This is a genomic window from Streptomyces sp. DSM 116793 (genome assembly GCF_057320905.1).
Genome location: NZ_CM170494.1, coordinates 8,164,653 through 8,395,338, shown reverse-complemented (window position 1 = coordinate 8,395,338; position 230,686 = coordinate 8,164,653). Strand labels below are relative to the sequence as shown.

The window sequence follows — 230,686 nt, the reverse complement described above, 5'->3', positions numbered from 1 at the left end:
GCACGAGAAAATTACTAGTCAAGCCAGGGTCAAGAAAGGGTTTCTTTCAGTCAATGGCGCTTGGCTCTCTCTTGACGTGGGCGAGGTGTGCCCGGGCGTTCGTCCCGGTGTCGCCCCTTGGGCCCGCGGGCTGTCCGGGGCGGTCCAAGCCGTGCGGGTCACGACGCCGAGCGTGTCAGCTCCCGGCCGGTGCGGGCGGATCCTCGTCGGGCTCCGGGGACGCATAGCCCGACGCCAGGGACCGGGCGGCGCGGGCCGCACGGGCCGCGACGGACTCGCAGACCTCCAGCGGAGGGCCGAACGAGCCGTCCAGCAGGAGGGCCGCATAGCCCCGGGACAGACAGCGCAGGGCCTCCAGCAGGGCGACGGCCGACTCCGGTTCCGCGAGCGCCAGGGCGCTGGGAAGCTGGAGGTCCACCAGCGAGCGGGTGCTCTCCTTCAGTTCCGGACGGCAGGCCCGCAGGTCGACGTCCATCAGCAGCTCGAAACAGCTCTGGTAGCGGGCCGCCGACCGGACGTAGGCGCTGGCCACCGCGGCGAGCCGGTCCTCGGGCCGGTCGGCGGCGGCCATCGCCTCCTCGCAGGCGGCCCGCAGGTCGCGGGCGACCGTGTCGGCGGCGGCCGCGAGCAGCGCCTTCCGGTCCGGGAAGTGCCGGTAGGGCGCGGCCGGGCTGACCCGGGTGCGGCGTGCGGCCTCTGCCACCGAGAAGCCGTGCACGCCGCACTCGGCGACGATCTCCAGCGTGGCGCGGACCAGCGCCGCGGGGAGGTCGCCGTGGTGGTAGGAGCCGCCCGCCTGCCCGGTGGCTGACATCCGCCCTGCCCTACCGGGCGGGGGCGGGGGTCTGTTCGCCCGGTGCGTGCCGCAGCGCGCGACGTGCGTCCTCTATGCGCAGCGGCAGATCGCGGACGCGGACGCCGGTGGCGTGGTGGAAGGCGTTGGTGACGGCCGCCGCCGCTCCCACGATGCCCAGCTCGCCGATGCCCTTGCCGCCCACCGGGTTGAGCCGGTCGTCGCGCTCCTGAAGCATGTGCGCCTCGATCGCGGGGACGTCGGCGTTGGCGGCGTAGTGGTACCCGGCGAGGTCGTGGCCCACGAAGTCGCCGAAGAGCGGGTCCAGTTCGCCGATCTCCAGCAGCGCCATCGACAGACCCATCGTCATCGCGCCGACGAGCTGCGAGCGCGCCGTCTTCGGGTTGAGGATGCGGCCGGCGGTGAAGACGCCGAGCATCCGGTCCACCCGGATCTCGCCGGTGTCCGTGTCCACGCGCAGCTGCACGAACTGTGCGCCGAACGCGTGCCTGGACAGCTCCTGCTGCCCCTCGATGTCCTCGGAGGTGTCCGCGTGCACCTCGAGGCCGCCCTCGGGCACCACGCCCGCGAACGCGTCGAGCTTGTCGACGAGCGCACGGCAGGCCTTGTCCACGGCCCAGCTCCACGACGCGGTGCCCATCGAGCCCCCGGAGAGCGCGGCCATGCCCAGCGAGGCACGGCCGATCTCCAGGCGCAGCCGGTCCAGCGGGATGCCCAGCGCGTCCGCGGCGACCTGCGCCATGGCCGTCCGGGCGCCCGTGCCGACGTCCGTCGCGCCGACCCGCACGACGAAGGTGCCGTCCGCCTCCGCGCGTGCCACGGCCGTGGACGGGCGGACGTAGACGGGGTGGGTGGAGGAGGCCATGCCGGTGCCGACCAGCCAGCGGCCCTCGCGGCGGCTCGCCGGCTTCGGGTCGCGGTACTGCCAGCCGAAGCGGGAGGCGCCCTCGCGCAGGCAGTCGACCAGAGCCCGGCTGCTGAACTCCAGGCCGCTGAAGGGGTCGGCCGCGGGCTCGTTGCGCAGACGCAGCTCGACGGGGTCGATCTCCAGCGCCTCGGCCAGCTCGTCCATGGCCGACTCCAGCGCGAACATGCCCGGGGTATGGCCCGGTGCGCGGAAGAAGCCGGGGGTGGGGATGTCCAGCCGGGAGAGCCGGGAGACCGTGCGGATGTTGGGCGAGGCGTACATCAGCCGCGCGTCCGCGGTGGCGTTCTCCCCGAACTCCTTCAGCCGCGACGTGTGGTTCAGCGAGTCGTGCACGACCGCGGTGAGCCGGCCGTCCCGGCCGGCGCCGAGGCGGACCCGCTGAATGGTCGCCGCCCGGTGGGTGACCAGCGAGAACATCTGCTGGCGGGTCAGTGCCACCTTCACCGGGCGCTCGACGACCCGGGCCGCCATGACGGCCAGCACGGACGACGGGCGGGGGAAGCCCTTGGAACCGAAGCCGCCGCCGACGTACTCGGCGACGACCTCCACCGCGGAGGCGTCGATGCCGAACAGCGCGGCGATCGTCTCGGCGTAGCCGAACGGGCCCTGGTTGGAGTCGTACAGCGTCAGCCGCTCCTCGTCCCAGACCGCGATGGTGGCGTGCGGCTCCATCGGCATGGCGTGCTCGGCGGGCGTGGTGTACCGGGCGTCCACGACCACGTCCGCGGCGGCGAGCGCCGCGTCCGGGTCGCCCAGTTGCATGGTGGCCGGGAACATGCCGTTGAGCGTCTCGGGCGTGTAGGCGGTGTCGTCGTCGCGGAGCAGCACCTCGTGGGGCTCCTGCTCGTAGGAGACCGGCAGGGCCTCGGCGGCCCGGCGGGCCGCCTCCAGGGAGGTGGCGACGACACCGGCGACGATCTGGCCGCGGTAGGCGATCTCGGGCGACTGCAGCACCATCATGTCCGGGTCGCCGTCCGGCTGAAGCCTGGGGGCGTTGGTGTGGTCGAGCACGGCGAGCACACCGGGGCGGCTCAGCACGGCCGCGGCGTCGACGTGCGTGACACGGCCGCGGGCGATGGTCGAGACGGCCGGGAAGACGTACACGACGCCTTCCACCGGGTACTCGTACGCGTACTGCGCGGCGCCCGTGACCTTGTCGTACCCGTCGAGGCGGGTGACCGGGGTGCCGAGGGACTGGGTGAGGGTGCTCGTGCTCATCAGCGGTCCTTCCTTGTGGCCTGGTCGGCCAGGTCGCGCACGACGGCGGAGATCAGGTCGGCCGCCAGTTCCACCTTGAACGCGTTGCCGGGCAGCGGGCGCGCCATGGCGAACTCGGCCCCGGCCGCGGCCCGCAGCGCCTCCTCGGTGGGGCGCCCGCCGCGCAGCGCCGCCTCCGCGGCCCGGGCGCGCCACGGCCGGGTGCCGACCCCGCCGAGCGCGATCCGGACGTCCGCGAGCGTGCCGTCCGCTGCCACGTCCACCACGGCGGCGACGCTGACCAGCGCGAACGCGTACGACCAGCGGTCGCGCACCTTGCGGTAGCGCATCGCGGCCCCGGCGGGCGGCGCCGGCACCTCCACGGCGGTGATCAGCTCGCCGCGCTCCAGCACGGTCTCCTTGTGCGGGGTGTCGCCCGGCAGCACGTACAGGTCCTCGACGGGCACGGTGCGGGTGGCACCGTCGGGCGCCCTGAGGTGGGCGACGGCGTCCAGCGCGACCAGCGCGACGGCCATGTCCGAGGGGTGGCCGGCCACGCAGTGGTCCGAGGTGCCGAGCACGGCCGCTTCGCGGTGCGCGCCCTCACGGGCGGGGCATCCGGAGCCCGGTTCGCGTTTGTTGCAGGGCTTGGTGACGTCCTGGAAGTAGCCGCAGCGGGTGCGCTGCAGCAGGTTGCCGCCGATGGTGGCCTGGGAGCGGAGCTGCCCGGAGGCGCCGGCGAGCAGTGCCTGGGAGAGGACGGGGAAGCGGGTGCGGACGCCCTCGTCGCCGGCGAGTGCGCCATTGCGCACGGTGGCACCGATGAGGACCGAGCCGTCCGGGCGGTGCTCCACCGAGTCAAGCGGGAGGCGGGAGACGTCCACCAGCAGGCCGGGCTCCGTCACACCGAGCTTCATCAGGTCGACGAGGTTGGTGCCGCCGCCGAGGAAGACGGCGTCGGGGCGCTCGGCGACCAGGGCCTGGGCCTCGGCGGCACCCGCGGCACGTACGTAGGCGAACTCCTTCATCGGGCCTCTCCGTTCGCGGTCGCGGGGGCGGCGGCCGCTTCGAGGACGGCTTCCACGATGCCGCCGTACGCGCCGCACCGGCACAGGTTCCCGCTCATCCGCTCGCGCACCTCCTCGGCGTCGAGCGCGAAGGCCCCGGGGACGCCCGCGGTGGTGTCCTCCGTCACCACGCTCGGCCAGCCGCGCTCGGCCTCGCCGAGGGCGCCCACGGCGGAGCAGATCTGGCCCGGTGTGCAGTAACCGCACTGCAGGCCGTCGTACTTGAGGAACGCCTCCTGGACCGGATGCAGATCGCCGCCGGTCGCCGCGGCGGCCGGCAGGTCGGCCACGCCCTCGATGGAGACGATGTCACGGTCGTCGACGGCGACGGCCAGCAGCAGGCAGCTGTTGGCCCGCTCCCCGTCGACCAGTACCGTGCAGGCGCCGCACTGGCCGTGGTCACATCCCTTCTTGGTGCCGGTCAGCCCAAGGCGCTCGCGCAGCGTGTCCAGCAGGGTCGAGCGGTTGTCCACGGTCAACTCGTGCCGTTTGCCGTTGACGCGCAGCACCACGTCGCTGCTCGACGATGAATGTGAGAGGGTCATACATCTGAATGTATCAAGCTCTTACATTGGAGCCAGAGCCCGGTCCGGCCCTGTGGATCCGGGAAGTTGGGCGGAAGGGAGCATCTGTCGCCCATGCGTGGCGTTGTGTTGAAGGAGATGGAGCGCTGGTGGCGCGCCGGTGAGCCGTTCGCATGTGCGACCGTGGTGGAGACCTGGCGGTCGTCGCCGCAGCCGCCGGGCGCCCAGATGCTGGTCGGCCCGGACGGCACGGTCGTCGGCAGCGTCTCGGGCGGCTGCGTCGAGGGCGCGGTCTACGACCTGTGCCAGGAGGTGATCGCCGACGGCCGGCCGGTCCTCGAACGGTACGGGGTCAGCGATGAGGACGCGTTCGCGGTCGGCCTGACCTGCGGAGGCATCATCGACGTCTATGTGGAGCGGATCGACCCGGCGTCCTTCCCCGGCCTGGACGAGCTGGCCGCCGCCGTCCGCGGTGGGGAACCCGTCGCCGTGGTCACCTGTGTGGCCGCGACGGCGCCACGGGATCCCGGGGAGCCCGCCGGCGCCGCGGAGCCTGCCGGGGGCGGCGATCCGGCCGCGCGTCTCGGCCGCCGTCTCGTGCTGCGCGCGGACCGCGTGGACGGCTCGCTCGGCACCGAGCTGCTGGACCGAACGGCCGCGGAGGCGGCCCGGGGCATGCTCGCCGAGGGCCGGACGGGCACGGTGCGCCGCGGCTACGACGGCAGCACCCGCGGGGACGACCTCACGCTCTTCGTCTCCGTGCACGCCGCGCCGCCCAGGATGCTCGTCTTCGGTGCGATCGACTTTGCGGCTGCGACCGCGCGGATGGGCAGTTTCCTCGGGTACCGTGTCACGGTCTGCGACGCCCGGCCGGTGTTCGCCACCTCGCGCCGCTTCCCGGACGCCGCGGAGGTCGTCACCGACTGGCCACACCGCTATCTGCGGGCCGAGGCCGAGGCGGGCCGGATCGACGCGCGGACGGTCGTGTGCGTGCTCACCCACGATCCGAAGTTCGACGTGCCGCTGCTGGAGGTCGCCCTGCGCCTGCCGCTCGGGTACGTCGGCGCCATGGGCTCCCGCCGCACCCACGAGGACCGTCTCGCCCGGCTCCGCGAGGCCGGTGTGAGCGAGGCGGAGCTGGCCCGGCTGTCCTCGCCGATCGGTCTCGACCTCGGTGCCCGTACCCCGGAGGAGACGGCGGTGTCGATCGCCGCGGAGATCGTCGCGACGCGGTGGGGCGGCAGCGGGGAGCGTCTGACGGCCCGCTCGGGCAGCATCCACAGCACCACCTGACCGGCGGGCGACCCGGCCCCGCGCTGACCGGCCCCGCGCCGCCGCCCGGCGCGCCGCCCCGTCGCAAGCCGGCGCTGGCGGGCCCCGGCGTGCCGGGGGCGGGGCGCGGCCGGGGCGGGTTACGTTGTCGGGGCCGCTGCCCTCCCCCACGCCCGTCAGCGCCCGGTGATTCCGCCATGCCCCAGTCCGCACGCCGCGCGAGAAGGTCGTACACCGCGCTCCTGGTCTGCATCGTGCTGCTCGTCGCAGGCGCGATGGGGGACCTCTTCGGGCCGCGGCCGTACACGGGCCTGCCGCTGCTGGCCGCCGCCCCGCTGGTCGGGGGCGCCCTGCTGGCCTTCCGCCAGGCCGTGGCCGTCGCGATCGCCGCCTGTGGGGCGTCGGTCGCGCTCGACCTCCACTTGGAGCGCTACCTGGTGGCCCTCGTCGTGGACGTCGCCGACATCGCCGTGGTGGGCCTCGTGGCGCTGGTGGTCAACACCGTCCTGCACCGGCAGCGCCGCAGGATGGTGCGGGCCATCGACGTCTCGGAGGCCGCGCAGCGCGCGATCCTGCCCGACCTGCCGAGCGCCGCGGGACCGCTGCGAGTGGCGGGACGGTACGAGGCGGCGCTGGCGGAGGCCAGGATCGGCGGCGACCTGTACGCCGTGCAGCCCACGCCGTTCGGGGTGCGCGCGCTGATCGGGGACGTCCGTGGCAAGGGGCTGCAGGCGGTCGGCACGGTCTCGGTGGCCATCGGGGCGTTCCGCCAGGAGGCGGAGCACGCGCCGACGCTCGGCGAGCTGGCGCTGCGGCTGGACGCCGCCCTGCGCCTGGAGGGCGAGCGCAGGGCGGCGGCGACCGACTCCGAGGAGTTCACCACGGCGGTGCTCGCCGAGTTCTCGCCCGAGGGGGACACCGTCCGGCTGGTCAACCACGGGCATCCCGCGCCGTACCTGGTGCACGACGGCACCGTGACCCGGCTCGACCCCGGCTCCCGCCGGCTGCCGCTGGGGCTCAGCCTGCCCGAGTCCACCGGCGGCGGGTCACCGCCGGTGGACACCGTCGCACTGCCGCCCGGGGCCGTCCTGCTGCTCATCACGGACGGTGTGATCGAGGCGCGCGATCCCGAGGGCGAGTTCTACGACCCGGCCGCCGGTGTGCTCGCCCACCGCACGTTCGGGAACCCCGGCGAGCTGGTGGACGCTCTGGTCCACGACATCGCGGAGTGGACCGGGGCGGGGGCCCAGGACGACATGGCGATCCTGGCGCTCACGCCTGCGTCCGGGTTTTCGTGGCCGTCGGCGCACGTGTACCGGAGTGACCGGGTGGAGGGTGGGTGAAGGGGCTGTTGTACGGGGGTGGATGAGGGCGCTCCTGCCTGGGCAGCCGGTTCTCGCCTGCGGCGGGCTTCCAGGGCAGCCCTTGCGGTCCCCCTCGTCCACCGGCCGGTGGCAGCTGGGCGCGCAGGTTCCCCGCGCCCCCTCTTGGGTGGGCCCTCACCACTGGTGTGGGCTCACCCCACCGTTACCCGTACCGGGCCGCCCGCCGGGTTCACCTGGGGGGTCCAGGTCCCGGAGAGGGGTAGCGGGCGGCCCGGGGCCGCGGTGTGGAGGTGGCGTTCGGTGTGCAGGGTGCGGGTGCCCTGGGTGACGTGGAGGACGGGGCGGGTGAGGAAGCGGTCGGTGCGCAGGAGGAAGGTCGTGGGGGTGGGCGCGTCGGGGGTGAGGAGGTTGGGGGCGATCCAGCGCAGCGGCGGTGCGACGCGCACCGGCACGGTGTCCGCGTCCGGCCAGCCGGCCGGGCTGGTGAGCCGGCGCAGCACGGAGCGCGCGGCGAGTGCGCCCTCGTGGGCCGCGATCCGGGCGCTCTCGGCGGCGTGCAGCACGCTGCCCACCGCGAAGACACCCGGGCGCGAGGTGCGGAACGCCGTGTCGACGGCCGGTCCCCGGGTGCCCGGGTCGAGCGTGATGCCGCCCTGCCTGGCCAGCACCTGATCGGGTGTGAAGTCGCCGGTGAAGACGACGGTGTCACAGGCCAGCACGGCGGTGCGTCCGTCGTGCCCGCGCAGCCGCAGCCCGGTCAGCCGGGGGCGGCCCAGCACCTCGGCCACCTCCGCGCCGGTCAGCAGCGGCACCCGGCCGGCCAGCCGGGCCCACTGGGCGCGGGCGGCGCCCGCCTGGGACCGGGGCAGGGAGGTGACCATGGCGACGGTCTCGGTGCCCGCGCGGCGCAGGGTGTCCAGCGCGACGTAGGAGACCGGTTCCGCACCGACGACGACCGCCCGCCGCCCGACCGGCTGGCCGTAGAGGTGCACCGCCTGCTGGAGTTCGCCGGTGGTGAGCACCCCCGCGGGCCGGGTGCCGGGGACGAGGCGGGCGCTGCGGGGGCGTTCGCGGGCGCCGGTGGCGAGCAGGACCGCCCGGGCCGTGATGCGCTCGGGTCCCCGGGGGCCCGTGGTGTCCAGGGTGGTGGGGGCGGCCCAGCCGAGCGCGGTGGTGCCGGTGCTCAGCTCGGCCCCCGCACCGGCCGCGGCCTCGGCGGCCCGCGCGGCGTACTCGGGCCCGGTCCACCAGCGCCCCGGCGGCCCGAAACCGCGCTGCTCGCAGTGGCGTGGCACGCCGCCGGCCTGCTGCTCACGGTCCACGACCAGCACCCGTCCCGCGCCGCGGGCGGCGAGCCGGGCCGCAGCGGCGAGCCCGGCCGGGCCCGCGCCCACGACCAGCACGTCCACGCTCAGGGCGGCGGGCCCGCTCATACGCCCTCCCGCACGGCCGAACGCTCGACGAGGTCGCGGACCGCGGGGCCGCACCAGGTGCCCTGGCAGCGGCCCGCCCCGGCCCGGGTGCGGCGGCGCAGCCCCGCCGGCGAGCGCGGCGGCACGGGCGCGGCCAGCGCATCGCGGATCTCCCCCCGGGAGACCAGCTCGCAGTGGCAGATGACGGTGCCGTACTCCGGGTCGGCGGCGACCAGGGGCGCCTGCCGGCAGGGGCGCGGGGCGGCGCGGCCCATCGGCGGCATGCGCAGCGGCGGCAGGTCGCGTTCGGCGCCGAGGTCCAGTCCCGCGTCGGCGAGCAGACCGGTGACATGGGCGGCGATGCCCATGGAGGCGGTGAGGCCGGTGGAGCGGATGCCGCCGACGGTCACCGCCCGCTGCCCGGGGTGGGCCCGGATCCGGTAGTCCTCCTGACCGGTCGCGGCACGCAGTCCCGCGTAGACGGCGGTGACCTCCTCGTCGAGCAGGGCGGGCAGGATCCGCCGGCCCTTCGCGCGGAGCAGGGCGATGCCCTCGGCGGTGGACTCGGTGGCGTGCCTGTCGTGCAGGTCCTCGGCGGTGGGGCCGAGCAGCACATTGCCGTACACGGTGGGCGCGACGAGCACCCCCTTGCCGAGGGCGGTGGGGACGGGCAGCAGGATGTGCCGGACCAGGTCCCCGGCGAAGGTGTCGAAGACGAGGAGCTGGCCGCGGCGCGGGGTGACCGTGAAGTCGTGGTGGCCCAGCATCGCGTCGACGGCGTCGGCGCTCAGGCCCGCGGCGTTCACCAGGTACCGGGCGCGCAGCGGGCCGCGGGAGCAGCTCAGCTCGTGGTGGCCGCCGCTCTGCCGGATGCCGCGCACCCGGCAGTTGAGGTGCAGGTCGGTGCCGGCGAGTACGGCGTGGGTCGCGTACGCGAGGGTGGTCGTCCAGGGGCAGATGATGCTCTCGCCGGGCACCTCCAGGGCGCCCAGGGCGCCGGGGCCGAGGTGGGGCTCGCGCGCGTACAGCTCGCCCGGGGTGAGCAGGCGGGTGTCGTGGCAGCCGTTGCGCGCGGCCTTGCCGGCCAGTTCCGGGAGCCGGGCGAGCTGTTCCCCGTCCCAGGCGACGAGCAGCGCGCCGACGCGCTCGACCGGGATCCCGGCCTCGGCCGCGTAACGGGCGAGGCGCCGCGCCCCGTCGGCCGTGAGGCGGGCCTCCAGCGAGCCGGGCACCGCGTCGAAACCCGTGTGCAGGATGGCGGTGTTCGCCTTGGAGGTGCCTTCGCCGACGTCGTCGGCGGCCTCCAGCAGCGCGATGCGCAGGCCCCGGTGGCGGGCCAGCTCGCGGGCGATCGCGGCGCCGACCACGCCCGCCCCGAGCACGGCGACGTCGTACGGGTCCCGGGGCAACGGCCCCGCGGTGGTGACGGTCACGGCGCCACCGCCTCGCGGCTCAGCAGGGCGGCTACGGCGGCCCGGAAGCGGGCGCGGCGCTCCCCGGCCTCCGCGGGACCGGTCCGGGGCTCGTACACGGTGGCGGGGCGCCAGGCGGGCACCGCCTCATCGGGGGTGAGCGAGGGGTCGAGGCCGAGGCGGGCGGCCGCGGCCACGCCGAGCGCCGTCGCGTCGTGCACCGCGGACACCTCCACGGGTCGCTGGAGCAGGTCGGCCTGAGTCTGCATCAGCAGGGCGGAGCGGGTCAGGCCGCCGTCCACGCGGAGCGTGCCGAGTGGGGCGCCGAGGTCGCGGGCGGCGGCGTCGGCGGCCTCGGCGACCTGGGCGGCGATGCCCTCGCACAGGGCCCGCACCAGGTGCCCGGGGGCGGTGTCCAGGCCGAGGCCGGTGAGTGAGCCGCGTACCTCGCCGCGCCACCACGGGGCGGCGAGCCCGGCCAGTGCCGGCACGAAGGTGACGCCGCCGGTGCCGGCCACCGAGGAGCCGACGCGGTCCAGGTCACCGGCGCCGGAGATCACCCCGAGGCCGGTGAGCCAGGCGACGGCGGACGCGGCGGCGTAGACCTGGCCGTCCAGGCAGTAGGCGGGCCGGCCGCCGAGCCGCCAGGCGACACAGCTCACCAGGCCCTGTCCGCTCCTGAGCGGCCGGCCGCCGGTGGCGGCGAGCAGGAACGCGCCGGTGCCGTAGGTGCACTTGGCGGTGCCCGGCTCGGTGACGCGCAGCGCGAGCAGGGCCGCCTGCTGGTCGACTAGCAGGCCGGTGAGCGGCAGCGGTGCGCCGAAGGCGGTGGTGGTGCCCGCCCGGCAGCCCGCGTCCACGATCCCGGGCAGCCGCTCGCCGCCGAGCCCGAAGGCGTCCAGGGCGGCCGGTGACCAGTCGACCTCGTCCAGGTCGAGGAGCTGGGTGCGGCCGGCGGTGGCGGCATCGGTGACGAACGCTCCGGTGAGGCGGTGCACCAGCCAGGAGTCGGTGGTGGTGACGACCCCCTCGGTGGTGAGGTTGCGGCGGATCCAGGCCATCTTCGGAGCGGCGAAGTAGGGGTCGAGCGGCAGGCCGGTGAGCTGCCGGAGCTCGTCGGCGCGCGGGGCGAGGCCGGCACAGACCGTCTCGGCCCGTTTGTCGTGCCAGACGATCGCGTCGGTCAGCGGCCGGCCGGTGGCCGGGTCCCAGGCGAGCACGGTCTCACCCTGGTTGGCGAGGCCCACCGCGGCGACCGGCTCGCCGGCCGCGGCGAGCGCCTGGCGGCCGGCGTCCAGCACGGACGCGTACAGGTCCGCGGGGTCGGCCTCGGCGCGGGCGCCGGGCAGCTGACGGACGGTCACCGGGGCGGTGCCGGTGCCGAGGACGCCCCGCTCCGGGCAGACCACGAGGGCCTTGGTCCCGGAGGTGCCCTGGTCGATGGCGAGCACCGAGCCCGTCATGGCCCACCCCCCACGAGGTCGTCCGTCGAAGCCGTGTTCCGTGCTCACGCGCCGGTCGACACCGCTCACGACCGTTCGTGATCACGTGCTGATCAGCCTTGTCCAGAGCCCCGGGCACCGTCAAGCGCACCCGCGGGAACCCCGTGCTCACTCTCCATCGCCGATGGGCCACTATGCGTGGAGAAAGATCCTCGATTTCCGCCACCCGTCGGAAGCGCCGCCTCTACACTGGCGGCCGACTGTCGCACACCCCATGCATTCCGCGGAGCACTGCTTGCGAGTTCACCTGGCCCCGTCCTGCCGCGCCGGGGCGACCCACTGATGTCCCCGACGGGTTTTCGTCCTGCATACCACCCGGCCGGCCATGACTCCGACCTGCGCGTCGCGCTGCAGGACCTGCGCGTCGGGCGCTGGATGTCCATGCGGGACCTGCTGGAGGCCACCGCCGGCCGGCCGCTGTGGACGCAGCGCACCCAGATCCTGGCGGCCGCCGCCGCGGGCACGGACCTGGTGCAGGCGTGGCGTGCCGAGGAGCCGCACAGCGTGGCGGCCGCGGTGATGCACGGCCGGGTCGCGGTGGAGCGTGCGCTGCGGGCGCACCGCGAGGGCCACCGGCACACCCAGGACCTGTGGCACCAGGCCTGGGAGGCGTGCCGGATAGCCGCCCGCACCGCCGAGGACGACCCGGTGCCGTGGGTGTGCCTGCTGGCGCTGGCCCGTCTCGACGAGCGGCAGCAGTGGGACGAGCACCGGGTGGCGCCGCCCGAGCCGATGCTGCCGCCGGGGCCCTGGGGCCTGCTCGCGCAGGCCGACAAGCGGGATCCCTACAACCGCGAGGCGTACCACAGGATGCTGCAGTTCCTGTACGCCAGGCCCACGGGCGGGCGGCTGACGGAGGCGGTCAACTTCGTCCAGTGGGCGGCCTCTTCGGCGCCGGCCGGCTCCCCGCTGCATGTGCTGCCGCTGTACCTGCACGTCGAGCGGTACCGCAGGGACGGCGGCCGGGACGCGGCGCTGGACCTGCACTGGGTCGCGGAGGACGCCACCAGGGAGGCCCGGCGGGCGCTGTACGAGTGGTTCGACCACGTCTCCCCCGCGGAGAGTTCCCTGCTGGACATGAGCCATCTGGCGCACGGCCTGTGGGGCGCCCTCCAGTTCCGGGAGGCGGGCTGGGTGTTCAAGGCGCTCGGCCCGTACTACACGCCGGTGCCCTGGGTGTACCGGGTGGCGGACGCCCGGGACACCGCCGCCGCGGCGGAGCTCTTCGCGCAGGCGCGGGCGCGCTGCCTGGCCGCGTTGGACGGCACCCGCGGCAGCTGAGCGGCCGCCCGCCCCGCCGGCCCCGCGTCCCCGCCGCACCACCGACCGCCCGCCGCCCGATATCGAGGACCCATCTCCCTTCTGCTGCTGTACGTCTCAGGTGTACGTCGTTCTACGGAGGTAAGCGCGTGTCCCGCCCCACATGGTCGAGTACGAACACCGACGGCCGCCCACCGCACGACGAGGAACAGCGGCTCCGCGAGCTCGGCTACCGGCCGGTGCTGGCCCGCCGCATGGGCGGTTTCGGCAACTTCGCCATCAGCTTCTCCGTGATCTCCATCCTGTCCGGCTGCATGACGCTCTACGGCTTCGGGCTCGGCACCGGCGGGCCGGCGGTGATGCTGTGGGGCTGGGCCGGGGTGGGGCTCTTCGTGCTCTTCGTGGGCATGGCGCTTGCCGAGGTCACCAGCGCGTACCCGACGTCGGGGGCGCTGTACTACATGGCGGACCGGCTCGGTGGCCGCCGCTGGGGCTGGTACACGGGCTGGCTCAACCTGCTGGGGCTGCTCGGCGCGATCGCCGGGATCGACTACGGGGCGGCGTTGTTCACCGGCGCCCTGCTGAACCTGCAGTTCGGCTTCCATCCCACGCCGGGCTCCACCATGCTGGTCTTCTGCGGCATCCTGCTGCTGCACGCGGTGCTCAACCTCTTCGGGGTGCGGCTGGTGAGCCTGCTGAACTCCATCAGCGTGTGGTGGCACCTGGCGGGCGTGGCGCTGATCGTGGCCGTGCTGGCGATCGTGCCGGACCACCACCAGTCACCGTCGTTCGTGTTCACCACGTTCGTCAACGACACCGGCTGGTCGAACCCGGTGTACGCGGCGGCGATCGGGCTGCTCCTCGCGCAGTACACGTTCTGCGGGTACGATGCCTCCGCACACCTGTCCGAGGAGACCTCGAACGCGTCGGTGTCCGCGGCACGCGGCATAGTGCGGTCGATCTGGGTCTCCTGGATAGCCGGCTTCGTCCTGCTGGCGGGCCTGACCTTCGCGATCCAGGACTACTCGGGCACGCAGAACAGCGCGACGGGTGTGCCGCCGGCGCAGATCCTGCTGGACTCCCTCGGGACCGACGGCGCCACGGCGCTGCTGCTGGTGGTGATCGTGGCCCAGCTCTTCTGCGGCAACGCCGAGGTCGCCGCGGCCAGCCGCATGGTGTTCGCGTTCAGCCGGGACAACGCCCTGCCGGGGTCGAGCCTCTGGCGCAGGGTCAGCAGTCGCACCCAGACGCCCGTTCCCGCGGTCTGGCTCTCCGTGATCGTGGCCGGTGTGCTGGCGCTGCCGTCGCTGTACTCGGCGACCGCGTACGGCGCGGTGACGGCCATCAACGTCATCGGGATCACCCCCGCGTACGCGCTGCCGATCCTGCTGCGGCTGCGCAAGGGGGACGCCTTCCGCCGCGGGCCCTGGCACCTGGGCCGGTGGAGCCGGCCGGTCGGCTGTGTGGCGGTGACCTGGGTGGCCCTGGTGACGGTGCTGTTCTGCCTGCCGCAGTCCTCGCCCATCACCGTCGACTCGATGAACTACGCGGTGATCGCGCTCGCGGTGGTGCTGGTGCTGGCCAGTGTCTGGTGGTACGTCGCACGCGGTGCCTACGGCACACCGGACACCTCCGCGTACGGCTCGGACCGGGAGCAGGCGGAGATCGCGGAGGGCATCGTCTGAGCGCGACGGTGGCCCTGTTCCGCCGACGGTTCGCTGCCCGGATGCCAGGCCCGAGGCCATCGTCACTGCACGGGTGGTGTGCCGCGAGCGGGCCGTGGGGCCCGTGGGGGGCCAGCAATGGCTCATTCCGCTCCCCCGCCCGGTGGTGACGTGGGCCTAGGTTCGTGCCGCCCTCATCGGACCCGAGAAGGAGGCACCATGATCCGCAGACCCACCGCCGCGGCGCTCGCCGCCGCGGCCACCCTGACCCTCGCGCTCACCGCGGCGGGCGCGGCCCCGGCCGCCGCGCAGCCGTCGGCGGCACCCGCCAGTGCCCTGGCCCTCACCCTCGTCGCCTCCGACCTCTCGCAGCGCCCCGTCGACGAGGCGACCCTGGAGTGCGACCCCGACGGTGGCACCCACCCCGACCCCGCGGCGGCATGCGCCGCGCTCACCGCCGTGAAGGGCGACTTCACCCTGCTCCCCTCCGTCCCCGGCCGGACCTGTCCCACCGTCGTCGACCCGGTGACGGCCACCGCCACCGGCACGTGGCAGGGCACGCGCGTGTCCTACCGGGAGACCTTCGTCAACCGGTGTGCCGCCGAGGTCGGCACCGACGACGTCTTCAGGTTCTGACCCGCCCGGCTCCCGCACCCGGCGCTGCGGCGTGCCGGCCCCGCGCCACCCGGGGGCCGGCACGCTCGGCGCCACCCGCCACCCGGCCGGCCGGGGTGTACACGGTGCGCACCCCGGCCTTCACCGAATCCTCCGACTTCATACGGGTGTTACAACCCCGTAGGTGTGGTGTCACCGCAGGGGGTGAGGCTAAGGTGACACACTGCCGTCCGGCTCCAAGGGTTGAACGGTTGCGCACACAAAAGCTCGGTCCTCCCCCCACAATCCGAACAGGATGGGACCACTCATATGCCTCACGCGCTGACGCACCGCCCCCCGCCCACCGCGCCTGCCCAAGGGCCCGCGTCCAGTTGCGAGCCCGCGGGTCCGGGCGCGCACCGGCCTGACGTGCCGGGCGCGTCCGTGGCCCCCGGCCTCCCGCACCGGATGCCGTCGGCCGTTTCTTGAACATCCGGCCCTGTTCCCTGCCGGGACGGGCCGGAGGCGTCCTGCCCTCGCGCCTCGCGATGAGCGCCGCAACCCCCCATGTCACGGCGCCCGACGGGTGCCGGGCGCGGTCCTTCGGGGCCCCGTCCGGTCTCCACGCGAGACGGGCCGCCGGGCCCCGTCCGGCGCTGCCGGCCCCCACGCCGGCCGCGCCCGCCTTCCGGCACGACCCCGGCCGCCGCAGACACCCGGGCCCCGCCCGGGGTGCCGCCGGCGCACCGGGACCAGCCGGGCACTGAGGGGCTGACGCCTCCGGCCCGCGCGGAACCCGGGCGCCCACCGGCCACCCGGACACGGTGCACCCGTGCACGGGTGCACGGGCACATCGCCGCCCGTCCTCGGTGTTCCGAGCGGTGACGCCGCCGCCGTGCCCCGGCCGGTTCCGCCGCGCCGGCGGCATGTCCCGTCCGCGCCCCGGTCCGGCGCGCCCGCGCCGGGTCCACCGGGGCATCCCCCCACACACACGCGACGGCCTCCGCCCGACCCGGTCCGCCGGCAGGGCGGCCGTCGGCGACCCCCGAGCCGGACCGCGGCCGGCGGCCCCGCTCACCGCACCACCCGTTTGCCATGGGACCTCCCGCGCTGACCACGTGCCCATGGACCCCCCACCGGTAAAGGAGACGCACGGTGCTCATCACGCAGCACACCACCTCATCACCCTCGTCCGCCCCACCACCCGCAGGCCGGCCGGGCCGCGGCGAGCCGGTGCCCGCCCGGGTGCTGGCCGTCGGCAGCCCGGGGCCCCGGCTCGACCGGTTGCTGTGGGCGCTGAAGTCCACCGGGCACCCGGTGGCGCACGCGCTGCCGTCCGAAGCGGGCGCCCGGTTGCAGCAGGCGCCGCCGGACGCCGTCGTCGTCCTCCAGGAGTCCCGCACCGCGCTCCGGCAGGACCGAGCAGGGCTCCAGGAGGACCGGACCACGTTCCTGGAGGACCGCACCGGGCGGCCGTGGGAGCGGACCGGACTACCGGAGGACCGGCTGCCAGGCGACCACCGCGGACTCCGGGCGGACCTGACGGGCCGTCCCGAGGACCGCATCGGCCAGGGCCCCGGCAGCGCGGAGGTGATCGCGGCGGTCCGTGCCGTGCCGCCGGGCAGCGCACTCCCGCTGCTGGTGGTGACGGCGCCGGACACCGGCTCGGGGGCGGTCGCCGAGTTGCTCGGGCACGGCGCCGACGACTGCCTGCGGTACGACTCGGAGCCCGTCGAGCTGTCCGCCCGCATCGAGGCGCGGCTGCGCCGGGTGCCCGTTCCCGTGGAGAGCCTGCCGCTCGACCCGCGCACCGGCCTGTACTCGTACCACCACTTCCTGGGCGAACTGGGCCGGGAGTTGCAGCGCGCGCGGACCGGGCGGCGCGGCGGCGCCCTGGCCGTGGTGGCCGTCGCCGAGATGGCGGGCCTGGAGACCAGGCTCGGCCCCCGGGTGCACCGCGAGGTCGCCGAGCGGCTCGCCGGTGTCGCGGAGAAGCTGGGCAACGTCTGCGACCGGCTCGGCTGGGACGAGGACGGGCACCTGCTGATGCTGATCCCGGACGTCGACGAGGAGACCACCCGCCGCAGGCTGGAGCAGTTCGCACACGCGGTGGCAGGCACCCGCTTCGTGGTCGCCGACGAGAACGTCCGGCTGACCCCCGCGATCGGCTGGCTGCCCATCGAGCGCACCGCCGAGCGCGAGAAGCTGGTCCGCGCGGCCGCGCAGGCGGCCGCCGAGGCGATGAACCACCGCGATCTGCGGCCGGTCCGCCATGCGCCGTGGATGGACGGCCTAACGCACCGGGGGCCGCGCCGCTCCCTCGTGCGGCCGCTGCTGTCCAGCATGACGCCGGCGCTGGTGCTGCTGCTCGGGCTCGGGGTGCCCTTCGTGCTCTACCGGCAGCTCTGCCTGGCCGGCTTCGACCTGGGCTCGGCGATGTACTGGGTGGTGGTGGGCGGCCTGCTGGTCTCCGCCGCACTGGTGGCGCTGGAGTGCCTGTTCGCGCTGGACGCGCCCGCCCGGCCGAAGAGCCCCGGGCAGCCCTACCCGCCGGCCAGTGCGGTGATCGCGGCGTACCTGCCGAACGAGGCGGCCACCATCGTCGACACGGTGGAGTCCTTCCTGCGCCTGGACTACCCGGCCGAGCTGGAGATCGTCCTCGCGTACAACACACCGCGCCCGCTGCCGGTGGAGGATACCCTGCGCGAGATCGCCCGGCGCGACCCGCGGCTGGTGCTGCTGAAGGTCCGCGGCTCCACCTCCAAGGCGCAGAACATCAACGCGGCGGTCAGCCGGATCCACGGGGAGTTCGTGGGCATCTTCGACGCCGACCACCACCCGGAACCGGCCGCCTTCCGGCACGCCTGGCACTGGCTGTCGAACGGCTACGACGTGGTGCAGGGCCACTGTGTGATACGCAACGGCGACAGCTCACCGGTCGCGAGCCTGGTGGCGGTGGAGTTCGAGTCCATCTACGCGGTGAGCCACCCGGGGCGCACCCGGATGTACGACTTCGGGGTGTTCGGCGGCTCCAACGGCTTCTGGCGGTCCGATCTGCTCGCCAGGATCCGGATGCACGGCACCATGCTCACGGAGGACATCGACTCCAGTCTGCGGGCCCTCGAATCGGGGGCCAGGATCGCCATGGACCGGACGCTGATCTCGCGTGAGCTGGCGCCCACCACGCTGAGGGCGCTGTGGAACCAGCGCGCCCGCTGGGCGCAGGGCTGGCTCCAGGTGTCGCTGAAGCACCAGTGGCGGGTGCTGCGCGGCGGGCCCTTCACACGCAGGCAGCGGTTCGGGCTGACGGTGCTGCTGTGCTGGCGGGAGATCCAGCCGTGGCTGGGGTTGCAGATCGTGCCCATCCTCGCCTACTCGGCCTGGCGCGAGGGCGGAGTGGACAAGCTGCACTGGCTGGTGCCGAGCTGCCTGCTGGCCGTGCTGTTCACGATGGCGTCGGGTCCGTTGCAGGCGGCGTTCGCCTGGCGGCTCGCGGCGCCCGAGATACGCCGCCGCAAGGGGTGGTTCTGGCGGTACATCGTGTTCTCCACGTTCTTCTACAGTCACCTGAAGAACATGGTGGCCCGTCAGGCCCACCTGAAGGAGGCCCTGGGCGACCGCCAGTGGCGGGTCACCCCGCGCGCCTCGGCCCCGGCGGTGCGGTCATGAGCGCCGGCACCGCGAGCACCGGAGCCGCAGGAACCACCCCCGCAGGAACCACCCCCGCAGGAAGCACTGCCGGGGCGGGGGGAGCCGCGGGCCGGGCGCGGGCCGCCGCCCAGCACCCGCCGGAAGGGGCACCGCCGCGCAGCCGTGCGCAGGAGATCGAGGGCTTCCGCGGCATCGCCGCGCTGAGCACCGTCGTCTTCCACGTCTGGCAGATGTACATGCAGTACGGACCCGACGGGCCCGAACCGCCCGTCGGCAACATGGCCCTGGGGTCGCTGATCTCCCTGGAGGTGGTCGACCTCTTCCTGGTGATGTCCGCGTACCTGCTGACGCTGTCGTACGCACGGGCCGCGATCGACGGCGGCGCCACCCGCCCGGCGCGGTCCTTCATGTACCGGCGCATCATCCGCATCCTGCCGCTGTACTACCTGATGGTGCTCGTGGTGTGGGTGAGCAGGAACCCGGTGCTGCCCGGCAACTGGCTGGACCTGGTCGAGCACCTCACCTTCACGCACCTCTTCGACCGGCAGCGGATCTTCTACACCATCGGGCCCACCTGGTCGCTCTCCCTGGAGATCATCTTCTACTTCGTCCTGGTGGCGCTCGGGCCGCTCGCGATCCGCCTCTGCCGGCGCTTCGCGAACCGCTCGACGCGGGTGGCGATCTGTGCCGGAGGGTGTGTGCTGCTGTTCGTGCTGCCGCTGGTGTGGATCGCGGTGGCCCGGTACGTATACCACGTGGGGCACCTGGACTACCCGGTGTACTTCGGTCCGCAGGCCCGCTTCGGCGGGTTCGCGGCCGGCATGCTGCTGGCCGTGCTGTCGGTGGCCCTGAAGGACCGCGGCATGCTGCCCACCGCACTCGCCGTGCCGCTGCGCGTCGGGTGCCTGGTGGCGCTCTACGTGCTGTCGTGGGTGTCGGTGCCGGAGAACGCCGCGTTCACCTTCTTCCACCCGATGTCCTCGGTGGTGTGGATGGTGCTGCTCTACGCCACCCTGCGCAGCAGGCGGAAGGGTGCCTGGCACCGGGCGCTGCGGGCCCGGTGGCTCACCTTCGTGGGGCTGATCAGCTACAGCCTCTACATCCTGCACGAGCCGGTGATGCTGGAGTTGGACGAGCACGGGCTGCTGCCCGGCGGCCCGTACGGCTACGCCCTGGGCACCGTGCTGGTGCTCGGCCTCGCGATCCCCGCCTCGGTGGTGACGTACTGGTTGGTCGAGTACCCGGCGGGGCTGCTCGGCCGGCTACAGGACAAGTCCGGGGCGAAGCGTGAGTTCTATCCGGAGCCGGTGAGCTGACCTGACCGGCCGGCGCCGTCGTGGCGCCCCGGCGCACGGGGCGCCACGACGGCGCCGGGGTCCCCGCCCGCCGGCGGGGACCCTTTGCCGTGCGGCCGGGGTCCGCCGTGCCTCTGGTGTGCGGCTGCGGGTGCGCCGTGCTTCTCGGGGCCTCGCCGGCCGCCCCGACCACCGCATGTGCCCGGTCGGGGTGCGCCGTGTGGCTCCGCCGCGTCTCTCCCCGGCGGCTACCTGCAGGTGATGCGCGATGTGCGCGGCCAAGGCCGGAGGCGGTGGGAGTGTGATGCTCGTTTCACGCACATTGCGCGAATCGCGCAACGGGTCTAGCGTCACCCCAGGCGGAATGCACGGATCCCCTTGCTGTCGGGGACGGTGTGCAGGCCGGTTCCGGTACAGCGAAGGCAGGAGCCGCACATGTCCATACCGATCAAGAGGAGCCTGGAGCGGGTGCCGGGCGGGATGATGCTGATCCCGCTGCTCATCGGAGCGGTGATCAACACCGCGCACCAGGGGACCGGCGAGTTCTTCGGCTCGTTCACCGGCGCGCTGTTCTCCGGCTCCCTCACCATCCTCGCGGTGTTCTACGTCTGCATGGGCGCCACCATCGAGCTGCGCACCACTCCGTACGTGCTCCGTAAGGGCGGGGCGCTGCTGCTGGTGAAGGTGCTGATGGCGGTGGTCGTCGGCGTGGTGCTGGGGCACTTCCTGGGCGAGGGCCCGGTCAGCGGCGGGGCGTTCGCCGGGCTCTCCACGCTGGCGGTGGTGGCCGCGCTGAACGACACCAACGGCGGCCTCTACATGGCGCTGATGGGCCAGTTCGGAAAAGCCAAGGACGCCGCCGCCTACTCGCTGATGAGCCTGGAGTCCGGCCCGTTCCTCACCATGGTGACACTGGGCGTCGCGGGGTTGTCGTCGTTCCCCTGGCAGACCATGCTCGGCGCCATCCTGCCGCTGATCGTGGGCATGGTGCTGGGCAACCTCGACCCGCAGATGCGCACGTTCCTGGGTGCCGCGGTCCCCGTCTGCATCCCCTTCTTCGGCTTCGCTCTCGGCGCCGGCATCAACCTCTCGGCGGTGTGGACGGCGGGGCTGCTCGGCCTCGGGCTCGGTCTCTTCGTGCTGGTCTTCAGCGGCGCCACCCTCTTCGTCACCGACCGGCTGATCGGCGGCAACGGCATGGCGGGCCTCGCCGCGGCCAGCACCGCGGGGAACGCCGCCGCGGTGCCCGCCCTGGTCGCCGCGGCCAATCCGGCGTACAAGCAGGCCGCGGACAAGGCCACGGTGCTGGTGGCGGCCTCGGTGGTGGTGACCTCCCTGCTGGTGCCGGTGGTCACCGCCGCGTACCACCGCAGGCTCCAGCGGCTGGCGCCGCCCTCCGCCGAGGGCCGTGACCCGCGGCCGGTGTCCGCCGGGGCAGCCGCCGTCGCCGCGGGCGCCGAGGCCGCCGGCCAGCAGCCGGTGGGCGCTCCCACCGGCTCCGTACCCGCGGCCCGCCCCGGCACCGCACCGCGCCCGGCAGCCGGGGGAGCCGGCGGGGGCACCACCCCACCGCGACCGGCCGCCGAGAGCACCGGCGAGGGCACAGTGACCGGCGAGGGGACCGCGCGCCCGTGAGTCCGCACGCACCCGCCCTGCTGATCGTCGCGGACGACCTGTCCGGCGCCGCGGACACCGCGGCGGCCTTCGCGCACCGCGCCCGGACGGCCGTGGTCCTCGATCCCGGGGCGCGCCCGGCGGACGCCACCGTGGTCGCCGTCGACACCGACAGCCGGTACCTGTCGCCCGACGAGGCGGCCGCCCGGGTCACCCGCGCGCTGGCCGGGTACGGTCCCGGCACCCCGGTCTACAAGAAGATCGACTCCACCCTGCGCGGCGCCGTCGGCCCCGAGGTGCGCGCCTGCCTGGCCGCGCTCCGGGACCGCGACGGCGCCCGCCACCTCGCCGTGGTCGCCCCGGCGTTCCCCGCCACCGGCCGCACCGTCGCCGGCGGCCGGGTGTTCGTGGACGGCACACCGCTGGACCTGAGCCACCCGGACCGCGTTCCTCTCGCCGAGCAGCTGACCGCGGCCGGTCTGACCGTGCAGCTGCTGGGCCTCGACGCGCTGCGGCGGGGGGACGGCGCCCGGCTGCTGGCCGAGGCGTCCGGCCGGGCCGACGCGGTCGTGGTGGACGCCGCCGACGACAGCGACCTCGCCGGGACGCTGCGGGCCACCGCGGGTCTGCCGGTGCTGCTGGTCGGCTCCGGCGGCCTGGCGCACCACCTCGCGCTGCCACCGACTGCCGGGCCGGGCCCCGCCGAGGCATCCCGGACCGCCGAAGGCTCCCAGCCCGTCGAAGCCCCCCGGCCCACCGAGCCGTCCGCGGCCCCGGGCCCCCTGCTGATCTGCGTCGGCAGCCGTACCGAGCAGGCCAGCGCCCAGCGCCGGGCGCTCATCGAACGGCTGCCGGCGGTCGCCGTCACCGTCGGCACCGGCCCGGACGGGCCCCGGGTCGCCGGGCGTGCGCTGCGTGCCGCGCTGCTGGCCGGCCGGCACGCGGTGCTCTTCCCGGACCCCGGTGCCAAGGTGCGCCCGGCCAGGGCCGGGGAGTTCGCCCACGCCCTGGCCGAGGCTGCGGCCGGCGGGCTGCCGTCGGCCGGGGCCCTCGTCGCCACCGGCGGGGAGACCGCGCGCGCCGTCCTGCGTGCCGCGGGCGTCGGCACCCTGGCCGTGCTGGGCGAGCCGGCGCCCGGTGTGGTCCGCATGCGCACGCCCGCCGGGCTGACCGTCGTCACCAAGGCGGGCGCCTTCGGCACCGAGGACACCCTGCTGGACGCCGCCCGAGCCCTCCTCGGCCGGACCCCCACCACGGCCGAGGGCACCGGCCCCGCCGCCGCCGGCGCCGGGAGCGTCCCGTCATGACCGGAACCGATTGCGCCGCCGAGTCGCGGCTACGGAAGGATGTCACCATGTCCGAACCTGTTGTTGCCATCACCATGGGCGACGCCGCCGGCGTCGGCCCCGAGGTGATCGTCAAGGCGCTGGCCGGCGCCGCCGGGCGGCTGCCCTTCCGGCCGCTGGTGGTCGGTGATGCGGCCCGGCTGGAGAAGGCCGTCGAGGTGTGCGGGGTGCGGCTGGAGGTCAACCGGGTGGACTCCGTGGGCCGGGCGGCCTTCCAGCCGGGCCGGGTGGACTGCCTGGACATCGGCGGCATCCCCGCGGACCTGCCCTTCGGCAGGCTCTCTCCCGTGGCCGGGGAGGGCGCGTACCGCTATGTGGCGGCGGCCACCCGGCTGGCGTCCGACGGCGAGGTCGACGCGATCTGCACCGCGCCGCTCAACAAGGAGGCCCTGCACGCCGCGGGCCACCGCTACCCCGGGCACACCGAACTGCTCGCCGAGCTGACCGGCACCGCCGAGGTCTCCATGCTGCTGTCGGCCCCCAGGCTCCGGGTCATCCATGTCACCACGCACATCGGCCTCGTCGACGCGGTGGCGAGGATCGAGCCGGGCCTGGTGGAGCGCACCATCCGCCGCGGGCACGCGACGATCACCGCGTCCGGTGTCGCGGCACCGCGCATCGCGGTCTGCGGCATCAACCCGCACGCCGGAGAGAACGGCCTCTTCGGGCACGGTGAGGAGGAGGCCAAGGTGGTGCCGGCGATAGCGGCGGTGCGCGCCGACGGGATCGACGCCCAGGGGCCGCTGCCCGCGGACACCGTCTTCTTCCGGGCCGTGCGCGGCGACTTCGACCTGGTGGTCGCCATGTACCACGACCAGGGCCACGGCCCGGTGAAGGTGCTGGGCCTGGACGCCGGGGTGAACATCACGGTCGGCCTGCCGGTGATCCGCACCAGTGTCGACCACGGCACCGCGTTCGACATCGCGGGCACCGGCCGGGCCGACGAGGCGAGCATGGTGGAGGCCCTGCGGCAGGCGGTGGAGCTGGCTCCGCGGCGCGGGGCGGCCCCCGTGGGAGGCACCGGGGCATGAACAGCAGGGACCGTCGCGCCACCATCCGCGACCTGCTGCAGAGCCGGCCGCTGAGCGTGACGGAGCTGGCGAGGCGGTACGGAGTCTCGGAGTCCACGATCCGGCGCGACCTCTCCCGGCTCTCCGCGTCGGGGGAGGTCGTGCGCACCTACGGCGGCGCGGTGTCGTCGGCGCCCGGCGAGGAACAGCCGCTCCAGCAACGGGAGTTGCTGGCCCGCAGGGAGAAGGCGGCCATCGCGCGGGCGGCCGAGGCGCATGTCACCGGCAGCGGTCCGCTGCTGCTGGACGCCGGTACGACGGTCGGGGCGCTCGCCTCCCGGCTGGCCGCGCGCGGCGGGGTGACGGTGGCCACTGTCGGCCTGACGTCCATCAACGAGCTGGCCGGGGTGCCGGGCGTCGAGTTGATCGTGCTCGGCGGCACGGTGCGGCACCTCAGCCTCGGCATGGTGGGGCCGCTCACGGAGGCGGCGGTGGCCCGGCTCACCGCGGGCGCCGTCTTCCTCGGCGCGGACGGCGTGGTGGCCGGGCGGGGGATCTGCGAGGCCCGCCCGGAGCAGGCCGCACTGAAGGAACTCATGATCAACCGCTCACGGGCGGTGTACGTGCTCGCCGACGCCGGCAAGCTGGGCCGTGAGGAGTCCTACTGGTGGGCGGGGTTCGAGGCGCCCTGGACACTGATCACCGACGACGGCGCGAGTGACGAGCAGTTGGCGCCCTTCCACGCGGACCCCCTGTGCACGGTGGAGGTCGCCAAGGTGGCGGGGTGATCGCCGGAGCGACGGGATGACGGCACGGCAGGTCACCGGACGGGTGCCGGGGTCCGTCCACGGCAGGCAGGGCGGTACCGGGCCGCCGGCACCCCGCCGGTGTCCGTGGCCCGTCCGGAGCCCTGGCCCCGTCCGCGCACCCGGGCCCCGGCACACCCGGACCCCGGCACGCCCGTGGCCCGTCCGGCGCCCGGGGTCGCCCCCGGGCCGCCTTCGAGGCCGCCTCCCGGGGGCGGTGCGCCGTCAGTGGGCGCCCGGGACGACCGCCGTCCTGGCCAGGGCCTGTGCCCGGGCCACGTCCAGCAGGGCCAGCAGGACACTCTTGCTGGACTCGCGGTCGCGGGCGTCGCAGAGCATCACCGGGATGTCCGGGCCGAGGTCGAGCGCCTTGCGTACCTGCTCGGTGGTCCACTCCCGCCGGCCGTGGAAGCAGTTGATGCCCACGGCGAACGGCGTGCCACGCTTCTCGAAGTAGTCCACCGAGGCGAAGCACTGCTCCAGGCGGCGGGTGTCCGCGAGTACGACCGCGCCCAGCGCACCGAGCGCGAGGTCGTCCCACATGAACCAGAAGCGGTGCTGGCCCGGCGTGCCGAACAGGTACAGGACCAGCTCCGGAGCGATGGTGATCCGGCCGAAGTCCATGGCGACCGTGGTCGCCGTCTTGTTCTCGACACCGGCGAGGCTGTCGAAACCCACGCTCGCCACGGTCATGCGCTCTTCGGTTTCGAGCGGCGGGACCTCACTGACGGAGCCGACCATCGTGGTCTTGCCCACGCCGAAGCCGCCCGCTATGAGAATTTTCAACGCCGTCGGCATGACTGGGTTAGAGGCGGCGTATGCCATCCATGACCCTTTCGATCAGTTCCACACTCGGGGCGTCGCTCTCCTTGGGCGGAGCCTGGACGAGGATCAGCTCCGAATTAAGTAAATCGCCGCAGAGGACCTTCACCACACTCACCGGAAGGTCCAGTTGAGCGGCGATCTCGGCGATGGCCACGGCCCGGTCCCGGCAGATGTCCAGGATCGCCGCCGACTCCGGTTCGACCGGCTCACCGCCGAATCCGTCCGGAGACCGGGTGACCACCAGGGTGATCAGCGCGAAGGAGTGCTGGCTGTGCCGCGTGCGTCCCCCGGTGATGGCGTATGGCCGGACGTGGTGTCCGACCCCTTCGGCGTCGGACCACTGCCCGTCAGGCACCCTTACCGTACCGCACGAAGGAGGTCTCCACGCGGGGCGCGGCGCTCAGGTACTGCCCCACCTGCTTGACCAGCGTGTTCATCTCGAAGGCCATCATGCCGACGTCGACACTGTCGGAGGCGAAGGCCGCGAGCCGCGCTCCCTGTCCCGCACTGGTGACGAAGAGGTAGGCGGTGTCCATCTCGACCACCGTCTGCCGTACGTGTCCACCCTGGAAGCGGTTGGCGGCACCGCGCGACAGGCTCTGCAGACCCGACGCGATCGCGGAGAGCTGCTCGGCGTCGTCCCTGCCCAGTTCCTTCGACTTGGCGAGGGTGAGGCCGTCCTCGGACAGGACGATCGCGTGGCGGATCTCCGGGATCCTGTCGACGAGGCTGTCCAGGAGCCAGTCCAGCCTGGGGAGCGTTTCCACCTGTTCAGACATTACCGATTCATCCCTCACAGTTCGTCGGTGCCGTTGTGACGCGACTCTGCCGGGCCATCCAGCTCGGCGGCCTGGGAGTCACCCTCCCGGGCCAGCCTGGTTGCGCGCTGAATGGCCATCATGTTGGCAGCGGACCTGCCAGGTGTGAAACTGCCCATGTCTTCCTCAACGTCCTCTCGGCCCGAGCGCGGGGGTGCCGCCTCCTCCCGCAACTGCTTGGCGAGACTTGCGCCCCGGGTCCTGGTGGGAAGGACCTGGGGGTCTTCCAATGGCTGTGGCGACAGACCCTGCCCCATGGGTTCGGCCGGCGGAGCGCCTTGCTCGGTGTAGTGGTCCGAAGGCTCCCCGTACCGGTCTCCACGGGCATGGAGGTCAGAGTGCGCAAGCGTGTCCGCGTGCGTATGGAGATCATGCTGCGGCTGGGGCTCGTGGTAGGTCGGTACCTCCTGGTGCATCTGGAGGTCCGTGTGGTCCGAGAGGGGCGACCACGCCGACGACGGCGCGGTGCCCGCCCGCTCCTCCTCCACGGACGGCAGCAGGCCCGCGCCGCCGTAGTCCGGGAACCCGTGGGTCTCGAACTGCGGTGTCCGCGCCCCTGCCGTCACCAGGCCCGCGTTGCTGCCGACCGCCGCCACGCTGGGGACGTCCAGGAGGCCGCCGCCACCGGTGGCGAGCGGCTCGGGTCCCCGGGGACTCGGGATGTGCACCGGAGTCGGTGTGGTCGACGGGGCCGGCGCGGAGGCCGGGGCCGGCGCCGACCCGGGGCTGGGAGCGGACGCCGGGGCCGGTGCCTGCGCCTGTACCGCGGCGGAGTGCCCCGCGGCCGCCTTGAGCTTCTCCGGGAGCGACGACTCGTGCTCCTCCAGGAGCGAGGTGGGCACCAGCACCACGGCGAGCGTGCCGCCGTAGTCGGACTCGCGCAGCGACACCTTGAGACCGTGCCGCTCGGCCAGCTTGGCCACCACGAAGAGTCCCAGACGCGGGTCCTTGCCGAGCGCGTCCATGTCGGGCTGCGGCGGGTCCGCCAGCATCCTGTTCAGGTGCTCGTACTGCTCGGGCGGCATGCCGAGGCCGCGGTCCTCCACGTGCAGGGCCAGACCCCTGGCCACCTTACGGGCGCTGATCTGCACCTGGGTGTCCGGCGGCGAGAAGGTGGTGCCGTTCTCGATGAGCTCGGCGAGCAGGTGGGTGATGTCGGTGACCGCGCGCGCCGCCACCGACACCTGGCGCCCCGGTGGGAACGATTGCACCGTCACCCTGCGGTACTGCTCGGTCTCGGAGACGGCGCCGCGCACCACGTCGGTGATGGACAGCGGGCGGATGCCGCGGCGGCCCGGCGCGGAGCCACCGAGGATCACCAGGTTCTCCGAGTGCCTGCGGACACGGGTGGCCAGGTGGTCCACCTTGAAGATGTCCTGCAGGAGGTCGGAGTCCTCGTGCTTGCGCTCCAGGTCGTCCAGCAGGGAGATCAGCCGGTGCACCAGGATCTGGGTGCGGCGGGTGAGGTTCGCGAAGACCTTCTCGGTGCCCTCGCGGCCGCGGGCCTGCCGCACCAGGGCGGCCTCGAACTCGTGCCCGAGGCGGCTCACGGCCACCCCGAGCCGCTCCAGGTGGTCGGCGTCCGGGGCGGCGGGCGGCACCTCGCCGGGGGCGACGTGCTCGCCGCGCTCCAGCTCCTGGAGGATCTGCGGCAGCCGGCGCTCGCCGAGGTCCTCGATCTGCTTCTGGAGGTCGGACAGCCTGCCGGAGGTCGACTTCGCGGCGCGGCGCACCAGGACACCGGTGACGACCAGCGCGGCGATGGCGGCGAGCGTGCCCAGCACGGCCTGGAGCAGCAGGATGTCGGCCCGGTCGGAGCCCTCGTCCGCGAGGGCGGTGAAGGAGTCCGCGTCGATCCTGGTCAGGTCGGCGCCGATGGTGTCGACGGCCGCCCGCCAGTCCCCCGCCTGCTTCGGCGGTGTGGTGGAGGCGCTCCGTGACACCGCGTCCTCGATGGACGTCAGCGACTTCCACTGCGGATCGGCCAGCAGTCGCTCGTAGCCGGCCCCCTCGCCGCCGGGCAGGTCGCCGGAGTCCAGCAGGGCGGTGCGGATGTGCCGCTGGATGGCGGCGTACTGGGCGAACTGCACATGGGCGGTGGCGGACAGATCGCCGGAGGCGAGCGCGCTGGACAGCAGCGCGTCCTCACGGGAGATCATCTCGGAGACCTGCACCAGGGAGGTGGTGGCCCTGGCGGCCTTCGCGAGCCGTCCGTCGCCGATCTGCGTGGCGGCGTCGATCACCTTGGCGCTGATGGCGATGGTGTCCGTGTAGTACTGGAAGACCTTCGCCTCGCTGAGGGTGCGCCGGTCGATGGCGCTGCGGTTCTTGGAGAGCTTGTTCAGCGCGGAGTTCAGGCTCTTGGTCCGGTCCTGAAGAGCCTTGCCGTCCGTGCTGGACTCCGTCGACCGGCGGAACTTCTCGATGGCGGCGTCGGTGTTGGTGCGCGCCTGCTCCAGGGCGGAGCGGGCCGGCTCGGCCTGGTTGGCCTGCCAGGTGGCGGTCAGACGGCGCTCGATCTGGAGCTTGGAGAGCACGTCGTGGGCCGGTCCACCGACCGTCAGGGCCAGGGACGTGTCGTCACGCACCTGGAACTGGTCGGCGAGCAGCCCCGTCGCCGTGCATCCCCAGAGCCCGACGAGGAGCACCGCCGGAATCGCCACCGGCAGAACAGACGCGGATCGAGGGGACTTGCGTTGAGCTGCCCTGCTAGCTGTGTGCCGGTCGCGTATAGCTGGCATCTGGTTCCTTGAACTGCAGCGAAACTGGTAGCGGTAGCAAATGGTGCGACATGCCTTGTTGTTCCCGCGCGCGCCACTCTGACGTGCCGTCATCTACCGATCACGACCCGGTGAACCGTACCAGGATCAGGGCGAACTAATCATACGAGTCCGGTGCTTGAGTGGAACCACCTCTGCCGGTCGCCCTGCGGCACGGAACTGCACGGCGACCAGGACGCGGGGCCGGAGCGGACTTTACCCGGTTCCCGGCCTTTCGCGGCCTGTCCAGCGGAAGGTGACGCCTGGCCAGGGGCCTTGCGGCCGCCCGACGGTGGGGAACGTCACATGCCAGCGGCGCATGCCGTACCTTCAGAGCAAGGAAAGAAGTTTCGGGACGTAAAGGGCGGTGATGGGTTCGATCCCGGCGACGATGTCGAAATAGATGGACCTGAGATCGGGGTCGGTCTGCACCGCCCGCAGCAATTCCAGGCGCTGCTCGTGCTGGGTGAGTTGTGCCGCGGCGAGGGTGGCCTGGTAGCCCGCGGTGAGGGCGGCGTCCCGGTCCTCTGCGTAGGCGGCGATGGCCCGGTCGAGTTCGCCCGGGTGACCGCCGAGCCGGCCTCCCACGTGCCGCGCCAGGCTCTCCGCCTGGTAGAAGGCGTCGCTGATGCCCCGTGCGGTGATGGAGTCCTTGTGGTGGCCGGCGTCGCCGACCAGCACCCAGCCGGGGCCGCCCGCCTGCCGGAAGAAGTTCTGCTGGTCGCCGGTGCCCCGCAGGCGCTCCACCATCGGCTTGCCCTGGAGGCGTTCGTACAGGGCCGGCGCGGTGGTGCGGATCTGCTCCAGGTAGGCGTGCCGGATGTCGGTGCGCACCTGGTCGAAGCGTGACTGCGGGAAGTAGGCGAGCACCAGGGTGGCGGCGTTGTTGGTGGGTACCGCGGCCACCCAGCTGCCCGGTGCCTCGTAGAGCTCGAGAGCGGCCGGAACGTCTCCCCAGTAGGCGTAGTAGGCGCAGGTCATGCGGGGTTTCTGGGAGGTGTAGGGTGCGCCGCAGAGCTCCGCGACCTTGGAGCGCATACCGTCCGCGCCGATCACCAGGTGTGCGCGCTCGGTGAAGGGCAGGCCCGCGTATCTCCCCTCCACACCGACGACCCGGCCGGTCTCGTCGTGCAGCAGACCGCTCACGGTGCACTTGCCGCGGAACTCCACCCCGGCCGCCACGGCACCCTCCACCAGGATGGCGTCCAGGACCACGCGCCGCGGCGCATACCCCGCACGCTGTCCTTCGACACCGCGTGCACACCCTTCGAGCCGGATGTCGGCCACCTCGTAGACGGCGTGGTCGAGGGCCGGGCACCCCGAGGCGCGGACCCGGTCCAGCAAACCCCACCGGGCCAGCGCCGCGACGCCCGGCTGGTGGATGAGGTGGGTGGAGAGGGTGTCGGAGGGGAAGTCCGCCCGGTCCAGCATGAGCACCCGGTACCCCGCACGGGCGAGCAGCATGGCGGTGGGCGCTCCGGCACAGCGCGCTCCCACCACGATGGCGTCAAACATGGGCGAGCCTCACAGACAAGTCGAACGGGACGGTGGGTGGGTGACACACGCGCAGGTGGGCGGACCTGGTGGCGCCCGCCCCGGGAAGCGGTGGGAGGCGGCGGCCGACCCGCGCAGCGGCCGCCGGCTGGGTGCGCTCAGGAACGGTCGTCGCCGAGTGCCTCCAGCAGCGCACGCCGGTCGATCTTGCCATTGGCGTTCAGCGGCAGTTGCTCGAACGGAACGATCCGCCGGGGCAGCATGTACAGGGGCAGGTGGTCGCCGAGGGCGGCGAACAGCCGCTCGCCGTCGCAGTCGGCGCCGCTCACCGCGGCCTCCAGCTCGGGCTCGCCGTCCCGTCCCGGCACGGCCACCACCACGGCGTCGTGCACCCCTGCCTGCTCCCTGAGCAGGGCCTCGACCTCGCCCAACTCGATCCGGTGGCCGCGGATCTTGACCTGCTGGTCCACCCGTCCCAGGTGCACCAGCTGCCCGTCCTGGAGGGTGACCCGGTCGCCGGTGCGGTACCAGTGCTCCGCGGTGACGGCGGTGCCCGGGGTGATGGGGTGCGCCAGGCCTTCCGCGGCGATGCTCAGGAAGCGCCCTGCGTCGTTCGCCGGGTCGAGGTAGCCGGCGAAGCGCTGGGGGCCGCGCACACACAGCTCACCGGTGGTGGCGGTGCGGCCGGTCTCGTCGAGCAGCAGGTACTCCGTGCCGGGGTGGCAGGTGCCGATGGGGACGATGCCGTTGGCCGGGCTCGGCCAGTCCTCCGGGTGGGGCGGCAGGCGGTAGGCGGTGCAGGAGATGGTGAGTTCGGTGGGGCCGTAGAGGACCTCCAGTGCGCTGCCGGGTGCGGCGGCGCGCCAGGCGCGGGCCGCGCTCAGCGGCAGCGGCTCGCCGCCGAAGACGCTCCAGCGCAGTGTCGGCATGCTGCCCGGGGTGAGCGTGCCGAGGCGGGCGGCGAAGGAGACCACCGACGGCACCGAGAACCAGTGGGTGAGCCGCTGGGCGTTGATGAACTTCACCGGCGCCAGCAGGTGGTGGCGCATCGGCACGACCAGGGTGGCGCCGCAGCCCCAGGCGACGAACAGGTCGTGGACGGAGCCGTCGAAGGTCAGGTCGAAGCTGCCCGACATCCGGCTGCCGGGCCCGGCGTCGTACCGGGTGGTCAGGTGGGCGAGGTAGGCGCAGATGTTGCGGTGCAGGATCGGCACGCCCTTGGGCACACCGGTGGAGCCCGAGGTGAAGATGATGTACGCGATGTCGTCGGGGGTGGTCCGCGGCGGGGGCGCGGGAGCGAGCCGGTGGGCGGTGGGGTCCCACGGCCGGGCGGCGAGCAGGGGCACGCCGAGGTCGGCGCCGGACTCCGCGGTCTCGGTGAGCACCAGGTCGAGCTCCGCCGCCTTGGCGATGGACGCGTTGCGTGCCGCGGGGAACTCGGGGTTGAGGGGGACGACGGCCGCGCCCGCGCGCAGGATCGCGAGGTATCCGGCGTATGCGGTCAGGGAGCGGCTCGCCAGCAGGCCGACTCTTCGGGGGGCGGTGCCGCCGCACGCGGCGACCAGCCGGGCGGCGAGCTGCTCCGCCAGGTCCCGCAGCTGACCGTAGGTCAGTGCGTCGTCGCCCACTTCGACGGCCGTCCGGGCGTCGCCGAGCCGGTCGGCGCTGCGGGCGAACCATGCGTAGGCGGTCTGCGGGTGGCTCATGCCTTCTGTGCCTCCAGCTCCGTCAGCCACTGCCGCAGCGCGGCCACGTCGTGCAGCCGGGCCAGTTCCTCGGGCTCGACCTGGCGGTCGAACTTCTCGGACAGCTCGACGATGATCCGCAGCATCGCCAGGGAGTCGATGCCTATCTCGGAGAGCATCGACGCCTCGGTGTACGAGGTGCGGGCGTGCTCGCGCAGCACCTCGTCGGCGAGGTCGCCGCCCGGCTGCGACGCGCGTTGCTCCCCCGGCCAGTAGCGTTTGAGCTGCCAGGGATAGGTGGGCAGCGGCACGTACCGGAAGCCGGGTCCGTACACCTCCTGCCACTCGATGTTCTCGCCGGCCACGTAGCGCTCGGCGGCGGCGAGGGCGCTGCGGCTCTTGCGGCGCGGGGTGCCGGTGCCGCGCAGTGCCTCGACCATCTCCTCGTGCGAGGTGCCGACCACCGCGGTGCGGTAGGCGTGGTGCTGGCGGCGGGTGGAGGCGCTGTAGCAGATGTCGCGGAGCGGGTAGGCGGCGCCCCGACCGTAGGGGCCGAGGTAGTCGGCGTAGGCGCGGACGAGGTCGGCCAGGGCCTCGGGGCTGCGGGCGGAGAGCGGCAGCAGGTAGGCCTCCCGGCGCAGGCTGCGCGGGGTGGGGATGCGGCCGGCGGCGACGGTGTCGCCCTGCCGGACCACCAGGTGGGCGTTGAGCGCGGAGACGCCCTGTCCGCTGACGCCGGCGAGTGCCGGTCTGCCGGTGTACGGCAGGGGCTGCAGCCGGTCGGGGACGCGCAGCGGCAGCCGGTCCCAGGCCACCTGGGGGTTGGGCGTCTTCAGGTGCAGGCTGGCCGGCACCTGACCGTGCTCCAGGCAGAGCACGGTCTTGATCAGCCCGGCGAGCCCGCCCGCCGCCTCCGCGTGGCCGATGTTGGTCTTCACGGAGCCGACCAGGCAGGGGCGTTCGGCAGGGCGGCCGCGGCCCATCACCTCGCCGATCGCGGTGAACTCCAGCGGGTCCAGGGTCGGCGAGCCGACGCCGTGCGCCTCGACGAAGTCCACGTCGGCGGGGTTGGCCCCGGCGTCCTGGTAGGCCCAGCGGAGCACGTCCACCTGCCCGGCCAGCGAGGGCGTCAGCAGGGCGCCCCCGGTGCGGCCGTCGTTGCTGACCGCGCTGCCCTGGATCACGGCGCGGATGCGGTCGCCGTCGGCGAGTGCCGCGGCCAGCGGCTTGAGGACGACGACGCCGACGCCGTCGCTGGGCGCGTAGCCGTCGGCGCCCGCGTCGCCGAACTTGCTGCGGCCGTCCCGCGCCAGCGTGCCGGCCTGCGTCATCATCACGGCCTCGTCCGGGCGGAGCTTGATGTTCACGCCCGCGGCGATCGCCAGCGGGACCTCGCCGGCGCGCAGGCTCTGGACGGCGGTGTGCACCGCGACGAGCGCGGACGAGCAGGCGGTGTCCAGCACGACGCTGGGGCCGCGCAGGTCGAAGAAGTAGGAGAGGCGTGCGGACAGCAGCGAGCGGTAGTTGTGGAACTGCGAGGCGCCGGCCGCCTGCAGGCCCTTGCGGTACTGCATCTCGAGGAAGTCGGTGTGGGCGTTGCCGACGAAGACGCCGGTCCTGGTGCCGCCCAGCAGGTCGGGGCGCTGGCCCGCGTCCTCCAGCGCCTCCCAGGCGGTCATCAGCAGCAGGCGGTGCTGGGGGTCGAGTTCGGTGGCATCGGTGGGCGACATCTCGAAGAACTCCGCGTCGAACGCGGCCATGTCCTGCACATAACCGGCGCGGCGGCTGCGGATGGTGCCGGGTTTGGGGACGGTGGAGTACAGCGCGTCGGCGTCGTAGCGCTCGGCGGGGGTCTGGCTCGTGGCGTCCGCGCCCTCGCAGAGCAACTCCCACAGTTGGTCGGTCCCGGGGGCGCCGGGAAAACGGCAGGCCATGCCGATCACCGCCACCGACCGTGCTTCGACGTCCGCTGTCGACCTGTTCACCAGAACACTCCTTCGATGCTTCCCCGGGTACCGCTGCGATGGTGCCTGCACGCCTGCGCCATGAGTACCCAAGGGGGGCGGCCGTGACGTTCCTGAGCCGCCGTAGCGGTGCGGAATCTCGGATTCTGACAGGTGGGAACTCGACACGTGATGGTTGCGTCCTGATTCGTGCTGTCAGCGGCGCCCAGGGGCGGAGCTCGCCGGGCCGGAGGTCGCGCGGCGCACCGGCTGGGGTGCGTCGCCGCGGTCGCAGTGGTCTCGCTCACAGCCGCCCCGGTGGAGGGCCGTCGGCGGGGAGACGGACGTGGTGGTCGTCCGCGGTAGCGGCCGCCGGCGTCCGTTCCCTGAGCCGATGGCACGGGAAGGTCTGGACTGCGTTGAGAACCGGCCAACTTGTTGAATCGTTCCGGCGCCGCATTCAGGGCGTCGGGGTAATTCCCAGCCCCGCCGTAAGGCGTGGCACCCGGCCGACCGCATGTCCCTCCCTTCACCCTCGACTCAGCAGTGGTCCAAACCGGCTCGGCGAGAGAGCGATCGTGCCGCGAGGCCCCGCCGAACCGGCGCTGAGGCTACCGCTGCGCACACTGCTCCCCACAACCAACCACGGCACGATTGTCGTATGTAATGACCGACGCGGTCGTTGCCCCATCAAGGATTGGCAGGAACTGATCGTTGCCCGAATGAGACGGCTTGCACATGGACAGGATTCAAGGTTGCACCCCTGCCCGCACTCTGCGCTGACAGGGCATCGACGGGTGGTCACTCGGAGGTACCGGCGCCGCCCCTGGATGGTGCTGGTGTGACGGGGAACGGCCAAAGATGCCTCTGGGGGCAGTACGCGGAGGGGACGGATCTGGTTTCATCTCCAGTCATGGATTCCCTGACGCCTGATCACCCCGAGCACTCGGCCGAGGAACGCACCCACCGGCTGCAGGTCCTCGGACTCAACAGCGTTGAGGCCGAGGCGACGTTCGACCGGGTCGCACGCATCGCGGCAACCCTCACCCAGGCACCCCTCGCCATGGTCAACTTCATCAACAACGAGCGGCAGATGTTCCGCGGCATGTACGTCCCGCCGCCCGGAGAGAACGAGGGCAGCAGCGACGGCATAGTCTTCGACCTGAGCGACATAGCCCGCGAGGCCCCCACCGACTACGGCTTCTGCCCGCATGTCGTCGCCCAGGGGGCCCAGCTCGCGCTCGACGACGTCTTCGACTACCCGAGGTTCAAGGGCAACGCGCTCGTCAACGACATGGGCGTGCGCTCCTACCTGGGCACGCCCCTGCGCGACCACAACGGCATGATCCTCGGTACGGTCTGCGTCGCCGACATGAAGCCCCGCCAGTGGGGCCGGGAGCCCAGGGAGGGCATGCAGCAGCTCAGCGAGACGCTGCTGTCGGAGTTCAAGCTGCGCGACAGCCTGCTGACCCAGCAGCAGCAGCTGTTCGCCATCTTCGACCGGGCACCCTTCCCGATCATGCTGACCGAGGGACCCGAGCACCTGCTGCGCTATGCCAACGCTACCCAGGGTGACGCGTTCGGTCTGGTGCCCCGCCTCAGCCGCGGCCGCCAGGCTCTCAGCGGTCTGGATTCCGTAGGCGTGTTCAAGACAATGGATCAGGCTTTCCACACCGGCCAGACGATCACGCTTCCGCAGGCCCAGCTCATTCCGTACAACTCCTCCACGCCGAAGACCTACTCCTTCACCTGCACTCCGGTGAAGCTCTCCCCCGGCGCCTCGGTCATCAGCGGGGTGCTCACGGTCGCCATGGACATCACCGGGCAGCCCGGCCGCACCGAGGAGTCCCGGCAGATCGCCGCGCAGTTCCAGGACCGGTTCGAGCGGATGGGCTCGGGTGTCGGCGGCCAGCTGCACGGCGACTTCGGGCGCTGAGAGGCCGTCTGGTCCGCCCGGTTCCCGCCCCGGCCCAGGGATGCGGCGGGCCGGTGTGAGAATGATCACCGGCGCGCCCGGGCCGGGGCGCGGCCAACGGGCCGTCTCCCGGCGGGCACAGCGATTTCCGGCCGCCCCGGTGGCCGGCATGAAACCGGCCACCGGGGCAGATCCGGCCAGGGGCCGTCGGCCACCGCGCCGACGCCCCGGAGCCACCCTGGCCCCCTGAGCCACCCTCCCCCTTGAGTCACCCTGGCCTCTTGGAGCCGCTCTGAGCCCTGAGGGCCACCTGGACCATGAGGGCCGCCCCGCACCCCGAGGGCCGGTCCGCACCCCGAGGATCGCCTAGACCCCGAGGGCCACCCCGCACCCTGAGGGTCGGCCTGCACCCCGAGAGGTGTCGGGTCCCCTGAGAGCCGGCGTGCGGCGTCCATGGCTTGTGGTTGTACCTACTGGTATGTATGGTCGTCTCCATGGACACCCGGGAGCGACTGATCCAGAGCACGCGCGAGCTGCTCTGGGAGCGCGGCTACGTGGGCACCAGCCCGAAGGCGATCCAGCAGCGGTCCGGTGCGGGCCAGGGCAGCATGTACCACCACTTCCAGGGCAAGCCCGACCTGGCACTCGCCGCGATCGACCGCAGCGCCGAGGACCTGCGGAGCAGGGCGGAGGCGGAGTTGGGCCGGCCCGGCCCGGTGGCCGAGCGCGTCACCGCGTTCCTACGGCGGGAACGGGACGCGCTGAAGGGCTGCCCGGTGGGCCGTCTCACCCAGGATCCCGATGTGATGGCCGACCCGGACCTGCGCCGCCCCGTCCAGGAGACCTTCGCCTGGCTCACCGGCAGGCTGGCCGGGGTGCTGGCGGAGGGGCGGGACAGCGGCGAGATCGACGCGGGGCTCGACCCCGCGGCCACGGCGGCCGCGCTGATCGCGATGCTCCAGGGCGGCTATGTGCTGGCCCGGGCCGCCGGCTCGGCCGACGCGTACGCGCGGGCGGTCGACGGCGCCCTCGGCCTGCTGGCCGCACACGCGCACTGACCGGACCGTGCGCACGGGCCCCAAGCGCCCTGGTCCCACGGCGCACACGGGGCGGGGCCCATGCGCCGTGGTCCGGGGGGACATCGCGCACCGGGCCCGGGCCCACCGTACGGAGACCCCGACGACACGGCGGCGTCCTGACGGACACGCCGTCCCACCAACCCCGAGGAGCATCACCGACATGCCCTTTGTCCGCATCGACGCACTGCGGGCCGACGCCGGCCGGCTCGACGCGCTCGGTCGTGCCGTGCACGAGGCCCTGACGGAGACGATCGGCTTCCCTCCCGACGACCGGTTCCAGGTCCTGACCGGCCACGACGGGGTCAACAGCACCCTGCGGTACGACGACTACATGGGTGTGCACCGCGACGACGGCATCGTGTTCGTCAGCATCACCATGCGCTCCGGGCACGCCGCCGCGCAGAAGCGGGCGCTGTACCGGCGGATCGCCGAGCTGGCCCACGCGTACGCGGGCACGGAGCCGCGCAACGTGTTCGTCACCGTCACCGAGAACGAGTCGATCGACTGGTCCCTCGGCCACGGTCTGGCCCAGTACGCGCCTGGGCCCGAAGCGGTGGGCGCGCGGGCACCGGAGCACGCCGCCGGCTGAACGGCTCCGCCCCGGCCGGCAGATGAACGGCGTACCACGGGCACGAGGCGAACCCGCGGCGCGCGCCCGGCCCGGCCCGGTGCCCGGCGCGGACCACGAGGGCGAACCGGCACACGGACCACGAGCCGAACAGCCCGGCCCGGCAGGACCACCCGCCCCGCACGAGCGTCACTTCAAGGGCAGGCCGCTGGTACGGTCCGCCGCGCCTGCTGAGAGCATGGCGGACCGCAGTGGAAGTGAGGGGAACAGCGTGGCCGTGGTCGTCCTGTCCGGCATCCTCGTGCTCGTCGTCGGAGGGTGTGTCTGCGTCGTGTGGGCGGCGCGGGGCGGCCCGCGCCGGGTGCGCTGGGTTGCCGTCGCGACCCTGGTGGCGGGCGAGTCGGTGCGCCGGGCGGGGCGCCGGGACCGCAGGCCGAGCCCGAAGGAGTGACCGTCCGGCGGGTGCGGGTGGGCCGCGGCCGCCGTCACGTCGCGGGCCGGATGCGGAGCACGGCGGCATGCCCCGCGATTCCGGCGACCTCCAGGCTCATCGCGTTGACCACGGCCTTCTCGCCCGTGTGACACGTCAGATCCACCCGGGCCGGCCCGGCCGCCCCGGGCCCGGTGACGCTCGACGAACACCCGCCGTCGCTGGAGAAGTCCGACCGGGTCAGCGGCGCCGACAGCATCGCCGTACGGCCGTCGACCACGGTCACCTGCATCGGGCCGAGGCCGAACCGGGCCGGCAGCGGCACCGTCACGGGACCGCTCACACGGATCTCGCAGGTGCCGTCCGCGCACGCCCGGGGGTGCGCACCGTCCGCCGCCTCGGGCAGCGACGGTTTCGGCGCTGCCGTGGAGGGCGACGCGGCACCCGGGGTCGTGGCGGCGGTCGGGCCCGGGTGACGGTGCGACGGCGACGCGGCGGCGCGATCCCCGGACGGCTCTCCGGGCGAGCACGCAACCAGCACGCAGGGCACGGCCGTGCACAGCAGAACACCGGTCAGCAAGCGGTAAGGGCGCCCCGGCGCCGAGGACTTCGAGCGAGTCATACCGGCATTCGACCAGGACCGGCCGGGACCGGTCCCCGGGTCCGGCACCCCACCGGACCCGCACGCCCTGAACCCCGCCGGCGGCCGCCGGCCCCGGCGCACCCGCACCGGACCGCTCAGGTCGACCCCCGCACCACCAACTGCGTCCGGATCGCCGTCTCACCCCTGCCTCCGGTACCCGACATCTGCTCGGCCACCTGCTCGACCGCGGCCTGGCCGAGGCGGCGCTTGTCGATGGCGAGCGTGGTGAGCGGCGGGTCGACCAACTCGCCCAGGGCCAGGCCGTCGAAGCCGACGAAGGCGCAGTCGCCCGGCACGGCGCGGCCGCGGGCCAGGGCGTGCCGCATGGCGCCGATGGCGATCATGTCGTTGTAGGAGACGACGGCCGTGACCTCGGGCGCCGTCTCCAGAAGGCGCTCCATGGCCGCGGCGCCGCCCTGCATGGAGTTGCCCGCGAGCTGCCGCCAGCGCGGGTCGACCCGGAGGCCGCACTCCAGGGCCACCGTGGTGAACAGGCCGCTGCGCACGTCGGGCGTCCCGGACTCCGCGCGGTCCCGATCGTCGATCATGGCGATCCTGCGGTGTCCGCGGGCGATCAGGTGGTCGAACGCCTGCCGGATCCCGGAGGCGAAATCGATCCGGACGGTGGACACCTCCACCGGCCGGTCCTCGTTGCCGAGCAGCACGAAGGGGATGCCCGACCCGGCGACCCGCGCGATGGCGGTGGTGTCGAGGAGGAAGGCGACGCACGCGTCCACATGGTCGACGATCGTCTCCGCGATCTCCTGCTCCCTGCTGAGCCGCGACGAGGTGGTGTAGATGACGACCTGCCACCCCCGCGCCTCGGCGGCCTCCAGCACTCCGGCGACCACCTCGGGGAAGAACGGGTTCAGCACGTCCGCGATGACCAGGCCGAGCGTCGTCGTGGACTGCCTGACCATGCCGCGGGCGAAGCGGCTCGGCCGGTAGCCCATCTCCTGGGCCGCGGTCAGGATGCGCTGCCGGGTCGCGGGGTCGATCTCGGGCTTGTCGTTGATCGCCCGGGAGACGGTCTGCCGTGACACCCCTGTGGAGCGCGCCACGTCGTCGATGGTGATGCGGCGCGGCCTGTTCGTTGTGGACACGAGGGAACTCTAACCTCCGCCGGACCTGCCGGGGCCTGTTCGTGAGGGCATCTGACACTCTCTGCCACTTTCCGTGAGCGCTCACGGGAGCGCTCACGGAAAGTGGCATGATGTGGAAACTTTACCTGGTCAATTGGGTTGACAGCGGAATGAGGCTCAACCACTCTCTTCCGGGAACGCTCACGTGAGCGCTCACGGCTCGATGCGGTAAACCCCGCCTGCCGTCCTCGGAGGAGCCCTGCAATGCCACGAACCCGCCTCGCCACGGCCGCGCTGCTCGCACTCGCGACGCTCGCGCCGCTCAGCGCGTGCTCAGTCAGCGAACCGTCGGCGTCGGCCGGCGGCGCGAACGCGCAGGAGATCACCTTCCTGACGTTCGAGACGCCCAACCTGCCGCCCGCGTACTGGGACGACGCGATCAAGCGGATCACCGCGAAGTACCCCGACATCAAGGTCAAGAAGCTGGTGTCGCCGAGCGCGGACCGCACCGCGTACGCCAAGCAGCTGCGCGCCTCCGGCCAGTTCCCCGACGTGATGATCGCGGTGAGCCCGAGCGGCTTCGCCGAGGCCGGCGACCTCTACGCATGGCAGCCGTCGGAACTGAAGGACTTCGTGGTGCCGGACGGCGGTGCCATCGACGGCAAGGTGTACCAGCTGCCCACCAACACCCAGACCATCCCGAACGTCTACTACCGCAAGTCGATGTTCACCGCCGCCGGCATCAAGACCCCGCCGAGGACGTACCACGAGCTGCTGGCCGACTGCGCCAAGCTCAAGGCCAAGGGCACCACGCCGTTCGTGGTGGGCGGCGGCAAGGACGCCTTCCCCTCGGTCCTGCCGCTGACCGGCACCGTGGCGACCGACGTCTACCGCAAGGACCCCGACTGGATGGTCGAGCGCCGCGCCGGCAAGGTCGGCTTCGACCAGCCCGACTTCGTCGGCGCCCTGGCCAAGGTCGGCCGGCTGGCCCGCAAGGGCTATATCGACCCGAAGATGCTCTCCCTGGACTACGCCGCCACCGAGCAGGCGTTCCTCAAGGGCAAGGGCGCGATGTACCCGATGGGCTCCTGGTTCGCCTCGGCCGGCGACAAGAGCGCCGTCAGAGGCGACATCGGCGTCTTCCGGTGGCCCACCGACGACGGCAGCGAGCTGCTCTCCGAGTACACCGGCGGCGGCCTCGACGTGAACGCGCACTCCAAGCACCTTCAGGCCGCGAAGAAGTTCGCCCTCGCCTTCCAGCTCGACAAGAAGAACCTGGACGCCTCGGTGCGCTCCGACGCCCTCTTCCCGGCGATCAAGGGGTACACGCCGCCGAAGGACATGGGTCCGGTCTTCAACGAGACCTACGACCTGTGGACCCGGGCGCTGAAGGACAGGAAGACCGTGAAGGCGTTCGCCTGGGAGACCGGCGGCGACGGGCTGCTGCCCGGCATGGACGCCAAGGTCTTCGCGGCCACACAGGACGTCATCCTCGGCCGGAAGTCGCCCAAGGAGGCGGCGTCCTACCTGGACGAAGAGTGGAAGAAGGCGTCCTGACCCATGGTCACCGATGTCCGCATCGACCACCGTGCCGGGCGGCGGCCGAAGACCCGGACGGCGGCTCATGCCGGCCGCTCCCGCAGGATCCGCGCCGCTCTCGCCCACTTCGGGGTGTTCGGCGCGCCGGGCCTCCTCGTCTACGGCTGCTTCGTGCTCGCCCCGGTGGTGCTCAGCTTCTGGTACAGCCTCACGGACTACAACACGTTCCATCCGGACACCCGGTTCGTGGGCCTGGACAACTACCGCACGCTCTTCGGTGACGAGGAGTTCCTGACCTCCCTGCGCGTCACCTCGGTGCTCACCCTGATCCTGGTGATCGTGCCGAACGCCGCGGGGCTCGGCATCGCGCTGCTGCTCAACAAGAAGGGCTGGTTCTACAACGCCTGGCGCGGGGTGTTCTTCGTGCCGATGGTGCTCAGCTCCGTGGTGGTCTCCATCGTGTGGACCCGCCTGCTGGCCGACGACGGCGCCGTGAACCAGGCCCTGGGCTGGCTCGGGGCGCACCCGGTGGGCTGGCTGTCGGACCCGTCCCTCGCGCTGTACTCGGTGGCCGGCATCATGTCCTGGCAGATGCTGGGCTTCTGCGTGGTGGTCTACCTCGCCGGGCTGCAGTCCGTGCCGGACGAGCTGTACGAGGCGGCGGCGATCGACGGCGCGGGGCCGGGGACCCGCTTCCGCCATGTCACCTGGCCGCTGCTGGCGCCCGCCCTCACCATCAACACCGTCGTCCTGCTGATCACCGCGTTCAAGGCGTACGACCACATCCAGGTCATCACCAACGGAGGCCCCGGCAGCGGCACCACCGCCACGGTGGCGTTCCTCACCCTGCAGACCGGGTTCGTCGCCAACCACCAGAGTTATGCGTCCGCGATGGCCGTGGTGATGCTGCTGATCGTCGCCACCGCCTCGGCCGTGGTGCTGCGGCTGCTGCAACGAAGGGAGGTGTCCCTGTGAGCGGTCCCGTGAGCAGTCGCGTGGGAAACGCCGTGGGCACCGCCGCCACCGGGGCGACGTCCGGCGGCGGAAGGCCGGCACCGGGGCGATCCGGCGGTGGCCGGCCGGCCTGGGAGCGGTCCGGCGGCGGCCGGTTCGACGCGTCCTGGTGGCGGCCGCTCGTCGTCACCGTGCTGGGTGCCCTGTTCGCGGTGCCGCTCTATGTGGTCCTGGCCAACGCCTTCAAGCCGGGCGCCGACATCGCGCCGAGCCCCGCCTCGCTGCCCAGCCCGCCCACGCTGGCCAACCTCCAGGCGGTGGTGAGCCGCCCCGACCACCTCTTCTGGGCGAGCCTGACCAACAGTCTGCTGGTCACCGGGCTCTCGGTGGTGGTGCTCACGGTGCTGTCCGCGATGCTCGGCCACTACCTGGCCCGCACCCGGTCCCGCTGGGCGCGGGTCGCCACCCTGGTGCTGCTCTCCGGGCTGATGATCCCGCCGCAGGTGATCCTGCTGCCGATCACCAAGGTGCTGGGCGTCTTCCACCTGATGACGACCGTGCAGGGCCTGGTGCTGTTCAACGTCGGCTACTACGTGCCGTTCGGGGTCTTCGTCTTCGCCGGTTTCGTCCGCACCATCCCGGTGGAGATGGAGGAGGCCGCTGCGATCGACGGGGCCGGGCGGCTGACCGTCTTCTGGCGGATCGTCTTCCCCCTGCTGCGGCCGGCCACCGCGAGCTCCGTCATCTTCTTCGGGGTGTGGATCTGGAACGACTTCATCGATCCGCTCGTCATCCTCGGCCCCGGCACCGGCACCACCGTCACCACCGGCATCTACCGGGCCGTCGGGCAGTACCAGGCGGACTACGGCACGGTCTTCGGCCTGATGTTCCTGGCCACCCTGCCCGTGCTGGTCCTCTACCTCGTGCTGCAGAAGCAGTTCGTCCGTGGTCTCACCAACGGCGCCACCAAGGGCTGACGGAGATCTCCCGGGGCCATCTCCCGGGGCCGGCCACATCCGTGAGCGCCACCACACGAGAGGAATCACTCCATGGCGTGCGTCGTCGTCGACCGCGAGCGACGGGTCTGGGTCCTGTCCACCGAGCACACCACCTATGCCCTGCACGCGGCCTCGGACGACAAGCTGGTGCAGCTCCACTGGGGCGCCCGGCTCACCGGTGCGGAGGCGGCGCGCCTCGCGGGACCTCCGTTCACCACCGCGCCGTACGGCCTGCCGCTGGACGTCGAGGAGCCGCTGCCGGTGGACGGCGGCCTGCGCTGGGGGGTGCCCTCGCTCCAGGTGACGTTCCCGGGCGGGGTGCGCTCGCTGGAGCTGACCCTGGTCGGGGACGAGGTGGTGCGGGAGGACGGCGGCGCCCGGCTCGACCTGGTCCTCGCCGACCGGCACTTCCCGCTGCGGGTCGTGCTGCACCACCGGGTGCACGACGGCTCCGACGCGATCGAGCGCTGGGTGACCCTGAAGCACACCGGGGCCCCCGACGGGCCGGCCGGCGAGCCCTTCCTGGTGCACCGGGCCGACTCGGGCAACTGGCTGCTGCCCGAGCTGCCCGACTACCGCTGTAGCTCCGTCTCCGGCGCCTGGGCCGCCGAGAGCCAGCTGAGCCGGGTGCCGCTGCCCGCCGGGGAGCTCACCCTGACCAGCCGGCACGGCCTCACCGGACACCACACCAACCCCTGGATCATGGTGGACGACGGCACCGCGACCGAGGAGCACGGCGAGGTCTGGAGCGTGGCGCTGGCCTGGAGCGGCACCTGGCGGCTGACCGCCCAGCGGCGCTTCGAGGGCAGGGCCGCGGTGACCGCCGGGTTCGGGCACGACGGCGTCACCTGGCGCCTGGCGCCCGGTGAGGAGCTGACCACCCCGCCGGTGCTCGGCGTCCACACGGACGGCGGGTTCGGTGCGGCCAGCCGTGCCTGGCACCGGCACGCCCGTGCCCGGGTACTGCCGCATCCCGCGGAGACCCGGCCGGTGCTCTACAACTCGTGGGAGGCGGTCGAGTTCGACATCGACGAGGCCGGCCAGATCGAGCTGGCGCAGAAGGCGGCCGGCCTGGGCGTCGAGCTATTCGTGATGGACGACGGCTGGTTCGGCCGGCGCACCGACAGCACCGCGGGACTCGGCGACTGGTGGCCGAACCCCGAGCGCTTCCCGAACGGCCTCAGGCCGCTCGCCGACAAGGTGCGCACCCTCGGCATGGAGTTCGGCGTCTGGGTCGAGCCCGAGATGGTCAACCCGGACAGCGACCTGTACCGCTCCCATCCCGACTGGGTGCTGCGCCATCCGCACCGCCGCCGGGACGAACTGCGCACCCAGCTGGTCCTCAACTTCGCCCGCGACGACGTCCGCGAGTGGGCGTTCGGGTGGCTGGACCGGCTGGTCGGCGACCACGGTGTGACGTTCCTCAAGTGGGACATGAACCGCTCGCTGTCCCAGGCAGGCTGGCCGGAGCGGGCCGGCACCGGCGACGGCGACCAGGACCGGCTGTGGATCGACCACACCCGCAACGTCTACGCGGTGATGGACCGGCTGCGCGCCCGGCACCCGGCGCTGCGCATCGAGTCCTGCGCGGGCGGCGGCGGGCGGGTCGACTTCGGTGTGCTGGCCCGCACCGACGAGGTGTGGACGTCCGACAACACCGACGCCTTCCACCGGCAGTCCATCCAGCACGGCTTCAGCCAGGTCTACCCGGCCGGGGTGATGGCGGCCTGGGTCACCGACGCGGCACGCGCCCCGCTGGAGTACCGCTTCCATGTGGCGATGGCGGGCGTCCTCGGCATCGGCGGCGACCTGAACGCATGGACACCCGGGCAGCTCGGCACCGCGCGCCGGCTGGTCGCCGAGTACAAGGAGATCCGTGCCGTGGTGCAGCACGGCGAGCAGTACCGGCTGGGCGCTGAGCCGGGCCGGGGTCTGTCCGCGGTGCAGTACGTGCACGGTGACGAGGTGGCCCTGCTGCTGTACCGGCCGCACGCGGGCGTCCGGCCCTCCCCCGGTGTGCTGCGGCTGGCCGGGCTCGACCCCGAGGCCCGCTACCAGGAGTCGGACGGCTCTCCCGCGGTGAGCGGGCACACCCTGATGCGCACCGGTCTGCCGATCCGCGACCGCCTGCCCGCCGGCGACTGGGCGAGCGCGCTGCTCAGGCTGCGCCGCCTGCCCTGACCCCGGCCCCGCCCACCCCCTCGAAGCACCGTGCCGTCCGGCCCCCGCCGGGCCCACGGGACCCGCAGTTGTCCGCCTGTACCCGAATCCGTTTCCCCCGACAGGACCCCCCGACAAGATGGGTGGCGAACCAATGACCTCCAGACGAGATGTCCTCAAGGCGACCGGCGCACTGGCCGGCGCCGCGGCCCTCACCGGCGCACTCTCCGGCACCTCGGCCGCCTCCGGCGCGCCCCAGACGGCCGAGCACACCCGCAAGAGCCTCCCGGACGACCTCCCCGAGGGCCTCTACAACCCCCGCCAGCGCTGGCTGCGCGCCGCGTCGGCCGGGCTGTTCCTGCACTGGGGGATGCGCACCTTCCCCGGTTTCAGGGACGCCGCCTCCTGGGAGGCGGCGATCACCGACGGTGGCTGGACCGCGGACTACTGGGTGGACGAGGCCCGCAAGCTGGACGCGTCCTACGTGGTGCTGACCAGCTTCCACAGCCGACTCGGCTATGCCCGCGCCTGGCCGTCGAAGATCCCCGGCAGCGCCAGCACCAAGCGGGACTTCCTCGGTGAGCTGATCGACGCCGCCCAGGCCAAGGGCCTGCACGTCATCCTCTACATGACCGACGACCCGCAGTGGCACGCCGAGGGCGGCTTCGAGCAACTCGACTCCGCCGCCTACTCGGCCTACAAGGGCAAGCAGGTGGACCTCACCACACGGCCGGGCTTCGGGGAGTTCAGTTACGACAACTTCCTGGAGGTGATGGAGAACTACCCGGGGCTGTCCGGCTTCTGGATCGACAACGACAACGAGTACTGGGAGCAGAACGGCCTCTACGAGCTGATCCGCGAGCGGCGTCCGTCCTGGCTGCTGTCCAACAACAACGAGGACACGCCGATCATGGACACGGTCAGCAACGAGCAGAAGGTGGGGATGGTCCCGGACTACGACTATCCGGCCGCCATCTGGACCCCGATGCCCCGCCTGACGGAGGCCTGCTACAAGCTGCCGAGCAAGGGCCAGTGGTGGTTCGACGGCTCGGACTCGACCGTCGACACCCACCTGAGCGTCGGCCGGTACATCACCAACGCCGGCTCCTCCGTGAAATCCCTGATGGCCGAGACTGCCCAGGTCAATGGGAAGTTCCCGGCCCAGCAGGAGGCGTTCAACAACTTCATGGCCGGCTACCTGCCCGCCATCCGGGAGACCTACCGGGACACCGTCGGCGGCGGCTACATGTACGGGGGCCTCCAGCCGGGCGCGTGGAACGACGGCGCCTACGGTGTCGTCACGATCAGCAAGCGTGACCCGAAGGTGCAGTACCTGCACGTCACCACCGCACCGTCGGGCAGTGTGCTCACGGTCCGCGACAACGGCTACAAGGTCGACGGTGTCTCGGACTACCGCACGGGCAGGCGGCTGGCGTTCACCCAGCGGGACGGCCGGGTGACGATCAGCGGGATCTCCGCGTGGGACGAGCACGACACGATCCTGCGGGTGCACACCGCCGGCCGGGAGGGCCTGTACCCGCAGCGCCTGGTCAAGGCCACCGCCAGCACCTCCAAGGACGGCTATCCGGCGTCCGCCCTCACCGACGGCTCGTTCCTGACGTGGTGGGACAGCGGGGAGACGCTACCCGTCTCGATCACCCTCGACCTCGGTGAGCGGCGCCCGGTGCGCTTCCTCGCCGTCAACCAGCGGGAGTGGTCGCCGACGTACAACCGGGAGACCTTCGGCCGCAAGGAGGACTCGGCCCGTATCAAGGACTACCAGGTGCACATCGGCGACGACGGCTCCGACTGGGGCTCGCCCGTGCTGACCGGGGTGATGGAGACCGCCCGCGGGGTGCGCTTCATCGACCTCGACGTGCCGCGGACGCGGTATGTGCGGCTCACCGTCACCACGACCTGGGCGGCGGAGACGGTCCCGGCGTTCTACAGGAAGCTGGGCATCGACGAGATCCGCGTCGGCTACCGCTCGCCGGTGGGCCACGGCTCCTGACGGCCGCGGTCCGGGCGCGGGGGTCTTCGCGGTCTCCGGCACGCGAAGACCCCCGCGCCGTGCGCGCACCGTCCGGCCCGCATCGCGCCGCGGGCGGCGGCAAGCACGGTACACGGCAGATGCATGCAAACGCCGCCTATTGCAACCGCCCCTAGTTGCGGCCCGGTGGTAACGTGCACGCATGAAGGCGATCACATTGGACCAGTACGGCGGCCCCGAGCGTCTGACGCTGACGGAGTTCCCGGATCCCAAGGTGGCTCCCGGAGAGGTACTCATCCGGGTGAGGGCGGCCGGGGTCAACCCCGTCGACTGGAAGCTCGCCGAGGGCCGCCTCGACGGGTTGATGGAGACCCGTTTCCCCCTCGTCCCCGGCTGGGACGTGAGCGGCGTGGTGGAGCAGGTGGGCCCGGACGCCGGGGAGTTCTCCGTCGGCGACGAGGTCTACGGCTACCTCCGCAAGGACGAGGTGCACCTCGGGGCGTACGCGGAGCTGGTCTCCGCCAACGTGCGCCTGCTCGCCCGCAAGCCCGCCGCGCTGAGCTGGGCCCAGGCTGCGGGGGTTCCGCTGGCCGGGCTCACCGCGTACCAGTCCCTCAAGCGGGTGGGAGTCGGCTCGGGCGACACGGTCCTCATCCATGCCGCGGCGGGCGGGGTCGGCTCCCTCGGCACGCAGATCGCCGTGGCGCTCGGCGCCCGGGTCATCGGCACCGCGAGCGCCCGCAACCACGACTTCCTGCGTGAGCTCGGCGCCGAGCCCGTCGAGTACGGCGACGGCCTCGCCGAACGGGTCGGCCGGCTCGCCCCCGGCGGAGTGGACGCGGCACTCGACTTCGGCGGCGACGACGCGGTCGCGCTCTCGCAGCGCCTCCTCAAGGACCCCGCCCGCGTGGCCTCCATCGTCGACGCGGCGGCCGCCGAGCGAGGCGGCCAGTACGTCTGGGTGCGCCCGGACAGCGCGGGCCTCACCGAGCTCGCCCGACTCGCCGACGAGGGCAGGCTCACCGTCCACGTCGACCGGACGCTGCCGCTGTCCGAGGCGGCGGAGGCCTGGAGGCTGAGCCAGACCGCACGGGTGCGCGGGAAGCTCGTCCTGACGGTCGACCAGTAGCGGCCCGACGCTCGGCCGGCGGCGGCACGGCCTCAGAACGGGCCTCAGAACGGGCCGCGGAACGGGCCGCGGAACGGGCCGCGGAACGGGCCGCGGAACGGGCCGCGGAACGGGCCGCGCCGCTCCGGCCGCCGGGGGGGTCGGAGCGGCGCAGTCGCCGTCGCGGTGAGCGGGCTCAGCGCGGGACGCCGGACTCGGTCCGCGGGGCGCCGGACTCGGTCCGCGGCGCCGGACTCGATCCGCGGGCGCCGGACTCAGTCCAGGGTGTCGGGGTCCGGCCCGATGCGCCGGCCGCGGTCGAGCGCCGTGATCGCCTCGACGTCCTCATCGGTGAGGGTGAAGTCGAAGACGTCGATGTTCTGCCGGATACGGGCCGGGGTCACGGACTTGGGGATCACGATGTTCCCCAGCTGCAGATGCCAGCGCAGGACCACCTGGGCGGGCGTCCTGCCGTGGCGCTGCGCTATCGCCGCGAGGGCCGGGTCCTGTAGAAGGGCACCCTGGGCCAGCGGGCTCCACGCCTCGGTGGCGATGCCGTGCTCGGCGTGGCACGCCCGCAGCGTGCCCTGCTGGAGATAGGGGTGCAGCTCGACCTGGTTGAGCACCGGGACCACCCCAGTGTGGTCGATGAGCCGCTCCAGGTGCGCGGGCTGGAAGTTGGACACGCCGATGGCGCGGGTCCGGCCGTCGGCCAGCAGCTTCTCCAGCGCACGCCACGTCGCCAGGTAGCGGTCGCGGGCCGGGGCGGGCCAGTGGATGAGGTAGAGGTCCACGTACTCGGTACCGAGCTTGGCCAGACTGGTGTCGAAGGCCCGCAGGGCGGAGTCGTAGCCCTGGTCGGCGTTCCACAGCTTGGTGGTGAGGAACAGCTCCTCGCGGGGGATGCCGGAGGTGGCCACGGCACGGCCGACGCCGGCCTCGTTGCCGTAGACGGCCGCGGTGTCGATGCTGCGGTAGCCGGCCTCCAGGGCGGAGAGGACCGCGGCGGTGGTCTTGTCGTCCTCCACCTGGAAGACGCCGAAGCCCAGCTGCGGGATCTCGATGCCGTTGTGGAGGGTGACGTGGGGTACGGAGCTCATGATGTCCTTCGTCGGTCTCTTGTGCCTGCGGGTGTGCTCTCTGGTGCGGGGTCAGCCGGGGGCGGACACCGCGGGGGTGGCTCTCTCGGGGGTTCTCATGTCGGATCGGTCTCCTTGGACGTGAGGGTGCTCTTCGGTTGCTGCCCGCCTCAGTGCCGGTCGGCGCCGGCACGGGTCGGCTCCGCGGGGGCGCCGGTGGCGACGTCCGCGCCGGTGGCGACGCCTCCGGTGGCGACGACGCCGGCGCCGCGCGGGGTGGCCCGGACGCGGTGGACGTCACGGCGCTCCAGTGCGGCGGAGAGGACCGCGAGGCCCAGAGCGGAGCCGGCGAGGATGGCGCCTACCCAGTTGGGGGCGGTGTAGCCGAGCCCGGCCGAGATCACCAGGCCGCCGAGCCACGCCGAAAGCGCGTTGCCCAGGTTGAAGGCGCCGATGTTGACGGCCGACGCCAGGGTCGGGGCGCCCGCCGACTGGTCGAGCACCCGCTTCTGGAGCGGGGGCACGGTGGCGAAGCCCAGCGCGCCGACGAGGGCGATGAAGACCGCGGACGCGACCTTGTCGTGGGCGGCGAACGTGAACAGGGCCAGGACCACGGCGAGGGCGCCCAGCGACACGTACAGCATCGGCATCAGGGCGCGGTCGGCGAACCTGCCGCCGACCAGGTTGCCGCCGACCATGCCGAGCCCGAAGAGGACCAGCAGCCAGGTCACGGAGGAGTCCGCGAATCCGGCGACCTCGGTCATCATCGGCGCGATGTAGGTGATCGCGGCGAAGACACCGCCGAAGCCGAGCACGGTCATCGCCATGGCAAGCAGCACCTGCGCGTTGCGGAAGACGGCCAGCTCATGGCCCAGGCGCACGCCCTCCGGCTTGGGGATCTCGGGCACGAGCCGGGCGATCCCCGCCAGGCCCGCCACACCGAGGGCCGCGACGAGGAAGAAGGTGGTCCGCCACCCCAGCGACTGGCCGATCGAGGTGCCGAGCGGTACCCCGACGACATTGGCCACGGTCAGGCCGGTGAACATCATCGAGATGGCGCCGGCCTTCTTCTCCGGGGCCACCAGGTCGGCCGCGACGACGGATCCGATGCCGAAGAACGCGCCGTGCGCGAAGGAGGCGACGATCCGCCCCACGACCATCACGCCGAAGGCCGGTGCGAGCGCCGACACCAGGTTGCCCACCACGAACAACCCCATCAGCAGCATCAGCATGCGCTTGCGGGAGATCTTCGTGCCGAGCGCGGTCATCAGCGGTGCGCCGACCATGACGCCCAGGGCGTAGCCGGTCACCAGGAAGCCGGCGGTGGGGATGGACACGTCGAAGTCACCGGCGACCTCGGGCAGCAGCCCCATGATCACGAACTCGGTGGTTCCGATTCCGAAGGCCCCGATGGCGAGGGCCAGTAGCGCGATGGGCATGAAGGCTCACTCCAAGTGATTGCGAACGCCCTTTACGTGCGTCCACAATACTTGCAGGAGAATTAATTGCAAGCGCGCACTACCGTTGAAGATGTATATTGCTAGTGCTGTGTATCACGCCTCGCGGACCCTGACGGACCCGCGCACCCGCCGCAGGAGGCACCCATGACCGCCCCGGACCTCCCCGCCACCGGCCTCACCCGGGGCTGGTGCGCCCTGTCGCTGCTGCACAGCAGGATCGAGGGGCGCCTCGAGACAGCCCTGCACGCCCACCACGGCCTGAGCGCGCGCGAGTACGCGCTCCTGGACGTCCTCAGCCGGCAGCACGACGGCCCCAACGGCCATCTGCAGATGAAGCAGGTCGCCGACGCCGTCGTGCTGAGCCAGAGCGCCACCACCCGGCTCGTCACCCGCCTCGAGGACCGCGGCCTGCTCTCCCGTTACCTGTGCCCCACCGATCGGCGCGGCATCTACACCAACGTCACCGACGACGGCACGCGCCTGCTCCGCGAGGCCCGGCCGACGTACGAGGCCGCCCTGCGCGAGGCGCTCGACCTGGCCCGCCGTGATCCGAGGCTCGCCCCCCTGGTCGTGGCCGTCTCGTCGCTGGAGGGGGCGGCGCTGGAGGGGGCGGCGCTGGAGGCGTCGGCCGTGGAGGCACCGTCGCCGGAGCCGTCGGCCGTGGAGGCGTAGGCCGCCACGGCCGGTCGTGGCACTCGCCTGCGCCGGCACGGGTCCCCGCGTCCGCCACACGGGCGGGCCGGGCCGGGCCGCTCAGCTCGTGACCGCCACGCCCGCACGGCTCCTCGTCACGGCAGGCCACGGCTCGTCGTCACGGCTGGTCACAGCCCCGTACCGTCATGGCAGGTACAGGTCGGCTCGCGCGGGGCCCTCGTCGAGGAAGCCGCCGGACTGGTGCTGCCACAGCTTCGCATAGGCGCCCTGAGCCGCGAGCAACTCCTGGTGCGTGCCCTGTTCGACGATCCGGCCACGGTCGAGGACCACGAGCCGGTCCATGGTGGCGACCGTGCTCAGCCGGTGCGCCACCACCAGCGCGGTCCGCCCCTTCATGAGCCGCCACAGCGCCTCCTGAACGAGGATCTCGCTCTCGGAGTCCAGGGCGCTGGTCGCCTCGTCGAGCAGCAGGACCGGCGCGTCCCGCAGAATCGCCCTGGCGAGAGCGATCCGCTGGCGCTGGCCGCCGGACAGTTTGATGCCGCGCTCGCCCACCATGGTGTCGAAGCCGTCCGGCAGCGCGTCGGCGAACTCCGTGACGTGCGCCGCCTCGGCCGCGCGGCGTATCTCGGCGTCGGTGGCGTCCGGCCGGGCGAACGCGATGTTCTCCCGCAGGGAGCGGTGGAACATCGCCGGGTCCTGCGGCACGTAGGCGATCAGGCTGCGCAGGTCGGCCTGGCGCAGCGTGCTGATGTCCTGCCCGCCGATCAGGATCCGGCCGGCGTCGATGTCCGTCATCCGCAGCAGCAGCCTGGTGAGCGTGGTCTTGCCCCCACCGGAGCGGCCGACGAGTCCGATCTTCGCCCCGCTGGGCACAGCCAGCTCCAGGCCCTCGAAGAGCGGCTCCGCTCCCCCGTGCGCGAAGGTCACCCGCTCGAAGCGGACGGCCGCGGACGCCGGGCCGCCCGCGGCGTCGGCACGCCGGGGCGGCAGCGGCTTTGGCGAGGCCGGGTCGAGCACGGTCGGCGGTGTCAGCAGCAGCTCGGTGAACTGTGCGGCCTCCGTCATCGAGCTCTCCAGGCGGCGGTAGATCTGGTTGAACTCGAACATGATCCGTGTCGCGTTGGTGAAGTACGTGAAGGCGACCACGACCGCCTCCACGCTCTGCCCGCCCCCGCCGAGCGCGACCGCGAGCAGCAGGCCCAGCGCGTTGGTCAGCACGGACATCGGTGCGACCAGCGTGTCGATGCGCAGGTTGCCGTAATCCCATGACTTCAGCGACAGCCGCCTCGACTCGGCGACGCGTGACCGGTGCTCCGCGGCCTCGCGCTCCTCGGCGGCGAACGCCCGGACGGTGTCCATGTTCATCAGGCTGTCGGCGACGTGGCCGGACACCCGGGCGATCGCTTCCTCCCGCTGGTTGACGAGGGCCTGGCGACGGCGGATGAGGGGCGCCACGCACAGCGCCGTCAAGGCGATCATCGTCAGGAGCCCGACGACGAGCAGCGGCTCGTAGCGCCACAGCACCACGGACCCGAACGCCAGCGGCACCAGGCTGCCCACGACCGAGAAGGTCAGCGTGTCGACGAACTCCTCGAAGCGGGAGGCGAAGCTCAGGACCCGCTTGGTCAGCGACCCGGCGAAGTTGTCGTGGAAGAACACGGCGTCCTTGGCGTACAGCTCGTCCATGCCGATGACGTAGAGGTGCTCGATGCCGAGGGCGTCCACCCGGTTCAGGCAGTGCAGCCCGATGCGCCACAGCACCTCGGCGAGCAGCAGGACGCCGGCGAAGCCGAGCACGTAGGGCAGTGCCGAGCCGATGGCCGTGCCGGCATCGCCGGCGATCCGGCCGACGAGCTTCGCGACGACCAGCGGCGCGATGTAGTTGATGCCGATGTTGCCCAGCGCCGGCAGCAGCATGGCGGGTGCCGTGAGCAGCCGGAGCCGGGTCAACTCCCGTGCGTAGTAACGAAGCGCGAGCGACACCGGGCCCCTGCCCGGCCGGTCCTCGCGCGATGCGGGCGATCCCATCCCCATCCCGTGGTTTTCGCACGGCAGTCCGCCACGTCGTTGCGCGGGAGACGCCGTTGCCTCGATGTCCGTACGGAGCTTCGGTTCGGGTGAGTGCTCTCGCGCTGTCCTCCTCCGGCAGCCGGGCGCGACGACAGAGCCCCCGCGCTCGCGGCGCTGCCGGCATGCGAGTACGGGGAGCTCGGGCACCGCAGTCTCCCGCGACAGCGCCCGGGGAGTCCACGCGTTTTCCATGCCTGGCGAAGGTGTACGGCCCCATGGCCGCAGGTCAGCTCGGCAGGCGTCGCCGCATCACGGCGAAGGCGCACCGGTGGACGGCCGCCGGAAGGTCTGACGGCGACCGTCACTCCTTCACGGAGAGCTGGTACACGCCTCGGCCGAAGGTGGCTGCGTACACGGTGCGGCCGTCGGCGCTGAGCTTGACGTCCATGACCGGGCAGTTGGGCAGCCGCGAACCGAGCCGGGCCCAGTTCTTGTCGCCGTTCTTGAGGAGGAAGACACCGTAGTCGGTGGCGGCGTAGAGCTGGTTGTGGGCCTGGTCGTAGGTGACCATCCAGACCGGTGCGTTGGGCAGGTTGCCGCTGACGTTGGTCCAGGTGCTGCCGCCGTCGGTCGACTCCCAGGCGTTCGCGGCCAGGTCGCCCTCCCGGTAGGAGGAGAAGGAGGCGTAGACGTGGTCGGCGTCGGTGGGATCGACGACGATCGCGGTGACCCACCGCTGCGGCAGTACGCCTTTGCCGAGCCGGGTCCAGGTGGGGCTGGCAGCGGTGGCGTCGGTGGTCTTCCAGACCTTGCCGGTGTCCGTGCCGGCGTAGATGGTGCCGGCCGGTGACGTCGGCGTGCCGGTGGTCTTGGCCGGGGCGATCTGGGTGACGGCGCCGTACTCGTTCGCGTAGTAGAGGTCGGGGTTGATCTCGTCCGGCGGGACCTTGCCGGGCAGGCTGTCCGGGCTGTCGGGGGTGGCCGGGCTGATGACCGTCCACGCGTTGGCACCGGACACCGCGCCGTCCCCGGAGCGAGCGATCGACGTGCCTGCGACGTACACGTAGTCCGGATCAGCCGGGTCCGGCACGATCGGCATGTCGGTCGTGATCCGGGTGTCGGACGGCCACGGCGGGCTGGAGAAGCTCGTGTTGGTGCTCGACGTCGAGCCGCTCGCGGCGTCGTCCACCCGGCGTCCGCAGTTGATCCTTGGCGGTACCGGCTGCGAGCACTGGTAGTAGACGAGCTGGTTGTCCGGGTTGATCTGGACCCAGTGTCCGTCACCGCCACCGTAGGAGTTCCACTGCGTCAGGTCGGTCGGCTCGGCGCCCGGCGTCCACGTCCGGATGCTGCCCTGGTCCTGCAGCCCGGTGACCATGCGCAGCGGGTCCTGCTGCGACACCGCCAGGTGGTACGACTGGGTCCACGGTTCGACCTGGGCGTGCGTCCACGTGCCACTGGCTCCGTTCCGGGTCGAGTGATAGACGCCGCCGTCGCCGCCGTCGTAGACCAGGCCACGGGCGTTCGGGTCCCACGCCATGGCGTGGTGGTCGGCGTGCGGGCCGCTGGAGTTGCTCCACGTCGTGCCGCCGTCCGTCGACTCGCGCAAGTTCACGTCCGCGGCGAACAGGTGGTTCTCGTCGAGCGGGTCGACCCACAGCCGCCCGAAGACCCACTCGTAGCCGCCGGTGACCGATCCGGGTTCCCCGCCCCCACAGGTCCAGGTCCTGCCGGCGTCGTCGGAGACGTAGAAGCCCTTGTCCGGGCCGTTCGCGCCGGCGAACTGGATGTAGACGCGGTTCGGGTCGCCGGGGGCGAACGCGATGCCGATGCGGCCGAGGTCCGCGTCCACGTTCAGCCCGCTCTTGGTCTGGTCCCACGAGCACACCGAACCTTTGATGTTCGCGTTGTCCTGCCGGGTCCAGGTGGCGCCGCCGTCGGTGGAGCGGTACAGCCCTGAGCCGGTACCGCCGTACTGGAAAGCGCCGTTGTTCCGGGAGCGGTCCCACAGCGACGCCAGGATGATCTTCGGGTCGGCCGGGTCGATGGCCACGTCGATCGCGCCCGTCTTGTCGTTGGTGGGCGCGAGGGCGAGCTTCCAGTCCTTGCCGCCATTGGTCAGGTGGTAGAGCCCGCGCTGGGCGGACACCCAGGACAGTGACCCCGTCGCGGCCGCCCACACCTGGCCCGGGTTCTCCGGGTCGACCGCGATGCGGCCGAAGGCACCGCTGTCCGGAAGGCCCGACTTCTGCCAGCTGGCCCCGCCGTCGGCCGACTTGTAGATGCCGTCGCCGAAGAACGTGGTGCCGCCGCCGGACGGGTTCGCCTCACCGGTACCGGCCCACAGCGTGCCGTCCGAGGCCCGGGCGAGCGCTCCCATCGCCTGCTGGGTCGTGGTCGGCCAGGCGGCTTTCCAGGTGACGCCGCCGTCGGTGCTCTTCATGATCCCGCCGCTGGACACCGCGGCGTACACGGTGCTCGGCGAGGCCGTGGGGTCGACGGCCAGGTCGACGACGCGACCCCCGACGTTGGTGGGACCCACGGACCGCCATGGTCGGCCCGCGTCGCCGGTCGGGATGCGTGCCGCCTGTCTCCGTGCCAACGTCACCTGCCCTGCTGACACCGGCCGACCGGAACTGGCCTTCACGGAAAGGAAGTCGACGGGCGCCTCGTCCTCCTCTTCTTCTCCTTCTTCGCCGGACTCGCCCGCCGCCCTGTCCCGGTCCTGCACCACGGTCCGATCGTGGCCGGCGCTGCCGCTCGATACGGCCACGGGGGCCACGCCCGCCACCGTGCCTGCGGCAACGAGAAGGATGCCGATGCGTAGCTTGGCCGACGTCTTCATGTGCACATCACCTTCTTGGCGATCCAGAGGGCATCCGCACGGCTGCCGACGGTACGCGGCTGTCCGAACTGGAGGGAGCCGGGATTCGGCAGGCGTCTTCGAACATGTGCCGAACCTCGACGGTACTCAGCCGTACGTTCGACGGCGCTCCAATCGGGCCAGCTCTCCGATCATCGGTGCCGTGGTGAACCGCCGATCCCGGTGATCTCGCCGGCGGCGCGGCTGTGCTACGCGTACGCCCACGGACAGGCCGCGCGTGCCCGCCGTGCCGTCTGGGGGGAGTCGTCCCCCGGCTGCGACCACGACGGCGAACGCGACATGGTCTCGCCCGGCACCATGCGGCCACGGGCCACCGAAAAGGGCCTGAAAGTGCCGGTGATCACGGACGCCGGCCCGTAGTACCAGACGTTCGGCGGAGGCCAAGGCGCCGAACCGGGTCATGGCCGGGCCAGTGGTCGGCCTCGAACGCGGTGGCGCTGCGGAATGCCCGCGGAGCGGGCGGCGCCCAGAAGGCTTCCGCACAGCTCCCGCTCACGCGTCAGGGGCCCTCCGAGGAGAGCCCCTGACCTGTGGAGACATCCACCATTGCCGTCGGGACGACAGGATTTGAACCTGCGACCCCTTGACCCCCAGTCAAGTGCGCTACCAAGCTGCGCCACGTCCCGGCACTGCATGTCAGACGATACAGGATTCCGGACCGCCGCCGGTCACCCGCCCCGGGCCGGTCAGCCGGAGCCGCCGGTCAGCCGGGGTGCCCGGCCTCCCCGGGGCGCCCGCTGCTCACGGCGTAGTACTGGAGGTCCTGGACGTCGACGGCGGTGCGCACCGGGTAGCGCGTGGTGACGCGCGCCGTGGTGCGGCCGTCCCGGCCGACGGCCGCCGAGCTGGTACCGGCCCGGAGCGGCAGCAGGGTGGGGCGGACGCCCGCGGGGACCGACTCGCGCCCCCGGACGCCGCCCACCGTGGTGTCCAGGGTGGCAGGGGCGGTCAGGAACGTCAGGACCTCGACGGTGTCGCGGGGCGTGGCCGTGCCGGGGCGCGGCTCCATCAGCCTGGGCTGCCGGGCCGCCTTCCGGTTGCCCGCGAACTGGACGCGCGAGGTGAGGTAGACGGTGTCGCGGACGATCCGGGGCCAGTGGCCGGTCTTGAAGCGGGTCAGGTAGTAGGAGCACAGGTCGAGGTAGGCGTGGCCGTTGTGCAGCGAGGGGGCGACCTGGCTGGATTCGGAGTAGTCGTTCCAGGTGGTGAGCTGGACCCAGTCGGCGCCCTCCCCGATGGCGTCGGACCAGGTGGTGCGGAGCAGGGCGGTGTTGCCCGCCTCGTCGTAGACGCCCTGGCTGGGGCGGGCGTCCTGGACGGCGACGGAGTGCATCCAGCGCTTGCCGAGCCGGTGCGCGAGGCCGATGTTCTCCGCGCTGCCCGACTGGCCCGTGTGGCTGCGGTTGCCCCACGCGGAGAAGCCGTAGCTGATCGGGGCGAACTGCTCGGCGTGCCCACGGAAGTCCAGGAACAACGGGACGAGGGCGGTGCGCACCCGGTGCCGCAGCGCCAGCCGGTCGACCACCCGGGTCCACCAGTCGGGGCTGTGCGCCTCGGCCTTGAACGGGGAGACGACGAGCCGCCCGTCGGGCAGGTGGAACGCGGCGGGGGCACCGGCCAGCTTCGCGAGCGCGTCCGCCACGGCCTCCGGGCCCTCGTCCAGGGCCGCCATGTCCGGCATGAGCATGATCCTGAACCCGGGGTCGACGGCCCGGGCGGCCCGCAGCAGGGTGCGCACCCGCTCCCAGTTGGGACCGGACAGGGCGAGGATGTCGACGCTGAAGCCGTCGATGCCCGCGTCGCGCGCGGTGCGCACCTCCCGCTCCATGTTGGTGAGCCGCCAGTCGCCGCCGGACGGCTCGACGGGCGGCGGCCGGTCCCGCAGCAGGCCGCCGTACGCGGCGTGCTTGCCGCCCTCGCCGTCGACGGTGAGGTAGTTGCGGCTGTAGTAGTCCCGGTCCGCGGGCTCGTTGTCGAGCGAGAGCGGGTACGGCGGGAAGTAGTGCGCGAAGACGAGGTGCGGGCCGGCGCGCAGCTCGCGGGTGGCCGGCAGGTCGAACGGCAGCGTTCCCCCGCCCCGGGCGGTGCTCGCGGTGCCGGAGCCGGTGTCCGGGCCGGGGGGTGCGTGATCCCGGGAGTCCCGGGCGAGTCCGGTGCCCGCGACGGCGCCGATCAGCAGGGCCCCCAGCAGCAGGGCGAGCACCAGGCGGCGGCCGGAGCGGCCCGGGCCGCCACGGCGGTGCCCGGCCTGATGGTGACCGGCCGGGTCGTCCGGTGCTGCCGCGCGGTCGGTCGCGTCGGTCATGGTCTTCCCTCCGGGTGGCGGCCGGGCGGCGGGCACGGCCCCGTGACGGGACCGCGGGGGCATGGGCGGGCGGTCTCGGTGGATCGCCGGGCCTGGGTGGAAAGGCCCGGTATGAGGCAGTAGAGCCGATCCGCCGGTGCCCGGACAACGCGACATCCGGTCGCATGCCCGCACGGGAGCGCGAACCCTACCGGTGGCGCCCCGCCGCACGCCGCAACGCCACCCCGCGCCGGGCGACTTCCGGACACCCGGCCCGGCCGGCGGCTCCGGGCATCCGGCCACCGGGACGGCGCGGCAGCCGGCTGGTACGGCAGTACTGGTAGCCGTCGGCGCGGGACAGCGCGGTCCACGGCCCTCCGCGTGCACGGCGCCGGGACCGCCGGGGGCCCTCGCCGGCCGGGCCGTCGCCACCCGCCGCCGCACCACCGGGCCTCACCGGGCCTCGCCCGGTCGGTGGCGCGGCAGGCACCCGCCCGCCGGGCGGTCCGCTGGGACCCGTGGTGCGGAATCACACACCGCCGTCTCCCACACCGAATGGCCTGAACTCTGCGCAACTCTCTGACGATATTCACGTTATGCGCACTCAACACACAGATGATTGCCATACTGTTCGCCGCCACGCGGCCAGGTCGCCGGCTGGGGTACCCGCGACCGTGACGGACCACATGGGCGCGGGGCATGACGTCCAGGGGGGTACATGCGGCATGTTCAGGCATCCGGGATACATACGTCACCGACGCGGACCCGCACCCGGGCACCGGCCGCCGCGCCGGGCGCCAAACCCCGCTGGTACCTCCCCGTCACGCTGCTGGTCGACAGTCTCGGACCGGGCCTCTCTGCGGCCCTGGTCCTGCGCCCCGCGGCCGCCCCGCTGTACCCCTGGGTGCTGGCCGTGCTGCTCGCGGCCATCGCCTGGCCGGCGGTGCGGCTCTTCCGGGGCCGGTACGCGGCCCGGGCACTGGGCGAGTCCCGTGGCACGCTCCCGGTGCTGCACGACTGGCTGATCCTGCTCGGTGTGCTGGCGGTCGCCCGGGTCGCCGCCGATCTGCGCCAGCCGCCATCGCTCTGCCTGGCCGCCCTGGTGCCACCGCTGGCGGCCACTCTGCTCTGCCACAAGCTGGTCTACCGGCAGCTGACGGCCAGCCGCCGGGAGGCCCAGGCGGTGGTCCGGGTGCTGGTGGTGGGCGAGCCCGCCGCGGCCGACGCGGTGGCCGGGCAGCTGGCGAGCCGCACCGACCACCCGTATGTGGTGGTGGGGGTGGCGGTGGTCGGCGGCGGCGCGCTGGGCAGCGGGCTTCCGGTGGCCACCCGCCTCGGCCGCGGGGCGCCCGCCGGGCCCGACGAGGACACCACGGCGGACGAGGACACCGCCCCGGACGGGCACCCCGCCGCGGACCGGGACACCGCCGCGGTGCTGACGGCGGCCCGGGCCCGCGGCGCCGATGTGGCGCTGGTCGCCTCCGGCGCACTGCTCTGCGGGGAGCGGCTGCGGAGGCTGTCGTGGGGACTGCACGACGCCGGCCTCGAACTGGCCCTGGCGCCGGGCCTCGTGGAGGTCTCCGTCAAACGGCTCGAAACCACGTCCGCGGCCGGCATGGCACTGCTGCGCATCGCTCCCCCGCTCCGGCACGGCATCCAGCCCGCGCTCAAGCACGCCCTGGACCGGGTGGCCGCGGGGCTCGGGCTGCTGGTGCTCGCACCGCTGCTGCTCGCCGTCGCGCTGGCCGTCCGGCTGAGCTCGCCGGGTCCCGTGCTCTACCGGCAGCAGCGGATCGGGCAGGGCGGGGCGCCGTTCACCATGTGGAAGTTCCGCACCATGGTCGCCGGCGCGGACGCCCGCAAGGCCGAGCTGGCCGGTGAGAACGAGCAGGACGGGCCGGTGTTCAAGATCCGCTCCGACCCCCGGGTGACCCGGGTCGGCCGGCTGCTGCGGCGCGCCTCGCTGGACGAGCTGCCGCAGCTCACGAACGTGCTGCGCGGCGAGATGTCGCTGGTCGGGCCCCGGCCGCCGCTGGCCGAGGAGGTCGCGCACTACACGCCGGTGGAGCAGCGCAGGCTCGCGGTGCGCCCCGGGATGACGGGGCTGTGGCAGATCGGCGGACGCTCCGACCTGTCCTGGGACGAGGCGGTCCAGCTCGACCTGAGTTACGTCGACAACTGGTCCTTCACCAGCGACCTCGACGTGATGGCCCGCACCCTCCGCGCCGTCGTCGACGGCCGCGGGGCGTACTGAGGGCGGCGGGAGAGCGGTGGCGATACGACGCACCCCGCGGGCGCGGGCGGTACACGGCGCACCGCGGGCGCGGGCGGCAGGGCGTCCCCCGCGGAGGGCGCCCGGGACCCCGCGGGGTGTCCGGGGCCGGTCAGGTCCCGGAGCCGGCGCGCCAGTGGGCGTAGGTGGCCGCGATGCCCGCGCGGAGGGGGACGGCGGGGCGCCAGCCGAGCGCGGTCAGCCGGGAGACGTCGAGGAGCTTGCGCGGGGTGCCGTCGGGCTTGCCGGTGTCCCAGGCGATCCGGCCGGTGAAGCCGGTCACCTCCGCGACGGTCCCGGCCAGCTCGCGGATCGTCAGGTCGGCGCCGCAGCCGACGTTCACCGGGTCGTCACCGTCGTAGACCCGCAGCAGCAGCGCGCACGCCGAGGCCAGGTCGTCGACGTGCAGGAACTCACGGCGCGGGGTGCCCGAGCCCCACAGCACCACCTCGTCGCGGCCGGCCTGTCGCGCCTCGTGGAACCGTCGGATCAGCGCGGGCAGGACGTGCGAGGTCGCCAGGTCGAAGTTGTCGCCGGGACCGTAGAGATTGGTCGGCATGGCGGAGATGTACGACGCACCGTACTGCTGCCGGTACGACTGGACCTGGACGATGCCGGCGATCTTCGCCAGCGCATAGGCGCGGTTGGTGGGCTCCAGGGGGCCGCCGAGGAGGGCGTCCTCGCTGATCGGCTGGGCGGCCAGCTTGGGGTAGATGCAGGACGAGCCGAGGAACAGCAGCCGCCGCACCCCGGCGGCGTGCGCCCCGGCGATCACGCTCAGCTGGATCTGAAGGTTCTCCTCGATGAACTGCACCGGGTGGGTGCTGTTGGCGAGGATGCCGCCGACCTTGGCCGCGGCCAGCACCACCGCGTCGGGGCGCAGCTCGCGCAGCACGTCGGCGGTGCGGGCCGCATCACGCAGATCCAGCTCGGCGCGGGTGCGGGTGAGGACCCGGTGGCCGTCCGCGGTCAGCCGGCGGGCCACCGCGGAGCCGACGAGGCCGCGGTGTCCCGCGACGAATATGCGGGCCCGGTCGGGCAGCAGCGATTCGGTCATGCCCCGGATGATGCCAGCAGCCGGCACCCCAAGGCATGGCGAACGATGATTTCTGGCTCTACATCACGACATGCCGGAGAACCCACCGGCGCACGGCACCGCCGCCGCCACAGCAGACCGTGGTCCCCGCGCGGGCACACCCGGTCGGAAGGGGAGCACACCGTATGAGCAAATGCGCGCTGATCACCGGAGTCACCGGGCAGGACGGTTCCTATCTGGCGGAGCTGCTGCTCTCCAAGGGGTACACGGTGCACGGCCTGCTGCGGCGCTCGTCCAGCTTCAACACCGAGCGCATCGACCACATCTACCAGGGGCCGCAGGAGGCCAACCGGTCCTTCGTGCTGCACCACGCCGACCTCGCCGACGGGGTGGCGCTGGTGAACCTGCTGCGGGACATCAGACCGGACGAGGTGTACAACCTCGGCGCGCAGTCGCATGTCCGCGTCTCGTTCGACGCCCCCCTCTACACCGGCGACGTCACCGGCCTGGGCGCCCTGCGGCTGCTGGAGGCGATCCGCGCGAGCGGCGTGCGCACCCGGATCTACCAGGCCTCGTCCTCGGAGATGTTCGGCGCCACTCCCCCGCCGCAGAACGAGACGACCCCCTTCCACCCGCGCAGCCCGTACGGCGCCGCGAAGGTGTACGCGTACTGGGCCACGGTCAACTACCGCGAGGCGTACGGGATGTTCGCGGTGAACGGGATCCTGTTCAACCACGAGTCGCCGCGCCGCGGGGAGACCTTCGTGACCCGCAAGGTGACCCGGGCGGTGGCCCGGATCAAGGCCGGCCTGCAGGACCGGCTCTACCTGGGCAACCTGGACGCGGTGCGGGACTGGGGCTACGCGCCGGAGTACGTGGAGGCGATGTGGCGGATGCTCCAGCACGACGAGCCGTCCGACTACGTGGTGGCGACCGGGGTGCCGGCCACCGTGCGGCAGTTCGTGGACACCGCCTTCGCGCATGCGGGCCTCGACGCCGGCGACCACGTGCGGTACGACCCCAAGTACGAGCGGCCCAGCGAGGTCGACGCCCTGATAGGCGACGCCTCCAAGGCCCGCGACCTGCTCGGCTGGAAGCCGCGGGTGCTGGTCGACGAGCTGGCGCGGATCATGGTCGACGCGGATGTCCGGCAGGTGGAGCAGCAGCTCGCCGGGGCGACCGTCCGGATCGACCGCTGACGTCCCGAGTGTGTGGGCGGCAGGGGCACGACGTCGCGTCCTGCGCGGTGTGCGCGCGTGGTTGCCGCTTGGTACGGGATTTCGTCAAGTGTGGCCCAGGGCGATTCGCCAGCCCGTATGGTTCGCGAGCACAGGGGTTTTTGAGGTCACTTCCGGCCACATGACCGGGCCTATCAGCCTGGGGGGTATATGTACAGATCCAGGGGGCTCACGGCTGCCCTCGTCCTCTCCTTCGCCGCCACCGGACTGGGGGTGGTCACGACGCCCGGTGCGGCGGCCCTCACCCCGCCGGTGGCGTTCACCGCCGACGATCTGCCCACCTGGCAGACCAACGGGATCGTGTGGGCGCTGGCGCACGCCGGTGACACGGTCTTCGTCGGCGGCACCTTCTCCCAGGTCCGCCCGCCGCAGGGCGCCACCGGCGAGGCCCGCGACGCGGTCAACTTCGTCGCGATGAACGCCGCCACCGGCGCCCCCACCCCGTGCAGCCTCTCCTTCACGGTGGGCAGCGGTACGGCCACCGTGCGGGCCCTGGCCGTCTCGCCGGACCAGAGGACGCTGTACGCGGGCGGGTACTTCGGCTCCGTGAACGGCACCCCGGTCAGCAGCCTCGCCGCGATCGACATCGCCACCTGCACCCCCAGGCCCGGCTTCCACGCCGCCTTCCCGGCCACCGTGCGGGCGCTGTCGGTCACCGACGACACGGTCTACGCGGGCGGCGACTTCACCACGGTGGACGGGCAGCCGCGCCAGCGGTTCGCCGCCGTGGACGCCACGAACGGGGACGTACGACCGTTCCGCGCGGACGCCGACGAGCCGGGGCGGGCCGTGAAGGTGACCGCGGACGGCAAGAACGTGGTGCTCGGCGGCGACTTCTTCACGGTGAACCGCGCCGACTCGCACGCCCTCGCCGTGGTCGACGCCACCACCGGCGCCAACGTCAGGACGTATCCGCTGGGCTTCATCTCCACCACCTCGGTGGTGAAGGCCGTCGACACCGACGCCACCGGCTTCTACACCGGCAACGAGGGCACCGGCGGCGGTGTCTTCGACGGCCGTATCGCCATCGACGCCGGCACCTTCGACCAGCGCTGGCGGGACACCTGTCTGGGCGCCACCCAGTCCGTGCTCTCCTACCAGGGTGTGCTGTACAGCGCGTCGCACGCCCACGACTGCTCCACCATGGGCGAGTTCCCCGACGGGCGGCGGCACCACCTGATGGCCGAGCCCACCGACGACCCGAGCCTGCTCGGCTGGTTCCCCGACACCAACGACGGCCTCGGCGAGGGCATCGGCCCGCGCGCCCTGACCGTCGCCGGCGCCGGCGACACCCGCTACATGTGGGTGGGCGGCGAGTTCACCACCGTCAACGGCGCCGCCGCCCAGGGCCTGACCCGCTTCGCCTCGGGCCCCGACACCGGCGCACCGGGCGTCCCCCAGGCCGCCGCGGAGAGCACAGGACCCGGCGGCGTCCAGGTCCGCTGGCGCACCAGCACCGACCTGGACGACAGCAAGCTCACCTACAAGGTGTACCGGAACGGCTCCTCGACTCCCGTCGGCACCGTCGACGGCAGCTCCGCCGAGTGGTCGCGCCCGCAGCTCTCCTTCACCGACACCCAGGTGACCCCGGGCCAGACGTACACCTACCGGGTCACGGCCACGGACGGCGCCGGCAACGCCAGTGCGATGTCCGCGGCGGCCGCGGTGACGGTGCCGACGTCCCCGCAGCCGTACCCGCAGGCGGTGCTCGCCGACGGCGCCACGCAGTACTGGCGCTACGACGAGTCCACCACCCCCTTCGCGGGTGACTCCTCGCCCGCGAACACGGCCGGTGTGTACGTGGGCGGCCCGGCACTGCGCCAGACCCCCGCCGCGGTGAACGGGCCCAGCACGGCCGTCGGTCTGGACGGCACCGACCAGCAGGTCTACAGCGATCCCCCGACCACCGTCCCCGGCGCCTTCTCCGTCGAGACCTGGTTCAAGACCACCACGCGGCGCGGCGGCAAGCTCATCGGGTTCGGCAGCGGCACCACCAGCACCAGCACGTACTACGACAAGCACATCTACATGGACGACGCCGGTGAGCTGGTCTTCGGCGTCCACTCCGGCTCCTCCCGCACCCTGGCCACCTCGACCCGCTACAACGACGGCAAGTGGCACCACGTGGTCGGCACCCAGGGCTCCTCGGGCATGGCGTTCTACGTGGACGGCAAGCTCGTCGGGAGCAACTCCGTCACCGGCAACCAGAGCTACACCGGCCACTGGCACGTCGGCGGTGACACCCTCCGCAACTGGCCCCGCGAGCCGTCGAGCTGGTTCTTCGACGGCCAGCTCGACGAGACCGCCGTCTACGCCAAGGTGCTCACCGCGGCCCAGGTCAAGCGCCACTACGACCTGGCGTCCGCCCCCGCGGACACCGTGCGCACGGTGCCGGCGGCCGAGGACAGCTACGTCAACGCCGGGGCACCCGGCACCACCTACGGCTCGTCCAGCTCCCTCGCGGTGCGCGGCAGCTCGGCGTACCTGTCGTACCTCCGCTTCACCCTGCCGTCCGCGCCCTCCGGCACGGTACTCAAGAGCGCGCGGCTGATGGTGAAGACCAGCACCCAGTCGGGGGCGGAGTCGGCGGACACCGCCTCGGTGGTGCCGGTGACCGGGGCGTGGAGCGAGTCCTCGGTCACGTACACCGGCCGTCCCGCGCTCGGCGACCAGCCGGTCGGGACGCTGACGGGCACCTCCGAGGGGTCGGCCGTGTACTCGTCCGCCCTGGACACCGCGGCGCTGTCCGCGGCACTGGGCGGCTCGTACAGCGTGGCGCTGACGGGCAGCGGCTCGGACGCACTCTGGCTCTGGTCTAGCGAGGCCACCGCCGCGGAGGGCACACCGCAACTCGTGCTCACCTTCGGGGCACCCTGAGCCAGGGGGACGCCCTCTTCCGGGGCGTCCCCCGACCCCCGAAGGGGCGCTGCCGTTCGCCGGGCACCCGGCAACACCGTTCCGACGCACCTCAAGGGCCACAGGAGCTTTCGCCATGCATCCACACCACCGGCGGCGCGCGGCGCTGTCGTGCGCCGCGCTGGCCGCCGCCCTCGCCGTGCTGACCGGGTGCGGCACTCAGGACGACGGCGGGCGGAACACGGCCGCCGCGGGCGGCGCGCCGGGCGGCACGCCGGGCGCCGTGCCCTCCGCGTCCCGGGTCCCCATGCTGCCGGACTCGCGGATCACGCCGCCCACGGGCTCGTTCACCAGGAAGCAGAAGGAGTACCTCAGCGGGCGGGTGCCCGCGAACATGGACCCTGCGGCGGTGCTGCAACTCGGCCAGGAGGCCTGTGACCGGGTGGCGCGCACCGCCCGGCACGACCGGGACGCGGCCGTGGCCGCGGTGGTCGCCGGGGACATCCCCGGTGCCGAGGACGCCATCGGGCCGCTCTGCCCCCGTCAGCTACCCGTGCTGCGGGCGGCCAGGGCGGGCTTCCCGGACGGCACACGGAAGCGGCCGGCCGCGGGGACGTACCGGGCGCTGATGCCGAGCGCGTCCTGCGCGTGGCGGGTGGTGGGCGCGGGCGGGAAGGTGCTGGCCTCGGGTCCCGACCTGAGCCCGGCCTCCGGCTCCGGCTCCGGCTCCGGCTCCGGCTCCGGCTCCGGCTCCGGCTCCGGCAAGAGGATCACGGCGCGGGTGCCGGCCGGGGCGCGGGAGTTCGTCTCCAGTGGCTGCTATGCATGGGTGCGGGCGTAGATTCAGGCCCCTGGCCTGTCCACGACAGCAACTGCCCCTCCGGGCCGGTGACGACGCTCGCGTCTCGTCGTGGTTGCCCGCGCAGTTCCCCGCGCTCCTTCGAGGCGGGGCTGCGGCCCCAGGGGCGCGGGGCTGTGTCGGTGTGCGGCTCCGCCGCGCGGGCGCGCGCAACCGCACACCGCCCGGTAGTCCGGAGACGGCGGAACCGGCCCCTCCTGGCAGTGGCGACGCTCGCGTCGCGTCATGGCTGGTCGCGCCCAGGCGGCTGAGGCCCCCGGTCGGCGAGGAGCCCGGCGTACTCCCCCAAAAGGGTGTTCAGGACGCTGTCCATGGCGAACGCCTCGGCGGTGAGCGCACGTCCCGCCGCGGCGGCGGCTCGACGCGTGTCCGCGTCGAGGAGGGCGAGGACCGCCGGGGCGATACCGCCCGCGTCGGACACCACGCGGCCCGCCCCTGCCTTCTCCACGTCCCGGGCCAGCCCGTTGGAGCGGGTGATGACGACGGGCGTGCCGACCGCCATCGCCTCCAGCACCGACATGGGGAACGGCTCGTCCACGGACGGCAGCACATAGACGTGCGCCCGGCGCAGCTCCGTGAGCATCTGCTCGCCGGACAGCGGGCCGGGGACGAGCACCTTGTGGGCCAGGCCGAGCTCGGCGACGAGGGCACGCACCGCGGGCAGTTCCCCCTCGTCGGGGCCCGCCACCACGAACTCCGCGTCCGGATGGCGGCGCAGCACCGCGGGGGCCGCCGCCACGAAGTCCCGGGGCCGCTTGCGCTCCTGGAGCCGGGCCGCGTACAGGATCCGGGGCGGCCCGGCGGGCGCGGCACCGGCCTCCTGCGCGGGCACCCCGTTCACCAGCCGTACCGCCCGGCCCGGCCGGTAGGGGCCCGCCACCCGTTCCAGGGCCTCGCGCTCGTGGTCCGTCAGGTACAGCAGCCGGTCCGCCGAACGCAGCACCCGCCGGACGGCGAGCGCGTCGAGCACCCTGGCGAGCGCCCTGCCGCTCGGGTCGACCATGCCGTGCGTCTGGAGCACCAGCGGCCTGCGGGCGCGCAGCGCGGCCAGGGCGACGGGCAGCGTCACCAGATCGCGGGCGAGGTGGACATGGACCACGTCGGCCCCTCGGACCAGCCGCCCCGCGCCGGCGAGCAGCCCGGGCGACGTCAGGCCGCTGAAGCCGAGCGGCAGGATCCGGCGGGCCCGGTACAGGCGGGCGGGCACGCCCTCCACGTCCGTGGGCAGGGGCGCCGGGAAGCCGTCGGCGAGCGCCGTGAGCAGCGGCTCGTGGCCGCGCGCCGCAAGGCCCTCGGTGAGGTTGAGGGCGACACGCACGGGGCCGCCGAAGGCGCCGGCCGGGCTGTGCAGGGTGACCGCGTGCAGCACTCTCATACCGGCTCCTGGACGGGCCGCCGGCCGGTCGCGGTGTGCAGGGTCAGCTCGGGCAGGTCACGGTCGACGACGGTGCCGGCGGCGACCACCGCGTGCCTGCCGACGCTGACCCCGGCGAGGACGGTGGCCCGCGCCGCTATCCAGGCGCCGTCGCCGACGCTGACGGGGGCGTTGCGGTAGCGGAAGTCGGCGGCCCGGTAGTCATGGCTGCCGGTGCACAGCAGCGCCTCCTGGGAGACGCAGACGTGCGAGCCGAGGGTGACCGGCTCAAGATTGAGGATCCAGGCGCCCTCGCCGATCCAGGTGTGGTCGCCCACCGTCAGCTTCCAGGGCCACAGGACGCGCACCCGGTGCCGGATGAGCACGCCGGTGCCGATCCGGGCGCCGAACGCCCGGAGCAGGGCGACCCGCAGCCGGGCGGGGCAGAACCACGCCATGAACAGCGTGTTCATCACCGTGAACCACAGGGCCTGGACGAGTCTGCCGCGCCCCTTGTCGTAGCCGGCCAAGGTGAAGGCCGGAAGATCGCGCACCCCTGAACCCCCCAACGGCGCCCCCTCGGACGCCCGTTGGTGCAGCCTAACGGTTACCGGGAGGTGACAGTGCGGCGTCGGTAGACTGCGCGCGGGGACGCTCCCGGGCGGGGCGGATTGGGGGGCGTCATGCCGCAGGTGCCGCAGGGCGGAGCCGGGACCACCGGGTCCGCGGGCGCGGGTGCGCGGGCTGGTACGGCCGGGGTGCCGGGCGCGGGCGCGGATGCCCTGGCGGGTACGGGTGCCGGGGCGCGGGCCGGGGCGGACGCAGGGGCTCGGGCCGGTGCGGGAGCCGGGGCGCGGGCCGGTGCGGGAGCCGGGGCGCGGGCCGGTGCGGGAGCCGGTGGGGGTGACGCGCCGCCCGGCGGCGCACCGGGGCTTCCGCGGGGTGCCGGGGCGCCCTCCGCCGTGTCGCCGCGGGCGCTGCTCTCCCGAGCGCTGTCCGTGCCGCTGGTCCTGGCGCTCTCCGTGCTGCTGCCGCTCACCGTGGCCGCCCAGCCCGGCGCGGGCTCCCGGGACGCCGCGTACTGGCTCCAGCTCACGCTGACGGTGTACGCGGGCGCGCGGCTGTCCGCGATGATCCTCACCAGCCGCCGCAAGCTGCTCCAGGGTTCGTTCTGGCTCTTCGTGTACATGGCCATGGGCGTGGCGCCGCTGGCGCAGGCCGTGCTGGGGCAGGTGCCGACGCCGGTGGTGGGGCCGCGTGCGGATCTGACCGAGGCCGTGGCACTGGTCCTGGTCGGCTGTGTCGCCTTCGACGTGGGCGCGCTGCTGGCCCCGCACCGCCTCGGCGGCGGCCGCGGCGGAGAGCCCCGTCCCGCGCTGGTGCACCGCCGGCGGCTGACCCTGCTGGTGCTGCTGGCGTTCGCGGGCAGCGCGGTGCTGGTGGTGAAGCTGGGCGGGCCCGCGGTGTTCTTCACCAGCCGTCAGGAGATCACCGCGGACATCCAGGACGCCGGGCTCTCGCAGGCCGGCTCGCAGGCGGGCCAGGCACTGCTGCGCGGCTTCGGCACCGTGCCGGCGCTCATCGCGCTGCTGGTGTACACCCGCCGGCTCGTCACCTCCCGGCACTCCCGCAGGTCGCCCGCCGTGCTGGCGGTGTGGGCGGCGCTGCTGGTGGTGAACGGGATCGTCAACAACCCCGTGTCCAACCCCCGTTACTGGTTCCTGACGGTCCTCTTCTCGCTGCTGTTCACCGTCTTCCCGGTCAGCGCGGCGATGTACCGCTCGGCACTGAGCCTCGGGGTGGTGGTGGCGCTGGTCGTGTTCCCGTTCGCGGACCGCTTCCGTTACGACGCCCAGAACTACCGGCCCGTCCAGACGACGTCGGTGCTGGAGCCGCTGGCCATCAAGGACTACGACCAGGTGGGCATGTTCGCCAACACCATCAGCTACGTCAGGTCGGGCGAGGGGCACACCTGGGGCAGGCAGCTCGCGGGCTCCGTGCTGTTCGCGGTGCCGCGCTCGGTGTGGCCGGGCAAGCCGCTGGACACGGGCGTGCTGGTGGGACAGTGGATGGGCACGGTCAACACCAACCTGTCGTCGCCGGTGTGGGCGGAGCTGTGGATCGACGCGGGTCCGGTGGGCATGACGGCGGGCCTGCTCGGGATGGGGTACGCGGCGGCGCGCGTGGACCGGCGCCACGCCCGCCGTGCGCACCGGCGCGCCCCGCCGGGCAGCCTGATCGCCCTGGTGGTGCCGCTGGTCGCGGGCTACTCGTTCATCCTGCTGCGCGGGCCGCTGCTGCAGGCGTCGGGGCGGGTGGCGATCGCGCTCTGCTGCATCCTGCTGATCATGACGCGCCGTCAGGACCGGGGCGCGGCGCTGCGCTGACGCCGGCCTGTGCGGTGTGCTCGGCGCTGTCGCGTGCGGTGCGCCCCGCGGCGCCCGGCCGCAGCACCCGCAGCCAGGCGGCCGCCGCCTTGAGCGCCGAGCCCGCCGCGAGGCCCCAGGCCGCGCCCGCGGCGCCGCCCAGCCGGTAGCCGGCGAGCATCAGCACCACGGCGAGCAGGGAGAAGACCACCTGTACGGAGAGCGTGGCGCGGGGGCGGAGCACCCGCAGGGTGACGAGGGCGCAGGTGCCCAGGCCCATGACGGCGTACTGGCTGCCCGCGGCGGGCAGCAGGGCGGCCGCGGACTGCCAGGTGGCCCCGAGGACGTGCCGTCCGGCGCCGGCCGGCAGCGCGTACAGCACGGCGGCCCAGCCGAGGCCGGCCGCGGCGAGGGCGCCGCCGAGCCCCGCCGCCGCGCGTACCGTGGCGCGCCGGCCGCCGAGCCGGCCCAGGACGGGCGGGCCGAAGGCGCTCACGGAGGTGAAGAGGACGTTCAGCGGCCCGAAGAGCGTGGTGGAGCCGCGCAGCGCGCCCACCGCGAGCGGGTCGGCGAACAGCCCGAGGCCGAGGACCGCCAGCTGGCTGGAGGCGTTGCCCACGGCGAACTCGACGACGAACCGCCTGCCCAGGTGGCCGCGGCGGAGGTAGCCGCCCAGCCGGATCGCGGCACCGGTGGCGAAGGGCCGCAGCAGGCCGAGCCCGAGCAGCAGCGCGGGCAGCGCCGACAGGCCCCAGACCGCGACCAGGCGGGCCGGTGCGGTGTGCTGCGGTTGCAGGACGAGGGCGGGCACGACGCACAGCAGACGCAGGGTGTCCGCGGCGAGGGCGCGTCCAGGCCGGCGCAGCGTGGAGAACGCGTACCGCAGCCCGTCCTGGACCAGCACCAGCGGCAGCACGAGGCCGAGCGCGGCGAAGGCGCCGCCCAGCCGGCCCCCGGCGAGCAGCCCGCCCGCGGCGAGCGGCACCGCGGCGGCGCAGGACGCGCAGGCGGTGAAGGCGACCGCGGAGCGGCAGGCGGCGCCGAGCGTGCGCTCGTCGCCGCGCTCCAGCACGACGGCCTGGCCGACGTAGGCCATGTTGAGGCCGAGCAGCACGGTGAAGGTCAGATAGACCATCGAGAAGGCCGCGAAGCCGGCGGCGGTGGAGACCCGGGCGGCGATCACTAGGACGAGGATGTTGGTCAGGCTGGAGGCGGCCTGGTCCAGCACGGACGCGACCACCGTCCAGGTGTGCCGCCGCCGGTGGCCCGCGGCGGCGTGCCGCCCGGCCGCCGCCGCGGCGGCCCCTGCGGCTCCGTCGCCGCCCCCGTGCCCGGTCCGGGGCGGGGACTCATGTCCCGTCGCGGGCGCGGGTTGCCGCCCGTGCGGGCGGGCGGGAACCGCGGGGGGCCCGGCCGGGGGCCGGGGCGGGTGTCCGGATGCCGCGCCGTCGGGGCCGGGCGGCCCGGGACGGGCCTCGCTCACCGGTCGCCCGCGCGGACGGCGCCCGGGGTGGCGGGGCCGCCGTCCTCCTCCGGTGCGGTGACCCGGAAGGTGGGTGCCTGGCGGGTGCGGGGCCCCGGCTCGGGGGCGGGGTGGTGTCCTGCGCGGTGGCCGCCGTTCGGTGCCCCGCGGCGGGTGCGGCCGGCGCCGCGCTCGGAGTGGATGACGGCGCCCAGGACGGTGCCGCCCGCGCCGCCGATCAGTTCCCGGATGCGCACCAGGTCCGCGCGGTGCACGGCGCGCGGGTCGCAGACGACGAGGACGCCGTCCACCCGGTCGACGAGGGCGAGCGCGTCGGCGTAGGCGAGGACCGGCGGCGCGAGGACGACGACGGTGGAGCCCGGGTCGTCCGCCTCGGCGATCAGCCGGGTCATGCGGGCCGAGGTGAGGGCCCGGGGCACATTGCGCACCCGCTCACCGGGCACCAGGTCGAACACGCCCGACTCGCCCGCGTCCACGGCGAGATGGCCGCCGCCCGGCCAGTCGGGTCCGTCCTGGCCGAGGCCCCGGGAGACCGCCTCCGGCAGGGTCCACTGCGGGCGCGGGGTGGTGGTCGCGCGGAGCCGCTCGACGAGCGAGGGGGTGCGCAGGTCGGCCTCGATGAGCAGCACGTCCTTGCCGGTCTCGGCGAACGACGCGGTGAGGTTGCAGGCCACCGCCGCGGTCGCCGCGGCCGCCCCCGCGCCTGCCCTGGGTGCCACGACCAGCAGCCGGCGCCGGCCGGCGAACCGGTCGTCGTAGGCGAGCCGGAAGGCGATCGAGCGGTACTCCTCGGCGGCCCGCGAGTCGCTCTGGCTGCCCACGAGCAGCGTCCCGGTGCCGCCGCGGGGCACGATGCCGAGGACGGGCGCGCGCACCGCCCTGGCGACCTCGCCGGCCGAGCGCGGCGTCGGGTCGAAGACGAGCCGCACCCAGGCGGCCAGCAGCCCGAGCGCGATGCCGACCGCGCCACCGAGGCCCAGGGCCACGGCGGGCCCGGGGCCGTCGGGGGCGGTGGGCGGCACGGCCTCGCGGATCACGGTGCCGGGGGTCATGTCGAGCGCCTTGAGGCTGCTGATCTGGCCGTTCAGCTCGGTGATGCGGTTGAGGAGGTTGGCCCTGACGGCGTAGGCGGAGTCGGCCGCCGAGCTGCCGTCGGGGAGCTGGCCGATCTGCTTGGTGATGTCGTCGTGCTGCTTGACGAGCGGGGCGAGCTGGTCGCTGTACTTCTTGATCATGCTGGCCCTGACCTGCTCCCACTCGCTCTTGCGCAGCTCCAGGTAGGCCTTGGTGAGGGCGTTGGCCCGGCGGGCGGCCTCGTCGGGAGCGCCTGCGGTGTACGAGAAGTGCAGGACGAGGGTCTGCGGGGGGTTGGTGACCTGCAGGCCCTGCTGGAGATCGGACGCGCGGCCGGTCATGCCGAGGTCGTGGGCGGCCACCTGGGCGACGCTGCTGCTCAGCGCGGTCTGCCGCTCGGAGCCCATGTTGAGGGTCTTGTCCACCGAGACGGCCGGGTCGAACGGGTCGTTGGTGGGCGCGCGCAGCACGACGTCGGTGGTCGCGGCGTAGGTGTCGGCCCCGGTCACGCCGAGCCAGGCGCCGCCGATCAGGCCCACGCCGATGCCGCCGCCGATCAGCCAGCGGTAGCGCAGCAGTTGGCGGAACTGCTCGCGCAGCTGGTCGGGTTCGTCGTCGCCCCCGGCCTGAGCATGTGTGTCGGTCACGCGGCTGGTCCCCCCAAGGCCTCGTCGATGAGAGCGTCGATCCGCGCCAGGCCCGCCTGACGGGAGAGGTGCGCGGCCACATGGCGGGGTCCCTCGGCGCCCAGCGCGTCCGCCAGGGCCGGCTCGGCGGTGAGTCTACGCACCGCGGCGAGCAGCTCGGCCGGGTTCTCCGGGGCGACCAGCAGCCCGGCGCCCGAGCGGAGCACTTCCTGCGCGGTGCCGCCGCCCTCGGCCACGGCGGCCACCACGGGCCGCCCCGCGGCGAAGTACGAGGTCAGCTTGGACGGCACGCTCATGTCCAGCACCGAGGCGCGCTGGGTGACGGCGAGCACGTCGGCCGCGGCCAGCACCTCGGGGAAGTCGTCGTCGGCGGCGGGCGGCAGGAACTCCAGGTTGGGCACGTCCGCCGCGAGCCGGGCGAGGGTCTCGCGCTGATTGCCGTCGCCCATGAGGACGAAGCGGGTCGCGGGGTCCCGGCGGGCCGCCTCGACCAGCACGTCGAGGCCCTGCTTGAGGCCCATGTTCCCGGAGTGCAGCACCACGGTCTGCCCGGCCGGCCAGCCGAGCCGGGCCCTGGTCAGCTCACGCGGCCGCGCGGGGCCGCGCACATGGGACCAGTTGGGCACCAGGCGGATCCGGCCGCGGTCCACGCCCAGGGCGGTGACGCGGTCGACGAACGTCTCGTGGATCACCCCGACGAGGGCCGCGCGGCGCAGCGCGTAGGCCTCGGCCCGCTCGGCGAGCGCCGCGGCCCGCGCGCCGCCCTGGATGCCGCTCTGCGCCGCGGCCGCGCCCATCAGGTCCTGGACGACGGGTATGTACGGCACCCGGTGCCGGGCGGCGAGCCGGGCGCCGAGCAGCCCGCCGGCCAGGCTGGGCAGCTGGGCGAGCACGGCGTCGGGCCGGCCCGTGCGGGGCGGCGCGAGCAGGCCGTGTGCCAGCACCGACCCCTCGAAGAGCGCCCGGCGTAACGCGGTCTGACGCGGCGGCACCGTGTGGCGCCTGCGGTGCACCAGGACGCCGGCGCGCTGCTCCGTGCGCCGCCAGACGTGGGCGTACGCCGGGTCGAGCCGCCAGGACGGGTAGTGCGGCAGCCCGGTCAGCACATGGGTCTCGTGGCCGCGGGCAGCCCAGTGCTCGGCGATCTGCGTGGCATAGGGGCCGATTCCGGCGTGCTCGGGGGCGTAGTTCGTGGACACCAGCAGCAGCCTGCGGCGCGGCACGCCGGCGCCCTCGTCGCGCTCGTCCTGACTCACCCCGTGGTCCCCTCCCGGATCCGCGGTCCGGCGTCCGGCCGGCTGCCGGCGGATGCCGCGGTCTCCCTCATCGTTCACCATACGGGCACGCGATGTGCACGCTATCGTCGAAGACCGCGCACGGGTTGATCGGGCGGGGGCGCGCGTACGGCACGGACGAGCCCTGGGGGTACGGGTGACAGCGGGCGGATCGGGCAGACGGTGGCGAGTGGGGTACGCGCCGGGGGCGTACGACCTCTTCCACATCGGGCACCTCAACATCCTCCGCCACGCACGCGCACAGTGCGACTACCTGGTGGCCGGGGTGGTCTCGGACGAGATGGCGGAGCAGGCCAAGGGCCGCCGTCCGATGATCCCGCTGGTGGAGCGCCTGGAGATCGTGCGCAGCGTCAAATACGTGGACGCCGCGTTCGTGGAGACCGTCCCGGACAAGCTCCAGACCTGGCAGCAGGTCCGCTTCGACGTGCTGTTCAAGGGCGACGACTGGCGCGGCACCCCCAAGGGCGACAAGCTGGAGCGGGACTTCGCGTCGGTGGGCGTGAGCGTCGTCTACTTCCCGTACACCGTGCACACCTCCAGTACCCAGCTCCGCCGCGCGCTGGACGTGCTCGGCGGCCGCGGGGGCCCGGAGGTGCCGTTCAGCGGGGAACTGCACTCAGTTCCCGGAACCACTTCGTGAGGAACGCCAGCAGGAAGAGCACGGCCGCCGCACCCAGCGCCGTATAGGCCCAGCGGAACGCCGCACCGCCGCCCAGCAGCAGGAACACCAGGCAGAAGATCCCGTGGTCGACGGGCAGCAGCGCCACCGCGCGCAGCGTGGCGGGCGCGGTGCCCTGGGCGCCGGGGGCGGGCCCGGGCTTGAGCTTCTCGGTGAGCAGCCCGCCGAAGAAGGTCACGACCGCGGCGAACTGAAAGCCGAGCGGCACCAGCAGCCAGGCGTCGCCGGAGAGCCCGAAGTGGTCCGGGTGGCGGTAGAAGGTGATCAGAACGGCGGCGTGCAACGCGGTGATCTTGGCGCAGTCCACGACGTGGTCCAGCCACTCCCCCGCCGGGCTGCCGGCGCCGCGCAGCCGGGCCAGCTGGCCGTCGGCCGAGTCGAAGGCGAAGCCGATCGCGAGGCCGAGCCAGACCGCGAGGCCCAGCCCCCAGGAGGGGGTCCCGACGGCCGTGCCCACCACCGCGGCGAAGCTGAACGCCGCGCTGACCGCGGTGACCTGATGGGGCGACAGCCCCAGCCCGTACGAGCCGGCCGCCAGGCAGCGCCCGGCCGGCCGGTTCACATAGCGCGAGTACAGCGACACGCCCTTGGCCGACTTCTGTGCCGCTTTGAGCCGGGCGTACGCCCCCGCCACGCTCTCCATCCGCAATTCCCCCCATGGTCGCTCCCCGCCAACACCACCACACGCCCACCGCCGCAGCAAGGACGCCTCCGGTTGCCGTCCCGGCCCGCGGTCGTTCCCCCGCTGGCCCGCCGTTCCCCTCCGTTCCACCGCGGGACGCCCGGTCCACCGCCGGCCCGCCACCCTCCGGCCCACCACGGCCGCCCACCCGGCCGTCCGGACGGTGGCAGCCACCCGGCCGTCCGGCCCGCCGGTCAGGGCCGCCCGGAGGTGGGCCCGACCCGCCGCGGCCGCGCGGGACACACGCAGGACAATGGGGTGATGGACGACGACCGAGCCGGTCCCCAGGTCCGCACCGGCGGGCCGGACCGCGACCGCGACCAGGATGGCAGGGCCAGGAACTCCCGCCCCCGGGACGGCCTGGGCCGCCCCCTTCCGTACGGCTCCGAGGGCACCCCCAGACAGCCCGAGGGCATCACGCGGAGCCCCGCGGAAACCCTCGACGAGGCCCAGCGCCTGCTGGACGAGGGCAAGCCGTTCCACGCCCACGAGGTCTTCGAGGACGCCTGGAAGACCGGTCCCGCCGCGGAACGGGCGCTCTGGCGCGGGCTGGCCCAGCTCGCGGTCGGCCTCACCCACGCGGCCCGCGGCAACGCGACGGGGGGCGCACGGCTGCTGCGCCGCGGCGCCGACGCCGTGAGCGACTGGTGCAGCACGGCGGCGCGAGTCCAGCCGTACGGCCTGGACGTGCCGGGCCTGACGGTGTGGGCGCGGGAGCTGGCGGACGCCGTCGACGACGGCGGCGCGCCCGTGGACGCGGCGGACTGGGCTCCGCGGCTGCGGGGGACGGAGAGGTGAGCCGGTCGGGCCGAGGGTTCGGCATGCTCAGCGCAGCAGCAGTTCCAGGCCGCCCAGCACGGTCGCTGCGATCACCAGGTGCTCGAAGAGCCGCTGGTTGATCCGTGCGACGCAGGCCTTGCCGATCAGCGCGCCGGGGAGGACGAAGAGGGCCAGTTCCGCGTCGAGCAGCAGGGAGTGCCCGTCGATCAGTCCGAGCCCGGCGCTGAAGGGCACCTTCGAGGTGTTCACGATCAGGAAGAACCAGGCGGACGTGCCCAGGAAGCTCAGCTTCCGGAAGCCGACGGAGAGCAGGTAGAGCGACATCACGGGCCCGCCGGCGTTGGCGACCATGGTGGTGAAGCCGCCCAGCACACCGTAGGAGCGGGTCTTGAGCCGCTCGCCGCGGGTGGCGGTGCCGGCCGCGCCGGCCGGCTCCTCCTGCCGTGCGGAGCGCCTGCGCCACACGGTGATCCCCGCCATGAGCAGCAGGATGGCCCCGATCGAGGTACGGACCACCGTGTCGTCCGCCCAGACCAGGAAGAGCGTGCCGACGACGACTCCGGCGGCGACGGCCGGGAACAGCCGCCACAGGGTGGGCCAGTGGGCGTGCCGCCGGTAGCTCAGCACCGCCAGCACATCGCCGGTGATCAGGATGGGCAGCAGGACGCCGGTCGACTCCCGGGCCGGGAGCACGGCGGCGAACACCGCGAGGCTCACCGTGTTGGCCCCGCTCACGGCGGTCTTGGCGAAACCGACGAGCGCGGCCGCCGCGGCGAGCGCCATGAAGTCCCACAGGGTGATGTCCATACCGGACAGCGATGCTATGCCCCGAGCGTCACGCTTGGTAAGGGCTTGCGGTAAGGGCTTTCTTCGCATCCGCGACGCCGGGCGGCCCGCCCCGCGGCCGCCCGGCATTCTCCGGGGCCGCCGCGGAGGGCCCGCTCAGGGGGCCGCAGGGCCGGTGGTGCGTGACGCCGGGGCGCACGGGGACGGGCGGGCGCGGCGGGCGCAAACGCACGTCGCCGCCGTCTCCCGTCGCGTCCTGGATGGTCAGGGAGGCCTCTTTGAGGCCGCAGCGAGGCTTCAAGGGGACCGCTTCGGCGACGTGGCATCAGGAACGGTCCGCCGGGCCATCACCACACCGTTCCCACTCCCCGCCGCCCGTTCGCTCCGGCGCCGGGTCCGGTCCTCCCGGGCCGCCACCCGTGAGGACCACCCGTGCCCGTTGGTTCGCCTGGGACTGCTGTCGGGCCGCTGGAGCCTCGCGGGCCTCTTGGGCCTCTTGGGCCTTCCGGCCACATGGGCAGCTTGGCCGGCTCGGCCGGCTCTGACGCCCGGACCTGCTGGGCGATGAGCCGCGGCTCAGGCCCGCTCGACGAGGACCGCGCTGCCCTGGCCGACGCCCACGCACATGGTGGCCAGGCCGCGCGCCGCGCCCGACCGCTTCATCCGGTGCAGCAGGGTGGTCAGGATGCGGGCGCCGGAGCAGCCCAGCGGATGCCCGAGGGCGATGGCGCCGCCGTCCGGGTTGACCAGCTCGGGGTCGAGGCCGAGTTCGTCCACGCAGGCCAGCGCCTGGGCGGCGAAGGCCTCGTTGAGCTCCGCCTCCTCGATGTCGCCGACGGACCAGCCGACCCGTGCCAGCACCTTGCGGGTGGCGGGCACGGGGCCGATGCCCATGACGTCCGGGTGCACTCCGGCGGAGGCGCCGCCGACGTACCGGCCCAGGGACGTGAGGCCGAGTTCGTTCAGCGCCTCCTCGCTGACCAGCAGCAGGCCGGCCGCGCCGTCGTTCATCGGCGAGGAGTTGCCCGCGGTGACCGTGCCGCCGGCGCGGAACACCGGCTTCAGCGCCGCCAGCTTCTCGTACGAGGTGTCCACCCGGATGCCCTCGTCCGCGTCGACGACCACGTCGTCCTGGCGCGTCACGGGCAGCAGCTCGGCGTCGAAGCGGCCGTCCTTGCGCGCCTCGGCGGCCCGCCGGTGGCTGCGCAGCGCGAAGTCGTCCTGGCGCTCGCGGGAGATCGCGTACCGCTCGGCGACCTCCTCCGCGGTCTCGCCCATCGCGAGCAGGCCGTGCAGCTCCTTCATCCTGGGGTTGACCAGCCGCCAGCCGAGCCGGGTGTCGGCGGTCTCCATGCGCTGCGGGAAAGCCTGGTCGGGGCGCGGCAGGACGAACGGGGCGCGGCTCATGGACTCGGAACCGCCGGCCAGCACCACGTCGGCCTCGCCCGCGGCGATGGTGCGGGCGGCGGTGGTCACGGCCTCCAGGCCGGAGGCGCACAGCCGGTTCACGGTGGCGCCGGGCACCGACTCGGGGAGCCCGGCGAGCAGCACCGCCATGCGGGCCACATTGCGGTTGTCCTCGCCCGCCTGGTTGGCGGCGCCCCAGTACACGTCGTCGACGCGGGCCGGGTCGAGGCCGGGCGCGTCCGCGAGCAGCCCGCGGATCACCGTCGCGGCGAGGTCGTCGGGACGCACCGAGGAGAGGGCCCCGCGCAGCTTGCCGACGGGGGTGCGGCGCGCGGCGGCGAAGTGGACTGGACGCACGATGGCACTCCTGGAGTGAGGAACCGGTGGGCGGCACCGGCGCCTGCGATGGGCGCCGCCACCCTTTAATTAGCACCGCTAGTTTCGGACTATAGCCCGCCGCCCGGCACCTGTGAAGCACCCGCCTCACCACCGGCCCTGTCGTGAGGATCCACTCAGAGACGGGGGGGGACGGCGGGAAGGGGACCGGCCGGGCGGCGCGCCGGGCGGGGTTTCCGCCGGGGCCGGCCGGGCACTCGGCGCGCGGGACGCCGGGCCGGGGCGCCCGGGTCCGCGGGGGACGTGAACCACGTGAGCCGAGGAGGTGCGCGGCATGCCTGCCCAGAAGAAAGTGGTCCGGGAACTCCTCGCCACGGGGGGCCGCACGTTCGCCGAGGAGGCCGGCATCCGCCTGGAGAACAAGCCGCAGCCCCTGTACCGCACCCTTGTGCTGGCCACCCTGCTCAGCGCCCGGATCCGGGGCTCGGTGGCGGTGGCGACCGCACGGGCGCTGTACGACGCGGGGCTGCGCGACGCACACAAAATGGCCGACGCCACCTGGCAGCAGCGGGTGGACGCGCTGGGCAAGGGCGGTTACCGGCGTTACGACGAGCGAACGGCGACGCAGTTGGGCGAGGGCGCCCGGCTGGTGCTGGACGCCTGGGGCGGCGACCTGCGCCGGCTGCGCGCCGACGCGCACGGCGACGTGGGCGAGCTGCGCCAACTGATCCAACGGGTGCCGGGCGTGGGCCCGACCGGTGCGGACATCTTCCTGCGCGAGGTGCAGGACGTCTGGCCGGAGGCGGCGCCCTACCTGGACAGCAAGGCGCTCCAGGGTGCGCGCCGCCTGGGCCTGCCCGACAAGCCCGAGGCGCTGTCCCGGCTCGACGAGGACGGGCACCATGCCGCCTTCGCCTCCGCGCTGGTGCGGGCCGCCCTGGACAAGAAGATCGCCGACGAGGCCCTGCGGCAGGCGGCGTAGCGGTGCGGGGGCGGCCGGCGGTGCCCCGGAGCGGTACGGCGGTGCCCGGGAGCGGTGGCCGGGACGGATGCGCGCCCGGCCCGGCGCGGCTCGGGACTCGCGTCGGCCGGGACGGACGGCGCGCCCTCCCCGGGATCGGTCCCCGCGCTCGCTCTCGGACGCCCCCTGTGTCCGGGGCCGTCCGAGGGCGTCGCCGCCCGCCCGAGGCGCGTCCGCGCCGGACCGCCGGGCCGTCCCCGGACCGCCGGGGCACCCCCGCAGCCGCCGTCACCACGCCCGCAGCCAGGCCGGCGCGGCCACCGCCCTGCCACACCCCGCCTCGGGCCCCGGCCGCCGGTGCCGGGCGGGACAACACGGTTCCACGACACGAGGGAGCCCTTCATGACCGCGGAACTCTCGGATTCCTCGGCCCTGTTCACCGGTGCCGCCGCGGGTATCGGTCGCGCCGTCGCCCGGAAGCCGGCCGCGCTGGGCGCACAGGTCGTCGTGCACGGCCGGAGCCCCGAGCGCGGCGCCGAAGTGGTGGGCGAGCTCACGGACGACGGCGCGCGGGCCCGGTTCGCCGCGGCGGACCTCGCCGACCCCGACGACGTGCGGCGGCTGGCGTCCGAGGGGGGCGACGTCGACATCCTGGTCGACAACGCCGGCATCTACCGGTTCGCAACCGCCCAGGACTCCACCGCCGAGATGTTCGACACGCACATGGCCGTCAACGCCCGTGCGCCCATGCTGCTGGTGGGGGCCCTGGCGCCGGGCATGGCCGCACGGGGCGGGGGCTCCATCGTCAGTCTGAGCACGATGGGGGCGTCCACTCCGGTCAGGATGGCCGGCGTCTACGGCGCCTCCAAAGCGGCGCTGGAACTCCTCACCCGGGCATGGGCGGCCGAGTCCGGTGGGCGGGGGGTGCGCGCCAACGCGGTGTCCCCCGGCCCCGTGCCCACCCCGGGCACCGGCCTGATGGGCGAGGAGGGCCTGCTGGCGCTCGCGGCCGGCACCGCCTTGGGCCGGCCCGCGGAGCCGGACGGGATCGCCGAGGCCGTGGTCTTCCTCGCCTCGCCCCGCTCCGGGTACATCACCGGCGCCGTCCTCGAGGCCCGGGCCGGGCGCGCCGCCGTGGGCTGAGGACGCCGGTGAGCGCACGGCGGCTGCTGCGCCGCATCACTCCTGCGGACGGGCGGACGGCCGCCCGCCCCACCGCCGGGCCGCCGCAGGACGGAATCCCCTGGCGCAAGCTGATGACCGAGCGTTACGGGCCGCTGGCCGTGGCGCTCACGATGATCGCGGTGATCCTGGTCGTCGGGTTCCTGCTGCCGACGTCGCAGCACCTGGGCTCCCTGATGGTGGCCGTCCCGGCGACGGCCGCCGCGCTGGCCGGCCCCCGGCTCACCGCCGGCATCGCCGCGCTGTCCTGCGGTGCCGCCCTCGCCCTGGACGCCTACGACGGCCTGCTCGACACCTCCATCTTCGCGGTGCACCTGGTGGCGATCATCCTCGTGTCGGCGTTCGTCATCGGCTTCCGGAACGTGCGCGAGCGCAATGTGCGCGAGCTGACGGAGGTGCGCGCCGTCTCCGAGACGATGCAGCGCATCCTGCTCCGCCCGCTGCCGCCGCGGATCGGCTCCCTGCTGATCAGATCGGCGTACCACGCCTCCCATCCGCACGCCATGATCGGCGGCGACCTGTACGCTGCGGCGCGGACGGGGAACGGCGCGCGCGTGCTGCTCGGGGACGTGAAGGGCAAGGGGCTGCCGGCCGTCGAGGACGCGGCGGCCCTGCTGGGCGCGTTCCGGGGGGCCACCCACAGCATCATGTCCCTGCCGGAACTCGTGGGCTACATGGAGAACTGCGTACGGAGCCACTTCGAGGAGAGCGCTCTGGCCGATCCGGACGCCATCGAGCGCTTCATCACGGCGGTGGTGCTCGAGGTCCCGGACGGCGCGGGCGAGGTCCGGATGGTCAACTGCGGGCATCCGGCGCCGTACCTCATCAACCGGGACGGGGCGGGCCTGCTGGCGCCGCGGCGACCGGCTCCCCCGCTCGGCCTGGGCAGCATCCGCGCGGAGGACCACATCGTGGACTCCTTCCCCTTCACCACCGGGACCACCCTGCTGCTGTACACGGACGGCACGTACGAGGCCCGCGATCCGGAAGGCCGCTTCTACGACCTGGACGCGTGTGTCGCCGACTGGTCGGGCTCGACGCCGGACGAACTGCTCGCCCACGTCCTGGCGGGTCTCACCGCCCATGTGGGAGGCGAGATGCGGCTCGACGACGACGTGGCGATGGTCGCCCTCCAGGCGGGCCCCGCCACCCTGTCCGGCACTTCCGACGGCCGGACCGGGTAACTGACGGAACGGCGCACGGGCCATCCGGTCCGCAGCGGACCCGACCACCCCCACCAGGGTGGGGCGAACTCCGCGCGCAACCCACCGCCGGCCGGCAGCCGGCCCACGCCAGAGGCACCCCGGCGCGCGGCGTCACGCCCGGCGCACACGGCGAGAGGACCCCGCAGGCTCCGGGCCTGCGGGATCCTTCCCCGCCGTCGGACAACAGGATGCGAACCCGCGCCCCTCGTCCCCCGCGTCACCCTGGGTGGCCCGAGGGGTTCAGGCGTCCGTCACGGGGTGTTGTTGGCGAGGGCCAGCAGACGGGAGCTGTCGCCGTTGAACCGGTCGCGGTCCACCGCACCCGAGACGCCGCTCACCGATCCGGCGTCGGTGTACTGCCAGATCGTCGCGAACGGGAAGCCCGTCGGTATGGTGGGGTCGGCCGCCGAGGTCCAGCTCGCCGCGTTGAGCGGGCTCCTGGCGGACATGCCGCTCCAGCCGCCGGTGCACGAGTTCCACCAGCTCGCACTGGTGTAGATGACGACGTCGCGGCCGGTCCTCGCCTTGTACGTGGTGTAGAAGTCGAGGATCCATGACTGCATCGCCGAGGTCGACAGGCCGTAGCAGCCGCCTTCGAGGTCCAGCATCCCGGGCAGCGTCAGGTTGTCCGCCGACCAGGCACCGCCGTTGCCGGCGAAGTAGTTCGCCTGGGTCGCGCCGCTGGAGGAGCCGGGCTGCGCGTAGTGGTACGCGCCCCTGATCACCTTGGCGTTGTAGGCGTTCAGATAGTTGGCGCTGAAGGTGGGGTCCTTGTACGTGGTGCCCTCGGTGGCCTTGATGTAGGCGAACTGGATGCCGGCCGCCTTGACCGACGCCCAGTTGATGGTCCCCTGGTAGTGCGAGACGTCGATACCCGGCGGTGGGTTCGGGGCGAAATCGGGGCTCACCACACCGGGGGCGCTCAGTCCGGGCTGTCTGGTGTCCGACGTGAAGTCCTTGTTGTCCTGGAGGTACCCGACACCCATGTACCCGGCGCCGAGCGGAAGGGTGCTGCCGGGCGGGTTGGACTGGGCGGTGGCCGTGCCCGCCGTCATGGTCACGCTCAGCGTGACGCTCGCGACGAGAGTGCCGACCGCCAGCAGGTCCCGCTTCGCGGTCCTGGCATTGCGGCTTCGGGAGAACAAGGCATTCCTCCTGGCGTGGGGGGTGAGCGGGGCAGTGGTGCGGGCTGCTCGGCAGCCCCTGTTCTACTCGTGTAGCGAGCAGGGCCGGCGATCCCACCGACGTTCCGAGGCGGCAGGATGCTCGTCGGTCCGGGCACTCCCCCGCACGCCTCAGGTGCTGTCAGGGGAGTGTCGTCGGCAGGCGTCCGCAACTGCCCGCAGCAACCGCCGGCGTGAGCGCACCGCTTCCTCCTGAACACGTCAACGGGGTGGGTACATGGGCGTGCTGGGCGGTGATGCACGGTGCGGCGGCGCGACGGTTGTCGTGGACGCGTCATCAGTGACGCATGAATCGACTTCCGACGTAAAGGGCTGTACGGAAATCTCAATGGTCGAGACCAGTGAGAGGCCGTGTGGCTGCGGTGATGGCCCCGTCGGCGGAAAGTTTCACCGGCGTGAAACCTCCTCCAGTCCCCGGGGCGAGGCCAGAAGGGCGACCTGAGGTACGTCCATGCGGCCGGTCGGGCCACGAGGCGCGGGAGAAAGCCCCCTCGCGTTCATCCGCCGCCACGCCGAGGGGGGTACCGCAGACGGAGCGCTGGGCGGGGAGGCGAGGAACCGGAGGAGGTGGTCGCCGCTGCCTCCGGCAGGACACCGCGCGACCGCCATGGGGGTGCGCGGTGTCCTGCAGAGAGGGCCCGAAGGGCGGTTGGACTCAGCCGCCGCTCTTGCGTCGGAACGAATGCCGGCTCGCAGCCGGGCCGTGCGTGCCGCGGATCTTCGCCGCGTCGGTGTTCGCGGCGAGGGCCGCGGCCTCCGCCTGCATGCTGCGCTTTCGCGCCAGGGCCTGACGGAACTTGGCCTTCAGATCGTATTGACCGTCCTCGTCGGGTGCCAGGGCAGGACGCTCGGCGTCAGCCGACTCCGAACCTTCCTGCGATGGAGACGCTGCGGTCATGGTGACCTCCTGGGTTCGGGCAGTGGGAAGCACAGCTTGTCATGCGGGGGCACCGCGGTGTGCGGCCGCTCGGGCCTGACGCGACGCTTGGCTGCCGCCTGAGGGACGCGGACCGGGACGGTGACGGCGTTGGAAGCCTTCCTGCCCTCCCGCACCCGGCCGCCCTCCCGCACCCGACTGCGCGGACGTCACCCGGACAAACGTCGGAGGCTGGCTCCCCGGGCACGGCGCCGACGGTGGACGAATGGCCGGATTGCCAACGGGTCAGGTGTCCACGTCTTGTATTCGCGGTTCCGGTCGGCCGATTCGTTGACGCCCGCAACGGGTGCCGCCCAACCCGAGCCCTCTGCGCGCTTCCCCGGAGCGAAAGGACGAACCCGTGAGAGCTCACGCTATCAAGGCGGCAGCGATCGTCGCCGCGGGGCTGTTGATCGGTGCGATTCCCGTCTCCCACCCCATCAGCCCCGCCTCGCCACTCAGCCGGGCCGCTTCCGCCGCCGCGGACGACATACCGACACCGGAGGACTTCTTCGGCTTCCCGATGGGGACCGAGGGCAGACTGGCGGAGTTCCCCGACATCAAGAAGTACCTCCGGCTGATCGCGGACGAGTCCGCCGAGGTCGACTACGAGGTGGTGGGCAAGACCACCGAGGGCAACGACTTCCCGATCGTACGCATCAGCTCCGCAAGGAATCTGAACCGGCTGGACGAGATCCTGGACGTCAACGCCCGGCTCGCCGACCCGGCCCGGATGACCAGGGAAGCCAGGAGAGCCGGAGAGGACCGCGACCGGTACGCGCGCGAACTCGCCACGACCAGCGTGCCGGTCTACTACATCGAGGCCGGCATCCACTCAACCGAGGTCGGGAACACGCAGGCGCTGATGGACGTCGTGCACCGGCTCGCCACCGAGGACTCGGACTTCGTGAACCGGGTGCTGGACAACGCGGTGATCGTGATGGTGCCGTCCCAGAACCCCGACGGGCACGACCGGGTCGTGAACTACTACAACGCCACCGCCGGGACCGACTTCGATCGGGTCTTCCCCGACCTGTACCAGAAGTACGTGGGCCACGACGACAACCGCGACTGGTTCATGTTCACCCAGAAGGAGTCGCAGATCCGGGTCAGGCTGGAGCAGGAGTACCGCCCGGCCGTCCAGCACTACATGCACGGTGCGGGTACGACCAGCCCACGGATCTGGTCGCCGCCGTGGGACGAGCCGATGTCACCGACGCTCGATCCGCTGACGGTCGCGTCGGCGAACAGCATCGGCCAGGAGGCGAACCGTGACCTGGTCGGCGCCGGGGACAAGGGCGCGAAGACGGACGACGCCTACGGCATCATGTGGAACGCCGACGTGATGGGCTACAGCACGTTCCAGGGCACGACCACCTGGCTGACCGAGATCGCCGCGGCCAAGGACCTCTGGTCGACGTTCACCTCGGACAAGATCCTGGAGGCGTCGGCGCCGACACTGCGCTCGCCGCTGCCGTACGACAAGAAGACGTGGAGCCCCGAGCAGATCGTCGACTACGCGGAGACGGCGGCGTACTCCGGCCTCGACACGGTCGCGGGCCACCCGCAGGAATGGCTGTACAACACCATGTACCTGGTCAACGCGCACAGTGAGACCTGGGACGGCGGCCCGTACGCGTACGTCGTGCCGGCCGGGCAACGCGATCCCTACGCCGTCCACGACATGCTGCACATCTTCGACTTCGGGAAGGTGCGCATCGAGCAGGCCACGGCGGCGTTCCGCGCCGGCGGCAAGGAGTACCCGAAGGGGTCCTGGATCCTGCGGACCGATCAGCCGCTGGGCCGCTGGGTCGACCAGCTGCTGCGCGTCGACGAGTACCCCGACTCCGCCCGCAAGTGCCCCGACTGCCCGCTGATCATGCCGTACAGCGAGACCACCGACAATCTCGGTCTGCTGATGGGCGTCACCGTCGACTCGGTCGAGGACCCGTTCGGCGCGGACACCGAGGTGGTCAGCGGCATCGAGCCGACGGCGCCGCCGATGCCGGAGGCCCCCGGAGCGAGGGGCGCATATGTGCTGAGCCCGGAGTCGTACGGACTCGGCAAGGTGATCACCGCGCTGGAGAAGGCGGATGTGCCGATGTTCCGCGCGACCGAAGAGCTGAAGGTCGGCGGCGCGACGCTGCCGCCGGGCGCGCTGATCGCTCCGGCGAGCGACAAGGCGCGCACCGTACTGAAGAACATCTCCGCCGCCACCGGACTGCGCGTGTACGCCTCGCCCCGGGTGCCGGCCACGCCGGCGATCCGGCTGCGGGACACCACCCACATCGGGCTGGTCCGCGGTGTCGACAACATGGAAGGCGGCTGGATGTGGTGGATGTTCGACCAGTTCGGCATCGACTACGACATCGTCGAGGCCGACGACTACCAGCACCTCGACCAGTACGACACCGTCGTGCTGCCGCCGGGGATCACCCGCGACTCGATCACCAAGGGGCTCGATCCCGCGCGGTACCCCGAGGAGTTCCGCTGGGCACGCGGCGTACCGAACGGCCCGGCGAAGCTGAACGAGTACGTCCGGCAGGGCGGCAACCTGCTGGCGATGGGCAACTCGGCGTTGACCGCGGCCGACGCGTTGTCGCTGCCGGTGCGGAACGTCGCACCGAGGAGCGGTGACGAGTTCGAGGTGCCCGGCGCGCTGTTGAAGCAGACGTTCCGGACGTCGTCGCCGGCGGCCTGGGGAATGCCCCCGGCATGGCCGGTCTGGTACAACGACGATCCGGCGTTCCGGCTCACCGGCGACGGCGACGTGGCGGCCTCGTACCCGCGTGACACCGACCTGCTCGTCAGTGGGTACGCACGAGGGGACAAGGCGCTCAGCGGTGCCGCCAACGTCGCGACGTTCGACGTCGGCGACGGCCGGACCACCGTCATCGGTGGCGAGGTCACCTTCCGCACCTGGCCCCGCGCGGCGTGGGCCCTGGTGACGAACGCGCTGTACAACGGCGCCGGCACCCCGGTGTCGGCACGGCAGCTGGCCCGCGCTCTGCGCTGAGCCCGGACCGGCCCCGGGGCGCGCCGATCGCCGGGTCCGCACCTCGGGGCATCCTCAGGGCGACGGCCCCTCCCACCGCGGCCCGGAGCCGCCCTGCGGCGCGGAATCCGGTGATGGGCCTCCGTTCCGCGAGTGCCGGCCCTGGGCCACGGTACCCGCAGACGGAGCGGGACGGCTCCCGGCCACTGCGGGAGCAGTACGGCGCCGCCGATAGGCTGGGGCCCGCGACGCGGTCACTGACGGCCGCGGTGGGCCCCGTACCGAATCCCGCGCGGTGGGCCGCATGACCTGGCCATCAGGTCGTGTGACCCACCGCATCCTTGTGCGCGCGCAGGCGACCGCGCGTGGGCGGTGTCGGCGTTCGTCACGGGCCGCTCGTGCGGGGTTCGGCGTGCGCATACTGAGCGGTGGCGCGGCCGTACGACAGGGGGACGTTCGACGAACGGACGGAAAACACAGGAACAGACGGAACAGGAGTGGGGCGGAGCAGGTGATCGAGTCGGGTGACAGTGACGACCGCAAGCTGAAGTCGGACGAAGCGAGGAGCGCGTTCGCCCAGCCGGCCGGCGTGGTCCCGGGTTCCGCCGTACCCGAGGACGAGTCGCACACGACGTCGGAGTTCGCGGTGCCGCAGGGGCTCGCGGCCCTGGGCACACCCCAGGAGCAGGAGGGCTCCGCGTTCAGCCCGCCGCGCACGTACCGCGCGCGGCACGCGCCGCCGGCGTTCACCCCGCCGACGGGTGTCCCGGTCATCAGCGGGCTGGCCAAGGAGGCGCCCTGGCAGGACCGGATGCGTACGATGCTGCGCCTTCCGGTGGCCGAACGGCCCGCGCCGGAACCGGTGACCAAGCACGAGGACGAGTCGGGGCCCGCGGTGCCGCGCGTGCTCGACCTCACCCTGCGCATCGGGGAGCTGCTGCTGGCGGGCGGGGAGGGCGCCGAGGACGTGGAGGCGGCGATGTTCGCCGTCTGCCGCAGTTACGGGCTCGACCGGTGTGAGCCGACGGCCACGTTCACGCTGCTGTCCATCTCCTACCAGCCGTCCCTGGTGCATGACCCGGTGACGGCCTCGCGGACGGTACGCCGCCGGGGCACCGACTACACGCGGCTGGCGGCCGTCTTCCGGCTGGTCGACGACCTCAGCGAGGACGAGCACGACATCTCCCTGGAGGAGGCCTACCGACGGCTCGCCGAGATCCGCCGCAACCGCCACCCCTTTCCCGGGTGGGCGCTGACCGCGGCGAACGGGCTGCTGGCGGGCTCGGCCTCGGTGCTCGTCGGGGGAGACCTCCTGGTCTTCATCGCCGCGGCGGTGGGCGCGATGCTGGGTGACCGGCTGGCCTGGCTCTGCTCGGGACGCGGGCTGCCGGAGTTCTACCAGTTCACGGTGGCCGCGATGCCGCCTGCCGCGATCGGAGTCACGCTCACCGTCCTCCACGCGCATGTGCCCGCTTCCGCGGTGATCACCGGTGGGCTGTTCGCGCTGTTGCCGGGGCGGGCGCTGGTGGCGGGGGTGCAGGACGGGCTCACCGGCTACTACCTCACCGCCGCGGCCCGTCTGCTGGAGGTGGTGTACTTCGTCGTCGGCATCGTCACGGGCGTGCTGATCGTCCTCTACTTCGGGGTGCGGCTGAACGCCAAGCTCAATCCGGACGCGGCGCTGCCGAACGTGGAACGGCCGTACTGGCAGATACTCGCCGCGATGCTGCTGTCCCTGGCCTTCGCCGTGCTGCTTCAGCAGGAACGTTCGACCGTGCTGATGGTGACGCTCAACGGGGGTGTGGCCTGGGTCGTCTACGGGGCGATGCACTTCACCGGTCACATCTCGCCCGTGGCGTCCACGGCCGCCGCGGCCGGGCTCGTGGGACTGTTCGGCCAGCTCTTCTCCCGGTACCGGTTCGCGTCCGCGCTGCCGTACGTCACGGCGGCGATCGGCCCCCTGCTGCCGGGCTCCTCCACATACTTCGGGTTGCTGGGGTTCGCCCAGAACGATGTGGACGCGGGGCTCGTGTCGCTGACGAAGGCCGTGGCGCTGGCCATGGCCATCGCGATCGGGGTGAATCTGGGGGCGGAGGCCTCCCGGATGCTGATCCGCGGCCCCGGCGCCCAGGCACGTCGCGCGGCGAAGCGCACACGCGGCTTCTGAAGCGACGCCGCGACGCCCGCCGAGAGGGGGCCGCGACGCCCGCCGATGCGACGCCGCGACACTCACCGATACGAACACACCTGCACAAGGAATCGAACAAATGCGCAAGGGGTCGAGAGGGAGCGAACGCTCAAGGGAAGAGGTAGGAGCACGCTCCCACTCCGCGCTCTCGCCGGGGCGTGGGAAAACAGCGAGGGGCCGTTGCGAAACGGCCCCTGATCTGCGACTTTCGAATGTCTCGAAAAGTCGGGACGACAGGATTTGAACCTGCGACCCCTTGACCCCCAGTCAAGTGCGCTACCAAGCTGCGCCACGTCCCGTTGCTCGTCTGACCTGGGCTTCCCCTGGCCGAACGCGCATGGAAACCATACCTCACTCCGGACCGTGGTCGCGCATCCGTTTCCGTGCGCGGCACCCTCGGCCGGCGCTCCCCGCGACCACCGTCCCGCCCGGTCACCGCCCCCCGCGGCCGCCGCACCGCACCGCCCGCCACGCTCCGCGGTCATCGCTTGACTTGAAGTGCTGTTGAGGTTGCACGCTCCCGGTATGACGACGACAACGCACCGGCAGGGCGCGTACGCGTACGAGGACCTGCCGGCCCTGATGGGGTTGATGACGGGCGACGAGAAGCACGGCCCCGCGGCCACCTCCACACTGGACGCGCTGTGGGTGCTCTACGACCGGGTGCTGCGGGTCTCCCCCGGCACCGTCGACGACCCGGGCCGCGACCGGTTCCTGCTCTCCAAGGGCCACGGACCGATGGCCTACTACGCGGTGCTCGCCGCCAAGGGCTTCCTGCCCGCCGGCTGGCTGCCCGGCTTCGGCTCGTACGACTCCCCGCTGGGCCACCATCCTGACCGGGTGCTGGTGCCGGGTGTGGAGATCGCCAGCGGCTCGCTGGGGCACGGGCTGCCGATCGCGGTGGGCACGACGCTGGGCCTGCGGGCGCAGGGCCGTGCCGAGCCGCGGGTGTGGGTCCTCGTGGGCGACGCGGAGCTGGACGAGGGCAGCAACCACGAGGCGATCGCCTTCGCGGGGCCCGCCGGCCTGGAGCAGCTGCACACCGTCCTGATCGACAACTCCTCGGCCTCCTACGGCAGCAGCGGCGGCAGCGCGGCGCGCTTCGCGGCGGCCGGGTGGTCGACGCGGGTGGTGGACGGGCGCGACCACGAGGCGTTGTACGCGGCCTTCACGGCCCCGCACCCGGGGCGGCCCCACGCGGTCGTCGCCCGGGTCGAGCCGAAGACCGGCTGAGGCCAGGCCGACGCGTGCTGGTGCACTCCTTCCTCCGGCCCGTGCCACCGCTCCCGGCCGCTCCCCCTCCGCCACTCCCGCCGGGCGCCGCGCCGGCTCCACCGGCCCCAGCCCCACAGTTACCGTCCCGAAAGGACACCCCCGACATGGACACCATGCGTGACCGGTTCGCCCCCACCATGGCCCGGATCCTCGACGAGGATCCCCGGGTCGCCGTCGTGCTCGCCGAGATCGGCAGGGACGCCTTCGCCGACCCGGCGCGCAAGCACCCCGACCGTGTGATCAACGTCGGGATCCGTGAACAGCTCCTGATCGGCGCGGGCGCGGGCCTGGCGCTCGCGGGCCTGCGTCCGGTCATGCACAGCTTCGCCAGCTTCCTGGTGGAGCGGCCCTTCGAGCAGGTGAAGCTGGACTTCGGCCACCAGGGGCTGGGCGGGGTGCTGGTCAGCGCTGCCGCCTCGTTCGACTGGCCCGCGGGCGGCTTCACCCATATGTCACCGGGCGACGTGGCGCTGATGGACACGTTGGACGGCTGGACGGTGCATGTGCCCGGCCACCCCGACGAGGCGGAGACGCTGCTGCGGCACGCGGTGGCGGCGGGCGACGACAAGGTCTACGTCCGTCTGTCGGTGCAGCGGAACGGCTCGGCGCGCGCCGTCGACGGCAGCCGCTTCCTGCCGGTCCGCACCGGCCGCGCGGGGGTGGTGATCGCCGTCGGCCCGATGCTCGACCAGGTCCTCGCGGCCACGGAGGGCCTCGACGTGAGCGTGTTCTACGCCACGACCGTACGGCCCTTCGACGCCGCGGCGGTGCGCCGGGCCACGGAGGCCACGGGCACCGATGTGGTGGTCGTGGAGCCGTATCTGGCGGGCACCTCCACGGCCGCGGTGAACGACGCGCTCGCCGATGTGCCCCACCGGGTGCTGGGCCTTGGCGTGGGGCGCCGGGAGCTGCGCCGGTACGGCGAGTTCGACGAGCACCTCGCCACCCACGGCCTGACCGCCGGGCCGCTGCGGGAGCGGATCACCGGCTTCCTGGGCCGCTCTCGGGTGTGACCGGTATGACCGGTATGACCGGTGCCGCGGCACCGGTGCCGGCCGGCTCCGCGCCCCGTGCGGCGCCCGCGCCGCCGGGCACCGCGGCGGCGGCCGGCTCGCCCGCCGCGTGGGAGCCGCCGCCCGCACCGTGTTCCGCCGCTGCCGCCGGGCCGGGTCCGTAGCGGGAGACGGACTGGTCGACGCGGAGCAGGTTGCGTATCGCCGGGACGGCGAGGAGGGCCGTGGCGACCAGGAGGGTCACCACGCTCCCCGCGAGGAGGACGTGTTCGGTGCCGAAGGCGCCGGCGGCGGGGCCGGCGAGCGCCTGGCCCACCGGCATCATCGCGAGGGAGCCTGCGACGTCGTAGGCGTGGATGCGGTTGAGCACGCCGGGCGAGACCTGCGTCTGGACGCTGGTCGCCCACATCACGGCCCAGAACGACTGGCCCGCGCCCGCGACGGCGGCACCGGCGGCCATCGCGGCGACACCGAACTGCGCGCCCACGACGGCCGGGAAGAACGCGAAGAGGTACAGGGCCAGCGCCCCGGCCCGCAGCATCCGGCGCGGCCGGGCGCGCAGCGCGGCCAGCCCGCCGACCACGGTGCCCGCGCCGAGGGCGGAGTTGACCAGGCCGTAGGCGCGCGGGCCGTGCTCCTGGACCACCTCGGTGGCGACCAGCGGGACCGTCGGCCCCGAGGCCCCGATCATCAGGACGCACCAGATCGCGATGACCCCCCACAGCCAGGTGCGGGACCTGAACTCGCGCCAGCCCTCCACGAGATCGGCCCGGAAGCCGGTGGTGCGCCCCGCGGTGCCGTGGGGGGCGGGCGGCAGCCGGAGCAGCAGCAGGCACAGGGCGCTGAGGCCGTAGGTGGCGGCGTGGGCCGCGAAGACGCCGCCCGGCGACGCGAACGCGACCAGCAGGCCCGCGAGCGCCGGGCCCGCGAGCTGCGCGGACGACTCCGCGATGCGGATGGCGCCGTTGGCCGCCTGGACGTCGGCGGCGAGACGGGGCACCGTGCTGGCCACCCCGGGCTGGAAGACGGCGGACGCCGCGCCGTTGACGGCGCCGATGGCGCAGATCTGCCAGAGGACCACGTGCCCGGTGAAGAAGAAGACGGCCGCGAGGGACTGGCTGACCAGCCGGACCAGGTCGGCGCCGATCATCAGGCCGCGGGTGCCGAACCGGTCGGCGAAGACGCCACCGAAGATGACGAGTCCGGCGAAGCAGGCCACGGAGGAGGCCATGGCGAGGCCGACCGCGCCCGCACCGTACCCGTGCTCCAGCAGGCCCGCCGCGAGGGCGACCGGCAGCATCGTCTCACCGAGCTTGGCGAGGGCACGGGCGGTGAAGAAGAGCGCGAAGTCGCGCGACCAGAGCCGCCTGGCGCCGGTGCCGGCACCGTCCGCGCGCAGCCCCCCACCGCCCGCCACCGGCCCGCCACCTGTCGCGAGCAGACCCTCACCGTCCGCGGGCAGCCCCCTACCGCCCGCCACCGGCCCGCCACCTGTCGCCGGCAGCCCGGCACCACTCGCCACCGGCCCGCAACCGCTCGTCATGGCTCCGTCGCCGCTGGTGGGCAGCACGGCGCCGGCGGCCGGCTGCCCGCCGGTGGTGGCGCCGGGGGTGCCGGAGCGTCCGGCGGCCCGGCGGCCCTCCGCCCGGGCCGGGGCCTCGGCCGGGTGGGCGCGGTCGCCTCCCGGGGCCGGGGTGTCCGGGCCGGGTGCGGGCGGATGCCCCGTACCGTGTCCTGTCATCTTCTGCGGTGTCCTCCCCCTGTGAGCCGACGGCCGCCGCGCGCCCGGCTCGCACCTGCATGTGTGATCATGCCATGCGGCACCGACAGCGCCCGGGGACGAACCCGGTCAGCCGCCGCCCGGCACCCCGAGCCGGGGGTGTGCCTCCAGCAGGCGGGGAGTGGCCGCCTGGCGCCAGGAGTCGGCGAGGATGTCATGCAGCTCGGCGGTGTCCTCCAACGCCGCGAGGCGCACCCGGACCCATGCGAAGCCCGCCTCGTGACAGGCGATCCAGAACTTCTCCGGCTCGGCCAGGACGAGTTCGTCCCGCTCCTCCTTGGGGCAGCGCACCGCTATGGACGTCTCGTCCTCGGGCAGGGTGGCGAACATCTTCCCGGCGACCCGGAAGGTGGGCATGCTCCACGCGGTCTTCTCCGCCGTGTCCGGCAGGGAGAGGGCGATACGGCGTACGTCGTCGGCGTCTGGCATGGCACGAACCGTAGCCAACGGCACTGACAATCGGCCCGCGACGGCGGCACGGCGAGGAGCGGACGAGGCGGGGCGGGTCGGGGGCGCTCCCCCGGTCCAACGGGCCTGCGCGGGCAGGGCGGGCGACTCCGGAGGTCTCTCCGGAGGCCTCCGCCGCGCGGTGGCGCGGGCGGCCTCAGAGCGTGCGGCGCAGACCGGCGAGCACGGCCTCCAGAAGGGCGCGGTCCGTGTCGCCGTGCCGGGCCGGGGCGCGCACGGCGAGGGCCCCGCAGTCGACGAGGTCGCCGATCAGCACCTTGGCCACGGCCACGGGCAGCCGGAGCAGGCCCGCGACCTCCGCCGCCGAGTGGGGCACGGCGCACAGGTGGACCACCTCCCGGTGCTCCGGGCCGAGCCGGGCGGGCGGCGCGCTGCCGGTGGCGGCCACCGAGGCGACCGGGCCGAGGTCGGTGGACGGCCTGGTGCGGCCGTTGCTGACGGTGTAGGGGCGGACGATCCGCCCGGCGGCGGCGTCGAGCCAGACGCCGTCGCCGCGCCGCACGCCGTCGTCACACCGGACCCCATCGCCGCTCCGGATCCCGTCACCGCACAGGAAACCGTCACCACACCGGGCCCTGTCCTCCCGCCTCTCCCCATGCCTTCCGGCAGCTTCGGCGCACACGGGGTGGTGTGTGCGATGGAGTGCGACGCCCGGCGCGTCCTGCGCGTCGTGCGGCGCGTCCTGCGTGTCGTGCGGCGCGTCCTGCGTGTCGTGCGGCGCGTCCTGCGTGTCGTGCGGCGCGTCCTGCGTGTCGTGCGGCGCGTCCTGCGTGTCGTGCGGCGCCGGTGAGGTCACGGCCGTACCGCCGCCGGCCAGGCCGCTGGGCGCCGCAACGGCGGCGCCAGGTACGGCCTTGCGGTCCCGACGAGCGTCGCCATCTCGAATCCCAGCACCGCGGCGTCGGCGGCCGGTCCGGTCAGGACGGCAAGGCAGGTGTCGGCGTCCACCGTGGAGACGCAGAGGAGCGCGGAGTCGAGCTCCACGACGACCTGGCGGACCGCGCCGCCGTCACAGAGCCGGCTGCCCGCGCTGCGGCTGAGCCAGCAGAGCCCGGAGGCCAGCGCGGCGAGGTGGTCGGCACGGTCGGTGTCGAGTCCGTGCACGGCCTTGACCAGCCCGTCGGACGAAAGCAGCACCGCGCTGCGGGTGTGCGGCACACGCCGGATCAGACCGGTGAGCAGCCGCTCAAGGACCCGGGTGCGGTCGGTCGGCGGATCGCTCGCCATCGGTGGGACTCCTTGCGTACGGGGAACTGCGGAGCGGGTGGGACGGGGTGGGCGGGTCGGGGCACGGGGCTGCGGCCGGGAGGAGGGACGGGAGGAGGGACGGCGGCGCTCCGGTGCGCGGCGCACGAGTGGGCGGCCCGGGTGAGGGGCGGGCGGCGTGTCAGCTCCCACCCGGCGTGCCGGCCCCTCCGGGCCGCGGGCCGGTTCGCGGCCCGGGCCCCGTGCCGGTCGCCCGCTGCGCCGCGCCGAGGCCGGTGCCGCGCCGGAAGGCGGCCATCAGCCCCGGAGTGGGTCGGGTGCTCCGCTCGCCACCCGGCCGGGTCTGCGGCGCGCCGTGCGGCTGCCGCGTCACGGGCTCCTGTGCGGGACGCCGGGGCAGGCGGGGGCGCTGCTCCGCGCGGGGGACATCCATGGGTACGCCGGGTACCGCCGTGGTCTCCTCCGTGGCGTGCTCGCGCGCCACATCGTCGGCCGGCCCGCCGGGGCGTGCGTGCGCGGGCGCGTCGGTGCCGTCCCGGACCCCGGCGGGGTGCGCCCGGGGACCCGCGGCGCCCCGAACCTCCACATCACCGGCACCGTCCACGTCCGGACGCACACCACCGTCCACATCACGTCGCACAGCACCGTCCACGTCCGGACGCACACCGCTGTGCGCGGCGCGGAGCTCACCCGGCCCCGCGCCACCGACCACCGCGGGACGCACACCGTCCCGCGCGTCCTGCCCCGTGCCGGCGTACGCGACCGGGTCGGACGGAGCCCGCGTGGGACCGGCCGTGAGGCCGGCCGGCACGGGCGTCTCGGCGAGCCGCCGGGCGCTCCCCCGCTCGATCGTCCGGGGTGCCCCGGGGCCGAGGAGGGCACGCGGGAGGACGAGGACGGCCTGGACGCCGCCGTAGACGTTGCTCTGCAGCCGGACGGAGATGCCGTGTCTGCGGGCCAGCCGGGAGACGACGTACAGGCCGGTCCTGCCGTGATGCAGCACACGGGTCGCGGCCGCGCCGGCCGGGTCGGTGAGCAGTGTGTTCATCCTGGCCTGCTCGCGCGGGGGCATGCCGAGGCCGCGGTCCTCCACCTCGATGGCGAGACCGGCGGTGACGGGGGAGACGCGGAGCATCACAGGGGTCCCCGGGGCGGAGAACACCGTGGCGTTCTCGATGAGTTCGGCGAGCAGGTGCGCAACGTCGGCGACGGCGTGGCCGCGCACCGAGCCGTCCATCGGCGGCACCAGCATGACCCGCGGGTACTGCTCGACCTCCGCCATCGCCGAGCGCAGTACCTCGGTGACGGGCACCGGGTGGGTCCAGCGGCGGCGGGACGCGGCGCCGCCGAGCACGGCGACGTTCTCGGCGTGCCGCCGCAGGCGCGTGGCCAGGTGGTCCACCTGGAAGAGGCTCTTGAGGAGGTCGGGGTCCTCGGTCTCCCTCTCCAGCTCGTCGAGGACGGCGATGCCGCGGTGCACGAGCGCCTGCATCCGCCGGGCCAGGTGGGCGGAGACGGCGACGGTGTGCGCCAGGTGCGCCGCGTCGGCGCTCCGCCGCACCGTGCCGCGCACGGCGTCCGCACCGCGGGCGCCACCCGCGGCCTCGCCCTCGCCCTCGCCCGCGTCACCGGACGGCCCCGTGGAGTGCCGAGCGGCCCGCAGCACGGCGGCGACGGCGGTGTCGTGCGCGCGGTCCAGTTCCGCCGCCAGCCGGCCCAGCTCGTCGGCCGCGCCGCTGTGCGGGGCCGCCTCGGGCGCCACCGGGCCGGACCCCGTGGGGGCGTCTGGCGCCGCGCCACGCCGCAGCGCCTCGACGAGGTCGTGCAGCTCGGCCTGTCCGCGCGCGGTGGTGCGCCGGAGCGCCACGATCCGGCCGGACAGGCCCGCCGCAACCCGGTGGGCGGCCAGCCCGGCGCCGGCCAGGACCAGCAGGGTCAGCACGGCGGCCCCGCCGAGCACCGCCCAGGGGGTGCCGGTCCGGGCGGTGGTGCCGGTGGTCGACGTGAGGACGAGGGCCGCGCCGAGCGCCACGGCCGCGGCGGGCAGCACGGCCAGCCCGAACAGTCTGGAGCCTATGGTCAGGGACGGCCGCCCGGCGCGCCGGCCGGGTCTGCCGTGCCTGCCGCCGCCCTCACGGTGGTCGGCGGAGGGGGCAGGGACGGGAACGTGCGCCATCGGAGTCCTTCGGTGGGTGATCCCCGCCGGGCGGCGGTGGAGGGGCATCAGGCTCGTGCGGCGCAGTGCGGGCGTGCGGCGCCGCCGCACCGGTCGGCAGGCACGTACTACGACCCTGCGCGATCCGGCGGACACACACGGTAGTTGTAGGCGCCGCTCCCGTGGCGGACAGTTCACGAACTCCGGTGGATAACGCCCTCCTCCGGTATGACCCCTCGCACACCAGCCCGACGACCACCACGTCAGCCCACAGAGACATCACGGCCCACGGAAGCCCCCTCCGACTCGGCCCACGGCCCGGGGCTCCCCGAAGGGGAGCGAGGAACTACGTGACAAGCCCACGACGACACCGCGAGCCCACGACGCACCCCGGTGGGCACCCCGGGGTCCGCCCGGGTCCGGGCCGTCCGGGCCCCGCGGCTCCGGCGCCCGGAAACCGCGCACACCACCACGAGCCCGGTCGGGACGGAGCCCGACCGGACCCCCGGATCAGCTCACCGCGGGTGCCGTCTCCGGCTCACCGGTGCCCTCCGTAGGCGTCGGCCCCTTCGCCCCGGCACCGTCGACCGCGGCCCAGCCCCCCTCCGGCGCCCTGGCCACCGCCCGCCACCACGGCTCCGCCGGCAGCTCCGCGGCGGTCGGCTCGAACGGCTCGCCCGGCCGCGGCAGCGCCGCCCGCGCCCCCGCGTCGCGCGCCGCCGCGAGGGTGCCCTCACCGGGCTCGGCCCACGGGTGGGGGGCGAGGTTGAAGGTGCCCCAGTGGATCGGCAGCATGACGCCGGTGGGCCGGCCGCCCTGGAGGTCGAGGTGCGCCCGCATCCCCTCCTCGGGGGTCATGTGGATGTCGGGCCAGAAGTCGCTGTACGCCCCGATCTGGATCATCGTGGCGTCGAAGGGTCCGTGTGCCGCGCCGATGTCCTGGAAGCCGGGGAAGTAGCCGGTGTCGCCGCTGTGGAAGATGCGGTGCCGGTCGCTCACGACCGTCCAGGAGGCCCAGAGGGCGTTCTGCTGGTTCCGCAGGCCGCGGCCGCAGAAGTGGCGGGCGGGTGTGGCCGTGAGCGTCACGCCCGCCACCTTGGTGGACTCCTGCCAGTCCAGCTCCCGCAGCCGCTCCCGGGGCACCCCCCACCGCTCCAGGTGGGCGCCGACCCCGAGCGGCACGGCGAAGAGGGTGTCCGTGCCGGCCAGCGTCTTTATGGTGGGCAGGTCCAGGTGGTCGTAGTGGTCGTGGGAGATCACCACGACGTCGACCGGGCCCAGCGCGGCCAGCGGAAGCGGGACCGGGTGCAGCCGCTTGGGCCCGATGAAGGAGAAGGGCGAGCAGCGCTCTCCCCAGACCGGGTCGAAGAGGACCCGGGTGCCGTCGATCTCGGCGAGGACGCTGGAGTGGCCCATCCACGTCAGCCGCAGGCCCGTGGCCGGCGGGGACGCGAGGGCGGCGGCGGTGCCTTCGTGCACGGGCACCGGGCGGCGGGGCGCGCGGCGGGCCCGTCCGTCTCTGCCGACGTAGGTGCGGGCCAGCTCCAGGGCGGAAGCGGAGGGGCGTGTGCGGGCCCCGACGGGGTTCCGGAACGAGCCGTCCGCGAAGTTCGGCGAGCTGCGGATGCGCTCGAGCCGGGAACCTGCCGGATCCGCGCCGAAGGCGGCGGGCCGCAGCGCGCGGAGCCCGGAGCTGAGGGAACGGGAACCGGTCACAGCGCCTCCTGATCGGTCGGAACAGCGCCCTCGCGAGCCCTGTCCGTGCCTTCGTCCATATGAACGTCCTGTGCGCCGTCGCCGTCCGCCCGCGGCGGCCACACGGCGGCGTCACCTTCCATTATGTGTTGCTCGGGTGACAGCGCTCCGGTTCAGAGGTTCCTGGGCCGAAGGAGCGGAGACCCGGCGGTGTGGGACCCCGTGCGCGGCGGGCGGAGCGGGCGGCCGGCGGCGTATGCGCTCCGGCCTGGTCGCGCGTGGGCCGCGCCCGTGATGTCACATCCGCGGCGGCCCGGTCCGTCGTACCGGTGACAGCAGATGGCACGTCCAGGAGGTGGACCTCATGGCCCGCGTTTCGCTCAGTCCGCGCCGCACCCTCTTCTTCCGCGTCATGGAGTGGTACTCGCGGCGCACGTACGGCAAGGTGCTCGATCCCGGCAAGGCCATGGCGCACAACCCGCGGCTGCTGTGGAGCTACCTCCGGTTCGAGCAGTCCCTGGGGAAGTGGAACCGGCTCGACGAGGATCTCAAGGTACTCGCGGAGATGGCGTCGGCGGCGGCGATCGGCTGCTCCTGGTGCATGGACTTCGGGTACTGGGTCGGCCACGGCCGCGGCATGGACCCGGGGAAGCTGCGTGCGGTCCCGCAGTGGCGGGACAGTGACCTCTTCGCACCGCTGGAGCGGGATGTCATGGCGTATGCGGAGGCGGTGTCCGCGACGCCGCCCGAGGTGACGGACGAACTGGCGGGGCGCCTCAGGGAGAGTCTGGGCGAGCCGGGGTTCGTCGAGCTCACGGCCATGGTTGCCGTGGAGAACCTGCGGTCCCGGATGAACTCGGCGCTCGGGCTGACCAGTCAGGGGTTCAAGGAGTTCTGCGATGTGCGGGACCGGGCGGCGGCCGGTGCGGCGGCCACGGCATCCGACGCCCGTTCCGGTGCCGGGCGGTCCGTCGGCTCCGGTGGAGGCACCGCCGGGTGAGCCCGGTCCCGGGCCGGGCCGGGTGTGCGGCCTTTCCGGTGCCGCGAGCCCGGGCGGGGGTGCCGCTTGAGGTCGTCAGGGAGTGCGGGTCTCGTCGTGGCTCGGCGCGACCGCACGGCGGAGCCGCACGTTGTCACGGGGCGGCGTCTCCACCGGGGTGCCGCGGAGTGTGCTGCTGGGCCTCTGTTCGTCGGCGGTCGCAGAGGGGGTGCGGACGGGCTCAGGCCTGCTGGTCCAGGTGTAGTTCCCGGGTGAGGGCCTCGTCCGCCCACCGGCGGACTCTGGACTGCGGGACGGCTCCGTCGTAGGCCGTCACCTGGACCGCGAGGCCGTCCAGGAGCGCCGTCAGCCGTTGCGCGGCCGCCGTGGGGTCGGGGCAGTGGAACTCGCCCGCGGCCACGCCTTCCGCGATCACTCCGGTCAGCGCCGCCTTCCACTGCCGGTCGAGCTCCCGGGCCACTGTCCGCAGCGCGGGCTCGCGCAGCGCGGCCGCCCAGGCCTCGATCCACAGCCGCCACCCCTTGGCGGGCCCGATCGGCGCATACCAGCGCACCGCGGCCCGCAGCCGCCGCACCGCCGTGGTGCGCCGCCGCACCAGCTTGCCCAGGCGCTCCAGGTCGCGCTCGGCGGCGTGCGAGAAGGCCGCGGCTACCAGCTTCTCCTTGGTCGAGAAGTGGTACAGCACGAGTGCGTTGCTGACGCCGAGGGACGCGGCGATGTCACCGATGCGCACGGAGTCCACTCCGCGCGCCGCGATCAGCTCCACGGTGGCGCCCAGCAGCTCCTGGCGCCGCTCCGCCACACTCAACCGCTCTCTCACCACCCGGTCACCCTAGTAGCTCGCCCAGCCCCCTGCCCTCAGCTTCCAAGACCCACACACCAATCCCGGCACAGCAGGCAAACACGACCAAACACCCCTGAGTGCACCGGAAAGGGGCGCAGGGAACGGTGCGACAGGCCATGACGAGATCCGTGGCCTGCGAGCCCCCGGCCCCGGGCACCCCTGAGCAGCCGGCCCGCCCGAAAGGGGGCCGACGAACGGCCCGTGGCATGCCCGAGAAGGGGCGGGGCTGTGACATCGCGCGACTCCGCCGCGTGGGCGCGACCAGCCACGACGAGGCCCGCGGCCTTCGACGCGCCCCGGGTACCCGGGCCGGGCTCCGGGGGGGAGCCGCCCTCCGCCAGGCGAACGCGGGCCCCGCTGACCGGAACCCCGGCCGCCCCCTACGCAAGCGGCAGCAGATCCGGCCGCTTCGCCACCGCGTGGTCCCCGGACGACTCACCGCGCAGCCGGCGCCCTATCCACGGCACGAGATACTCACGGGCCCAGTGGATGTCGTCCCGGCGGAGTTCCAGGACGGTCCGCGGCGGCAGCGGCGGCCAGGGACTGTCGGGGTCGCCGGGGACGTCCAGGCCGAGGATCTGACCCGCCCGCAGCGCCACCCGGCTGTGGCCCTCGGTCGACAGGTGCAGCCGGTCCGCCACCCAGGCCCGCCGGTCCTGGACGGACTTGAACGACCAGAGGTCGAGCACCGGGCATCCGAACCGGTCGGCTATGGCCCGTACGTGGCCGTTATAGGTGGCGATCTTGCCGCGCAGCCGGCGCAGCACGGGCACGCCCCGGGTGTCGAAGCCGGTGGTCACCATGACGGTGCCGACCGCGGAGGTGAGCTCGGCGACCGCCTTCTCGAAGCGCTCGGCGACGTCGTCCGGGTCGGTGCCGGGGCGGATGATGTCGTTGCCGCCCGCACAGAAGGTCACCAGGTCGGGGGCGAGTTCCCTGGCCCGGGGAACCTGGTCCGCGACGATCTGGTCCAGGAGCTTGCCCCGCACGGCGAGATTGGCGTACCGGAAGCGGTGGCCGGACGCGTGCTCGTCGAGCAGGACCGCCAGCCGGTCGGCCCAGCCGACGAAGCGACCGTCGGGTCCCGGGTCCCCGACGCCCTCGGTGAAGCTGTCGCCGAGGGCCGCGTACGAACGGATCACCGCCGCGCCGGAAGGTCTGGAGCGTGTCGACTTCTCTCCCACGTCGCATCATCCTCCCCCTCACCCCTCGACCTACGCGACCGTAGCCATGGGTTGACGACGGGTGAGATGCGCCACCGTCGGGCCGCACCGGGACCGTGCGGGAGGGCCACGGGAAGCCATGCCGGAAGGCCGGCACGAACGCGCGCCGGACGGGACCCAGGCCGTGCGGCGGGCGGGGCCGGAGGCCGTTGCCCCCGGCCCGGCTCAGGGCGTGCGGGAGACCCGCGGAGCGCCCGAGCGGGGGCCCACCGTCCCCTGGTGGGCCCCCGCTCCTGAGGAGTCCGCAGTCATGGCGTCCGCGGCACCGGGAGCCGCGCGGGCACCCGGAGTTGTGCACGGTCCCCGGGGTCATACCCCGGGGACGGGCCGGTCAGACGTTGACGCCGTGCGAGCGCAGGTACGCCAACGGGTCGATGTCGGAGCCGTAGTCGGGCGTGGTGCGGATCTCGAAGTGCACGTGCGGGCCGGTGACGTTGCCCGTCGCGCCGGAGAGGCCGATCTCCTGGCCCTCCTTCACGGTCTGCCCGGCCGAGACCTTCAGGGCCGACATGTGCGCGTACTGGGAGTACTTGCCGTCGCTGTGCTTGATCACGACCTGGTTGCCGTAGGCGCCGCCCCAGCCGGCGGTGACGACGGTGCCGTCGGCGATGGCGTGCACCGGCGTGCCGGAGGGCACGATGAAGTCCTGTCCGGTGTGGTAGCCGCTGGCCCACATGCTGCCCGCCTGGTGCCACGGCGTGCCGAGGGTGGCGCCGTCCACCGGCAGCGTGTAACCGGAACCGGAGGTCTGGTCGGCGGTGTCGGTCGCCTTCGCGGCGGAGGACCGGCCGGTGGAGGTGCCGGCGGCCGACGGCGCGGAGGTGCCGGCCTTGGACGCGTGAGCACCGGGCCGGTGGCCCAGCACCAGCTTCTGGCCCGGGTGGATCATGTCGGGGTCGCTGCCGACGACCTTGTGGTTGAGGCGGTACAGGTGCTTCCAGCCGCCGCGTACGTGCTTCTTGTGGGCGATCCTGGCCAGGGTGTCGTGCGGCTTGACGGTGTACGTGGCCACCGCGGCCTTCTTGCCGTCCGCCTGGTGGACGTGGCCCGCGGCCGGGGCCGCGTGCGCGCCCGTGGCGGCCATCAGGGGCAGGGCGAGCGCGGCGCTGCCGGTGCCGGCAACGGCGAGCTTGCGGGTGAGACGCTGGGACTTGGGACGACGGTGCTTACCCTTCGCGGGCATGACGCATTTCCTCTCCGGCGCCTGCGAGGTGAGCTGTCGGGTTCGGGCTGGAGATGCCCGGCCGCGGTGTGTCCGCGGCTTCACCCCTAGCCGTTCCGGAGTGCGGACCGGCGTACTGCGTGCGGTTCCCCCGCTCCTGCCAGGCGTGGGTGGGTGTCCGGTTCCCGGGCGGTGGCAGGACTCGGCGTCCGCCCGGAGTGAGCGTGACGCTAAGCGAACCGGAATGACGATCACAACCCGCAGGCCACCGCCGTGTGCCCGCTATACGGACATTCCCAAGATCCATCGCCGGGTCGGCGGTCACCCTGCGTCGCACGACGGGCTTCCGCGCGCCCCAACGGGATTGCGATCGCGAGGAATTGCCGCGCACCCGGCCGCCACCCACCGTCACGACTATGATCCTGCTCACGGCCACCCGCGCCAGGCATCCGCATTCCAGGGCCACTTGGGCATACGTTGCCATTTCGGGCAGATGCCGCATCACGGGATGGCCGCGGCACTCGCTCCGACGGGGCCGGAGTCCAGGTCGGCCTGTGGCCCCTGCCTCGATCACCGCACGGAAGATCACCGCGGACCGGGTGCCGTATCGTCGGCAGCGCGCCCCGTCGGTGAGCGGCGGCGGCACGACCGGGAGGAGCACCCGTGACGCAGCAGGTCCCGTCCACCGAGCCGGAGCTCACCGGCGTGCGCAACTTCCGCGACCTGGGCGGCCTGCCCACCGTCGACGGCCGGCGAGTGCGGTACGGACGGCTGTTCCGCAGCGGCCACCTGGCCCATGCCACGGAGGACGACGCGCGCTACCTGGCCTCCCTGGGGCTGCACACGATCTTCGACTTCCGCAACGCGGCCGACCTCCAGCTCGATGGCAGGGACGTCGCACTGGACGGCGTCCGTCATGTGAACATGCCGCTGACGGACCCGGCGCACGGCGCCGAGTTCTGGACGATGGTCCGCGAGGGCAGCCTGGACGAGCTGCGCGGCCTGCTGGACGACGGCAAGGCGGCGCACCGGATGGTCACGTCGTACCGGCTGATGGTGCGCACCCGCACCAAGGAGCACGGCAGGGTGCTGCGCGCGCTGGCCGACGGCAGCGTGCCCGTGCTGATGCACTGCGCGGCGGGCAAGGACCGCGCCGGCCTGTCCATCGCGGTGACACTGCTGGCGCTGGGGGTCGAGCGGGACGCCATCGAGGCGGACTACCTGAAGTCGAACGCCACGCACCGCCGTTACAAGGTGCACCGCAGCAGTTCCTCGCCGGACGCGATGTCCGCCGAGGTCATGGAGCTGCTGTCGCCTCTCTTCGACGCCCGCGCGGAGTACCTCGCCGCCGCGTTCGACGAGATGGAGAAGAACTGGGGCGGTGTGGAGGGCTACCTGGCCGACGGCCTGGGCGTCACACCCGAACTGCGCGAGAAGCTGTACGAGCGGCTGCGCGACTGAGCCCACCGGGCTCGCCCGCCCGCCCCACGGCAGGGCGGGCCACCACCGCTCCCGAGCCGGCACGCCACCGGTGCACACACCGCCGACGCGGTGGAGCGCCGCTCTCGTGCACGTGCTCCCACGGCTCGGCGAGGCCGGGACCGAGACCCTTCGGACGTCGGGCGCCGGTCCCGCTTTCCGGCGCAGCCCCGGACTACGGCTGGGCGGGTTTGCCCGCGGTGTAGAGCCAGGTGTGGAAGAGGTCGCCGAGGTTCTTGCCGGACACCTGCTCGCTGAGCGCGATGAACTGGGCGGTGGTTCCGTGGCCGTAGCGGTGGCTGCGGGCCCAGGTCTTCAGGATGGTGAAGAAGTGCGCGTCGCCGACGGCCGTGCGCAGCTTGTGCAAGGTCATCGCGCCTCGGGTGTAGACGGGCGAGGCGAAGATGTTCGCGCCCTCGCCGGGATTCCCGGTCGGGAAGGCCCACAGACTGTTGGTGGCCGGGCGGGCGTAGTAGCCGTCGAAGCGGGCCTGGGCGCTCTGCCCGCCGTGCTGTTCCTCCCAGAGCCACTCCGCGTAGGTGGCGAAGCCCTCGTTGAGCCAGATGTCCTGCCAACTGGTCAGGCTCACGGAGTCGCCGAACCACTGGTGCGCGGTTTCGTGGACGATCGTGCCGACATCCGGCGCCCTGTCGTAGAGCGGCCGCGTCTGCGTCTCCAGGGCGTAGCCCACATCCGGGGCGTGGTCGACGATGGCGCCCGCGGCCGAGAAGGGGTACGGACCGAAGAGGTTGCTCTCCCAGTCGAGGATCGCCGGGATCTGTGCGAGTGCCGGGGCGGCGTCGGCCGCCTCGCGGGGGTCCACCGCGTTGTAGACGGGAATGCCCGAGGCGGTGGTGTACCGCTGGACGTCGAACTTCCCGATCGTGGCGGTGGCGAGATAGGAGGCCATGGGCTCGGCCTGGCGCCAGCGGAAGGTGGTCTTTCCTCCCCTGGTCCGCTGTGAGGTCGGCACGCCGCCCGCGACCGCGGTGTATCCGGCCGGCACGGTGATCTCGAAGGTGTACGAGGCCTTGTCCAGAGGGTGGTTGTCGGCGGGGAACCAGGACATGGCGCCCTGCGGCTCACCCGCGACGAACGCGCCGTCGTCGGTGGGGATCCAGCCGTCCGGGGACCCGTCGGGGTCGGTGACGTTCTCCGGCACGCCGCCGTAGGAGACGGCGACGCGGAAGCCCTCCCCCTTCCTGAGCGACTTCGCGGGCGTGATGACGAGTTCCTGCCCCTCACGCGTCCATCGTGCCGTCCGTCCGTTCACCCGTACGCCGCGCACCGTCAGCCCGGACAGGTCGAGGTCGAACGTCTTGAGGTGCTGGGTGGCGCGTGCGGTGATGTCTGCGGTGCCGTCCAGCCGCCGCGTGACCGGGTCGTAGGCGAGGTCCAGATCGTAGTGCCGGGTGGTGTAGCCCCCGTTCCCCGCGAGCGGGAAGTAGGGGTCGCCCTGGCCCGGTGCGCCGCGGCCGTCCACGGCCGCGGCCGCGGCGGTGCTCTCGGCCGTCAGGGGGGAGGAGACCACCGCGAGGACCGCCACGGCGGTGCCGAGGAATCGCATCCGGGCGGACCTCCGGCGCGGACGGGCGGGGCAGACCTCTGTGTGGGCAGCGAGCACGTGCACTCCTGGAACGAGGCGGCGGGGTCCGGGACATGATCACGTCAACGTGGCCACACCTTATGGCGCGGCTCTTCCGGCGACAAGACATCCAGGGTGATCGGACCGACCGGAGACGATGCGTCCGGGCTCGCTGTCGCACGCTGTCCCCTGACTGGCTGGGCCCGGTTGACGGGAGGTGGGGGCGCCGGGAGGTGCACACGGTGTCAGGCGCGAGTCAAGCGACTTGGCACGACGGAATGGGAGTGCGCGGGCCCGGCGTCCGAGTGCCGCACCGAATCCGAGTGCCGCACCGAAAGCGCGCCGGATCGGGCCGGGGACTCGCGCCCGGACCGCCGGGGGCAGTGCCGGGCGCGGGTCGTTCAGGCGCCGCCACCCTGCGTGAGAGGGGCGTCCGGGTTCCTCTGCGTGCCCTCTTCCTGGATGACGGGGAAGCGGCGCGGCGCGACGAACAGCAGCACCAGCACGGTGAGTACGGCGGCCACGGCGGCGCCCAGGAAGACGCCGTCGACGGCGGAGTCCACGGCGCGGCGCAGGTAGTCGGCGACGGCCGCGCTCAGCGAGCCGGGGTCGCCGAGGGGGCGCGACACGGAGTCGAGGTCGCCGGGCAGTTCGAGCCCGTGCGCGTGGGCGAGCCGCCCGGCCAGGATGCCGTTGGCGATGGCACCGAAGAGCGCCGCGCCGGCGCTCTGGCCGATCTGCCGGTTGAAAAGGATCGACGCGGTCGCGGTACCGCGCTCCGACCAGCCGACCGTGGACTGGACGCCGATGATCAACGGGAGCTGGAAGAGGCCGAGTCCGCCGCCGAGCACCAGCATCATCAGCGCGGGCTGCCAGGCCTGTCCGGGGAAGGGCAGGAAGGGGAACGCGAACAGGGTCAGCGTGGCGACGGACATGCCGGTGACGGCGGTGAGGCGGAAGCCGATGCGGTTGTAGACACGGCTGGAGAGGGCCGCGGCGATGGGCCAGCTCAACGTCATCGCGGACAGCACGAAGCCGGCCGGGATCGGGCCGAGACCGAGCACGGACTGCGCGTAGGTGGGGACGAACACGGTCGGCGCGACCGACAGGAGGCCCATGGCGCCGAGCGCGAGGTTCACGGCGGCGATGGTGCGGCGGCGCCACACCCAGCCGGGGATGATCGGTTCCGCGGCCCGCCGTTCGATGACCACGGTGGCGAGGACGAGTGCGGCGGCGCCACCGAAGAAGGCGAGGCTCGGGGCGGAGAGCCAGGGCCAGGCCACACCGCCCTGGACGAGCGCGGTCAGCAGCAGGGCGCCGGCGGCGAAGACGGCGAGCGCACCGGCCCAGTCGATCCGGGGCCGCTGGACGGGTGCGGCTTCCTTCGCTGTCCTGGTGCCCGCGCCGGGGGCCGTGGCGCGGGAGGGTTCGTGCAGGTGCTTGACGATCAGCCACAGCGCGAGCGCGCCGATCGGCAGGTTGATGAGGAAGATCCAGCGCCAGTCGAGGTAACCGGCGAAGAGGCCGCCGACGGCGGGGCCCGCCACGGATGAGGTCGCCCAGACCGTGGACAGCCTGGCCTGGATCTTGGGGCGTTCCTTCAGGGGGTAGAGGTCCGCGGCGACGGTCTGCACGGTGCCTTGGAGCGCGCCGCCGCCGAGTCCCTGCACCACACGGAAGGCGATGAGCGCGGCCATGTTCCACGCGGTGGCGCACAGCAGGGAGCCGATGACGAACAGGACGATGCCGACGACGAGGACGGGCTTGCGGCCCAACGTGTCGGAGATCTTCCCGTACAGGGGGAGCGTCACGGTGACGGCGAGCAGGTAGCCGGAGAACAGCCACGAGAAGACGGAGAAGCCGCCGAGGTCGGCGACGATCTGCGGGACGGCGGTGGAGACGATCGTGCCGTCGAGGGCGGAGAGCGCCATCGACAGCATCAGCGCGGCGACGACGGGGCCGCGGCCGCGTGGGGCCGGCGCGGCGGCCGCAGCCTGCCGCGGCCCGGTATCCGACGAGGGCTGGTCCGGTATCGCCTCTGTTCGCTCCCCACTGCTCACGGATTTCCTTTCCCAGTGCACGTATTCTCCGACGGTACGGAGTGTGGTCAACGTATTCGTGTGCTGTCCAGGCCCGTCCGGGAGCCGCCTGCTGAGCAGTCGGGTCAGCCCGCCGCCACCCGGAAGCCTCCTGTCCGAGCGGCGCGCCGACCGCGGCCGACCACCGCCCGCGTCTCCTGAAGTCCTTCCGCATACCGGGCCGGTGCCGTGGCGCCGCCACGGCCGGTCACACGGTCTCGCGACGCGGGCAGCTCACCTGCTTTTGCCTCACAGGCAAAAAATTTGCCCCGCAGACAGCCCCTCTGGCTTCATCGACGGTATGAGCCCCGCCGACGAGACCATGCCCGCCGTCGCCGTCCGCCTCAGGGAGCTGCGTCGTCGGGCGGCGCTCACCCTGGAGGCCGCGGCGCGCTCGGCCGGGCTCTCCCCCGCCCATCTGTCCCGGCTGGAGACCGGCCGGCGCCAGTCCTCGCTGCCCCTGCTGCTCACCCTCGCCCGCGCCTACGGCACCACCGTCTCCGAGCTGCTCGGCGAGACCGCGCCGGGGCCCGGCGCCGTCGTCCGCGCCGCCGAGGCCGCCGCGCGCCGCGCCGGCGGGTGGACGTACTGGCAGGCCGGAGCGCCGGGGCGCGGCATGCAGGCGCTGCGGGTGCTCATCCCGCACGGCTCGCAGAGCGACATCGTCCGGGTGCACCCGGGCGAGGAGTGGCTGTACGCGCTCCAGGGGCGGCTGCGGTTGCGCCTCGGCGACTCCGAGCACGTCCTCGCACCCGGCGACAGCGCCCACTTCGACTCGCTCACCCCGCACCGGCTGGCAGCCGTCGACGCGGGCGGGGCCGAGCTGCTCTTCGTCCACACGCTGCTGCAGAGCCCGGCCGAGGCACTCTGCCTCGGTGCCGCGGGCGGCGGCCGAACCGCAGGAGGCGGACATGTCTGAAGGCGGACGGGAAGACGCCACGAGGCGCAGGCGGGACGCCACGGGCTCCCTGATCGATCCCGACCACCCGATCGAGGACCGCATCCCCCGGGGGATCTGGGTGCGCGTGCTGATCTATGTGTTCGCCGGCCACCTCCTCGCCGGCTTCCTCTTCCTCCTCTTCCAGATCGGCGGCAAGGGCTGAGGGCCGGACGGTCCCGGGCCCGCCCCCGGCCCGGGACGGAAGCCCCCGCCGCGCTGACGGCCCGCCCCAGGGGCGGGCCGTCCCGCCACCGGTCGGCGACCGCCCGGCGAGCGACCGCCGTCCACCGACCCGGCCACCGCCCACCGGCCGACCGCCACCCACCGCTCCGGCCCTCCCCTACCGGTTGGCCATCGCCTGCTTGACCAGCGTCTTGCCGAAGTCCCACATCAGCCCGCCGCCGTTGTGCGCGTCGTCCATCACGGCGGTGAAGGCGGCCACGAAGCGCTCCACCTCCTCCTCCCCGATGACCAGCGGCGGGATCAGCTTGATGACCTCCAGGTGGTCGCCGGAGACCTGGGTGAGGATCCGGTGCTTCTGCAGCAGCGGCACCACGACCATCTGCGCGAAGAGGCCCTTGCGGGCAGCCTGGAGCATCGTCCAGCGGCTGCGCAGCTTCAGCGAGCTGGGCCTGCCGAACTCGATGCCGACCATCAGGCCCCGCCCGCGCACGTCACTGAGCAGTTCGTAGCGGTCGATGAGCGCGGCGAGGCGGGACTTCAGCAGCTCGCCGGTGGCCCGGGCGTTGGCGACGATCTGCTCGTTCTCCATCACCGACAGCACCGCGAGCCCGGCTGCCATGGCCTGGGCATTGGACCCGAAGCTCGCCGAGTGGACCAGCACGCGGTCCATCGACGAGTACACCTTCTTGAAGATCCAGTCCTTGCCGAGCGTGGCACTGACCGGCACATAGCCGCCGGAGAGCGCCTTCGCCACGCACACCAGGTCCGGCTCCACGCCGTCCTCGTGCTGGTAGGCGTAGAAGTCCCCGGTGCGGCCGAGGCCGGTCTGCACCTCGTCCGCGATGAGCAGCGCCTTGTGCCGGTGCAGCAGCTCCTGGGCGGCCCGCAGGAAGCCCGGCGGCGTCTCGTGCACACCCTTGCCCTGGATCGGCTCGACGATGAGGGCGGCGACGTCTGACTTCTTCAGCTCCTTCGCGAGTGCGTCCAGATCGCCCAGCGCTATCGGCGTGTCGGGGAGCAGGGGTGCGAAGCCGTCCCGGAAGCCGCTCTCGCCGTTGACGGACAGGGAGCCGGTGGTGAGCCCGTGGAAGGCGTGCGTGCAGTACAGCACCCTGGGCCTGCCGGTGGCGTACCGGGCGAACTTCAGCGCCGTCTCCACGGCCTCCGCGCCGCTGTTGCCGAAGAACACGCGGTCCAGGTGGGGGCTGTGGGTGAGCAGCTTCTCGGCCAGCAGGCCCGGCAGCGGCTGGCAGTCGAAACGGGTCAGGTCGGCGAGCGAGGCGTCCAGGACGTCGTGCAGGGCCTTGCGGACGACGGGGTGGTGACGGCCCAGGCCCATCACGCCGAAGCCGGCGAGCATGTCCAGGTAGTCGTTGCCCTCGGCGTCCCAGAAGTACGCGCCCTCGGCCCGTTCGTAGACCTTGTCGAAGCCGATGGTGCGCAGCATCCGGGGCAGCTGCGGGTTCACGTATCTGCCGTGCAGCTCGTAGCGCTCGGCGCCGCGCTCCGCGAGGAGCCTGCCGAGGTCGAACTCCTTGCCGCCGGCGGTCCGTCCCCGGGAGGCGTCGCCGGTGTCGTGGGCGGGGGGTGGGGTGGTCATGCGTGTTTCTCCTTGGCTGCCGGCCTGGCTGCTGCCTGCCCGTCCGGGGCGGCGGGCGGTCCGCCGATCCGGCCGGCGATCTCGACGGGCGTGAGCCCGATGTCGGCAAGCACCTCGCCGCGCTTGGCGTGCGGGAGGAACTGCTCGGGGATGCCGAACCGCCGTACGGGGACGTCCACCTCGGCGTCGGCGAGGGCCAGCGCCACCGCGGCGCCGACGCCCGCGGCCCGGCTGTTGTCCTCGACGACGGCCACGATGCGGTGCTCGGCGGCGAGCGGGACGAGCGCCGGGTCGACGGGCTTGACCCAGCGCGGGTCGACGACGGTGCAGCCCAGTCCGCGGGCCTGGAGCAGCTCGGCGACCTGGAGGCAGACCGGGGCCATCACCCCGACGGCGACCAGCAGCACCTCCGGCCGCTCCGCGCGGTGCAGCACGTCCACGCCCCCTATCCGCTCGACGGCGGGGATCGCGGGGCCCACCGACTCCTTGGGGAACCGCAGCAGGGTCGGCGCGTCGGACACGTCCACCGCCTCCCTCAGCTGGGCGCGCAGCTGGTCGGCGTCGCGCGGGGCGGCGATCCGCAGGCCCGGCACCACCTGGAGGATGGACATGTCCCACATGCCGTTGTGCGAGGGCCCGTCGGCTCCGGTGACCCCGGCCCTGTCCAGCACGAAAGTGACGCCGCACTTGTGCAGGGCGACGTCCATCAGCAGTTGGTCGAAGGCGCGGTTGAGGAAGGTGGCGTAGAGGGCGACCACCGGGTGCAGCCCGCCGGTGGCGAGGCCGGCCGCGGAGACGGTGGCGTGCTGTTCGGCGATCCCGACGTCCCACACCCGGTCGGGGAACCGCTCGGCGAACTTGGTCAGGCCCACCGGGTCCAGCATGGCGGCGGTGATCGCCACGATGTCCTCGCGCTCCTCGCCGAGCCGGACGATCTCGTCGCCGAACACCGACGTCCAGGACGGGCCGCCGGAGGGTGTCAGGGGCTCGCAGGTGAGCGGGTCCATGACGCCCACGGTGTGGAACCGGTCGGCCTCGTCGGCGAGCGCGGGCTCGTAGCCGCGGCCCTTCTCGGTGAGGCAGTGCACCAGGACCGGGCCGTGGAAGCGTTTGGCGCGCCGGAGCGCCGACTCGACGGCGGCGGTGTCGTGGCCGTCGATCGGGCCGAGGTACTTCAGCCCGAGGTCCTCGAACATGCCCTGCGGTGCGAAGGCGTCCTTGAACCCCTTCTTGGCGCCGTGCAGCGACTCGTAGAGCGGCTGACCCACGACCGGGGTGCGCTGCAGGACGTCCTTGCCCCAGGCGAGCACCTTCTCGTAGCCGTCGGTGGTGCGCAGGGTGGCGAGGTGGTTGGCGAGACCGCCGATGGTGGGTGCGTACGAGCGCTCGTTGTCGTTGACGACGATGATGAGGGGGCGGTCCTTGGCGGCGGCGATGTTGTTGAGCGCCTCCCAGGCCATGCCTCCGGTCAGCGCGCCGTCGCCGATGACGGCCACCACGTGGCCGCTCTCGCCGCGCACCTCACGCGCCTTGGCGAGGCCGTCGGCCCAGCCGAGTGCGGTGGAGGCGTGGCTGTTCTCGATGACGTCGTGCTCGGACTCCTCCCGCGACGGGTAGCCGGACAGGCCGCCCTTGCCGCGCAGCTTGGAGAAGTCCTGACGACCGGTGAGGAGCTTGTGGACGTAGCTCTGGTGACCCGTGTCCCACAGGATGCGGTCGACGGGTGAGTCGAAGACTCTGTGCAGGGCGATGGTGAGTTCCACCACGCCCAGGTTGGGCCCGAGATGACCTCCGGTCCTGGCGACCGCCTGCACCAGGAACTCCCGGATCTCCTCGGACAGTACGCCGAGTTCCGCCTCGGACAGCGCCTTCAGATCGCGCGGCCCCCGGATGCTCTCCAGAATCGTCACGCTCGGGCCCCCTCTCTGTGCCTGCTTGGGCTTCACTGCCTGCTGTCAGCTCACGGTGACGGCGGGTTCCCCCGAGGCGACGCCGTCCTTCTCCATCTGTTCGGCGATCTTCATCGCCTCGTCGATCAGCGTTTCCACGATCTTCGACTCCGGCACCGTCTTGATGACCTCACCCTTCACGAAGATCTGCCCCTTGCCATTGCCCGAGGCCACCCCGAGATCCGCCTCACGCGCCTCACCCGGACCGTTCACCACACACCCCATGACCGCCACCCGCAACGGCACCTCCATCCCCGTCAACCCCGCGGTCACCTCCTCCGCAAGCTTGTACACATCCACCTGCGCACGACCACACGACGGACACGACACGATCTCCAGACCCCGCTGCCGCAGATTCAACGACTCCAGAATCTGAATACCGACCTTCACCTCCTCCACAGGAGGCGCCGACAACGACACCCGAATCGTGTCCCCGATCCCCTCCGACAACAGCGCACCGAACGCCACCGCCGACTTGATCGTCCCCTGGAACGCAGGCCCCGCCTCCGTCACACCCAGATGCAACGGATAATCACACCGCTCAGCCAACAACCGGTACGCATTCACCATCACCACCGGATCATTGTGCTTCACAGAGATCTTGATATCCCGGAAACCATGCTCCTCGAACAACGACGCCTCCCACAACGCCGACTCCACCAGCGCCTCGGGCGTCGCCTTCCCGTACTTCTCGAGAAGCCGCTTGTCCAACGAACCCGCATTCACACCGATACGAATCGGCGTCCCCGCGGCAGAAGCCGCCTTCGCAATCTCACGAACCTTGTCGTCAAACTGCTTGATATTCCCAGGATTCACCCGAACCGCAGCACACCCCGCATCAATCGCGGCAAACACGTACTTCGGCTGGAAATGAATATCCGCAATCACCGGAATCTGCGACTTCCGCGCGATCGCGGCCAACGCGTCCGCATCATCCTGCGTCGGACACGCCACCCGCACGATCTGGCACCCCGCCGCGGTCAACTCCGCGATCTGCTGCAACGTCGCACCCACATCCGACGTCCGCGTCGTCGTCATCGACTGCACCGACACCGGCGCATCCCCACCCACCGCAACAGACCCCACCTGGAGCCGCCGGCTGGCCCGGCGCCGGGCCAGCGGGCGGGGCGGCAGCTCGGGAAGGCCGAGGGAGACCGGGACCGCTGAGCTCATGGTGTCACCGGCTTCCGGAGACGGTCTCGCGGGCGGCGCGCAGCGACTCCTTGAGGGAGCCCATGGTGGCGAGCACGGCGGTCGGCTCGTAACCGCAGTGGGCCATGCAGTTGGCGCAGCGGGGGTCCTTGCCGCGGCCGTAGGCGTCCCAGTCGGTCTTCTCGATCAGCTCCCGGTACGTGGGCACGTACCCGTCGCTCATCAGGTAGCAGGGCTTCTGCCAGCCGAAGAGGGAGTAGTTCGGAATCGCCCAGGCGGTGCAGGGGAAGTCGACCTTGCCCTCGAGGAAGTCGAGGAACAGCGGCGAGTGGTTGAGCCGCCAGCGCAGCCTGTTGCCGCCCGCGAAGGCCTTCTTGAAGAGCTCGCGGGTCTGCTCGACGCCGAGGAAGTGCTCCTGGTCGGGCGCCTTCTCATAGGCATAGGCGGGCGAGATCATCATCTCGTCGACCTTCAGCTCGTCATTGAGGAAGTTCATGACCTCGATGATCGTCTGCGGTGTGTCGGTGTTGAAGAAGGTCGAGTTGGTGGTCACCCGGAAGCCGCGCCGCTTGGCTTCCTTGATGGCCTCCACGGCCTCGTCGAACACACCCTCCTTCGCCACCGACTCGTCGTGGCGCTCACGCAGCCCGTCGATGTGCACGGCGAACGCGAAATAGGGGGACGGTGTGAACTTGTCCATCTTCTTGCGGAGCAGCATGGCGTTGGTGCAGAGGAAGACGTACTTCCGCTTCGCCACGAGCTGCCGCACGATCTCGTCGATCTGGGGATGCATCAGCGGCTCGCCGCCGGCGATGGACACCATGGGCGCCCCCGACTCGAGGACCGCGCCCACCGCCTGGGCCACCGGCATGCGCTGCTTGAGCACACCGGCCGGGTGCTGGATCTTTCCGCAGCCCTCGCACTTCAGATTGCAGGCGAACAGCGGCTCGAGTTCCACGATGAGCGGGAACTTGTCGCGCTTGCGGAGCTTCTGTTCAAAGAGATACGTCGCGACCTTGATGGTCTGACGGAGCGGCATGGCCATATAGCTCACCTCCGAGGGAGCAGCACATTACGGTGCCATTCAAAGAAAGTGGGAAGTACGGCACGGAGAACACGGAAGGCTGATATTCCCCCGCGTACCGTGCTGATACGGACAAGTTCGTGCTCTGGAGCGTCCACGACCACCCGGACGGCGGCAACCGGACGGGGCCCCTCCCGGGTGGCGCTGTACAGCGTGGCCGCGGACTCCATGTCCACCGCGATCGCCCCGGTGGCCCGCAGGTCGGCGCGCTCCGGGCCGCGCACCACATGGTCGGACCCGGTCAGCGGGCCGGTGTGCACGGTGTGCCCGGGCGCCGCCCGGCCCACCAGGTCGACCAGCAGCTCCGTGCCGGTGCACGCGGTGGTCCCGCGCGGCTCGCGGGCCTCCTCCGCGACGACCACGTCGCCCGGGTGCATGCCGGGGGCGAGCCCGGCGCAGAACCCGGCCGCCACCACGGGTGCCTCCCGCAGCCGAGGCGTCCTCAGGGCCCGGGTCACGGCACGGTCGGCGGCCTTCGGGCCCATTCCCGTGCGCAGCACGGTCACGGGGCCGAGCGCACCACCGCGGGCGGAGGAGCGCAGGGCGAGCTGTTCGATGCCGAGCGCACAGGCGATCAGCAGCGGCGCGGGCCCAGGCGGGCCCTGGGACGCCGGAGTCGGGGCCATCAGCTCCCCTTGCCGGAGAAGGGCTCTCCGTGGACGTAACGGCCCAGCGCGGTGAGGGGGAACACCTGCCGGTAGAGGTGGTAGTTGATGGAGAAGTCCCAGGGGAAGCCGGTGCCGGTGAAGTACGGCTCGTCCCAGGAGCCGTCCTCGCGCTGGGTCGCGGCCAGCCACGCCACGCCGCGCTCCACCGCCTTGGACTCCCGCTCGCCGGCCGCGAGCAGCGCCATCAGGGCCCAGGCCGTCTGCGAGGCGGTCGACTCGCCCCGGCCCGACCACCCGGCCACGTCCCGGTAGGAGCGCAGGTCCTCGCCCCAGCCGCCGTCCTCGTTCTGCACCGACTCCAGCCAGCCGACCGCGCGCCGGATCGCGGGGTGCGAGCCGGGCAGCCCGGCCTGCACCAGCGCCGGCACCACGGAACCGGTGCCGTACACGTAGTTGACACCCCACCGGCCGAACCACGAGCCGTCCTTCTCCTGCTCGGCGAGGAGCCAGTCGATGCCGCGCCGGGTGCGCGGGTCGTGTGCCTTGCCTTCGACGGCCAGCATCTCCACGACGTGCGCGGTGACGTCCGCGGACGGCGGGTCGATGACCTCGCCGAAGTCGCAGAAGGGCAGCCGGTTCGGGAAGGGGCTGGTGTTGTCGACGTCGAACGCGCCCCACGCCCCGTTCCTTGACTGCATGCCCAGGTTCCAGCGCACCGCGCGCTCGACGGCGCGCTCCACACGGTCGGGGTGCGGGTGCTTCACCCGCCGCAGGGCGAGCACCACCTCGGCGGTGTCGTCGATGTCCGGGTAGTTGTCGTTGTCGAACTCGAAGGCCCAGCCGCCGGGAGCCAGGTCGGGCCTGCGGACCGACCAGTCGCCGGGCCTGACCACCTGCTCGGCGAGCATCCAGTCGGCGGCCTTGACCAGCTGTGGGTGGTCGGCCGGCAGGCCGGCGTCGGCCAGGGCGATGGTCGCGAGACAGGTGTCCCACACCGGCGACTGACACGCCTCGATCATCCGGGCGCCGTCCTCGCGCCACACCGCGTACCGGTCCAGTGACGCGATGCCCTCCCGCAGCACCGGGTGCTTCAGATCGTAGCCGAGCAGGTGCAGCGCGATGATCGAGTAGACGGCCGGCGGCTGGATGCCGCCCCAGCAGCCGTCGTTCTCCTGACGCTCGATGATCCACCGGGCCGCACTGCGCATGGCGGCCTTCCGCAGCCGCCGCGGGGCGACGCGGTGGTAGGCGTGCAGTGCCTTGTCGAGGCGCTGGAACACACCGTCCCAGCTGGCCAGCGGCGCGGGCGACTGCGCGGGGTTGGGGTTGCGGGGGTCGGTGTGCAGCTCGTCCAGCGGGAACGGCGCGGGGCGTACCGGCTGCTTGGCGGAGACGATGGTGAGCGGCACGATGGTCTGGCGCGCCCAGCAGCCGAAGTCGTAGATGTTGAGCGGGAACCACTTGGGGAAGTAGATCAGCTCCGGCGGCAGCTCCGGCAGGTCGTCCCACTTCCACCAGCCGAAGAGGGCCAGCCAGATCCGGGTGAAGACCCGGCTCGCCGCGATGCCGCCCTGCTCCCGGACCCAGGCGGAGGCACGGGCCATGTGCGGCTCGTCGGGGTCGTCACCGGCCAGCCGCAGCGCCACATACGCCTCGACGGTGGTGGAGAGCTCGCCGGGGCCGCCGTAGAACGTCGCCCAGGTGCCGTCCTCGCGCTGCTCCCCGCGGATGAAGAGCGCCGCGGCCTTGGCGGTGGCCGTGTCGAGGATCCCCAGGAACTGGCGGAGCAGCAGGTCCTCCGCGTCCATCGTGACGTTGGTCGCGAGGTCGCCCTTCCACCAGCCCGCGTCGTCCTGCCGGGCGAGCAGGAAGTCGGTGGCGCGCTGCACGGCGCGGCGGGCGGTGTCCTCGGGGGTGGTGGGGGCCTTCTGAGGAGTGGCGGCGGGGGCTTCGGAAGCCGTGTGGTGTTCCTCCTTGGCAACTGTGGTGGTCTCGCTGGCCGAGGCAGCGCGGGGCGGTACCGCTCCGGTGCTTCCGTCGGTCGTCGCTGTCATGGCTTCCCCTTCGTGCAGTGGGTCTGCTGGGTCCGCCGTCGGCCGGTCCCTGGGGGACACCCGGCCGGCGACTCGCTACGGGTGCTGGAGTGCTCCTCCAGACGACACATGCATCCGGCCGATGCCGATCATCTCTTCCGTACGACGACGAAGTCGGCGAGCGCGACCAGCTCCGCGCGCACCCTGTCCGGCATGTCCACGGCGTTCAGCGCCTCGACGGCGACGGTGTGCTGGCGCCGCGCCTCCTCGGTGGTCCACCGGCGGCCACCCGCCTCCTCGATCAGCGCGGCGCGGGTGGCGAACTCCTCCTCGGAGAAGTTCTCGAAGTCGCTGCTCTTGGCGTCGGCGGCGAGCAGCTCGCCCAGCCGCTCCGAGGCGGGACCGCCCGCGGCGAGGGCCGCCACCACCGGCAGGGACTTCTTGCGCTGGCGCAGGTCGCTCCAGGTCTGCTTGCCGGTGGCCTGCGGGTCGCCCCAGATGCCGAGCAGATCGTCCACCGCCTGGAAGGCCAGGCCGAGGTGGTAGCCGAAGTCGGCGAGGGTGTCCGCGGTGCGGTCGTCGGCGCCGCCCAGCACGGCGCCGATGGAGACGGCACAGGCGAGCAGCGCGCCGGTCTTGTTGCCCTCCATCTCCAGGCACTCCTCGACGGTGACCCGCTCGCGGTGCTCGAAGGAGATGTCCTGCGCCTGGCCGTCGATGAGGGCGCGGGTGGCCGCGATCAGCCGGCGCGCGGCACGGCCCGCCTCCACGGTGCCGAGCTCCAGCAGGACCTCGTTGCCGAGCGCGAAGAGCGCGTCGCCGACCAGGATCGCCTGGGAGGGCCCGTGCACCTTCCACACCGTGTCGCGGTGGCGGCGCTGCTCGTCGCCGTCCATGAGGTCGTCGTGGAGCAGGGAGAAGTTGTGCACCAGCTCGACGGCGACCGCGGCCGGCACACCGACCTCGGGGGCGGCACCGGCGGCCTGTGCGGAGAGCACGGCGAGCGCGGGGCGCACCGCCTTGCCGCCGTCGCCGTCCGCCGGGTTGCCCTCGGCGTCGATCCACCCGAAGTGGTAGGCGGCGACGGTGTCCATCGGCGGGGCGAGGCGGTCCACGGCGGCCCGCAGGACCGGGGTGGCCAGCGTGCGGCCGCGCTCCAGCAGCGTGGACACATCGACCGTCTCGGCGGTGGACTCGCCCGGGGGCACAGTGGGCACGGTCTCTCCTTCTGTTGCAGTGCCGGTGCCGGCCGGCGCGACGGCACGGCCGGCGCCGCCGGCGGTGCTTTCGGTGGGCGCGGCGGTGGCGGTGTCGGAGGTTCGGGGGGCCGCCCCGTGCGGCGCGGGCGTCATGCCGCCTCCTCGTAGAGGTGCGCGCTCGGGCGGCCGAGGGCGGTGAGGGCGGCGCGCGCGGCGCTGATCCCGCTGCGCACCGCGCCCTCCATCGTCGCGGGCCAGCCCGTGGCGGTCCATGCACCGGCCAGGTAGAGGCCGGGCGCGTCGGTGCGGGCGCCGGGCCGGAGCCTGCCGACGCCGGGGACGGGGGCGAACGTCGCGGTGCGCTCCCTGGTGACGAAGAAGTCCTGCACCCGGGCGGTGCGGGCGGGCGGCAGCAGCCGCTCCAGCTCCGGCAGGAAGCGCGCCCGCAGGGCGGCGACGGGTTCGTCGATGATGTCCTGCGCCGCCGACTGCGACAGCGCCAGGTACTGGCCCCGCGTCAGGCCGGACGCCTCGGTGCGGTCGAAGACCCACTGGACGGGCGAGCCGAGCGCGGCGAAGAAGGGGCGTCTGAGGACCGGGCGGTCGTAGACGACGTGGACGTTGAGGATGGGGGCGGTGCCGATGGAGAGCAGCCGGTCGGGGGCGTCGAGGGCACCGGCCGGCAGCAGGGTGTGCGCCTCGCGCTGAGCGGTCGCCAGGACGACGGTGTCGGCCTGGATCCGCTCGCCGGGAACCTCCACGGTCCAATGCCCGTTGTCACTATCGGGATTGTCCGACGTCGAGGAAGACCGCGATACGGAGGTGACGCGTGTTCGCAGTTCGGTACGGACGCCCGCGGAGTCGAGCGCCTTGCGTGCCAGCGTGTCATGGATGTCACCGAGGGGCACCCGCGCCCAGCCGATGTCGGCCGCGCCCGGCTCGGACAGCAGCCCGGTCTTGAAGACCTTGGCGGCGAGTGCGAGCGAGGCGTCGCCCGCGCAGGCGTTCAGGGTGGCCACACCGACCAGGTCCCACAGCGCCTCGATCGCGCGCGGCGACTGCCCGTGCCGGGCCAGCCAGCTGCCGAAGTCCTGACCGTCCAGGGCGGGATCAGCGGGGTCGAGCCGGCCGAGGGCCAGGGCGGCACGGCCGACCTGGGCGCGTTCGGCGAGCGAGAGGTGTGGATAGGTGGCCAGGCTCTGCGCCAGATGCAGCGGCACCGGTAGGGCGGTGCGCCGTAGCCGGCCCAGACGTGGTCCCCTCGAAGGCACGGCAGCCGCGGCGTCGAGCACGGGGACGTCAAGGCGTCGTTGCAGTGGCGCGAGTGAGGTGGCCTCGACACGGTCGAGAAACCACTGATAGGCCGTGCAGCAGCGCAGGTAGACATGCTGGCCGTTGTCGACACTGAGTCCGTCGCGCTGGAAGGAGAAGGCGAGCCCGCCCAGGCGTGGCCGTCCTTCGAGCAGGGTGACCTGCATACCGGCGTCGGCGAGTGCCAGTGCCGAGGTGATGCCGGCGAGTCCGCCGCCGACCACTACGGCGGCCGCCCTCCCGGGGCGGCCTTCGGCATGGGTGTCGGCACGGGCGGGCTGTGTGGTGTCCTCGCTCATGCACGCTCCTTGCCGGCCGGGTCCGGGGCCCGGTCGGATCCCGTGGGCTCGGCCATCGCAGTCTGGGACGCCGTGTACCCGCGTGAGGTTGACCGACGCCATGAGCAAGGTGGGCGGTGCGTGCTGCGCGCATGCATCATGCACGCCTCCTGACGCTCTGCCGGGAGACGGTACGGGAGACATGCCGGGCATCCACGCCCGACAGGCCGCGTACTGCCACGTATGCCTTCTCATGGCCCGGCAGGGAGACCCGGCCACGCAGAACCGCATGCGGGTCGCGCTCGATGCGGTCCAGCAGTCTGCGGTAGATGCCGGCCATCGCGGCGACACAGGCACCGCTGCGGCGGTCGAGCATCGGCAGCAGCCGGTAGCCCTCGGCGAACAGCGCCCTCGCCCGGCGCACCTCGAAGTGCACCAGGCCCGGGAAGTCGGAGCCGGCTGGCGGTGTGGGGCCCGCGAAGCCCGCGGAGCAACCGAACTTCCCGAGGTCGTCGGCGGGCAGGTAGGTGCGGCCGCCTTCGGCGTCCTCGCGGATGTCCCGGAGGATGTTGGTGAGTTGCAGGGCGAGGCCGAGGGTGTCGGCGTACTCGGAGGCACGCTCGGCGCCCCGCGCCCCCGGCTCGGTGCCGAACACACCGAGCGAGAGCCGCCCGATGGCCCCGGCGACACACCGGCAGTAGAGCTTGAGGTCGTCCCAGGTCTCGTAGGTCTCGCCGCGGACGTCCATCAGGACCCCGTCGATGAGTTCATCGAGGCCGCCGAGCGGGATCGGGAAGTGCTGGGCCGCATGGCTGAGGCCGACGGCCACCGGATCGGTGTCGTCCTCCGCCACCTCACCGGCCTGGACACGGGCCAGCACGGCACGGGTCGCGTTCAGCCGCTGCTCCTTGGCCTCCGGGTCGAGGTCACCGTCGCCGATGTCGTCCACCCTGCGGGAGAACGCATACAGCGCGGACATGGCCCGGCGCTTGGGCGTCGGGAGCAGTCTGATCCCGTACGCGAAATTCCGGGCCTGCTGCCCGGTGACGGCCTCGCAGTAGCTGTATGCGGCGAGTACCGGCGCGGACACGGGCTGATCGAGCTCCACGGTCCGACTCACCCCTTTCCTCGCAGAGTCGCTCCCACCTCGCGCAGCAACTGAACCTTGCCCGCCTTCGGTGGTCCGGGAAGTACGTCATAGGAGGCGGCCTCGATGGCACGGACGGCGGCCCGTCCTCCGGCCACGAACCCCGCCAGCAGCAGCTTGAGCCTGCCGTGCACGCTACCCACCAGGGGGGCGCCTTCATTCAGCAGGCTCCGGGCGCGGTCCGCCTCGAAGGCGATCAGCGCACGCACCGGCTCGCCGGCCGTCGGCGCGGCGAGGTCCTCCTCCTGGACCTGATGCCGCTTCATGTCCTCGGCCGGGAGGTAGATGCGGTCCTGCCGCAGGTCCTCGGCGACATCCTGCAGGTGCTCGACGATCTGCAGGGCGGTACAGACGGCGTCGGACAGCCGGATCCGCTGCGGTGTCGCGGTGCCGGTGACGGCCAGCACCAGCCGGCCGACGGGGTTGGCGGACAGCCGGCAGTAGGCCAGCAGGTCGTCATAGCTCTCGTACCGCTTCACGAGCTGGTCCTGACGGTTGGCCGCGATCAGCCCGAGGAAGGGCTCGGGGCTGATGGAGTGCCGGTGCACGGTCGGCGCGAGCCGGCGCAGCACCGGGTGGCGGGGGCCGTCCCCCGCGCGGTCGAAGATGCGCCGCAGGTCGGCCTCGAAGGCGTCGAGCATCGCCAGCCGGTCCTCCGCCTGGGCGGCGCCGAGCCCCAGGTGGCGGGCGTCACCGCCGCCGGGGGCGAGGTCGCCGTCGCCGATGTCGTCCACCAGGCGGGCGAAGCCGTAGAGGGCCATGAGGTCGGCCCGCCAGGCGCGGGGCACGAAGAAGGGGGCCACCGGGAAGTTCTCGTGCGCGGCCTTGTCGAGGGTGCCGCGCACGACCGCCTCGGTGCCTGCTCCCGCGCTCTCGGTGGCTGTCCCGGCGGCTGTCCCAGCGCCCGCGGCCTCCGCTCCCGTCACCGCGTGCTGCCCGGCGCGGGGACGGCACGAGCGCCGCGGAGCTGGGGACTTCCCGTAGCCATTGCCGTCACATCTCCCGTTCTACACTGCCGACCCAATACATCCTCTTTCGGACACGCCGCCCGGGCCTGCACTCGGCGCCCCGACCCCCCGCGCCGAGGCGTCGGGCATTATCGCCCCAGTTGGCGCCATTCAGCACCGCTACAGCTTACGTTGTACAACGCATCAGAGATCGTCGGGGTGTCCTGCACATCACAAGAACACACCGATCGGCGTCAAGATTCCAACATCGGCCGGGAAGATCGGGAAACGCTTTTCCGGACACCCTTCGGACGCCACCGCGGCAGGTCGGTGTCAATACCACGTATCCTGCGGCAAGTTGGCGCCGGACATGCGGCAAGGCCCGCCCGGACGGCTCCGGCGGGCCCTGCTCGTGATGGTGACGGACTCTTCACAGGTGGAACGGATCACACCGGCGGCGGGAGCCGGCGGCGCCGCCGCGCGCGGCGGACCGGGGTGGCCGGATCCGAACCCTCACACCGCGCGGGGGCTACTTCCCCGTGAACTTCTCGTACTCCTTGAGCACCTCGTCGGTGGGGCCGTCCATGCGCAGTTCGCCGCGCTCGAGCCAGAGCACACGGTCGCAGGTGTCCCGGATGGACTTGTTGTTGTGGCTCACCAGGAAGACGGTGCCGGCCTCCTTGCGCAGCTCGCGGATGCGTTCCTCAGAGCGCTTCTGGAACTTGCGGTCACCGGTCGCCAGTGCCTCGTCGATCATCAGTACGTCGTGGTCCTTGGCGGCGGCGATGGAGAACCGCAGCCGGGCCGCCATGCCCGACGAGTAGGTGCGCATCGGCAGCGTGATGAAGTCGCCCTTCTCGTTGATGCCGGAGAAGTCGACGATGTCCTGGTAGCGCGCCCTTATCTGGTCGCGGGACATGCCCATCGCCAGGCCGCCCAGGATGACGTTCCGCTCGCCGGTGAGGTCGTTCATCAGGGCGGCGTTGACACCCAGCAGCGACGGCTGGCCGTTGGTGTAGACGCGGCCGCGCTCGGCGGGCAGCAGGCCGGCGATGGCGCGCAGCAGTGTCGACTTGCCGGAGCCGTTGGAGCCGATCAGGCCGATCGCCTCGCCGCGGTAGGCGGTGAAGGTGACGCCCTTCACGGCGTGCACCGTGCGCACTCCGCGCTCCGGGCGGCGGCCCACGATCCGGCTGAGCGCCGCGGTGGCCGAGCCACGCCCCTTCTTGGCGCCGTTGACGCGGTAGACGATGTGCAGCTCGTCCGCGATGACGGTGGGGACGCGTGGTCCCGTGCCCTGCTCAGCCACGACCGTACCGCTCCTCCGCCTTCCAGAAGTACACGAATCCGCCTCCGATCAGGAGCACCGCCCAGCCCAGTGCCGCCCCCCACACGTGCGGCGGCAGGTTCGAGGAACCGTAGCCGTCGATGAGCGAGAAGCGCATCAGGTCCATGTAGACGGCAGCCGGGTTCCACTGCAGGACGTCGGCGATCCAGCTCGGCCGGCCCTTGAGCATCACGGGGATGGAGAACATGACGCCCGACGCGTACATCCAGGTACGCATCACGAACGGCATCAGCTGGGCGAGGTCGGGCGTCTTGCTGCCCAGCCTGGCCACGATCAGCGCAAGGCCCGTGTTGAACAGGAACTGCAGGACCAGCACGGGGACGATGAGCAGCCAGGACATCCCGGGGTAGCTGCCGAACGCGATCGCGATCACGAACAGCACGATCATCGAGTACAGCAGCTGCTGGAGCTGCTGGAGCGCGAACGAGATGGGCAGCGAGGCCCGGGGGAAGTGCAGCGCCCGCACCAGGCCGAGGTTGCCGGAGATCGCCCGGACGCCCGCCATCACCGAGCTCTGTGTGAAGGTGAACACAAAGACGCCGGTCACCAGGAACGGGATGTAGACGTCGTGCGACATGCCGCGGCTGGCCTTGAGGATCAGACCGAAGATCAAATAATAGACCAGCGCGTTCAGCAGCGGAGTCGCCACCTGCCAGAGCTGACCGAGTTTGGCCTGGCTGTACTGGGCGGTGAGCTTGGCGTGCGAGAAGGCGAGGATGAAGTGACGCCTGCCCCACAGCTGGCGGACGTACTCGGCCAGGCCGGGCCGGGCGCCGCTCACGGAGAGTCCGTACTTGGCGGCCAGCTCCGCGGGGGTCAGCCCGTCGTCGGGAGACGACGGGGCGGTGCCCACCGCGACACCGGCGTCGTGCGTTGTCTCACTCACAAGCGGAAACTTTCGTCTTCTTCAGGCCCGGACTTCGCGGGCGTGGGCGAAGGCCCGGGCCGTGGCGTGGGCGGAAGCCGCCGGCCGCGGACGCGGACACGGCAGGCCGCTTACAGACCCGAGCTTCTCAGATGATGGGGGGCCGGCCCAGTCGGGTCAGCCGCCACACCGTACGCCACTTCATGGGCCTGCGGGGCCCGGGCGCCGTCGACCAGCCCTCCCGGAATCCGCCGAACCAGGCCTTGAGGCCGGCGCGCGAGGGCCGCCTGAGCAGCGTCAGCAGCAGCCAGACGCCCAGGTAGACCGGGATCAGCGCGGCGGGGAGGTTGCGGCGGGCCAGCCAGACGCGGTTGCGGGCCACCATCCGGTGGTAGACCGCATGCCGGGACGGGGCGGTGGTGGGGTGCAGGAGGACCAGGTCGGAGCGGTAGTCGATCATCCAGCCGGCGTCCAGGGCCCGCCAGGCGAGGTCGGTCTCCTCATGGGCGTAGAAGAAGTCCCCGGGCAGCCCGCCGACCTCGGCGATGACCTGGGTACGCACCGCGTTGGCACCACCGAGGAACGTGGTCACCCGCGAGGAGCGCATCGGGTCGGAGGCACGCAGCCGGGGCACGTGGCGGCGCTGGGTGACCCCGGTCTCCGGGTCGGCGATGCGGAAGCTGATGATGCCGAGCTCGGGGTCGGCGGCGAACGCCTCCCGGCAGAGCTGGGCGGTGTCGTGGTGGGCGAGCAGGCCGTCGTCGTCGAGGAAGAGCAGGATGTCCACATCGAAGGCGCCGGTCCCGGCGGTGTCCCCGGTCAGCGGAGCCGGGGCGTGCTGTGCGGCCGGGTCCGCGGCACCGCCCGCGCTGCGCGCGCCGCCGGGCGAACCGGCGAGCTCCCCGGCCGGGACGGCCGTGCCGAAGCCGCTCCGGAAGGCCGCGATGCCCACGTTGCGGCCGCCCGGAATGCCCAGGTTCTCGGGCACCTCCACGGTCCGTACCGGGCAGGAGAGCCCGGTGACGTCCGGCACCGGGGAGCCGTTGCCGACCACGACCACCTCGACCGGGTCGCCGTCCTGCTTGGCGATCGAGTCGATGAGGGCGCGCAGCTCGGCCGGACGGGTGCCCATGGTGATGATCACCGCACCCACCTTCAGTGGCTTGCTCTCGGTGGCAGGGCTCACGGACGACCTCACTTCAGCCTGCTGGACGCCAGGATGGAGACCAGGTGGAGCAGGGTCTGCACCAGCGCGATGGCGGCGAGCACGGCGGTACCGAGCCGGGTGAAGAACAGGTCCCCGCGGACCGCGTCCAGGATCGCGAGAACGAGGATCAGCAGCGAGGCCTCGATGCCGAGGACCAGCCGGTGGAACTTGAGCGCTGCGGCGGCCCTGCGGGCCAGGGCTATGCCGGAGGACCGCGGCTCGCTCGCCGCCTCCTTCACGGGCGGCAGCCCGCCCTGGTGCCGGGCGACGCCGACGAGGTCGGTCTCCGCCTTGATCAGCACGGCGCCGAGCGCGGCGAGCGTGCCGAGGAAGGCCCACAGCCAGTCGATGCGCCCGCTGCCCCACAGGTCCGCGGCGCGCAGCCCGAGGCCGACCAGGACCGCGGCGTCGCACAGGTAGGCGCCGACCCGGTCCAGGTACACCCCGCCGAGCGAGAACTGCTTCTTCCAGCGGGCCACCTCGCCGTCGACGCAGTCCAGCAGCAGATAGAGCTGGACCGCGACCACGCCGAGCACCGCGCCTGGGATGCCCGGCACCAGCAGTGCCGGGGCGGCCAGGACGCCGAAGAAGGTCATCAGGTAGGTGAGCTGATTGGGCGTGACCCTGGTGTTCACCAGATACCTGTCCACCCGCAGGGAGATCTCCCGCATGTACAGGCGTCCCCCCCAATGCTCGCCGCTGCGCCGGTCCTTCACCCCTTCGGGGTGAACGACGGGGCGGAGTTCAGCTACTGATGGCCTTGGCATAGTCGGCGTATCGGTCCTTGATCTGGTGGGTGGACAGGTCGAGGTGTTCGAGGATGGTGAAGCGGCCGGGGCGGGTCTGCGGGGCGAACGCGACGGCCTGGACGAACTCGTCGACGCTGAAGCCCATCTCCTCGGGCAGCACGGGCAGGCCGTGGTGGCGCAGCACGCGGGCCATGTGCACGGCTTCCTCCTCGGCCCCGCGCAGGTACATCGCGAAGGCCGCCCCGAGGCCGACCTGCTCGCCATGGCTCGCCGCCCGCTTGGGGAAGAGGAGCGAGAAGGCGTGGTTTATCTCGTGGCAGGCCCCGGAGGCCGGCCGCGAGTCCCCCGCGATCGACATGGAGATGCCGGTGAGCACCAGGCCCTCGGCCAGCACCTGGAGGAAGGCGTCGTCGCCGACGCCGCCGGGGTGGCGCAGCACCGCCTCCCCCGCCTGCCGGGCCATGGCCGCGGCGAGACCGTCGATCTTCTCGCCGGTCTCCCGGTTGGCGAGCTCCCAGTCGGCGACCGCGGAGATGTTCGAGACGGCGTCGCCGATCCCGGAGCGCACGAAGCGCACCGGCGCCTCACGGATCACATCGAGGTCGATGATGACGCCGATCGGGTTGGGCACGCCGTACGAGCCGCGGCCCGCGTCGTTGTCGAGGGTCGCGACGGGCGAGCAGAGGCCGTCGTGCGAGAGGTTGGTGGCGACGGAGACCAGCGGCAGCCCGACCCGGGCCGCCGCGAACTTGGCACAGTCGATGATCTTGCCGCCGCCGAGCCCCACGACGGCGTCGTAGTGTCCCTTCTTCATGGCGTCGGCGAGCTTGACCGCGTCGTCCAGGGTGCTGCCGGCCACCTCGTACCAGGTGGCGCCGGGCAGTGCGGCGGCCAGCCGGTCGCGCAGCACGGCCCCGGAGCCGCTGCTGATGGCGACGGCCAGCTTCCCGGAGTGCGAGATGCGCTGGTCGGCGAGGACGCAGGCCAGGTCGTCCAGGGCCCCGGCACGGATGTCGACGACGACGGGTGAGGGAATCAGCCTGGTCAGTACCGGCATACGATCTCCCGTCCCCGGGCCAGGTCGTCGTGGTTGTCGATCTCCACCCACGGCACGTCGCCGATGGGTGCCACGTCGATCCGGAAGCCGCGGTCGACCAGTTCCTGGTAGCCGTCCTCGTAGTAGAGCTGGGGGTCGCGCTCGTAGGTGACCTTCAGCGCGTCGGCCAGCTCCGCTGCGGCACCGGCCTCGATGAGGGTGACGCCGATGTACTCGCCGGTGGCCTCCGCGGGATCCATCAGCTTGGTGATCCGGCGTACGCCCTTGGCCGGGTCCGCGACGACCTTCATCTCCTCGTCGGCCAGGTGCTTCACGGTGTCCAGCGCGAGCACGATCTGCTTCGCGCCGTCCCGGGCGGCGAGCAGGTCCCGCTCCACGGAGACGGGGTGCACGGTGTCGCCGTTGGCGAGAATCACGCCGTCCCCGAGGACCTCACGGGCGCACCACAGGGAGTAGGCGTTGTTCCACTCCTCCGCCTTGTCGTTGTCGATCAGCGTGAGCGTGATCCCGTAGGCCGCCTCCAGCGCGGCCTTGCGCTCGTACACGGCCTCCTTGCGGTAGCCGACGACGATCGCGGCCTCGGAGAGGCCGACCTCGGCGAAGTTCCGCAAGGTGAGGTCGAGCACGGTGGGCTCGTCCTCTATCCCCGCGCGGCCGACCGGCACCAGAGCCTTGGGGAGGCTGTCGGTGTAGGGACGCAGACGCCGTCCGGCGCCGGCCGCCAGCACGAGGCCGATCATGCGGGTTCTCCTTCGTCGTGTACGGCGGGTGCTCCCGACGACATCTGCGTGATCCAGAAGCGGATGCTCTCGGTCAGCACCACGAGGGCCACGAGCACGGCCAGGACCGTGAGCGCGGCGGTGAAACCGGTGGCGGTGAGCCCGGCGGCGAGAACGGTGACCAGGAGTGTCCGGCCCTCGTGCCCGCCGATCGAGCGCACCAGCCAGGACGGCGGTGCACCGGCGTTCCCGCGGATGCGGTACACCGTGTCGTAGTGATGGTAGGCGACCGCGGCCACCAGCCCGAAAGCCGCGGGCAAGGCGCCGTTCACCCGTGCGTGGGCCGCGAGCGCCAGGACGGTGCCGTATTCGGCGGCCCGGAAGACGGGCGGCACCAGCCAGTCCAGGGCACCCTTGAGGGGGCGCGCGGTGGCCAGGCCCGCTGCGGCGCAGTACACGCAGGCCGCGACGATCGGCCAGGCGTCCCCGAACGGGGTGAGGGCGCCGACCGCGACGACGGCCGCGCCGCCGGCCAGGGCCACCGCGGGGGCCGTGAACTGCGGCAGCCGGGGCGCGATGCGCTGTGCCGCGGCGGAGAAGGCGTCCGCGAGCGGACCGCGGTCGGCGAGGTCGGCGAGCGCACGCGCCGCCCGGTCGGTACGGCTCGCCCGCCTGGTCAGCGAGCGCAGCACCCGGCCCGCGGTGGTGTAACACGCCGCGAACGCGCAGCCGATGAGCAGCACCACCAGGGTGATCCGGGGGGTCGTGGCCGCGGTCAGCACCGCTATCAGGGCCCAGCGCTCGCCGATCGGCAGCACGATCATCCGGCGCAGCCACACGGTCCAGCCGACGCCGTCCAGCCGGTCCGAGAGGGCGGCGGTGGGGCTGGTGTTTGCGGTCGCGTCGTGGTTGGCCTCGTTGAAGGCGAAGTCCACGACGTGGCGGCAGGTCTGGAGCACCATCGCGCCCAGCGCGAGCGCCCACACGTCGTCGCCACCGCTCGCCGCGCCGAGCGCGAGGCCCGCGTAGTACGCGTACTCCTTGGCCCGGTCGAACGTGGCGTCGAGCCAGGCACCGAGTGTCGAGTACTTGAGGGCGTAGCGGGCGAGCTGGCCGTCGGTGCAGTCCAGCACGAAGGAGAAGAGCAGCAGGACGCCCGCGGCGATGTATCCGCCCCGGGTGCCGGTCGCCGCGCAGCCGGCCGCGACCAGCGCGGTGAGCAGCGACGCGGTCGTCACCTGGTTGGGGGTCAGGCCACGGCGGGCGCACCAGCGGGCCAGGTAGCGGGAGTACGGGCTGATGCAGAAGGTGGTGAAGAAGCCGTCGCGGGCCTTCACGGCGCTACGCAGCCGGACGGCCTCCTCGTCGACGGCGGCGACGGCCTGACGTGCCTCGTTGCGGGCCTGGGGGTCGCCGGGGACGGTGGCGACGAGTGAGCCGAGCTCGGGGTGGTGCACCGGGGTGCCGGAGGCTTCCAGGGTGGCGGCGAGGCGGTCGGCGGGGGCGTCCGGCAGGGTGCCGGCGGCCGCGGTGGGGCGGGAGGCGGCGGGCTGGGCGGTGCGGGCCTGGCCGGTGGCCGGCTGTCCGGTAGTGGGCTGGCCGGTGCCGGGCTCTCCGGTGGCGGGCTGGCCGACGGTGGCCTGGCCGGTGGCGGGCCGGCTGGTGTCCGGTCGGCCGGTGTCCGGTCGGCCGGTGGTGGGGGCTGTGGGGTGGGGGGTCGTCTCGTCGCGCAGGGCGCGGTCCAGGGCGGGGCGGGCCTCGGGCTGGACCGTGAGTGCGCCGGGTACCGCGCCGGCCGGGAAGCGGGGGTCGGTCAGGCCGAGCCGCAGGGCGTGCCGGTGTCCCATGAAGCGGCTGTCGACGACGGCGACACGCTGTCCGGCCGGGACGCCGGAGAGCAGGGCCCGGGCGTCCGCGATGGCCTGGGCGTGGCGCACGTCGAAGCCGAGCGACCGCAGATCGTCTTCGAGTGACGATCCGGGGACCGGCTGGCCGATGAGGATGGCGGTCGACAGACGAACTCACTCCTTGCGGGCCGGCGCGGTGGGGCGCCGGGGTGGGCGGGCGGGGTTGGGGTGCGGCTGGCCGGGGTGGCCGGGCGGCATGTCGGCAGAGGTTATCGGATGCCGGAAGGCGGGTGTTCACCGGCCGTTCACGTGGTGATCAGTGCGGCGCGGCGCCGGCCTGACGGCCGGTGCGGCCGGTGCGGCCGGTGCGGCCGGTGCGGCCGGTGGTGGCTTGGGGGGTGGGGCGTGCGGGCTCATTGTGGCTGGTGCGTCTCGGTTTCGTTGCGGGGCGGGGCGGGGCGGGGCGGGGCCCTCCCGTCTCGTCGGCGGCTGCGGCCCGGTGGGACCGCACCTTCCCACCTCGTGCCCACCGCTGTGGTCAGTCGTTCCGCAGGGCTGGGTACCTCCCAGGCCCTTACAAGGCTCTCGGGGGTGGGCACAGCCCACGGCGCACGGCGCGCGAACGTACCGGCCCCCATCGCCAGGGGCGCACGGGGAAGGGGGGAGAGCCCCCGCCCAGCAGCCCACGGCGCACGGACTGGTGTGCGGGCGCTGCCCGGGGCGTCCGGCTGGGGGGACGGCATAATCTGGCCGTCATGACGTGGCTTATCACCGGCGGAGCCGGATACATCGGGGCCCATGTGGTGCGGGCCATGGCCGGCGCGGGCGAGCGGGTGGTCGTGCTGGACGACTTCTCCTCGGGGACGCGCGAGCGCCTGTCCCCCGGCGTGCCGGTGGTACGGGGCTCCGTGGCGGACGAGAGCCTGCTGAAGAAGCTGTGTGTGGAGCACGAGGTGTCCGGCGTCGTGCACCTCGCCGCCCACAAGCAGGTCGGCGAGTCGGTCGAGCAGCCCCTGCGGTACTACCGGGACAACATCGGCGGTCTGACGGCGCTCCTCGAGGCGGTGGCCGCGGCCGGAATCACCCGGTTCGTCTTCTCCTCGTCGGCCGCCGTCTACGGCAACCCGGATGTGAGTCTGATCACCGAGGACACCCCGTGCGTGCCGCTGAACCCGTACGGCGAGACCAAGCTGGCCGGCGAGTGGCTGGTCAGGGCCGCGGGCCGGGCACACGGCATCCGGACGACGTGCCTGCGCTACTTCAACGTCGCGGGGGCCGCCGAGCCGGAGCTCGCCGACACCGGCGTCTTCAACGTGATTCCGATGGTCTTCGACCGGCTCACCCGGGGCGAGGCCCCGCGGATCTTCGGCGCCGACTATCCGACCCCGGACGGCACCTGCGTCCGTGACTACATCCACGTCGCCGACCTCGCCGACGCGCACCTCGCGGCGGCCCGGCTGCTCGGCGACGGCGGCGCCGGCGACATCACGTTGAACGTCGGCCGCGGGGAGGGCGTGTCCGTGCGGGAGCTGATCACCCTGATCGGCGACGTCACCGGCGACACCCGGCCGGCCGTGGTGGAGGCGCGCCGCCCGGGTGACGCGCCCCGGGCCGTCGCCGCCGCGGACCGGGCGGCCGAGGTCCTGGGGTGGCGTGCCCGGCGCGGGGTGCGCGAGATGGTCGAGTCGGCCTGGCGGGGCTGGCTGCTGCACCATCCGGGGGCCGCCGCCGGATGAGCCCGCCCCGGCCGGGGAAGGCTCGTCTCGTAGCCCCTGACCTGGGCTTCGTTTCCGCAGGTCAGGACAGTGACAACGGTGTTCAGTGCCAGGTTGCCCGGCATCGCGCGCCCGTAGTTCACTGAAGGCGTCGGGCAGATCATGGACGGCCGGTCGACGAGGCGGAGGCAGCGGCACATGGGGGCTGGGCACGATCACGGGCATGCGCACGGCGCCCACACGGGCACCGCGGCGCGCGCCTACCGCGGACGGCTGCGGATCGCGCTGTCGATCACGCTCGTCATCACGTTCGCGGAGATCGCGGGCGGCCTGCTGGCCGACTCCCTGGCACTGATCGCGGACGCGGCGCACATGGCCACGGACGCGCTGGGTCTCGGCATGGCGCTGCTCGCCATCCACTTCGCGTCCCGGCCCCCGACCGGCAGGCGCACCTTCGGTTACGCCCGTGCGGAGATCCTGGCCGCGCTCGGCAACTGCCTGCTGCTCCTCGGGGTCGGCAGCTACGTCGTCTACGAGGCGGTCACCCGCTTCATCACGCCGACCGAGACCACCGGCGGCGTCGTGGTGGTCTTCGCAGCGTTCGGTCTTGTCGCGAACATGGTCTCCCTCAGCCTGCTGATGCACGGCCGGCGGGAGAGCATCAACGTCCGCGGCGCGTTCCTGGAGGTGGCCGCCGACGCGCTGGGCTCGGTGGCGGTGCTGCTCTCGGCGGCGGTGATCCTGACGACCGGCTGGCAGGCGGCCGACCCGGTCGCCTCGCTGGTGATCGCCGTGATGATCGTCCCGCGCACCGTGAAGCTGCTCCGCGAGACACTGAACGTCCTGCTGGAGTCCGCGCCCGAGGACGTCGACATGGTTCAGGTGCGGGAGCACATCCTGGCGCTGCCGGGCGTGGAGGACGTGCACGACCTGCACGCCTGGACGATCACGTCGGGCATGCCGGTGCTCTCCGCGCACGTGGTGGTCTGCTCGGACGCCCTCACGGACCCCGGGCACGAGCAGATGCTGCACGAGTTGCAGAACTGTCTCGGGGACCACTTCGACGTGGCGCACTGCACGTTCCAGCTGGAGCCGGGCGGCCATGCGGAGCACGAGGCGGGGCTCTGCCTCTGAGGGACGCCGCTCCCCCGCCGGGCGCCGACGGCGTGCGGTCGGTCATCCTGGGTACAGTCGCGCAGCGCGTCCGTGGCAAGGGCGCGTGGAGGCATGGGACCGCGCCCTGCTCGCAGGGGCCCGCGCGGTTCCCGAGGGTGCGCGTCCACGGCTGCGCCCCGGACGGTTCCCCGCCGGGACACGGGGCAGGATCAGGTCTCCGGCCACGCCCGGGGCCCGCCACGGCGCCCCCCTGCGTCCCGGCCCGCCGGAGCTGGGCGGGACATGCGGGGGCCCGGCCGGTACCGGGAGTGTCGGCACCGTACGGCAGACTTGAGGTTCGATGACGAGGCGAAGGATGGGTATGCCGATCACACCTGCCACCGCGGACCACCGTGCACCGAACGGCTCCGCTGACGCGATCCTGCTCGAGCTGGTCGACGAGGACGGCACCACGATCGGCACAGCGGAGAAGCTTGCCGCCCACCAGCCGCCGGGCCGGCTGCACCGGGCGTTCTCCGTGTTCCTGTTCGACTCCGAGGGCCGCATGCTGCTCCAGCAGCGGGCCCTCGGCAAGTACCACTCCCCCGGCGTCTGGTCGAACTCCTGCTGCGGGCATCCGTACCCCGGCGAGTCGCCGTTCGCGGCGGCCGCCCGCCGTACCCACGAGGAGCTGGGTGCGTCGCCCTCGCTGCTCGCCGAGGCCGGCACGGTGCGCTACAACCACCCGGATCCGGACTCCGGTCTGGTCGAGCAGGAGTTCAACCACCTCTTCGTGGGCCTGATCCGCGGGCCCCTGCGGCCCGACCCGGCCGAGATCGGCTCGACGGCCTTCGTGACCGCGCCCGAGCTGGCCGAGCGGCACGCTCAGGACCGGTTCTCCGCCTGGTTCATGACCGTACTGGAGGCCGCGCGACCCGCGATCAAGGAGCTGACGGGGCCCACCACCGGCTGGTGAGCCGGGACCTCGGCGGCCCGCGGGCGGACCTGGCCGCGGCCGGCCGGCGGCGGGATCAGCGGCAGCGCGGCCCAGATGATCTTCCCGCCGTTGGCGGTCTGTGCCACGTCGCAGACGCCGCCCGCCTCCCGGGCGATCTCGCGGACCAGCAGGAGCCCGCGGCCGCCGGTCTGCCCGTGGTCGGCGACCAGTGCGGTGGGCCGGTAGGGGTGGTTGTCCTCGACGGAGACCCGCACCCATTCGGAGCCCACGCCGACCTCGACGGCGAGTATCGGGGAGAGCAGTGCCGCGTGCCGTACGGCGTTGGTGACCAGCTCGGAGACGATCAGCAGCAGCCCGTGCAGCACCTCGTCGGAGGCCGGGACGTTCTGCCGGGCCAGCAGGTCGCGCACCGCGTGCCTGGCCTGCGGCACCGAGGCGTCGACACAGGGGGCGGTGAACCGCCAGACGCCTTCGTACGGCTGGGCGGCGGCCCTGCCGCCCACCCCGGGTGGTGCTCCCCTGCTGCCCTGGGGGAGTGGACGGTCTCTCCACCCGTCGCTGTCCATGGTCAGGTCGCCGTCCTCACGCTCGGTTGTCAGCACATGCCGAGTGTTGAGAATCCGGGGCGCCGACAGGAATGACTGCACAGAAGTCGGCGTGTATCGACGGGAATCGATCGCCGGCGCCTGGCGGGGACGGCGCAGCGACCGGTCCTGCCCACCTTTCATCCGCTTACGGTCTTTTTCGGGTTGTACGGGAATTGGTCACGCTCTGTGACGACATCTGGGTGCGGGGCGGGCTGCCGGTAGCATCCCGGCATGGAGCCGCGGCTACTGCACAGCGTCGACGCCGGTGTGGCCACCGTCGTCATCCACCATCCGGCCAGGCGGAACGCCATGACACCGGACATGTGGCAGGCACTGCCGCCCCTGCTGGACAAGCTGGCCGCCGACCCGGAAGTGCGGGTCCTGGTGCTCACCGGCGCGGGCGGCACCTTCTGCGCGGGCGCCGACATCGGGTCGCTGCGGGCGGCCGCCCGCCCGGAGTCCGCGGCGCGGGACGCCGTGGGTCCCGAGCGGTTGGCGGTGCTCGCCGAGGAGGCCCTCGTGGCGTTCCCCCGGCCGACGCTGGCAGCGGTGCGCGGCCACTGCGTGGGCGGCGGCTGTCAGCTCGCGGCGGCCTGCGATCTGCGGTTCGCGGACGAGAACGCGCTCTTCGGCGTCACGCCGGCCCGGCTCGGCGTGGTCTACCCGGCCTCCACCACCGGCCGTTTGGTCGCGCTCGTCGGCCCCGCCACCGCCAAGTACCTGCTTCTCTCGGGGGAACTGATCGACGCGGCGCACGCGCTGCGTACCGGCCTGGTGGACGAGGTGCTGCCGGACGGAGGGCTGGACGCACGGGTCGCGGAGTTCACCCGGATCCTGGCGTCGCGGTCGCGACTGACCCAGACCGCGGCCAAGGAGTTCATCGCAGGGCGCACGGAGCGCGCCGCCCACTGGACCGAGGAGGCCCGGGCCAGCGGGGAGACGGCGGAGGGGGTGGCGGCTTTCCTGGAACGCAGGCCGCCGCGGTTCCCCTGGCGGCCGGGGCGGTAGGCAGGGCACGGCCGGGCGGGTCCCCGCCTGGCCGGTACCACACACGGTCGGGCGATGCGGCGCCCCACGCGACTGGGCGGGTCGGCGCCCCACGCGGCCGGGCCTGGGCCACAACGCACCCGGACCGCCACCCGCGGGCCACGGCGGCAGGGGTCACTCGCCCGCATACCAGCCGGCCGGTGATATGACGGCCCATGAGCCCGACCCCGCTGCCCGAGCGCGCCGGGTGTCGCTGTCAACACGGCCACCGGCAAGGGCATGTCGCCCGCCTGGGTGCCGCGCACCCGGGGCTGGAGCCGGGCCGAGTGGGACGCGGCGGCCGGGCGGCTGCGGGAGCGGGGGCTGCTCGGCCCCGGCGACGGGCTGACGGCCGAGGACACCGAGTTGCGGCGGCGCCTCGAAGCCGAGACAGACGGCTGTCACGCCGACCGTGCGAGAGGCGCTGCGGCGGCTGGAGGCCACCGGGACCGCGGGCCCTACGAGCGGCTGGGTGCGGCGGGAGTCGAACTCCTCACCGAACTCGCCACCGGTTTCCTGATGCCGGCGCTCGCCGCCGGGGCGTTCCCCGAAGGCATGCTCGGCCGGAACTGAGGTACCCGAATCCCCTCCGGCCCGGGTCGCGTTGACCCCGGCGAGGCGTGGCCGAGGCCACGCCGGGTCCGCTCGGATGCGCCACAGAACCGTGCGCACCGCTTTGGACCCACGAACGGAGCCGCGCCGGGTCCAGCGAGGGACCACGGCGGAACCACGACGGAAGGGGATGTCCCGTGCTGCGTGCCATTACCGATGTACTGCACCAGATCGGCGCCGCCATCGCGACGGTGGTGACCTTGCCGTTCCGCGCGATCGCCCGTCTGCTGGGCGGTCTGTCCGGTGCGGGCCGCGCCGGCCGGGCGCGACGCATCTGACGCCACCGCCCGCTGACCGGGTCGCGCACGATACGCGGAGCGCCCCAGGGGGCCTGTCCGACCATTCCACCGGGCCCGCGACGCGAATTGTCAGACAGGCCCTGGGCCCGGGCTGTCGGTGCCGCCTGCCACAATTGCCGCGCAACCTCAGTGGATAAGGCGGTACGGGATCGTGACGACACCCGCGGCACCCCAGGTAGGGTCCATCGAAGGCAGGATCGCCGAGGAGCTCGGCGTACGGGAGCGGCAGGTGAAGGCGGCCGTCGAGCTGCTCGACGGCGGTTCGACGGTGCCCTTCATCGCCCGCTACCGCAAAGAGGCGACCGAGATGCTCGACGACGCGCAGCTGCGCACCGTCGAGGAGCGGCTGCGCTATCTGCGGGAGCTGGAGGAGCGCCGCACCGCGATCCTCGACTCGGTGCGCGAGCAGGGCAAGCTCACGGAGGAGCTGGAGGCCCGGATCCGCGCTGCGGACACCAAGGCCCGCCTGGAGGACATCTACCTGCCGTTCAAGCCCAAGCGGCGCACGAAGGCGCAGATCGCCCGTGAGGCGGGCCTGGAACCCCTCGCGGACGGCCTGCTCGGCGACCCGTCGGTGGAGCCACTGGCCGCCGCCGCGGCCTTCGTCGACGAGGAGAAGGGCGTGCCCGACCCGGCGGCCGCCCTGGAGGGCGCCCGGGCGATCCTCGCCGAGCGGTTCTCGGAGGACGCCGACCTGATCGGCGAGCTGCGGGAGCGGATGTGGACACGCGGGCGGCTGGCCGCCCGGGTGCGGGAGGGCAAGGAGGAGGCGGGCGCCAAGTTCTCCGACTACTTCGACTTCGCCGAGCCGTTCACCGAGCTGCCCTCGCACCGGATCCTGGCGATGCTGCGCGGCGAGAAGGAGGAGATCCTCGATCTCGTCATGGAGCCCGAGGAGCCGGCGGAGGCGGGCGACGCGGCCGCCTCCGGGACCACCGCCACGTCCTCGTACGAGCCCCTCATCGCCTCCCGGTTCGGCATCGCGGAGCGCGGCCGGCCCGGGGACAAGTGGCTCCAGGAGACGGTCCGCTGGGCCTGGCGGACCCGCATCCTGGTGCGCCTCGGCCTCGACCTGCGGCTGCGGTTGCGCACCGCCGCCGAGGACGAGGCCGTGCGGGTGTTCGCGGCGAACCTCCGCGACCTGCTGCTCGCCGCGCCCGCGGGCACGCGCGCCACGCTCGGTCTCGACCCCGGCTTCCGCACCGGCGTGAAGGTGGCCGTGGTGGACGCCACCGGCAAGGTGGTCGCCACCGACGTCATCCACCCGCACGTCCCGCAGAACAGGTGGGACGAGGCCATCGCCAAGCTGGCCCGGCTCGCGAAGGAGCACGCCGTCGAGCTGGTCGCGATCGGCAACGGCACGGCCTCCCGCGAGACGGACAAACTCGCCGGTGACCTGATCGCCCGTCACCCGGAGCTGAAGCTGACCAAGGTGATGGTGTCGGAGGCGGGCGCCTCGGTGTACTCGGCCTCGGCGTTCGCCTCGCAGGAGCTGCCGGAGCTGGACGTGTCGCTGCGCGGCGCGGTGTCCATCGCGCGCCGGCTCCAGGACCCGCTGGCGGAGCTGGTGAAGATCGACCCCAAGTCGATCGGCGTGGGCCAGTACCAGCACGACCTGTCGGAGGTGAAGCTGTCGCACTCGCTGGACGCGGTCGTGGAGGACTGCGTGAACGGCGTGGGGGTGGATGTGAACACCGCCTCGGCTCCGCTCCTGGCCCGTGTCTCGGGCATCGGCAGCGGCCTCGCGGAGAACATCGTGGCGCACCGCGACACGCACGGCCCGTTCCGCTCCCGCACCGCCCTCAAGGAGGTCGCGCGGCTCGGCCCCAAGGCGTACGAGCAGTGCGCGGGCTTCCTGCGCATCCGCGGCGGCGACGACCCGCTGGACGCGTCCAGCGTGCACCCCGAGGCGTACCCGGTGGTGCGCCGCATGGCGCAGAAGACCGGCGGCGACGTCGCCGCGCTGATCGGCGACACGGGCACGCTGCGCTCGCTCAGGCCGGACGAGTTCGTGGACGACACCTTCGGCCTGCCGACCGTCACGGACATCCTCCGCGAGCTGGAGAAGCCGGGGCGCGACCCCCGTCCGGCCTTCCGGACGGCCACGTTCAAGGAGGGCGTCGAGAAGATCTCCGACCTGGCGCCGGGCATGGTCCTGGAGGGGGTCGTCACCAATGTCGCGGCGTTCGGCGCGTTCGTGGACGTCGGCGTGCACCAGGACGGCCTGGTGCACGTCTCCGCGATGTCCAAGACGTTTGTGAAGGACCCGCGGGACGTCGTCAAGCCCGGCGACATCGTGCGGGTGAAGGTGCTCGACGTCGACATCCCGCGCAAGCGGATCTCGCTGACGCTCCGGCTGGACGACGAGGCGGGCGCCGGGGCGTCCGCATCCGGCGGCGGGCGGGGCCGCGGCCAGGGCAACCGGCAGGGCGGCGGCCGGCAGAGCCCCGGCCGCCAGGGCGGTGGCCGCCAGGGGGGTCAGCAGGGCGGTGGCCGCCAGGGCGGTCAGCAGGGCCGCGGCCGGCAGGGAGCGCCGGCCCCGGCCAACAGCGCGATGGCCGACGCGCTGCGGCGCGCCGGCCTGGTGGATCCCAGGCGGTAGGACGCGGGCGGGCGGTGCGGGGCCGTACGCGGTCTCCGCGCCGCCGCCGGGACGAGTGCCGCGCCGGGTTCGGCGGAGATCCGTGCCGGCCCCGGCGGAGGCCTGTGTGCTCGGGAGGCTTGTCGCCCGGTCGAGGCTTGTGCGGTCGGCGAGCCCTCCTGCGGGCCCGCTGGGGCTTGTGCGCTCGGTCGGGGGCTGTGCCGGCTCCCGTGTTCCGGGCCGGTGAACCCGGTGGGCCGAGGGGTCAGAGTTCGGTGAGCCTCCCGGCGGTCACGTCGATGCGGCGGGTGGTGTGCACCGCGTCCAGCATGCGGCGGTCGTGGGTGACCAGCAGCAGCGTGCCCCGGTAGCCCGCGAGGGCGGACTCCAGCTGCTCGATGGCCGGCAGGTCGAGGTGGTTGGTGGGCTCGTCCAGGACGAGGAGGTTGACGCCGCGGCCCTGGAGGAGCGCGAGGGCCGCGCGGGTGCGCTCGCCCGGGGAGAGAGTGGCGGCCGGGCGCAGCACATGGTCGGCCTTCAGCCCGAACTTGGCGAGCAGGGTGCGCGCGTCCGCCGGATCCATGTCGGGCACCGCGGCACGGAAGGCGTCCAGCAGTCCCTCGGGACCGTGGAACAGCGCCCGTGCCTGGTCCACCTCGCCGACCACCACGCCGGAGCCCAGTGCCGCGTGCCCCGCGGCCAGCGGCACGCGGCCCAGCAGCGCGCCGAGGAGGGTGGACTTGCCCGCGCCGTTGGCGCCGGTGATGGCGATCCGGTCGGCCCAGTCGACCTGGAGCGTCGCGGGACCGAGGACGAAGTCGCCGCGGCGCACCTGTGCGTCCCGCAGCGTCGCGACCACGTTCCCGGAGCGGGGCGCCGCCGCGATCTCCATGCGCAGCTCCCACTCCTTGCGGGGCTCCTCGACGACGTCGAGCCGCTCGATGAGGCGCTGCGTCTGACGGGCCTTGGCGGCCTGTTTCTCGCTGGACTCGGTACGGAACTTCCGGCCGATCTTGTCGTTGTCCGGCGCCTTGCGGCGGGCGTTCTTGACGCCCTTGTCCATCCAGGCCCGCTGCGTCCGGGCCCGGCTCTCCAGGGCGGCCTTCTTCCCCGCGTACTCCTCGAACTCCTCGCGGGCGTGCCGGCGGGCCGTCTCGCGTTCCTCCAGGTAGGCCGCGTAGCCGCCGCCGTAGAGGTTGATCTGGTGCTGGGCGAGGTCGAGCTCCAGGACCTTGGTGACGGTGCGGGTGAGGAACTCGCGGTCGTGGCTGACGAGGACCGTCCCCGCGCGCAGGCCGCCGACGAACCGCTCCAGGCGCTCGAGGCCGTCCAGGTCCAGGTCGTTCGTGGGCTCGTCGAGCAGGAAGACGTCATAACGGGAGAGCAGCAGTGAGGCCAGCGAGGCGCGGGCGGCCTGCCCGCCCGAGAGCGACGTCATCGGCTGGTCGAGCCCGACTCCCAGGCCGAGCGCGTCCGCGGTCTCCTCGGCGCGCTCGTCGAGGTCGGCGCCGCCGAGGCCGAGCCAGCGCTCCAGGGCGGTCGCGTAGGCGTCGTCGGCGCCCGGCGCGCCGGCGACCAGGGCGTCCGTGGCGGCGTCCATGGCGTGCTGCGCCTCGGCCACGCCGGTGCGGCGGGCGAGGAAGGCGCGCACGCTCTCGCCGGGGCGGCGGTCCGGCTCCTGGGGCAGGTGGCCCACGGTGGCGGTGGGTGGCGACAGGCGCAGCTCGCCCTGCTCGGGGGTGTCCAGGCCGGCGAGCAGGCGCAGCAGGGTGGATTTACCGGCGCCGTTGGCGCCGACCAGGCCGATCACATCGCCCGGGGCGACGACGAGGTCGAGCCCGGAGAAGAGGGAGCGGTCGCCGTGGCCCGCGGCGAGATCCTTGGCGACGAGGGTGGCAGTCATCAGGGGTCGATCCTAGCGAGGGGGGCGGAGTGGTTCCGCCCGGTTTTTCGTGTGCGGTGGGGCTGGGGGCGGCGGGGCTGGTGGCGGCGGGGGGCGGGGCCGCGGGGGGCGGGGGCTTCGGGGCCGGTGGCGGCCGGGGGCCGGGGGCCGCCCCGGGCGGCCCGGATGCGACAGAGACAGCCCGTTTCGGACGGTGGCGATCCGACGGTCGCGTCGTGGCTTGGCGCGCAGTCCCCCGCGCCCCTGAGTGGGCCGGGGCGGACCGGCACCAGCGGTCACCCCGGGGGCAGGCACCCTTCAGACGGTGGCGGCCGGGGCCGGGGGCCGCCCCGGGCGGCCCGGATGCGACAGAGACAGCCCGTTTCGGACGGTGGCGATCCGACGGTCGCGTCGTGGCTTGGCGCGCAGTCCCCCGCGCCCCTGAGTGGGCCGGGGCGGACCGGCACCAGCGGTCACCCCGGGGGCAGGCACCCTTCAGACGGTGGCGGCCGGGGCCGGGGGCCGCCCCGGGCGGCCCGGATGCGACAGAGACAGCCCGTTTCGGACGGTGGCGATCCGACGGTCGCGCTGTGGCTTGGCGCGCAGTTCCCCGCGCCCCTGAGTGGGCCGGGGGCGGGCCGGCGCCAGCGGTGTGGTGCGTGTCGGGGGTATGGCGGGCTTGTGACGTGTGGGGCCATGGACATGGCCAGTGGTTCAGGGCTCAATAAGGTCGGGTTCAACTGACCCCACACTCCTACGACTTGGAGCTCTCGTGTACCGCAGACTCATCGTCCCGGGTGCTCTCGCGGCCTCCCTGATGCTGGCGATCCCGGCGTCGGCCGCCGATTACACACCCGGCGCCCCGGGTATCGGCGACCCCTACTTCCCGGCCTACGGCAACGGCGGTTACGACGTCTCGCACTACGACCTCCGGCTGAAGTACCAGCCGGAGACGGACCTGCTGCAGGGCACCGCGACGATCCTCGCCACCACCACGCAGGACCTGTCCCGCTTCGACCTCGACTTCGGCCTGAAGGTCAGCGAGGTGCGCGTCAACGGCATCAAGGCCTCCTTCGCCACATCCGGCGAGGAGGAACTGCAGATCACACCGGCCGCCGGGCTGCCGAAGGGCACCCCGATCACGGTCGTCGTGCGGTACTCGGGCAAGCCGTCCGAGGTGCGGCTCTTCGGCTTCACCTCCTGGGACCGCACTCCGGACGGGGCTGTCGCGGCCAACGAGCCGGAGTCGGCCGCGTGGTGGTTCCCGTCCAACGACCACCCGCGCGACAAGGCCACCTACGACGTGTCGGTGGCGGTGCCCGACGGCACCCAGGCGATCTCCAACGGTGTGCTCACCTCGACGACGTCCCAGCTCGGCTGGACCCGCTACAACTGGCGCTCCGACCAGCCCCAGGCCACCTACCTGGCGACCCTCGCGATCGGGAAGTTCGACATCACGACCGGCACCACCGCGGACGGGCTGCCGGTGGTCAACGCCTACAGCAAGGACCTGGACGCGGCCACGAAGGCCGCGGCGCAGGCCTCCGTGGAGCGGACCACCGAGGCCGTGGAGTTCCTGGAGGGCGTCTTCGGCCCCTACCCCTTCAACGCGGTCGGCGGCTACGTCCCCGATGTCTCCAGCGGCTTCGCCCTGGAGACGCAGACACGGCCGTTCTACAGCCCCAGGTTCTTCACCAAGGGGTCCAACGTCTCCGTGGTCGTGCACGAGCTGGCGCACCAGTGGACCGGTGACAGCGTCTCGGTCGACGGGTGGAAGGACATATGGCTGAACGAGGGGTTCGCCTCGTACGCCGAATGGCTCTGGTCGGAGAAGGAGGGTGAGGGGACGGCTCAGGAACTGGCGGACTACGTGTACGCGCAGCACCCGGCGGACGACCCGTTCTGGACCGTGGCCCCCGGAGACCCCGGCGCCGACCACGTGTTCGACGACGCGGTCTACGACCGGGGCGCGCTGGCACTGCAGGCGCTGCGGAACGCCGTGGGCGACGACGACTTCTTCGCGATACTCAAGGGGTGGCCGCAGCAGCACGCGTACGGCAACGCCAAGGTCGGCGACTTCGTGACGTATGCCGAGCGGGTGTCCGGGAAGCCGCTCGCCGAGCTCTTCGACACCTGGCTGTACCAGCCGGCAAGGCCTGCCGCGACCGCGGTGCGGGCCCTGGGGTTCGGGGGGTCGCGGAGCGTTCCGCAGCCCAAGTCGTGGCCCGCCATCGCGCGGGCCCACGCGGCGTCCCGCCTCTGAGCCCACGGAACGCCCGAGCCTGCGGCTCCCCGGGACCGGGGCCCAAGGCCGTCGGGCGTGTCCGGCCTTCGGCCGGGTCCTCCCACCCACCCGCCCCTCACCGGGCGGGTGGGTCTTCTCACGAGGCGTGTCGCCGGGCCGCGCGGTCTTCCTCGATGGCGCGGCGGGCCTGGGGGAGGTAGCGGAGGTGGACGGGAAGGAGGGGGACGAGGGTGGCTGCGGTGCGGCCCAGGTGGCGGAGGCGGCGTTCCTGGCGGGGCGTCCAGGGGAGGCCGAGGGCCTCGCGGGCGTCCGGTGGCATCAGGCCGACGGTGAGGAAGCGCCGGAAGCGGGCCATGGGAGGCCACACGACCGGCCACAGGGCGCGCAGCGCCCACCGCAGGGCCCGCGGCCCGCCGTCCGGGGGCGGCACCGGGGCATGGACGTCGACGAGTTCCGCGGCCACCGCCGTCATCTCCAGTTCCTCCCGCACCACCCTGCGGTAGTAGGGCCAGAACTCGGCGACGCTCGGCGGCATGTCCTGCTCCCGGACGCCGAGCACCCGGCCCACCTGCCGCCACTCCGCGTACAGCCGGTCCTCCTCGGCGCCGGTGAACGGACGGCGGCTCAGGTAGCCGCGGCTGTGCCGGGCGACGGGGAACCCGGTCGCGTGCACCCATGCGTAGGTGCCGGGGTCCAGCGCATGGTAGGGGCGGCCGTGGGCGTCCGTGCCGCGGATGTCCTCGTGCACCCTGCGGAGCCTGCGGCCCTCCTCGGCGGCCGCCGCCCCGCCGTACACCCACGTCAGCATGGAGCGCAACGACCGCTCGCTCCGGCCCCAGGGGTCCCTGCGGAACGCCGAGTGGTCGTCGACCCCCGCGCCCACCGCCGGGTGCGCCACCTGGAGGGTGAAGGCGGCGGGCAGGGAGAGCACGGTGCGGATGTCACCGAGGGTCTCCCAGAGGATGCCGCCGGGTGGCGGGGGCATGGGCCGCGGCGTCCCCGCCGGGCCCTGCGGTGGCCCGGCCCCGGCGTGTTCCCGTGCCGGTGCGGCCCCGCCCGGCCGCGCGTGTTCGTGCTGGTGCTCGTGCCCGGACATCGTGCGCTCCCGCCGGGCCCGGCCGCCGGGAACTGGGTCCCGGAGCCCCCGGAGCGCGGGGGCGGCGCGGGCCGCGGCTGCCGTCGGAATCGTCCGTCCTCACTCCAGTATGCGCACGGCCGCGCACGGCCCCGAAGCGGTGGCCGCGTACGGCGGCGACGCCCCGGCGGCGACGGCGGGCAGGGGCTCCGGCGCGGTGCCGGAGCCCCTGCCCGCGGTGCCGCGGGCCGCGTGCCGCGGGAAGCTCAGTACCGCTTCGGGACGTGACCGGGACGGCTCAGAACTCCCTTCGGCCCTGACCGGACGGCTCAGGACCCCTTCGGGCCGTCCCCCGTACCGCCGTCCCCGTCGCCACCGGCACCGCCACCCGGCCCACCACCGGGGCCACCTCCCGGACCACCACCGGTACCACCGCCCGGCCCCCCGCCGGGGCCGCCGTCGCGTGGCCCGCCGGCCGCCGTCTCGGCGACCCTCTTCCGCACGCCGTACCAGCCGACCACGAGGGCCACCGCGACGAACGGGATCAGGTAGAGCGTCTTGCGCCCCACCTCCGGGTCCTTGCCCATCAGGACGAGGACGGAGATCAGGAAGGCGATGGTGACGATCTCGGTGACGGGGTTGCCGGGCAGGCGGAAGTGCGGCCGCTCCAGCAGCCCCTCCTTGGCGCGCCGCACAAAGGCGAGGTGGCACACCATGATGATCACCCAGGTGCTGATGATGCCGAGCGAGGCGATGTTCAGGACGATCTCGAAGGCGTCGGCCGGCACCAGGTAGTTCAGCCCGACGCCCGCCACGCACACCGCGCAGGTGAGCATGATGCCGCCGTAGGGCACCTGGCTGCGGTTCATCCGGGCCGTGGCCCGCGGCGCGGAACCGGCGCTCGCCATGGACCGCAGGATGCGGCCGGTCGAGTACAGGCCGGAGTTCAGGCTGGACATGGCGGCGGTGAGCACGACCAGGTTCATCACATCGCCCGCGGCCGGGATGCCGATCTTCGAGAGCACCGTCACGAAGGGGCTCTCGTCGGCCGAGTACAGCGTGCCGGGCAGCAGCAGGGCCAGCAGCACCACCGAGCCGACGTAGAAGAGGCCCACCCGCCACATGATCGAGTTCACGGCGCGCGGCACGACCTTGTGCGGCTCGGCGGTCTCGCCCGCGGCCACACCGACCAGTTCCAGCGACGCGTACGCGAAGACCACGCCCTGCATCACGATGACCGCGGGCATCAGGCCGTTCGGCAGCAGGCCGCCGTGCTGGGTGATCACGCCGAGGCCGGGCGCCCTGCCGTCCACCTGGTGCCGCGAGATCAGCAGGAAGATGCCGATGAGCATGAAGCCCACCAGCGCCGCCACCTTGATGATCGCGAACCAGAACTCCATCTCGCCGAAGATCCGCACCGAGATCAGGTTGACCGTGAGCACCACGGCCAGCGCGATCAGCGCCAGCAGCCACTGCGGCACGGGGGTGAAGACGGCCCAGTAGTGGGTGTAGAGCGCGATCGCGGTGATGTCGGCGACGCCGGTGGTGGACCAGTTGAGGAAGTACATCCACCCGGCGACGTAGGCGCCCTTCTCGCCGAGGAACTCCCGCGCGTACGACACGAAGGAGCCCGACGAGGGGCGGTAGAGGACCAGCTCGCCCAGGGCCCGCACCACGCAGAAGGCGAAGACCCCGCAGACGAGGTAGGCGAGGGCGAGCGCGGGTCCCGCCGAGTGCAGGCGGCCGCCGGCCCCGAGGAAGAGCCCGGTGCCGATCGCTCCGCCGATGGCGATCATGTTCACATGGCGGGCCTTGAGGTCCTTGCTGTAGCCCGCGTCGCCCGCGTCCCCGGGTCTGCGGGCCGCCTCGGTACGGGTGGCCGCTGCTGCCATGTCCCCGGAGCTTGCGGGGTTCGCCTTGCTCCCGGGGTCTTCGGGCTTCTCGCTCAAGGGGGACTGTCACTTTCTGGTGCGCCGGAGATCGTCCGTGTGGGGGTGTGCCACGGTCCGTGGCACCTCCGCACGACGCGCCTGACATGGCGTGGCACCCCTGGGGATGGCCGGGCCGACGGCGCGCCTTCCCCGGGTGACCGCGCCGCACGAGGTGGCGTCGATCACACGGCGGGACTTCTCACATGCTGGTCAGAGGCCTGTATGGAGCATTCACATTACTAGTGAGACAGCAATACTGTTGCACCGGATCGCCGGGTAACGGCCGGAAGCGGTCGCCGTGCGCCGGGAAGGAGGGCAGGCCGTCGTGACCACCGAGGCACAGCAGCCGGCGCTGACGGTCGACGAGCTGGCCGCCCGCGCGGGCGTCACCGTGCGCACCGTGCGCTTCTACAGCACCCGCGGCCTGCTGCCGCCGCCGGTGATAGGGCCGCGCAGGGTCGGCAGGTACGGGCAGGAGCACCTGTCGCGGCTTGCGCTGATCGAGGAGTTGCAGCACCAGGGGATGACACTGGCCGCCATCGAGCGGTATCTGGAGCGGCTGCCGGCCGACCTCAGCGCGCACGACCTGGCGATCCACCGCGCCCTGGTGGCGTCCTGGGCGCCGGAGGGTGCCGAGGAGGTGTCACGCGCGGAGCTGGAACGCCGCGCGGGCCGCGCCCTCACCGAGCGCGACCTGGAGCGGCTGGCGGCGCTCGACGTGATCGTGCGGGCCGACGAGCAGGAGACGTTCCGGGTGGACCGGGGGCTGCTGGGCCTCGGTGTGCAGCTGCTGGACGTGCCGATCGCGCACGAGACGATCCTCGCGGCCCGTACCGTACTGCTGGAGCACAGCCGGGCCGCGGCCGCCGAGCTGGCCCGGCTGTTCCGGGCGGAGGTGGGGGACCCGTGCCGGGACGGCGGCACGGATCCCGAGCGGGCCGCCGCGGTGCGGTCGCTCTCGGACCACGTGCAGCCGTTGGTGGTGCAGGCGCTGGTGACGGCGTTTCAGCGGTCGCTGCACCAGGAGGTCCGCCGGTGGCTCAAGGACACCTGAGCCCCGGCGATACGGCTCCGCGCCCCTCAAAGGCGGGGCTGCGCCCCTGGCAGGGGCGCGGAGGACCGCGCGCGCAACCCACCGCCGGCCGGTGGTCCGGAGACGGCCCCGGCAGCCCCTCGGGACGGCGGCGACCGGACGGCATCGTCGTGGCTGATCTCGTCCACGCGGTGGAGCCGCACATCGACACGGCCCGCGCCCCTGTCGGGGGACCGGGGCGGAGCCCGGCAGAGGCGCGGGGCAGCGGGGTCAGCGCGCGTCGGTGAAGGTCTCCCCGCGCTCGGCCTTCTCGACCAACAGCGCCGGGGGCGCAAAGCGCTCACCGTACCGCTCGGCGAGTTCACGGGCGCGGGAGACGAAGCCCGCGGGGCCGCCCTCGTAGCCGTTGATGTACTGGAGCACCCCGCCGGTCCAGCCGGGGAAGCCGATCCCCAGGATCGAGCCGATGTTCGCATCGGCCACCGAGCTCAGCACGCCCTCCTGAAGGAGCCGCACGGTGTCCAGCGCCTCGGAGAAGAGCATCCGCTCCTGCATGTCGCGGAACGGCACCTCGGGGGCGTCGCCGCCGGTGCGCGTGAAGTGCTCGCGCAGGCCGGGCCAGAGCCGGGTGCGGCGGCCGTCCTCGTAGTCGTAGAAGCCCGCGCCCCCGCTGCGGCCGGTGCGGCCGAACTGCTCGACCATCCGGTCGACGACCGCCTCCGCCGGGTGCGGCCGCCACGTGCCGCCGGCCTCCTCGACGGCCCGCCGTGACTCGTCGCGGATCCTGCGCGGCAGCGTGAGGGTGAGCTCGTCCATCAGCGCCAGCACCTTGGCGGGGTAGCCGGCCTGCGCCGCGGCCTGCTCGACGGACGCGGGCTCGATGCCCTCGCCGACCATCGCCACGCCCTCGTTGATGAACTGCCCGATGACCCGTGAGGTGAAGAAACCGCGCGAGTCGCGGACCACGATCGGGGTCTTGTCGATCTGCCGGACCAGGTCGAACGCGCGGGCCAGCGCCGTCTCGCCGGTCCGCTCGCCCTTGATGATCTCGACCAGCGGCATCTTGTCGACGGGTGAGAAGAAGTGCAGTCCGATGAAGTCGGCGGGCCGCTGCACGCCCTCGGCGAGCAGGCTGATGGGCAGCGTGGAGGTGTTGGAGCAGAGCAGCGCGTCGGGGGCCACGATGCCCTGGATCTCCTGGAAGACCTTGTGCTTGAGCGCCGGGTCCTCGAACACCGCCTCGATCACCGCGTCGCAGCCGGCGAGGTCCTGGGGGTCGGCCGTGGGGGTGATCCGGGCGAGCAGCGCGTCGGCCTTCTCCCGGGTGGTGCGGCCGCGCTCGACGGCCTTGGCGCACAGCTTCTCGGAGTACCCCTTGCCGCGCTCCGCGGTCTCGGGGGCGACGTCCTTGAGGACGACGTCGATGCCGACGCGGGCGCAGGCGTAGGCGATGCCGGCGCCCATCATGCCGGCGCCGAGCACACCGACCCTGCGCACCGTGCGCGGCTCGACGCCGGACGGCCTGCTGGCGCCCGAGTTGACGGCCTGCAGGTCGAAGAAGAACGCCTGGATCATGTTCTTCGCGGTCTGCCCGGTGACCAGGCCGGTGAAGTACCGGGCCTCGATGGCCTGGGCGGTCTCGAAATCGACCTGGGAGCCCTCCACGGCCGCGGCCAGGATGGCCCGCGGCGCGGGGTAGGGGGCGCCGCCGGTCTGCTTGCGGAGGTTGGCCGGGAAGGCCGGGAGGTTCGCGGCGAACTCGGGGTGTGCGGGGGTGCCACCGGGGATGCGGTACCCGGGGGCGTCCCAGGGCTGCTGCGAGGTGGGGTGGGCGTCGATGAAGGCGCGGGCCCGGGCGAGCATGTCGTCGCCGCTGTCGGCGACCTCGTGGACGAGCCCGGCGTCCAGGGCCCGCCGGGGGCTGTACCGGGTGCCCTGGAGCAGCACCTTCAGCAGGGCGTCGGCGATGCCGAGCAGCCGTACCGTGCGCACCACGCCGCCGCCGGCGGGCAGCAGCCCGAGCGTGACCTCCGGCAGGCCGATCCGCGAGCCGGGGGCGTCGAGGGCGATGCGGTGGTGGCAGGCGAGGGCGATCTCGTAGCCGCCGCCGAGTGCCGCGCCGTTCAGCGCGGCGACGAGCGGCTTGCCGAGCGTCTCGATGCGGCGCAGGTCGCGCTTGACGCGCATGCTCCGCTCGAAGGCGAGCCGGGCGTCCTCGGGGCGCACCGCGATCAGGTCGCGCAGGTCGCCGCCGGCGAAGAAGGTCTTCTTAGCGGACGTGACCACGATGCCGCGCACGCTCTCCCGCTCGGCCTCAAGACGGTCGGCGACGGCGGAGAGCGAGGTGATGAACGCCTCGTTCATGGTGTTGGCGGACTGCCCGGGGTCGTCCAGGACCAGGGTGACGACGCCGGTCCCGTCCTGCTCCCAGCGGATGGTCGGGTGGGCCCCGTCCGCGCCGGGCTCGGCGGACGCGGACGGGGACGGCTCTGCGGGCACTGCGGACTCGCTCATCTGGCTTTCTCCGTGAGGGTGGGGCGGGAGGGCGGGCAACGCCGCTCGGGGCGGCGCGGGCGCGGCGGGCGGGTCACAGCCGCTCGACGACGGTGGCGACGCCCATGCCGCCGCCGACGCAGAGGGTGGCGAGGCCGTAGCGCTCGTCCCGGCGCTCCAGTTCGTCGACGAGGGTGCCGAGGATCATGGCGCCGGTGGCGCCGAGCGGGTGGCCCATGGCGATCGCCCCGCCGTTCACGTTGACCCGGTCGAGCGAGAGCCCCATTTCCTTGACGTAGCGGAGCACGACCGCGGCGAAGGCCTCGTTGATCTCGACGAGGTCGATGTCGTCGATCGTCAGGCCGGCCTTCGCGAGCGCCTTGCGGGTGGCGGGCGCGGGTCCGGTGAGCATGATGGTGGGCTCGGATCCGGAGACGGCCGCGGAGACGATCCGGGCCCGGGGTGTGAGCCCGTACCGCTCCCCCGCCGCCCGGGAGCCGACGGCCACCAGTGCGGCGCCGTCCACGATGCCGGAGGAGTTGCCGGCGTGGTGGACGTGGTCGATGGCCTCCACCCAGTGGTACTTCTGCAGGGCCACCGCGTCGAAGCCGCCCAGCTCGCCGATGTCCGCGAACGACGGCTTCAGCCTGGCGAGGGTGTCGGCGGTGGTGCCGGGGCGCATGTGCTCGTCGTGGTCGAGGACGACCAGGCCGCTCGCGTCCCGCACGGGCACCACGGACTTCTCGAACCTGCCGTCCTTCCAGGCCGCCGCCGCGCGCTCCTGGGAGAGCGCCGCGTACTCGTCGACGTCGCGCCGCGAGAAGCCCTCCAGAGTGGCGATCAGGTCGGCGCCGACGCCCTGCGGGACGAAGCCGGTGGCCAGGTTGGTCATCGGGTCGGCGAACCAGGCGCCGCCGTCCGAGGCGATCGGCACCCGCGACATCGACTCGACGCCGCCCGCGAGCACCAGCTCCTCCCAGCCGGAGCGGACCTTCATCGCGGCCAGGTTGACGGCCTCCAGGCCCGAGGCGCAGAAGCGGTTCTCCTGGACACCGGCGACGGTGTCCGGGAGACCGGCGGCGATGGCGGCGGTCCGGGCGATGTCGGAACCCTGGTCGCCGACGGGGCTGACGACGCCGAGCACGATGTCGTCGATCGCGGCCGGGTCGAGGCCGGGGAAGCGGGCGCGCATCTCGTGGATCAGGCCCACCACGAGGTCGATCGGCTTGGTGCCGTGCAGCGCGCCGTTGGCCTTGCCGCGCCCGCGGGGGGTGCGGATCGCCTCGTACACATACGCTTCGGTCGGCGCGGTCATCGTGTGGGCCTCCTTAGGCCGGTGCCTGGCTCTGCCGGCCGGGGCCGGCGGGTGCGGGTGGTCGTCATGCCGTCATGGTGCCGCGGTGGGGGCGGCTGTGAGGCCGGGCACGTCCCAGTCGCGGGCCACGCCGGCGGTGTCGGCGCCGGGGCGCGCGGGGGCGGAGCGCACCGCCGCCGGGGTGCCGGAGAAGCGGGGCGCGGGCGCCGGCTGGGTGATGCCGGCGTGCCGGGTGAAGGTGCCGCGGGCGGCGAGGTGCGGGTCGGCCGGCGCCTCCCGCAGCGAGAGGACGGGCGCCACGCAGGCGTCGGAGTCCGCGAAGACCTCCGTCCACTCGGCGCGGGTGCGGGTGGCGAAGCGGGCCGCCACGGCCGCCCGCAGCTCGTCCCAGCCGGCCGGGTCGTCCCGGTCGGGCAGTGAGCCGTCGAGGCCGAGCAGGCGCACGAACTCGTCGTAGAACCGCCGCTCCAGCGCGCCCACCGCCATGTGGCCGCCGTCCGCGGTGCGGTAGCAGCCGTAGAACGGGCAGCCGCCGTCGAGCAGGTTGGCGCCACGCCGGTCCTGCCAGAGACCGGCGGCCAGCATGCCGTGGATCATCGTGGACAGGTGGGCGGCGCCGTCCACGATCGCGGCGTCCACGACCTGCCCGGCCCCGGTGCTCCGGGCGTGGTGCAGGGCGGCGAGGAGGCCGACCACGAGGTAGAGCGAGCCGCCCGCGAAGTCGCCGAGCAGGTTCGCGGGGACGGCCGGCGGGCCGTCGTCGGCGCCGATCATGCCGAGGACGCCGGTGCGCGCGATGTACGCGATGTCGTGTCCGGCGCGGCCGGCGAGCGGGCCGCTCTGGCCCCAGCCGGTCATCCGGCCGTACACGAGCCGGGGGTTGCGGGTCAGACAGGGCTCGGGGCCGATGCCCAGGCGCTCGGCGACCCCGGGCCTGAAGCCCTCGATCAGGAGGTCGGCGCGGGCCACGAGGGCGAGCGCCTGCTCCGGGCCACCCGGGGTCTTGAGGTCGATCAGCACGGAGCGCTTGCCGCGGCCTGTGAGGTCGTGGGTGGGGTCCAGGGCGAGGTCCGCGCCGCCGGGGCGGTCCACGCGGACCACGTCGGCGCCCAGGTCGGCGAGGAGCATGGCGGCGAACGGGCCGGGGCCGATGCCCGCCAGCTCCACCACCCGCACCCCGGAGAGCGGGCCCAGCCCCGCCGTCTCCGGGCCCTGCGCGGTCCCTGCCGCCGCCATCGGGCCCCCAGCTCTGTGACACAACCGATGTAACACCGCTGATGTTAGGAAGGCGGCCCGGCGCGCACAACCCATGGGAAAGCAAGCGCTCAGTTTCCGGTCATGTGTGCGCGTGGAGCCCGTCCTGGGCGCGGGGTCCGGTGGCGGCGGAACGGGGACGGCGCGTTCGGTTCGCCCGGCCGCCGCTACGCCGTGGCCGCGCGCAGGGCCCGCCGGCAGAGGGCGTCGGCGCGGCGGGTGGTCTCGGGGAGCCGGAAGCGGGGGGTGAGGTGGAGCGTGTGCGCGCAGGCGGTGTCCAGGTCGACGCGGTGCCCGACCGAGACGAAGACCGGTCTGACGCCGTCCCGGGTGCGCAGCGCGCGGCCCACCGTCTCGCCGCCGTCCAGCAGCGGTGCGCCGCAGCCCCGTGCGGCGGGCGGGTCGGCGTACGAGAAGGTGAACGGGTTCTTGGCCACCCCCGCGGTGGGCAGGCCGGTGAGCACCCCGAGGTGGCTGGCGAGCCCGAGGCGGCGCGGATGGGCCCTGCCGTACCCGTCGCACACCACCAGGCCGGGATCGCCGGCCAGCGAGCCGAGCGCGGCGAGCACGGCGGGCAGTTCGCGGAAGGCCAGCAGCCCGGGCACGTACGGGAAGGGGACCCGGCTCGCCGCGGTGGCCTCCTCGACGACGTCGAGCGTGGCCGCGTCCAGGACCACGGCCGCCGCCACGACGACGTCACGCTCGTCGTCGTAGGCGACGTCGACGCCGGTCACCCGGCCGGTGCCGGGCGGCGGGCCCGGCTCGTCGAGCACCACACGGCCGCGCAGCCCGTCCTGGACGGCCCTGGCGTGCTCCTCGGTGGCGGGCCAGCCGGCGGGGACGGGTACGAGGGTCGTTTCGGCCATGGTGGTCCGAGGATACGGGGGCGAGGGGCCGGGGGCGCGGGTCCGGGGACGCGGGTCCGGGTCGCGGTCCGTGTGGTCGGGGCCCCGGAGCGTGTCCGGGCTCCTCCGAGGGGCGGGCCCCGATAGGGTTCGATCATGTTCGTCCTGGAGCTCACCTACGCCGCGGCGCCGGAGGCGGTCGAGACCGTGGTCCCCCGGCACGTGGCCTGGCTCGACGAGCACTTCGCCGCGGGGGACTTCCTCGCCGCGGGCCAGAAGGAGCCCCACGACGGCGGGGTGATCGTCGCGGTGGCGCCCGACCGGGCGGCGGCCGAACGGCTGGCGGCGTCGGACCCGTTCGCGCGTGCGGGCGTGTGCACGTACCGCATCACGGAGTTCGCCGCCACCCGTACCGCGCCCGAACTCGCCGCCCACCGCGACGCCCACCGGCCACCGCCCGCCTGACGCGGCGTCCGGCCGCGGCGCTCTCCGTCCCGTTGCCCGGCGTCCGCCGGCGGGCCGGAACCGGATGGGCCGCGGCAGGCGTGAACCCGGTGACAGAGGTCACTCGAAAAAGCATGCACGGAACCGGCCGTTCAGCCGTCTCTTCCCATAGGGGGCGTGCCGTGCCGGCAACAACCCCGCCGTCCGACCGTCCGACCGAAGAACCGCGCGAGCCGTCACCGTTCACGCCGTAGAGCCGTCATCAGGGAGCAGGCGATGTCCACCGTCATCGAGCAAGCCGTAGAGGCCCGCCTGGTCGCCGCCGCGCCACGCATGCCCACCCTTTCCGCCACGCTGCACTATGACCGGAGTGACCCTTTCGCCGTCCGTATGACCTTTCCCGCCGCGGCGACGCTGGAGGGCATCGAGGTGTGCTGGACCTTCGCGCGTGACCTGCTCGCCACCGGCATGGAGGACGCCTCCGGCGAGGGCGACGTGCACATCCGGCCCTACGGCTACGACCGCACCGTCCTGGAGTTCCACGCTCCCGAGGGCACCGCGCTCGTCCACGTCCGCAGCCACGAGCTGCGCCGTTTCCTGCGGCGCACGTACACGCTGGTCGGGCCTGGCGAGGAGGGACGCCACGTCGACCTGGACCACGACCTGGCCGAGCTGATGCGGGACGCCTGCTGAATGCGGGACGCCTGCTGACGCGGGGCACCCGCTGACGCGCGGCGCGCCGGCTGGTCCGGCGCGTCCCGGTGCGCGGGGCGCCCGCTGGTTCGGGGCACCGCCCGGCACGCGGGGCGCCCGCCGACGGCACCGGCGGCCGGTCAGCCCCCGCTCGTGTCCGCGGCCGCCGCGACCACGAGCGCCCTGACCTCCGTGATCACCTTCCGGAGCGCGGGGGCGGCGCCACCGCGTTCCGTCAGCTCCTCGGTCCGCTCCCTGTGCCGGCCGCGCTCCCCGCCGGTCGGCACCGTGCGGCACGGCACGGCGGCCGCCGGGCCTGCCCCGATCACCCCCGATTGGGGAGCCGATGAACCCTCCGTCCCTCAAACCCCCACCCCAGGGGGCTTTTGCCGACCGAATCCGGCAGGCATCATGTGCGCCGTGCCATCCCAGAAGGTCTTGATCCGCCGCCCGGGCCCTCGCCTCGCCGAAGGCATCCTCACCCGCAAGGAACGCTCCCCCGTGGATGTGCGCCTCGCACTCCACCAGTGGGAGACCTATGCCGCCACGCTGCGCTCACACGGCTGGGAGACCGTGGAGGTCGAGCGGGCCGAGGAGTGCCCCGACTCGGTCTTCATCGAGGACACCGTGGTGCTGTTCCGCAACGTCGCCCTGATCACCCGCCCCGGAGCCCGCGCCCGCCGCGCCGAGACGGTCGGCGTGGAGCAGGCCGTGGCCCGGCTCGGTGCCTCGGTCAACTGGGTCTGGGAGCCGGGCACACTGGACGGCGGTGACGTCCTGAAGATCGGTGACACGGTCTACGTGGGCCGCGGCGGGCGCACCAACGCCGCGGGCGTCCAGCAGCTCAGGGCGGCCTTCGAACCGCTCGGGGCGCGGGTGGTGGCGGTGCCGGTGGCCCAGGTGCTGCACCTGAAGTCCGCGCTGACCGCGCTGCCGGACGGCACGGTCATCGGGTACGCGCCGCTGGTGGACCATCCGTCCCTGTTCCCCCGCTTCCTCCCGGTGCCGGAGGAGACCGGCTCCCAGGTGGTGCTGCTCGGCGGCAACAAGCTGCTGATGGCGGCGAGCGCGCCGAAGACCGCGGAGCTGTTGGCCGAGCTCGGCCACGAGCCGGTGATCGTGGACATCAGCGAGTTCGAGAAGCTGGAGGGTGGGGTGACCTGCCTCTCGGTGCGGATGCGGGAGCTCTACGCCTGAGGCGGCGCCTCATCCAGGCGGGTCGGGTGCGCGCCCCTCACGCAGGCCGGGGCGGGCCCAGCCCTGCGTGAGGGGCGCGCACGCAAAGGGGCGCGGGGAACCGCGCGAGCCACCACCCACCGGCCGTCCCGCACTGCCTTGGAGGCGTGGGAGGTGCCCCCGTTCCCGCGCCCCTTCCGGAGAGCCGGGGCCGACCCCCCGCACAAGGGGTGCGGTCAGGCCGTCAGGGGGCCGTTCAGTACCGCGAGGGCTGCCTTGCGGTCACCCTTCCAGGTGAACGTGGCGCCGGTGGCGGGCCGGCGGCCCCAGAGCATCAGGAGCAGGTCCTGGGCCGGTGCCGCCACCGCGGCGACGGGAGCCCCGGGACCGTAGGTCCAGGTGGCCCCCGTGTCGGTGGCATCGAGGCGGAGGGCGTGCCGGGGCGGGCGCGCCCGGCCGCGGGCCAGCTGCCGGGGCGCGAGGGTGTCGAACACCTCGGCCACGCCCTCGCCGGCCAACTCCGGGTCGAGCGGCCGTGCACCGCCCAGCGCGCGCTCCGCGTCCCACCGGTGGATCAACGTCTCCAACGCCCGCCTGCGCTGCCAGAAGCCGACTCCGCGGTCCGAGACGCCCGGCGGCTGGAAGATCCAGGCGGGGGTGGCCGGGTCCGCGTCGAGCGCGTCGAGGAGCGTCGCGGCCGCCTCGTCGAACCACTGCACCAGCAACTGGGGGTCGCGCGGCGCGGGCGGTGGCCGCAAGCCGAAGTGTCCCTCGGTCACGGCGGCGGCAGCCCGCAGGCCGGAGTTCCCCAGGTGCTCGGCGAGGTCGTGCAGGGTCCAGTCGCCGCAGGTGGGGACGGGAGCCGACAGGTCGCCGCCCAGGCAGCTGCGGAAGGCGCCCAGCTCGCGGTCCAGATGGCGGAGGAGGGAAACGGAGTCCATGCCCGGAACCTAGCCGACGGCACCGACGATCCCGTGCTTTGCCGGACTCAGGACGGGGCGTCGCGGCGCAGGTCGAGCCGTTCCTTCTCGGAGAGCCCGCCCCATACGCCGAACCGTTCGTCATGGGTGAGCGCGTACTCCAGGCATGCCTCGCGCATCGGGCACAACTGGCATATCCGTTTGGCCTCGCGCACCGAACTGCCCGGCTCGGGAAAGAAGAAGTCGGTGCCGACCTGTGCGCAGAGCGCCTGCTGCTGCCAGGCGAGATCTGCCCCCGTGGTGCTGTCGATCTGCATGGCTCGGCATCGTGCCGTGCGGAGAAAAACGACGGATCAACGACTCATCAACGCCGACGCCGTGTACGCCCTCCGGCACCGCAAGTGTAGGTCTCACGAGCCGATATGCCACGGCGCCGCGCCCGGCGCGCCGCGACCTCGTGGCGGCCGCCGACGGGGTCACCCGGCTCTGACCACCCGGCCCGCCCGCCCCTCGGTCCGGTCACGCCTCGCTGGGCGTGAGCACCGCGAACCTGGCCCCGTAGGGGTCGGCGAGCTGTGCGATCCGGCCCACGTCCTCGATGTCGACGGCGGTGCCGAGGGCCCTGCCGCCCAGCTCCTGCACCTTGCCGCGGGCCGCGTCGGCGTCCGGGACCGCGAAGTAGGGCAGCCAGTAGGGCGTGGAGGCGCGCGGGTCGGCGGAGAGCGGCACCACGCCGCCGAAGCCCGAGTCCTCCCCGCCGCCGGCCGGGGAGACGATGGTGTACGTGCCGCCACTGAACGACACCTGCTCGGTGGTCCAGCCGAGCACGGAGCCGAAGAATCCGGTGGCCGCGTCGACGTCCGGGGTGTACAGCTCGGTCCAGCAGAGCGCGCCCTTCTCGTTCACGAGGTCCAGGCCCTTGTTGGCGGCGGGCTGCCACACCCCGAAAGGGGTGCCCGCGGGGTCGGCGAGGACCGCCATCCGGCCCTGGTCCATGACGTCCATGGGCTTGAAGCGCACGGACCCGCCCGAGTCCTCGGCCGCCTGGGCGGTGCTGTCCGCGTCCGAGCTCTGGAAGAAGATGCTCCAGGCGGGCGGGCCCTGGTCGGGGTCGACGGTCATGCCGCCCGCGACGACCTTGTCGTTCAGCCGGAACATGCCGTACCCGCCGGCGTCGGGGCCCGCGAGGCGGTAGTCCCAGCCGAAGAGGTCCCGGTAGAAGACCTGGGCGCCGCTCATGTCCGGGGTCGCGAGGTCGAGCCAGTTCGGGGCGCCGTCGACGAATCGGGTGGTGAGCATGGTGCACTCCTTGGGGTTCCCGAGGTGCTCTCCCCTGAGTCTCGCACCGCGCACGACGGCGCGCCTCATGTGGACCGCGCCCCCCTTCCCTGGCGCGCCCCGAAGGGGCGCGGGGAACCGCGCGAGCAGCCCACCCCCGGCCCGGTGGCCCGGCCACGACGGAAACTGCCCCCTTGGGACGTCCCCCGCTGCCCGAAGGGCGTGGGAGGTGCCCCGGGCCTCGCCCTCTCGTCGTGGCCGGTCGCTCCCCCACAGGCTTGCCGGCGTGGGAGGTATCCCCGTCCCCCGCCCCTTCGGGACGGGGGGCGCCCCGACGAGGGGCCGGGTGTCACGCCGACGCTCGGCGGACCAGGGTCGTCTGGGTGACGACGGGGGCCGGCTCACCGCCCGTGGCGGGGCCGGGGACCCGGCCCTGGCCCCGGAGCAGCAGGCGCGCCATCAGGCGCCCCATCTCCTCGATGTCCTGACGGACGGTGGTCAGCGGCGGATCGGTCTGCTCGGCGACGTGCAGCATGTCGTCGAAGCCGACCACGGCGACGTCCTCGGGCACCCGCAGCCCGTGCTCGCGCAGCACCCGGAGGGCACCGGCGGCGGACAGGTCGTTGGCTGCGAAGACGCCGTCCAGGCCGGGGCAGCGGTCGAGCAGGGCGCGCATGGCCCGCTCACCGCCCGCCGCGGTGAAGTCGCTCTCCTCGACGAGCCCCGGGTCGGCGTCCCCGAGGGCCTCGCGGTAGCCGTCCAGGCGGTCGACGGCGGAGGTCTGGTCCAGCGGCCCGGTGATGTGCGCGATCCGGGTGCGGCCGAGCCCGACCAGGTACCGTACGGCGTCCCGGGCGCCGCCGCGGTTGTCGCAGTCGACGTACGGGATGTCTCCCCGGCCGTCGTCCGACCAGTAGGGCCGGCCGCCGAAGACGGTGGGCACCCCGGTGCCGCGCACGATGCCGGGCAGCGGGTCGTCCAGGTGCAGTGAGAAGGCGAGGGCGCCGTCGACGTGGCCGCCGGACAGGTAGCGCCCCACGCGTGCGTAGTCGTCGGGGCCCTCGGTGAGCAGCAGCACGAGCTGGGAGTCGTGGGCGGTGAGCTCCTTGCTGATGCCGCGCAGCTGGAGCCCGAAGAACGGGTCGGCGAAGATCCGGGTCTCCGGCTCCGCGACGACCACCGCGATGGCGTCGTTGCGGCGGGTGACCAGGCTGCGCGCGGCCTGGTTGGGTACGTAGCCCAGCTCCTCGACGGCGCGCCGGACCCGTTCCGCCAGCGACTTGCGGACGCCCGTGCTGCCGTTGACGACGCGGGACACCGTGGCCCGGGACACCCCGGCCCGTGCGGCCACGGCCTCCAGTGTGGGACGCGGGCCGGTCGTCGGATCGCTCACCTTCGGGCTCCCGGGACTGTGGTGGAACGAATGGTCTCGACCACCCTAGCCGCGGTCCCGGCCCGCGAGAGAGCGCTCCCTGTGGACGCCTTGTGTGTCATCCGCACGGGTGACATGGAGCGCACGGCCCGCACGGCGCACGTGCGGGCGCGGTCAGTGCTGGTGCGTCATGCCGTCCACGGGCGGCGCCGCCCCCGCTCCGGAGTGCTCGTGCTCCTCATAGCCGGGGATGGTGCCGTCGGCCTTCCTGACCAGGAAGTTGCCCACCATGCCCAGGTCGGAGTGGCTCTGCACGTGGCAGTGGTACATCCAGGCGCCCGCGCCGACGCCCTCGCCCGCGACGACCTGGAAGCCGAAGGAGTCGCCGGGCCCCACGATCTTGTTGTCGACGACCTGGCTGGGGTCGTCCGGGCCGGTGAGCAGGCCGGTGCGGTTGTCGGCCCAGCGGTGCCCGTGCAGGTGGAAGGTGTGGTAGTACTCGCCGTGCGTGATCGAGACGAACTCGACCCGCTCGCCGACGGTGGCCTCCAGATCGGGACCCGGGGCCAGGTTGTTGATCGTCATGTCGTTGAAGACGATCGTGTAGGTCTTGTCCGGCAGGACGTCGCCCTTCCTGCGGACGATCACCGGGCCGTACAGCCCGGCCCGTATGCCGGCGGTGCCGTGCTCGGTGCCGACGACGTGATCGTGGTAGTGCCAGTAGCCCGCGGTGCCGGCGCGCCAGGTGCCGTCCTCACGGCGGCCGGGGGCGTGGGTGCGCCAGGTGTAGGTGCGGGTGCCGCCGGGCTCGACCTCACTGTGCGTCATCGCCGTGCCGTCGCTGCTGATCTCGTAGTCCATGCCGTGCACATGCAGGCTGGCCGCCACGTCCATGGTGTTCTCGAACTCGATGTGCAGGGTGTCGCCCTCGTTGAGCTCGATCAGCGGGCCCGGCACGGTGGCCTTGCCCTTCTCCAGGCCGTAGCCCATCCGGCCGTCCGCCAGCTTCTCCGCGTACATCCTGATGTGCCGCACCTCGCCGCCCGCGGGGGCCGTCGCGGCGGGCCGGGTGACGGGGGCCGCGGCGGCGGGGCGCGCGGCCGCGGTGGCGGAGACCGCGCCCAGCGAGGCCGCGGCGGCGCCGCCGGCGAGGAGGCGGCTGGTGAAGGCCCGTCTGCCCAGCGCCCGGGGCCGCCCGCCGCGCCGGTCGGCCGCGCCGCCGCGGACCGCGCCCGGTGTGCCGTCGCGGGTGGCGTCATGCGCCGTGCCGTCGCGGGTGCCGTCGTCCGCCGTGCCCGGCGCCCTGTCCGATGCCGTGCCGTGTGCCTCGCCCGTCGCGTCGTTCATCGCCGAACTCCCCTTCCTGGTACGGAGACTCACGGGGCGCACGAGGACCCCGGGACGGCTTCACGGTAACCGCGGGATCTTCGTTTATCCACACTCAGGACAAAGTTTGTTCTATTGCGGTGATACCTATTGGCGAACCATGAAAAGAGGTCTAGCTTCATCGGCGCTGTTGCTATGACCGATGAGGGGTGGGTGACGACATGCGGTTCATACCGCATCAAAAGCCCTCAGCCGCACCAGGGTTGAGCAGAGCAAGACGCAGAAGACCGGGGCACATGGGACGCATGTGGGCCGCGGCAGCGGCCGCCGGGGCGCTGGCGGCGGGTGTGCTGTCGGGGCCGGCCGCCGCCGCACGGACGGACCCGGCCGAGGTGGCGGCCGAGATGGACCTTCCGTCGCCGCCCGGCGGCGCCAACGTCAAGGTGCTGGTGTTCTACGGCTCGGCCGCCGAGGGCGGCGAGTCCCCGGTGGTGGACGCCGGCATCGCGGCCATCGAGAGGATCGGCCAGACGGGACCGGCCGGCCAGCAGTTCAAGGTGCAGGCCACCGACGACCCGGCCGTCTTCACCAACGGCAGGAAGATGGGCTCGTACAACGCCGTCGTCTTCCTCACCGGCGGCGGCGATGTGCTCGACCCCGAGCAGGAGGCCGGTCTCGAGGCGTACATGAACGCGGGTGGCGGGTTCGTCGGCATCCATGACGCGGCCCGTGCCGAACCGTACTCCGACTGGTTCACCGGCCTGATCGGAGCCCGGCCCGCCGCCGGCTCGCCCACCGGGGTGCAGAAGGCCACGGTCGAGGTGGGTGACCGGGTGAACCCGGCCACCAAGGACCTCCCGATGGAGTGGAAGCGCCCGGACCAGTGGTTCGACTGGCAGCAGAACCCGTCCGGCGCGGTGCACACCGTGGCGCGGGTGCGCGAGTCCACGTACCGGCCGGGCAGCGCGGCGAACGGCTGGGACCACCCGGTCTCCTGGTGCCGTGACTACGCCGGCGGCCGCTCCTTCTACACCGCGATGGGCGGCACCGCCTCGTCCTTCGACGAGGCCGACTTCCGTACCCATCTGCGCGGCGCGCTGCTGTGGACGACGCGGCTCGTGCGCGCGGACTGCAAGGCCACCATCACCTCGAACTACAAGGCCGAGCGGGTCACCAAGCCCAACAAGCCGGGCCTGAACGACCAGATCGGCGAGCCGCACGGCATGACCATCGCCCCGGACGGGCGGGTGTTCTACATCGGCCGCGGCGGCGCGGACGCCTCCCAGCCGGTGATCACCGACTGGAACGACCCGAACGTCGGCCGCGGCAAGGGACAGATCCACGTCTACGACCCGAAGACCGGCAAGGTCACCCTGGCCGCGGAGCTGGACGTCTTCGGCAACAAGGGCGGCGGCGACGAGCTGACCAAGATCGAGGACGGTCTGCTGGGCATCGAGCTCGACCCGGAGTTCGAGGAGAACGGCTGGGTCTACGTGTACTACGCGCCGTTCTCGGGGCTGAACCGCGAGACGCAGATGGACACCCGGCAGGTCTCCCGCTTCACGCTGGACAAGGCCACCGACAAGATCGACCTGAGCAGCGAGAAGGTGCTGCTGAGCTGGCCCGCCCAGGCGCACAGCTGCTGTCACTCGGGCGGCGGGATGACCTGGGACTCCAAGGGCAACCTCTACGTCGCCGTCGGGGACAACAACTCGTCGGGGTTCAGCGACGGCTACTCCGGCAACAACCCGGAGCCCAACTACAAGGGCGTCTCGTTCGCCGACGCGCGCCGCACCGCCGGCAACACCAACAACCTCAACGGCAAGATCCTCCGCATCCACCCGGAGCCGGACGGCACGTACACCATCCCGGACGGCAACCTGTTCACCGGCAAGGAGACCGACGAGGGCGGCGGCAAGACCCGGGGCGAGATCTACGTCATGGGGGTGCGCAACCCCGCCCGGATCTACGTCGACAAGAAGACGGACATCCTCTACGCGGGCTGGGTCGGCCCGGACGCCAATGCCCCGTCGACCACCTGGGGCCCGGCCAAGTACGACCAGTTCGCCGTGATCACGAAGGCGAGCAACCGCGGCTGGCCGTACTGCATGGGCAACAAGCAGCCCTACCGCGACCGCAACCTGCCCGACCCGAGCAAGCCGCTGGGCTGGTACGACTGCGACCACCTGAAGAACGAGTCGCCGAACAACGACGGCCTGGTCAACCTGCCGCCGATGACCCCCAACAACATCTGGTACTCGCCGCAGGGCGGCGCCCCCGACTACCCGCGGGACGCGAGCGGCATCCCGTCGTACAAGCCGGAGGAGGCCACCTACCTGCTGCCGTGGCTCAAGGGCGGCGGCCAGGCCACCATGGACGGCCCCGTCTACCGCTACGACGCGGGGACCGCGGGCGCGAACGCCTGGCCCGCGTACTGGGACGGCAAGTGGTTCGTGGGTGACTTCTACGACCAGTCCCAGCCACGCAACGCGGTGCTCATGGACCCGAAGACCATGGGCGAGGGCGGGCTGCCCGTCCACTCCGAGTCCCTGAAGAAGATCATCCCGACCGGCAACGACGGTATCGCGAACCTGATGGACTGGGAGTTCGCACCGGACGGCTCGCTCTATGTGCTCGACTACGGCCGCGGCTTCTTCACCTCGGACGAGCACTCGGCGCTGTGGCACGTGACCTACACCGGCGGCGCCGCCACCCCGGCCCCGAAGGACCTGGCAAGGAAGGCGCAGTGATGACAGGCACCGTACGGAAGGACAGACCCGTGGCGCCACCCGCGGCGCGCGGCCCGCGCCGCCGGCACCCGTGGCTGACGCTGCTGGCGTGCCTCGCGATGGTGCTCGGGCTCGGCTCGACGGCCGCCTACGGGCGCACCGCCGAGCCGGCCGGCGCGGGCGCCGCCGCGGCCCAGACCCTCACCTGGACCGCGAACGACGACATCACCAAGTACGTCTCGGCGCCGGCGACCGCGGTGGCCGGCCCGGCGACGATCGTCTTCGAGAACAGCGCGGCCACCGGCAACACCACCGGCATGCCGCACACCCTCACCTTCGACGTCTCCAACCCCCAGTACAACAACGACGTCCACGTCAACATCATGGCCAGCCCCACCGACGCGGAGGGTGGCAGGCACACCCAGGAGGTGGTGCTGACCCCGGGCACGTACCACTACTTCTGCTCGATGCCCGGGCACACCACGATGTCCGGCACCCTCGTCGTCACCGACGGCGGTGGCGGTGAGGACACCACGGCGCCGGAGACGGCCGCGAAGGTGGACGGACAGCAGAACGAGGACGGGGAGTACGTGGGCTCCGCGACCGTGACGGTCGACGCCGGCGACGCGGGCTCCGGCGTGGACACCGTCGAGTACGCCCTGGAGGCGGACGGCGCCTGGCAGCCGTACACCACGGCGCTGGTGGTCGACCAGCCCGGGAAGCACACCGTGCGCTACCGGGCCACCGACAAGGCCGGCAACGTGTCGGCGGAGAAGTCCGTCGAGTTCACCGTGGCCCCGCCCCCGGCGGACGACACCACACCACCGGACACCTCGGCCACCGTCACCGGTGAGCAGGACGCGAACGGCGGCTACGTCGGCATGGCCACGGTGACCGTGACGGCGTCCGACACGGGCTCCGGCGTCGACGGCATCGAGTACGCGATCGGTGCGGACGGCGCCTGGCAGCCGTACACCGCACCGGTGATGGTGCACGACCCCGGCGACCACCAGGTCCGCTACCGGGCCACCGACAAGGCGGGCAACGCCTCCGCCGAGAAGTCCGCCGAGTTCACGGTGGTGGCACCGCCCACGGACGACACCACACCGCCCGAGGTGACCGCGGAGGTCGACGGCGAGAAGAACTCCGACGGGGCCTACCTCGACACCGCGAAGGTGACGGTGACCGCCACCGACGACGGCTCGGGCGTGGCCACCGTCGAGTACTCGCTCGACGGCGGCCCCTACCTCGCCTACACGGACCCGGTGGTCGTCGACCGTACCGGCGCGCACAGCGTCGCGTACCGGGCCACCGACAAGGCGGGCAACACCAGCGAGGCGAAGACGGCGTCCTTCACCGTCGCACCCGGCGGCGGGGTGCCCGCGCCACCGTGCCCCGAGTACGACGAACGGGAGACGGTGTTCGTCGGCACCGTCGACACCGGCATCCCGAACCGGGTCACCGACAACCGGTGCCGGATCAACGAACTCATCGAGGACGAGAAGGAGTGGACGTCCCAGGCCCTGTTCCTGAAGCACGTCAAGACGGTCACCGACCGGCTGCTGAAGGACGGTGTGATCGACCAGCGCGAGTACCGGCTGATCAACAGGGCGGCGAAGCAGTCCGGGATCGGCAGGCCCGGCCAGACCGACGGCTACCGGAAGATCTTCGACGGCACCCAGCAGTCGCTGGACAGGTGGGAGCAGGTCGGCGGCGGCTCGTTCAAGCTGAACGACGACGGCTCGATCACCAGCCAGCAGGCGAACGGTCTGGGCATGCTCTGGTACCCGGCGCGCAAGTACGGCAACTTCTCGCTGAGGCTCCAGTGGCGCGACGACGCCCCGGACACCGGCAACGCCAACGCCGGCGTGTTCGTCCGCTTCCCGCAGGTGCACGACAACCCGCTGGAGACGCGTCCCGAGTGGGTGGCCATCGAGTACGGCCATGAGATCCAGATCCTGGACAGCCCCACGGGCGACATGTACAAGACCGGCTCGGTGTACGGCTTCGACCGGGTCGGCCTCGCCGGGGCCATGGTCACTCCGAAGGGCACCTGGAACGACTACGAGATCCGCGTGATCGACCAGCACTTCCAGGTGTACCGCAACGGCAAGCTGATCAACGAGTTCGACAACGACGGCGGGCAGGTCTTCGAGCCGCCGCGGTCGGACGACCCCGGCACGGACGGACGGCGCTGGGCGGAGGGCTACGTCGGCCTCCAGGTGCACAGCACGGCCGACCGGATCTCCTACCGGGACGTCCGCATCAAGGAGCTGTAGCTCCTCGGCACCTCGCCGGTGGGCCACCGCGCCTCAGGTACCCCCGGGGCTTCTGTCCCGGGGGTACCCCACACGCCCTTGAGGCAGTGGGGGGAGGCTCCGCCGCGGGGGCGCGACCAGCCACGACGCGCCTGCGGCGGGCCACCGGGCCCCGCCCCGTGCGGTCTCTTCCGCCCGGCCACCTGCCGGCGGGGCCGGGCGGGCAGTTCCCCGCGCCCCTACGGGCGCGGCCGCACGGCCGGTGGCCGGAAGCTCACTCGCGGCGGCGGGCCCTGCTCGGCTGGACCCGCTTGGGCTCACCGGCCACCTTGGGGTGCTCGGGCGGGTACGGCAGGTCCCCGAGCCCGTGATCCCGCTCGTCGCGGCGGGCCAGCTCCAGCAGCCCGTCGAGCACGTACCGCCGGTCGTCCATGTCCGCGTGCACATCGCCGAGCGCGGCATAGCGGTCCCGCATGGTCGCCAGGTCGAAGTCCTCCGGCTCCACGGAGTCCAGCTCGTCCCAGCGCAGCGGCGCGGAGACGGTGGCGCGCGGGCGCGGCCGCACCGAGTAGGCGGAGGCGATGGTGCGGTCCCGGGCGGTCTGGTTGTAGTCGAGGAAGATGCGCTCGCCGCGCTCCTCCTTCCACCAGGCGGTGGTCACCCGTCCCGGCATCCGCCGCTCCAGCTCCCGCCCGCAGGCGATCGCGGCCCTGCGCACCTGGGTGAAGGTCCAGCGCGGCTCGATCGGCACGAAGACGTGCAGGCCCCGGCCGCCGGAGGTCTTGGGCCAGCCGCGCAGCCCGTGCTCCTGAAGGACCGCACGGAGCTGGTGGGCGGCCCGCACCGCGTCGGCGAAGTCGGTGCCGGGCTGCGGGTCGAGGTCGAGCCGCAGCTCGTCCGGGTGCTCGGTGTCCCGGCGCCGCACCGGCCAGGGGTGGAAGGTGAAGGTGCCGTACTGGGCGGCCCACACCACCGCGGCCACCTCGGTGGGGCACATCTCGTCGGCGTACCGGCCGCTGGGGAAGGTGATGTGGGCGGTGGGGATCCAGTCGGGCCGGTTCTTGGGGGCGCGCTTCTGGAAGAAGGACTCGCCCGTCACGCCCTCGGGGTAGCGCTCCAGGGTGGTGGGCCGTTCGAGCAGGGCCCGGAGGATGCCGTCGCCGACCGCCAGGTAGTACAGGGCGAGGTCCAGCTTGGTGAAGCCGCGCTCCGGGAAGTACACCTTGTCGGGGCTGGACAGCCGTACGGTGCGCCCGCCCGCGTCCAGCTCGACCGCCGCGCCCTTGCCGCTCGCACCCATGCCGCCACGGTAGGCGCCCCGGCCGCCCGGCGCATATCGCCCGCGAAGGGACACCGCCCGCGCGAGCCGATCCGGCCGCGGGGGCGCAGAATCAGCAGGTATGGAGCTGCCGGTGATGCCGCCCGTGAAGCCGATGCTCGCCAAGCTGGTGCCGAGCGTCCCGCCGGACATGCACTACGAGGCGAAGTGGGACGGGTTCCGCACCATCGTCTTCCGCGACGGGCCGGAGATCGAGCTGGGCAGCCGCACCGGCAAGCCGCTCACCCGGTACTTCCCCGAGCTGGTGGACGCGCTGGCCGGGCGGCTGCCCGAGCGGTGCGTGGTGGACGGCGAGATCGTGGTCGCCCGGGAGGGCCATCTCGACTTCGACGCGCTCTCGGAGCGCATCCACCCCGCGGCCTCCCGGGTGCGGATGCTCGCCGAGCGGACCCCCGCGTCCTTCGTGGCGTTCGACCTGCTGGCGCTGGGCGACGAGGCGCTGCTCGACGCCCCGCTCGACGAGCGGCACGACCGGCTGACGCGGTGCCTCGCGGGGGTGACGCCCCCGGTGCACCTGGCGCCCGCCACCAGGGACGTGGCGCTCGCGCTGCGGTGGTTCGAGCAGTACGAGGGCGCGGGCCTGGACGGGATCGTCGCCAAGCCGCCTCACTCGCGCTACCGGCAGGACGAGCGCGTCATGTTCAAGGTCAAGCACGAGCGCACCGCGGACTGCGTGGTGGCGGGCTACCGGCACCACAAGAGCGGCCCGGTGGTGGGCTCGCTGCTGCTGGGGCTGTACGACGACGCGGGGCGCCTCCAGCACGTCGGGGTGGCGGCGGCGTTCTCCATGCGGCGGCGGGCCGAGCTGGTCGAGGAGCTCCAGCCGCTGCTGATGGCGTCGATCGAGGACCACCCCTGGGCGTCCTGGGCGGACGAGGCCGCGCACGAGAGCGCGCGGCTGCCCGGCGCGCCGAGCCGCTGGTCGGGCCGGAAGGACCTGTCCTGGGTGCCGCTGCGCCCGGAGCGGGTCTGTGAGGTGGCGTACGACCACATGGAGAACGGGGTGCGCTTCCGGCACACCGCCCGCTTCCGCCGCTGGCGCCCGGACCGGACGCCGGAGAGCTGCACCTACGCCCAGCTGGAGGAGCCGGTGCGCTACGACCTCGCCGAGATCCTGGGCTCGCCGCCGCGCACCTGAGCCGGCTCGGGCAGCGGCCCATGGGCCTGCCCGGACAGCGGTCCGCCGGGGCCCTGCCGGCCGGCATCGGCTCCTGGACGCGATCCGGCACTCGGCGAGCACGGGCACCCGGGTGGCGGCCTGGCCCGGCGGGTGCCGCCACGGGGCGGTGTGCCCCGGGGAGGTCCGGGGCCGGCGCTGATCCCGGTCGTGCCCTACGGGGCCGGGGCGGCCGCCGGGTTGCGCAAACCCTCCGCCGCGTCCGAGACCCGCCGCAGCAGGTCGAAGAAGACCCCCCGCTCCGCGGCGGAGAGCGGGGCGAGGAACACCTCGTTCATCCGCGCGGTCCGCACCGTCAGCTTGCGGTGCACCCGGGCCCCGTCGTCCGTGAGCCGGAGCAGGAACCGGCGCCCGTCGCCCGGGTCGCGCACCTTGTCGAGCAGGCCGCGCCGGTCGAGCCGGCTGACGACCTCGGCGACGGTGGAGCGGTCGAGCCCCACCCGCTCCCCCACGGTGCGCTGGTCGAGCCCCGGCTCGGCCATCAGCGTGTTGAGCACCGCGAACTGCGGCGAGGTGATCTCCTCGGAGACCATGGCGGTCCACAGCAGGTAGTGCGCCTGCTGGAGGCGCCGGGCCAGGTGCCCGGGGTGGGTCGTCAGGTCCACCGCGGCCATGGGGTCCTCCGCTCGGTCACCGGCGCAGCGGGGCCGCGCGGGCCCGGCTACGGGGAAAGATTTTCGTCTGTGCACTGACCATCATCACCCTCGGCCGCCTCCCTTGTCGACCACCGTGCACATCGGCACCCCCCTTCATTGCACTGAGGAACCCAGGGTATTGACGCCTCGCGGGAGCGGTGGCAGCGTGAGGGGCGGCTCGCTGAAATACTCAGTGCGCTGACTAATTACGGAAGGACGCCGGCCCCGGTGTGCGGCGCCCACGGCCCGCGGACCCGCGCGGCCCGGGCGGTGGACGGTGCCGGCACTCCGGAGAGGTGGGGCTGCACGGATGGACAAGGTGGTCGCCTCCGCCGCCGAAGCGGTGGCGGACGTCCCCGGCGGGGCGTCGCTCGCGGTGGGCGGCTTCGGCCTGAGCGGTGTGCCGAACGCCCTGATAGACGCGCTGTACGAGCGCGGTGTGACGGACCTGCGGGTGGTGTCCAACAACTGCGGTGCGCTGGACTCCGGGCTCGCGGTGCTGCTCGCGGCCGGCCGGATCGCCCGGGTCACCGGCTCCTACATCGGCGCGAACAAGGAGTTCGCCCGGCAGTACCTGGCCGGTGAGCTGGAGGTCGAGCTGATCCCGCAGGGCACGCTCGCGGAGCGGCTGCGGGCGGGCGGCGCCGGCATCCCCGCGTTCTACACCCCGGCCGGCGTCGGCACCCAGGTCGCCGACGGCGGCCTGCCCTGGCGGTACGACGGCAGCGGCGGCATCGCCGTGGCCTCGCCCCCGAAGGAGGTCAGGGAGTTCGACGGCACCCGGTACGTCCTGGAGCACGCCATCCGCACCGACTTCGCGCTGGTGCGGGCCGCCAAGGGCGACCGGCACGGGAACCTGGTCTTCAACAAGTCCAGCAGGAACTTCAACCCACTGGCCGCCATGGCCGGGCGGATCACCGTCGCCGAGGTGGAGGAGCTGGTGGAGCCGGGCGCCATCGACCCGGACGCGGTCCACCTGCCCGGGATCTTCGTCCAGCGGGTGGTGGCGCTGAGCCCGCAGCAGGCCGCGGACAAGGCGATCGAGAAGAGGACGGTGCGCGGCTGATGGCGTGGACACGCGAGCAGATGGCGGCACGGGCGGCCCAGGAGCTTGAGGACGGACAGTACGTCAATCTGGGCATCGGCCTGCCGACACTGATCCCCAACCACCTCCCCGAGGGGGTGCAGGTGGTGCTGGAGTCGGAGAACGGCATCCTCGGCGTCGGCCCCTACCCGGCCGAGGACGAGGTGGACCCGGACCTGATCAACGCCGGCAAGGAGACCGTCACCGTGCTGCCCGGCGCCGCCTTCTTCGACTCGGCGCTCTCCTTCGGCATGATCCGCGGCGGACACATCGACGTGGCGGTGCTCGGCGCGATGCAGGTGTCCGAGCGCGGCGACCTGGCGAACTGGGCCGTCCCCGGAAAGATGATCACCGGCATCGGCGGCGCCATGGACCTGGTGCACGGCGCCCGCCGGGTGATCGCGGTGATGACCCACACCGCCAAGGACGGCACGCCGAAGATCGTCGAGGAGTGCACCCTGCCGCTGACCGGCAAGGCCTGTGTGAACCGCATCATCACCGACCTGGCCGTGCTCGACGTCACCGCCGACGGCCTGCGCCTGGTGGAGTGCGCACCGGGCGTCACCGCCGACGAGGTGCGCGCCGGCACCGCCGCGACGGTACGGCCCCCCGACGGCGCTGCCGGCGCCGACAGCGCCCCCGGCACCCCGCTGGACGCGGCCCGGGCGGACGCCGCCGCCGGACGCTGACGCCCCGGCACGGCGTCGCACCCCGGGCGGCCCGCCCGGCAGGAACATCGGCTCTCACATCCTGGAGTCCCCATGGCTCTTACCCAGTCGGACATCGACAAGGAGGTCGCCGACCTCCAGAGCGCCTACGATGCCGCGCGGGCCGCGGGTGCGCCCGTACGGCACCACCCCTCGCGCGACTACGCCCCGTACCGCAGCTCGGTGCTGCGGCACCCCACGCAGCCGCTGGTCGCGGTGGACGGCGGGGACCCGGAGACGGTGGAGCTGTCCGGGCCCGTCTTCGGCGCCACGGACATCACCGACACGGACAACGACCTGACCATCCAGCACCAGGGCGAGCCACTGGGCGAACGGATCACGGTCTCCGGGCGGCTGCTGGACGGCAGGGGCCGCCCGGTGCGCGGCCAGCTCGTGGAGATCTGGCAGGCCAACGCCTCCGGCCGGTACGCCCACCTGCGCGACCAGCACCCGGCGCCGCTCGACCCCAACTTCACGGGCGTCGGCAGGACCCTCACGGACGACGAGGGCCGCTACTCCTTCACCACCGTCAAGCCGGGCGCCTACCCCTGGCGCAACCACACCAACGCCTGGCGCCCCGCACACATCCACTTCTCCGTCTTCGGCACCGCGTTCACCCAGCGCCTGGTGACCCAGATGTACTTCCCGGGCGACCCGTTGTTCCCGTACGACCCGATCCTGCGCTCGGTGACCGACGAGGCCGCCCGCGCCCGCCTGGTCGCGGCGTACCGGCACGAGCTGTCCCAGCCGGAGTTCTCGCTCGGCTACGAGTGGGACATCGTGCTGGACGGGCCGAGTGCCACCTGGATCGAGGAAGGCCGCTGATGACCGCCACCACCCCTCCCCTGCCGCTGGTGTCCACCCCGCCGGTGCCCCCGACGCCCTCACACACCGTCGGCCCGTTCTACGGCTACGCCCTGCCCTTCCCCGACGGCGGCGAGATCGCGCCGAAGGGCCACCCGGACACCATCACGCTGCACGGCTACGTCCTGGACGGCGCGGGTGACCCGGTGCCCGACGCCCTGCTGGAGTTCTGGCAGAGCGGCCCGGACGGCTCGCTCACCGGGCGGCCCGGCTCGCTGCGCCGGGACACCGTGAACGGCGGGTACCTCGGCCGCAACGGCACCGACTTCACCGGCTTCGGCCGGGTCGGCACCGACGCCGACGGCCACTACGCCCTGCGCACCCTGCCGCCCGGCAACCCGGGCGTGCCCTACATCAGCGTGTGCGTCTTCGCCCGCGGCCTGCTGCACCACCTCTTCACCCGCGCCTACCTGGCCGAGGGCCTGCCCACGGCCGGGCACGGGTCCGGTGCCGCCGGTGGCGAGGACGGCTCCGGCGCCTCGGGGGACGCGCTGCTCGACGCGCTGCCCCCGGAGCGCCGGGCCACGCTGATCGCCGGTCCCGAGCCGCACCGGACGTACCGTTTCGACATCCGGCTGCAGGGTGACCGGGAGACGGTCTTCCTGCGGTTCGGCTGAGGGCGCGGGGATGGGCAGGGACACGGGACCGCAGCGAGGAGAGTGGTTGTGACACGCGCCGACGCCGACACCGGCCTGCTCTCCCCCGGGCGGGCCGGCTCGCCCGCGGAGGCGGCGACCGGCGACACCGCGTTCCTCCAGGCCCTGCTGGACGCGGAGGCCGCCCTGACCCGGGCACAGGCCGCGGTGGGCCTTGCGCCCGGCGAGGCGGCACGGGCGGTGACTGCCGCCGCGGACGCCACCGGGTTCGACGCCCGCGACCTGGCGCTGCGGGCCCGCTCGGGCGGCAACCCGGTGATCCCGCTGGTGGCGGACCTCACCGGCCGGGTCCCCGCGGAGTACGGGGAGTATGTGCACAGGGGCGCGACCAGCCAGGACATCATGGACACCGCCATGATGCTGATGGCGGCGCGCACCCTGGACCTGGTCGAGGCCGACCTCGCGCGTGCGGCCGGGGCGCTGGCGCGGCTGGCCGCGGAGCACCGCACCACCCCGATGCCGGCGCGCACCCTCACCCAGCACGCCGTGCCCACCACGTTCGGCCTCAAGGCCGCCGGCTGGCGCTCGCTGGTCCTGGACGCCCGGGACCGCATCCGTGCGGTGCGCTCCGCGCTCCCCTGCCAACTCGGCGGCGCGGCGGGGACGCTCGCCGCGTTCACCGCCTTCGCCGGGCCCCGCTCCGCCGCGGCCGGAGCGGGGCCCGGGGACCATCCCGCCACGCCGGCCGGGGAACGGACGGGTGCCACGGTGGACGCCTTGCTGGACGCGTACGCCCACGAGGTGGGCCTCGCGCGCCCGGTGCTGCCCTGGCACACCCTGCGCACCCCGGTGGCCGACCTGGCCGCGGCGCTGGCCTTCACCGCGGCCGCCCTCGGCAAGCCGGCCGTCGACGTGGCCACCCTCTCCCGCACCGAGATCGGGGAGCTGGCCGAGGGCGCCCGGGGCGGCTCCTCCGCCATGCCGCACAAGGCCAACCCGGTCCGCGCCACCCTGCTGACCGCCGCCGCCCAGCGCGCCCCCGCCCTCGCCGCCACCCTGTGCGCCGCGCTCACCGCGCCGGACGACCGGCCCGCCGGGACCTGGCACGCCGAGTGGGAGCCGCTGCGGGAGCTGCTGCGCCTGGCCGGCGGCGCCGCCCGGGACGCCGTGGAGCTCACCGAGGGGCTGCGCGTGCACCCGGACCGGATGCGGGCGCACCTGGACCTCACCCACGGCCTGATCGTCTCCGAGCGGCTCTCCGCCGAACTGAGCCCGCTGCTCGGCCGCGCCCGCGCCAAGCAGGTGCTGACCGAGGCAGCGGGCCGCGCCGAGCGCGAGGGCCGCATGCTCGCGGACGTCCTCGCCGCCCTGCCCGAGATCGCCGACCTCGGCCTGGACCTGGCCGAGCTGACCGACCCCGCCCACTACACGGGCCACGCCGCCGACCTCACCGACCGCGCCCTGGAGCGCTCATGAACGACACCCTGCTGCACCACCGCGCCGAGGGCGCGCCCACCGCTCCCCCGCTGCTGCTCGGGCCCTCGCTCGGCACCTCCACCGCCCTGTGGGACGGCATCGCGCCCGAGCTGTCCACCACCCACCGGGTGATCCGCTGGGACCTGCCGGGACACGGCGGATCCAGTCCCGGCCTGATAGGCCCCGGAGCCACCGTCGGCGACCTGGCCGAGCTGGTGCTGGCGCTCGCCGACGCGCTGGGCGTCGAGCGGTTCGACTACGCGGGCGTCTCGCTGGGCGGCGCGGTCGGACTGCACCTGGCCGTCCACCACCCCGAGCGGGTCACCTCGCTCGCGGTGATCTGCTCCTCCGCGCACTTCGGCGGCGAGGCACGGTGGCGGGAGCGCGCCGAGCAGGTCCGCGGGGAGGGCATGGAGCGGCTGGTGGCGACGGCGAACGCGCGCTGGTTCACTCCCGGGTTCAGCGTTCCCGCCCTGCTGGAGGACCACCGCACCGCCGATCCCGGCGCGTATGCGGCCTGCTGCGACGCGCTGGCCGCCTTCGACATCCGGGACCGGCTCTCCGAGGTCACCGCCCCCACGCTCCTGGTCGCCGGCCGCGAGGACCCGGCGACGCCGCCCGAGCACCTGCGGGAGATCGCCGACGCCGTGCCGGGCGCCCTCCTCACCGAGTTGCCCGGCGCCTCCCATCTGGCCCCCGCCGAGCGGCCCGCGGCGGTGCTCGCGGCGCTGCGCGCCCACCTCACCGGCGACTCGCCCGGCGGCATGGCGGTGCGCCGCGCCGTCCTCGGCGATGCCCATGTGGACCGGGCCGCATCCAGGACCACCGCCTTCACCGCCCGCTTCCAGGACTTCATCTCCCGTTACGCATGGGGCGAGATCTGGACCGACGCCACGCTCTCCCGGCGGGAGCGCAGCATGATCACCCTGACGGCGCTGGTGGCGCACGGCCACCTCGACGAGCTGGCGATGCACGTCCGGGCCGCCCGCCGCAACGGCCTCACTCCCGAGGAGATCGGAGCGGTGCTGCTGCAGACGGCGGTCTACTGCGGGGTCCCCGCGGCCAACTCCGCCTTCGCGGCCGCCCAGCGGGTGCTGGCGGAGGAGGACGCCCTCGGCGGCGCCGGCGGCACGGCCACCGCGGATTCCTGACCGGCGGGCAGGTTTCCCGCGGCCCCGCTGGGTACCCCGGCTGGGCGTACGCACGGGCCGCGGGCACGGTTTTCCAGGGGGACTTTCCGTGTGCCGTCCCGCCGGCCGGACAGGACCAGGGCGACGATCGTGTTCTGCACGGGAAGGGAAGCGACATGTCCACCGTTCTGCTCACCGGCGCCACCTCGGGTCTCGGCCGCCGGCTCGCCTTCGAACTGGCCCGCGCCGGCCATGTCGTCGTGGCGCACGGCCGCGACGCCCACCGCACGGCGCGGCTGGTGGCCGAGATCGACGACGCGGGTGGCGAGGCGGACGCCGTGGTGGCGGACCTCTCCTCCCTCGCCGAGGTGCGTGCCCTGGGCATAAGGGTCGCCACCGCCCACCCGGACCTGGACGTGCTGGTCAACAACGCCGGCGTCGGCTTCGGCGCCCCGGGCGCGGGGCGTGCGGAGAGTGTGGACGGGCACGAGCTGCGGCTCGCCGTGAACTACCTCGCGCCCGTCGCGCTGACCCGCGCGCTGCTGCCCGTGCTGCGCAAGAACGCGCCCGCCCGGATCGTCAACGTCGGCTCGGTGGGCCAGGTGCCGATCGACTTCGACGACATCGAGTTCACCTCCGGCTATGTGGGGGTCGAGGCCTACCGGCGGAGCAAGTTCGCGCTCGCCGCGTACACCTTCGCGCTGGCCGAGGAGCTGGCCGGCAGCGGGGTGTCGGTGAACGTGCTGCACCCCGCCACGTTCATGGACACCGAGCTGGTCCGCGAGAGCGGCGTCACGCCCCGGTCGTCGGTCGAGGAGGGCACCGCGGCCGTGCTGGCGCTGGCCGCCTCCGACACCGGCATCCACCACAACGGCGCCTACTTCGACGGCACCCGCCCGTCCCGCGCCCACCCCGACACCTACGACCGGGACGTCCGGGGCCGGCTGCTCGCGGTCACGGACCGACTGCTCGCGTCCTGACGGGCGGTCGGCGCGGGCCCACTGACTCGGCACCCCCAGCCCGGTCCCGCGGGCCCGGCTCCCTGGCGACTCGGCCTCGCGGGCTCGGCACGCCCGTGCGGGGCCCGGCACAGGGCGGCGCCACCCCGCGGGCCCGGCGTGCACCCGCGGGTTCCGCTCAGGGCGGCCCGGCCCGCGGCCCCGGACACACCGTCGGGCCCGGCACACACCCGAGGGCCCGGCCTCGTGCGACCCGGCCGCGCGGGTCCGGCGGACACAGGCCCGCGGGCCCGGCCCAGGGCGCCCCGGCGCGCGGGGCTCGGCATACCTCCGGACTCGGCACGCACCTGCGCCCCGGCAGCCCCACCAGCCCCTGCGCGTCGCCCCGTCGGGCTCAACGCAGCCCCCTGCCCCGGTCCAGGACCGCTTCGGCCCGTGCGACCAGGCCCTCCGCGCCGCACGACCTGGCCAGCGTCAGGCCCCTGCGCAACTCCGCGACCGACCGGGCCGCGATGCCGTACTCGACGCGGGCGAGGGCGTGCTCGTAGGCGCAGGGTGACGCCTCCAGGTAGGCGGCGGCACGCGCGTACAGCGTGATGCGCTGCTGGCCGTGCGCGAGCGCGGCGGCGCTCCGCAGGGCCTCCCCGATGGCGGTGTCGGTGCCGAACCGCTCGGCCTGTGCACGGGCGTCGGCGGCCAGGGCCGCGGCGCGGGCCGGGTCCTCGGCGGCGAGCGCTCGGGCGAGGTCGCCCGCCCAGGGCGCCATGACCGTGTTGTGCCGGCCGCGGGCCGCGGCGGCCTTCTCCGCCTCCGCCAGCTCGGCCACCCCGTCCTGGGCGTGACCGTTCGCCAGCAGCAGCCGGCCGCGTACGGAGTGCACGTCGGGCAGCACGATCGTGGCCGGATAGGGCGGGGCGAAGTCGTAGCGCTCGGCGATCTCCTGGGCCGCCTGCGGGCGGCCGCGGGCCAGCAGCGTGTCGATGAGCATGCAGGCGGCGTCCCAGTGCATCGGCAGGCCGTGGCCGACCCGGTCGGCGAGCCGCAGTCCCTCGCGCAGGTACGCCTCGGCGTCCGCGAGCCTGCCGCGTCTGCGGTGCACATAGCCCACGAACGCATGGGCCAGGGCGAGGTGGGCACCGCTCCAGCCCGCGCTCTCGTAGGCGAGCAGCGCCTCGTTGAAGAGTGCCTCCGCGCGGTCCAAGCGGTCCGCGAACGCGTAGGAGCTGCCCAGCATCACCAGCAGCTCGAAGCCCCACTCGGTGTCGGTCCAGCCGAGCCCGGGCGCCAGGCGGCCGTTGACGAGGACGCGGTCGCACAGCTCGACGACCTCGTCCGCGCTCTCGCCGCGGGTCATCGCGTCGAAGGCGCGCAGGATCAGCAGGGCGCGCTCGGTGTTGTCGCGCCCGGTGAGCGGTGCGGCGAGCGCGGCCAGGCTGCGGGAGCGGCCCGGGGAGTCCTCCTCGCCGGCGTGGATGCCCTCCCACATGTAGTGCATGGCCTGCAGCCTCATCCGGCCCGGTCCCCCGTCGAGGCTTTCCGCCTCGGCGTCCACGGCGGCCACCGCCTCCTCCAGCTGGCCGTAGTGGACCAGCGCCTGGGAGAGCCGGCAGACCGCGTCCACTCTGACGTCCCCTTCGAGGCCCGGCATGCCCAGCGCGTCGCGCAGGTGGCCGATGGTGGTGGCGGGCGAGGTGAGGAGGGTGGCGCAGCCCAGCTCGTACAGCACCCGGGCGTGCACCTCGGGCAGCGGCGGTTCCTGAAGCGCCCGCTCCAGGCAGCGGCGGGCCGCGTCGGGCGCCCCGACCGCCAGGTGCTCACGTGCGGCGTCGCGCATCTGCTCCACCAGGTCGGGGTCGCCGTCCGGGTGGACCTCCAGAAGATGCCGGGCGGCGGCCGCCGCGCCCAGGCCCGACTCGGTGACGGCCCAGGCGGCCTGACCGTGCATCGCGGTGCGCATGGCGGGCGAGATCGAGGCGTAGACGGCGCCGGCGATCAGCGGGTGGACGAACTCCAGCTCCTCGGTGCCGCCCGGTGCGCCGGCGGCGGGGCGCAGTATGCGGGCGGCCCGCAACCGGTCCGCGCAGCGCCGGGCCTCGTCGAGGCCCATGCCGGCCAGGGAGGCGGCGAGGTCCAGCGAGATCCCGGTGCCGAGCACGGCGGCGGCACAGGCGAACCGGGTGGCGTCGGTGCCCAGGCCTTCCAGGCGGGCGACCAGGCCGCGCCCGCGGGCCGAGCTGTTCAGGGCGCGCAGCTCCTTGGCCGCCGACTCCACCGGCGACAGCGCGCTGTCCTGCACCTTGGCGAGCAGTTCCACGGTCTCGTACGGATTGCCGCCGGTCACCGCCCACACCTCGCGGCAGAACGGGGCGTCCGCGTGCGCGCCGAGTAAGGCGCGGGTGAGTCCGGCCGTGGCGTCCGGGGTGAGGGCGCGCAGGGTGGTGCTGGGCCGGGCGGCGGCGCCGACCCGCTCCAGCAGTTCGGCGCCGGGAGCGGTGGCCTCGGCCGGGCGGTGCCCGACGACCACCAGGACGGGCAGGTCGTCGAGGCGCTCCGCGAACGCGGCCAGCCACTGGAGGGTCTCCAGGTCGGCCCACTGTGCGTCGTCGACGAGCAGGACCAGCGGCCAGTTGATCCGGGCGAGCCGGCGCACCGCGGAGACCAGGGCCTCGCACACGCCCTGCGGGTCGGCCTGCCGGCCGCTCGGCTCGGCGATGCCGAGCGCGGGCCCCGCGACCTCCAGCCGGTCGCCGAAGTACTCGTGCGCCTCCGCCGGTCCGAGTGCCACGAGCGCGGGCGCGAGCAGTTGGCGGAGCACGTTGAACGGGACGGAGGTGACGGCCTCGCCCCCGCGTGCGCTCCAGACGGTGCAGCGGCCGGCGGCGATCCTGCCCGCCTCGGCCAGCAGGGCCGTCTTGCCGATGCCGGCCTCGCCGCGGTAGACGAGCAGGCTGCCCGGGACCGCTCCCGCGCACAGCGCCTCGACGGCCGCTTCGGCCTCGGCGAGTTCGCCCTCGCGCTCCCACAGCGCCGCCGGGGCTCCGCCCTCCGGCCGGCCCTGCGTCATCCCGCCACCTCCCCTTGCTCCGCCTGTGGTCACCGCCTGAGACTAGCCGTACGCATATGCGAGTGGCGCCCGTTGAACAAGGGACAGGCCAAGAGCGGGGTTTCCGCCGCGCGACGTTTCGAACGGTGATAAAGGGGCGCCCCGGACCGCCTCACGACGAGGACCGCCGGGCGGGGCCCGACACCGGTGGTGGACGGGGGAGGTGCCCCTCCGGACGCGGCAGGGACTGCCGCTTCGGGACCGCGGCGGCCCGCGGGCATCCTTGTCGTCGGTCGCGCGGTGCCCCGCGCCCCATGGGTGGCCCGGCGGCCACGGGCGCCCTGGGAGAGGCGCGAGGAACCGGGGCCCCTCCCACGCCCTCAGGGTGGGTGGAGGAGCGACAAAGCCACGGCGAAACCGTCGCCTCGCCACCGTCCCTGAGGGGCGTTCTCCGTCGTGCCCCGCCACGTCAGCGCAGCCGGCGGCCCCCCTCTCATCCGGTTTTCAGGGTTCCGACCTACTGTTGCATCCATGACCCAGGTGACTCCTCCCGGCTGGTATCCCGACCCCGGGCAGACAAGTGACGGACCGCGCACCGAGCGCTGGTGGGACGGCAGTGCGTGGACGGAGAGCGTGCGCCCTGCCGGGACCGCGGCGGGGTGGGGGCCGCCCGGGTACCCGCCGGGCGCGTATCCCGCCCCGGGGGGCCGGCGGCGAGGGCTGCGCACGGCGATCGGTGCGGTGGTGGTGCTGGTCGTGCTGGCCTGCATAGGCGGCGGGGTGTACGCGCTGACCTCCGACGGCGGCAAGGACAGTGCGTCGTCCCGGCCGTCGTCCGCTCCGTCCCGGCAGGGCGGCGGCGGTGCACCCGGCGGGCCGGGCGTCCCGGGTGCTCCGGACGGTCCCGGGGGGCCGGGCGGCCCGGGTCCGGGGACCGAGGACGGCTACGCCACCGACCCGATGAGCGGCATCAGCCTGCCGGTGCTGGACGGCTGGCAGGGCGAGACGCTGACCGTCGGCGCCCAGGTGACCACCGGCCCCTACAAGTGCCCGGGCGACGCGGCCCAGCAGTGCGTGCGCGGCGGCGCCACCTCCGCCCCCGCGGCGGCGCTGAAGCTCAAGCAGTCGACGGCGAAGGCGGCGGCCGAGGCGGACATCGCGAAGAACGCCGAGGAGTCGTACGGCGGGAAGGTGTACGGCAGGATCTCCTCCCACCAGCAGCTCGCCGCGCGGGCCGTGACGGTGGCGGGCGAGAAGGGCTACCTCGTCCGCTGGAAGGTCGTCACGAGCAAGGGCGACGACGGCTACGTCGAGTCGCTGGCGTTTCCCTCCCCGGCGAGCGAGGACGTGCTCGTGGTGGTGCGCTTCGGGTTCGACGTGAACCCGGCCGCCCCCAAGGTGGCCACGATGGACAAGATCACCAAGGGCATCAAGAAGGCCTCGCTCGCGGGCGGCGGCAACGGCAAGCAGGTGTGAGGGCAGGCCGGATGTGAGCGCGCGGGCGGTGGCGGGGCTCCCCGTGCGGGGCACCGGCCACCGCCGCATCACGCGGGCGCAGCCTTCGTCCAACCGCGCCGCTCACCATCGGGACGCGCCGCTCACCATCGGAACGGCTCACCGTCGGGAGGCGCCGCTCACCGTCGGGACGGCGCACCGTCCGACCGAGCGGCCCGGCCGAGCGGCCTGCCATCCGGCCGAACCGCCCACCGTCCGACCGCCGGAACCGCTCAGCCCCAGCCGCGGGAGTCCTGCTTGAGGGCCGTGTCCACGGTCAGCGCCGTCGCCACGACCAGGCTGAGCAGCGGCTCGGGCAGCTGGTAGTGGATCTGCAGGACGTAGTTGTCCGCGGTGGTGAACATCGTCTTGGCCAGGCCCTCCCAGGTCTTGGTGATCCGGGCGACCTCGTTGTCGGCGTGGTCCACGATCGCGAAGTTCCAGGCGCGCCAGTTCTCCGCCTTGATCGCGCCGACCTGGTGGCCCGCCGCGGTCATCGCGAAGTTGATCTTTCCGATCATGTTCTGCTGCACGATCTCGCCGACCGACGATCCGTCCGGACGGGTCACGACCACCCGGGACTTCATGATCTTCGCGGGCCGTGTCAGGACGAGGTGCGGCTGCCCGTGGGCGTCCCGGATCTCCAGCCGGTGGGTCATGAACTGGTCGACGCTGGAGACGAAGCGCAGCGCCTTCTTCAGCGTGCTCTGCCCGACCTCGACCACCGAGCCGAGGGTGTTGCCCTGCTGGTCGAAGACGCTGTACTCGTTGGTCAGCTCGATCAGCTTGGCCTTCTGGTTCACGACCAGCACGGGCTCGGTGAAGAGCGTGCCGCCGCCGGGGCCCGTGGGGGCCACCCCGGCCTTCTGCTGCACCTGCCGCTGCACGCGCGCGGAATCGCGGGCCGACTGGGGCTGGGCGGGCGGCTGCTGCGGGTACTGCTGGCCGGGCTGCTGGTGCGCCTGCGGCTGTCCGGCACCGGGATACTGACCCGCGCCGGAGTACTGGCCCCCACCGGGGTACTGGCCCGCCCCGGGCTGCTGGTCCACACCGGGCTGCCGGCCGAACTGCTGGTGCTGCGGGGCCTGCTGGGCCGCGGGTGCGGCCTGCTGGGGTATGTGCTGGGCGGGCTGGGCCGCCTGCGCCTGCTGTGCGGCCTGCTGCCCCGGCGCGGCCTGCTGGCCGGCGTGGGTGTGCTCGGTCCACTGGGACCCGTCCCACCACCGCAGTTGCGGGGCACCGTGCGGGTCCGGATACCAGCCTGCAGGGGTGTTCGATTGCGTCGTCACCGAAGCACACTATCGCGCGGGTGCCCCGGGGCACCCAGCACATGTGACATGCGTCTCACCCGGGGGCCGGTGGAATCGAGGCCTCCGCCGGCCCCCGGTGCTCACAGCCGGACGCTGACCTCCAGCGCGGCGTCCGCCGCACCGGCCGGGGCCCGCTCCACGACACCGATCCGCCCGGCGGCCCGGACGTCCTCGGCGATCAGCGCGAAGCGGTCGAGCACGCCCTGCGGCGCGGTCACCACCGCGCCCGCGACATCCGTCCGCAGCGAGACCCTGGCCTCGGACTTCGCCCTGCGGACCGCGGCGATGGCGTCGGCGGCCGTGGTCAGGAGTGCGGGGTCCGCGCCGCCGGCCGCCTGTGCGATGCGCTCGGCGTCCGGCCAGTCGGCGCGGTGCACGGAGCCGTCCCGCCACCAGGACCACACCTCCTCGGTGACGAAGGGCAGCACGGGCGCGAAGAGCCGCAGCAGGGTGTCGAGGGCCAGCCGGAGTGTGGCACGGGCGGACCGCGCTGCGGTTCCCCCGGCACCGCCCTCCTGGTCGCCGTAGGCGCGGGCCTTGACCAGTTCCAGGTAGTCGTCGCAGAACCGCCAGAAGAACTGCTCGGTCCCGGCCAGGGCGCGGGCGTGGTCGAACTCCTCGAAGGCGGCGGTGGCGTCCGTCACGACGGCGGCCAGCTCCGCGAGCAGCGCCCGGTCCAGCGGCTCGATGATCGCGCCGGCCCCGGGCGTGCCGGCCGCGCCGGACGTGCCCGCCCCTGTCCCGGTTGCCGGGTCGTCTGCTGCGGTGTCCGTCAGGCCCAGCACGAACCTGCCGGCGTTCAGCAGCTTGGTCGCCAGCCGCCGGCCGATCTTCATCTGCCGGGTCTCGAACGCGGTGTCCACCCCGGGCCGTGCGGCGGCCGCCCAGTAACGGACGGCGTCGGAGCCGTAGGTGTCCAGCAGGTCCTCGGGGGTCACCGCCTTCCCGCGCGACTTGGACATCTTCTTGCGGTCCGGATCGAGGATCCAGCCGGAGATCGCCGCGTGGCGCCAGGGCAGCACGCCGTGCTCCGCGTCGGAGCGGACCACCGTGGAGAACAGCCAGGTGCGGATGATCTCGTGGGCCTGGGGACGCAGGTCCATGGGGAAGACCCGGGCGAAGAGCTCCGGGTCGGTGTGCCAGCCGCCCGCGATCTGCGGGGTGAGCGAGGAGGTGGCCCAGGTGTCCATGACGTCCCGCTCCCCCGTGAAACCGCCCGGCTTCTCCCGCTGGTCCTCGGTGTAGCCGGGCGGCGCCTCGGCGCTGGGGTCGACGGGCAGCCTCTCCTCGTCGGGGACGAGGGGCCGGTCGTGGTCGGGACGGCCGTCGGGGCCGAGCGGGTACCAGACGGGGATGGGCACGCCGAAGAACCGCTGTCTGCTGATCAGCCAGTCGCCGGCGAGACCGCCGACCCAGTTCTCGTAGCGGGCCCGCATGTGCGGTGGATGCCACCGCAGTTCGGCCCCGCGGTCGAGCAGACGCGCGCGCAGCGCGGCGTCCCGGCCGCCGTTGCGCAGGTACCACTGGTGGCTGGTGACGATCTCCAGGGGCCGGTCGCCCTTCTCGTAGAACTTCACCGCGTGGGTGACCGGACGCGGTTCGCCGTCCAGGGTGCCCTCGGTGCGCAGCAGTTCGACGACGCGGGTCCGCGCGGTGTGCGCGGTGGCGCCGGCCAGGGTGGCGTAGGCGGCACGGGCCTCGGGGGCGTCGACGCCGGGCGGCGGCTGTTCGGCGAACCTGCCGTCCCAGCCGATCACCGGTCGGGTGGGCAGGTCCAGCTCCCGCCACCAGGTGACGTCCGTGGTGTCGCCGAAGGTGCACACCATCGCGATGCCGGTGCCCTTGTCCGGGTCGGCGAGCCGGTGGGCGAGCACGGGGACCTCGACGTGGAAGAGCGGGGTCCGCACGGCGCGGCCGACCAGGGGCCGGTACCGGTCGTCGTCCGGGTGGGCGACCAGCGCGACACAGGCGGGCAGCAGCTCGGGCCGGGTGGTCTCGACGGGCACCGCCGCGCCGTCCGGGCCGGTGAAGAGCAGCCGGTGGTAGGCGCCCGGCCGGTCCCGGTCCTCCAGCTCCGCCTGTGCGACGGCGGTGCGGAAGGTGGTGTCCCACAGGGTGGGGGCCTGCGCGCGATAGGCCTCGCCGCGCGCCAGGTTCCGCAGGAACGCCCGCTGGGAGGCGGCGCGGGTCGTCGCGTCGATGGTGCGGTACGCATGGCCCCAGTCGACGGAGAGCCCGATGCGCCGCCACACCCGCTCGTACTCCTTCTCGTCCTCGGCGGTGAGCCGGTCGCACAGTTCGACGAAGGTGCGCCGGGAGACCGGGACCGGATGCCTGCCGGGCCGCTCGGGCGGAGTGAAGGAGGGGTCGTACGGCAGGGCGGGGTCGCAGCGCACCCCGAAGTGGTTCTGCACCCGGCGCTCGCTGGGCAGGCCGTTGTCGTCCCACCCGATCGGGTAGAAGACCTCCTTGCCGCGCATCCGCTGGAAGCGAGCGACGGTGTCGGTGTGCGTGTACGAGAAGACGTGGCCGATGTGCAGCGAGCCGCTGGCGGTGAGCGGCGGGGAGTCGATGGAGAAGACCTGCTCACGCCGGGCGGCGCGGCTGATGTCGAATACATGTACGCGCTGCTCGTCCCACCGCCCGGACCATTTCTCTTCCAGCCCGTCGAGGACGGGCCGCTCGGGTGCGCCTGTGCGGCGATGGGTGTCTGCCATGCATCGTCATGCTAGCCACCCACGCCGGGGGCGGGCGCGGTTTTTTCCGGGGCCCGGGGGTGGACGGGCCCCGGGTGGTGGGGGGGACGGGCCCTTGGTGGCGGATCGGACCCGGGTGGCGAACATGGCGGCGGTATGAAATGTCGTGGCGCCGGGGCCCGGGAGGGCCGTCCCGGGGCGGGCTGTGCCGGCGGACGTGTGTGCGAGCGCCGGAACGGGGGGAGGGTCGCGGTCATGACGCAGACGCTCACGCCCACCCGGCAGCCGGTACGCCAGCTCCTCGCGGCCTGTGTGGGCAACGCGGTGGAGTGGTATGACTGGTACGCGTACACGTTCCTGGCGACGTACATCGCCGGCCAGATCTTCCCCAAGGGGTCGGGCAGTTCGCTGGTGCCGCTGCTGTCCACCTTCGCGGTGTTCGCGGTGGGGTTCTTCATGCGGCCCGTGGGCGGGCTGCTGATGGGGGCGGTGGCCGACCGGCACGGCAGACGCGCGGCGCTGACGCTCACGATCCTGCTGATGGGCGGCAGCAGCCTGCTGGTCGGGGTGACGCCCACCTATGCGGCGGCCGGTGTGCTCGGCCCCGTGGTGCTGGTGCTGGCACGGCTGCTCCAGGGCCTCTCGGTGGGCGGGGAGTTCGCCGCCTCCACCACCTTCCTGGTGGAGTCCGCGCGCCCGGGCCGGCGCGGGCTCTTCTCCAGCTTCCAGTACGTGTCCACCACCGCGGGCCAGCTGATCGCCTCCGGGGTCTCCGCCCTGCTGGTGGCGGTGCTGTCCGGCGGGCAGATGGACGGCTGGGGGTGGCGGGTGCCGTTCGTGCTGGGCGCGGTGCTCAGCCTGGTGGGCTTCTGGATCCGGCAGGGCGCGCTGGAGACGCTCGACACCGCCCGGCGGCGGGCGCCGCGGCCAGGGCTGTTCGACGCGCTGCGCCGCCACCCGGGGGCGTCCCTGCTGATCGGCGGCATCACCGCGGGCGGCACCCTCGCGTACTACACCTGGACGTCGTACCTGCCGACCTACGCCGAGCTGAACGCGGGCGTGGACAAGGGCGACGCGCTGTGGGTCGGCACCATCGCGCTGGCGTTCTTCGCGCTGCTCCAGCCGGTGGGCGGGATGCTGTCGGACCGCTGGGGGCGGCGGCCGCTGCTGCTGTTCTTCGGTGTGGGGTTCGCGGTGCTGAGCGTGCCGCTGCTGCACGCGCTGGACGACACGTTCCTGACGCTGCTGCTGGTGCAGAGCGGGGGCCTGGTGCTGCTGACCGGGTTCACGTCGATATCGGCGGCGGTGAACGCGGAGGTGTTCCCGGCCCGGGTCAGGGCGGCCGGGATCGGGTTCCCCTACTCGCTCACGGTGGCCCTGTTCGGCGGCACGGCACCGTATGTGGGCACCCTCTTCAAGCAGCTCGGGAACGCCGGCCTCTTCCCGTGGTACGTGGCGGTGCTCTGCCTGGTGTCGTCCGCGGTGTACCTGCGGCTGCCGGAGACGGCGTTCGGCGACCTGGAGCGCTGACACGGCACCGGGAACCGCGCCCGGCGCGGCGCCGCGGGTGCCGTCGTGGCCGATTGCGCCACATGTGGCCGATTTCCATATGACCGGAGGGGTTCACTGCGCGTTCAGCCACGGCGATTACCCCTGATCACATGCCTGGATGTGATGTCACCCGCAGAGAGATCCTGCGCTGGACCGCGGTGGCCGCCGCGGCCCCCGCGGCCACCGGCTTCGTCTTCGACGGGACGGCCGTGGCCGCCCCGCGCAAGGACGACGTCTCCCCCGCCAACCTCGAACTCGTCACGCTCACCGAGGACAGAGCGATCATCACGTGGTACACCGGCTACACCGGCACCGACGACGGCCTGGGCCGCATGGTGCCGGCACCCGCCGACGCGGAGGTGCGCTGGGGTACCCACCCCGGCCGGCTCAACCGCGTGGCGACCGGCCTGTCGGACCACACCCCGTACCACTACGTCGAACTGACCGGCCTGGAGCCCGGCCAAACCTACTACTACCAGGCCCGCTCCCAGGGCAAGCCGGTCCCGCCCACCCCTTTCACCCTCATCAGCGGCAACGCGGTCGGCACCTCCAGCTACGGCCTGGACGGCACGGGCCCCTACAGCTTCACCACGCCCCAGCCGCCGCCCGGCAGGCACCTGTTCTCCATCGTGCTCTGCAACGACCTGCACATGGGCGAGACCCAGGCCGGGCTGGTGGGCGGGCAGCCCCAGTACATCGGCATCGAGCAGGAGCCCGGCCTGCCGCCCTACCCCGAGGTGATGCTGGAGTCCCTCGTCGCGGACGCCACCTCACTGGGGGCCGACTTCCTGCTGGCCGCGGGCGACATCTCCGCCGAAGCCGTGCCGGTCGACCTGAGCACCGCCCACCGGATGCTGGGCGCGTTCGGCAGCTACCGCGAGGACTACTTCGTCACCCGGGGCAACCACGACCGGGCACACATCGGAGACCCGTACGCCTCGTGCCGGGCGGGGCAGTGGCAGGGCAACGACTGCTTCATGGACCAGTACTTCCCCGCGGCCCACGAACCCACCTACTTCACCCGGACGCTCCAGGGCCTGCGCATCATCGGGATCGACACGTACGACAAGCCGGGGAACGGCGGCGACGCCGGCGGGCTCTCCCCCGACCAGCTCTCCTGGTTCCGCAGCCAGCTGCACCGGGACCAGGACCAGCCCACGATCGTCTTCGGCCACCACCCGTTGATCGTCCAGGACTCCGCTTTCGAGATCACGCCCAGCAAGAGCCTGGACGCGGCCCAGTCCGCCACGATCCTCGACGACTACTCCCGCATGCCGGGCCTCTTCCTGCACCACGCCGGGCACACCCACCGCAACAAGCGCACCATCAGCCCCACTGCGCCCCGGGTGCTCCACCAGGAGATCGCCGCGGGCAAGGAGTACCCGGGCGGGTTCTCCCTGCTGCGTCTCCACACCGAGGGCTATGCGCTGAACTTCTACAAGAGCCGTAGTGACCTGGCGCGCCGGTGGAGCGAGCGCAGCCGGCAGGAGATCATGGGAACCTGGCCGCAGTACGCCCTGGGCGCCGCCGTCTCGGACCGGAACACCATGGTGCGGCGGGACCTGTCGGGCCTGCACCCGGTCAGGCACCACGGCGGGGACCACGCCCCGCTCCTCTAGTGCCCCGACGGGCAACGTGCGCGCCGTTGAGCTACGAGCGTGCGCCCTACGCCCCGGTCCGTACGCACCGGGCACGGGCGTACGGGACGGGAGCCGCCTTCCCTCTCCCGTACGCCCGCGTCGCCCTCCGCCGCCGTCGGAACCCCGCGGTCGGGGGCGCCGCCCGCGGCGGAGGGGCGCCGCTACCGGGGCTGGGGCCAGCTGGAGCAGTCGCCCCAGGTGGTGTCCAGGCCGGTGTTGCCGCCGCCGTCGGTGAGCGTGAAGGTGCCGGAGCCCGGTGGGAACGGGCAGTTGTAGACGCCCGCCACGCCGACGCCGGTGGCCTTGACGTTGCTGATGGTCGCCGCGCCCTGGGTCTCCGCCTGCACCACGACCGTGCCCGCGCCGTCGACCGTGCCGCCGTCGATGGTGACGTTCCGCGCGGCGAGGCCGGTGCCGCCGCCGGAGACGAACTCGTAGACGCTGTAGGGGCTGTCCTCGGCGGTGGTGTTCGTGATGGTGACCTTCGCCTCGATGGCGCTGTCGTAGGAGTCGACGCGCAGCGCGCCCATCGGGTGGCCCCAGTTCGGGTTGACGGCTCCGGTGCGGACGAGGGTGTTGTCCGCGACCGTGATGGTGCCGGCGAGGGGTGAGAACGGGTCGGCGAACTTCTGGTTGGAGATCGCGATGCCGCTGCCGAGGGCGTTGGTGTCGGAGATCAGGTTGCCCCTGACGGTGATGTCCCGGCCGCCGTAGACGGCGATGCCGTTGGCCAGGTTGGGCCCCGAGACGGTGTTGTTCTCGAAGCTGGAGTCGGTGTCGGCGCCGTTCAGCGACCACATGGCCAGCGCGTCGTCGCCCTGGTTGCGCAGGACGTTGTTCCGGACGGTGACGCCGTGGGCGTTGCCGTTGAGGTTGAGGCCGTCGGCGGTGGTGTCGAGGATGCGGTTGTCCTCGACGACCAGGTTGTCGTTGTTGCCCGTCAGCCAGAGGCCGACCTTGACGTGCTGGATCCACATGCCGGACACGGAGGAGCCGGGGCCCAGCGAGCCGTTGACGAAGTTGTCGGGGGTGGCGTCGACGCGCTCGGTGACCTCGCCCAGCACGGCGAAGTCCCTGATGTGGACGTCGCCGGAGGAGCCCGACTGGTCGATGAAGTGCGAGGAGTGTACGACCGAGTACCAGCTCCCGGCGCCCTGCAGGGTGACGTTCTCGACGCCCTGGAGCGCGGAGGTCACCTTGTAGTCGCCGGGCGGGACCCACACCGTGCCGCCCTTGGCGGCGGCGATCGCCGCGTTGAACGCCTGTGTGGAGTCGCCCTGCCCGGTGGGGTCGGCGCCCCGGTCGACGACGGAGACCGCGCCGGCGGGCGCGCCGGCGGCGGGCGCGACCTGCTCGAAGTCGGCCACGTCCACGGTGACGTCCCCGGAGGCCTCCAGGGCCACCGTGTCGCCGGCCCCCAGGTCCTGTCCGAGCAGCACCCGGCTGTCGTCGAAGAAGTGGTGGGTCCTGGCGCCGGGGATCCAGGGGGTGTCGACGTAGGAGTACGTGGCGGTGAGCGCCAGCGACCTGTCCGTCTTGCGGCCGTTCACGTACACCGCGAGGGAGCCCGTCCGGCCGTCGGGCACGTTGTACGAGACGTTCACCGCGTTGGCGTCCGCGGGCAGGGTGAACTCGACGCGCTGCCCCGCGGAGAGGTGTACGGCCCGCCGGCCCGAGGCCTCGGAGGCGAGGGAGCCCTGGGTGTGGTCGGGGCCCACCGGCGAGCCGTCGGTGGCCGCCGACTCGGCCTCCACCGAGTGCACCGGCAGGTCGGCCCCGGCGGTGGCGGCCGCGCCCGCGGTGGGTGTCGCGCCCGCGGTGGGGGCCAGCGCGGTGAGCATCCCGCCGGTCAGGGCGACGGTCGCGGCGGCCGCCACCCAGCGGGGTGACGGACGCCTGGCTGTCTTCTGCATGGCTGTTCCCTTTCGTGGGGGGAGGTGGAACAGGTGCTTCGAGCCGGCGGCCGGCCGCGGGGTCAGGCCCGCAGCCAGGCCGCCGTGTCCTTCGGCAGGCGGCCCGCCTCGTCCAGGGGGCCGCTCGTCAGCAGGACGTCCGTGTGGCCGGGCAGCTCGGCGGGTGCCTCGGCGAGGTTGACGACGCACATCAGGCCGTCGGTGCGGGCGAAGCTGAGCACCCCCGGGCCGGCGGGCAGCCAGCGCAGCGGGCCGTCGCCGAAGCCCGGCTGACCGCGCCGGACGGCGAGCGCGGCCCGGTAGAGGGAGAGCATCGAGTCCGGGTCGGCGTCCTGCCGGTCGGCCGCGTAGGCGTCCCAGCCGGCCGGTTGCGGCAGCCAGGGTTCCTCGCGCGAGCCGAAGCCCGCGTGCGGGGCGCCGCTCTGCCAGGGCATGGGGACCCGGCAGCCGTCCCGGCCCGGGTCACGGCCGCCGGAGCGGTGGTGCATCGGGTCCTGGATGCGGCCGAGGGGGATGTCCGCCTCGGGCAGGCCCAGCTCCTCGCCCTGGTAGACGTAGACGGAGCCGGGCAGCGCCAGCGAGAGCAGTGCGGCGGCGCGCGCCCGCCGGGTGCCGAGTGCCAGGTCGGTGGGGGTGCCGAAGACCTTGGTGGCGAAGGCGAAGCCGGTGTCCTCGCGGCCGTAGCGGGTGACGGTGCGGGTGACGTCGTGGTTGCAGAGCACCCAGGTGGCGGGGGCGCCGACGGGAGCGTGCTCGGCCAGCGTCTCGTCGATGGCCGAGCGCAGCCGGGCCGGGTCCCAGGGGCAGGTGAGGAACGTGAAGTTGAAGGCGGTGTGCAGCTCGTCGGGGCGCAGGTAGCGGGCGAACCGCTCGGAGTCCGGCAGCCACACCTCGCCGACGAAGACACCGTCGTAGGCGTCGGCGACCCGCCGCCAGGAGCGGTAGATGTCGTGCAGTTCGTCGCGGTCGACGAACGGGTGCGGATCGCGGCCCTCGACGAAGTCGGGCAGCGCCGGGTCCTTGGCGAGCAGGGCGGCGGAGTCGATGCGGACCCCCGCCACGCCCCGCTCGAACCAGAAGCGCAGGATGTCCTCGTGCTCCTGGCGGACCGCCGGGTGGGCCCAGTTGAGGTCGGGTTGCTCGGGCGCGAAGAGGTGCAGGTACCACTCGCCGTCCGGCACCCGGGTCCAGGTGTTCCCGGCGAACTGCGAGGGCCAGTCGTTCGGCGGCAGTTCGCCGTGCTCACCGCGGCCGGGCCTGAAGTGGAAGAGCGCGCGCTCGGGGCTGCCGGGCCCGGCCTGCAGGGCCGCGCGGAACCAGGGGTGCTGGTCGGACACGTGGTTCGGCACGATGTCGACGATGGTGCGCATCCCCAGCTCACGGGCCTCCGCGATGAGCTTCTCGGCCTCGGCGAGGGTGCCGAAGGCGGGGTCGATGGTGCGGTAGTCGGCGACGTCGTAACCGCCGTCCGCGAGGGGCGACAGGTACCAGGGCGTGAACCAGAGGGCGTTAACGCCGAGCCGCGCCAGGTACGGCAGCCTGGCGCGGACCCCGGCGAGGTCGCCGGTGCCGTCACCGTCGCCGTCCGCGAAACTGCGCACGTACACCTGGTAGATGACGGCGGAGCGCCACCACTGGTCGTCCGGGGTGGGGGAGGTCGTCCGTTTTTGGGCAGGGGAGGGCTGTCCCACGGTGCGTGCCTTTCGAAGCTGCTGGTCAGGGGCAGGGGCGAGCGGGTCGGGGGCGCTCAGCCCTTGGTGCTGCCGGCGCTGATACCGGCGATGATGTGCCGCTGGAACACCAGGAACATCGCGACCATCGGGACGCTGGCGATCACCATGGACGCGATCAGCACGGTCAGCGGGATGTTCTGGGAGAGCTGGACCAGCGCCACGCTGATCGGCTGCTTGCCGGTGTCGGAGAAGACCATCAGCGGCCAGAGGAAGTCCTGCCAGACGGCGACGAGCGCGAAGATCGACACCACGCCGAGCACCGGCCGGGACATCGGCAGGACGATCGAGACGAGGCTGCGCAGCTTCCCGGCGCCGTCGATCTCGGCCGCCTCCAGGACGTCGCGCGGTATCTGGTCGAAGAACCTCTTGAGGAGGTAGAGGTTGAACGCGTTGGCGACGGCCGGCAGCCAGATCGCCAGCGGGTTGTTGAGCAGGCTGGTGTGCACGAAGGGCAGGTCGGCCACGGTCAGGTACTTGGGCACCACCAGGGCCTGGGCCGGGACCATCAGGGTGGCCAGGATGCCGCCGAGGATCACCTTGCCGAAGGCGGGCCGCAGCTTGGACAGGGCGTAGGCGGCCGCGGTGCAGAAGACGATCTGCAACAGCCAGGCACCGGCGGCCTGCACCACGGTGTTCCACAGGTGCTGGGGCAGTTGCATCAGGTCCCAGGCGTCGGTGTAGCCGGTCAGATGCCAGGACTCGGGAACCAGCGTCGGCGGGGTGCGGGTCACCTCGTCCGGCGACTTCATCGCGCCGGACACCATCCAGTACACCGGGAAGAGGAAGGCGAACGCGAAGAGCACGAGCACGGCGCAGAACACGGTCCAGTACACGGCCCTGCCGCGCGGGCGGCCGAGGGCACCCGGGGAGATCAGGGTGCGGGCGCCGTGGGTGGTCATGTGTCCTCCCCGTCCGGTCATGTGTCCTCCCCCGAGCGGGTCAGCCGCAGGTAGAGCGCCGAGAACGCGCTCAGCAGCACGAGCAGCAGCACGCTGAGCGCGCAGGCCCCGCCGAAGTCGTTGTAGAGGAAGGCGTACTTGTAGATCAGGTAGAGCACGGTGACGGTGGCGCTCTCCGGGCCGCCCCCGGTGATCACGAACGGTTCCGTGAAGACCTGCATGGTCGCGATGATCTGGAGCAGCATCAGCATGAGGATGATGAACCGGGTCTGCGGGATCGTCACGTGCCGCACCCGTTGCAGCAGGCTCGCGCCGTCGATCTCCGCGGCCTCGTACAGCTCCCCGGGGATGCCCTGCAGGGCCGCCAGGTAGATCAGCACGGTACCGCCCATGTTCGCCCAGGTGGCCACGATGACCAGGGAGACCAGGGCGGTGTCGGTGCCGTTCGACCAGTTCGAGGTGGGCAGGTGGGCGAAGCGCAGCACCTCGTTGGCGAGGCCGGCCCCGGGGTCGTAGAACCACTTCCACAGCAGGGCGCTGACCACCGGCGGGATCATCACCGGCAGGTAGACCACGACTCGGAAGAACGCCTTGAAGTGCCTGAGCTCGTTGAGCACCAGCGCGGTGACGAACGGCACGGCGAAGCCGAGCAGCAGCGCGAAGAGGGTGAACGTCAGGGTGTTGCGCCAGGCCGCGCCGAACTCGGGGTCGTGGAAGACCCGGGTGAAGTTGGCGGTGCCCACCCACTGGGGGTCCGAGCCCGGCGTGTACTTCTGGAAGGCGATGACCACGGCGCGCACCGCCGGGTACCAGGAGAACAGCGCGAAGCAGATCAGCCCGCCGAGCAGGAACGCGTAGGCGCGGCCCTGCTCGGCGAGGACCCGGGCGAGCGGGCGGCGGGCGGGGCCGTGGGCCGCGGCGCCGCCGCTCGCGGGTGCGGCGGGCGGCGCGGCGGCCGGCCGCGCGGGGGCGGGCGCTGCCACCTTCGGTGCGGTCTTCATGGCGCTCCCGTCAGCCCCGGGCGAGAATGCCGTCGATCTTGCCGGAGGCGTCCTTGAGGAGCTGGTCGATGTCGGCGTCCTGCTTGGTCAGCACGGCCGAGACCGCGCCGTCCAGCACCGAGTAGATCTGCTGGGCCTGCGGCGGCTCGATCTTCAGCTGGAGCTGCTTGTTGCCGTCCAGGAAGCGCTGGTAGTTGTCCACCGGCACATTGGCGTTGGCCCTCTTGAGCTGCTGGTCCTCGGCATCGGCCGCACCGCTGAAGAGCCGGGGCTCGGGCAGGCCCACCGGGGCGTCGTGCTTCCTGGCGCGGACGTAGTCGCCGAAGAAGCCCTTGCCGGGGGTGAGGAACATGTGGTCGAGCCACTTCAGGCCGGCCCTGATCTGCGCGGGGGTGTCCCTCTTGTTGAACATGTAGCCGTCGCCGCCGATGAGGGTGGCCTTGCCGCCGGGCATCGGCGCGAGGGCGAGGTCCTTGTAGTCGCCGCCTTTCTCCTTCACCAGGATCGGGATGTTGTCGGGCGCGGCGAGGTACATGCCGAGCTTGCCGGAGCCCATCATGAGCTGGACGTCGTTCAGCACGAGCAGCTGCTTGCTGCCCATGGAGTCGTCCTTCCACCGCATGTCCTTGAGGTTCTGCAGGACGGCGTGGCCCTCGGGGGTGTCGACGGTCGCCTTCTTGCCGTCCGGGCTGACGACGTCGCCGCCCTGTGAGTAGACCTCGGCGGTGAAGTGCCAGCCGCCCTGGTTCTGGGCGCTGTAGTCGGCGTAGCCAACGGTGCCGTCTCCCAGCGCGGCTATCTTCCTGGCGTCGGCGCGCACCTCCTGCCAGGTCGTCGGCGGCTTCTCGGGGTCGAGGCCGGCCTTCTGGAAGAGCTTCTTGTTGTAGATGAGGCCCATCGAGTAGCCGGTGCGGGGGATGCCGTAGACCTTTCCGTCCACGGTGTAGATGTCGCGCAGCTGCTTCTGGATGGTGGGGTAGCTCTTCAGCTCCTTGACGTACGGGGTGAGGTCGGCGGCCTGGTTGATGTCGACGACGTGTCTGACGTCGGTGAAGTACGTGTAGAAGACGTCTTCCATCTGCCCGCCGGCGAGCTTGGCGTCGAAGGTCTTGGGGTCCTGGCAGGGGAAGGCGTCGTGCGGGGTGACGTCGATGTCCGGGTGCTGCCTCTCGAAGGCCGCCACGTCCTGGTCGAAGAAGCTCCGGTCGACCTTGGCGCTCTTCGGCGGCTCGCAGTTGACCGTGATGTGGGTCTTGCCGTCGCTCGCCTCGCCGTCGCCCGAGCCGCAGGCCGAGACCGCGGTGAGGGCGAGGGCCGAGGCCAGGGCGGCGACGGGGGCGCCTCGCAGGCCCCTGAGGCTCCCCCTGTGCCTGAGCGGCCTGGGAGGTGTCCCCAGGGAGAAGGTGCGACGGAACCCGGGACTTCTCATCGGTGGACCCCTCTTGGCAGGCGCGTGGAAGGCCCCGCCGCGCGGGACGCCGGGAGGACGCATGCGCTGCGTGGCGCACGCCACTCAACCACCACCGATAGTGAGACGCAAGATGTCGCGCTCATCTTGTAAATATTGAACAGCTCGATGTTGGTCCATACCGCACCACTGCCGTTTCCGCGGCGTCCGCTTGACGTACGGAGGGCGCGTCCGGAAGGCGGGTTCGGTACGGGGCGTGGGTGGTGCCGCCGTGTGGGCGCGGTGTGCGGCAGGCCGACGGGCCGTCAGCGCGGCGCCTGACCGGTGGAGCCGCGCACCACCAGCTCCGGCTCGAACAGCAGCTCCTCGGCCGCCACGCTGCCGCCGCCGATCTGCGCGTAGAGCATCTCGACCGCGGCACGGCCCATGGACTCGATGGGCTGGCGGACGGTGGTCAGCGGGGGCTCGGTGCAGTTCATCAGCGCCGAGTCGTCGTAGCCGACGACGGAGACGTCGCCCGGCACCGCGAGGCCCCGGCGGCGGGCGGCGCGCACCACGCCGAGCGCGATCGGGTCGCTGGCGCAGATGAAGCCGGTGACACCGGCCTCCAGCAGCCTGGCGGAGGCCGCCTGGCCGCCCTCGATGGAGAACATGGCGCGCGCGACCCGCTCGTCGGGCAGCCGGCCGCCGGCGGCCGCGCAGATGGCCCGGGCGGCGGCCAGCTTGCGCTGCGAGGGCATGTGGTCGGCGGGGCCGAGCACCAGGCCGATGCGCTCGTGGCCGAGCGAGGCGAGGTGCCGCCAGGCCTGCTCCACGGCGACGGCGTCGTCACAGGAGACGCCGGGGAAACCCAGGTGCTCTATGGCGGCGTTGACCAGGACCACGGGGATCCTGCGGTCGGCGAGCTGCCGGTAGTGGTCGTGCGGCGCGTCGGCCTGGGCGTACAGGCCGCCCGCGAACACGACGCCGGAGACCTGCTGCTGGAGCAGCAGCTCCACGTAGTCCGCCTCGGAGACCCCGCCCTTGGTCTGGGTGCACAGCACGGGCGTCAGGCCGAGCTGGGCGAGCGCCCCGCCGATCACCTCGGCGAACGCCGGGAAGATCGGGTTCTGCAACTCGGGCAGCACGAGGCCCACCAGGCGGGCGCGCTCGCCGCGCAGCTGGGTGGGGCGCTCGTAGCCGAGGACGTCGAGCGCGGAGAGCACCGCCTGCCGGGTCGCCTCCGAGACTCCCGGCTTGCCGTTGAGCACCCGGCTGACCGTGGCCTCGCTGACTCCTACCTTCTTGGCCACCTGAGCAAGTCGTCGCGTCATGCACGCAAGAATAGCGCAAGCGCTTGCAAGCGCTTTGCGCGAGCGCTGGGGCTCGCGCGTGGTCCGGGGGTCCGGATGCGACGGAGACCGCCCCCATGGGGCGGTGACGACCTGACGCTCTCGCCGTGACTGAGCGCGCAGTTCCCCGCGCCCCCCTGGGGGGACCGGGGCCGGCGTCAACGGCGCCCCGAGAGGGCGCGGCTCACGTCTCCGTGGCCGGGACCGCCCGGAGGTGGCCCGTGGCGCGGCGGCTGCCGGGGGCCTGGCGGGCGGCGCGGGTACCGCCGCGGGGATCGCGGAGCACCAGCGTCAGGTGACGGTAGCCCAGGGACGCCAGCATCCGGGGGGCGTCGGCGACGACCCGGCAGTAGGTACGGCCCCAGCGGGGGTCCGGGTGCCAGAGCGGGCGGACCGAGCCGTCGTGCTCCGCGGCGTCCGGGCCGACCGTGCGCAGCCAGTGCGGCACGCCCTGGCGGTAGGCGGCCTCCATGATGGGGTCGTCCTCGATCGCCTTGCGGATCGCCAGCAGCTCGGGATCCTGCCCGTACTCCTCCAGGCCCTCCGCCAGGTGCGCCAGCATCGGCAGGCACCAGCTCGACTCGTGGTCGTCGAGGACCGTGCCCGCGTCCGGGTGGAAGAGGACGAAACGCATGAGGTTCTGGTGCGGCATCGCCGTCGGGTGGTGCGAGATCCCCTGGAAGAGCGCGTCGAAGGCCGGATTGGCGAGCACCACGTCCCAGCGGTGGTCGAACACGACCGAAGGGTACGGAAGGGTGCTCAGCAGCGCGGCGTAGTCCTTGAGATAGGCGCGGGCCTCGGGGTCGTCGGGGGCGTGTTGGGGCCCCGACCGCCACCCGCCCGAGCGGTGTGCCATCGGTGACCAACCCCCAACTGCAGCTCTTGTTCCGCGGCTGCCCTGCGACTGCGATGGCAAAAACGGATCTTCGCACCCGCCCCGCGATCCTGCTGCCACCGCAACTGGCGTGTCAATTATCGTGGCATTTACGGTCTGTTGAGGGCCGAATCACGCCACAGTTATGGCGGATCTGGATGCACTTGTCCGCCGGCGGGCTCCTTATGGCCGCCGGGCTCCCCCTCCCGCGCCGTGCGCCGCCGAGCGCGGCCGTGTCCCGTTGTCAGTGCCGGGCGTCATGCTGGGCAGTGCGCAGCAACCGTGCGCAGCCGACCGATGACGCCCCGCCCACCGAGCGGCGGGCCGTGACCGAGCAGCCCGGGGGGAGCACCCATGCCCATGGCCCTGTTGACCGACCGCGAGCGCGCCGCCGTACAGGCGTATCTGCGCCTGCTCCAGACCGTGCGGGCGGCCCTCGACCTGACCGGCCCCGCGGACCTCGCACTCGCAGGGGACCCGGCACCATCCGAGGACCGCGCACCCGCCGGGGGCCAGGCACCCGTCGCGCACCCCGCACGCACAGGCGACCGCGCGGGACGCACGGGCACACCCCACCCGCCCGTGGTCCCGCCCTCGTTACTGGCCGACGCCGACCGGGCCCTCGCCGCGGCCGGCCTCGCCGGGAACGAGCGGGAGTTCTTCGCGCTGCTGCGTGCATGGCGGCAGGAGTCGGGCGCCGCCGGGGGCTGACCAGCGGTCATACGCCCCGCCGCCGACACCGGCCACGCCGGCGGGGCATGACCGTTTTCACCCGCAATGCAGCACCATGCACGACAAGGCATGGCAGACAGGCACGTCAGAGGCGCACTCCGCAGTCGCGTGGTGACTACGCGTTCACTCCAGCCAACCGGAAGTCGACCTTCAGCAAATCTGCACACCGATTGCGCAGGCACGGCACGGATTCCGACAGATATCCGGGAAACGGGAGTGACAGGTGCTGCGTCACGCCGGGACTGTCCGGATCTCCTGGCACGGCGTGCCGCGAAACGGCACCCGTGACGGCAGGCGTGTGAAGGACTCGCCACCAACCCGTGGACACACCTGCACCTCCTGGAAAGCGGATGCGTTCATACCCACCGGATCGCGCCGCGTGGGATTGGCCGCCCGACGTGGCGGCATGCTTGGATCCTCAGCACTGCGGACGCCGCCCCTGTGCACCCACCACACGGGGCAGCAGCGCGACTGCGGGAAACGGTCGGCGGTCCCGCTCCGCCGGCTCGACCGGCCGTTGTTGAGAAATATCCAAATGAAGGGAATTCCCATCATGAACCGCACCCCCCAGGTTGAGACCGTCGAGATCTCCGACACCGAGCTGGACAACGTCTCCGGTGGTCTGGTCGGCGACCTGGTGAGCAACGTCGTCGCCACGGCGGACTCGGTCGCCCCGGTCTCCAGCACCGTCGGCACCGTCTCCGGCCTCGTCCAGGGCACCACCGGCATCGACGCCACCGGCACGGTCTCCGGCCTGGTCTCCGGTCTCTGAGACGCGATATCGCTGTGGGTCCCGGAGCCGGGTGGCTCCGGGATTCCCGGCTGTCATGACGTGCGAAGCCGAACGCCGACAGCTGGACGCAGCCGCAGGCAGTTGAGGGAAGAGTTCCGTGGAGTTCCGCAAGCAGGCCCTTTCCAAACTGCAGTCACCGGAGGAGCTCGACCTTCCGGTGCGCTTCGCCCGGCCGCAGGGCTGGCTCGTGCTGATCGTCACGGTCCTCGTGATGGCGGCGGGCGCGTTCTGGGCCGTCACCGGCACCGTCTCCTCGACACTGAACGCCACCGGCGTCCTCACCCATGGGCAGGGCAGCTACGTCCTGCAGAGTCCCGTCGCGGGCCAGGTCACCGACGTGCTCGCCGAGGCGGGCAGGAACCTCCCCGCCGACGCCCCCCTCGTCAAGGTCCGCACCCCGCACGGTGACAGCGTCGTGCGCACCATCGCCGCAGGGCGCCTGACCACCGTCTCGGTCACCATCGGCGCCGTGGTGAACACCGGCACCGACGTGGCCACCCTGGAGCGGGTGAAGGACCCCACCGCACCGCTGGTCGCCGTCCTCTACGTACCCGCGGGCCGCGCCCCGGGCATCCCGCGGGGCGCCGCGGTCGACCTCACGCTCCCGTCGGTGCCCGCCGACCGCTACGGTACGCTCCGCGGCCGCGTGGCCAGCGTCGGCCAGGCCGCGCAGAGCCGCCAGCAGATCACCGCCTTCCTCGGGGACGCCGAGCTGGGCAGGGCGTTCACCAAGGACGGCAGCCCGGTCCCGGTGGTGGTCAGGCTCGACACCGCCAAGCAGACCAAGTCCGGCTACCGCTGGTCCTCCTCGCAGGGCCCGCCGTTCGCCATCCCGTCCATGACCGGCGCCACCGCCCGCATCCGCCTCGCCGACCAGCGGCCCGTCGACTGGCTGCTGCCATGAGCGCACCCGAGGAGACCACTCCCCCGAAGCTCCCGTCCCCCGCTGCCTCAAGGGCGCGGGAGGTACCCCCGTCGGCCGGCCGCGGCAGGCACCGCCCCGGCGCCGAGGAACGCGGCGGCCGGCGCAGGGCGCCCGCGTCCGCCGGGCCCGCCCCGAAGGGCCGCAGGCCGAAGACCGTGCGCAGCCCCACCATGCTGCAGATGGAGGCCGTCGAGTGCGGCGCCGCCTCGCTGGCCATGGTGCTCGGGTACCACGGCAGGCATGTGCCGCTGGAGGAGCTGCGCATCGCCTGCGGCGTCTCCCGGGACGGCTCCCGGGCCAGCAACCTCCTGAAGGCGGCCCGCAGCTACGGCCTGACCGCCAAGGGCATGCAGATGGACGTGTCCGCGCTGGCCGACGTGCAGGGCCCCGCCATCCTGTTCTGGGAGTTCAACCACTACGTCGTCTTCGACGGCGTGGCCCGCCGGCTCGGCAGGCGCGGCGTGCTCATCAACGACCCGGCCAAGGGGCGGCGGTTCGTGCCCATGGAGGAGTTCGACACCTCCTTCACGGGGATCGTGCTGGTCTTCGAGCCCGGCGACGGCTTCGAGAAGGGCGGCCGCAGGCCCGGCGTCCTCGGGGCGATGCCGGCGCGGCTGCGCGGCACCTTCGGCACCATGCCCGCCGCGGTGCTCGCCAGCCTGCTGCTGGTCGCGGTCGGCGCGGTGGTGCCCGCGCTCAGCCGTACCTACATCGACACCTTCCTGATCGGTGGGCAGACCTCGCTGCTGGGCGCGCTGTTCGCGTCGATGGCCGCGATGGTGGTGCTGACCGGGGTGCTGACGGCGCTCCAGCAGTCGAACCTGCTGCGCGGCCGGCTGATCTCCTCCACCCTCGCCAGCGCCCGCTTCCTGCGGCACCTGCTGCGGCTGCCCGTCACGTTCTTCGCCCAGCGCAGCCCGGCCGACCTGGTGCAGCGGCTGCAGTCCAACGACACCGTCGCCGAGACCCTGGCCCGGGACCTGGCGGCCGCCGGTGTGGACGCGGTGGTGGTGCTGCTCTACGCGGTGCTGCTGTGGACCTACGACCCCCAGCTCACCGTCATCGGGGTGCTGGTGGCACTGCTGAACGTGGTCGCGATGCGGGTGGTGATCCGGCTGCGGGCCACCCGGACGCAGAAGCTGCGCGCCGACACCGCCCGGCTGACCAACACCTCGTACACCGGGCTGCAGCTCATCGAGACGATGAAGGCCACCGGTGGCGAGGACGGCTACTTCCGCCGCTGGGCGGGGCAGCACGCCACCACGCTGGAGGAGCAGCAGCGGCTCGGCGTGCCGAGCGCCTGGCTGGGCATGGTGGCGCCGACGCTCGCCACGCTCAACAGCGCGCTGATCCTGTGGGTCGGCGGACTGCGCGCCGTGGACGGGCACATCTCGATCGGCCTGCTGGTCGCCTTCCAGGCGCTGGTGACCCGCTTCACCGCCCCCATCACCCGGCTGAACGGCGTCGCGGGCCGCATCCAGGACTTCGCGGCCGACGTGGCCCGGCTGAAGGACGTGGAGAACTTCCCGGCCGACTCGCTCTACGCCCGCCCCGGCACCGCGGGCGGCACCCGCAGGCTGCGCGGGCACGTCACCCTGGAGAACATCACGTTCGGCTACAGCCCGCTCGACAAGCCGCTGCTCACGGACTTCTCGGTGTCGGTGGGCCCGGGGCAGCAGGTGGCGCTGGTGGGCGGCTCGGGCAGCGGCAAGTCGACGGTCTCGCGGCTGATCTCCGGCCTCTACGCCCCCTGGGAGGGTGAGATACGCATCGACGGCCGGCGCCTCACGGACATCCCGCGCGGCGCGCTCGCCGCCTCCGTCTCCTTCGTCGACCAGGACATCTTCCTCTTCGAGGGCACCGTCAGGGACAACATCGCGCTGTGGGACCCCTCGATCCCCGACGAGGCGGTGATCGCCGCGCTCAAGGACGCCGAGCTGTACGAGGTGGTGGCGCGCCGCCCCGGCGGCATCCACAGCCGTGTCGAGCAGGACGGCCAGAACTTCTCGGGCGGGCAGCGCCAGCGCCTGGAGATCGCCCGCGCCCTGGTACGCGACCCCAGCGTGCTGGTGCTCGACGAGGTGACGAGCGCACTGGACGCGGAGACCGAACAGGTCATCATCGACAACCTCCGCCGCCGCGGTTGCGCCTGCGTGGTGATCGCCCACCGGCTGAGCACGGTCCGCGACAGCGACGAGATCGTGGTGCTGAGCCACGGCACGGTCGTGGAGCGCGGCCGCCATGACGAACTGGTCGCGGCGGGCGGCCCGTACGCCGAACTGGTCAGGGAGAGCTGAGGTGACCTCCGTACACGACCCGGCCACCGCCCAGCCGGCCGGGGAGGACCTGGTCCTCCAGGCGCTGGGCACGCTGGGCGAGCAGGTGGACTGCACCGGTCTGTCCAGCGTGCCGCTGGAGGACCCGGTAGTGCTGTGGCTGGTGGCGGCCGGAGCGCTCGACCTGTTCGCGGTCGACGCGGCCCAGCAGGGCCACTGGCACCACCTCGGGCGCCTGGAGCCGGGCTCGCTGCTGCTCGGCCCGGTGCAGGGCCCGCAGCACACGCTGGTGGGCAGGCCGGTGCGCGGCTGCGTGCTGCGCCGTATCCCGCTGCGTGAGCTGTCCTGGCAGCCGGCGGCCCACCAGGGCGGGTACGGCGACCCGTACGACACGGGCTCCTACCCGGCGGGCGGCTACGACACCGGCAGCTACCCCACCGGCTCCTACGACACCGGCTCCTACGACACCGGCGGCTACCCCACGGGCTCGTACGACACCGGCGGCCACCCCACGTCCCCGTACGACACCGGCGGCTTTCCCGCCGGCTCCTACGACACGGGCGAGTTCCCGGCCGCGGGGGCCGGCGCCGCCGGAGCGGGCCACACGGGCGCCGGGCAGCAGCTGAGCGCGTTGGAGTACGCCTTCGCGCTGGGCGTCGGGCGGGGGCTCGGCATCCTCTTCGAGGCGCCGCTGAGCGGCGGGGCGGACAGCATGTCCGCGGTGGACGGCAGCGGCGGGCCGCGGGCGGGCGGGCAGCTCGCCGAGGCCGACGTGCTGTGGATGCAGGTGCCGCCCGGCAGTGTGCAGTACGGGGCCGCGTACAGCCCCGAGGCGGCGGGCGACCTGCTGGTCGACCCCACGCTCTGGCAGTCCATGGTGGACCAGCAGCACCGCCTGCTGTCCGCGCTCGACCGCTGGATCGAGCAGCTCGAACGCACCCACGCGGACCGCACGGCGGCCGGCATCAGGGCCGGCGAGGCGGTGCGGGAGCAGGCCGACCGGGCGCTGCTGGCCTCCATCGGCAGTGCCCGGAACACCGGTGGGCGCGGGCAGGGCGCCGGCGACGACGTCACCTACGCCGTCTGCCGGATGGTCGCCCGGGCGGCCGGCGTCAGGCTGGTCGAGCCGGCCCGCAGCGGGGCCGTCAGCGAGCGCATCGACCCGGTGGAGCGGATCGCCCAGGCCTCCCGGGTCCGCACCCGTCAGGTGCGCCTCACCGGGCGCTGGTGGAAGGAGGACATGGGACCGCTGGTGGGCCACCGGGCCGGCAGCGGCACGCCGGTGGCGCTGCTGTGGCGGCGCGGCGGCTACACGGCGGTCAGCGCGGCATCCGGCCGCGGCACGAGGATCGACTCCGGCAACGCCGAGGAGTTCGAGCCACGCGGCGTGATGCTCTACCGGCCGCTGCCCGAGCGACGCATGAGCCTGCCGCGGCTGATGCGCTTCAGCCTCCAGGGCACCGCGTTCGACGTGCGCAACCTGGTCGTGAGCGGTCTGGTGACGGTGGGCCTCGGCACCCTGGTGCCGGTCGCGACCGGCAAGGTGCTCGGGGAGTTCGTGCCGAACGCCGAGCGCGGCCTGATCGTGCAGGTCTGCCTCGCGGTGATGGTCAGCAGCCTGGTCGCGGCGGCGTTCACACTGCTGCAGAACCTCACGCTGCTGCGCATCGAGGGCCGGATCGAGAGCACCCTGCAGCCGGCCGTCTGGGACCGGCTGCTCAGGCTGCCCACCCGGTTCTTCGCGCGGCGCTCCACCGGTGAGCTGGCCAGCGCGGCGATGGGCATCAGCGCCATCCGCCGGATGCTGGCCGGGGTCGCGCCGGTGGCCGTGCAGTCCAGCACCGTCGGCGCGATGAACCTCGTACTGCTGCTGTGGTACAGCATCCCGATGGCGCTGGCGGCGAGCGGGATGCTGCTGGTGATCGCGGCGGTGTTCCTGGTGCTCGGGCTGTGGCAGGTGCGCTGGCAGCGCCGTCTCGTGGTGCTCACCAACAAGCTGAACAACCAGGCGTTCCAGACGCTGCGCGGGCTGCCGAAGCTGCGGATCGCCGCGGCCGAGAACTACGCCTACGCGGCCTGGGCGCGGGAGTTCGCCCGCAGCCGGGAAATGCAGCAGAAGGTCGGCCGGATCAAGAACCTCACCACCGTCGCGGGCGCCCTCTACCTGCCGCTGTGCTCGCTGCTGATGTTCATGCTGCTGGCGGGACCCGCCCGGGGCAGCATGTCGGCGGGCGCGTTCCTCACCTTCAACACCGCCATGACGATGATGCTCACCTCGGCCACCCAGCTCACCGGCGCACTGGTGTCGGTGGTGGCCGTGCTGCCGATGTTCGAGGAGATCAGGCCGGTGCTCGACGAGGCGCCCGAGGTCGGCGCGGCGAGCACCAGGCCCGGCGAGCTGAGCGGCGCCATCGAGGCCCGGAAGCTCTCCTTCCGCTATACCGACGACGGACCGCTGGTGCTGGACGACGTCTCCTTCGAGGTGCGGCCCGGTGAGTTCGTGGCGATCGTGGGCCCGAGCGGCTGCGGCAAGTCCACGCTGCTGCGGCTGCTCATCGGCTTCGACCGGCCCGCCTCGGGCAGCGTGCTGTACGACGGGCAGGACCTGGCCGCGCTGGACCAGGCCGCGGTGCGCCGGCAGTGCGGGGTGGTGCTCCAGCACGCCCAGCCGTTCACCGGCTCCATCCTGGACTGCATCTGCGGCGCCGAGCCGTTCACACAGGAGGAGGCCTGGGAGGCGGCCGAGATGGCCGGCCTCGCCGAGGACATCCGGCGGATGCCGATGGGCATGCACACCATCGTCGCGGGCAGCGGGGCGGTCTCCGGCGGGCAGCGGCAGCGGCTGATGATCGCCCAGGCGCTGATCCGCCGACCGCGGATCCTCTTCTTCGACGAGGCGACCAGCGCCCTCGACAACGAGACCCAGCGCACCGTCATCGACAGCACCCGCGCCCTGAAGGCCACCCGGGTGGTGATCGCGCACCGGCTCTCCACGGTGCTGGACGCCGACCGTGTGATCGTGATGGCGGACGGCCGGATCACGGAGGTCGGGCCACCGGCACAGCTCCTCGCCGACCCGCAGGGCCGCCTCCACGAGCTGGTGCGCCGGCAGATGCAGTGACGCGCCCGTCCCACGGCAGCGGTCCTCCGGTACGGCCCGTGATCGCAATCACCCCGTTCCACGTTCTGTCCCATATGGTGGTCGGACCTGACCGGCAGGTAATCTGGAACGGCTTCCAGAGTCCGTACGCAGGCGCGAAACACCACGGGGCCTGGAGGCCGATCCCGCTGTCGGGGGAGGACAGCCGGGACCGCCGCATCGACCTTGTGGGCACTGGCGCTCGGGCGGAAGGTGGCGCACGCATTGCCGCCTGGGGGTACCCCCATGCCCGTACGGCAGTGAGTGGGGCACCTCCCATGCCCTTTGGGCGGTGTGGGGTGCCTGCCACGCCTTGAGGCAGTGGGCGGAGTACCTGCCACGCCTTTCAGGCAGTGGGGTGGGGTACCTCCCACGCCTTTCAGGCAGTGGGGTGGGGGTACCTCCCACGCCTTTCAGGCAGTGGGGTGGGGGTACCTCCCACGCCTTTCAGGCAGTGGGGGAGGAAGGAAGCGTGTTCGCAGGTGAATACCATGGCCGGGCGTGGGAAGAGCCAGAGGATGCGGAGCGGACTTCGGTCACCTGATGCGGTCCCGCGCGGCGTGGTACGACCGCAGTCGCCCCTGTCACTAGTGGAGAACCGGTGAATGATCCTGCGAAGGCCCCCACGGCGGGGCGGCCGCCCACGCTCGACGAGGTGGCGAAGGCGGCGGGGGTCTCCCGTGCCACGGCCTCCAGGGCGATCAACGGTCTGCCCTATGTGAGTTCCTCCGCCCGGGCCGCGGTGGAGCGTGCCGTGGAGAGCCTCGGGTACCGGACGAACCAGGTGGCCAGGTCGCTGGCGACCAAGCGGACCGGTTCCATCGCGCTGGTGGTGTCCGAGTCGGAGAAGTTCGTGGTCAGCGACCCGTTCTTCGCCCGGATCATGCGCGGCATCTCGGGCAGCCTCGGGGAGAACGGGCTCCAGCTCTCGCTCATCATGGCCAAGGAGCAGCACGGCGACGACAGTTCGCTGCGCTCCCTGCGCGAGGGACACGTGGACGGCGTGCTGCTGGTCAGCGTGCACGGCGGCGACACACTGGCCGGGCAACTGCTGGCGTCCGGGCTGCCGCTCGTGGTCTGCGGCCGCCCGCTGACCAGGGCCGACGTGCCCTATGTCGACGCGGACAACTTCAACGGCGCCAGTATGGCGGCCCGTCACCTGGTGGACATCGGGCGGCACCGGGTGGCCACCATCGCCGGGCCGCGGGACATGGCCGTGGGCATCGACCGGCTCAGCGGCTTCCGCCGTGGCCTGGCCTCGGCCGGGCAGCCCACGGACGCCGTGGAGCACGGCGACTTCACCATGGCGAGCGGGGAGGCCGCCATGCGCCGGCTGCTGGAGTCGCACCCCGACCTGGACGCGGTGTTCGTGGCGTCCGACCTGATGGCGGTGGGCGCCCTGCGGGTCCTGCAGGCGGTCGGCAAGCGGGTCCCCGAGGACGTCGCGGTGGTGGGCTTCGACGACTCGGACGTCGCCGCGACCGCGGTGCCGCCGTTGACCACCATCCGGCAGCCCGTGGAGGAGCTGGGCCGGACGATGGCCTGGCGGCTGCTGGCCCAGCTCGCCGGCGACCCGGATCTGCCGCCGTCCATCCTGCTGCCGACCGAGTTCGTGCGCCGCGCCACGACCTAAGCGCTCCGGGCCCCGGTGCCGCGCGCCCGGCAGCCGTGTGCCCCGGAGCCTCGGTGCTCAGAGCCCAGGGCCTCGGAGCACCGGACGTCGGGACCCTGGCCTCGGGGCCCCGATCCTCGACACCTGGGGCCTCGAAGCACCGGGTCCGAGGATGACCCTCCGGACATCTGAGGCCGCTTCCAGCACTCCCCCGGCCGGTCCCTCGAAGCCATTTACACGTCATCGAGCCCTGAGTATGGTTCTGGAAGCGCTCCCATTCCCTTCGCCCTGTGCCTTGCCTGCGGCACATGACGTCGGGCCTGCCCGGGAGGGCTCTCTCTTCCGTGCCCGAAGCGGTCCGCCGCACTTCCGGCGGTGGCGGACCGCGTCTGCCGGGCCCCACCGAAAGGTGCACACGTGCGAAGACGAGGCGAGCACACACTGCCCGCGGCCATGGCCGCCCTGGCCACCGCGGCCGGGTTGCTCCTGATGGGCCCGGGCACCGCCCAGGCCCAGGACACGCCCGGCGCGGCGGACGGCCGCACGGCCGGCGCCGCCCACGGCCACCACGGCCGGCACCCCGGGCACGGTCACCCGCCGGGCCACGGGCACCGGCCGCCGCATCACCACCATCACCATCACGGCCACCACCCGAAGCCGCCCACGGATCCGACGGACCCGCCGCCCACCGACCCCGGTGAGCCGATGGCGTGCATGGCGCTCTACAACGTCACCGAGGAACACACCGGCGGCTTCGCGGGCCAGGTGGAGGTGATGAACCACGGCACGGAGCCCATGGAGGGCTGGACGGTGACCTGGCAGCCCGGGGTGGGCACCACCATCACCGCGGTGCAGGACGGCACCCTGACACAGAACGGCGACGGCACGGTGACCGTCAGGAACGCGGCGTCCAACGCGACCATCCCGCCGGACGACGAGGTCGTCTTCGGCTTCACCGCCGACTCGGCGGGCAACAACTTCCCCATCGGGTCGATGGGGTGCACCAGCCCCTGACGGTGCCCGCGCCCCGGGAGGGGCGCGGGCCCGCGCCGTCGTTCAGGAACCGCAGCCGATCTGCGACGTGCCGACCGCGACGTCGTCGAACCAGAGCGTGTCGTTGCCGTCGGCGTAGCTCTCCCAGCCGAGCCGCAGGTTCTTCAGGTTCGGGCTCCAGTTGCCCTTGGACCGCCACTGCTGGTCGACGTCCTGGGTCGGGGTGGCGTCGGCGATCAGGCCCTCGACCGGCTGGCCGTTGACCCAGGTCGTGAGGTTGCCGCCGGTGATGCCGTACTCGATGCAGGACCAGGTGTTGGTGGGCAGCGGGATGCTCTTGCTGACGCCGACCGGGCTCTGCGCGGGCAGGGTGGCGTCGTCGGACTCGCGGTTCCACTGCAGTGCCTTGTTCTGACCGCCCATGCGCAGGTCCCTGCCGCCGTCGTTGGCGTCCTGCATGGCCGCGAAGGCGACGTGCCCGGTGGGCAGCGGGGTGCTGTGGTTGATCCAGAACCGCACGTAGAGCGAGCCGCCGGAGACCCCCGAGAGGTCGGTGCCCACGAAGGCGTGGTTGCAGTACCCGGTCTTGCCGTCCACCCGCACCGATCGGCTTCCGCTGTGCGCCTTGGTGGTGTCGACGGTGGCGGTGCCGGTGCCCGAGCAGTCCCGGACGGTGGTGTTCCACCGTCCGGACGGTGTGCTGCCGGTCTGGGTCTCGAAGCCGTCGGTGAACACGGCCGCCGTGGGTGTGGCGGGCGCCCGGCTCGCGGCCGCCGCCGGTTGCAGGGCGAGTTGCCCCGCCGCGGCGACGGCGGCGATGGCCAGTGCGGTCAGGGCCGGCGCGGGCCTGCGCCGGCGGCCCGCGCGTGCGGGTGATGAAGCCATGGGATCCTCCGGAGAGACGGGGGCGGGTGCCGATCGGCGCCGGAGCGCCGGGAGGCCGCCCGCGGCGGGGTGTACGGGCCCGTGGGAGGCGCGCGGCTCCCGCGGGAGGCCGCGGTGGAGGGCTCCCACCGAGCCCTCCACCGCGTTCGGTGGTGGTCGCGGAACCACCACCGGGGGACGCGCGTCCGGCCGTTCCTCACGAGCGGCGGCGTGAGCGAGGAGTCCGCCGCCACGGCGCGGACGCGCTCGGTGGCTTGTGGTGTGGTACGTCGTCGGCACCGGGGCCCCCGCGGCCCGCGGGCCCCGGGGGGGACGGGCTCGCCGCCGTCGTGACGGCGAGCCCGCACACCGCGGCGATCACGCATCGGGCGATACGGGATCGCCTCGTGCCGTGCCTTCCGAGTCCCTGCCCGGCCGGCTCAGCCGAACAGGTCCACGTGGATCGCGAACGCCGTGGCGATCTCGGACTGTGCCCAGAAGCGGTGGTACGTGAAGGTCGGGGCCGCACCGCCGTTCAGGTAGGCCTGCACCTTCGGCCAGTCCGGGTCGTCCTGGTAGAAGGAGCGGATCGACTCGAAGGTCGCGTTGGAGTCGATCGTGTCGCCGTTCGGCATGGTGCCGGTCCAGCCCTGCGGCACGTACGTGCCCTCGCCGGTGGACGCGTTGTACTTGTCGTCGAACCGGTTGTAGTCCGCCCGCGTCTCCGGGAGTGCGATGCCGAGGTCGTCCTGGTTGGCGTTGAGCGCGTCCAGCAGTCCCTCGGCCGTGGTCCGGGCCTGGGTGTTCCCGGAGCCGGCGGCGTAGTACATCAGGGTCTTGGCCAGCGAGGCCGCGACACCGACGTCATGGCCGGTGGAGACGACCCGCACGCTCAGGCCGCTGTTGCTGCCGGGGCTGTTCGCGTTCCAGGTGTCCGGCCGGCCGCTCCACTCCAGGCTGTCCGGGATGGTGAAGTCACCGCCCGTGCCGACCTTGGTGTTGGCCAGCGCCCATGCCACCCACTTGTCGAGGATGGCCTTGGCACGACTGTTCTTCGTGGCCTGGTAGTACTCGGCGACGCGCTCCATGCCCCAGGTCTGGAAGCCGAACCACCGGTTGGACGGCGGGTCGTGCCAGACGGGCTGCGGGTCGTAGTACATGCCGTAGAAGGTGGTGTCACCGCTCGGCGGCGTGCCGTACCTGCCGTCCCAGCTGTTGGTGGCCCCGCCGGCGATGCCGCCCTGCGGCGACTGGAGCCACTGCAGGAACTCCAGCTGCCGGGTGAGGCTGGTCGCCCAGTCCTGGGCACCGGTCGCGGACTTGGGCTTCATGTCCGGGTCGGTGGACAGCGCGTAGGCGGTCAGCGGGTCCTGGTAGCCCTGGTGGGCGGCGCCGTCGCCGATCCGCCAGGCCCAGCCCGCGTTGGTGTCGAGCGCACCGCCCCAGGCGTAGTACCAGGAGATCAGGTAGTGGTCGCTGTTCTTGCCGGAGCCGGCCGGGCAGCTGGGGCTGGTGCAGTTCCCGATCTTCTTGAAGTACTTGTCGAACATCGAGTACCGCAGGTAGTCGCCCATCTTCGTGGCCTTGGCGACGACACCGGCGATGTCCTGGCTCTTGCCCTGCTGGGCCGCGACCTTCTTCGCCTGGTAGACGACCTGCACCGCACGCGCGTCGGCGTCCGGGGCGTTGGTGTACTTCCACTGCGTGGCGTACTGCGAGTCGCCGGTGAACAGGTCCAGGTAGCCGTTCCTGCCGCCGTAGCTGAAGTCGTCACAGGACGGCTGGGTGATGGTCTCCCAGACCGACTCCGACGAGCCGCGCTGGTAGCTGTTGATGTACGAGGGGCCGTTGCCGTCGCTGCAGCTGGAGTAGCCGTAGACGTCGTCGACGTCGAGCAGCCAGTGCATGCCGTAGATGTCACTGGTGCCGTAGGCCGACTTCAGCTCGGCCGCGATCGGGTCCTGGCCCACCGCGATACCGGAGTCCAGCCTGGCCGGGTAGTCCGACATCCTCGGCGACTCGGGGGCGTACGTCGCGGGCTTGCTCGCGTCGTACTTGTCATTGGTCGGCTGGTCGGCGTGGGGCGGGATCGCGTAGGTCTCGATGGACTTCCACGCGTCGTTCAGCGGACCCCAGTCCTCGGTGATCTTGCCGTACTCGGCCTCCAGCCACAGGTAGTAGCTGAACGCCTCCGAGGTGGTCTCGTGCCCGTGGTCGGGCGCCTCGACCATCAGGGTCTCCACGGAGTGGTACGGCACCAGGATGCCGCCGAAGTCGCGGAAGTAGCCGTTCGCCGGGTCCTTGATCTTGTTGTACTGGTCGAGGAAGGCCTGCTCGTAGTCCGACGCGTCGGGCCGCAGTTCCTGGACCTTCGCCAGTCCCGACGTGTAGCCGTCGGCGCTCGCCCGGAAGGTGGCGTTCTCGAGGTCGCCGCCCTTCCTGGCCGAGGTGACCTCCACCTGCTGGGGGGTCTTCCAGTCGTCCGGGGTGAAGGTGAGCTTCTTCCGGGCGGCGGTCAGGTCGGTGGTGCCGTCGGCCCGGGACACCGTCACCGTCACGTCGTGCGCCGGTTTGGTCGCCAGGTGCACCCCGAAGGACGTCGACCTGCCCTGCCGCACCTGCTTGGTGATGGGCGAGGCCAGGATGGTCGGTTTGGCGAGCACGGTGATGTCGGCCGGCCGGGTCGTCGACGACATGCCGTCCTTGCCGAACACCTTGGCGGTGATCGAGTAGTGGCCCGCCGGGACGTCCTTCCAGTTGCCCGTGAAGGGGGCCGTGGTGTCCCTGGCGAGCAGCGTGTCGTCGGCGAAGTACTCGACCTTGCTGACGTCGCCCCTGGTCCGGGTCTGCAGCGGGACGGTGGCGTGCTTGCCCAGGAAGTAGTTGCCGCTCGGCTTCAGCGAGCTGATCGTCCCCGTGGCCGGCTTGCCCGCGCCCGTCGCCGGGGCGCCGGCCGGCGAGGCCGCCGAGACGGCGGGCAGCGCACCCGCCATCAGGGCGGCCAGCGCGACCGCGCCGGTGACGGGGCCGGGCCGCAGCCGGCGTTTCCTGTGTGGTCTCATCGCGAGATGGTGCCTCTCTTCTGTGGGGGTGGGCGGTCCTTGGGGGAACCGCGCAGGGTGCCCCGCGCGTACGGGACACGGGGCGAACGCCCCCGCGGCGGGCGTGCCGCCGGGGCCTCGCACGTGAGAGCCGGCTCCGGAATGGGCTGGTGAGCGGCCACTGCGGAGCCGGAGATCAGGGGCGGGCGTGAGCCCGGAACAACACCTCGGGTGAGCCTGCGGACCTCGTACCGGCCGGTGCCCCGCCCTTGCTTCCGGCGCCCCCGTGCCGCCCGAGGTCGTCGGCCGGCGGGGCATCGGCAGGTGGTCGGTGCGGGCACGGCGGCGGCCCTGCACTCGACAGGTGCGCCACTCGGTCTCGCACGACGTTCCTCCTGTGGGGCGGAGAAAGGGCTCGGCTTGTGCGGTGGGGTTGCGGGCCGCTTATGGAAGCGCTCCCAGTTGGGACTGTAGCGGGGACATGACAAGCTGGAAACCCCGTTGAATCAATCCGGTGCCCCGCACCCGGCGGCGACCGGCCCCACCTCGCCCTCCACACCGGCCGTGAGCAGCGGGGATCCGGCGGACGGGAGGGCGCCCGGGGTGATGGCAGAGTTTTCCGCAGCGCGGGGACACCGGAGAGCACCTGCGGACGCCGAAGGACATCGCAGGAACGAATCAGAACTTTCCCCCACCGCCCCACCTGCGGCGGTGCACCCCACATCCCCTAAGAGCGCTCCCAGAGCGGGACCCGCCCCGCCGCCCGGGGCCGTGACACCGCAGCGCGCGCCGGACTACGCCGGGGCCGCCCCGGAGACGAGGCCCGCGGCGGTGGCCTGGAGCAGGCGGGTCAGGCGGGGTTCGAAGTCGAGCGCGGCATGCGCCCAGCGGGGGTTCCGGGCGTAGAGCTCGGCAAGGGTGGCCGTGGGGTGGGAGACCTGCCAGAGGTAGGCGGTCAGACCCAGCGCGGCGGTGATGAGTTCCCGCACCTGGGCGGTGGTCATGGCGCCCGCGTCGGCGAGGGCTGCCACGATGGTGTCGTAGGCGGCGAAGGAGTTGGTCTTGTAGCGGCCGGCGCGCTCGATGCCGACCTCGCCCTCCAGGCCGAGCGGCACATGGACCAGCAGGTCGCAGAAGAGCGGCTGCGCCGCGAGCGTTTCCGCCACGACGGCGGCGGTCCCGGCCGGGGTGAGGTCCCGGACCCCGTCGAGGCGGGCGGTGAGGATGTCCCGCCACCGGTTCCAGCCGCGCTCGGCCAGTTCGAGCAGGAGCTCTTCCTTGCTCGCGAAGTACCGCCGGACGGCCGAGGACGACGGCGGACGGTGGCTCGACACACCGTCAGACCGCAAGCCTGACTGAGCCCCTGACACCACGCACCACGGGAGAGAGCCTGACACCACGGGAGGGGCCACCTGCCTCTGGACGCGGTGGCCCTCAGGCCGTCCCGGCACCCAGGCCGCCCAGGCCTCTCTGGCCTCCCAAGCCTCCCGGACTCCCAGGCCGCCCTGGACTCCCAGGCCCTCCTGGACTCCTGGGCTCCCAGTCGCCCAGGCCTCCCAGGCCGCCGCCATGTGCTCGTCAAGACCTTCTGCGGCCTTCAGGCCGTCTGCTCGGGCCGGCGCGGTGGGGCGGCCGGCGGCCCGGGGTGCCCGTCCCCCTGCTCACCGCCTGGTGAACGGGGCGACGACCTTCCGGATGTGGTCGAGCACGCCCCACCGGTCCCCTTCGTGGGCGACCGTGCTCAGCAGCTCCCGCAGGTGCAGGATGCGCAGCCGCTCCCGCCAGCCGTCACCGAGCGGACACACCTCGCGGTACGCGCCGAAGAACCGGTCGGACTCGTCCGGGGCGGCGGCACTGTGGAACATGCTCAGGTCGACGTCGGGCCACGTCCAGGAGACGGCGGGATCGATGAAGGCGGGCCGCCCGTCGGCGGTGAACGTGATGTTGCCGCGCCACAGGTCACCGTGGGTCAGCACCGCCGGGGTCGGCGGCACCATCTCCGGCAGCCGGTCGCAGATCCGCTCGATGGCGGCCCGTTCCGCCGCGCTGAGCGTCTGCCGCACCCGGGGCTCGGGCAGGTAGCGCAGGATGCGCCGGGCTGCAAAGAACTCGTGCCCGTCGTCCGACCAGGCGTTGTGCTGCGGCAGCAGCCCCAGCCAGCCGTCCCGGTGCCAGCCGTGCCGCTCGCCGCGCACGCCGTGCAGGGCGGCCACGGCCCGCCCGGCCGCCTCCCAGAAGGCCAGCGGTACGCCGTCCAGCGGCCGTAGCTCCTCGAGCAGCAGCAGCCGGTCGCTGACGTGGCGGACCTCGGGAACGACGAGCCCACCGCAGGCCCCCAGCACCGCCAGCCCCTCCGCCTCACACGGATACAGGCCGTCCGGCGCCGCCGGCGAGTACTTGACGACGCGCCGGACGCCGTCGGGCCAGGTCGCAAGGGCCACGGTGTTCACCACACCGCCGGTGAGCAACTCGGCGTCGACCACGCCGTCGTCGAGGCCGTCGGCTCGTAACCGCGCACGCAGTTCGGTCAGCACGGGCGCAGTATGCCGCAGTTCCGCCCCCACGCACACGGCACGACCAGCCGGCGACGCGGTCCCACGCCACCACACCGACGTGGTCCGCACCCCCGGCGGAGAACCACCCGCTCCCGGCACCCCGCGAACAGGGTATGGACGGCCGTCCACAGGTCTGGAAGAGTCGACTGGACACCTGGACGGGAAGGGACGTCCCGCCGGGCGCACCCGGGTCCTCCACGGGCGTTGACCCCGCCCGGCATACGACCGGGCGCACTCCGCACGCCCCAGAACGCGTTCTGACCTGCCGAGCACCAGGCGAACGGACACCGGATTGTTGCCGGCTCTTTTCAGAGTGTTACGGCGCTGGTACGGTCAGAATCTGGAAGCGCTTCCATCCATGGAAACATGGGAGCGCTCCCAAATCCCCCCGCCCGTTATGGAGCGACGTTCGTGGCGTTATGTCATGACCACGACAACTCCGTCGCGGTCACAACGAAGGAGCTCAGCATGAGATCAGGCCCCCCACGCAGCTCGCGCTACCGTCGCGGCAGCCTCGCCGCTGTGGCCGCGATGGCGCTCGCCTCCGGGGTGATGATGGTGGGCGGTGGCACGGCCAGCGGTGCCGCCGCCGCACGTGTGGACAACCCGTACGCGGGTGCCAAGGTGTACGTCAACCCGGACTGGTCCGCGAAGGCCGCCGCCGAACCCGGTGGTGCGGCCGTCGCCAACCAGCCCACCGGCGTCTGGATGGACCGCATCGCCGCCATCCAGGGCACCGACGGGGCCATGGGACTCAAGGCCCACCTCGACAGGGCGAAATCCCAGGGCGCCAACCTGATCCAGATCGTCATCTACGACCTTCCCGGCCGTGACTGCGCCGCCCTGGCCTCGAACGGTGAGCTCGGGCCCACCGAGATCGACAGGTACAAGACGCAGTACATCGACCCGATCGCGAAGATCGAGTCGGACCCGGCCTACGCCAACCTCCGGATCGTGAACACGATCGAGATCGATTCGCTGCCGAACCTGGTGACGAACACGGGAAGCCGGGCGACCGCCACGCCCCAGTGCGACACCATGAAGGCCAACGGCAACTACGTCACCGGTGTCGGGTACGCGCTGGGCAAGCTCGGCGACGCCCAGAACGTGTACAACTACATCGACGCGGGCCACCACGGCTGGATCGGCTGGGCGGACAACTTCGGCCCCACCGCCCAGCTGCTCAAGCAGGCCGCCACCACCGCGGGTGCGACGGTCGACGATGTGGCGGGCATCATCACCAACACCGCCAACTACTCGGCGACCCAGGAGCCGTACTTCAAGGTCACCGACGTGGTGGGCGGCCAGCCGGTGCGCTCGCAGGCCAAGTGGATCGACTGGAACGACTACGTCGACGAGCTCTCGTTCGCCCAGGCCTTCCTCGCCGAGATGAAGAAGGACGGGTTCAGGAGCGACATCGGCGCGCTGATCGACACCTCCCGCAACGGGTGGGGCGGCTCCGCGCGTCCGACCGGCCCGGGACCGCAGACCAGCGCCGACGCCTACGTCAACGGCGGCCGCATCGACCGCCGCATCCAGCTGGGCAACTGGTGCAACCAGTCCGGTGCGGGTCTCGGCGAGCGCCCGAAGGCCTCTCCGGCCACCGGCATCGACGCCTACGTCTGGATGAAGCCCCCGGGCGAGTCCGACGGCGCCAGCCAGGAGATCCCGAACGACGAGGGCAAGGGCTTCGACCGGATGTGCGACCCGACGTACACCGGAAACCCGCGCAACAACAACAACATGTCCGGAGCGCTGCCCAACGCCCCGCTCTCCGGTGACTGGTTCTCGGCACAGTTCCAGGAGCTGCTGAAGAACGCCTACCCGCCGGTCCGGTAAGCAGGCCCACGGCAAGCGGGCCAGACGGCGCCGCACTCCGGGACCCCGTGCGATCCTCACGGACCGCACGGGGTCCTTCGGTGTGCGCGCAGCGCCCGTGCGCGTGCGTCGAGTGCCGGCACGTCCATGGCGCCGGGCGCACTCGTGCGGGTATACGTCGAGCCCACCCGGGCAGGACGTCGGGCGCCTCGTGCACTCGTGTGGGCGCGCCCGTGCAACTCGTGTGGCACGCCCGTGCAAACGTGTGGGCGCGCCCGCGCAGGCGTCTGGGCGCGCACCGGCGTGAGAGCGCCCGTGCACGTGCGTTGAGAACCTGTAGGCAAGCCGGGGACGGATACCGGTGCGTACCGGGGCGGGACACCGCCCTGACGGGGACGAGGACGCGGCCCGGGGCCGGTGGCCGCGGGCCGGACGTCACGGGCGCCGAGGGCGCCGCACCCTCAGCCGCACACCCGGCCGAGCCGCGCACTCCGCTGAGCCGCGCCCCCGGGCACCCCTACGCACTCAGCGGAAGGCGGGCCGCCACCGTCTTGCCGGTGCCGTCCCGGTCCGCCCGGACGGCCATCGCGCCGCCCGTCTCCGCGGCCAGGTCCCGTACCAGGCGCAGCCCCCACCCGCCGCTGCCGTCGCCGCGGGGCCGGGCGAGCGGAAAGGGGCGGTACGGGTGCCGGTCGTGGACGGCGACGGTCAGCTCACTGTCGGTCAGGCTCAGGCCGATCTCGACATGGGGGGAGACGGATGCGGCGTGCCGCACGCTGTTGGTGACGAGTTCGCTCAGGACCAGCAGGGCGGTCCGCCGCAGTTCGTCGTCGTGGGCGAAGCCCCAGGCGTCCAGGGTCTGGCCGGCGATCGCGCGCGAGGCGGGCACGGAGACCGGGTCGGTGGGCAGGGAGAAGTCGCACGACAGGACGAGGCACCCCGCGGGATCGCCCCTCGGCGGATCCAGCTCGTCCCCCACCGGCGAAGGCGCGTCAAGAGCGGTCATCGGAACTTCCTCGTTTCGGTGTGCCTCTGCCTCGTCGGACTCCGGTCGTGCCATCCGGGTGGTGCGGGCCGCGCTCGGAACGCTCCTGAAACCCCGTCATGGAAGCGCTCCCACAAATCATGACTGTAACGAGTGGTCAACCCCTGCGGAAGTAGCGGGGCCGCAAAGACTTGAAGGATCACGGCACAGGAACCACCGCGTGAGACCTTGTTGAAACAAGAGTTGAACATCCTCTTGACGCGGTCGGGTCACCGGCTGTTCTCTGGAAGCGCTCCCAGATCCTTGCGTCTTGAACTTCCCGTCAGCGGCATGTCATGCCCAGGTCAGGAAGTACGAGACCGCGCACCACAGCTCTCCCCGTCACCGTGCCGGTGGCCCACGGACGTGTGTTCCGGTGAGCCGCGGCGGTCGCGGTCACACGCCGTTCTCGTGCTCTTTCAGGGAGGAGCCCGTCATGCACCCCAAACGGTCGCCGGCCTGGCCGCTGCTGGCCGCGGCGGTGGTCACCGCGACGACCCTGGTGGCCGGGGGCCCGCTCGCCCACGCGGCGGACGGCCCCGCGCTCACCGTGGACGCCTCGGCGGCCGGCCACCCGATCAGCCCGGACATCTACGGCATGAACTTCGCCGACGCCGGCCTGGCCGCCGAGCTGAAGCTGCCGGTGGACCGGTGGGGAGGCAACGCCACCACCCGGTACAACTACCTGACCAGCACCAGCAACCGGGCCAGTGACTGGTTCTTCGAGAACATCCCGGACGAGGTCGCCGACCCGGCCCGGCTGCCGGACGGCTCCAGCACCGACCAGTTCGTGGCGAAGGACCGGGCCGCGGGCGCGGACACCATCCTGACGGTGCCGCTGATCGGCTGGGTTCCCAAGGACCGCACGAAGGCCTGCGGGTTCAGCGTCGGGAAGTACGGACCGCAGCAGAGCACCGACCAGTGGATGCCGGACTGCGGCAACGGCATCGCCGCCGACGGCAGCACCATCACCGGCAACGACCCCACGGACACCAGCGTCCCGGCCGGCGCCCGCTACGTCACCGACTGGCTGCGCCACCTCACCGGGGAGTACGGAAAGGCCGCGAGGGGCGGTGTGAAGTACTACGACCTCGACAACGAGGCCGACATCTGGCACGCCACACACCGCGACGTGCACCCGGACGGCGCCGGCTACGACGAGATCAGGGATCGCACCTACTCCATCGCGGGCGCGGTCAAGGCCGTCGACCCAGGGGCCCGGACACTGGGCCCGGTCGGCTGGGGCTGGAACTCCATCCTGCTCTCCGGCCTGGACCAGAAGACCTGCAACGAGGCCGGCGGCGACTGCTGGTCCAACCCGCCCGACCAGGCCGCGCACGGCGGCGTCCCCTACGCCACCTGGTACCTGCGGCAGATGGCCGCGTACCAGCGGCAGCACCACACACGGATCCTGGACTACTACGACAACCACTGGTACCCGCAGGGCACCGGCATCACCGGCGGCGGAGAGGACGCGGCCACCCAGGCGCTGCGGCTGCGCTCCACCCGGCAGCTGTGGGACCCGGACTACACCGACGAGAGCTGGATCAACCAGCCGGTGGACCTGATCCCGCGGATGCGGCGGCTGGTGGACGAGAACTACCCCGGCACCAAGCTCGCCATCAGCGAGTACAACTGGGGTGCGCTCGACCACATCGACGGCGCGCTCGCCGAGGCGGACGTGCTCGGCATCTACGGGCGCGAGGGCCTGGACCTGGCCACTCTCTGGTCGCCCCCGGCGCCCACCGACCCGGGTGCGTACGCGTTCCGGATGTACCGCAACTACGACGGCAGGGGTTCGGCGTTCGGCGACACCAGTCTGCCGGCCGCGAGCGCCGACCCCGACCAGGTGTCCGTCTTCGCCTCGCGGCGCTCCTCGGACGGTGCGCTGACGCTGATGGTGGTCAACAAGTCCACCGACGAACGGACCGCACCGCTGAGCGTCGCCGGTCTCACGAACAGTGCCCGGGCCCAGGTGTTCCAGTACAGCGGAGCGGACACCTCCGGCATCGCGCGGCTGCCCGACCAGGCCGTCGAGGGCGGCAGGGCTTCGCTCACCCTGCCGGGTTACTCCGTCACCGAGCTGGTCGTGCCCGCGGCCGGCCAGGCCCGGGGGACCACGCACGGCGCCACCGCCCACGGGGGCGACGCGGCCGGGCAGCACACCTCCACCGCACCCGTGCACGACGCCCGACCGGCCACCGGCGACCGCGACGTGCCCCCCGCCCGCCCGGTGTCCACCCGGAACGTGCACACCGTCACCGGCACCACACTGCCGCGCACCCCCACCGCGGCACACCACGGCTAGGCGCTCACACCCGCTCACCTCCCCCACGGTGCAGCCGAGCGCCGCCGGGCCCCGATCCCCCTGCCGGGCCCGGCACCCGGGGCCGCGACCCCCAGGGCCCACCAGGCTCCGCGGCCCCACCCCACGCCCGTCCGGCCCGACAACCCGCCCCGCTCGGGCCGGACGCCACCTCCCCCCACACACCGTCGCCCGCCCCGGCGCCGGACGGCACACCGCACCACCCGCACCCGCACACCGGCCGGTGGCGCCACCGGCCGGTGTGCGCCCACAGCCCGTACCCGGTAGGCCCCAAGGCTGCCTCCCCCACTTCCAGGAGCCCCCCATGGCCAGCAGCAAGCCGATCCGCACGCACCGCCGCACCGGTGCCGTACGTGCCCGCAGGTCCGCGCTGGTGGCGGCCTGCGTGCTCGCCGCCACCGCCACCGCCGCCCTGGCGGTGCCGGAGCGCGCGGCGGCCGCCGACTCGCCGTTCTACGTCGATCCCGCCACCAACGCCGCGCAGTGGGTGGCGGAGCACCCCGGCGACGCGCGCGCCCAGGTCATCAGGGACCGGATCGCCACCGTGCCCCAGGCGCGCTGGTTCACCGAGACGAACACGGACACCGTCCGCGGCGAGGTGGACGCCCTGGTGGGCGCCGCCGCCACCGCCGGGAAGATCCCGATCCTGGTCGTGTACGACATCCCCAACCGGGACTGCTCGGGGGCCAGCAGCGGCGGCGCCCCGAACCACGCCGCCTACCGGGCCTGGATCGACGAGTTGGCGGCCGGGCTCGGGGGCCGGCCCGCGACCGTCATCGTGGAGCCGGACGTCCTGTCGATCATGAGCCAGTGCCAGAGCGGCGCGCAGCAGGCCGAGACCGAGGCCTCGCTCGCCTACGCGGGCAAGGCGCTCAAGGCGGCCTCGTCGCAGGCGAAGGTGTACTTCGACGCGGGGCACTCCAAGTGGCTGGCGCCGGCTGCCATCGCCTCCCGGCTGGTCGCCGCGGACATCGCGAACAGCGCGGACGGCATCGCGACCAACGTCTCCAACTACAACCGCACCGCGGACGAGGTCGCCTACGACAAGCAGGTGCTCGCCGCGGTCGGCGACCCGGATCTGCATGCCGTCGTGGACACCAGCCGCAACGGCAACGGGCCCGCGCCGGGCGCCGAGTGGTGCGATCCCGCGGGACGTGCCATCGGCACCCCGTCCACCGACCAGACGGGCGACGCGCGGATCGACGCCTTCCTCTGGGTCAAGCTGCCGGGCGAGGCGGACGGCTGCGCGGGGCCCGCCGGGCAGTTCGATCCCCAGCTCGCCTACGACCTGGCCACCGGAGCCGCCGCCCGTCACTGACCGGACGGGTCACGCACCCACCACCCGGACCTCCGTCGAGCCGGCCCCGCCCGACGCTCCCCGGCTGTGCTGCGGCCCCGCCGATGACCACCGGTCAGGCCGCGTCCCGCCATGCGACCAACGGCGGACGCGGACCGGCCGGGGGCGCGCGCAGTTCCGTCCGACCGCGGACGGGGACGCGCGCGTCGCACCGCCCACGGTGGCGCCCGACGGTCGCCACCGTGGTCCTTCCTGATCATCGCGCATGCGAGAAAGGGCCTCTCGATGGATCAGTTGGACAAGCACAGACCACATGTTCTCGGACTCTTCCGCATCGTCGTGGCACTGCTCTTCGTCTGCCACGGCGTCTCGACACTCTTCGGTGTGCTCGTCACGCCGCACGGCGGCGGCTCGCCCTCCTTCGGGCAGTGGCCCGGCTGGTGGGCGGCTGCCATCCAGTTGGTGGGCGGCGTCCTCGTCCTGGCGGGCCTCGGCACCCGCCCGGCGGCCATGGTCTGCTCCGGTTCCATGGCGTTCGCCTACTTCACCCAGCACCAGCCGCACGAGTTGCTGCCGATCCAGAACGGCGGTGAGCCCGCGGTGATGTTCTGCTGGGCCTTCCTGCTCGTGATGTTCTCCGGTCCCGGCAGCTTCGCGCTGAGCTCCGCCGTCGTACGGATGCGTGGCGCGGCGGTGCCCGCCCCGGCCGTGCGGGGGGTGACAGGCTCCCGGCACGCCTGACAGGACCGGCCGCCGGCGGGTTGAGGGTCCCGCCGGCGGCCTCCCGGCCGTCCGGGCCCCGGCAGGGGCGCGGGGCCGTGTCCCGCGGGCCGTGTCCCGGGGCACCTCCCACGCCCTCGATCCGGCGGGGCTCCGCCGTGCCCTCGGTGCCCGGCACCGTCACACCGCGCGCTACCGCCAGAGGTCGGTGGCGTGGGCGGTGACGAGGTCGTGGATACGGACGAGGGCGTCGCCGGCGGGCAGCGGTGGGAGCCGGCGCCCGTCGCGCAGGCGCAGCGCGAGGGTGCCGTCGGCGGCCTCCCTGGCGCCGACGAAACCCTGGTAGGGCACCAGGCGCGCCCCCCGGACGCGCGCGCCCAGGCTGCCGCGCTCCGGTCCCACGGCCTCGGCGCGCAGCCCGAGTTCCCGGCAGCGCCGCACCAGCTCCTCCGCGCCGGGTGACTCGGCGCCGGAGACGGGGAGGACGACCATCTGGGTGGGGGCCAGCCAGGCGGGGAAGGCGCCCTGGTGCTGCTCGATCAGGTGCGCGACGGCCCGTTCGAGGCTGCCGATGATGCTGCGGTGCACCATGACGGGGCGGTGCCGCTCGCCGTCCGCGCCGGTGTACCGCAGGTCGAACCGCTCGGGCTGGTGGAAGTCGACCTGGACGGTGGAGAGGGTGGTCTCCCGGCCGGCGCCGTCGGCGACCTGCACGTCGATCTTGGGCCCGTAGAAGGCGGCCTCCCCCGGGGCCGCCTCGTAGGGCAGACCCGAGCGGTCGAGGACGTCGGTGAGCAGGGCGGTGGCGTGCCGCCACAGGCCGGGCGCGTCGACGTACTTGCCGCCGGGGCCCGGCAGGGAGAGGCGGTAGCGGGCCGCGGTGATGCCCAGCGCCCGGTATGCCTCGCGGATCATCTCCAGGGCGCCGCGCGCCTCGTCCGCGACCTGGTCGACGGAGCAGAAGATGTGGGCGTCGTTGAGCTGGATGGCCCGCACCCGGGTCAGCCCGCCGAGCACCCCGGACAGCTCGGAGCGGTACATGCCGCCCAGCTCGGCCATCCGCAGCGGCAGTTCGCGGTGGCTGTGCGCGCGGGAGCGGTAGATCAGCGCGTGGTGCGGGCACAGGCTCGGACGCAGCACGACCTGCTCGCCGCCCAGGTCCATCGGCGGGAACATGTCGTCGCTGTAGTGCGACCAGTGCCCGGAGATCTCGTACAGCTCCCGTTTGCCGAGCACGGGCGAGCACACGTGCCGGTATCCGGCGCGCCGCTCGGCGTTGCGGATGTACTCCTCCACGGTGTGCCGTACGGTCGCGCCGTCGGGCAGCCAGTACGGCAGCCCGGCCCCGATCAGCGGGTCGGTGTCGAACAGGCCGAGCTCGCGGCCGAGCCTGCGGTGGTCCTGCATGGCGGTCTCCTCGCTGCCCCGCGGGGGCGAGTGACCGGACCTACGACGAAGCCCCGGGGATCGCCCCGGGGCTCTCGATTCAAGGCATCGGTCAGCGCGCCGGGAGACTCTCCGGCGTCGTCGTCTGGGTGGCGCGCTGCATACCGGGAGGGTAGCAGAGGCGGTGAGAACGCTTCCGGAGCCGCGCGGGACCCCGACCGCACCAGGTCCGCGACCGCACGGGGTCCCCGCGCCCGCCGGCGCGGGGACCCGGGTGCCGCCTGCTCACGCGGGGCGTGCCGCAGGAGCAGGCGGCCTCACGGCCTGTTGTCGGGCGCCCGGCGCGGGCGCCGTGGCCGTCCTCAGAACGTGACGTTGCCGTTCCCACCGTCGAAGACGATATCCGAGCAGGAGAAGAAGTTCTCCTGGCTGTCCGAGCGGACCCACTGGATGAACAGCAGTGCGTTGCCGCTGCGGCCCGAGGGCAGGTTGAGGTTCCAGTAGTAGTGTCCGCCGTCCTGGCCCGCGCCGCCCTGCTGCGGCGGGTTGGTGACGGTCTGGATCAGCGACATGTCGCCCCACGCCAGCGGGGTGGTCGGGGACCAGCCCTGCTTGGTGAGGTAGACCCGGAAGTCACCCGGGTGCGCCGCCCAGTTGCTGTACTGGATCTGGATCGTCGAGCCGGACGTCAGGTGGGTCTTGGGCCAGTCGTTGCGGGCGGCGTTGTAGGCGGAGAAGTTGTACGGGGACTTGTCGCCCGCGCTGCAGATCTTCCCGTCCGGGACGTAGCCCTGGCCCTTGCCCCCCGCGTTGGAGTCGAGGACGGCGAACCAGTTGTACAGCGGGGTGCCGCCGGACTGCGCGAACGCGGCCTTGCAGGCCGCGTTGGTCGGGTTGAGGGCGCCGGTCGACGACTGGCCGTTCTTGTAGCACAGGTATGTGCGGGAACCCGGCGCCATGGCGACGCCGTGGGCCGATGCCGGCGACGGCAGGGACACGAAGACCAGCGCCAGCAGCGCGGCCCCGAGCACGCCCAGCAGACGCTGCGCGCGGACCGGGACCTTCGCTCTGTCGAGGGGTCGGATGACCATGAAAAGTCTCCTTGGGGGTGAATGCCACCGCGGCAGGCAGCCGGTCCGTGGACCGGACGGTTGCGGCCCGCCCGACGCGGGTTACGGGTGACCGTGCTGGTGCTGCCTCCCACCGCGGCGCGCAACACGTGGGGGGTGTGGGGTGGGTGTCAACTTGACGGGACCACGCCAAGTGGGAGCGCTCCCATAACGTAGCGCGCGAGACATGACGCGTAAATGCTCTTGCGGAGACTCTTCGATGCTCCACCGGATGTCCGCGAGATTTTCACAGGATGACCACAGTGATACGAGCGGGGCGGCGCCGGGTGAACGCGGGGCCGGGGGCGGGCGGGGGGAGGCACCCGGCAGGGTGGGCATGGGGAGGCACCCGGCCAGGTGCGATGCGGTGCGGTGCGGCCGAAGGGCGCAGCTCGGCCGCGGGAGGCCCGGCGCGCCGTCAGCCCGAGGTGTCCAGCAGGTCGGAGAGGTCCCCTGCGAGAAGCAGCTCCAGCACGAGCTGGGGGCTCTTCTCGGAGGTGCCGGTGACCCTGACGACGCGTCCGCCGCCGGTGACCGTGACCTTGGTGCCGGAGAGCAGGTCGCTCCAGCGGAGCCGGCTCAGCCGGGTCCTGCCGCGCGCGAGCCGGTCGCGGACCGCTTCGGCCACCTTCTCGGCGTCGTCCTTCGAGGAGGCGGTACGGCAGGCGAGCTGGGTGAGCGCGGTGGGGCTGCCGCCCACCACCCCGGCGCCGGTGACGAAGCCGGCGGGCTCCGGGGACGCCGCGCCCATGGCCATGTGCTGGTCGGTGAGGGTGGCGGCGAGGGGGCGGCCAAGACAGTCGGCGACGGCCCGGAAGTCCGGGTCCCCGGCCAGCGTGTCACCCTCGCCAGCCGCGCTGAGCATCGCCGCGTCCGCCCTGCTGTCGGCGCGCACCAGGGTGTGGCTTCCGGCGGCCAGGACGTTGAAGTCCGCGGTGGCGCGGGAGAGTTCCGCGAGCTTCCCGGTGCGCGGGGCCTTCTCGTCGCCGGCCAGCCGCCACAGGGTCAGCGGGCCCGCGCTGCCGTCCTTCCGCGCGCCCATCGCCTTCGCGCCGGACACCACCGCGGCCGTGTCGATGCCGCCCTCGAACCGTCCGCTGCCGTGCTCCTGCCCGACCTCCACCACCTGGTCGGCCCTGCTGCCGTCGAGGTGGAGCTGCGTCTTGGCCGCCGCGTCGCGGGCCTGGGTGGTGGCCCAGCCGTAGGACGCCATCGCCGCCAGGCCGGCGGCCGGCCTGCCGCCGCCGAGGGCGCGCTGTGCCGCCAGGTCGCCGTAGCTGGTCCAGGCACGGGAGGCGTCGGTGCTGCGGACCTGGTCGAGCTGTCTGACCAGCGGGGTACTGTCCGGGCCCACCGGGGCGGCCCGCCGGCCGCCCCCGTCGGCGTCCCCGCCGTCCGAGCACCCGGCGGTGGCCAGTGCCGCCAGAACCGTGACCGCCGCAGCGGCGAGCCTCGCGCGTTGCATCCGAGCGTTCCCTTCCGTCATCGGGGGACACGGTGCGGTCCTCACCGTGGCGGTGCCTCGTGTCGGACGCGGGGGCGGCCGGCCCGGTGCCACCGCCGCGCCTGCGCCCGCGCCCTGACCGCCCGTCCGGTTCCGGGCCACCGGACCGGACCGCCGTGCCGTTGCCTGAGCACGCCGCCCCGGTCACGCCCCGGCCCAGGACTGGGTGCGCTTCCAGAACGTCGCCGGCGCGACTGTACGGCGACGGGAACGCCGTCGGGGAGCACTTGCTCAAACATCCACCATGCTCACAGGTGCGGATCCGGAGTTTCCCGGCGAAACCCGGCCCTACCGGCTGCGCTCCCCCGTCGCTCCGGAGCCCTTCCGGAAGGCATACGGCGCCGCCACCGTGCCGACGCATGGAAACGCTTCCAGCACGTGGCACGTCGCGGAAACCGGTCCGGAGGCTGATGGACGTCGGAGGAGGTGAACCGGGATGTGACCGAGTGCGACCAGGTGTGGCCGGATGATCCGCCCCCCGGACGGGACTATGCGCCGCCCTCGGACCGGACTCGTCACGGACCCGGCTCGGGATCCGTTCACGGGGCCCGTTCACGTGACCCGGTGGACGAATCCCGCCGCGACCAGGATCCACCAGGCGTCGGGCCACCTGCTCGTCGCCGCAGCCGGCCGTACCGGTGCACCACGTGCCGGCCCGACCCGCGGGTGGCCCGCGGGTGGCCCGCGGGGCACGTCCATAGCTACTCCTTCCGGGGACCGCTGTGCGGGGACTGCGGCGGATCCCCGCCCGGCGGGTGGAGCGGAACCCCGTCCGCCGGGCGTGGCGGGGCCCACTCTGCGCGGCCGGCGTTGCACGGCTTGTGGAATCGTTGATACCGGGTCGGCCGAATCCGGTCGTCCACCCGCCCGGCGCGCGTGCCGCCCGTCGTCGGCCGCCGTGACCAGGCGGTACAGGGCGGACACGGCCGGCGGCACGGCCGCGCCGCCGGGCGGTCAGGGCGTCGTGACCGGGGCGGCGGGCGCGATGGTGACCTGGGCCTGCATCACCCGCTCGAACCCGACCCGGCGCACCGGACCGGTCATGGTCACCGGCAGGGTGGCCCGGATGTCCGCGCTGGAGGCGCCGACGCGCAGCTCCACCGCACCGGGGTCGACCCGGCGTCCTCCGGTGCGGCCGGTGTACGAGGTCTGGTCGGCGTGCAGGCGGATGGTCAGGGTCCGCTGCCCGCCGGGGGCGAGGTCCACCCGCGGGGCGGCGAGCAGCAGTTGCTCGGGGCGGGCCACGTCGGCGACCGGGTCGTGCAGGTAGACCTGCACGACGTCGGAGACGGGGACGGCGGCCGTGTTCCGGACCGTCACGGTGACGTCGTAGGTGCCGTCGGTGGGCCAGGTCCCCGACGGGTCGCCCTCGATCGCCGTCCACCGGGTGGGGTGGTAGGAGAGGCCGTGCCCGAAGGGGAAGAGGGGCGTGGGGTCGATGTTGCTGACCTGGGTGCGACGGCCGAGTGGCGCCGCGAGGTAGGTGGTGGGCTGGTTGGCGCCGGCGCGCGGGAAGCTCACCGGGAGCCGGCCCGCGGGGTCCACCCGTCCGGCGAGGACGTCGGCGAGCGCCGCGGCGCCCTCCTCGCCCGGGAAGAAACCGCACACCACGGCGGCCAGCCGGTCGGTCTGCCGGGACAGTTCGTAGGGCCGGCCGACCAGCAGCACCAGCACCACCGGGGTGCCGGTGGCCAGCACGGCTTCGAGCAGGTCCTCCTGACGGCCGGGCAGCCGCAGGTCGGTGGCGTCGCAGCCCTCGCCCGAGGTGCCGCGGCCGAAGAGCCCCGCCTGGTCGCCGAGGACGGCCACGCAGATGTCGGCCTCGGCCGCGGCCCGCGCCGCGGCGGCGATCCCGGCGTCCGTGCCGGCGTCCGTACCCGTGCCCGTGCCCGCGTCCGTACCCGTGCCCGGGGCCGTGGCCGGGGCCGTGGCCGTGCCGTCCTCGTCCCGTGCGGTCCCCGGGGAGGGCGGCACGGAGTCGGAGACCGGGCAGCCCCGTTCGTAGCGCACCTCGTATCCCGCGGGGTCGGCGCGCAGCGTCTCGACCAGGCCGGGCACGTCGATGCCCATCGGCACGTCGGGGTGGTGCACGCCGACGTGCATCGGGAACGAGTAACACCCCATCATCGCCTCCCCGGTGGCGGCACGCGGGCCCACGACGGCGAGCCGGCTGCCCGGGGGCAGCGGCAGGGTGCCGCGCCCGTTCTGCAGCAGCACCACGGAGCGGCGGGCCAGGTCCCGGGCGAGCGAGCGGGTCGTGGTGTCGTCGAGCGCCACCGGGGTCCCGCCGGCGGCCTCCGCCGAAACCGGCGCCTCCGGCTGCCAGCCGGCATCGAGCAGGCCGAGCCGGCACTTCTGTGCCAGCACGCGCCGGGCCGCCCGGTCGACCAGGGCGGCGTCCACCTCGCCGGCCTCCACGGCGGCGACCAGCCCGGCCCCGAAGGCGTGCACCGTCGGCAGCTCGACGTCGATGCCCGCGGTGAGGGCGAGCCGGGCCGCGTCCACCTGCGAGCCGGCCACATGGTGCAGGGTCTGGAGGAACGCCACGGAGAAGTAGTCGGCGACGACGGTGCCGGTGAAGCCGTAGGTGTCCCGCAGCAGTCCGGTGAGCAGGTCCAGGTCGGCGGCCACGGGCACCCCGTCGATATCGGCGTAGCTGTTCATCACCGAGTCGGCCCCGGCCCGCAGCGCCATCTCGAAGGGCGGCAGCAGAACGTCCGCGACCTCCCGGCGCCCGGCGGGCACGGGGGCGAGGTTCCGGCCGGCCCGGGAGGCGGAGTAGCCGACGAAGTGCTTGAGGGTGGCGACCACGCCCGCCGACTGCACCCCGCGCACATAGGCGCTGCCGATGGTGCCGACGAGCAGCGGGTCCTCGCCGATGGTCTCCTCCACCCGGCCCCAGCGCAGGTCACGGGCCACGTCCAGCACCGGGGCGAGCCCCTGGTGGATGCCGAGCCGCCGCATGGCCGCGCCGATCTGGGCGCCCATCCGCTCGACGAGGTCCGGGTCGAAGCTGGCGCCCCAGCACAGCGGAGACGGGTAGACGGCGGCGGTCCAGGCGGCGAGACCCGTCAGGCACTCCTCGTGCACCAGTGCGGGGATGCCGAGCCGCCCGGCGGACACGATGGCGCGCTGTGCGTTCGCGACGCTGCGGGCGCCGGCCACCGGATCGACGGGGGCGGTGCCGAAGGGGCGGGTCAGCTGGCCGATGCCCGAGCCGATCAGCTCCTCCCAGGGCACCGGGAGGGTGGCGAACTCGTGCTGGTGCGGGGCCACCTCGCCGTCCGACCGGGAGACGCCGACCCACACGCCGTACAACTGCGCGACCTTCTCCGGCAGGGTCATGGCGGCGAGCAGGGCCTCGACGCGCTCCTCGACGGACCGGGCCGGGTCCTGCCAGGGGGCCGCCCGGTCGGCGGGGGTCTCAGCGGGGCCGCCGGGCCCGTCCGAGGGCTCGCCGGCGGCGGGCGAGGGGCCGGCGGTGGGGTTCACACTCATGGGTTCTCCGTTGCGGGGTTCGAAGCGACGGCACGGGCGCGTGCCGGAGCGGCGCCGGGGCGCGGCGCGGGGCGCCCGCCCCGTGCGGCGCCGGGACGCCGGGGCAGCGGGCGGGCGCGGGTCGGTCCGGGTGGTCAGGAGAGCCAGTACGTGCGGGGCGGCACATGCCGCTCGATCTCCTCCCACAGGCCGTCGGGTACCGGCGTGGTGGCGAGCCGGAGCGTGGCGGCCACGCGGGAGGGATGCGAGAAGCCGACGATGGTGGAGGTCACCCGGGGGTCGCGCAGGGAGAACTGGAGCGCGAGCGCGGCGAGGTCCACCCCGTGCGCGGTGGCGGCCCGGCGCATGGCGCGCACCGCCTCACGGACCGGCTCGGGCGTGTCACGGTAGGCGTACCGGGGCTGGGCGTCGGGTCCCTTGACGAGCATGCCGCCGCCGTACGGGGCGCCGTTGACGAACGCCGTGCCCTTCTCGCGGGCGAGGTCCATCAGCGGCTCCGCGCTGCGGTCGACGAGGGTGAAGCGGTTGTGGTTGACGACGGCGGCGAACTCGCCGGTGGCGACGAAGCGCAGCATCAGGTCGAGCTCGCCGCCCGCGACACCGAGGTGGCCCACCACTCCGGCGTCGCGGAGCGCCATCATGGCCTCCACCGCTCCCCCGGGTGCCATGGCCTCCTCGAACGTCAGGTGGAACTCGGGGTCGTGCAGGTACAGCACGGGGATCCGGTCGAGGCCGAGCCGCTTAAGGCTCTCCTCCACCGAGCGGCGCACCCGGGCGCCCGAGAAGTCACCGGTCTCGGGGTCGGCGTCCGCCTTGGTGGCGAGGACGAACCCCTCGGGGAGGCCGCCGCGCCGCCGAAGCACGGCGCCGATGCTGCGTTCCGCCGTGCCGCCGCCGTAGTTGTTGGAGGTGTCCATGAAGGTGAACGGGCCGTCCAGGGCGGCCGCCACGGTGGCCTCGGCACGGTCGCCGTCGACGCTGTAGCCGTAGAGCGCGGGCATGCTCGCCAGCGGGCTGGTGCCCACGCAGATCGGGGTGACGCCGAGGC

168 protein-coding genes, 2 tRNA genes, 6 pseudogenes and 1 riboswitch (1 of these 177 running past the window's edge) are annotated in these 230,686 nt (G+C 73.1%); of the genes and pseudogenes, 78 read left to right on the top strand and 98 right to left on the bottom strand.

From position 1 onward, the window contains the following. Positions 1–175: 175 nt before the first annotated feature. The 4 genes from ACSMXW_RS33100 to ACSMXW_RS33085 are packed head-to-tail and all read right to left on the bottom strand — an operon-like array spanning position 176 to position 4,551. Positions 176–814 carry a TetR/AcrR family transcriptional regulator gene (locus tag ACSMXW_RS33100; protein WP_485801803.1) on the bottom strand — a complete coding sequence of 213 codons (639 nt, stop codon included), beginning with the start codon at positions 812–814 and terminating at the stop codon, positions 176–178. Between the two features lie 10 nt (positions 815–824). After that, entirely contained in the window at positions 825–2,960 is a 2,136-nt protein-coding gene (locus tag ACSMXW_RS33095) for a xanthine dehydrogenase family protein molybdopterin-binding subunit (RefSeq protein WP_485801802.1), read from the bottom strand. Beyond that, positions 2,960–3,967, bottom strand: a complete 1,008-nt coding sequence (locus tag ACSMXW_RS33090; RefSeq protein WP_485801800.1) for an FAD binding domain-containing protein — start codon at positions 3,965–3,967, stop codon at positions 2,960–2,962. The genes ACSMXW_RS33095 and ACSMXW_RS33090 overlap by 1 nt, the downstream gene beginning before the upstream one ends. Then, positions 3,964–4,551, bottom strand: coding sequence for a 2Fe-2S iron-sulfur cluster-binding protein (locus ACSMXW_RS33085; protein ID WP_485801799.1), 588 nt, complete (start codon positions 4,549–4,551; stop codon positions 3,964–3,966). Before ACSMXW_RS33085 ends, ACSMXW_RS33090 begins: the two co-directional genes overlap by 4 nt. Before the next feature lie 93 nt (positions 4,552–4,644). Here ACSMXW_RS33085 and ACSMXW_RS33080 point away from each other — a divergent pair, with 93 nt between their 5' ends. Beyond that, complete coding sequence (locus tag ACSMXW_RS33080; protein WP_485801797.1) at positions 4,645–5,823, top strand: XdhC family protein; 1,179 nt, start codon at positions 4,645–4,647, stop codon at positions 5,821–5,823. Positions 5,824–5,999: 176 nt separating this feature from the next. Further along, complete coding sequence (locus tag ACSMXW_RS33075; RefSeq protein WP_485801795.1) at positions 6,000–7,145, top strand: PP2C family protein-serine/threonine phosphatase; 1,146 nt, start codon at positions 6,000–6,002, stop codon at positions 7,143–7,145. Between the two features lie 173 nt (positions 7,146–7,318). Here the strand turns inward: ACSMXW_RS33075 and ACSMXW_RS33070 are convergent, their stop codons facing one another. Genes ACSMXW_RS33070 through ACSMXW_RS33060 form a run of 3 tightly spaced genes read right to left on the bottom strand, consistent with a single transcriptional unit; the run spans position 7,319 to position 11,414 of the window. Beyond that, positions 7,319–8,560, bottom strand: a complete 1,242-nt coding sequence (locus ACSMXW_RS33070) for an FAD-dependent oxidoreductase (protein WP_485801793.1) — start codon at positions 8,558–8,560, stop codon at positions 7,319–7,321. After that, positions 8,557–9,972 carry an FAD-dependent oxidoreductase gene (locus ACSMXW_RS33065; protein WP_485801792.1) on the bottom strand — a complete coding sequence of 472 codons (1,416 nt, stop codon included), beginning with the start codon at positions 9,970–9,972 and terminating at the stop codon, positions 8,557–8,559. The genes ACSMXW_RS33070 and ACSMXW_RS33065 overlap by 4 nt, the downstream gene beginning before the upstream one ends. Next, a complete protein-coding gene (locus tag ACSMXW_RS33060) occupies positions 9,969–11,414 on the bottom strand; it encodes an FGGY family carbohydrate kinase (protein ID WP_485801791.1) in 1,446 nt (481 codons plus the stop codon). Before ACSMXW_RS33060 ends, ACSMXW_RS33065 begins: the two co-directional genes overlap by 4 nt. A gap of 321 nt (positions 11,415–11,735) precedes the next feature. Between ACSMXW_RS33060 and ACSMXW_RS33055 the strand changes: the two genes are divergently transcribed. From ACSMXW_RS33055 to ACSMXW_RS33015, 9 genes are all read left to right on the top strand, one after another. Next, a complete protein-coding gene (locus ACSMXW_RS33055) occupies positions 11,736–12,734 on the top strand; it encodes a hypothetical protein (RefSeq protein ID WP_485801789.1) in 999 nt (332 codons plus the stop codon). A 128-nt stretch (positions 12,735–12,862) separates the two neighbouring features. Then, the gene (locus tag ACSMXW_RS33050; protein WP_485801787.1) at positions 12,863–14,398 is read left to right on the top strand and encodes an amino acid permease; all 1,536 of its coding nucleotides are present in this window, start codon (positions 12,863–12,865) and stop codon (positions 14,396–14,398) included. A 198-nt stretch (positions 14,399–14,596) separates the two neighbouring features. Further along, on the top strand, positions 14,597–15,013 hold the full coding sequence (locus ACSMXW_RS33045; protein ID WP_485801786.1) for an SSI family serine proteinase inhibitor: 417 nt from the start codon (positions 14,597–14,599) through the stop codon (positions 15,011–15,013). A gap of 1,113 nt (positions 15,014–16,126) precedes the next feature. Then, positions 16,127–18,640, top strand: coding sequence for a glycosyltransferase (locus ACSMXW_RS33040; RefSeq protein ID WP_485801785.1), 2,514 nt, complete (start codon positions 16,127–16,129; stop codon positions 18,638–18,640). Continuing rightward, on the top strand, positions 18,637–19,938 hold the full coding sequence (locus ACSMXW_RS33035; protein ID WP_485801783.1) for an acyltransferase family protein: 1,302 nt from the start codon (positions 18,637–18,639) through the stop codon (positions 19,936–19,938). The genes ACSMXW_RS33040 and ACSMXW_RS33035 overlap by 4 nt, the downstream gene beginning before the upstream one ends. A 414-nt stretch (positions 19,939–20,352) precedes the next feature. Next, positions 20,353–21,552, top strand: a complete 1,200-nt coding sequence (locus ACSMXW_RS33030) for a 2-keto-3-deoxygluconate permease (protein ID WP_485801782.1) — start codon at positions 20,353–20,355, stop codon at positions 21,550–21,552. Further along, positions 21,549–22,838, top strand: a complete 1,290-nt coding sequence (locus ACSMXW_RS33025; protein WP_485801781.1) for a four-carbon acid sugar kinase family protein — start codon at positions 21,549–21,551, stop codon at positions 22,836–22,838. The genes ACSMXW_RS33030 and ACSMXW_RS33025 overlap by 4 nt, the downstream gene beginning before the upstream one ends. Positions 22,839–22,885: 47 nt before the next feature. Continuing rightward, on the top strand, positions 22,886–23,908 hold the full coding sequence (gene pdxA / locus ACSMXW_RS33020; protein WP_485801780.1) for a 4-hydroxythreonine-4-phosphate dehydrogenase PdxA: 1,023 nt from the start codon (positions 22,886–22,888) through the stop codon (positions 23,906–23,908). Continuing rightward, positions 23,905–24,675, top strand: coding sequence for a DeoR/GlpR family DNA-binding transcription regulator (locus tag ACSMXW_RS33015; protein ID WP_485801779.1), 771 nt, complete (start codon positions 23,905–23,907; stop codon positions 24,673–24,675). The genes pdxA and ACSMXW_RS33015 overlap by 4 nt, the downstream gene beginning before the upstream one ends. A gap of 243 nt (positions 24,676–24,918) precedes the next feature. Here ACSMXW_RS33015 and ACSMXW_RS33010 read toward each other — a convergent pair whose 3' ends face one another. The 7 genes from ACSMXW_RS33010 to ACSMXW_RS32980 all read right to left on the bottom strand — a co-directional run bounded on the left by ACSMXW_RS33010 (position 24,919) and on the right by ACSMXW_RS32980 (position 34,259). Further along, positions 24,919–25,518, bottom strand: a complete 600-nt coding sequence (locus ACSMXW_RS33010) for a GTP-binding protein (protein ID WP_485801778.1) — start codon at positions 25,516–25,518, stop codon at positions 24,919–24,921. Continuing rightward, positions 25,499–25,873 carry a DUF742 domain-containing protein gene (locus ACSMXW_RS33005; RefSeq protein WP_485801776.1) on the bottom strand — a complete coding sequence of 125 codons (375 nt, stop codon included), beginning with the start codon at positions 25,871–25,873 and terminating at the stop codon, positions 25,499–25,501. The genes ACSMXW_RS33010 and ACSMXW_RS33005 overlap by 20 nt, the downstream gene beginning before the upstream one ends. Next, complete coding sequence (locus ACSMXW_RS33000) at positions 25,866–26,297, bottom strand: roadblock/LC7 domain-containing protein (protein WP_485801775.1); 432 nt, start codon at positions 26,295–26,297, stop codon at positions 25,866–25,868. Before ACSMXW_RS33000 ends, ACSMXW_RS33005 begins: the two co-directional genes overlap by 8 nt. 14 nt (positions 26,298–26,311) lie before the next feature. After that, positions 26,312–28,999: a sensor histidine kinase gene (locus tag ACSMXW_RS32995; RefSeq protein ID WP_485801773.1), complete on the bottom strand. Its 2,688-nt coding sequence runs from the start codon at positions 28,997–28,999 to the stop codon at positions 26,312–26,314. A gap of 426 nt (positions 29,000–29,425) precedes the next feature. Next, positions 29,426–30,610 carry an FAD-dependent oxidoreductase gene (locus tag ACSMXW_RS32990; protein WP_485801771.1) on the bottom strand — a complete coding sequence of 395 codons (1,185 nt, stop codon included), beginning with the start codon at positions 30,608–30,610 and terminating at the stop codon, positions 29,426–29,428. Between the two features lie 137 nt (positions 30,611–30,747). After that, positions 30,748–32,295: an amino acid adenylation domain-containing protein gene (locus ACSMXW_RS32985; protein ID WP_485801769.1), complete on the bottom strand. Its 1,548-nt coding sequence runs from the start codon at positions 32,293–32,295 to the stop codon at positions 30,748–30,750. Continuing rightward, on the bottom strand, positions 32,292–34,259 hold the full coding sequence (locus tag ACSMXW_RS32980) for a beta-ketoacyl synthase N-terminal-like domain-containing protein (protein ID WP_485801767.1): 1,968 nt from the start codon (positions 34,257–34,259) through the stop codon (positions 32,292–32,294). The genes ACSMXW_RS32985 and ACSMXW_RS32980 overlap by 4 nt, the downstream gene beginning before the upstream one ends. Before the next feature lie 871 nt (positions 34,260–35,130). On the opposite strand from ACSMXW_RS32980, the gene ACSMXW_RS32975 reads away from it, so the two are divergent. The 4 genes from ACSMXW_RS32975 to ACSMXW_RS32960 all read left to right on the top strand — a co-directional run bounded on the left by ACSMXW_RS32975 (position 35,131) and on the right by ACSMXW_RS32960 (position 38,230). Continuing rightward, positions 35,131–36,153: a GAF domain-containing protein gene (locus ACSMXW_RS32975; protein WP_485801765.1), complete on the top strand. Its 1,023-nt coding sequence runs from the start codon at positions 35,131–35,133 to the stop codon at positions 36,151–36,153. 473 nt (positions 36,154–36,626) lie between these two features. After that, positions 36,627–37,190 (top strand): TetR/AcrR family transcriptional regulator, encoded by a 564-nt coding sequence (locus ACSMXW_RS32970; RefSeq protein ID WP_485801764.1) that lies wholly within the window; start codon positions 36,627–36,629, stop codon positions 37,188–37,190. A gap of 181 nt (positions 37,191–37,371) precedes the next feature. After that, complete coding sequence (locus tag ACSMXW_RS32965; RefSeq protein ID WP_485801763.1) at positions 37,372–37,800, top strand: tautomerase family protein; 429 nt, start codon at positions 37,372–37,374, stop codon at positions 37,798–37,800. Between the two features lie 217 nt (positions 37,801–38,017). Then, positions 38,018–38,230: a hypothetical protein gene (locus tag ACSMXW_RS32960; protein WP_485801761.1), complete on the top strand. Its 213-nt coding sequence runs from the start codon at positions 38,018–38,020 to the stop codon at positions 38,228–38,230. A 34-nt stretch (positions 38,231–38,264) separates the two neighbouring features. On the opposite strand, the gene ACSMXW_RS32955 is transcribed toward ACSMXW_RS32960, so the two are convergent. Both ACSMXW_RS32955 and ACSMXW_RS32950 read right to left on the bottom strand, forming a co-directional pair. Continuing rightward, a complete protein-coding gene (locus ACSMXW_RS32955; RefSeq protein WP_485801760.1) occupies positions 38,265–38,552 on the bottom strand; it encodes a hypothetical protein in 288 nt (95 codons plus the stop codon). 395 nt (positions 38,553–38,947) lie between these two features. Then, on the bottom strand, positions 38,948–39,955 hold the full coding sequence (locus ACSMXW_RS32950) for a LacI family DNA-binding transcriptional regulator (RefSeq protein ID WP_485801758.1): 1,008 nt from the start codon (positions 39,953–39,955) through the stop codon (positions 38,948–38,950). A 243-nt stretch (positions 39,956–40,198) separates the two neighbouring features. On the opposite strand from ACSMXW_RS32950, the gene ACSMXW_RS32945 reads away from it, so the two are divergent. The 6 genes from ACSMXW_RS32945 (at position 40,199) to ACSMXW_RS32920 (ending at position 48,704) form a co-directional block, all read left to right on the top strand. Continuing rightward, positions 40,199–41,491: an ABC transporter substrate-binding protein gene (locus tag ACSMXW_RS32945; protein ID WP_485801757.1), complete on the top strand. Its 1,293-nt coding sequence runs from the start codon at positions 40,199–40,201 to the stop codon at positions 41,489–41,491. Positions 41,492–41,494: 3 nt separating this feature from the next. After that, complete coding sequence (locus ACSMXW_RS32940; protein ID WP_485801755.1) at positions 41,495–42,448, top strand: carbohydrate ABC transporter permease; 954 nt, start codon at positions 41,495–41,497, stop codon at positions 42,446–42,448. A gap of 170 nt (positions 42,449–42,618) precedes the next feature. After that, positions 42,619–43,404, top strand: a complete 786-nt coding sequence (locus tag ACSMXW_RS32935) for a carbohydrate ABC transporter permease (protein WP_485808458.1) — start codon at positions 42,619–42,621, stop codon at positions 43,402–43,404. A gap of 72 nt (positions 43,405–43,476) precedes the next feature. Next, positions 43,477–45,606, top strand: coding sequence for an alpha-galactosidase (locus ACSMXW_RS32930; protein WP_485801754.1), 2,130 nt, complete (start codon positions 43,477–43,479; stop codon positions 45,604–45,606). A gap of 133 nt (positions 45,607–45,739) precedes the next feature. Continuing rightward, positions 45,740–47,596: an alpha-L-fucosidase gene (locus ACSMXW_RS32925; RefSeq protein ID WP_485801753.1), complete on the top strand. Its 1,857-nt coding sequence runs from the start codon at positions 45,740–45,742 to the stop codon at positions 47,594–47,596. A 181-nt stretch (positions 47,597–47,777) separates the two neighbouring features. Beyond that, positions 47,778–48,704, top strand: a complete 927-nt coding sequence (locus ACSMXW_RS32920; protein WP_485801752.1) for an NADP-dependent oxidoreductase — start codon at positions 47,778–47,780, stop codon at positions 48,702–48,704. A 254-nt stretch (positions 48,705–48,958) separates the two neighbouring features. On the opposite strand, the gene ACSMXW_RS32915 is transcribed toward ACSMXW_RS32920, so the two are convergent. Continuing rightward, positions 48,959–49,783, bottom strand: coding sequence for an aldo/keto reductase (locus ACSMXW_RS32915; protein WP_485801751.1), 825 nt, complete (start codon positions 49,781–49,783; stop codon positions 48,959–48,961). 149 nt (positions 49,784–49,932) lie between these two features. Then, positions 49,933–51,201 carry an MFS transporter gene (locus ACSMXW_RS32910; protein ID WP_485801750.1) on the bottom strand — a complete coding sequence of 423 codons (1,269 nt, stop codon included), beginning with the start codon at positions 51,199–51,201 and terminating at the stop codon, positions 49,933–49,935. A 165-nt stretch (positions 51,202–51,366) separates the two neighbouring features. Here ACSMXW_RS32910 and ACSMXW_RS32905 point away from each other — a divergent pair, with 165 nt between their 5' ends. Next, positions 51,367–51,894 carry a MarR family winged helix-turn-helix transcriptional regulator gene (locus ACSMXW_RS32905; RefSeq protein WP_485801748.1) on the top strand — a complete coding sequence of 176 codons (528 nt, stop codon included), beginning with the start codon at positions 51,367–51,369 and terminating at the stop codon, positions 51,892–51,894. A gap of 165 nt (positions 51,895–52,059) precedes the next feature. Here the strand turns inward: ACSMXW_RS32905 and ACSMXW_RS32900 are convergent, their stop codons facing one another. Continuing rightward, on the bottom strand, positions 52,060–53,907 hold the full coding sequence (locus ACSMXW_RS32900) for an ABC transporter ATP-binding protein (protein WP_485801746.1): 1,848 nt from the start codon (positions 53,905–53,907) through the stop codon (positions 52,060–52,062). A 343-nt stretch (positions 53,908–54,250) separates the two neighbouring features. Further along, the gene (locus ACSMXW_RS32895) at positions 54,251–56,734 is read right to left on the bottom strand and encodes a WD40/YVTN/BNR-like repeat-containing protein (protein ID WP_485801744.1); all 2,484 of its coding nucleotides are present in this window, start codon (positions 56,732–56,734) and stop codon (positions 54,251–54,253) included. Positions 56,735–56,935: 201 nt separating this feature from the next. Between ACSMXW_RS32895 and ACSMXW_RS32890 the strand changes: the two genes are divergently transcribed. Then, the gene (locus ACSMXW_RS32890; RefSeq protein ID WP_485801742.1) at positions 56,936–57,133 is read left to right on the top strand and encodes a hypothetical protein; all 198 of its coding nucleotides are present in this window, start codon (positions 56,936–56,938) and stop codon (positions 57,131–57,133) included. A 192-nt stretch (positions 57,134–57,325) separates the two neighbouring features. Here ACSMXW_RS32890 and ACSMXW_RS32885 read toward each other — a convergent pair. Together ACSMXW_RS32885 and ACSMXW_RS32880 are read right to left on the bottom strand one after the other, a co-directional pair. After that, a tRNA-Pro gene (locus tag ACSMXW_RS32885) sits at positions 57,326–57,399 on the bottom strand. Positions 57,400–57,476: 77 nt separating this feature from the next. Beyond that, a complete protein-coding gene (locus ACSMXW_RS32880; RefSeq protein ID WP_485801741.1) occupies positions 57,477–59,078 on the bottom strand; it encodes a glycoside hydrolase family 71 protein in 1,602 nt (533 codons plus the stop codon). Positions 59,079–59,775: 697 nt separating this feature from the next. Between ACSMXW_RS32880 and ACSMXW_RS32875 the strand changes: the two genes are divergently transcribed. Then, positions 59,776–61,311: an exopolysaccharide biosynthesis polyprenyl glycosylphosphotransferase gene (locus tag ACSMXW_RS32875; RefSeq protein WP_485801739.1), complete on the top strand. Its 1,536-nt coding sequence runs from the start codon at positions 59,776–59,778 to the stop codon at positions 61,309–61,311. A 130-nt stretch (positions 61,312–61,441) separates the two neighbouring features. Here ACSMXW_RS32875 and ACSMXW_RS32870 read toward each other — a convergent pair whose 3' ends face one another. Then, positions 61,442–62,386 (bottom strand): GDP-L-fucose synthase family protein, encoded by a 945-nt coding sequence (locus tag ACSMXW_RS32870; RefSeq protein WP_485801737.1) that lies wholly within the window; start codon positions 62,384–62,386, stop codon positions 61,442–61,444. A 164-nt stretch (positions 62,387–62,550) separates the two neighbouring features. Between ACSMXW_RS32870 and gmd the strand changes: the two genes are divergently transcribed. The 3 genes from gmd to ACSMXW_RS32855 all read left to right on the top strand — a co-directional run bounded on the left by gmd (position 62,551) and on the right by ACSMXW_RS32855 (position 67,300). Beyond that, positions 62,551–63,564 carry a GDP-mannose 4,6-dehydratase gene (gene gmd, locus ACSMXW_RS32865; RefSeq protein ID WP_485801736.1) on the top strand — a complete coding sequence of 338 codons (1,014 nt, stop codon included), beginning with the start codon at positions 62,551–62,553 and terminating at the stop codon, positions 63,562–63,564. A 189-nt stretch (positions 63,565–63,753) separates the two neighbouring features. Then, complete coding sequence (locus ACSMXW_RS32860) at positions 63,754–66,480, top strand: LamG-like jellyroll fold domain-containing protein (RefSeq protein WP_485801735.1); 2,727 nt, start codon at positions 63,754–63,756, stop codon at positions 66,478–66,480. A 115-nt stretch (positions 66,481–66,595) separates the two neighbouring features. Then, positions 66,596–67,300 (top strand): hypothetical protein, encoded by a 705-nt coding sequence (locus ACSMXW_RS32855; RefSeq protein WP_485801734.1) that lies wholly within the window; start codon positions 66,596–66,598, stop codon positions 67,298–67,300. A 241-nt stretch (positions 67,301–67,541) separates the two neighbouring features. Here the strand turns inward: ACSMXW_RS32855 and ACSMXW_RS32850 are convergent, their stop codons facing one another. Beyond that, positions 67,542–68,693: a glycosyltransferase gene (locus tag ACSMXW_RS32850; RefSeq protein ID WP_485801732.1), complete on the bottom strand. Its 1,152-nt coding sequence runs from the start codon at positions 68,691–68,693 to the stop codon at positions 67,542–67,544. Continuing rightward, a complete protein-coding gene (locus ACSMXW_RS32845) occupies positions 68,690–69,226 on the bottom strand; it encodes a WcaF family extracellular polysaccharide biosynthesis acetyltransferase (RefSeq protein ID WP_485801731.1) in 537 nt (178 codons plus the stop codon). The genes ACSMXW_RS32850 and ACSMXW_RS32845 overlap by 4 nt, the downstream gene beginning before the upstream one ends. 408 nt (positions 69,227–69,634) lie before the next feature. On the opposite strand from ACSMXW_RS32845, the gene ACSMXW_RS32840 reads away from it, so the two are divergent. Beyond that, positions 69,635–71,059: a hypothetical protein gene (locus ACSMXW_RS32840; RefSeq protein WP_485801729.1), complete on the top strand. Its 1,425-nt coding sequence runs from the start codon at positions 69,635–69,637 to the stop codon at positions 71,057–71,059. Here the strand turns inward: ACSMXW_RS32840 and ACSMXW_RS32835 are convergent. The 3 genes from ACSMXW_RS32835 to ACSMXW_RS32825 all read right to left on the bottom strand — a co-directional run bounded on the left by ACSMXW_RS32835 (position 71,019) and on the right by ACSMXW_RS32825 (position 75,444). Beyond that, positions 71,019–72,278, bottom strand: coding sequence for an MATE family efflux transporter (locus ACSMXW_RS32835; protein ID WP_485801728.1), 1,260 nt, complete (start codon positions 72,276–72,278; stop codon positions 71,019–71,021). The genes ACSMXW_RS32840 and ACSMXW_RS32835 overlap by 41 nt on opposite strands. A 239-nt stretch (positions 72,279–72,517) precedes the next feature. Beyond that, positions 72,518–74,242, bottom strand: coding sequence for a lipopolysaccharide biosynthesis protein (locus ACSMXW_RS32830; protein WP_485801726.1), 1,725 nt, complete (start codon positions 74,240–74,242; stop codon positions 72,518–72,520). Then, complete coding sequence (locus tag ACSMXW_RS32825; protein WP_485808456.1) at positions 74,239–75,444, bottom strand: glycosyltransferase; 1,206 nt, start codon at positions 75,442–75,444, stop codon at positions 74,239–74,241. Before ACSMXW_RS32825 ends, ACSMXW_RS32830 begins: the two co-directional genes overlap by 4 nt. A 262-nt stretch (positions 75,445–75,706) precedes the next feature. Between ACSMXW_RS32825 and ACSMXW_RS32820 the strand changes: the two genes are divergently transcribed. Beyond that, a complete protein-coding gene (locus ACSMXW_RS32820) occupies positions 75,707–76,177 on the top strand; it encodes an FAD synthase family protein (protein WP_485801725.1) in 471 nt (156 codons plus the stop codon). On the opposite strand, the gene ACSMXW_RS32815 is transcribed toward ACSMXW_RS32820, so the two are convergent. After that, positions 76,137–76,859 carry a CDP-alcohol phosphatidyltransferase family protein gene (locus ACSMXW_RS32815; RefSeq protein WP_485801723.1) on the bottom strand — a complete coding sequence of 241 codons (723 nt, stop codon included), beginning with the start codon at positions 76,857–76,859 and terminating at the stop codon, positions 76,137–76,139. The genes ACSMXW_RS32820 and ACSMXW_RS32815 overlap by 41 nt on opposite strands. Positions 76,860–77,159: 300 nt before the next feature. Here ACSMXW_RS32815 and ACSMXW_RS32810 point away from each other — a divergent pair, with 300 nt between their 5' ends. Beyond that, on the top strand, positions 77,160–77,696 hold the full coding sequence (locus ACSMXW_RS32810) for a DUF309 domain-containing protein (RefSeq protein ID WP_485801721.1): 537 nt from the start codon (positions 77,160–77,162) through the stop codon (positions 77,694–77,696). Between the two features lie 27 nt (positions 77,697–77,723). Here the strand turns inward: ACSMXW_RS32810 and ACSMXW_RS32805 are convergent, their stop codons facing one another. Both ACSMXW_RS32805 and ACSMXW_RS32800 read right to left on the bottom strand, forming a co-directional pair. Next, a complete protein-coding gene (locus tag ACSMXW_RS32805) occupies positions 77,724–78,485 on the bottom strand; it encodes a sulfite exporter TauE/SafE family protein (RefSeq protein WP_485801719.1) in 762 nt (253 codons plus the stop codon). 555 nt (positions 78,486–79,040) lie between these two features. Next, a complete protein-coding gene (locus ACSMXW_RS32800; protein WP_485801717.1) occupies positions 79,041–80,228 on the bottom strand; it encodes a thiolase family protein in 1,188 nt (395 codons plus the stop codon). 313 nt (positions 80,229–80,541) lie between these two features. Here ACSMXW_RS32800 and ACSMXW_RS32795 point away from each other — a divergent pair, with 313 nt between their 5' ends. From ACSMXW_RS32795 to ACSMXW_RS32785, 3 genes are all read left to right on the top strand, one after another. Beyond that, on the top strand, positions 80,542–81,189 hold the full coding sequence (locus ACSMXW_RS32795) for an HhH-GDP family DNA glycosylase (protein WP_485801716.1): 648 nt from the start codon (positions 80,542–80,544) through the stop codon (positions 81,187–81,189). Between the two features lie 381 nt (positions 81,190–81,570). Further along, positions 81,571–82,311: an SDR family NAD(P)-dependent oxidoreductase gene (locus tag ACSMXW_RS32790; protein WP_485801714.1), complete on the top strand. Its 741-nt coding sequence runs from the start codon at positions 81,571–81,573 to the stop codon at positions 82,309–82,311. Positions 82,312–82,319: 8 nt separating this feature from the next. Beyond that, the gene (locus tag ACSMXW_RS32785; RefSeq protein WP_485801712.1) at positions 82,320–83,534 is read left to right on the top strand and encodes a PP2C family protein-serine/threonine phosphatase; all 1,215 of its coding nucleotides are present in this window, start codon (positions 82,320–82,322) and stop codon (positions 83,532–83,534) included. Positions 83,535–83,806: 272 nt separating this feature from the next. On the opposite strand, the gene ACSMXW_RS32780 is transcribed toward ACSMXW_RS32785, so the two are convergent. Together ACSMXW_RS32780 and ACSMXW_RS32775 are read right to left on the bottom strand one after the other, a co-directional pair. Next, the gene (locus ACSMXW_RS32780) at positions 83,807–84,700 is read right to left on the bottom strand and encodes a GH25 family lysozyme (protein WP_485801710.1); all 894 of its coding nucleotides are present in this window, start codon (positions 84,698–84,700) and stop codon (positions 83,807–83,809) included. A gap of 694 nt (positions 84,701–85,394) precedes the next feature. Further along, the gene (locus ACSMXW_RS32775; RefSeq protein WP_485801708.1) at positions 85,395–85,637 is read right to left on the bottom strand and encodes a DUF5302 domain-containing protein; all 243 of its coding nucleotides are present in this window, start codon (positions 85,635–85,637) and stop codon (positions 85,395–85,397) included. A gap of 379 nt (positions 85,638–86,016) precedes the next feature. Here ACSMXW_RS32775 and ACSMXW_RS32770 point away from each other — a divergent pair, with 379 nt between their 5' ends. Both ACSMXW_RS32770 and ACSMXW_RS32765 read left to right on the top strand, forming a co-directional pair. Further along, positions 86,017–88,671, top strand: coding sequence for a M14 family zinc carboxypeptidase (locus tag ACSMXW_RS32770; RefSeq protein WP_485801706.1), 2,655 nt, complete (start codon positions 86,017–86,019; stop codon positions 88,669–88,671). Between the two features lie 283 nt (positions 88,672–88,954). Then, a complete protein-coding gene (locus ACSMXW_RS32765) occupies positions 88,955–90,817 on the top strand; it encodes a threonine/serine exporter family protein (protein WP_485801704.1) in 1,863 nt (620 codons plus the stop codon). Positions 90,818–91,063: 246 nt separating this feature from the next. Here ACSMXW_RS32765 and ACSMXW_RS32760 read toward each other — a convergent pair. After that, a tRNA-Pro gene (locus ACSMXW_RS32760) sits at positions 91,064–91,137 on the bottom strand. Positions 91,138–91,363: 226 nt separating this feature from the next. Here ACSMXW_RS32760 and ACSMXW_RS32755 point away from each other — a divergent pair. Continuing rightward, a complete protein-coding gene (locus ACSMXW_RS32755; protein ID WP_485801702.1) occupies positions 91,364–92,071 on the top strand; it encodes a transketolase in 708 nt (235 codons plus the stop codon). A gap of 146 nt (positions 92,072–92,217) precedes the next feature. Continuing rightward, positions 92,218–93,126, top strand: coding sequence for a transketolase family protein (locus ACSMXW_RS32750; protein WP_485801700.1), 909 nt, complete (start codon positions 92,218–92,220; stop codon positions 93,124–93,126). Between the two features lie 142 nt (positions 93,127–93,268). Here ACSMXW_RS32750 and ACSMXW_RS32745 read toward each other — a convergent pair. The 3 genes and pseudogenes from ACSMXW_RS32745 to ACSMXW_RS32735 form a co-directional block, all read right to left on the bottom strand. Then, a pseudogene (locus tag ACSMXW_RS32745) lies at positions 93,269–94,525 on the bottom strand (MFS transporter); the annotation flags it as partial. A gap of 450 nt (positions 94,526–94,975) precedes the next feature. After that, complete coding sequence (locus ACSMXW_RS32740; protein ID WP_485801698.1) at positions 94,976–95,335, bottom strand: MmcQ/YjbR family DNA-binding protein; 360 nt, start codon at positions 95,333–95,335, stop codon at positions 94,976–94,978. 175 nt (positions 95,336–95,510) lie between these two features. Beyond that, complete coding sequence (locus ACSMXW_RS32735; RefSeq protein ID WP_485801696.1) at positions 95,511–95,876, bottom strand: DUF742 domain-containing protein; 366 nt, start codon at positions 95,874–95,876, stop codon at positions 95,511–95,513. Between the two features lie 93 nt (positions 95,877–95,969). On the opposite strand from ACSMXW_RS32735, the gene ACSMXW_RS32730 reads away from it, so the two are divergent. Next, positions 95,970–96,164, top strand: a complete 195-nt coding sequence (locus ACSMXW_RS32730; protein ID WP_485801695.1) for a hypothetical protein — start codon at positions 95,970–95,972, stop codon at positions 96,162–96,164. 2 nt (positions 96,165–96,166) lie between these two features. Here ACSMXW_RS32730 and ACSMXW_RS32725 read toward each other — a convergent pair whose 3' ends face one another. The 3 genes from ACSMXW_RS32725 to ACSMXW_RS32715 form a co-directional block, all read right to left on the bottom strand. Beyond that, positions 96,167–96,601 (bottom strand): roadblock/LC7 domain-containing protein, encoded by a 435-nt coding sequence (locus ACSMXW_RS32725; protein ID WP_485801693.1) that lies wholly within the window; start codon positions 96,599–96,601, stop codon positions 96,167–96,169. A gap of 160 nt (positions 96,602–96,761) precedes the next feature. Further along, on the bottom strand, positions 96,762–98,756 hold the full coding sequence (locus ACSMXW_RS32720; protein ID WP_485801692.1) for a sensor histidine kinase: 1,995 nt from the start codon (positions 98,754–98,756) through the stop codon (positions 96,762–96,764). 489 nt (positions 98,757–99,245) lie between these two features. Next, entirely contained in the window at positions 99,246–100,451 is a 1,206-nt protein-coding gene (locus ACSMXW_RS32715; RefSeq protein ID WP_485801691.1) for an MBL fold metallo-hydrolase, read from the bottom strand. A 343-nt stretch (positions 100,452–100,794) separates the two neighbouring features. Between ACSMXW_RS32715 and ACSMXW_RS32710 the strand changes: the two genes are divergently transcribed. Further along, on the top strand, positions 100,795–101,430 hold the full coding sequence (locus ACSMXW_RS32710) for a carboxymuconolactone decarboxylase family protein (protein ID WP_485801690.1): 636 nt from the start codon (positions 100,795–100,797) through the stop codon (positions 101,428–101,430). Between the two features lie 220 nt (positions 101,431–101,650). On the opposite strand, the gene ACSMXW_RS32705 is transcribed toward ACSMXW_RS32710, so the two are convergent. The 3 genes from ACSMXW_RS32705 to ACSMXW_RS32695 form a co-directional block, all read right to left on the bottom strand. Further along, entirely contained in the window at positions 101,651–102,253 is a 603-nt protein-coding gene (locus tag ACSMXW_RS32705) for a TetR/AcrR family transcriptional regulator (protein ID WP_485801688.1), read from the bottom strand. 401 nt (positions 102,254–102,654) lie between these two features. After that, on the bottom strand, positions 102,655–103,458 hold the full coding sequence (locus ACSMXW_RS32700; protein ID WP_485801686.1) for an SGNH/GDSL hydrolase family protein: 804 nt from the start codon (positions 103,456–103,458) through the stop codon (positions 102,655–102,657). Positions 103,459–103,828: 370 nt separating this feature from the next. Further along, a complete protein-coding gene (locus tag ACSMXW_RS32695) occupies positions 103,829–104,680 on the bottom strand; it encodes a LysM peptidoglycan-binding domain-containing M23 family metallopeptidase (RefSeq protein ID WP_485801684.1) in 852 nt (283 codons plus the stop codon). Between the two features lie 3 nt (positions 104,681–104,683). Next, positions 104,684–104,842, bottom strand: a riboswitch (cyclic di-AMP (ydaO/yuaA leader). Positions 104,843–105,322: 480 nt separating this feature from the next. Between ACSMXW_RS32695 and ACSMXW_RS32690 the strand changes: the two genes are divergently transcribed. Continuing rightward, positions 105,323–106,120, top strand: coding sequence for a tyrosine-protein phosphatase (locus tag ACSMXW_RS32690; protein WP_485801683.1), 798 nt, complete (start codon positions 105,323–105,325; stop codon positions 106,118–106,120). 193 nt (positions 106,121–106,313) lie between these two features. Here the strand turns inward: ACSMXW_RS32690 and ACSMXW_RS32685 are convergent, their stop codons facing one another. Both ACSMXW_RS32685 and ACSMXW_RS32680 read right to left on the bottom strand, forming a co-directional pair. Beyond that, a complete protein-coding gene (locus ACSMXW_RS32685; RefSeq protein WP_485801681.1) occupies positions 106,314–107,705 on the bottom strand; it encodes a M1 family metallopeptidase in 1,392 nt (463 codons plus the stop codon). A 419-nt stretch (positions 107,706–108,124) separates the two neighbouring features. Then, positions 108,125–109,756, bottom strand: a complete 1,632-nt coding sequence (locus ACSMXW_RS32680; protein ID WP_485808455.1) for an MFS transporter — start codon at positions 109,754–109,756, stop codon at positions 108,125–108,127. 346 nt (positions 109,757–110,102) lie between these two features. Between ACSMXW_RS32680 and ACSMXW_RS32675 the strand changes: the two genes are divergently transcribed. Further along, positions 110,103–110,720: a helix-turn-helix domain-containing protein gene (locus tag ACSMXW_RS32675; RefSeq protein WP_485801679.1), complete on the top strand. Its 618-nt coding sequence runs from the start codon at positions 110,103–110,105 to the stop codon at positions 110,718–110,720. Continuing rightward, complete coding sequence (locus tag ACSMXW_RS32670; RefSeq protein WP_485801677.1) at positions 110,713–110,904, top strand: DUF6126 family protein; 192 nt, start codon at positions 110,713–110,715, stop codon at positions 110,902–110,904. The genes ACSMXW_RS32675 and ACSMXW_RS32670 overlap by 8 nt, the downstream gene beginning before the upstream one ends. A 177-nt stretch (positions 110,905–111,081) precedes the next feature. Here ACSMXW_RS32670 and ACSMXW_RS32665 read toward each other — a convergent pair whose 3' ends face one another. From ACSMXW_RS32665 to ACSMXW_RS32585, 17 genes are all read right to left on the bottom strand, one after another. Continuing rightward, positions 111,082–112,524, bottom strand: coding sequence for an aspartate aminotransferase family protein (locus ACSMXW_RS32665; RefSeq protein ID WP_485801675.1), 1,443 nt, complete (start codon positions 112,522–112,524; stop codon positions 111,082–111,084). Then, complete coding sequence (gene dxs / locus ACSMXW_RS32660) at positions 112,521–114,434, bottom strand: 1-deoxy-D-xylulose-5-phosphate synthase (protein WP_485801673.1); 1,914 nt, start codon at positions 114,432–114,434, stop codon at positions 112,521–112,523. Before dxs ends, ACSMXW_RS32665 begins: the two co-directional genes overlap by 4 nt. Before the next feature lie 45 nt (positions 114,435–114,479). Then, positions 114,480–115,646 carry a flavodoxin-dependent (E)-4-hydroxy-3-methylbut-2-enyl-diphosphate synthase gene (gene ispG / locus ACSMXW_RS32655; RefSeq protein WP_485801672.1) on the bottom strand — a complete coding sequence of 389 codons (1,167 nt, stop codon included), beginning with the start codon at positions 115,644–115,646 and terminating at the stop codon, positions 114,480–114,482. Positions 115,647–115,650: 4 nt separating this feature from the next. Beyond that, complete coding sequence (hpnH, locus tag ACSMXW_RS32650) at positions 115,651–116,670, bottom strand: adenosyl-hopene transferase HpnH (RefSeq protein ID WP_485801670.1); 1,020 nt, start codon at positions 116,668–116,670, stop codon at positions 115,651–115,653. A gap of 5 nt (positions 116,671–116,675) precedes the next feature. Next, the gene (locus ACSMXW_RS32645; RefSeq protein WP_485801668.1) at positions 116,676–117,335 is read right to left on the bottom strand and encodes a phosphorylase family protein; all 660 of its coding nucleotides are present in this window, start codon (positions 117,333–117,335) and stop codon (positions 116,676–116,678) included. Then, entirely contained in the window at positions 117,335–119,371 is a 2,037-nt protein-coding gene (shc, locus tag ACSMXW_RS32640) for a squalene--hopene cyclase (RefSeq protein ID WP_485801666.1), read from the bottom strand. Before shc ends, ACSMXW_RS32645 begins: the two co-directional genes overlap by 1 nt. Before the next feature lie 128 nt (positions 119,372–119,499). Further along, the gene (locus ACSMXW_RS32635) at positions 119,500–120,567 is read right to left on the bottom strand and encodes a polyprenyl synthetase family protein (protein WP_485801664.1); all 1,068 of its coding nucleotides are present in this window, start codon (positions 120,565–120,567) and stop codon (positions 119,500–119,502) included. A gap of 131 nt (positions 120,568–120,698) precedes the next feature. Beyond that, positions 120,699–122,159: a hydroxysqualene dehydroxylase HpnE gene (hpnE, locus tag ACSMXW_RS32630; RefSeq protein ID WP_485801662.1), complete on the bottom strand. Its 1,461-nt coding sequence runs from the start codon at positions 122,157–122,159 to the stop codon at positions 120,699–120,701. 136 nt (positions 122,160–122,295) lie between these two features. After that, on the bottom strand, positions 122,296–123,258 hold the full coding sequence (gene hpnD / locus ACSMXW_RS32625; protein WP_485801660.1) for a presqualene diphosphate synthase HpnD: 963 nt from the start codon (positions 123,256–123,258) through the stop codon (positions 122,296–122,298). After that, positions 123,255–124,130 (bottom strand): squalene synthase HpnC, encoded by an 876-nt coding sequence (gene hpnC, locus ACSMXW_RS32620; protein ID WP_485808453.1) that lies wholly within the window; start codon positions 124,128–124,130, stop codon positions 123,255–123,257. The genes hpnD and hpnC overlap by 4 nt, the downstream gene beginning before the upstream one ends. A 631-nt stretch (positions 124,131–124,761) precedes the next feature. Further along, positions 124,762–125,541 carry an ABC transporter ATP-binding protein gene (locus ACSMXW_RS32615; RefSeq protein WP_485801658.1) on the bottom strand — a complete coding sequence of 260 codons (780 nt, stop codon included), beginning with the start codon at positions 125,539–125,541 and terminating at the stop codon, positions 124,762–124,764. Next, the gene (locus tag ACSMXW_RS32610) at positions 125,534–126,466 is read right to left on the bottom strand and encodes an ABC transporter permease (protein ID WP_485801657.1); all 933 of its coding nucleotides are present in this window, start codon (positions 126,464–126,466) and stop codon (positions 125,534–125,536) included. The genes ACSMXW_RS32615 and ACSMXW_RS32610 overlap by 8 nt, the downstream gene beginning before the upstream one ends. 127 nt (positions 126,467–126,593) lie before the next feature. Continuing rightward, complete coding sequence (locus ACSMXW_RS32605) at positions 126,594–127,577, bottom strand: glycosyltransferase family 2 protein (RefSeq protein ID WP_485808452.1); 984 nt, start codon at positions 127,575–127,577, stop codon at positions 126,594–126,596. A gap of 62 nt (positions 127,578–127,639) precedes the next feature. Next, positions 127,640–128,419, bottom strand: coding sequence for a CDP-alcohol phosphatidyltransferase family protein (locus ACSMXW_RS32600; RefSeq protein ID WP_485801655.1), 780 nt, complete (start codon positions 128,417–128,419; stop codon positions 127,640–127,642). Then, positions 128,397–129,458, bottom strand: coding sequence for an iron-containing alcohol dehydrogenase family protein (locus tag ACSMXW_RS32595; RefSeq protein WP_485801654.1), 1,062 nt, complete (start codon positions 129,456–129,458; stop codon positions 128,397–128,399). The genes ACSMXW_RS32600 and ACSMXW_RS32595 overlap by 23 nt, the downstream gene beginning before the upstream one ends. Continuing rightward, a complete protein-coding gene (locus ACSMXW_RS32590; protein WP_485801653.1) occupies positions 129,446–130,198 on the bottom strand; it encodes a phosphocholine cytidylyltransferase family protein in 753 nt (250 codons plus the stop codon). The genes ACSMXW_RS32595 and ACSMXW_RS32590 overlap by 13 nt, the downstream gene beginning before the upstream one ends. Continuing rightward, positions 130,195–132,114, bottom strand: a complete 1,920-nt coding sequence (locus tag ACSMXW_RS32585; protein ID WP_485801651.1) for a DUF5941 domain-containing protein — start codon at positions 132,112–132,114, stop codon at positions 130,195–130,197. The genes ACSMXW_RS32590 and ACSMXW_RS32585 overlap by 4 nt, the downstream gene beginning before the upstream one ends. A 665-nt stretch (positions 132,115–132,779) precedes the next feature. Between ACSMXW_RS32585 and galE the strand changes: the two genes are divergently transcribed. The 3 genes from galE (at position 132,780) to idi (ending at position 135,810) form a co-directional block, all read left to right on the top strand. After that, the gene (galE, locus tag ACSMXW_RS32580) at positions 132,780–133,760 is read left to right on the top strand and encodes a UDP-glucose 4-epimerase GalE (RefSeq protein WP_485801649.1); all 981 of its coding nucleotides are present in this window, start codon (positions 132,780–132,782) and stop codon (positions 133,758–133,760) included. A gap of 177 nt (positions 133,761–133,937) precedes the next feature. Beyond that, positions 133,938–134,873, top strand: a complete 936-nt coding sequence (locus tag ACSMXW_RS32575; RefSeq protein WP_485801647.1) for a cation diffusion facilitator family transporter — start codon at positions 133,938–133,940, stop codon at positions 134,871–134,873. 343 nt (positions 134,874–135,216) lie between these two features. Beyond that, positions 135,217–135,810 carry an isopentenyl-diphosphate Delta-isomerase gene (idi, locus tag ACSMXW_RS32570; RefSeq protein ID WP_485801645.1) on the top strand — a complete coding sequence of 198 codons (594 nt, stop codon included), beginning with the start codon at positions 135,217–135,219 and terminating at the stop codon, positions 135,808–135,810. 50 nt (positions 135,811–135,860) lie between these two features. On the opposite strand, the pseudogene ACSMXW_RS32565 reads toward idi, so the two are convergent. Beyond that, a pseudogene (locus ACSMXW_RS32565) lies at positions 135,861–136,358 on the bottom strand (ATP-binding protein); the annotation flags it as partial. Positions 136,359–136,610: 252 nt separating this feature from the next. Here ACSMXW_RS32565 and ACSMXW_RS32560 point away from each other — a divergent pair. The 4 genes and pseudogenes from ACSMXW_RS32560 to ACSMXW_RS32545 all read left to right on the top strand — a co-directional run bounded on the left by ACSMXW_RS32560 (position 136,611) and on the right by ACSMXW_RS32545 (position 140,918). Next, a complete protein-coding gene (locus ACSMXW_RS32560; protein ID WP_485801644.1) occupies positions 136,611–137,387 on the top strand; it encodes an enoyl-CoA hydratase/isomerase family protein in 777 nt (258 codons plus the stop codon). Positions 137,388–137,624: 237 nt separating this feature from the next. Beyond that, positions 137,625–137,978, top strand: a pseudogene (locus tag ACSMXW_RS32555) (helix-turn-helix domain-containing protein); the annotation flags it as partial. A gap of 176 nt (positions 137,979–138,154) precedes the next feature. After that, entirely contained in the window at positions 138,155–138,295 is a 141-nt protein-coding gene (locus ACSMXW_RS32550) for an LPFR motif small protein (protein WP_485801642.1), read from the top strand. A gap of 172 nt (positions 138,296–138,467) precedes the next feature. Next, on the top strand, positions 138,468–140,918 hold the full coding sequence (locus tag ACSMXW_RS32545) for a Tex family protein (protein ID WP_485801640.1): 2,451 nt from the start codon (positions 138,468–138,470) through the stop codon (positions 140,916–140,918). A 244-nt stretch (positions 140,919–141,162) separates the two neighbouring features. Here the strand turns inward: ACSMXW_RS32545 and ACSMXW_RS32540 are convergent, their stop codons facing one another. After that, positions 141,163–142,800: an ABC-F family ATP-binding cassette domain-containing protein gene (locus ACSMXW_RS32540; protein ID WP_485801639.1), complete on the bottom strand. Its 1,638-nt coding sequence runs from the start codon at positions 142,798–142,800 to the stop codon at positions 141,163–141,165. A 751-nt stretch (positions 142,801–143,551) separates the two neighbouring features. Between ACSMXW_RS32540 and ACSMXW_RS32535 the strand changes: the two genes are divergently transcribed. After that, the gene (locus ACSMXW_RS32535) at positions 143,552–145,042 is read left to right on the top strand and encodes a M1 family metallopeptidase (RefSeq protein ID WP_485801637.1); all 1,491 of its coding nucleotides are present in this window, start codon (positions 143,552–143,554) and stop codon (positions 145,040–145,042) included. 118 nt (positions 145,043–145,160) lie between these two features. On the opposite strand, the gene ACSMXW_RS32530 is transcribed toward ACSMXW_RS32535, so the two are convergent. Further along, entirely contained in the window at positions 145,161–146,009 is an 849-nt protein-coding gene (locus ACSMXW_RS32530; protein ID WP_485801635.1) for an oxygenase MpaB family protein, read from the bottom strand. 419 nt (positions 146,010–146,428) lie between these two features. Then, positions 146,429–147,991 carry an amino acid permease gene (locus ACSMXW_RS32525; protein ID WP_485801633.1) on the bottom strand — a complete coding sequence of 521 codons (1,563 nt, stop codon included), beginning with the start codon at positions 147,989–147,991 and terminating at the stop codon, positions 146,429–146,431. Between the two features lie 364 nt (positions 147,992–148,355). On the opposite strand from ACSMXW_RS32525, the gene ACSMXW_RS32520 reads away from it, so the two are divergent. After that, complete coding sequence (locus ACSMXW_RS32520; RefSeq protein ID WP_485801631.1) at positions 148,356–149,084, top strand: MerR family transcriptional regulator; 729 nt, start codon at positions 148,356–148,358, stop codon at positions 149,082–149,084. Positions 149,085–149,333: 249 nt separating this feature from the next. Here the strand turns inward: ACSMXW_RS32520 and ACSMXW_RS32515 are convergent, their stop codons facing one another. The 4 genes from ACSMXW_RS32515 to ACSMXW_RS32500 all read right to left on the bottom strand — a co-directional run bounded on the left by ACSMXW_RS32515 (position 149,334) and on the right by ACSMXW_RS32500 (position 154,991). Beyond that, positions 149,334–151,577 carry a 3-hydroxyacyl-CoA dehydrogenase NAD-binding domain-containing protein gene (locus ACSMXW_RS32515; RefSeq protein WP_485801630.1) on the bottom strand — a complete coding sequence of 748 codons (2,244 nt, stop codon included), beginning with the start codon at positions 151,575–151,577 and terminating at the stop codon, positions 149,334–149,336. A 73-nt stretch (positions 151,578–151,650) separates the two neighbouring features. Continuing rightward, a complete protein-coding gene (locus ACSMXW_RS32510; protein ID WP_485801628.1) occupies positions 151,651–152,871 on the bottom strand; it encodes an acetyl-CoA C-acetyltransferase in 1,221 nt (406 codons plus the stop codon). A gap of 72 nt (positions 152,872–152,943) precedes the next feature. Then, the gene (locus ACSMXW_RS32505) at positions 152,944–154,107 is read right to left on the bottom strand and encodes a CaiB/BaiF CoA transferase family protein (protein ID WP_485801626.1); all 1,164 of its coding nucleotides are present in this window, start codon (positions 154,105–154,107) and stop codon (positions 152,944–152,946) included. 185 nt (positions 154,108–154,292) lie between these two features. Continuing rightward, positions 154,293–154,991, bottom strand: a complete 699-nt coding sequence (locus ACSMXW_RS32500) for an endonuclease V (protein ID WP_485801625.1) — start codon at positions 154,989–154,991, stop codon at positions 154,293–154,295. A gap of 135 nt (positions 154,992–155,126) precedes the next feature. Between ACSMXW_RS32500 and ACSMXW_RS32495 the strand changes: the two genes are divergently transcribed. Both ACSMXW_RS32495 and ssgD read left to right on the top strand, forming a co-directional pair. Continuing rightward, entirely contained in the window at positions 155,127–155,435 is a 309-nt protein-coding gene (locus ACSMXW_RS32495) for a YciI family protein (RefSeq protein ID WP_485801623.1), read from the top strand. A gap of 255 nt (positions 155,436–155,690) precedes the next feature. Next, a complete protein-coding gene (gene ssgD, locus ACSMXW_RS32490) occupies positions 155,691–156,107 on the top strand; it encodes a spore wall synthesis regulator SsgD (RefSeq protein ID WP_485801622.1) in 417 nt (138 codons plus the stop codon). Between the two features lie 140 nt (positions 156,108–156,247). On the opposite strand, the gene ACSMXW_RS32485 is transcribed toward ssgD, so the two are convergent. Then, positions 156,248–156,436, bottom strand: coding sequence for a hypothetical protein (locus ACSMXW_RS32485; RefSeq protein ID WP_485801620.1), 189 nt, complete (start codon positions 156,434–156,436; stop codon positions 156,248–156,250). Positions 156,437–156,527: 91 nt separating this feature from the next. Here ACSMXW_RS32485 and ddaH point away from each other — a divergent pair, with 91 nt between their 5' ends. Beyond that, on the top strand, positions 156,528–157,304 hold the full coding sequence (gene ddaH / locus ACSMXW_RS32480) for a dimethylargininase (protein ID WP_485801619.1): 777 nt from the start codon (positions 156,528–156,530) through the stop codon (positions 157,302–157,304). 215 nt (positions 157,305–157,519) lie between these two features. On the opposite strand, the gene ACSMXW_RS32475 is transcribed toward ddaH, so the two are convergent. The 5 genes from ACSMXW_RS32475 to ACSMXW_RS32455 all read right to left on the bottom strand — a co-directional run bounded on the left by ACSMXW_RS32475 (position 157,520) and on the right by ACSMXW_RS32455 (position 162,035). Then, positions 157,520–158,224, bottom strand: a complete 705-nt coding sequence (locus tag ACSMXW_RS32475; protein WP_485801617.1) for a maleylpyruvate isomerase family mycothiol-dependent enzyme — start codon at positions 158,222–158,224, stop codon at positions 157,520–157,522. A 47-nt stretch (positions 158,225–158,271) separates the two neighbouring features. After that, entirely contained in the window at positions 158,272–158,520 is a 249-nt protein-coding gene (locus tag ACSMXW_RS32470; RefSeq protein ID WP_485801615.1) for a WhiB family transcriptional regulator, read from the bottom strand. A 202-nt stretch (positions 158,521–158,722) separates the two neighbouring features. Beyond that, positions 158,723–159,502 carry a VOC family protein gene (locus tag ACSMXW_RS32465; RefSeq protein WP_485801613.1) on the bottom strand — a complete coding sequence of 260 codons (780 nt, stop codon included), beginning with the start codon at positions 159,500–159,502 and terminating at the stop codon, positions 158,723–158,725. A 328-nt stretch (positions 159,503–159,830) separates the two neighbouring features. After that, the gene (locus ACSMXW_RS32460) at positions 159,831–160,874 is read right to left on the bottom strand and encodes a LacI family DNA-binding transcriptional regulator (protein ID WP_485801612.1); all 1,044 of its coding nucleotides are present in this window, start codon (positions 160,872–160,874) and stop codon (positions 159,831–159,833) included. Between the two features lie 153 nt (positions 160,875–161,027). Beyond that, complete coding sequence (locus ACSMXW_RS32455) at positions 161,028–162,035, bottom strand: multicopper oxidase domain-containing protein (RefSeq protein ID WP_485808451.1); 1,008 nt, start codon at positions 162,033–162,035, stop codon at positions 161,028–161,030. 440 nt (positions 162,036–162,475) lie between these two features. Here ACSMXW_RS32455 and ACSMXW_RS32450 point away from each other — a divergent pair, with 440 nt between their 5' ends. Next, entirely contained in the window at positions 162,476–164,929 is a 2,454-nt protein-coding gene (locus ACSMXW_RS32450) for a ThuA domain-containing protein (RefSeq protein WP_485801610.1), read from the top strand. Positions 164,930–165,027: 98 nt separating this feature from the next. Further along, a complete protein-coding gene (locus ACSMXW_RS32445) occupies positions 165,028–167,187 on the top strand; it encodes an OmpL47-type beta-barrel domain-containing protein (protein WP_485808450.1) in 2,160 nt (719 codons plus the stop codon). 253 nt (positions 167,188–167,440) lie between these two features. On the opposite strand, the gene ligD is transcribed toward ACSMXW_RS32445, so the two are convergent. Next, the gene (gene ligD, locus ACSMXW_RS32440) at positions 167,441–168,466 is read right to left on the bottom strand and encodes a non-homologous end-joining DNA ligase (protein ID WP_485801609.1); all 1,026 of its coding nucleotides are present in this window, start codon (positions 168,464–168,466) and stop codon (positions 167,441–167,443) included. 100 nt (positions 168,467–168,566) lie between these two features. On the opposite strand from ligD, the gene ACSMXW_RS32435 reads away from it, so the two are divergent. Further along, the gene (locus tag ACSMXW_RS32435; protein WP_485801608.1) at positions 168,567–169,643 is read left to right on the top strand and encodes an ATP-dependent DNA ligase; all 1,077 of its coding nucleotides are present in this window, start codon (positions 168,567–168,569) and stop codon (positions 169,641–169,643) included. Between the two features lie 194 nt (positions 169,644–169,837). Here ACSMXW_RS32435 and ACSMXW_RS32430 read toward each other — a convergent pair whose 3' ends face one another. After that, on the bottom strand, positions 169,838–170,296 hold the full coding sequence (locus tag ACSMXW_RS32430) for a MarR family winged helix-turn-helix transcriptional regulator (protein ID WP_485801607.1): 459 nt from the start codon (positions 170,294–170,296) through the stop codon (positions 169,838–169,840). Between the two features lie 331 nt (positions 170,297–170,627). Between ACSMXW_RS32430 and ACSMXW_RS32425 the strand changes: the two genes are divergently transcribed. The 7 genes from ACSMXW_RS32425 to ACSMXW_RS32395 all read left to right on the top strand — a co-directional run bounded on the left by ACSMXW_RS32425 (position 170,628) and on the right by ACSMXW_RS32395 (position 177,154). After that, a complete protein-coding gene (locus ACSMXW_RS32425) occupies positions 170,628–171,383 on the top strand; it encodes a CoA transferase subunit A (RefSeq protein ID WP_485801605.1) in 756 nt (251 codons plus the stop codon). After that, positions 171,383–172,090 (top strand): CoA transferase subunit B, encoded by a 708-nt coding sequence (locus ACSMXW_RS32420; RefSeq protein WP_485801603.1) that lies wholly within the window; start codon positions 171,383–171,385, stop codon positions 172,088–172,090. Before ACSMXW_RS32425 ends, ACSMXW_RS32420 begins: the two co-directional genes overlap by 1 nt. Before the next feature lie 72 nt (positions 172,091–172,162). Further along, positions 172,163–172,933, top strand: a complete 771-nt coding sequence (pcaH, locus tag ACSMXW_RS32415; RefSeq protein ID WP_485801601.1) for a protocatechuate 3,4-dioxygenase subunit beta — start codon at positions 172,163–172,165, stop codon at positions 172,931–172,933. Continuing rightward, positions 172,933–173,589, top strand: a complete 657-nt coding sequence (locus ACSMXW_RS32410; RefSeq protein ID WP_485801600.1) for a dioxygenase family protein — start codon at positions 172,933–172,935, stop codon at positions 173,587–173,589. Before pcaH ends, ACSMXW_RS32410 begins: the two co-directional genes overlap by 1 nt. A 48-nt stretch (positions 173,590–173,637) precedes the next feature. After that, complete coding sequence (gene pcaB, locus ACSMXW_RS32405) at positions 173,638–175,044, top strand: 3-carboxy-cis,cis-muconate cycloisomerase (RefSeq protein ID WP_485801598.1); 1,407 nt, start codon at positions 173,638–173,640, stop codon at positions 175,042–175,044. Next, positions 175,041–176,195 (top strand): bifunctional 3-oxoadipate enol-lactonase/4-carboxymuconolactone decarboxylase PcaDC, encoded by a 1,155-nt coding sequence (pcaDC, locus tag ACSMXW_RS32400; RefSeq protein ID WP_485801596.1) that lies wholly within the window; start codon positions 175,041–175,043, stop codon positions 176,193–176,195. Before pcaB ends, pcaDC begins: the two co-directional genes overlap by 4 nt. Positions 176,196–176,350: 155 nt before the next feature. Beyond that, on the top strand, positions 176,351–177,154 hold the full coding sequence (locus ACSMXW_RS32395) for an SDR family NAD(P)-dependent oxidoreductase (protein ID WP_485801594.1): 804 nt from the start codon (positions 176,351–176,353) through the stop codon (positions 177,152–177,154). A 373-nt stretch (positions 177,155–177,527) separates the two neighbouring features. Here the strand turns inward: ACSMXW_RS32395 and ACSMXW_RS32390 are convergent, their stop codons facing one another. Continuing rightward, complete coding sequence (locus ACSMXW_RS32390) at positions 177,528–180,197, bottom strand: ATP-binding protein (protein ID WP_485801592.1); 2,670 nt, start codon at positions 180,195–180,197, stop codon at positions 177,528–177,530. Positions 180,198–180,707: 510 nt separating this feature from the next. On the opposite strand from ACSMXW_RS32390, the gene ACSMXW_RS32385 reads away from it, so the two are divergent. Beyond that, positions 180,708–181,652 carry a DUF2510 domain-containing protein gene (locus tag ACSMXW_RS32385; protein ID WP_485801590.1) on the top strand — a complete coding sequence of 315 codons (945 nt, stop codon included), beginning with the start codon at positions 180,708–180,710 and terminating at the stop codon, positions 181,650–181,652. Between the two features lie 251 nt (positions 181,653–181,903). Here the strand turns inward: ACSMXW_RS32385 and ACSMXW_RS32380 are convergent, their stop codons facing one another. Together ACSMXW_RS32380 and valS are read right to left on the bottom strand one after the other, a co-directional pair. Beyond that, positions 181,904–182,959 carry an LURP-one-related family protein gene (locus ACSMXW_RS32380; protein ID WP_485801588.1) on the bottom strand — a complete coding sequence of 352 codons (1,056 nt, stop codon included), beginning with the start codon at positions 182,957–182,959 and terminating at the stop codon, positions 181,904–181,906. A gap of 101 nt (positions 182,960–183,060) precedes the next feature. Beyond that, positions 183,061–185,697, bottom strand: coding sequence for a valine--tRNA ligase (valS, locus tag ACSMXW_RS32375; RefSeq protein ID WP_485801586.1), 2,637 nt, complete (start codon positions 185,695–185,697; stop codon positions 183,061–183,063). 234 nt (positions 185,698–185,931) lie between these two features. On the opposite strand from valS, the gene ACSMXW_RS32370 reads away from it, so the two are divergent. Then, positions 185,932–187,206: an MFS transporter gene (locus ACSMXW_RS32370; RefSeq protein WP_485801584.1), complete on the top strand. Its 1,275-nt coding sequence runs from the start codon at positions 185,932–185,934 to the stop codon at positions 187,204–187,206. Positions 187,207–187,337: 131 nt separating this feature from the next. Then, entirely contained in the window at positions 187,338–188,846 is a 1,509-nt protein-coding gene (locus tag ACSMXW_RS32365) for a purple acid phosphatase family protein (protein WP_485801582.1), read from the top strand. 94 nt (positions 188,847–188,940) lie between these two features. Here the strand turns inward: ACSMXW_RS32365 and ACSMXW_RS32360 are convergent. The 7 genes and pseudogenes from ACSMXW_RS32360 to ACSMXW_RS32330 all read right to left on the bottom strand — a co-directional run. Then, a pseudogene (locus ACSMXW_RS32360) lies at positions 188,941–190,780 on the bottom strand (glycosyl hydrolase family 28-related protein); the annotation flags it as partial. 62 nt (positions 190,781–190,842) lie between these two features. Then, positions 190,843–192,471 (bottom strand): glycoside hydrolase family 13 protein, encoded by a 1,629-nt coding sequence (locus ACSMXW_RS32355; RefSeq protein ID WP_485801580.1) that lies wholly within the window; start codon positions 192,469–192,471, stop codon positions 190,843–190,845. 56 nt (positions 192,472–192,527) lie between these two features. Continuing rightward, positions 192,528–193,412: a carbohydrate ABC transporter permease gene (locus ACSMXW_RS32350; RefSeq protein ID WP_485801578.1), complete on the bottom strand. Its 885-nt coding sequence runs from the start codon at positions 193,410–193,412 to the stop codon at positions 192,528–192,530. A gap of 17 nt (positions 193,413–193,429) precedes the next feature. Continuing rightward, positions 193,430–194,413: a carbohydrate ABC transporter permease gene (locus tag ACSMXW_RS32345; protein ID WP_485801576.1), complete on the bottom strand. Its 984-nt coding sequence runs from the start codon at positions 194,411–194,413 to the stop codon at positions 193,430–193,432. Positions 194,414–194,423: 10 nt separating this feature from the next. Further along, on the bottom strand, positions 194,424–195,842 hold the full coding sequence (locus ACSMXW_RS32340) for an ABC transporter substrate-binding protein (protein WP_485801575.1): 1,419 nt from the start codon (positions 195,840–195,842) through the stop codon (positions 194,424–194,426). A gap of 284 nt (positions 195,843–196,126) precedes the next feature. After that, positions 196,127–197,134, bottom strand: a complete 1,008-nt coding sequence (locus ACSMXW_RS32335; RefSeq protein ID WP_485801573.1) for a LacI family DNA-binding transcriptional regulator — start codon at positions 197,132–197,134, stop codon at positions 196,127–196,129. Between the two features lie 202 nt (positions 197,135–197,336). Next, entirely contained in the window at positions 197,337–198,008 is a 672-nt protein-coding gene (locus tag ACSMXW_RS32330; RefSeq protein WP_485801572.1) for an MmyB family transcriptional regulator, read from the bottom strand. 459 nt (positions 198,009–198,467) lie between these two features. On the opposite strand from ACSMXW_RS32330, the gene ACSMXW_RS32325 reads away from it, so the two are divergent. From ACSMXW_RS32325 to ACSMXW_RS32295, 7 genes are all read left to right on the top strand, one after another. After that, positions 198,468–198,737, top strand: a complete 270-nt coding sequence (locus ACSMXW_RS32325; protein WP_485808449.1) for a hypothetical protein — start codon at positions 198,468–198,470, stop codon at positions 198,735–198,737. 574 nt (positions 198,738–199,311) lie between these two features. Beyond that, positions 199,312–199,530 carry a type A2 lantipeptide gene (locus ACSMXW_RS32320; protein WP_485801570.1) on the top strand — a complete coding sequence of 73 codons (219 nt, stop codon included), beginning with the start codon at positions 199,312–199,314 and terminating at the stop codon, positions 199,528–199,530. A 118-nt stretch (positions 199,531–199,648) separates the two neighbouring features. Beyond that, entirely contained in the window at positions 199,649–200,455 is an 807-nt protein-coding gene (locus tag ACSMXW_RS32315) for a hypothetical protein (protein ID WP_485801569.1), read from the top strand. Continuing rightward, complete coding sequence (locus ACSMXW_RS32310) at positions 200,452–202,773, top strand: NHLP family bacteriocin export ABC transporter peptidase/permease/ATPase subunit (RefSeq protein WP_485801567.1); 2,322 nt, start codon at positions 200,452–200,454, stop codon at positions 202,771–202,773. The genes ACSMXW_RS32315 and ACSMXW_RS32310 overlap by 4 nt, the downstream gene beginning before the upstream one ends. 1 nt (position 202,774) lies before the next feature. After that, positions 202,775–205,873 (top strand): NHLP bacteriocin export ABC transporter permease/ATPase subunit, encoded by a 3,099-nt coding sequence (locus tag ACSMXW_RS32305; protein WP_485801565.1) that lies wholly within the window; start codon positions 202,775–202,777, stop codon positions 205,871–205,873. A 619-nt stretch (positions 205,874–206,492) separates the two neighbouring features. Continuing rightward, positions 206,493–207,524, top strand: coding sequence for a LacI family DNA-binding transcriptional regulator (locus tag ACSMXW_RS32300; RefSeq protein ID WP_485801564.1), 1,032 nt, complete (start codon positions 206,493–206,495; stop codon positions 207,522–207,524). A 396-nt stretch (positions 207,525–207,920) separates the two neighbouring features. Beyond that, positions 207,921–208,517, top strand: a complete 597-nt coding sequence (locus tag ACSMXW_RS32295; protein ID WP_485801562.1) for a cellulose binding domain-containing protein — start codon at positions 207,921–207,923, stop codon at positions 208,515–208,517. A 42-nt stretch (positions 208,518–208,559) separates the two neighbouring features. Here ACSMXW_RS32295 and ACSMXW_RS32290 read toward each other — a convergent pair whose 3' ends face one another. The 4 genes from ACSMXW_RS32290 to ACSMXW_RS32275 all read right to left on the bottom strand — a co-directional run bounded on the left by ACSMXW_RS32290 (position 208,560) and on the right by ACSMXW_RS32275 (position 214,935). Next, the gene (locus ACSMXW_RS32290; protein ID WP_485801560.1) at positions 208,560–209,381 is read right to left on the bottom strand and encodes a hydrolase; all 822 of its coding nucleotides are present in this window, start codon (positions 209,379–209,381) and stop codon (positions 208,560–208,562) included. Between the two features lie 419 nt (positions 209,382–209,800). Beyond that, positions 209,801–212,422, bottom strand: coding sequence for a glycoside hydrolase family 48 protein (locus tag ACSMXW_RS32285; protein WP_485801559.1), 2,622 nt, complete (start codon positions 212,420–212,422; stop codon positions 209,801–209,803). A 773-nt stretch (positions 212,423–213,195) separates the two neighbouring features. Then, on the bottom strand, positions 213,196–213,735 hold the full coding sequence (locus ACSMXW_RS32280; RefSeq protein ID WP_485801557.1) for a TetR family transcriptional regulator: 540 nt from the start codon (positions 213,733–213,735) through the stop codon (positions 213,196–213,198). Positions 213,736–214,062: 327 nt separating this feature from the next. Then, entirely contained in the window at positions 214,063–214,935 is an 873-nt protein-coding gene (locus ACSMXW_RS32275; protein ID WP_485801555.1) for a fructosamine kinase family protein, read from the bottom strand. A 489-nt stretch (positions 214,936–215,424) separates the two neighbouring features. Between ACSMXW_RS32275 and ACSMXW_RS32270 the strand changes: the two genes are divergently transcribed. Then, positions 215,425–216,795 carry a glycoside hydrolase family 6 protein gene (locus ACSMXW_RS32270; protein ID WP_485801553.1) on the top strand — a complete coding sequence of 457 codons (1,371 nt, stop codon included), beginning with the start codon at positions 215,425–215,427 and terminating at the stop codon, positions 216,793–216,795. Positions 216,796–217,291: 496 nt separating this feature from the next. On the opposite strand, the gene ACSMXW_RS32265 is transcribed toward ACSMXW_RS32270, so the two are convergent. Then, positions 217,292–217,780, bottom strand: coding sequence for an ATP-binding protein (locus ACSMXW_RS32265; protein WP_485801552.1), 489 nt, complete (start codon positions 217,778–217,780; stop codon positions 217,292–217,294). A gap of 454 nt (positions 217,781–218,234) precedes the next feature. On the opposite strand from ACSMXW_RS32265, the gene ACSMXW_RS32260 reads away from it, so the two are divergent. From ACSMXW_RS32260 to ACSMXW_RS32250, 3 genes are all read left to right on the top strand, one after another. Beyond that, on the top strand, positions 218,235–220,106 hold the full coding sequence (locus tag ACSMXW_RS32260) for a glycoside hydrolase family 44 protein (RefSeq protein WP_485801550.1): 1,872 nt from the start codon (positions 218,235–218,237) through the stop codon (positions 220,104–220,106). Between the two features lie 322 nt (positions 220,107–220,428). Further along, positions 220,429–221,442 carry a glycoside hydrolase family 6 protein gene (locus ACSMXW_RS32255; protein ID WP_485801549.1) on the top strand — a complete coding sequence of 338 codons (1,014 nt, stop codon included), beginning with the start codon at positions 220,429–220,431 and terminating at the stop codon, positions 221,440–221,442. A 264-nt stretch (positions 221,443–221,706) separates the two neighbouring features. Next, positions 221,707–222,162, top strand: a complete 456-nt coding sequence (locus tag ACSMXW_RS32250; protein WP_485801547.1) for a DoxX family protein — start codon at positions 221,707–221,709, stop codon at positions 222,160–222,162. Between the two features lie 171 nt (positions 222,163–222,333). On the opposite strand, the pseudogene thrS reads toward ACSMXW_RS32250, so the two are convergent. From thrS to ACSMXW_RS32225, 5 genes and pseudogenes are all read right to left on the bottom strand, one after another. After that, positions 222,334–223,554, bottom strand: a pseudogene (gene thrS / locus ACSMXW_RS32245) (threonine--tRNA ligase); the annotation flags it as partial. 341 nt (positions 223,555–223,895) lie between these two features. Next, positions 223,896–224,618, bottom strand: a pseudogene (locus tag ACSMXW_RS32240) (lytic polysaccharide monooxygenase auxiliary activity family 9 protein); the annotation flags it as partial. 436 nt (positions 224,619–225,054) lie between these two features. Beyond that, complete coding sequence (locus tag ACSMXW_RS32235; RefSeq protein ID WP_485801545.1) at positions 225,055–226,101, bottom strand: hypothetical protein; 1,047 nt, start codon at positions 226,099–226,101, stop codon at positions 225,055–225,057. Between the two features lie 993 nt (positions 226,102–227,094). After that, positions 227,095–229,638: a beta-glucosidase gene (locus ACSMXW_RS32230; protein ID WP_485801543.1), complete on the bottom strand. Its 2,544-nt coding sequence runs from the start codon at positions 229,636–229,638 to the stop codon at positions 227,095–227,097. 134 nt (positions 229,639–229,772) lie between these two features. Beyond that, positions 229,773–230,686: the 3' portion of an aldo/keto reductase gene (locus tag ACSMXW_RS32225; protein ID WP_485801542.1), read on the bottom strand. 73 nt of this gene lie beyond the right edge of the window; only the last 914 of its 987 coding nucleotides appear in the window; its start codon lies beyond the right edge, outside the window — the gene reads right to left on this strand; the stop codon is at positions 229,773–229,775.

Bases quoted from the DNA above. Each gene is read 5' to 3' on its own strand.
- ACSMXW_RS32425 (WP_485801605.1), top strand. From the start codon at position 170,628: ATGGACAAGGTGGTCGCCTCCGCCGCCGAAGCGGTGGCGGACGTCCCC.
- ACSMXW_RS32510 (WP_485801628.1), bottom strand. From the start codon at position 152,871: ATGACCGCGCCGACCGAAGCGTATGTGTACGAGGCGATCCGCACCCCC.
- ACSMXW_RS32420 (WP_485801603.1), top strand. From the start codon at position 171,383: ATGGCGTGGACACGCGAGCAGATGGCGGCACGGGCGGCCCAGGAGCTT.
- ACSMXW_RS32960 (WP_485801761.1), top strand. From the start codon at position 38,018: ATGGCGGACCGCAGTGGAAGTGAGGGGAACAGCGTGGCCGTGGTCGTC.
- ACSMXW_RS32850 (WP_485801732.1), bottom strand. From the start codon at position 68,693: ATGAGAGTGCTGCACGCGGTCACCCTGCACAGCCCGGCCGGCGCCTTC.
- ACSMXW_RS32925 (WP_485801753.1), top strand. From the start codon at position 45,740: ATGACCTCCAGACGAGATGTCCTCAAGGCGACCGGCGCACTGGCCGGC.
- ACSMXW_RS32645 (WP_485801668.1), bottom strand. From the start codon at position 117,335: ATGGCCCCGACTCCGGCGTCCCAGGGCCCGCCTGGGCCCGCGCCGCTG.
- galE (WP_485801649.1), top strand. From the start codon at position 132,780: ATGACGTGGCTTATCACCGGCGGAGCCGGATACATCGGGGCCCATGTG.
- ACSMXW_RS32370 (WP_485801584.1), top strand. From the start codon at position 185,932: ATGACGCAGACGCTCACGCCCACCCGGCAGCCGGTACGCCAGCTCCTC.
- ACSMXW_RS32725 (WP_485801693.1), bottom strand. From the start codon at position 96,601: ATGGCGAGCGATCCGCCGACCGACCGCACCCGGGTCCTTGAGCGGCTG.
- ACSMXW_RS33080 (WP_485801797.1), top strand. From the start codon at position 4,645: ATGCGTGGCGTTGTGTTGAAGGAGATGGAGCGCTGGTGGCGCGCCGGT.
- ACSMXW_RS32855 (WP_485801734.1), top strand. From the start codon at position 66,596: ATGCATCCACACCACCGGCGGCGCGCGGCGCTGTCGTGCGCCGCGCTG.
- ACSMXW_RS32530 (WP_485801635.1), bottom strand. From the start codon at position 146,009: ATGCCCCCGCCACCCGGCGGCATCCTCTGGGAGACCCTCGGTGACATC.
- ACSMXW_RS32740 (WP_485801698.1), bottom strand. From the start codon at position 95,335: ATGCCAGACGCCGACGACGTACGCCGTATCGCCCTCTCCCTGCCGGAC.
- ACSMXW_RS33070 (WP_485801793.1), bottom strand. From the start codon at position 8,560: ATGAGCGGGCCCGCCGCCCTGAGCGTGGACGTGCTGGTCGTGGGCGCG.
- ACSMXW_RS32985 (WP_485801769.1), bottom strand. From the start codon at position 32,295: ATGAGCCACCCGCAGACCGCCTACGCATGGTTCGCCCGCAGCGCCGAC.
- ACSMXW_RS32335 (WP_485801573.1), bottom strand. From the start codon at position 197,134: ATGACGCGACGACTTGCTCAGGTGGCCAAGAAGGTAGGAGTCAGCGAG.
- ACSMXW_RS32805 (WP_485801719.1), bottom strand. From the start codon at position 78,485: ATGGACATCACCCTGTGGGACTTCATGGCGCTCGCCGCGGCGGCCGCG.
- ACSMXW_RS32910 (WP_485801750.1), bottom strand. From the start codon at position 51,201: ATGCCCATCGCGCTACTGGCCCTCGCCATCGGGGCCTTCGGAATCGGA.
- ACSMXW_RS33030 (WP_485801782.1), top strand. From the start codon at position 20,353: ATGTCCATACCGATCAAGAGGAGCCTGGAGCGGGTGCCGGGCGGGATG.
- ACSMXW_RS32590 (WP_485801653.1), bottom strand. From the start codon at position 130,198: ATGATCGGCCTCGTGCTGGCGGCCGGCGCCGGACGGCGTCTGCGTCCC.
- ACSMXW_RS33000 (WP_485801775.1), bottom strand. From the start codon at position 26,297: ATGTCTGAACAGGTGGAAACGCTCCCCAGGCTGGACTGGCTCCTGGAC.
- ACSMXW_RS32465 (WP_485801613.1), bottom strand. From the start codon at position 159,502: ATGCTCACCACCCGATTCGTCGACGGCGCCCCGAACTGGCTCGACCTC.
- ACSMXW_RS33055 (WP_485801789.1), top strand. From the start codon at position 11,736: ATGTCCCCGACGGGTTTTCGTCCTGCATACCACCCGGCCGGCCATGAC.
- ACSMXW_RS32750 (WP_485801700.1), top strand. From the start codon at position 92,218: ATGGACACCATGCGTGACCGGTTCGCCCCCACCATGGCCCGGATCCTC.
- ACSMXW_RS32365 (WP_485801582.1), top strand. From the start codon at position 187,338: ATGCCTGGATGTGATGTCACCCGCAGAGAGATCCTGCGCTGGACCGCG.
- ACSMXW_RS32410 (WP_485801600.1), top strand. From the start codon at position 172,933: ATGACCGCCACCACCCCTCCCCTGCCGCTGGTGTCCACCCCGCCGGTG.
- ACSMXW_RS32430 (WP_485801607.1), bottom strand. From the start codon at position 170,296: ATGGCCGCGGTGGACCTGACGACCCACCCCGGGCACCTGGCCCGGCGC.
- ACSMXW_RS32255 (WP_485801549.1), top strand. From the start codon at position 220,429: ATGGCCAGCAGCAAGCCGATCCGCACGCACCGCCGCACCGGTGCCGTA.
- ACSMXW_RS33095 (WP_485801802.1), bottom strand. From the start codon at position 2,960: ATGAGCACGAGCACCCTCACCCAGTCCCTCGGCACCCCGGTCACCCGC.
- ACSMXW_RS32435 (WP_485801608.1), top strand. From the start codon at position 168,567: ATGGAGCTGCCGGTGATGCCGCCCGTGAAGCCGATGCTCGCCAAGCTG.
- ACSMXW_RS32270 (WP_485801553.1), top strand. From the start codon at position 215,425: ATGAGATCAGGCCCCCCACGCAGCTCGCGCTACCGTCGCGGCAGCCTC.
- ACSMXW_RS32730 (WP_485801695.1), top strand. From the start codon at position 95,970: ATGCCTTCCGGCAGCTTCGGCGCACACGGGGTGGTGTGTGCGATGGAG.
- ACSMXW_RS32665 (WP_485801675.1), bottom strand. From the start codon at position 112,524: ATGACCACCCCACCCCCCGCCCACGACACCGGCGACGCCTCCCGGGGA.
- hpnH (WP_485801670.1), bottom strand. From the start codon at position 116,670: ATGGCCATGCCGCTCCGTCAGACCATCAAGGTCGCGACGTATCTCTTT.
- ACSMXW_RS32595 (WP_485801654.1), bottom strand. From the start codon at position 129,458: ATGCCGGTACTGACCAGGCTGATTCCCTCACCCGTCGTCGTCGACATC.
- ACSMXW_RS32560 (WP_485801644.1), top strand. From the start codon at position 136,611: ATGGAGCCGCGGCTACTGCACAGCGTCGACGCCGGTGTGGCCACCGTC.
- pdxA (WP_485801780.1), top strand. From the start codon at position 22,886: ATGTCCGAACCTGTTGTTGCCATCACCATGGGCGACGCCGCCGGCGTC.
- ACSMXW_RS32900 (WP_485801746.1), bottom strand. From the start codon at position 53,907: ATGGGATCGCCCGCATCGCGCGAGGACCGGCCGGGCAGGGGCCCGGTG.
- ACSMXW_RS32605 (WP_485808452.1), bottom strand. From the start codon at position 127,577: ATGGGCACCCGTCCGGCCGAGCTGCGCGCCCTCATCGACTCGATCGCC.
- ACSMXW_RS32445 (WP_485808450.1), top strand. From the start codon at position 165,028: ATGGTGCTCGGGCTCGGCTCGACGGCCGCCTACGGGCGCACCGCCGAG.
- ACSMXW_RS32965 (WP_485801763.1), top strand. From the start codon at position 37,372: ATGCCCTTTGTCCGCATCGACGCACTGCGGGCCGACGCCGGCCGGCTC.
- ACSMXW_RS32710 (WP_485801690.1), top strand. From the start codon at position 100,795: ATGGCCCGCGTTTCGCTCAGTCCGCGCCGCACCCTCTTCTTCCGCGTC.
- ACSMXW_RS33045 (WP_485801786.1), top strand. From the start codon at position 14,597: ATGATCCGCAGACCCACCGCCGCGGCGCTCGCCGCCGCGGCCACCCTG.
- ACSMXW_RS32860 (WP_485801735.1), top strand. From the start codon at position 63,754: ATGTACAGATCCAGGGGGCTCACGGCTGCCCTCGTCCTCTCCTTCGCC.
- ACSMXW_RS32310 (WP_485801567.1), top strand. From the start codon at position 200,452: ATGAGCGCACCCGAGGAGACCACTCCCCCGAAGCTCCCGTCCCCCGCT.
- pcaH (WP_485801601.1), top strand. From the start codon at position 172,163: ATGGCTCTTACCCAGTCGGACATCGACAAGGAGGTCGCCGACCTCCAG.
- ACSMXW_RS32235 (WP_485801545.1), bottom strand. From the start codon at position 226,101: ATGCAACGCGCGAGGCTCGCCGCTGCGGCGGTCACGGTTCTGGCGGCA.
- ACSMXW_RS32265 (WP_485801552.1), bottom strand. From the start codon at position 217,780: ATGACCGCTCTTGACGCGCCTTCGCCGGTGGGGGACGAGCTGGATCCG.
- ACSMXW_RS32670 (WP_485801677.1), top strand. From the start codon at position 110,713: ATGTCTGAAGGCGGACGGGAAGACGCCACGAGGCGCAGGCGGGACGCC.
- ACSMXW_RS32345 (WP_485801576.1), bottom strand. From the start codon at position 194,413: ATGAAGACCGCACCGAAGGTGGCAGCGCCCGCCCCCGCGCGGCCGGCC.
- ACSMXW_RS32895 (WP_485801744.1), bottom strand. From the start codon at position 56,734: ATGAAGACGTCGGCCAAGCTACGCATCGGCATCCTTCTCGTTGCCGCA.
- ACSMXW_RS32930 (WP_485801754.1), top strand. From the start codon at position 43,477: ATGGCGTGCGTCGTCGTCGACCGCGAGCGACGGGTCTGGGTCCTGTCC.
- ACSMXW_RS32880 (WP_485801741.1), bottom strand. From the start codon at position 59,078: ATGACCGACGCGACCGACCGCGCGGCAGCACCGGACGACCCGGCCGGT.
- ACSMXW_RS33075 (WP_485801795.1), top strand. From the start codon at position 6,000: ATGCCCCAGTCCGCACGCCGCGCGAGAAGGTCGTACACCGCGCTCCTG.
- ACSMXW_RS32875 (WP_485801739.1), top strand. From the start codon at position 59,776: ATGCGGCATGTTCAGGCATCCGGGATACATACGTCACCGACGCGGACC.
- ACSMXW_RS32685 (WP_485801681.1), bottom strand. From the start codon at position 107,705: ATGCGATTCCTCGGCACCGCCGTGGCGGTCCTCGCGGTGGTCTCCTCC.
- ACSMXW_RS32675 (WP_485801679.1), top strand. From the start codon at position 110,103: ATGAGCCCCGCCGACGAGACCATGCCCGCCGTCGCCGTCCGCCTCAGG.
- ACSMXW_RS32905 (WP_485801748.1), top strand. From the start codon at position 51,367: ATGACCGCCCCGGACCTCCCCGCCACCGGCCTCACCCGGGGCTGGTGC.
- ACSMXW_RS32470 (WP_485801615.1), bottom strand. From the start codon at position 158,520: ATGCAGATCGACAGCACCACGGGGGCAGATCTCGCCTGGCAGCAGCAG.
- ACSMXW_RS33100 (WP_485801803.1), bottom strand. From the start codon at position 814: ATGTCAGCCACCGGGCAGGCGGGCGGCTCCTACCACCACGGCGACCTC.
- ACSMXW_RS32990 (WP_485801771.1), bottom strand. From the start codon at position 30,610: ATGTTTGACGCCATCGTGGTGGGAGCGCGCTGTGCCGGAGCGCCCACC.
- ACSMXW_RS33015 (WP_485801779.1), top strand. From the start codon at position 23,905: ATGAACAGCAGGGACCGTCGCGCCACCATCCGCGACCTGCTGCAGAGC.
- ACSMXW_RS33090 (WP_485801800.1), bottom strand. From the start codon at position 3,967: ATGAAGGAGTTCGCCTACGTACGTGCCGCGGGTGCCGCCGAGGCCCAG.
- ACSMXW_RS32940 (WP_485801755.1), top strand. From the start codon at position 41,495: ATGGTCACCGATGTCCGCATCGACCACCGTGCCGGGCGGCGGCCGAAG.
- ACSMXW_RS32390 (WP_485801592.1), bottom strand. From the start codon at position 180,197: ATGACGCAGGGCCGGCCGGAGGGCGGAGCCCCGGCGGCGCTGTGGGAG.
- hpnE (WP_485801662.1), bottom strand. From the start codon at position 122,159: ATGAGCGAGGACACCACACAGCCCGCCCGTGCCGACACCCATGCCGAA.
- shc (WP_485801666.1), bottom strand. From the start codon at position 119,371: ATGACAGCGACGACCGACGGAAGCACCGGAGCGGTACCGCCCCGCGCT.
- ACSMXW_RS32795 (WP_485801716.1), top strand. From the start codon at position 80,542: ATGCCTGCCCAGAAGAAAGTGGTCCGGGAACTCCTCGCCACGGGGGGC.
- ACSMXW_RS32395 (WP_485801594.1), top strand. From the start codon at position 176,351: ATGTCCACCGTTCTGCTCACCGGCGCCACCTCGGGTCTCGGCCGCCGG.
- ACSMXW_RS32790 (WP_485801714.1), top strand. From the start codon at position 81,571: ATGACCGCGGAACTCTCGGATTCCTCGGCCCTGTTCACCGGTGCCGCC.
- ACSMXW_RS32230 (WP_485801543.1), bottom strand. From the start codon at position 229,638: ATGAGTGTGAACCCCACCGCCGGCCCCTCGCCCGCCGCCGGCGAGCCC.
- ACSMXW_RS33085 (WP_485801799.1), bottom strand. From the start codon at position 4,551: ATGACCCTCTCACATTCATCGTCGAGCAGCGACGTGGTGCTGCGCGTC.
- ACSMXW_RS32915 (WP_485801751.1), bottom strand. From the start codon at position 49,783: ATGAGCTCCGTACCCCACGTCACCCTCCACAACGGCATCGAGATCCCG.
- ACSMXW_RS32330 (WP_485801572.1), bottom strand. From the start codon at position 198,008: ATGGCACACCGCTCGGGCGGGTGGCGGTCGGGGCCCCAACACGCCCCC.
- ACSMXW_RS32250 (WP_485801547.1), top strand. From the start codon at position 221,707: ATGGATCAGTTGGACAAGCACAGACCACATGTTCTCGGACTCTTCCGC.
- ACSMXW_RS32540 (WP_485801639.1), bottom strand. From the start codon at position 142,800: ATGACTGCCACCCTCGTCGCCAAGGATCTCGCCGCGGGCCACGGCGAC.
- pcaDC (WP_485801596.1), top strand. From the start codon at position 175,041: ATGAACGACACCCTGCTGCACCACCGCGCCGAGGGCGCGCCCACCGCT.
- ACSMXW_RS32505 (WP_485801626.1), bottom strand. From the start codon at position 154,107: ATGGCGGCGGCAGGGACCGCGCAGGGCCCGGAGACGGCGGGGCTGGGC.
- ACSMXW_RS32290 (WP_485801560.1), bottom strand. From the start codon at position 209,381: ATGGCTTCATCACCCGCACGCGCGGGCCGCCGGCGCAGGCCCGCGCCG.
- ACSMXW_RS32870 (WP_485801737.1), bottom strand. From the start codon at position 62,386: ATGACCGAATCGCTGCTGCCCGACCGGGCCCGCATATTCGTCGCGGGA.
- ACSMXW_RS32970 (WP_485801764.1), top strand. From the start codon at position 36,627: ATGGACACCCGGGAGCGACTGATCCAGAGCACGCGCGAGCTGCTCTGG.
- ACSMXW_RS32575 (WP_485801647.1), top strand. From the start codon at position 133,938: ATGGGGGCTGGGCACGATCACGGGCATGCGCACGGCGCCCACACGGGC.
- ACSMXW_RS32385 (WP_485801590.1), top strand. From the start codon at position 180,708: ATGACCCAGGTGACTCCTCCCGGCTGGTATCCCGACCCCGGGCAGACA.
- ACSMXW_RS32285 (WP_485801559.1), bottom strand. From the start codon at position 212,422: ATGAGACCACACAGGAAACGCCGGCTGCGGCCCGGCCCCGTCACCGGC.
- ACSMXW_RS32260 (WP_485801550.1), top strand. From the start codon at position 218,235: ATGCACCCCAAACGGTCGCCGGCCTGGCCGCTGCTGGCCGCGGCGGTG.
- ACSMXW_RS33010 (WP_485801778.1), bottom strand. From the start codon at position 25,518: ATGGCATACGCCGCCTCTAACCCAGTCATGCCGACGGCGTTGAAAATT.
- ACSMXW_RS32815 (WP_485801723.1), bottom strand. From the start codon at position 76,859: ATGGAGAGCGTGGCGGGGGCGTACGCCCGGCTCAAAGCGGCACAGAAG.
- ACSMXW_RS32450 (WP_485801610.1), top strand. From the start codon at position 162,476: ATGGGACGCATGTGGGCCGCGGCAGCGGCCGCCGGGGCGCTGGCGGCG.
- ssgD (WP_485801622.1), top strand. From the start codon at position 155,691: ATGTCCACCGTCATCGAGCAAGCCGTAGAGGCCCGCCTGGTCGCCGCC.
- ACSMXW_RS32945 (WP_485801757.1), top strand. From the start codon at position 40,199: ATGCCACGAACCCGCCTCGCCACGGCCGCGCTGCTCGCACTCGCGACG.
- ACSMXW_RS32340 (WP_485801575.1), bottom strand. From the start codon at position 195,842: ATGAGAAGTCCCGGGTTCCGTCGCACCTTCTCCCTGGGGACACCTCCC.
- ACSMXW_RS32695 (WP_485801684.1), bottom strand. From the start codon at position 104,680: ATGCCCGCGAAGGGTAAGCACCGTCGTCCCAAGTCCCAGCGTCTCACC.
- gmd (WP_485801736.1), top strand. From the start codon at position 62,551: ATGAGCAAATGCGCGCTGATCACCGGAGTCACCGGGCAGGACGGTTCC.
- ispG (WP_485801672.1), bottom strand. From the start codon at position 115,646: ATGAGCTCAGCGGTCCCGGTCTCCCTCGGCCTTCCCGAGCTGCCGCCC.
- ACSMXW_RS33035 (WP_485801783.1), top strand. From the start codon at position 18,637: ATGAGCGCCGGCACCGCGAGCACCGGAGCCGCAGGAACCACCCCCGCA.
- ACSMXW_RS32920 (WP_485801752.1), top strand. From the start codon at position 47,778: ATGAAGGCGATCACATTGGACCAGTACGGCGGCCCCGAGCGTCTGACG.
- ACSMXW_RS33060 (WP_485801791.1), bottom strand. From the start codon at position 11,414: ATGACGGGCTCGGTGCTCGCCATCGACCAGGGCACCTCCGGGACCAAG.
- ACSMXW_RS32525 (WP_485801633.1), bottom strand. From the start codon at position 147,991: ATGGCAGCAGCGGCCACCCGTACCGAGGCGGCCCGCAGACCCGGGGAC.
- ACSMXW_RS32515 (WP_485801630.1), bottom strand. From the start codon at position 151,577: ATGAGCGAGTCCGCAGTGCCCGCAGAGCCGTCCCCGTCCGCGTCCGCC.
- ACSMXW_RS32500 (WP_485801625.1), bottom strand. From the start codon at position 154,991: ATGGCCGAAACGACCCTCGTACCCGTCCCCGCCGGCTGGCCCGCCACC.
- idi (WP_485801645.1), top strand. From the start codon at position 135,217: ATGCCGATCACACCTGCCACCGCGGACCACCGTGCACCGAACGGCTCC.
- ACSMXW_RS32495 (WP_485801623.1), top strand. From the start codon at position 155,127: ATGTTCGTCCTGGAGCTCACCTACGCCGCGGCGCCGGAGGCGGTCGAG.
- ACSMXW_RS32350 (WP_485801578.1), bottom strand. From the start codon at position 193,412: ATGACCACCCACGGCGCCCGCACCCTGATCTCCCCGGGTGCCCTCGGC.
- valS (WP_485801586.1), bottom strand. From the start codon at position 185,697: ATGGCAGACACCCATCGCCGCACAGGCGCACCCGAGCGGCCCGTCCTC.
- ACSMXW_RS32775 (WP_485801708.1), bottom strand. From the start codon at position 85,637: ATGACCGCAGCGTCTCCATCGCAGGAAGGTTCGGAGTCGGCTGACGCC.
- ACSMXW_RS32810 (WP_485801721.1), top strand. From the start codon at position 77,160: ATGGACGACGACCGAGCCGGTCCCCAGGTCCGCACCGGCGGGCCGGAC.
- ACSMXW_RS32320 (WP_485801570.1), top strand. From the start codon at position 199,312: ATGAACCGCACCCCCCAGGTTGAGACCGTCGAGATCTCCGACACCGAG.
- ACSMXW_RS32720 (WP_485801692.1), bottom strand. From the start codon at position 98,756: ATGGCGCACGTTCCCGTCCCTGCCCCCTCCGCCGACCACCGTGAGGGC.
- ACSMXW_RS32765 (WP_485801704.1), top strand. From the start codon at position 88,955: ATGACCTGGCCATCAGGTCGTGTGACCCACCGCATCCTTGTGCGCGCG.
- ligD (WP_485801609.1), bottom strand. From the start codon at position 168,466: ATGGGTGCGAGCGGCAAGGGCGCGGCGGTCGAGCTGGACGCGGGCGGG.
- ACSMXW_RS32975 (WP_485801765.1), top strand. From the start codon at position 35,131: ATGGATTCCCTGACGCCTGATCACCCCGAGCACTCGGCCGAGGAACGC.
- ACSMXW_RS32600 (WP_485801655.1), bottom strand. From the start codon at position 128,419: ATGCCAAGGCCATCAGTAGCTGAACTCCGCCCCGTCGTTCACCCCGAA.
- ACSMXW_RS32755 (WP_485801702.1), top strand. From the start codon at position 91,364: ATGACGACGACAACGCACCGGCAGGGCGCGTACGCGTACGAGGACCTG.
- ACSMXW_RS32475 (WP_485801617.1), bottom strand. From the start codon at position 158,224: ATGGACTCCGTTTCCCTCCTCCGCCATCTGGACCGCGAGCTGGGCGCC.